This is a genomic window from Burkholderia sp. AU33423, assembly GCF_002223135.1.
Classification (GTDB): Bacteria; Pseudomonadota; Gammaproteobacteria; order Burkholderiales; family Burkholderiaceae; genus Burkholderia; species Burkholderia lata_D.
Map to the genome: position 1 here is coordinate 620,785 of NZ_NKFH01000005.1, position 228,882 is coordinate 849,666.

The window sequence follows — 228,882 nt, forward strand, 5'->3', positions numbered from 1 at the left end:
GGGATTGGTCCACGCAGCCAGGGCGTCCGACATTGCGTCGAAAAACGCGCCCTCATTGACGACCACATCGTCGAGTACGACGCTCGTCACCTTGCAAAGCCCGTAGTCGTCGTGCTCGAACATTGCCTGCGGCAGGTGTCGGAACAGCACCTGAGTCTGGCCGCGCTTGAATCCCTTGCCGGTTGCCATTGCTACTCCTTTATCTTCTGCACGTACATGAGCAGCCTGGCGTCCGTGTCGGGCCAGAACTGGACACCCACCTCGACGTCGCGCAGGCTCGTCATCGGCGAGGGGCGCACCGCATCCTTGACGTAGTCTTCGTGGCTGTTGCGAATGGACATCTCGACAGTTTCTAGGCCATCCGTGAGCGTTTGGGTCAGCGCTCGCTCCAACCGGTCGTCGTAGATGCGTTCTCCCAGAAAATAGGCCTCCTTGACTTCATCGAGGAAGCCCGCGCCCAGATCGTTGAGGAGATTTACGACCTCGTTTCGCTTGTTCAACGCCGACGACCCGGTCTCGGCCGCATGGCGACCGTAGATGACGCCCAGCGCAATGCCTGGCAGTGTTCGCGTCGCCGCGTACTTGGCAAAACGATTCACCGGTACCGGAGAGACCATCCGGTCCAGGTGCTGGTGATATTCGAGGAAACGGTGGTAGATGCTCGCGGCTCGGACCGAGAATCCGGCGAGCACGACGACGACCATGCCGACGTGCTTTCGGCCGGCGCGACTCGATGCCTGGATGTACTCGGCAGTTTCCTCCGGAACGCCGTCCATGGCCATCAGGTTGACGCGCTCAAGGTCCACGCCATGGCTGATCATGTTGGTGGCGACGAGAGCATCGAGGAAGCCCTTGTCTTGCCACGGCGGCGGGCTCTCGACGCGGTGAACAACGTCTGCAACCTCGGCGCTCGTGGAGCGGCTAGAGTGGTACTCAACGTTGAATTCGCGGGCACCGCCGGGCCGTACCTTGGTGCCGGCATCCTCCAACGCTTGCCGCACCCGAGAGCCTCTTGGCAGGCTCCCGACGTAATTGAGGGTCGTCGTATAGTAGCGCAGCAGGGCGCGGACGTCGTCAAGCGTTTGCGCGTCCTTGACGATGGCTAGTACCGCTTCCGGATTCTGGACGAGATTCGTGATCTCGGTCTGCAGGATTTCGGTGCAATAGGCGGATGCGTCGGCGGGCGTCAACGATGCACTCTTGAATGCCACGAACAGGCGCGCCGTCTTTTCTCCGTCCCGCGGGTCGAGATCCGGCTCGGCGTAGAAGTTTCGGTGCCGGTCGTATCCACGGCCAGGAAAACGCCGTGCGTTCTTCACGCCGTACAAGTGCTGGACCTGACGCTCGAATCCTTCAATGGTGGCGGTCGCGGCAACAACCTTGGAGGGACGGCCGCTGATTGCCTTTTCGCAATATCGAACCAGGGTCTCGTAGTGACCGGCGAAGGCGCCGAGCTCTTCTTGAAGCAGGTGGAGTTCGTCCTGGATGTGGAGCGCGGGCGCTGGATCGTAGGGCGTTACCGGGGAACGCTTCTGCTTCGACTTATCTACGGTACAGCCGAACGCCGAGCAGTATTGGGTGAGACCGTACCCGTGTAAATGGCAGCGCTTTTTCGCGCCGCCCCACAGCATCCCGTACTTCACCTGCATGCCGACGGTGGCCATTTTGTCGATGGTCCCGACGACCAGCGCTGGCAAGTATCGGTACACCTCGTCATCGCAGATGTCGAGCGGTAGTTCGGCCTTGCAGGCGCCGCAGATATGCTGGAAGCGTAAGTGAACGAAGTCGATGGAGACTTTCACCATGCCTTTATCGCCGCAAGCAGGACAGTCCGGGATCACGCGAAGCGCCTCCAAGCTATCCTCGGTCGTGTATCTCTCGAGCAGTTCCTTGTTGACGCTGTTGGGGGTGGTGGTTCCGCCCACGAAATAGCCTAGGCGGATGGGGTCGGACTTCGAAGCTTCCACTCCAAGCAAAGACTGCCGCTCCTGCTCGCTTTCCCAGATGACACCCATCGCGCGCTGCAGTTGCTGAATGCTCAGCATCCTTAGCGGGAAGCGAAGCCAAGCCGTGACCCCAAACGCCTTGCCACGCAGGCGGTCGTATAGCATCGCGCAGCATGCCAGGCCAAGATATGCCTCGGTCTTGCCGCCACCGGTGCGAAACCACAGCACGTCCCCCCAATCCAGCGTGTCGCCCCACTCTTGGCGTTGGCCTTGGGGAAACTCGCCCGCTGAGATGCCCTCACGAATCGCTAGGGATGGGAGTTGCGTGACTATGAACACGATCTGGAACAAGCGCCAGGAGCCGTATCCCTTGGCGAGTTTGCCGAAGACGCGGTTTGCCGCCTTGAAGGCAGCGAGCAAGCGCTCATCGGCACGCAGCGCCGCGATTCCACAGGCAAAGCGTCGAATCTCGTCGACGAAGCCGGCGTGATCGCGCTTGCACTGCTCGAGTGCATCCGGATCGAGTCCGAGAGCGTTCCTCGCGAGGACGCGCTCACACCAATCGGTTTCATACTCCAGCATTGCGGCGTAGATCGATTGCAGCGCGGCGAATGGGTCTGCGGCCAGGTCGGCAAATTTCGCCCGGGGTCTATCGACGGTTGCGATCCTGATCTGCTTGAATTGCGCGAGCGCAGCCGTTTTGAACTCCTTCGTCTCCCGATTGACCCGAACGCTGGCGTTGTGGCCAACCGCCCACACCCGGCGGTCGTACTGGTAATCCTGGGGTACCGGGAGGATTTCGATGGGGTGCAACTCGCCAACGTTGACAACGGCGTGCAGCGCAGCGTCACCCATGATCAGGAACGCGTCCTTCAGCCCACGACCCTTGACGTCGCGCGGCGTCTCCGGCGTGTCGTTGCAGATGTAGCAACCGACGCGAACAAGGCCGTCGGGCCTGGGAGACACACGAAGCTCCAGCGACCCCTCGAGGTTCAAGCGATCCACCTGCAGCCCGCCTGTGAGCGAATTCAAGTGGGAGGTGAAGTTGGTCTCGTTCTTCAGAACGTCTGGGTTGGTGAGCTTGGGCCTGTTGCCCGGCCAGATCCGCTCGGCGTCGGCACGGGAAGCAGCCTGCGCCACGGTGCGATCCAATTCCGCCTGGACGACGCCATCGTCGTGGACGCTGCGACGTTCCCCGACGTTTACCCGGAAGACGACCCCTGGAACCTGGATTGGCCAACGTTGAACGACTTCGACGAGCGGTGCACCCGCCGAAACGCCTGATTCCAGGACGGACGACTGCTCCCTCAGCGTAGGCAGGTGCTTGGAGAAGATGCAGAAGGTCGCATCAACCGCAATCTCGATAATGCCTTGCTCGTCTGGCTTCAAGAGGATTTCAAAGCCCAACGCCGAGGGTGGCCGCCGCGTTCCCTGGACATCCTCGGTCCCCTCGACCGGCGCCCGAACAGGTTGGCCCTCCTCTGCCTCGCTTGCGGCCTTGGGGGCAGGCGCGGCAGCCACCTTCGCTGAAGCGGCATGCGCCACGCTTTCTGTTGGGTCGGCATCCGCCTCGACCTGTTCGGCCTCGAGCTCGACCGGATGATGTCCGCCCTTCACGGGGCCGAGAATTCCTAAGTGGCACCAGTCCAGCGGATGGGTATTCACGCGTCGAACGCTGTCCCGGCCCGCGAGCTTCTCCTCGAGCACACCGACAAGGTGACGGACAAGCGCGAGTTCGTCTCGGTACGTTGGAGCGTAAGGGGAATCTACCGCTTCATCAGCCATGACCAGCTCCTTCGTGCACTCGCACGTCCTTGACCTCCAGCAGTTCGACGGCTGCTAGCGCGTCGGCGACCGAAGCGTCGATTGACCGAGCGCTCTCAAGCGCGTCCTGGTACCCTTCACCCGATTGGATAGCGCGCAGCAGCTTCTTGAGTGCCCGTCCCGCCGCCCGGTTGCGGCCTCGTTCGCGCTGGATGCAGTTGAAGGTGTGCTTCATCAATCCGGGCGAGGAATACACTCCAGTCGCCTTTGCGACCACGGCGAAGTCCTCATATTGCTGCGGAGCGAGGACCTCGGAGTCGTCATCGCGGAACCACGCGACAACGGCGTAGTAGTTTGATGACAACCCCATCGCCGCGAGGTGCTCGTGCAGCAGCGTCTTGATCGGGAACTTCTCCGAGAGACGGTCCTTCGCTTCCTCCCACACTTTCAGTGCAATCTGTTCACTCGGGGGAAGCCGCTGGTGAACAGCCTCGGTGATACGCCGAAAGAGGCTATCGTATCGGCCATCCACGAACGTAATGATTTGCCAGCCAGCCTGAAGCGAGGCTGCAGGCATGCGCTGCATCTGATCAGTGGCATCGAAATAGACGTCCACCGCATCATTCGGGTAGTAGTGGGCTGAGCCTCCACGAACGAAAGTGACCTCAACTCCAGTTCCGGCGCGCGAATCCTGCTGCGAGCCGCCTCCGGCGCCAATATGCTCGATCGAAACGTCAACGCCAGCGAGTTCGTCAATGTCGAGTTTGCCGTCGATCTGGGCGCTCGCCACCAACGAAATCGCATGACCCTGGCCGCGTTTGATGAGGATCGCCTGTCGACAAGGCACGGCGCTCGCGTTCGCCTTGGACGACGGGTTCAGCCCAAGTTTCGACAGTAGCGCCAAGCGCTCCTCTTCGGCCTCCAGTTGTTCGATGCCGTTGTAGAGCCGTGTGAGGCTCGCCGCCTCGATGTCCTGCTCGAACGGATAAATGAATTCTTCGACGGCTGCGCTCGGAAAGATGTCGAGGTAACGCGACGCAGATGGCCGCTGACCCACCAGCAGTGTTTGTGCGGGTCTGCCGTCCGCGATCAGCCGGGCTTCTTCGGCCGCCGTCGCGACTTCCAGTCGCCCTTCGCCGAGCGCGTCGGAAATCCTGTCGACTGTGGCCTCAAGCATTGGGACGAGAAGGTCCCTGTCCGAAGCTGACGGGACGACCACGCGTATCTGTTCGGGGCCGTCAGCGAGTAAATCGGACACTCGCGCGGCAAGAGCCCAGAATTTCGGCGTCTCGTTGCGTTTCAAGAACAACCGATACGCCGCCTCGACGGAGTCTCTGATCGCAGGCCACGTCGTCTCCCAGATGGGGTCACCATATCCGGCGACGTCCTTTAGTTCCTCCACTCGCGCGCGCAATCCTCCGGCCCAACTCTCGGCCGCGATCTGCTCAAGCTGTACCAGCGGCGCCGTCAGTTGTCGTAGACGGTTGATGATCGACCAAGCCTGCCTCAGGCCTGGGTAGTAACGACCCTCCGCCCGCTTGGAAGCACTCGCCATCAGGTCGAATGCTAGGGATAGCACCTTGTCGACCTCCGGGTCGCTGTCGCAGACCCAGAGCTCACGAGGAGGGTTGTTCAGCGCGCTCCGGTTTGGGATTTCGACTGCGCGATCCGCATCGACGATGGCTTGCGGATCCCAGAGCCATACGGCGGCTTTCTCCGGATAGCCGAATTTCGCCAGCATGTACCGCGGTAGCGGTGGAGCGACGACAAAGCAGTTGGAAGTGCAGCCCCTTGCCGCATCGAAAAGGGGCCGAAGGCTCGCCAGCGTTCGTGGGTGCGATGCGTCGATGATCACCGCTCCAAATCGACGCGCCATGGTGTTCTCGAGAACCCAGCCCGGGTTGGCGACATATAGCCTTGGCTTGTTGGTTCTCGGTGCAGCATGTCTCGTGAGCGGTGCAACCTCCCAAATGTCCGCAAGCACCTGCGACGCGATAGGCAGGTGCGCGAGATCAACCTTGCTCTGCGTAACCGCCTGGGTGACGAGAACGATATCGCCCTTGAAGATGGCACGGACATCGGTGTCAGGCAGTATCCCACCGCCGTTGGCGTGCGCGTGGTTGCCGATGAGCAGGCCCGCAGTTACATGGCGGGCCGTGCTGGGTGTGGCACCCGGCACAAGAAAGAAGAGCGGCTTGGCCAGTTGCTTCGCGCACAGTGTCGCGCGCACGGCGATCGCCGCGCTGACCTTCTCGAATGCCTTTGCATCGAATGGGAGAACACTTCCAGATAGCAGTTCATGCGTCACGCGCTGAACCGAAATTTGAAAGGCGCTGGCCCACATGCGCTACTCGATCAATTGCGGACAGCCGCGCATATCCCCGATGCGCTTCTTGTAAAGGCGGTTGATCAGGCTCGAATCGCCCGCTCGAATGCTCTCGGCGACGGAAAGGCCGATGGCTGCCAAGTTCTTCTCGGCGGCAGATTTGGGCTCGAACGCAAGCGTTGGAACGCGACGGCCGCCTGCGGCGGGTGCGCACTCCAGCACCAAGTCGTGAAGCATTGCGTTGACCCCGCGCTTGCAGTGGTCGTTGCCGTTCTCGGCGTGGACGACGGCCAAGGCGCGGACGTCAAAATCCGCTCGGTGCAGCGCGCCAGCAAGCGCGCGCCAAGCGGCGAGCTTCTTGTTGTGAAACGTGAGGATCAGCCGACCGTCGGCACGCAGCGTCCGGCGGCTCTCGGCAAGACACTGCGCTACCGTAGCCTCATAGTCGCCGGCCGACACGCCGCGCACCGTGTTCGGCACGGCTTCCAGGTTTTCGTCAGGCGTTGCGAAAGGCGAATACATCGACAGCCAAACGTGAAAGAGGCGTGCAAGCTCCCCATACTGGACATCGCTGAAGTACGGCGGGTCGGTCAGGACGATGTTGGCCGCACCATCTCCCAAGGCCTGGGTATGACTGCTGCCCGTGGCAACGAGGACGTCCCAGCGCGTAGGTCGGCGACCACCACGCCTAGGAATCGTTGATACGACCCGGGGTGTCGGGTTTGAAGACTGCGCGAGCCAGTGAATCGCCTTGGTGGCACTGGCTAAGCGTCGAGGAAGCGCGCCCCTTCCGACCGGCGAAAGCGGATTGCACTCGACCACGAGCGTTCCCCTATAGTACCTGTGGTTGGCTGTGGCCTCGAAGGGTTTGAGGTGATACCGGTCCCAGCGGCTCACTAAGGCAGGCATTTCCGCCGCCCCAATGATGGCAAGGGCGAGTCTATCTTTGACCGCGGACGACTCCCGGCACTCGGACACATGCTCCAAGGCGGCGAAAACCGCTCGTGCTTGTCGCTCGGTGTACAGGTCGCCCCAATTGCGGAAACCAGCGTCGAGAAGCCGCTGCGTCTCGATGCCAGCGGCAAGTGGCACCGCAAGGGCCGAATGCAGGCCTGACGCGCTTGTGAACCCGACCGGGTCGGCGGGCTCGACTAGTCGCAATCTCGCCCGCAACTGTTTTCTTTCGATGCGCAACTCCTGTACGAGTACGGCGTGCCAATGTTCGGGCCTCGCATCTCCAATAGCATCGCCGCGCGGCCGTCCACAGTGCGGGCAACCGGTCAAAGGCTTGCCGGTTTCGAAGCGGTCACCGCAAGCGGAGCAACCAAAGCTCGCGATGGACCGCGAGCGCCGCGCGACCGCGCCACACGACGCACAGCCGAAGTACGCGTGCTTTTCGCTCGCGTTGCGCGAAGCGGCCGAAATCAGCGCTTCGGGAAAAAGAAAGTATTGCTTGCGGCAGCCCACGCACGTCGCTGACCGCACACGTATGACGTGCGACAGCTCCGAGCCCTGCGGCGTGCAGTACAAGGCACGTAACGGCTTCAATTGCTCGAGCAGCGCGGAGGCTGCACGTTCCAGAACCTGAGAATCGACCATCGTAAGCGCAGTAGCCAACCCGGTCGTCGGCCACGGGTAGAGGTCCTGCGCGTACGCCTTGATCCCGCGCCTTGCGGCTTCGAAAGTCACCGTGCCTCCACCGCTGAACGGGTCCGACACAGTCATGTCATCGCCAAAAATGTCAACCGCAGCGTCGAGAATGGCTCCCATAACGCTGTGCGGGCGACGGGCCCACCAGCGAAACGCAGATACAACCGGCGCGTGGATCTCACGGTTGTGAAGCTCGCGTTGCGCAGCAGCACTCACGCGTCGCCAATCGACACGCGAAAGCAGATTCGAAGCGCTGTGAAGCGGTGAAGATGAAGGCGATGACATGGGACCTAAGACAGCGCGCAGCTTCTTGGAGAATTTATGGGCAATGCACAGCACGCGCAAGTACCGTTAGCGCAATGACCACGATATAGCCAATGATTTGAAAGTTCAAGGAATTTGCTCGAATCTGGGATGTCACCTGCTGCGGAACACGGAAACGTCGAAGGAGTAGGGAATCGCGGATGCGCCGTGCACATGGTTTGATCCGAAAACCTATCGTCTCCCGGCCATATATCGCGGGCGTGATTCGGCGTGAAAACGATCAAGGTCACGCTGCCAGTGTCGCCATTCCAGTGCCCGTGCTTCCACTGGAATAAGCAGCCAGCCGGGTATGTGCAGGCACCCGGCCGGTTGGTGGATGAGTTCCAACCATCGCCACCGCGCGCACTGCAATGAAAGTTATATGGTCAGCAGCAATACCAAACGTGATTGCTGGCTTTGGGAACCGCCTCTCCCAGATGACTCGTGGGAGAACGTGCGAGCGCGGCGAGAGGGTGAGTCAGCGGCCTAGATCGTCTCGCAACGTCGTCCCCGCAACGCATTGATTTTGTTGCGGCGCGCAGGAGGGCGCTTGAACAAACCATCTGAGCTTCGGCGCCATTTTGCTCGCGCGTGCCAATCTAGAACGCTTACTGAATGTCTGCTGCGGCGTGGGGCGACCGGCCGGTATGCTGCGAACCGTAAGTCCGCATCCCATTGCGGTCTTTCGACTTTCCATCGTGACTTACGGCAATGCAGTGATAGCTGACATTGGCACGGTCCGTTCGATTGCTAAAATACTTCCGAGCAATGGCTACTTCAAAACAGTCACCTCGTCCGCGGCGAACCATTCGGACCGCTTGATTGCGTCAAGCACTGCATTCGAGTTCTTGGCCCAAAGAACCAGAGCGAGGCTTTCCTCGGCTCGGCTGCAGGTAACGTACAAAAGCCGCAGGGTTCGGTCGATGATGGTCTCATTTCCATCATCAACGTTCTTCCGGTCTGTCGGACTCAGGTCCTCAGCACCAAAGAGTTTGTCGTAGGAGAACTGCGTGCCGCCAGCTTCCTCATCGTCCATGACGACCATGACGTGCTTGAACTCGGAGCCCTTGACGACTTGGTGAGTCGCAAGTTCGGCTTCTCCGCCAAGGTAGGCGCGATACCGAGCAATCTCTCGCCAGGGCGTGTTGAAGAGGGCGTGCCATCCGCGTTTGCGTCGATCCTCCTTGGCTTCCTTGCCCCTTGCCTTCGGTTCGGGCGGTGGAGGTGACGTGTCACCATACGCCTGGACCAATCGGAAGTCGGCTTCGAAGAGCCCTCCATCGAGGACCGGTGCCAAAACCTCCCGAACGGTTGCTCCGGGCTTGGAGGTAGCGTCGACGAACCGCATGACTGCGGCGTGAATGTTTTCCAGCGTAGCTTGGCGCTCGGTGCTGGCCTGCGGCACCTTTGCAAGCGCGCCGTGCAGGCGCAGTACGTCAGTAGCGGCAAACTCGTTCAGCGAGCCATCCGGCTGCAGGCACTCGGCGAGCTCAAGCATTGGGCCGAGGAGCGGCCGAACCATGGCAGGCCCCGTCCGCTCCCCATTGCTCTTGGGCATCGCGGAGTCCTTGTCCAGCAGGTCCATTGCGTTGTATGCCTCGAAGAAGTTGCCTCGCTTAGCGGCCAGCTTGTGCTCAAGCGCTAGCGTTTTGTAGCCACGCGTTCCATCCTGCCAGGCCGCGCTGGCCGTCTCCGCAGCCATGGCCAGTGCGCACTCCGCCTCCTTCCGAATCTTCTCGGCGGTACTCGTATTGGTATCACCTACAAAGATGCGAACGATTCCACCGTTCTTCTCCGTCCGGGCATGCTGGGCGACGCCAGTCTTGGGTTGAGTGCGGCCGTCAATATCCGCGTCCCAAATCTTATTAATGAGCTTTACGATGCGTTCCTGACTGCGGTGGTTCATCTGCAGCGCGGGGCGTGCCCAGTCTACGGGCACATGCGAGGGAAGATCGTCGTGACCGTCCGGGTAGATGCGCTGTCGATGGTCGCCAACGAGTCCTAGCGTGATATGACCTGAGCGGCTCTTCGAGAGCTCGAACAGCGCGTCAAGCACTCCTTTCATCGTGTCTTGCGACTCATCGATGAGGATCAAGGGGTGTCGGTCCTCCAAGATGCGCTGCAACGTCGGGCGCTCGCGAATGAGCCACGCTGTTACTTCCAGAACCTCGGCATGTGACAGCGCGCCGGGGCCGTAAGTGTTCCGGTCCGGGTGGTAGATGAACGCGTCGATCTTCCGAATTTCCTCGGCCTCCGCCTCGATTTCGGCGTACTTCTCCCGGTCCTTGTCCGACTCGCCCTTAACCTTGCCCATCGCATAGGCCTTTGCTGCAGCAAGCCTCTTAGCGTTGCGAGCGAGCAGAGCGTCTCGGATGTCCTCGTCGAAATCCTTGATGAGTTCCCAGCAGAAGGAGTGGATGGTCGACACTGCGGTCAGGTAGTTCTCTCCGAGTCGGCCGTTGACGACGGCGGTCGCGTTCTTGGTGTAGGTGATGACGCGAACCGACTGTCCACGGGACCGGAGCCGCTCTGCATACCGGCCACCCGTTTCGTGTTTCGCCACTCCAGTGACGCGACGCAGGACCTCGACCAACGTGCGAGTCTTTCCGGACCCTGCACCGGCGAAGAGGAAAAAGCAGCGAGGCGGAGTCGCAGTGATGTAGCCGCAGATGTCTTCGACAACATGAGCATCGCGGTCGTTTCCAAGAGACTGCAGTGCGGCGCTCAAGGGGTCTCTCCGGCCGTGACGTTGAGTTGGCCGCTCAGCCAGGTGAGCGCGTCAGCGATGTATGTGGGGCACGCCAAGGCTTCGCCTGCGTTCAGCCGTTCGAACAGTGTTGCCGCGAAATCGCCCTTGCTGAAATTCCCGCGCAGCATCGCATGAAGTTCCCTCAGTAGCTCAGCGTGGTCAGGGTGGTCGAGCACGAGACCTATCACCTTCCCTAGTGCGCCACGGTGGTCCTTCTTCTTTCCGGAAACAGGGTTCTTTTCTTCATCCAACGCCTTGAACCAATCAATGTTGGAAAGGACGAGAGCATCCTCGAACGAGCTAGGCCATTGATCACTTGCGGCCGCAACGGGAAGCTGCCATGCAAAACGGACTTTGACTCCTGAGCCCGACGTCCACTCCAATTGAGCGGGCGTCGGTTTCCCATAAGCCGGGAAGTCCGGTAGCTTGGGGTGCCACGAGGTCAGCGTGTCATTCCCGCACTCGAGGTCTGCTTGATCCGCGATGTGCACCGCCGCTCGCACAATGCGCCCCTTTTTGTTTTTCGTTGGTACCACCGGGTCCAAGTCGGTGATAACGGCGGTTGGAATCCCCAACCGCTCTACCAACGGCCGGAGGCGGTGAGCATGACTGCCTCCAATGTCAAGGAAGGACACATACTTCTTCGCAAGCTTGGGAAAGTCCCGCTCGATGAAAAGTGGCACCAGCATTCGTTCTGCGGTGCCCTCCACGAATATGGCCGCATCAGCAAAGAGGAGATCAGTGTGTTGGACCTGGAAATATCGCTCTGCGAATATCCTGGTTTCATTGTCGTCGCCAAAGGCGTCACCCAGATTGACGACCTCGGTACTAGGCTTAACGCCCACTCCGGTACTTGCTACGCGCTTCACATATCTCAGTCGTGTGAAGCTGTCTCCGTGGGCCAGATGGCTCGAATGCGTGCTGATGAGCATCTGACTTCGAAGATTGCTATGCACTGGCTCCTTCGGACGAATGAGCTCGTGAGCATTCGACGAAAAGTTGCGTTGAACCTGAACGTGCAGATGGGCCTCAGGCTCCTCAACCATCACAAGGTGAACTGCGGCTGGAGTGCCCTGTGGCGGATTGAGGCGCGCGGCGCGGAACGACACGAGCATGAAGCTCAGCGACTGCAGATTCTGATAGCCGAGTCCGATAGAGTGCTCTGGCAAGGACTCGTCGATGGCAGTCTTGTCTAGGCTGTATTGGACCGCAGTGCTGTGGGCAAGAAGGTCCGCGGTCTGAATGCGCGTGCGGAAGTGAAATTGCTGTGGGTCATGCAGTCCCGGATACCCCAGAACCTCCACATCCTCCATCGCCGGCTGGAGCGCCTTGTAAATTGAATCGTCAAGCTCCGCCTGAGCCTTGGCGATGGCGGCCACCAAGTCTTCGCGATGCCCGTGACCGGATGGAGCGACGTTCAGGTGCTGTCGGGCAAACTTCAGAAGCTGGCTCGAGAACAGTCCAGGACGCGCATTCGCCGACTCCGACCGCGCTTCGTCCTCTTCGGCACCGAGCCCTCGTTGAGCGGGCACAAAATCTACGCGAATGAGCTTGCGCAGAAACTGCAGTTCGACGGACTGCGAGCCAAGCGGCAGTTCCTGCGGATCGCAATGCTTCTTGGCTGGCGGAAGTCCCTTCGCTGGGTCAAGGCGGTATGCGGAGATGCGGCGCAGGTCTGCGGAGTGCCTGAGCCAGTAATCAAGCAGATCCATTGGCCAGGCGTGGCCATCCTTCGGAAGCTTTCGCACATGCGCGCGTGCTTCGCGGTAGCGCCACGCTAACTTACGAAGCTCATTCGCGTCTGCAACGGGTTCAAGCCGAACCCGCACGCCAACCGCGCCACCCGACCACTTCAGCGACGTAATGAAGGGAGCAACATGATTGTACGCCCCCTCCTTTGCATCGAACCAAAGGTCTATAAACGGCATGCATGCGAGGAGTTGCCGCAACTGCTCCCCCCATTTCTCGGCATCCTTTGAATCTGTAGTGGGATCCTCGTCGAGCACCTCCCAGAGTTGACTTAACTCGCGCAATTTCGCCCACTGCGAAAGGCTGATGTCGAAAGCGCGGAAGCCGGGCGATTCGCTCAGGAAATTGCGAAGGACTGTGAGAAGGGAAGTCTTGCCGCTATTGTTGGCACCTACCAAGATAGTGGTGGCCTCATCGAGCTCAAGACGAGTCTTTGACAAGCGTCGGAAGTTGCAGACCTCGACGCAGGCGAGTCGGATTGGTGAAATGCTCGGAGGCGCCGCTGCTTCGGCGGACGGTGCCGCAGGCGCACTCGGCGGGGAATCTGCAGCCGAGTTGACAGCGGGAGAAGAAGCAGAAATCTCGTGCGGAAACATGACACCCCTTTGAGGACGCCGCGCTTGTTGGCGGCGATTGTTGTAGTAGTTGCTAGATCGCCCCGGCGCGGCAACCGGATTCCCAATCGCGCCTGCAACTGCCGCGTCAAGATCGAACACGATAAAACGAGCATTGCCGCCAAACCCTTATAACAGCCTATTGATGGCCGGCGCAAACAGCGCCATCAACGTTGATGGCATTACCTCTCCTCTTTCGTTCTATCACGTTCAGGTTTAGGTAGTGGGGCATTCAACATCAGTACGGTCACCCCTTTACGCTCAGCGTTGTGCGCCCAAGTCACAAATTGCTCTTTTAGCAATTGATTTTCTGCTTCAAGACGCTCAACTTTCGCCTTGTAGCGCTCGACCTGCGCAAGTGCAGCCCGAATACGCTCGTCGCGAGGCCCCCCTGACTCGGTTTTCCAAGTTCCTCGCAAGGCGTCTTTTCTCAGCGAGAATGCATTCGCGACCTGAGGGTACTCGGCAAATGTGAATCGCGAGTATGTAATGCCTGTAGACTTTCGGACCACCTCAATGAGCAAATCCCAGGTTAGCTTCCCTTTCCATCCGTCAAGGGTGTCGAGTACGAGCTTGATACGCTCATCGGTCAGGTCTGGTGCTCGGGCCTTTTTCATGACAGAAGCTTTCGTCCTTCAACGTTGAGGACGTTGACCGGTTGGGTAATATCAGAGCTGATCAGGGCAGCATTGGTCAGGTCGATCCGGATGCGCGATCCAGGTGATATTGAAGGATCTTCCATAATAGACAGCAGGGCATTCACTCGCTCAAGCGTCCTAGTCTGATGCTCGACCCATACGTCAGCACCATACTCTTCGTCACTGAGCGCTTCTCGAGCCTCCCTCAGCAGGAATTCGGTCTCGTCTTTCAACAGCCGGAGATTGCTCTCCTTGTGTTCATCTCCTTTGACACACTCCTGCTCCTCGCAATTAATGCAGTCCCGGTACATCTGACACGGCTCGCTAGCGAAGTTGTGCATGCACCAACCATAGTCCGTAGTGTGGGCGGCAACAACGCCCACTCCCTTGAACTCGCTGCGCGTGATCAATTCCCGAGTCTGCGCAGGAACAAGATTAGCGGTAAAGCCTGCCTTCAGAGACTCATTGATTGGCGCTTGCACCTCGTCCGAACTCATGTGATCGTAGGCTCTGTTCTGCCGTAGATCCTTACGCCCGGAGAATATAGCAATCTCTGCGCTGCTTAGACCGCCCATCTGAGCGAGCATGTTCAGGTAGTGTCGAAGACTGTGGCTCCTGAGTTCGATGGCCGAGCCGTCGTCCTCTGTGTAGCCGAAACGTTTAAAGATCGATGCCCGATCTTCCCGTGCCCCAAACGGATTCGTGACCGTACCGTAGTCCACGCAACTGAACATGCACTGATAAGTAGCCCTCTGCGCGTGCAACTCGTTTGTACGGGCAATGGCTATGGCGTCTTTACATCGAAGATTGGAAGTGCCGGGAACAAACGGGAAGGTTCGTGGAAGCATCGCAAGTACAGCACGTTCGACGTCTTCAAATCGGTAACCAATCTTTCGCTCGCTAAGCTGCACTCCTTGAAGTTTCTTTGTCACCCTTGCCCATGTATTCGCCGAGTTCGTTGCACTCTTCTCGCCCCATAGGATCAATGCCACTTCCTCTGGCGTGAGCAGATCTCGCTCACGCAGGTGAGCTACACCCTCATGAAGAAAAAGACGCCCCGGATTGTCGGTGTACCACGCTGCAATCTCCCGAGCCGGCAGAGTCGCTTTTAGCAGGTTCGAGACAGCTTGCTTCGCCACTGGGACCATCTGGGTCGGCACCCACTTGATGGTATCGTCCGAGCCCTTGGATCCGGGCCAGCGAAGCCCGAATTTACCCGCAAACCTCCCGTCGCCGTCGAATGCGCAGCTGCGCTCTAGTCTAAGGACCTCGTTGATTCGCTCTGGAGCGCAGAGCATTAATGCTGTATAGCTTGATACCAACACGTCCGTAGAGTCAACGGCCTCCTGGAAGATACCTCCGAGCGCCCGCAGCGTAGCCGCTGAAGGCAGTTTCTCCTGGCGTGCATTTAACGCCTCCTTCGAAATTCGGGAGCCGAGCTCCTGCGGCTTCTTAATGCCATGAACCCACCGCTGTCGAAGCGAGATGAAACCCTTCGCATCCATTAGATCTGCGATCAATTCCAGTTGCCCGGCAATTCGGTAAGCCACACCAGATGACACTTGTCTTCTGGCTAACTCGACGGCAGTGTCCAACACGTCAACGTTGACTGCGGTTGGCCGCGAAGCTTTATTCCATTCGCGCAACGCCGCCTCGAGGCAGCGAAACGCGGCAACTCGTACGGATTGCGAAACGACAGGTCGCGTATCGTGAAGATACACTAGCGCTGCTTTCGCAAAGTCCAGAAACGGCTGGGGCATGGCCGGCTCGTCTGCCGACTCGCGAGAAGCCTCCAAGGAACTGAAGATTGCCCTGTGTATATTGTTATGGCCTTTCAGATTCCCAATATCCCAAGAATTTCGATTGAACTGTCTCCGGGCGCCCAGCACCTCGGATTGCTTGCAGAGATCGACAAAAACGTGCAGGTTAGCCTCCGGCTCCAGCTCCGGGCGAGGAGTGAAATGAAGAACGGTCGCATTCATGCAGTCGCCCCCGATCGACGCTGCTCCTGCACCAGGGCGCATTCCGCAATGACCTCGCGCACCGCTTGAATGGCATCATCGTTGATTGCCGCCAGTCGCTTGTCGCTTGCCCAGCGCGTGCGCTCATCTTGTAGTCGCTGAAGCACTTTTTCATGAGGCGCGTCTAGCCAGGGCTCGAACTTGAAACACGTATAACAAGCGGTTGGGCGAGTGAAACCACAGCCTTGCCCCTTACTGGCGCAGCTCCCGACGGGCTTCTTTGCGACACGGAAGTCAATGATGCGACTCCCAGGCGCGCCCTTATGTGTCGAGTGTTCCTCATCCTCAATCAGGCGCCCCCTAAACGCGCATGCTAGGGGCGTCAGTTGAAGGCCCATCGCTTTGTCGATGTTGTCGACGATCTTGGGCGAAGCCTCGAAATAGACCTCAACGTGCTGAAGATCCACGTGCCCCAGACGCTCTGCGATGACTGTTTTGCCGGCGCCTTCCTCCGCGAGTCGGGTTCCGAACGTGTATCGAAAGCGACTTGGCGTGACGGGAATGGGAGCGAAGTTGAGGCGCTCGGTCGGTGGCGCAAGCGAGTTAACAAACTCGCTAAATATACGGGAGAGAGTATGACTGAGGCAGTGACCAAAGAATTGATCTTCCTCATCACGCATGGCAACAAGTGGGCCGCGCTTCATCACGACAGTTTCAGGAAACAGTGGCGCTTCGTCCCCATAGCCCTTCGCCTTCAGACTGTTGATGTATTCCATCGTGAGTCGACCGGTCTGCGGACTCAAGTCAAACTCTAAAAAAGATGCGCGGGAATGGACGCCTCGTCTTTTGGCTTGAGGGAGGTTCAGCACGAACGAGCCGTCGCTCGTTGTCAGATCCATCACTTTGAGGGAGCAGTACTGGGAAATTCTCCCGCCGCAGGCAAACAACAACCGAGTCAGGACGGCCACCCATTTGGACACCTCCCCGGTGCCGTACGCTGCATCGACGGCCTTATAGAGCGCCTTGTACTCGGATTCGCTGAATGGTCCCTTGTCGGGGTCTCGTGTGCGTACCGCCTTACCTTTCTCGTTGCCCGGCTTACGTCGTTCGCGCAGATACTGAGTGCAGTCGGGCTCGACACCACTGAGTCCGAGAGCCCCCCACTTCTGAAGCAGCACATTCAAGGTGCCAACGCGCCATTTCTCATTGTCCTTGAGCTGAGATGCGTAGTTTGAAACCTCAGGAACCGAAATAGACGTCAGTGGCTGGGAGTCGTCCCGAAGGGAAAGGAAGTGCAAAAACACGTCGAATAGGTTATTCACATGGCTGGCAGAATTCCGCCTCGCGAATACCATCAACGTATGCTTCAACGAATCGCACGGAAACGCGCTGGGCAAGTTGATTTTGCGATAGTCAAGGTAAACACGGAACGGCCCATCGGTCCACTGCCAGACGTCTTCGTTCGGCCGAAACGCAATGCCACTTTTCGTAAATGCAGTCTCGGGCATGCGAAGAAGGAGCCCCGCCGACGCGTCCTTACTCTTCGTGATCGAGCTTGTCATCGAGTCGCTCCTGCAACTTCAACGAAATATCCCGCCCCTTCCTCGCGGTATGCCTCCGGGTATAGGTGGCAGCCATTTTCGAGTTGTCGCTCCACCCCTGCTGATTGTTACGGGCCTTCTCCTCGACCGCATCGGCAAGACCCATCGACTCAGCATGTTCCGAGAAGCGCTCGTTCCATGTGTGTCGCATCACATGACTCGTCAGGGATACCGGCAGCCCAGGGCAGGCCTCACGCAACTGCCTGAAGATCTTGTCGATGCTCGCATGGGATAGTGGCGCCCCTTCATCAGAAACGAATACCTGTGGAACAGCACGGGCAGCCCTGATGCTTCGACGTGCCTTGTTGATATAGTCCCACAAGGCCCTCATGAGGGTCGGCCTGAGCTCAATCTCCCGGTCATATGTTTTCGTATTCGGTTGAATTCGGCGAGGGTCTTCCACCGCATCAGCTCGCCGAATGATGCGCAGCTTCGGTTGGCTTGAATGCAGATCGCCGATCTGCAAGCCAAGTAGCTCGCCCCGTCGCATGCCGGTAGCCAGTAGGATTACGACAATGAGCCAGTTGCGGCGACGGACGAAGCCTCGACTCCATGGATTGTCCGGCGAATCGGGATGGACGATGCTGACGAGCCGTTCTTCTTCCTCTCGGCTGAGGCCGACACGCGCATCGAGCTTTGAGCGCCTCGATACGGAGGGTATGTGTTCCCGAAATGCCGTCAGCGCTCGACCAGTCTCCGCCTCAAGCTCCGGTCGTGCCTCTTTCGGCAGGGTGGAACCTACATAGGTTGATATGAAGTCAAGGAAATCGGCCATGTATCGGAGGCGGGATGCCTGAGTTCCAACGTCCACCGGCTTACGATCCACGACAGCGCTGCTCCGGCGCAGGCCAATTCGCGCAATGTGAATGACATTTGGCTTGTTTCCCTTCTGCGCATCCGCTTCGAGGTCATCAGCTCGATACTGGGCGGCCGATGCCACACGGTCGAGCTCCGAGATAGTAAGAAATTGCCCCTTTCCCAACCGCTCAAGCAGATCGACCTTGATTGCACTCAGCTCCCGGTATAGGACGGCAAGACTGCAACATGCGAAGTGAATCGTGTTTGCGGATCGCCCCTTCGTGCGAAATCTGTTCAGGTAGACAGTGACCTCGTGAACTGGAAGTCCATAAGGAATCTGCAGAACGGAGTGGCGCTCTCCATTCCTAAAGCGAATACGCTCGGCAATGTATTGCGGCATCAACCCACCATTTTCTTCAAGTAGTGGTTAAGCTTCCTGCCCAGTGAATCACAAAAATATATGTTGGTAAAGAAAAAAGCCCGCCTCCTGAGGAGAACGGGCTTTTACCAACAAAAAATACCGTTAGTCCGTTTTAGAACGGAATATCGTCGTCCATCTCGTCGAAGCCGCCGCCTGCCGGTGCGCTCGGACGGCTTTGCGCGCCGCCGCCTGCACCGCCACGCGCTGCGCCGCCGGCACGACCACCGCCGCCACCGCCACGCTCCATCTGCTCGCCACGGCCACCGCCGCCGCCACCACCACCGTAGCCGCCGCCGTAACCGCCTTCGTCACCGCCGCCACCGCCGCCGCCCGCACCGCCGCGGCCGCCGAGCATCTGCATCTGGTCGGCGACGATTTCGGTCGAGTAACGATCCTGGCCGTCCTGACCCTGCCACTTGCGCGTGCGGATGCGGCCTTCGATATAGACCGACGAACCCTTCTTCAGGTACTCGCTGACGATTTCCGCCAGGCGACCGAAGAACGCGACGCGATGCCACTCGGTCATTTCCTTGAAATCGCCGCTCGCCTTGTCCTTGTAGCGGTCGGTCGTCGCGAGACGGATGTTCGCAACCGCGTCGCCGCTCGGCAGGTAACGGACTTCAGGATCGGCGCCGAGATTGCCGACGAGGATGACCTTGTTGACGGATGCCATGTGTTTCTCCAGTAAATTCGATGCCGGGCCGCCCGCTCATGCTGTCGGTGCGGCCCGCCGGGCAAGCCGGCGAGCGCCGCCGGTGCCTGCCCGAAGTGAGTTCAGGCCTTGCGCGGCGGCGCTTTCATGCTGGCCGCGATTATAAGCCACGCGGCAACGAGCCCCGAGCACGTGTAGAACACCATATTGGCGCCACCGTGCTTCAGCAGCCAGCCGCCCACGATGCCGCCGAGCGCGAGCCCGATCGACTGCGTGGTGTTGTAAACACCCGTGGCCGCGCCCTTGCGCGAACCGGGCGCGAGCTTCGACACGAGCGACGGCTGCGACGCTTCCAGGATGTTGAAGCCGAGGAAGTAGACGAAAAGAACCGCCGCCACAATCAGGATGGTATGCGGCGCGCTGCCCAGCAGCAATTGGCCGATCAGGATAGCCAGGATGCCGCCGAGCAGCACCGGCTTCATCTTGCCCCGTTTTTCCGCGACGATGATCGCCGGGACCATCATCACGAACGCGAGCCCCATCACCGGCAGGTAGACCTTCCAGTGCGAGGCGACCGGCAGGCCGCCGTCGACGAGCAGGCGCGGCACGACGAGGAACAGCGCCGTCTGCGTGGCATGCAGCACCAGCACGCCGAAATTCAGGCGCAGCAGCTCGATGTTGTGCAGCACCTCGCCGAACGGCGCGGGCACGTGCACGGGCTTGGCCGCATCGGGCACGATCCACAGCACCACGCCGATCGCGAGGATCGACAGCACGCCGACGATCGTGAACAGCCCGCTCATCCCGACCCAGTGGAACACGATCGGCGCACCGACGATCGCGACCGCGAACGACACGCCGATCGAGCCGCCGACCATCGCCATCGCCTTCGTGCGGTTCTGCTCGGAGGTCAGGTCGGCGATGAACGCGAGCACCGCGGACGACACCGCGCCCATCCCCTGGATCACGCGGCCGACGATGATCCACGTGATGTCGTGCGCGGACGCGGCGACGAAGCTGCCGATCGCGAAGATCACGAGGCCGGTGGCGATCACCGGCTTGCGGCCGAACTTGTCGGACGCCCAGCCGTAGAAGATGTAGAACAGCGACTGCGTGACGCCGTAGGCCCCGAGCGCGATGCCGACGAGCAGCACGTTGTCGCCGCCCGGGATGGTTTTCGCGTAGACCGAGAACACCGGCATGATCATGAACAGGCCGAGCATGCGCAGCGCGAAGATCGCCGCGAGCGACGTGGTCGCGCGCAATTCGGGCGCGGTCATGCGGGAAGACGTGGCAGACGGATTGGACATCGGGAATGAATTTCGAATGATCGGAATGTCCGCCCGACACCGGACGGCGGAAGATCAGGACCAGCGGCCCGGGAGGCTTGGCCGGCAACACGTCGGGGCAGGATTCAGGCAGCCCGCAGGCCGCCCGGAACCGCGCGGCGCGGCCGCTGCGGCCACTTTTCCCGGCGCAGGCGCCATCTTGCTGCCACCTGCTGCTAAGGCTGGGGACCCCAAACGACGGCCTCGAAAAGCCGTTATAGTAGCAGGTTTGGTTCCCTCCATTTTCGCCAGGTTCATGGAACAGATCCGTATCCGTGGGGCGCGTACCCACAACCTGAAAAACGTCAATCTCGACCTGCCGCGCCACAAGCTGGTCGTGATTACCGGGTTGTCCGGGTCGGGCAAGTCGTCGCTCGCGTTCGATACCCTTTATGCCGAGGGCCAGCGCCGCTACGTCGAAAGCCTGTCCGCGTATGCCCGCCAGTTCCTGCAGCTGATGGAGAAACCCGACGTCGACCTGATCGAAGGCCTGTCGCCGGCGATCTCGATCGAGCAGAAGGCGACGTCCCACAACCCGCGTTCGACCGTCGGCACGGTCACGGAAATCCACGACTACCTGCGACTTTTGTTCGCACGTGTCGGCACGCCGTACTGCCCCGACCACGACATCCCGCTGGAAGCGCAGAGCGTGTCGCAGATGGTCGACGCCGCACTCGCGCTGCCCGAGGAAACCAAGCTGATGATCCTCGCGCCCGTCGTCGCGGACCGCAAGGGCGAGCATGCCGAGCTGTTCGAGGACATGCAGGCGCAGGGTTTCGTGCGCTTTCGCGTGCGCTCGGGCGGCGGCGCCGCGAACGAAGGCGTCGCGAAGATCTACGAGGTCGAGTCGCTGCCGAAGCTGAAGAAGAACGACAAGCACACGATCGACGTCGTCGTCGATCGTCTCAAGGTGCGCCCGGACATGAAGCAGCGGCTCGCCGAATCGTTCGAGACGGCCCTGCGCCTCGCCGACGGCCGCGCGATCGCGCTCGAGATGGACACCGACCGCGAGTACCTGTTCAGCTCGAAGTTCGCGTGCCCGATCTGCTCGTACTCGCTGCAGGAGCTTGAGCCGCGCCTGTTCTCGTTCAACAACCCGATGGGCGCGTGCCCGGAATGCGACGGCCTCGGCCAGATCACGTTCTTCGACCCGAAACGGGTCGTCGCGCACCCGTCGCTGTCGCTCGCCGCCGGCGCCGTGAAAGGCTGGGACCGCCGCAACCAGTTCTACTTCCAGATGCTGCAGAGTCTCGCGGCGTTCTACGAATTCGACATCGATGCCGCGTTCGAGGATCTGCCGGAAAAAATCCGGAAGGTGCTGCTGTTCGGCTCGGGCAAGCAGACGATCCCGTTCTCGTACATCAACGAGCGCGGCCGCACGACGATCCGCGAGCACGTGTTCGAGGGGATCATCCCGAACCTCGAGCGCCGCTACCGCGAGACCGATTCGGTCGCGGTGCGCGAAGAGCTGTCGAAATACCAGAACAACCAGCCGTGCCCGTCGTGCGACGGCACGCGCCTGCGCCGCGAAGCGCGCCACGTGCGGATCGGCACGGGTGACTACGCGCGCGGCATCTTTGAAATCAGCGGCTGGCCGCTGCGCGACGCGCTCGGCTATTTCGACGGCCTGTCGCTCGACGGCGCGAAGCGCGAGATCGCCGACAAGGTGATCAAGGAAATCGTCGCGCGCCTCACCTTCCTGAACAACGTCGGCCTCGACTACCTGTCGCTCGAACGCAGCGCGGAAACCCTGTCGGGCGGCGAGGCGCAGCGCATCCGGCTCGCGTCGCAGATCGGCTCGGGCCTCACGGGCGTGATGTACGTGCTCGACGAGCCGTCGATCGGCCTGCACCAGCGCGACAACGACCGCCTGATCGCGACCCTCAAGCACCTGCGCGACCTCGGCAACTCGGTGATCGTCGTCGAGCACGACGAAGACATGATCCGCACGGCCGACTACGTCGTCGACATGGGCCCGGGCGCCGGCGAGCACGGCGGCGTGATCGTGGCCGAGGGCACGCCGAAGCAAGTGCAGTCGAATCCGCAGTCGCTGACGGGCCAGTACCTGCTCGGCAAACGCGTGATCGAGTACCCGGACGAGCGGCTCGCGCCCGATCCGGAGCGGATGCTGCGCATCGTCGACGCGCACGGCAACAACCTGAAGCACGTCGATCTGGAGCTGCCGGTCGGCCTGCTGACCTGCATTACCGGCGTGTCGGGCTCCGGCAAGTCGACGCTGATCAACGACACGCTGTATCACGCGGTCGCGCGCCACCTGTACGGTTCGTCGGCCGAGCCGGCGCCGCACGAGGCGATCGAGGGCCTCGAGCACTTCGACAAGGTGATCAACGTCGACCAGTCGCCGATCGGCCGCACGCCGCGCTCGAACCCGGCCACCTACACGGGCCTGTTCACGCCGATCCGCGAGCTGTTCTCGGGCGTGCCGACCTCGAAGGAGCGCGGCTACGATCCGGGCCGCTTCTCGTTCAACGTGAAGGGCGGGCGCTGCGAATCGTGCCAGGGCGACGGCGTGCTGAAGGTGGAAATGCACTTCCTGCCGGACGTCTACGTGCCGTGCGACGTGTGCCACGGCAAGCGCTACAACCGCGAAACGCTCGAAGTGCAGTACAAGGGCAAGAACATCAGCGAAGTGCTCGACATGACGGTCGAGCACGCGTACGAGTTCTTCAGCGCGGTGCCGGTCATCGCGCGCAAGCTGAAGACGCTGCTCGACGTCGGCCTCGGCTACATCCGCCTCGGCCAGTCGGCCACGACGCTGTCGGGCGGCGAGGCGCAGCGCGTGAAGCTGTCGCTCGAGCTCTCCAAACGCGACACGGGCCGCACGCTGTACATCCTCGACGAGCCGACCACCGGCCTGCACTTCCACGACATCGCACTGCTGCTGGAAGTGATCCACCGGCTGCGCGACCAGGGCAACACGGTCGTGATCATCGAGCACAACCTCGACGTGATCAAGACGGCCGACTGGGTGATCGACCTCGGCCCCGAAGGCGGCGCCGGCGGCGGCCAGATCATCGCGCAGGGCACGCCCGAGCAGGTCGCGAAGACGAAGGCGAGCTTTACCGGCAAATACCTGGCGCCGCTGCTCAAGCGCACGACCCGCAAGGTCGCGGCCGGCTGACGCATCCCGCCTGCCTCCCCTCCCGCGCGCGGCCGCCCGGCCGCGCGCCCTTGCGCACCGCCGAACCGGCCCCTTCTCGTTTTCCCTCCTGCGTTTACACCATGCGCCAAACGGCCCCGTTGCGGACCATAATGGCGGCTATACTTTACGGTCGTAAGGTTCGCCGTACGCACCAATCCGGTGCGGCGCCGGGCGAACACGGCTCTGCCGCGCATTCCGCGGCATGACACACGAACGACAGGAATCCACGATGGAGAAGCAACCAGACTCGTCGCGCGATGCGCAGAATCGCGAACCGCACCTGCGCAGCGTGCGGCTGACGAGCGACTTCAGCCTGCCGAAGCTGTCGGCACTCGAGATCGGCAGCTATGGGATCGCGATCCTCGCGATGTGGCTCGTGATCGAGCTCAAGCTGCTCGGTGGGCTGCTGGCCGGCCTGCTGGTCTACCAGCTGATCCACACGATCGCCCCCGTCATCGAACGCCACACCACGAGCATGCGCGCGCGCTGGGTCGCCGTCGTGCTGCTGTCGATCGCGATCGTCGGCGCGTTGACCGGCCTGACGATCGGCATCATCGAACACTTCGAGCGCACGGTGCCGAACCTGCAAAGCCTGCTCGACCAGCTGATGCAGATCGTCGAGCAGACCCGCGCCCGCACGCCGGCCTGGATCGCGAACCTGCTGCCCGTCGACGTCGAGCAGATGAAGACGAAGGCCGCCGTGTTGATGCACTCGCACATGGACCAGCTCCAGCAAAGCGGCAAGAGCGTCGCGCGCGGCTTCGGCCACGTGCTGTTCGGGATGATCATCGGCGCGATGATCGCGATCGGCGTCGAGCACGGCAAGGTGCGCCGGCCGCTGTCCACGGCGCTCGTCACGCGCGTGTCGCGCTTCGCCGACGCATTCCGCCGGATCGTGTTCGCGCAGATCAAGATCTCGGCGATCAACGCGGTGTTCACGGGCATCTACCTGCTCGTCGCGCTGCCGATCTTCCACCAGCGGCTGCCGCTGTCGAAAACGCTCGTGCTCGTCACGTTCATCGTCGGCCTGCTGCCCGTGATCGGCAACCTGATCTCGAACACGCTGATCGTCGCCGTGTCGCTGTCGGTCAGCATGGGCACGGCGATCGCGTCGCTCGCGTTCCTCGTGGTCATCCACAAGCTCGAATACTTCCTGAACGCGAAGATCATCGGCGGCCAGATCGAGTCGCGCGCATGGGAGCTGCTGCTCGCGATGCTGATCATGGAGGCCGCATTCGGGCTGCCGGGCGTGATCGCCGCGCCGATCTTCTATGCGTACCTGAAGCGCGAGCTGTACCTGCTGCGGCTGATCTGAAGCAGCCCCGCGTCTGAAGCGATAAAAAAACGCCGCGCCCCGTGAAGGGCGCGGCGTTTTTGTTTGTGATTGCCGGCCGACGGCCGGCAATCGGCAAATCAGCGGAACACGACCGTCTTCGTCCCGTTCAGCACGATCCGGTGCTCGACGTGCCACTTCACCGCGCGCGCGAGCGTCACGCATTCGACGTCGCGGCCGATCGCGGTCAGCTGGTCGGGCGTCATGCTGTGGTCGACGCGCTCGACTTCCTGCTCGATGATCGGGCCTTCGTCGAGATCGGTCGTCACGTAGTGCGCGGTCGCACCGATCAGCTTCACGCCGCGATCGAACGCCTGGTAGTAAGGCTTCGCGCCCTTGAAGCTCGGCAGGAACGAATGGTGGATGTTGATCGCGCGGCCGGCGAGCTGCTGGCACATATTCGGCGACAGGATCTGCATGTAGCGCGCGAGCACGACGAGATCGGCCTGGTGCTCGTCGATCACTTCCAGCACGCGCGCTTCCTGCGCGGCCTTCGCGGCATCGGACGAGCCGCCGATCAGCGGAAAATGATGGAACGGGATGTTGTAGCTCGCGGCGAGCTGGTAGAACTCCTTGTGGTTCGACACGATCGCCGGGATCTCGATCGGCAACTGGCCGGTGCGATAGCGGAACAGCAGGTCGTTCAGGCAGTGGCCGATCTTCGACACCATGATCACGACGCGCGGCTTCACGGCCGCGTCATGCATTTCCCAGCGCATCGAGAACTGCTCGGCGAGCGGCGCGAACTCCCGGCGCAGCGTGTCGAGCGCCGTCGCGGCATCCGCGCCGCCACCGTCCTGCTCGAAATGCACGCGCATGAAGAACTCGCTGGTGCGGCTGTCGCCGAACTGCGCCGAATCGAGGATGTTGTTGCTGCGCTCGAACAGGAAGCCCGAGACCGCATGGACGATGCCGTGCCGGTCGGGGCACGACAGTTTCAAGATAAAGCTGTGATCGGTCGGCATGACCGCTACTCCCTTCGTTTCCGGATTCGTCAAATTGCCCGTTCGCACCGCCGGACTGCGTGTGCGGCACGCGTCACGCGGCCGGTGCGAACAGGGCGTCGATGCCCGCCGCGTCGGCCGCCGGGATCCAGCGGTGGCGCAGCAGCGTGTCGAGCGTCGCGAGGCTCGCATCCATCGTCGCGCGGCCGGCGCGCAGCCAGCCGACCACCTCGGGCAAGCCGGCCAGCAGGTGCTCGGCCACTTCGCCGTCCTGGTTGCGCGGCGCGAAGTCGCGCGGCAGCCGCAGGTCGTACACGAAGATCAGTTCGGACTGCGTGCCTTCCGGCAGCGAGCACAGCACCTGCACCGCGCGGCCCGCGATCGCGCGCGCGGCCAGTTCGGCAGGAATGCCGGCTTCTTCCCAGCATTCCTTCGCGAGCGTCTCGTGAACGCCCAGGCCCCAGCCGATTCCGCCCGCGACGACGTTGTCGAGCATGCCGGGGTCGGTTGCCTTCGTCTCGCTGCGGCGGCCGAGCCACATCTGAGGGGCGGCCGCGGCGGACGGCTCGCCCGGCGCAACCGCATATTCTACGATGCCGTTCAGATGCACCGCGTAAGTCTGCGTACCGAAGAAGCGCGACGCGGCGCGCTCGATGTACGCGAGCGGCGGATCGTCGAAGCGGTTGCGGATCGCGTAGATCTCGTCGCGCCAGCCGGGAATCGCGCCTTCGGCCGCAAGCGCGCCGATCGCGCTCGCCAGCGCCATGCTGCGTGCGTCGACCGAGTCGTAGCGCGACGACAGCACGACGCGCTCGCCGGTCAGCTCGAACACGTCGGGCCAGCGGGCGAGCATGGCGACATCCTGGCGGCGCACCCAGCCGACTGCCTGGCCGGCAATCTCGAAACGCAGGTGCGCAGCGGGATCGAAGCGGCGCGCGGCCGCAATGCACGGAAACGTCATCGTCTGTCAGTCCTCCAGCGCCACGCGGATGCCGATCGCGATGAACGTCGCGCCGGCGATCCGGTCGAGCCACACGCCGGCCTTCGGGCGGCGCTTCAGCCACGCGCCGATCATGCCCGCGCCGACGCCGAACAGCGAGAAGACCGCGGCCGTCTGCAGCATGAACAGCGCGCCGAGTTCGAACATCTGCAGCGTCACGCTCTGCGCGCCGTGCGGATCGACGAACTGCGGCAGGAACACGACGAAGAACAGCGTGACCTTCGGGTTCATCAGATTGCCGATCACGCTCTGCCGGAAGATCGTGCCGAGCGGCTGCGGCGGGCGCGCATGCGCATTCGAGAGTCCCTGGCTGCGCAGCGCCTTGATGCCGATCCACACGAGGTATGCGGCGCCCGCGAGCTTCAGGATCTGGAACGCGACCGGCGACGAACGCAGCACGGCCGCGACGCCGAGCGCCGCGAGCGTCGTGTGGAACAGGATCCCGGCCGTGAAGCCGAGCGCGGCGACGAAGCCGGCCGCGCGGCCCTGCGAGATGCCGCGTGCGAGCACCTGCAGGTTGTCGGGCCCCGGCGCGAACGTGATCGCGATCGACGTGGCGAGAAACAGCATGAAGTTGGGCATCGTGACCTCGCTGCGTAACGTGGAAGCTCAGGCTGGCCGGCGTTCAGTGGCCGGCGAATTCGGTGACGGTATAAACCGGCAGTCCCGCATTGCGCAGCAGCGCCGAGCCGCCGAGATCGGGCAGATCGATGATCGCCGCGCCTTCGACGACCTCCGCGCCGAGCCGCTGCAGCAGGTTGCGCCCCGCCATCATCGTGCCGCCGGTCGCGATCAGGTCGTCCATGATGATCACGCGATCGCCGGGCTTGCACGCATCTTCGTGGATCTCGACCGTCGCGCTGCCGTATTCGAGGTCGTACGATTCCGAGCGCGTCTTGTACGGCAGCTTGCCGACCTTGCGGATCGGCACGAAGCCGACGCTCAGTTCGTACGCGACGATCGGCGCGATGATGAAGCCGCGTGCATCGAGGCCCGCGACATAGTCGAGCTTCGCATCGACATAGCGCTCGACGAACAGGTCGACGAGGATGCGCAGCGCCTTCGGGCTCTGCAGCAGCGTCGTGATGTCGCGGAACATCACGCCCGGCTGCGGCCAGTCGGGCACCGTGCGGATCTGGCTGTGGATGAAGGCGACCGGATCGAGCGGTGCGCCCGACGACGAATGCGGCATGAAACTCTCCGAAAAAAACGGTGCGCGAAGATCGGGCACCGTTTCGAATAAATACGGGTCAGGTTATCAAACCAGGCGCCGCTCACGCGGCCGCGGCTGGCGGTTCGCGCCGATGGCGCGACAGCCGCTCCTCCGCGAGCGCGAGCGCCTCGGGCAGCCCGCGCAGCACGACGATGTCGCTCGCGCGCAGCTTGGTTTGCGGATCGGGTTCGACGCCGCGGATGCCGTGCCGGCGAATCGCCGTGACTTCGAGCCCGAGTGCATACAGCCCCAGTTCTTCCAGCGAACGCCCGACCGCGTCCGCGCGCGCATCGACCGGCACCGATTGTAGCCGCACCTGCTCGTGGTCGTCGTCGTCCGCGTCGTCCGCGCCGCGAAAATAGCCGCGCAGCAGGCTGTAGCGTTCGTCGCGCATTTCCTCGACGCGCCGCACGACCTTGCGCATCGGCACGCCGACCAGCACCAGCGTATGCGACGCGAGCATCAGGCTGCCCTCGACGATCTCCGGAATCACCTCGGTCGCGCCGGCCGCGAGCAGCTTCTCGAGATCGGCATCGTCGACGGTGCGCACGATCGCCGGCAGCGTCGGCTCGAGTTCGTGCACGTGATGCAGCACGCGCAGCGCGGACGGCGTGTTCGCGTAGGTGATCGCCACCGCCGCCGCGCGGTGGATACCGGCCGCGAGCAGCGACTCGCGGCGCGCCGCGTCGCCGAACACGACCGATTCGCCGGCCGCCGCGGCCGCGCTCACGCGATCGGGGTCGAGGTCGAGCGCGACGTACGAAATACCTTCCTGTTCGAGCATCCGCGCCAGGTTCTGCCCTGCACGGCCGTAGCCGCAGATGATCACGTGGCCGCGCTGCTTGAGGCTTTGCGTCGCGATCCGCGTCATCTGCAGCGACTGCTGCATCCATTCGGTCGACGACAGCCGCATCACGATCCGGTCGGCGTTCTGGATCAGGAACGGCGCCGCGAGCATCGACAGCAGCATCGACGCGAGGATCGCCTGCAGCAGCGTCGAATCGACGAGATGCCGATCGAGGATCAGGTTCAGCAGCACGAAGCCGAATTCGCCGGCCTGCGCGAGCCCGATGCCCGTACGCATCGCGACGCCCGGTGTCGCGCCGAACAACCGCGCGAGCCCGGCGATCATCGTCGCCTTGAACAGGATCTGCCCGACGAAGAAACCGAGCACGAGCAACGGGTGCTCCCAGATCACACGCGGGTCGAGCAGCATCCCGGTCGTCACGAAGAACAGGCCGAGCAGCACGTCGCGGAACGGCTTGATGTCCTCCTCCACCTGATGGCGGAACGGCGTCTCGGAGATCAGCATCCCCGCGATGAACGCGCCGAGCGCGAGCGACAGGCCGAAGCGGTCGGTGATGAACGCGGCGCCGAGCGTGACGAGCAGCAGGTTCAGCACGAACAGTTCCTGCGAGCGGCGCCGCGCGACGACGTTGAGCCAGCGCGTCATGAAGCGCTGGCCGATGACCAGCAGCAGCGTGAGCGCGATCACGATCTTGACGGCCGCGAAGCCGAGCGTGATCGCGAGGTCCTTCGACGATTCGGCGCCGAACGCGGCGATCACGATCAGCAGGGGCACCACCGCGAGATCCTGGAACAGCAGCACGCCGAAGATGTTGCGGCCGTGCTCGGTCTCGATCTCGAGCCGCTCGGCGAGCATCTTCGACACGATCGCCGTCGACGACATCGCCAGCGCGCCGCCGAGCGCGATGCTGCCCTGCCACGTGATGTGCACCCAGTGCTCGAACAGCATGCCCAGCACGAGCGCGAGCACGAGCGTCGCGACGACCTGCAGCAGCCCGAGCCCGAACACGAGCCGCTGCATCGCCCTCAGCTTCGCCAGCGAGAACTCGAGGCCGATCGAAAACATCAGGAACACCACGCCGAATTCCGCGAGATGCTCGGCCCGTTCCAGATCCGCCGCGATGCCGAACGCATGCGGGCCGACCAGGATGCCGACGGTCAGGTAGCCGAGCATCGGCGGCAGGTTCAACGAACGGAATACGACGACGCCCACCACTGAGGCCAGCAGCAGCAGCAGGGTCATTTCGAGCGGGGAAATCACGGGCGAAGCGTCCTCGTTCGTCGGGGCCACGGCAATGCGGGCGCGGGTGGTGGCGGTGGTCAGGCGACCTCGGACGAGTCCGAAGGCCCGGCGCGGCGAACAAACGCCTTTGCTATACTCCGCGCATGATAGCGAAAATCAATGATGACCGGGCGCTCGCGCTCGCCCGCGACGTGCTCGACATCGAGGCGGACGCCGTGCGCGCGCTGCGCGACCAGCTCGACGGCGGCTTCGTCCAGGCCGTCGCGCTGCTGCTCGGCTGCCGCGGCCGCGTGGTGGTGTCCGGTATCGGCAAATCGGGGCATATCGCCCGCAAGATCGCGGCCACGCTGGCCAGCACCGGCACGCCGGCCTTCTTCGTCCACCCTGCCGAGGCCAGCCACGGCGACCTCGGGATGGTCACCTCCGACGACGTCTTCATCGGCATCTCCTATTCCGGCGAATCCGAGGAACTCGTGGCGATCCTGCCGCTCGTGAAGCGGATCGGCGCGAAGCTGATCGCGATCACGGGCCGCGCGGGGTCGAGCCTCGGCACGCTCGCCGACGTGAACCTGAACGCCGCGGTCTCGAAAGAGGCCTGCCCGATGAACCTCGCGCCCACCGCGAGCACGACCGCCGCGCTCGCGCTCGGCGACGCGCTCGCCGTGGCGGTGCTCGACGCACGCGGCTTCGGCTCCGAAGACTTCGCGCGCTCGCACCCGGGTGGCGCACTCGGCCGGCGCCTGCTCACCTACGTGCGCGACGTGATGCGCTCGGGCGACGACGTCCCGTCCGTCGGGCTCGACGCGACGCTGTCGGACGCCCTGTTCCAGATCACCGCGAAGCGCCTCGGCATGACCGCCGTGGTCGATGCCGACGGCAAGGTCGCGGGCATCTTCACCGATGGCGACTTGCGCCGCGTGCTCGCGCGCGACGGCGACTTCCGCACGCTGCCGATCACCGACGTGATGACGCGCGACCCGCGCACGGTTGCACCGGATCACCTCGCGGTCGAGGCCGTGGAACTGATGGAGCGCCACCGGATCAACCAGATGCTGGTGGTCGATGCCGACGGCGTGCTGATCGGCGCGCTGAACATGCACGACCTGTTTTCGAAGAAGGTGATCTGATGAGCGCAGCGCTGACTGCGGCCGAACGCGCGAGCCGCGTGAAGCTGATGATTTTCGACGTCGACGGTGTGCTGACCGACGGCGGCCTGCTGTTTACCGCGGCCGGCGACGCGATGAAGTCGTTCAATTCGCTCGACGGTCACGGCGTGAAACTGCTCGGCGAAGCCGGCATCGCGACCGCGATCATCACGGGCCGCCGCTCGGAGATCGTCGCGGCGCGCGCGAAGGAAATGAAGATCGCGCACCTGTTCCAGGGCGTCGAGAACAAGCTCACCGTGTTCACCGACCTGATCGCCTCGCTCGGCCTCACCGCCGACCAGTGCGGCTACATGGGCGACGACTGGCCCGACCTGCCCGTGATGCTGCGCTGCGGCTTCGCGACTGCGCCCGCGAACGCGCACCCCGAGGTGATCGCCCGCGCGCACTGGGTGGCCGAGGCCCGCGGCGGCCACGGCGCCGTCCGCGAAGCCTGCGACGCGATCCTGCGCGCGCAGCGCCGCTACGACGCGCTGCTCGCAGCCGCCTGCGGAGCCTGACGGATGAACACGCATTTCCGCTGGACCCAGTTGCTGCCGCTCGCCGCGGTCGCCGCGCTCGCGGGCGTCACCTGGTGGCTGCTGCAGGCCACGCTGCCGCCGCCCGGCGAGGGCACCGTGCAGCCGAAGCGCCATACGCCCGACTATTTCGCGGACAACTTCTCGGTCACCGAGCTCGACCAGTCCGGCACGACCCAGTACCGGTTGACGGCCGCGAAGCTGATCCATTACGAAGACACCGAAGACAGCGACCTGACCGCTCCGGCCATGCGCGCGTTCCAACCCGGCAAGCCGGTCGTGACGACCACCTCGAAGCGCGGCACCGTCAACGGCGACGTGTCGATCGTCGACTTGTACGACGACGCGCGCATCCTGCGCGCGGCCGGTGGCGGCGATCCGCAGATGCAGGCTGATTCCCAGCATTTCCGGATCTTCGTCAATGACGATGTGATCCAGACCGAAAAGCCGGTTAAACTTCAGCGCGGCCTGTCGCTCGTCAACGCGACCGACGGCATGAAGTACAACAACGTCACCCGGGTCATCGAGCTTTACGGCAACGTGCGCGGCACGATCGCCGCGCAGGACACGTCCGGCGGCTCGAAAGGTCAACCCAAGTGACGCATCCCTCACGTGACTGCATGAACGAATCGTTCCCTCGACAGATTTCCGGCGGCGCTGCGCGCGCCGTCCGCGCCGCGCTTGCCGCGACGCTCGTGGCGCTCCCGCTCATCGGGCTGGCGCCGCTCGCCCATGCCGAGAAGGCCGACCAAAGCAAGCCGATCAACGTCGAGGCCGACAACCTGACCTATGACGACCTGAAGCAGGTCACGGTCGCAACCGGCAACGTCGTGATCACGAAGGGCACGATCATCATCAAGGGCGATCGCGTCGAAGTGCGCCAGGACCCGGAAGGCTATCAGTACGCCACTTCGTTCGGCAGCGGCAAGAAGCACGCGACGTTCCGCCAGAAGCGCGAAGGCCTCGACGAGTACATCGACGGCGACGCCGAGCGCATCGACTACGACGGCAAGCAGGACCTGACCACGCTGACCACCGCCGCGACCGTGCGCCGACTGCAGGGTACGTCGACCATCGCCGATACCGTGCACGGCAGCGTGATCACGTACGACGGCCAGCGCGACTTCTACACCGCGAAGGGCGGCAAGGACGTCGCCGCGCCGGGCAACCCGAACGGCCGCGTGCGCGCGATGCTGTCGCCGAAGAACGGCGGCCCCGCGCCGCTGAACGGCGCGCCGGCAAAGCTGTCGCCGTCGACCACGATCCAGGGGGCGCCGGGCCAATGAACGCGCTACCGAACCGCCAGCCGGCCGGCACGACGAGCTCGCTCGTCGTCCGCAACCTGAAGAAGCGCTACGGCTCGCGCACGGTCGTCAAGGACGTGTCGCTCGACGTGAAGAGCGGCGAAGTCGTCGGCCTGCTCGGCCCGAACGGCGCCGGCAAGACCACGTCGTTCTACATGATCGTCGGCCTGGTGCCGCTCGATGCGGGCGAGATCTCGCTGAACGGCAGCTCGATCAGCCTGCTGCCGATCCACAAGCGTGCGTCGCTCGGCCTGTCGTACCTGCCGCAGGAAGCGTCCGTGTTCCGCAAGCTGACCGTCGAGGAGAACATCCGCGCGGTGCTCGAGCTGCAGCACGGCGAAGACGGCAAGCGGCTGTCGAAGGACGCGATCTCGTCGCGCGCCGAAGCGCTGCTCGACGAGCTGCAGATCGGCCACCTGCGCGAGAACCCCGCGCTGTCGCTGTCGGGCGGCGAGCGGCGCCGGGTCGAAATCGCGCGCGCGCTGGCCACCAACCCGAACTTCATCCTGCTCGACGAACCGTTCGCCGGCGTCGACCCGATCGCGGTGCTCGAGATCCAGAAGATCGTCAAGTTCCTGAAACAGCGCAACATCGGCGTGCTGATTACCGATCACAACGTCCGCGAAACGCTCGGCATCTGCGACCACGCCTACATCATCAGCGACGGCTCGGTGCTCGCCGCCGGTGCGCCGAGCGAAATCATCGAAAACGAAAGCGTACGCCGCGTGTACCTCGGCGAACACTTCCGGATGTAACTCCTCCTCGTGGCTGGCTGCACCCCGCCCGGCGTCGCCGCGCGGGGCCGCGCCCCGCTTCGCGGCCATGCCCGCGGCCGGGCGGCGCGCCGCGCGTAATCGCGGATGGCTCAACGCGCCTGGGTCGTGGCAAACTGCCGGTATGACTCCCTCCTTGCCATGAAAGCCAGCCTTCAACTCCGCCTGTCGCAACATCTGGCGCTGACGCCCCAGCTACAGCAGTCGATCCGGCTCCTGCAGTTGTCGACGCTCGAATTGCAGCAGGAAGTCGCGATGGCCGTCGCACAGAACCCGCTGCTCGAGAACGACGACGAATGGATCGCGAGCCCGCTGCGTGTCGCTGCGGACGGATCGTTGATCGCGCAGACGCCTCCCGCGCAGAACACCGAGCCCGCTGCGACCAACGGCAGCAGTTCGTCGAGCGATCGTGCCGAGCGCGACGAGCCGGCCGGCGCGGACGAATACGACGGTTATGCATCCGGCGACGGCAACGACGGCCCGCAGTGGAACCTCGACGAATACGGCCGCTCGAGCGGCGCATCCGACGACGACGACCTCCCGCCGCTGCAGGTGCAGGAAGCGGCGACGTCGCTGCGCGACCACCTGTCCGCGCAGTTGCGCGTCACGCAGGCCGGCCCGCGCGATCGCGCGCTCGTCATGTTCCTGATCGAATCGCTCGACGACGACGGCTACCTGACCGCCACGCTCGATGAAGTACTCGCCGACCTGCCGCCCGAGCTGGAGATCGACTGCGACGAACTGAACGCGGCGCTCGCACTGCTGCATAGCTTCGATCCGGCCGGGGTCGGTGCCCGTTCGGCATCCGAATGCCTGAAGCTGCAGTTGCTGCGCCTCGATCCGTCCCCGACACGCACGCTCGCACTCGAGATCGTGTCGCAGCATCTCGAACTGCTCGCCGCCCGCGACTTCACGCGGCTGCGCAAGCACCTGAAGGCGAGCGACGACGCGCTGCGCGACGCGCACACGCTGATCCGCTCGCTGGAGCCGTTCCCCGGCGCCGCGTACGGCAAGGCCGAGGCCGACTACGTCGTGCCCGACATCATCGTGAAGAAGGCCGGCCAGGGATGGCTCGCGGAGCTCAATCCGGAGGTCATGCCGCGCCTGCGGATCAACAGCCTCTACGCGAACATCCTGCGCAACAGCCGCGGCGATCCGGCGGCCGGTTCGCTCAAGCAGCAGCTCCAGGAAGCACGCTGGCTGATCAAGAACATCCAGCAGCGTTTCGACACGATCCTGCGTGTCGCGCAGGCCATTGTCGAGCGTCAAAAGAACTTCTTTGCGCACGGTGAAATTGCCATGCGCCCCTTGGTTTTGCGGGAAATAGCTGATACGCTGGGCCTACACGAGTCGACTGTCAGCCGTGTGACAACCGGGAAGTACATGCTGACCCCGTTCGGGACGCTTGAATTTAAGTACTTCTTCGGATCTCACGTCTCGACCGACACCGGAGGCGCCGCTTCGTCGACAGCCATCCGAGCCCTCATCAAGCAACTGATAGGAGCTGAAGACCCAAAATCGCCACTTTCGGACAGCCGCATTGCCGAGCTGCTGGCAGAACAGGGTTTCGTGGTCGCGCGCCGCACGGTTGCGAAATATCGCGAAGCCCTCAAGATCCCGGCAGTGAATCTGCGCAAGTCTCTTTAAGCCTGCTGCCTGCCCGGCGGCAGGCGTGTCCCGACCACCGCGCACACGGGGAACAGGCCGGGCGACCTGTCCACGATACGCCGCCTTCGTGCGGCACGGGCAAGTCGACCGGAGCGCCGCCTCGATGCGGCCGGGTGGTCACTCGCTTGGAGAAGCACTATGAACCTGAAGATCAGTGGACATCATCTCGAAGTCACGCCTGCAATTCGCGAATACGTGATCACCAAGCTGGACCGGGTGCTACGGCATAGCGATCAGGTGATCGATGGCACTGTGATCCTCTCGGTCGACAACCACAAGGAAAAGGACAAGCAGCAGCGCGCGGAAATCAACCTGCACCTGAAGGGCAAGGACATCTTCGTCGAAAGCGCGAACGGTAACCTGTATGCAGCGATCGATCTGCTGATCGACAAGCTGGATCGCCAGGTCGTCAAGCACATGGAGCGCCTGCAAACGCACGCGCACGACCCGATCAAGCTGCAACCGTCGATCGACCAGATCGAACTGCCGCCGCAGTAATCGTCAACGCAACACGCACGCCGCCCGGTTCGCCGGGCGTTTTTTTTGCCACTCGGCACGCAGGTGCAACCGGTCCGTCCGTGCTGCGCCATGCACGCGGCTGTGCTCTATAATGTTCCGGTTATCGCCGGGGGTGTTGGATGCGGTAGCTGCGTTGCACGTTGCCATGCCACATGCCTTGATATCGCCGAACATGGAAAATCAGTCCGCCGCCGCAAGGAGACCCCAGGCCGCCCAATCGCCTGCCAACATGAATCGCCTAGCCAAAATCCTGCCCATAGAGAACGTCGTCATCGACCTCTCGGTCACCAGCAAGAAACGCGTCTTCGAACAAGCCGGGCTGATGTTCGAGAATCAGAACGGCATCGGCCGCAGCACCGTCACGGACAACCTGTTCGCGCGCGAGCGCCTCGGTTCGACCGGGCTCGGCGAAGGTGTCGCGATTCCGCACGGCCGCATCAAGGGCCTCAAGCACCCGCTCGCCGCGTTCGTCCGGCTCGCCGATGCGATCCCGTTCGAAGCCCCCGACGGCCAGCCGGTCGGCCTCCTGATCTTCCTGCTCGTGCCCGAGCAAGCCACCCAGCAGCATCTCGAGATCCTGTCGGAAATCGCGCAACTGCTGTCCGATCGCGACGCGCGCGAGCGTCTGCACAACGAAACGGATATCGCCGAGTTGCATCGCCTGCTCACTCAGTGGCAACCTTGAGTTGATCCGGGCGGAATATTTTCCCGTACGCGGCGGCACACGCCGCCGTTCAGGGCCGCCCGGCGCCGGCCCGGCATGGCGACGTCCGTCGCCGCGCGCACGCACCGGCCCATTGGAGTGACGAGAGTCATGGATACGTCCAGCATCAACGCCCAGAGCATCTTCGACGACAACGCGGCCACGCTGAAACTGAGCTGGCTGACGGGGCATGAAGGCTGGGAGCGCGGCTTTTCGGCCGACACCGTCGGCAATGCAACCTCGAGCGCCGACCTCGTCGGCCACCTGAACCTGATCCACCCGAACCGGATCCAGGTGCTCGGCGAAGCCGAAATCGACTACTACCAGCGGCAAACCGACGAAGACCGCTCGCGCCACATGGCCGAGCTGATCGCGCTCGAACCGCCGTTCCTCGTCGTCGCCGGCGGTGCCGCGGCGCCGCCCGAACTCGTGCTGCGCTGTACGCGCTCGTCGACCCCGTTGTTCACCACGCCGATGTCGGCCGCCGCGGTGATCGACAGCCTGCGGCTCTACATGTCGCGCATCCTCGCACCGCGCGCGACGCTGCACGGCGTGTTCATCGACATCCTCGGGATGGGTGTGCTGCTGACCGGCGATTCGGGCCTCGGCAAGAGCGAGCTCGGCCTCGAGCTGATCAGCCGCGGCCACGGCCTCGTCGCCGACGACGCGGTCGACTTCGTCCGACTTGGCCCCGATTTCGTCGAAGGGCGCTGCCCGCCGCTGCTGCAGAACCTGCTCGAAGTGCGCGGCCTCGGCCTGCTCGACATCAAGACGATCTTCGGCGAAACCGCCGTGCGGCGGAAAATGAAGCTGAAGCTGATCGTCCAGCTCGTGCGGCGCCCCGACGGCGAATTCCAGCGCCTGCCGCTCGAAAGCCAGACCGTCGACGTGCTCGGCCTGCCGATCAGCAAGGTCACGATCCAGGTGGCGGCCGGCCGCAACCTCGCGGTGCTCGTCGAGGCGGCCGTCCGGAACACGATCCTGCAGTTGCGCGGAATCGACACATTGCGCGATTTCATGGATCGGCAACGACTCGCGATGCAAGATCCCGACAGTCAGTTCCCCGGCAAACTGGTGTAACCCGCACGCGCCGGCCACGCAACGCCGACGCGTCGAGCCGGTGCTATGATGAAACGTCAGGATTCTCTGCTTCCCATGCGCATCGTCCTCATCACCGGCATCTCCGGCTCAGGCAAGTCCGTCGCGCTGAACGCGCTCGAAGACGCAGGCTATTACTGCGTCGACAACCTGCCGCCGCACGTGCTCCCCGAACTCGCCCGCTACCTCGCCGAGGATGGCAAGCGCCGGCTCGCGGTCGCGATCGACGCGCGCTCGAGCGCGTCGCTCGACGAAATGCCCGGCCTGATCCGCGATCTGTCGCGCGAGCACGACGTGCGCGTGCTGTTCCTCAATGCGAGCACCCAGGCGCTGATCCAGCGCTTCTCCGAGACGCGCCGCCGCCATCCGCTGTCCGGCTCGCTGTCGCACGATGCGGACGTCGGCCTGCTGTCGTCGCTCGAGGAGGCGATCGAGCGCGAACGCCACCTCGTCGCGCCGCTCGCCGAATTCGGCCACCAGATCGACACCAGCACGCTGCGCGCGAACGCGCTGCGGACGTGGGTCAAGCGCTTCATCGAGCAGAAGAACAACGACCTGATGGTGATGTTCGAATCGTTCGGCTTCAAGCGCGGCGTGCCGCTCGACGCCGACCTGATGTTCGACGTGCGCGCGCTGCCGAATCCGTACTACGACCACCAGTTGCGCCCGCTCACCGGGCTCGACCAGCCGGTCATCGCCTTTCTCGACGCACTGCCGATCGTCCACCAGATGATCGACGACATCCATGCGTTCCTGATGAAATGGCTGCCGCACTTCCGCGATGACAACCGCAGCTACCTGACCGTCGCCATCGGCTGCACGGGCGGGCAGCATCGGTCGGTGTTCATCGCGGAAACGCTCGCCGCGCGCCTTGCGCACGACGCGAACGTGATCGTGCGGCATCGTGACGCGCCAGTGGATGTCGACGCGTCGTCGCGGCTCGTCTCCGAGGTCGACCGACCCTAGCGACGCCCGCCCCAACGCCCGCGCGCCCCATGTCCTCCCTATCGACCACCCTGATCGACCTGCCGCTGTTTCCGCTGCATACGGTGCTGTTTCCGGGGGGCCTGCTCCCGCTCAAGGTGTTCGAGGCGCGCTATCTCGACATGGCCCGCGCGTGCCTGCGCGACGACGCACCGTTCGGCGTGTGCCTGCTGAAGAGCGGGCCGGAAGTCGCGCAGGACGGCGCCGTGTCGGTACCCGAGACCATCGGCTGCATGGCGCGCATCACCGAGTGCGATACCGGTGAATTCGGCATGCTGTACCTGCAGGCGGTCGGCACGCAGCGTTTCGAGCTGCTGTCGTATCGCGTCGAAGGCAACGGGCTGCTGGTCGGCATCGCGGAGCCGCTGCCCGACGACATCCCGCTCGAAGGCGAGCAGTCACTCGCACAGTTCGGCTCGTGCGCCGAGGTGCTCGAGCGCATCATCGACGCGCTGAAGAAGTCCGATCCCGAGAAAATGCCGTTCTGCGAACCGTTCCGCCTCGACGATCCGAGCTGGGTGTCGAACCGGCTCGCGGAACTGCTGCCGCTCGACCTGCGCGCGCGGCAGAAGCTGATGGAGTTTCCGGACGTCGGCGCGCGCATCGATGCCGTGCACCACGTGCTGGACCGGCACGGCTGGTTATAGCACGCTCGGAACCTGTCGCTTTGCCCGAGCCATCCGGGTGATGGCGTCCCACGAGGGGCTTCCTTCCGGGCGAAAAGGCGGGCCGGCGTTTTCCGCAGCGCCCCGAACCGCCACTTCGCGTCAGGCCGCCTCGGGGGACTTCCGTCGGGACGAAAAGCCACGAGCGTCCGACGTTTCCCTGAAAACGCGGCATGCGCCGCGCCCCTCCCCCTCCGTTACAGCAGCGGCCCGCTCAGCGCATCGAGCAGCTTGCGCACGGGCGCCGGCACGCCATACGCGTCGAGCCGGCTCAGCGGCACCCAGGCGGTGTCCGCGTCCCGCGCGCCCGAAGGCAGGCCGCCACCGTCGGCCATGTCGCTCAGCCGCGGCTCGATCTCGAGCCGGAAATGCGTGAACGTGTGTGTGAGCGGCGCGAGCGGCACCGTGCCGCCGCCGCCGAAGCCACGCGCGAGCTCCGCGACCGCGGCGTCGCCGTCCGCTTGCGGCAGGCTCCACAGCCCGCCCCAGATGCCGGTCGGCGGCCGCCGCTCAAGCAGCACGGCGTCACCGTCACGCAGCACGAGCATCCAGGTCTTGCGGGTCGGCACGGCCTTCTTCGGCCGCGCGGCCGGCAGTTCGCGCTGGCGGCCCGTCGATTGCGCGACGCAGTCGCCCGCGAACGGGCAGCGTGCGCAATCGGGCTTGCCGCGCACGCACAGCGTCGCGCCGAGATCCATCAGGCCCTGCGTATACGCACTCACGTCAGCCGCGTTCGCGGCGTCGGGCAACAGCGATTCGGCGAGCGCCCACATGTCGTTCTCGACGCGCTTCTCGCCCGGGAAGCCTTCGACGCCGAACACCCGCGCAAGCACGCGCTTCACGTTGCCGTCGAGGATCGTCGCGCGCGCGCCGTACGCGAACGACGCGATCGCCGCGGCCGTCGAACGGCCGATGCCCGGCAGTTCGGCCAGCGCGTCAGGCGTCGCCGGAAATGCCCCGCCGTGCTCGGCGACGACGACCTGCGCGCAGCGATGCAAGTTACGGGCGCGAGAGTAGTAGCCGAGCCCGGCCCACAGCGCCATCACGTCGTCGGTCGGCGCGGCCGCGAGCGCGGCGACGTCGGGGTAGCGTTCGAGAAAGCGCGTGTAATACGGGATGACGGTCGATACCTGCGTCTGCTGCAGCATGATTTCCGACAGCCAGATCCGGTACGGATCACGGGTGTTCTGCCACGGCAGGTCGTGGCGGCCATGCTCGCGCTGCCACGCGACCAGGCGCGTGGCGAACGAGCGATGCAGCGGCGTGACGGGGAACGGAGCGGGGGCGATGCGGGGCGGCTTCAAGTTATCTAATCGTGGAAAAGGTTTCAACGCTGGCAGGTCGGGCAGAAATAGGTCGACCGCTGACCCTGCACGATCTGGCGGATCGGCGTGTTGCATACGCGGCATGGCTGGCCCGCACGGTCGTAGACGAAGCAGTCGAGCTGGAAATAGCCGCTTTCGCCGTTGCTGCCGACAAAATCGCGCAATGTGCTGCCGCCGCGCTCGATCGCGTCGGCCAGCGTCGCGCGCACGGCGTCGGCCAGCCGCTCGTAGCGCGGCAGCGACACCTTGCCGGCGGCCGTCGTCGGCCGGATGCCGGCGCGAAACAGGCTCTCCGACGCATAGATGTTGCCGACGCCGACGACCATGTCGCCCGCGAGCAGCGCCTGCTTGACCGACACGGTGCGCCCGCGCGTGCGCGCGTGCAGCAGCGCGCCGGTGAACGCCGGCGAGAACGGTTCGACGCCGAGGCTCGCGAGGAGCGGATGCGCATGCACGTCGCCCGCTTCGCGCGGGTGCCACAGCACCGCGCCGAAGCGGCGCGGATCGCGGAACCGCAGCACGAATTCGTCGAAGATCCAGTCGATGTGGTCATGCTTCGCGGCGACCGGCACGCCGGCCGCGGGCAGCACGCGCAGCGTGCCCGTCATGCCGAGGTGGACGATGAACCAGCCCGCGTCGACCTCGAACAGCAGATACTTGCCGCGGCGCTCGACGGCGAGCACTTCGCGCGCGCGCAACTGCTCGGCAAGCCCGGCCGGCACGGGCCAGCGCAGCATCTCGGTACGGACGTCGACACGCTCGACGCGGCGGCCCGCGACAAAGGGCTCGATGCCCCGGCGCGTGACTTCGACTTCTGGCAACTCTGGCATTGTTTGCGGGTCTGAGACTGGATTCACGATCGTGCGTGTATTGTAGCGAGCGCGTTACAATCGGTTGAAACATCGAACGGATTTCCATGACTCTGCCCTCGAAGCTGCTTCAGAAGCGCCCCGCCGCCGTGCGCGGCGCGCGCGCCTTCCCGGTCCGCCGTGCACTCGGCGCCGCGCTGTTTGCCGCCTGGACCCTCACCGCCTTCCCGGCTCACGCGCAGGATCCGGCATCGGACGACGCGGAGTCGCAGGGCGCGTTCGAGCATGTGATGCCGGACGAGAAAAAGGATCTCCCCGGTGTTCCGCTGACGAGCCAGATCGTCTACCAGGTGCTCGCCGCCGAGGTCGCGCTGCAGCGTAACCAACCCGCGCCGGCCTACCAGACCTACCTCGCGCTCGCCCGCGACACGCGCGATCCGCGCATGGCGCAGCGCGCGACCGAGATCGCGCTCGGCGCGCAGAGCCCGGCCGACGCGCTGTCCGCCGCGAACCTGTGGCGCCAGTACGCACCCGATTCGAATCGCGCATCGCAGGTCGATGCCGCGCTGCTGGTGCTCGCCGGCAAGCCGGCCGACGCGCAGCCGATGCTCGCGCGCGAGCTGGCCCGGGCGACCGGCGAGACGCGCGGCCCGGCGATCCTCGCGCTGCAGGCGCTGCTCGTGCGCGGCTCCGACCGCGTCGGCGGCCTCGCGGTGCTGAAGGACATGCTGAAGAACGACCTGAACCGGCCCGAAGCCCAGCTCGCGATCGCGCGCCAGCAGCTCGCGGTCGACGACAAGGACGGCGCCGCGCAATCGCTGAAGCAGGCGCTGCAGCTCCGCCCCGACTACCTGCCGGCAGCCTTGATGCTGTCGCAGATGGGGCCGGCGGAACGCGCGGCGGGCATCGTGTCGTTCGAGAAGTATGTTCAGCAGAATCCGAAGTCGCGCGATGCGCGGCTCGCGCTGTCGCAGCTCTATCTCGCCGACGATCGCCTCGATGACGCGCAGAAGCAGTTCGAGACGATGCGCAAGCTCGACGCGAAGGATCCGACGCCGCTGATGGCGCTCGCGCTGATCAAGATCCAGCAGAAGAAGCTCGACGAAGCGACCGTCTTCCTGAAGCAGTACGTCCAGCTTGGCGACAAGCAGCCGAACCTCGACGTCGGGCAGGGCTACATCTACCTCGCGCAGATCGCGATCGACCAGAACAACGACGCGCAGGCGTCGCAGTGGCTCGACAAGGTCGACCAGACGAGCCAGCACTACCTCCCCGCGCAGATCACGCGCGCGCAGCTGCTGCAGAAACAGGGCAAGACCGACGAGGCGCGCAAGGTGCTCGACGACCTGCCGATCACGGATCCGCGCGATGCGGCCGTGGTCGCACGCACCGACGCGTCGATCCTGTTCACCGCGAAGCGCTATCCGGAGGCCGAGGCACGGCTCGGGCAGGCGGTCCAGGACTTCCCCGACGATCCCGACCTGCGCTACGACTACGCGATGGCGGCCGAAAAGACCGGCCACTACACGACGATGGAAAAGCAGCTGCGCGAGCTGATCCGCACGCAGCCCGACAATCCGCAGGCGTACAACGCACTCGGCTATTCGCTCGCCGACCGCAACCAGCGGCTTCCCGAAGCCAGCAAGCTGATCGACAAGGCGATGACGCTCGCGCCGAACGACGCGTACATCATGGACAGCCTCGGCTGGGTGAAGTACCGGATGGGCGATACGGCCGGCGCGGCGAAGGTGCTGCGGCGTGCGTACGAACTGCAGCCGAACGCCGAGATCGGCGCGCATCTCGGCGAAGTGCTGTGGAAGAGCGGCGCGCAGGACGATGCGCGTTCCGCATGGCGTGACGCGCAGAAGCTTGAGCCGGACAACGACACGCTCGTGCAGACGCTGAAACGCCTCCAGATCAACGGTCTCTGATGCAGATGTTCCCGACGTTTTCCCTGTCCTTCCGCGCGCAGCGCACGCTGGCCGCAGCCGGCGCGGCGCTCGTGCTCGCGGGCTGCGCGAGCACGCCGCCGTCGGCCAGCGCGCCGACCGGCGCGGCGCTGCAGACTGCCGCAACGCACGCTTACCATGGCCGCTTCGCGGTGCGGTACGACGACCGTCTCGGCAATCCGCAGAACGTGTACGGCAACTTCGACTGGCAGGAGCACGGCAACGATGTGTCGCTCGAGCTGCGCAGCCCGCTCGGCCAGACGCTCGCGGTCGTGAAGTCGACGCCGCAGGCGGCATCGCTCGAATTGCCGAACCGCCCGACCCAATATGCGCCCGACGTCGGCGACCTGATGCAGAAAACACTCGGTTTCGAACTGCCGCTCGCGGGCCTGCGCTACTGGCTGCTGCCGACCGCCGCGCCCGCCACGCCTGCGCAGACGGTGCGCGATCCGGCCGACGGTACGCGCGTCAAGCAGATCCGCCAGGACGGCTGGACGATCGACTACCTTGCCTACGCGGATGCCCCGGCCACGGGCGTCAAACGCGTCAACCTCGTGCGCGCGACACCGCCGCTCGACATCAAGCTCGTGCTCGATCAGTGAGCACCCGCCCAGCCCAGACATACGCATGACCGATTCGACCCGCTCGCTGCGCAACTGCCTTGCGCCCGCGAAACTCAACCTGTTCCTGCACATCACCGGCCGCCGTCCGAACGGCTATCACGATCTGCAGAGCGTGTTCCAGTTACTGAACTGGGGCGACACGCTGCACTTCACGCTACGCGACGACGGCCGCGTCGCGCGCGTGACCGACGTGCCCGGCGTGCCCGAGGAAAGCGATCTCGTCGTGCGCGCAGCCAACCTGCTGAAAGCGCATACGGGCACCACGCACGGTGTCGACATCGAGATCGACAAGTGCCTGCCGATGGGGGCCGGCCTCGGCGGCGGCAGCTCCGACGCGGCGACGACGCTGCTCGCGCTGAACCGCCTGTGGGAACTCGACCTGCCGCGCGCCGAGCTCCAGTCGCTCGCGGTAAAACTCGGCGCAGACGTCCCGTTTTTTATTTTTGGAAAAAATGCGTTCGCAGAGGGTATCGGAGAAGAATTAGCTGAGGTACAATTGCCGACTCGCTGGTTCTTGGTTGTAACGCCCCGCGTTCACGTCCCAACCGCTGAAATATTTTCAGATGAGTTGTTGACAAGAGATTCGAAGCGCGTCACAATTACGGACTTTCTTGCACAGCAAAGCAGCGACGCGGGATGGCCAGATAGTTTCGGTCGGAACGATATGCAGCAAGTTGTGACAAGTAAGTACGCGGAAGTTGCGCAGGTGGTCAAATGGTTGTATGATGTGACCCCCGCGAGGATGACCGGCTCCGGAGCAAGCGTGTTTGCAGCGTTTCGCAGCAAGCATGAGGCAGAAGCGGCGCAAGCCAAGCTGCCCACCGGTTGGAACGGTGCAGTTGCCGAGAGCCTGAACGAGCATCCGCTCTTCGCTTTCGCGTCATGAAGTTTTACTTTGCCGAACGGCCTACACAAGTTCGGTGAAGTTATCAGTTGAGTGTAGGGGAGTCGCCAAGTTGGTCAAGGCACCGGATTTTGATTCCGGCATGCGAGGGTTCGAGTCCTTCCTCCCCTGCCAAAAATTTTCCCGCATTTCCCGCCTAAGCCCGAAGCAGGTGCACGATGAGCAGCCATGACGGCCTGATGGTTTTTACTGGCAACGCGAATCCCGCGCTCGCCCAGGAAGTCGTCAATATCCTTGGAATTCCCCTCGGCAAAGCAATGGTCAGCCGTTTCTCCGACGGCGAGATCCAGGTCGAGATCCAGGAAAACGTGCGTGGCAAGGACGTCTTCGTCCTGCAATCCACGTGCGCACCGGCGAACGACAACCTGATGGAACTGATGATCATGGTCGATGCGCTCAAGCGCGCATCCGCCGGCCGGATCACTGCAGCCATCCCCTACTTCGGTTACGCCCGTCAGGATCGCCGCCCGCGTTCGGCGCGCGTCGCGATCTCGGCGAAGGTCGTCGCGAACATGCTGGAAATCGCCGGCGTCGAGCGGATCATCACGATGGATCTGCACGCCGACCAGATTCAAGGCTTCTTCGACATCCCGGTCGACAACATCTACGCAACGCCGATCCTGCTGGGTGACCTGCGCAAGCAGAACTACCCGGATCTGCTCGTCGTGTCGCCGGACGTCGGCGGCGTGGTGCGTGCCCGGGCACTCGCGAAGCAGCTCAACTGCGATCTCGCGATCATCGACAAGCGTCGCCCGAAGGCGAACGTCTCCGAAGTGATGAACATCATCGGTGAAGTCGAAGGCCGCACCTGCGTGATCATGGACGACATGGTCGATACGGCAGGCACGCTCTGCAAGGCCGCGCAAGTGCTGAAAGAGCGCGGCGCGAAGCAGGTCTTCGCGTACGCGACGCACCCGGTGCTGTCGGGTGGCGCAGCTGATCGCATCGCCGCATCGGCGCTTGACGAGCTGGTTGTCACCGACACGATCCCGCTGTCCGCCGAATCGCTCGGCTGCTCGAAGATCCGTTCGCTGACGAGCGCGAGCCTGCTGGCCGAAACGTTCTCGCGGATCCGCCGCGGCGACTCGGTGATGTCGCTGTTCGCGGAATCCTGATCGCGAATCGACTGAACAAAGCATGCGCAGAAAGCGAAGCGGCAACGCTTCGCTTTTTGCACAATCGGACGGGATAGACGAAACCCTGTCCGTTTCATCGGGGGCCGCAGTCTGACGGCCCCGTTTTACTGCCTGGTCGCGGGCAGCTATTGGAGAATCACATGAAAGTCGTCGCTTTCGAGCGCCAAGAGCAAGGTACGGGTGCGAGCCGCCGCCTGCGCAACGCTGGTAAGACCACGGGTATCGTTTACGGTGGCGAAGCAGCCCCGCAAAAGATCGAACTCGATCACAACGCCCTGTGGCACGCCCTGAAGAAGGAAGCTTTCCACTCGTCGATCCTCGACCTCGAAGTGGCTGGCCAGTCGCAACAGGTTCTGCTGCGCGACGTGCAATACCACCCGTTCAAGCAACTGGTGCTGCACGTGGACTTCCAACGCGTTGACGCGAAGAAGAAGCTGCACACGAAGGCTCCGCTGCACTTCCTGAACGCTGAAATCAGCCCGGCCGTGAAGCTGTCGAGCGCGATCGTTTCGCACGTCGCGACGGAAATCGAAATCGAGTGCCTGCCGGCTGACCTGCCGGAGTTCCTCGAAGTCGACCTGTCGAAGATCGAAGCCGGTCAATCGCTGCACGCGAAGGACATCACGCTGCCGAAGGGCGTCGCGCTGGTCGCACACATCGACGCGGAAAACCCGGTTGTCGCATCGGCGACGGTCCCGGCTGGTGCCGTGTCGGACGCAGCAGAAGGCGAAACGCCGGCTGCCTAAGCGGGCTGCCAACGCGCCCCATCGATCCGTTTCACGAAACGGTCGACGCAACCCGCCGCGGCTTGCCCGGCGGGTTTTTCTTTTTCTGCGCCAGGCGGCCGTTGCCGCCTTCGAAACGTCATGATCAAACTGATCGTCGGCCTCGGCAATCCCGGGGCGGAATACACCGCGACGCGCCACAACGCCGGCTTCTGGCTGATCGACCAGCTCGCCCGCGAAGCCGGCACGACGCTGCGCGACGAGCGCCGCTTCCATGGCTTCTACGCGAAAGCGCGCCTGCACGGCGAAGAAGTCCACCTGCTCGAGCCGCAAACCTACATGAACCGTTCCGGCCAGTCGGTCGTCGCGCTCGCGCAATTCTTCAAGATCCTGCCCGACCAGATCCTCGTCGCGCACGACGAGCTCGACCTGCCGCCCGGCACCGTGAAGCTGAAGCTCGGTGGCGGCAGCGGCGGCCACAACGGCCTGAAGGACATCACCGCACACCTGTCGTCGCAGCAGTACTGGCGGCTGCGGATCGGCATCGGCCATCCGCGCGACCTGATTCCGGAAAGCGCGCGCGCCGGCGCGAAGCCCGATGTCGCGAACTTCGTGCTGAAACCGCCGCGCCGCGAGGAACAGGACGTGATCGACGCGTCGATCGAACGCGCGCTCGCCGTGATGCCGATGGTCGTCAAGGGCGAACTCGACCGCGCGACGATGCAGCTGCATCGCAACTGACCGCATCGCACCGCTCCGGTGCATCGAGCCGTCCGGCGCCACCGGGCGGCCCCGCCCGCCCCACCCTGCGCGCACATGCGGTAATCTGGTCGCTTTGCCCGACAGGAGCCAAGCGGTGAGCCGTTACTGGAGCGACATCGTTCAGCAACTCGTGCCTTACGTGCCGGGCGAGCAGCCCGCGCTCGCACACCCCGTCAAGCTGAACACCAACGAGAATCCCTATCCGCCGTCGCCGCGCGTCGTCGCGGCGATCGCGCGCGAACTCGGCGAGACCGGCGACACGCTGCGCCGTTATCCCGACCCGGTTGCGCGCGCGCTGCGCGAAGCGGTCGCGGCGCATCACCGCATCAAGCCCGAGCAGGTGTTCGTCGGCAACGGCTCCGACGAGGTGCTCGCGCACACGTTCCAGGCGCTGCTCAAGCACGACCGGCCACTGCGCTTCCCCGACATCACGTACAGCTTCTATCCGACCTATGCGCGCCTGTACGGCGTCCAGACGTCGATCGTGCCGCTCGCGGACGACTTCTCGATCCGCGTCGACGACTATCTCGACGACGCCGGCGGCGTACTGTTTCCGAACCCGAACGCACCGACCGGGCGCGCGCTGCCGCTTGCTGACGTCGAGCGGATCGCAGCCGCGAATCCGTCGTCGGTCGTCGTGATCGACGAAGCGTATGTCGACTTCGGCGCGCAGTCCGCGATTACGCTCATCGACCGCTACCCGAACCTGCTCGTCGTCCACACGACGTCGAAGGCACGCTCGCTCGCGGGCATGCGCGTCGGCTTCGCGTTCGGCGATGCCGCGCTGATCGACGCGCTGAACCGCGTGAAGGACAGCTTCAACTCGTACCCGCTCGATCGGCTCGCGCAAGTTGCCGCGCAGGCCGCATATGAAGACACCGACTATTTCAATGCAACCTGCCGGCGCGTGATCGACAGCCGGACGCGTCTGACGCATGCGCTGGACGCGCTCGGCTTCGACATCGTGCCGTCGGCCGCGAATTTCGTGTTCGCGCGCCATCCCGCGCACGACGCGGGTGCGATTGCGGCGAAACTGAAGGAACGGGAGATTTTCGTGCGGCACTTCCGGCTGCCGCGGATCGACCAGCACCTGCGCATCACCGTCGGCACCGACGCCGAATGCGATACGCTCGTCGCGGCGTTGCGCGAGCTGCTGGCCTGAAACGAAAGAATCGGCGCCGGGCGGCGCCGATCCGGATGCGTGACGGGCGTGCCGAAGGACTCGAGCGCGCGCGTCACCGCTGGGTCACGACGCGTCGTCGCCCTTTTCGGCGGTCAACGCGTGATACTTCTCCATCAACTGTGCGTGCGATTCGTCATGCTGCGGATCGCGCGGAATGCATTCGACCGGACACACCTGCTGGCACTGCGGTTCGTCGAAATGGCCGACGCACTCGGTGCACTTGTTCGGGTCGATCACGTAGATGTCCGGGCCCATCGAAATCGCGCCGTTCGGGCACTCGGGCTCGCACACGTCGCAATTGATGCACTCGTCGGTAATCATCAAAGCCATACTGATCTCACTTCTTCAGGCCGGCGGCCGGCTTCGCAACGAAACCGGCCGCCGCCGCATCACGCGGCAGGGCCTCCTATCGCAGCGACTTTCTCGGTCAGCCACTTTTCGACGGACGGGAACACGAACTTGCTGACATCGCCGCCCAACTGCGCGATTTCGCGCACGATCGTCCCCGAGATGAACTGGTACTGATCGGACGGCGTCATGAACATCGTCTCGACGTCGGGCAGCAGGTAGCGGTTCATCCCCGCCATCTGGAACTCATATTCGAAATCGGACACGGCGCGCAGGCCGCGCACGATCACGCGCGCATTGTTGGTGCGGACGAAATCCTTCAGGAGGCCGGTGAAACTCATCACCTTCACGTTCGGATAATGGCCGAGCACCTCGTTCGCAATCGTCAGACGTTCCTCGAGCGAGAAGAACGGCTTTTTCGCGCGGCTGTCGGCAACACCGACCACCAGCGTATCAAAAATGCTCGACGCACGCCGCACGAGGTCTTCGTGCCCGCGCGTCAGCGGATCGAACGTACCGGGATACACGGCGACTACCATGTCGCTCCTCCTGTCATCACGCAAACGGGATGGCAGCCGTGCGATGCGCACGCCGCTGCCGAGATGGGCATACGTCGCCTTTGCGGCGCGCCGCCTCGTATGGAACGCGCATTATTCATCATTTTCGCGCCGCAGCAAATGATAGTGAACCGCACCGGCCTTGCCGTGCTTCACGACCTCCCAGCCGGCGAGCGCTTCGTGCGCGGCCGGATCGAGCTCCGCCCCCGTCTCGACGTACAGCGCGCCGCCGGCCGCGACGAGCGGCGCCGCCAGCGCAATCGCGCGCTCGAGCGCGGCCTGATCGTCGAACGGCGGATCGAGAAACACGACGTCGAACGCGCCCGGCGTGAGCCCGGCCGCGAGCCGCAGCGCGTCCGCCTCCGCGACCTCGACCGCACGCGCGCCGAGCTTGTCCTTGATCGCACGCAGCTGCTGCGCCGCGCGCGGATGGCGCTCGACCATCACGACGCTCGCCGCGCCGCGCGACGCGGCCTCGAAACCGAGCGCACCGGTGCCTGCGAACAGGTCGAGGCAACGCCGGCCTTCGAGATCCTGGCCGAGCCAGTTGAACAGCGTCTCGCGCACGCGATCGGGCGTCGGCCGCAGGCCGTCGAGATCGAGCACCGCGAGCGGCGTGCGTTTCCAGTCACCGCCGATGATGCGGATCGTGTGCGGCTTGCCGCGACCAGAAGGGGCCGCCGGGCGGCCAGGAGAGGAACGGGACATACGGAATATCGACGACGGAGGGACCGGGTGCGCGCGGGGGCGCACCGCTAAACAGGCGCACGTTACCACAGCGGCGATGCGCACTGGCGCGAGCGCCACGCCGCACTGATAAAATGCACGGTTTCGGCCGCCGTGCGCCGCGCCCGCGCGAACGCAGAACGGCCCGTCCGGTGCCCGCCCCTGGCGGCGGCCCGCCCTCTTCCCGACGTCAGACCATGTTCAGCTTCTTCAAACGATTCAAGAAAACGCAGGAGCCCGATCCGGCGGAATCGCAATCGGCCGACGCGCAGCAAACGGACGACCCGTCCGAAGCGCCCGCGGTCGAGGCCCCGCCCGCGGCCGACGTGCCGCAAGCGCCCGCGCAACCGGCCGCGCCGGCCGTCGTGATGACGGTCACGCCGACCAACGACGGCCGCGACGAAGTCGTCGAGACGGTCGAAATCGTCCCGCCGCCGCTGCAGGACGCCACCGCGAAGAAATCGTGGCTCGCGCGCCTGAAAACGGGGCTCGCCAAGACGGGCTCGAGCATCACCGGCGTGTTCGTCAACACGAAGATCGACGAGGATCTGTACGAGGAGCTCGAAACCGCGCTGCTGATGTCCGACGCGGGCGTCGACGCGACCGAGTACCTGCTCGGCGCGCTGCGCGAAAAGGTGCGCACGGGCCGCCTGACCGACCCGCAGCAGGTGAAATCCGCGCTGCACGACCTGCTCGTCGAGCTGCTGACGCCGCTCGAGAAATCGCTGATGCTCGGCCGCGCGCAGCCGCTCGTGATGATGATCACCGGCGTGAACGGTGCGGGCAAGACGACCAGCATCGGCAAGCTCGCGAAGCACCTGCAGAGCTTCGACCAGTCGGTGCTGCTGGCCGCGGGCGACACGTTCCGCGCGGCCGCGCGCGAACAGCTGGCGGTCTGGGGCGAGCGCAACAACGTGACGGTCGTGCAGCAGGAAAGCGGCGATCCGGCCGCGGTGATCTTCGACGCGGTCAGCGCCGCGCGCGCGCGCAAGATCGACGTGATGATGGCCGACACGGCCGGCCGCCTGCCGACGCAGCTCCACCTGATGGAAGAGCTGAAGAAGGTGAAGCGCGTGATCTCGAAGGCACATAACGGCGCGCCGCACGAAGTGCTGCTGGTGATCGACGCGAACACCGGCCAGAACGCGCTCACGCAGGTGAAGGCATTCGACGACGCGCTCGGCCTCACCGGCCTCATCGTCACGAAGCTCGACGGCACCGCGAAGGGCGGGATTCTCGCCGCGATCGCGCGGCAGCGCCCGGTGCCGGTCTACTTCATCGGCGTCGGCGAGAAGGTCGAGGATCTGCAGCCGTTCAGCGCGGTCGAATTCGCGGACGCGCTGCTCGGCTGAACACCGCCGGTACGCATCGCACAGGGCGCCTTCGGGCGCCCTTTTTCATGCGCGCCCCCGTCACCAAGGGCGCGCTCCGCTCATTCGGCGTCGGGCTGCGCGCCGGGCTCGGCAGCCTTGAACGCATCGAACGTCGACGCATGGTCGACGATCCGCTGGATCGTCGGATAGCGTGTCGTGTCGATCGAGAAGCGGTTCGCGTTGAACACCTGCGGCACGAGGCACACGTCGGCGAGCGTCGGCGTATCGCCGAAGCACAGCTTGCCGGTGCGCGGATCGCTCGCGAGACGCGTCTCGAGCGTCTCGAAACCGGCCTCGATCCAGTGCCGGTACCACGCGTTCTTCGCCTCTTCAGGCACCTTCAGCGTGTGCTTCAGGTACTTCAACACGCGCAGGTTGTTGAGCGGATGGATTTCGCACGCGATCTGCAGCGCGACCGCGCGCACATATGCGCGATCGACCGGCTGCTGCGGCAGCAGCGCCGGTTCCGGATGGGTTTCCTCGAGATATTCGATGATCGCGAGCGACTGCTGCAGCGTCGCGTCGCCGTCGATCAGCGTCGGCACGACCGCATCCGGATTCAGCGCGCGGTACGCGTCCTTCAGTTGCTCGCCGCCGTCGCGCAGCATGTGCACGGGGACATAGTCGAACGGCAGCTGCTTCAGGTTCAGGGCGATCCGCACGCGGTACGACGCGGAACTGCGGAAATAGCTGTAGAGCTTCATGGGATGTCTCTCGTAGTCGTATTCGGCCGGCGACGGCACGGGCGCGGCGCAGCCGGCGCGCACCGCCGGGAATCAGAGTGTAGCGCGCCGCGCTGCACGGCCTCGCTTGGCACCAGCCGCACCCATGCGATACTCGGGGCATTCCTCACCGCTCACAGCGCGGCCCGATGCCGGCCGCCCGCCCCACGCCCCGATGACCGCTTCCCACGATTCCGCCGCCGTTCCGTTCCCGTGCGCCCGCTTCATCAAGGAAATCGGCCGCGGCCCGCACGGCGCACGCGCGCTGTCCGCCGAGGACACGTTCGAACTCTATCGCGCCATGCTCGACGCGCGCGTGTCGGACGTCGAACTCGGCGCGATCCTGATCGCCTATCGGCTGAAGGGCGAATCCGCCGACGAGCTGGCCGCGATGCTCGCCGCCGCGCAGGCGTCGTTCGAGCCGGTGCACGTGCAGGATGCCGCGTTCCGCCCCGTGTCGATCCCGAGCTACAACGGCGCGCGCAAGCAGCCGAACCTCGTGCCGCTGCTCGCGCTGCTGCTCGCACGCGAAGGCGTGCCGGTGCTCGTGCATGGCGTCGAGCAGGATCCGGGCCGCGTGACGAGCGCCGAGATCTTCTCGGCGTTGTCGCTCGCGCCGTCGGCGTCGCACGATGCAATCGAGGACATGCTCGCCGAGCGCCGCGTCGCGTTCGCTTCGATCGAGGTGCTGGCGCCGCGCATCGCACACCTGCTGTCGATGCGCAGCGTGCTCGGCGTGCGCAACTCGACGCACACGCTCGTGAAGATCCTGCAGCCGTTCGCGCCGGCCGGCCTGCGGCTCGTCAACTACACGCACCCGCCGTACCGCGACAGCCTGGCGCAATTGTTCCGCGACCATCCGGACGCCGCGCTCGGCGGCGCGCTGCTGGCACGCGGCACCGAGGGCGAGGCCGTTGCCGACACGCGGCGCCAGGTGCAGGTCGACTGGCTGCACGACGGCGTGTGCGACACGCTGATCGACGCAGAACGCTCGTCGACCGATGCGCTCCCGGTCGCCCTGCCCGAATCGCGCGACGCGGCCACGACGGCCGCGTGGACCGACGCCGTATTGCGCGGCGAAGTGCCGGTGCCCGACACGGTCGCCCGGCAGGTCGCGACGATCGTGCAGATCGCCCGCATCGCACGCTGAAGGCACGCTCGCGAACCGGCCCCGCTTGCGGGGCATTTGACACGCGAGCGCATCCTGGCATAGAGTTGCCCTCATGCGTTCCTTTCCGAACACCCTCCGAATTACCTCCGGCCGCCTAGCGCGGCCGCTATCGCTACGACTAGCCTAAGGCTTTCGTAGCGCCGTGTGCTGTCCGCACGGTCCCTCCCAGCAGTTCCTCGCAGTACCCCTCTCGTAGTTTTTACAACCCGAAGTCGTCAGCATTCGTCCGTCTATCCGTCGGCCGACTCGCGAAGATCATCCGCATCCGCAGCGCGTTCACGTGCCGCGGAGCGAGGCAGCGCCAACCGTCGCCCATGCCGCCCGTCTTCGCTCGCGACTTGAGACCCGAGGTCCAGAAGATGCAGCGCAATCCGCAAGACAAGTACCGTCCGTTCGAGCCCGTCCGCCTCAATGGCCGCAAATGGCCGTCGCGCACCATCGAGCGCGCGCCCGTCTGGATGAGCACCGACCTGCGCGACGGCAACCAGTCGCTGATCGAGCCGATGAGCATCGAGCAGAAGCTCGAGTTCTTCGAGATGCTGGTCGCGATCGGGTTCAAGGAGATCGAAGTCGGTTTTCCGTCGGCGTCGCAAACCGACTTCGATTTCGTCCGCAAGCTGATCGACGACAAGCGGATTCCCGACGACGTGACGATCGAAGTGCTCGTGCAGGCGCGCGAGGACCTGATCGCCCGCACGTTCGATGCGCTCGAAGGCGTGCCGCGCGCGATCGTGCACCTGTACAACGCAGTGTGCCCGTCGTTCCGCCGCATCGTGTTCGGCATGTCGAAGGCCGACGTGAAGGCGCTCGCGATCGACGGCACGCGCATCATCAAGGAACACGCCGCCGCGCGCCCCGACACGCAGTGGACCTTCCAGTACTCGCCGGAAACCTTCAGCATGACCGAGCTGACGTTCGCACGCGAAATCTGCGACGCGGTCGCGCAGACCTGGCGTCCGACCCGCGATCACAAGATGATCGTCAACCTGCCGGCCACCGTCGAAGCCGCGAGCCCGAACGTGTTCGCCGACCAGATCGAGTGGATGGACCGCAACCTCGCGTATCGCGACAGCATCGTGTTGTCCGTGCATCCGCACAACGATCGCGGCACCGCGGTCGCGGCGGCCGAACTCGCGCTGCTCGCGGGCGCCGACCGCATCGAGGGCTGCCTGTTCGGCAATGGCGAACGCACCGGCAACGTCGATCTCGTCACGCTCGCGCTGAATCTCTACACGCAGGGCATCGATCCGGGCCTCGATTTCTCCGACATCGACGCCGTGCGCCGCGTCGTCGAACGCTGCAACCAGATTCCCGTGCATCCGCGCCATCCGTACGCGGGCGACCTCGTGTTCACCGCGTTCTCGGGCTCGCACCAGGACGCGATCCGCAAGGGCTTCGCGCAGCAGCGCCCCGATGCGGCCTGGGAAGTGCCGTACCTGCCGATCGACCCGGCCGACCTCGGCCGCAGCTATGACGCGGTGATCCGCGTGAACAGCCAGTCGGGCAAGGGCGGCGCGACGTTCCTGCTCGAACGCGGGATGGGTTTCACGCCGCCGCGCCGCGTGCAGATCGAATTCAGCCATGCGGTGCAGACGCTCGCCGACGCGTCCGGCGAGGAAGTGACGGGCGACGCGATCTGCGCGCTGTTCGCGCGCGAATTCTTCGACACCGACGGGCCGGCCGCGCGACACGGCAACGGCGCGCGCTGGCAGAACCGCGAGATCGCGGCAGCGCCCGCCGCAGATACGACGCCCGACGAGGCCGTGCGACGTTTTGCCGCGGCGTTCGCGGCGGCCGCCGGCGCGGCGATCGACGTCGCATCGTGCGAACACGCACGCACGGCGGATGGACGGATCGCGGTATCGGTCGGCTGCCGGGTCGGCGATGCGCCGCTGCGGCACGGCGTCGGCCTGCACGCCGATGCGGCGAGCGCCGCGCGCGATGCGGTCGTCAGCGCGATCAACCGCTCGGCCTGGCACTGCGCGGATCGCCGCGCGGCGGCCTGAGCGGCAGGTTCCGTTTCAGGGTTCAAACGTCAGCGAGCGGGGCGTGACCGCCCGTGCGCCGCGCGATCCGCGCCGCACGAGGCAGCAAAAAACGGCCCAGAAGGCCGCTTCGGTCGGGACATGAAAAGGAGCGCCACGCGCGCTCATGTCTCGGTCGCGCACCGCGTCGCCTGCCACGCGAACAGGCTCCAGCGGCCCTGCTGGTGGGTGTGGACGGAGGTATAGGCAATCGGGAAGACCAGGCCGCCGTTGTTCGTTTCCATCTCGATCAACGCGCGCCCGGTGACGACGCAGGTTTCATCGCCGACGGGCAGCACGTCCTGCGACTGGATTTCGATCTGGCGATAGCGGCGGCGGCCGGCGACGATGGCGTCGATGAACTGCTGCTTGGTTTCGCGTTTGCCGTTGGTGTGTACGAAGAACACCTTGTCCGACAAAAGCGTGTCGAGCGCCTCGCCGTCCCCGTCCACCATCGCCCGGAACCGATCGCGCTCGAGCGCGCGGATCGCATCGACCACCTTCGCCATCGCCTGACTCCTCGGCAACGCGCACGCCGTGCGCGGGCGTGCGGATCAGAAGTTGTACTGCAAGTAGAACTGGTGGAAATTTATACCAGGATTCGGCTCTTTGATACCCGCGTTAGACACATGTTCAAAACGGTAGCCGACCTGATACTGTTGCCGTTGGCCGAACTGCACGCCCACGCCCCCCGTCGGCGCGAACTGGAACGCGGTCCCCAACGAGAAGTGATCCGAGATCGTCGGGTGCGTCAGCAGCCTGACGCCGCCGCCGGCCTCGATGAACGGGCGGATCTCCCCGGCGCTCTTGATGAAGCGGAACATCGGCGTCACGCCGAATTCGCCGATGCTGCTGTGGACGTTGCCGCCCGTGTGCCAGTAGCCGGCGTGCCCTTCCACGACGAACGCGAAGTGCCAGCCGCCGATTTCCCACCAGTTCCAGCCCGGATCCCACACCACGCCGAGATCGGCCTTGTCGACGCCGCGGCGATCCGAAAAACCGCCGCCCGCCTGAATCCCCCATCGATCCGCGCACGCCGCACCCGATCCGCCCAGAAGTGACGCCGCCAGCAGCGCGTGCAGCGCAAGCCGGCTGCGGGGCCGGCGATTCTTCTTATTGTTCATCTGACACTCCAACTTTGTGGGTTGAATGGAGCCTGCCGCTTCGGCCGGCTCAAGCGAACTGAATGGTATGGTAAAGGACTTTTCGGATAGGCATCACAAAGCGAAATGGCTTCCTTCCGAAACGACAAAAATTGAAATCGTCTACTGATTGCCATCAGAAACAACGGCTTACGGAACTTCGCTTCGTCCGCTCTGTCGCAGAATAGACTATCGACTCGACTTGCTCGATAGAAAAAGTGGGAACTCCGATGCCCACGCTTGCTCTAAGGAATTAGCACTCGGTTTCCGGGAGTGCTAAGATGGCTCCCGGAATCTCATCCGAGACCGGGGGTTTGTCCCTGATTCCAAAGGAGTTTTTTAGTGAGCAACGCCCTGACCCTCCCGAACACCCTGAGCCCCACGCCGGCCAAGGCCGCATCGGCAGGCTCGCTGGCGCTCGCAGCCCAATCGATGTTGCCCGGCCAGCTTGGCAACATCGACGCGTATATCCAGGCCGTCAATCGCATTCCGCTGCTGACGCCGGAAGAGGAACGCCAGTACGCGACCGAATTCCGCGAAAGCAACAACCTCGACTCCGCACGCCGCCTCGTGCTGTCGCACCTGCGGCTCGTCGTGTCGATCTCGCGCAACTATCTCGGCTACGGCCTGCCGCACGGCGACCTGATCCAGGAAGGCAACATCGGCCTGATGAAGGCCGTGAAGCGCTTCGATCCGGCCCAGAACGTGCGTCTCGTGTCGTACGCGATCCATTGGATCAAGGCCGAGATTCACGAGTACATCCTGCGCAACTGGCGCACGGTGAAGGTCGCGACGACGAAGGCGCAGCGCAAGCTGTTCTTCAACCTGCGCAGCCACAAGAAGGGCCTGCAGGCGATGACGCCCGAGGAAATCGACGGCCTCGCGAAGGAACTCAACGTCAAGCGCGAAGACGTGACCGAAATGGAAACGCGCCTGTCGGGCGGCGACATCGCGCTCGAAGGACAGGTCGAGGACGGTGAGGAATCGTACGCGCCGATCGCCTACCTGGCCGACTCGCACAACGAACCGACCGCCGTGCTGGCCGCGCGTCAGCGCGACACGCTGCAGACGGACGGCATCGCGCAGGCACTCGGCGCACTCGACGCGCGCAGCCGACGCATCATCGAGGCGCGCTGGCTGCACGTCGACGACGACGGCTCGGGCGGCTCGACGCTGCACGATCTGGCTGCCGAGTTCGGTGTGTCGGCGGAACGCATCCGTCAGATCGAAGCGAGCGCGATGAAAAAGATGCGCACTGCCCTCGCCGAATACGCATAAATCGCTGCGATTTAGAGCGCCTCATCAAAAACCGCTGCCCGACCGGCAGCGGTTTTTTTTCGCCTGTCTTTTCCGCTGCTTTTCATTCGCTGCTTCGTTCGTTTTTCGGCTCGCTTTAGTGCGGATTAATTGACCTGATTCGTCAGGTAATAGGCCGTTTGGGGGGCCCCTTCCGCATAACCTTGATCTGCCTCAAGTTTCGGCCCGCGTTTCGCGACGGTCTGCCGCAGCGCAGCACTCGGCATCGGAAAGCCGTCCTTTTAAAATTGGCACGTCAGGCGCAAAAGGATTAAAACAGCTTCACGGCCGTCATAAATCCGACGTAAAGTCGCCCCAAATCAGTCTTAAATCGATTCAGGATAATCGCCTTGATCTCGATCAATAAAGAGCCTGCGCCGCCTCCGCCGCGGCCGGCCGGCACGATCGGCTGGCGCGCGCGCATCGCCGCGTGGGCACGCGGCCCGACCCTCGCCCGCGACATCACCCTGGTGCTGATCGTCAAGCTGATCCTCCTGATGTCGCTCAAATACGCATTCTTCAATCATCCGCAGGCCGAGCACATGTCGTTGCCGCCTGCCGCCGTCGCCGAGAAGCTGCTCTCGGTACCGGCGCCTGCATCTACCGAGGGAGACCACCATGATAAGTAGTGAAGTCGTCGATCTGTCACGTCTGCAGTTCGGCATCACGGCGCTCTACCACTTCCTGTTCGTGCCGCTGACGCTCGGCCTGTCCTGGCTGCTCGTCATCATGGAAGCGGTGTACGTGATGACCGGCAAACAGGTCTACAAGGACATGACCCAGTTCTGGGGCAAGCTGTTCGGGATCAACTTCGCGATGGGCGTGACGACCGGCATCACGCTCGAATTCCAGTTCGGCACGAACTGGTCGTACTACTCGCACTATGTCGGCGACATCTTCGGCGTGCCGCTCGCGGTAGAAGGCCTGATGGCGTTCTTCCTCGAATCGACGTTCGTCGGCCTGTTCTTCTTCGGCTGGAACCGCCTGTCGAAGGTCAAGCACCTGATGGTCACGTTCCTCGTCGCGCTCGGCTCGAACCTGTCCGCGCTGTGGATCCTCGTCGCGAACGGCTGGATGAACAACCCGGTCGGCGCCGAGTTCAATTACCAGACGATGCGCATGGAGATGACGAGCCTGTTCGACGTGCTCTTCAACCCGGTCGCGCAAGTGAAGTTCGTGCATACGGTGTCGGCCGGCTATGTGTCGGCGGCGATGTTCGTGCTCGGCGTGTCGTCGTGGTACCTGTTGAAGAAGCGCGACGTCGACTTCGCGCTGCGCTCGTTCGCGGTCGCGGCCGGCTTCGGCCTCGCGGCGACGCTCTGCGTGATCGTGCTCGGCGACGAATCGGGCTATACGACCGGCGAAGTGCAGAAGATGAAGCTCGCCGCGATCGAATCCGAATGGGAAACGCAGCCGGCACCCGCATCGTTCACGCTGATCGGCATCCCGAACCAGGAAGAACAGCGCACCGACTATGCGATCAAGATCCCGTATGCGCTCGGCCTGATCGCAACACGTTCGATCGACGAGCCGGTGATCGGCCTGCGCGAACTCGCGAAGCACAGCGAGGAGCACATCCAGAGCGGGATGGTCGCGTACGGCGCGCTGCAGAAGATCAAGCAGGGCGACACGAGCGACGCGACCCGCGCGCTGTTCGACCAGCACAAGCAGTACCTCGGCTACGGGCTGATGCTCAAGCAGTTCACGCCGAACGTGACCGACGCGACGCCCGAGCAGATCAAGGCCGCCGCGAAGAAGACGATCCCGCCGGTCGCGCCCGTGTTCTTCTCGTTCCGGATCATGGTGTTCCTCGGCTTCCTGTTCGTCGCGACGTTCGTTGCCGCATTCTGGTTCTGCGCGCGCCGCGAACTGCTGCAGGACAACCGCCGCTGGTTCCTCCGCTATGCGGTGTGGGCGATCCCGCTGCCGTGGATCGCGATCGAATTCGGCTGGATCGTCGCCGAACTCGGCCGCCAGCCGTGGACGATCGCCGGCGTGCTGCCGACGCACCTGTCCGCGTCGAGCCTGCAGCCGAGCGACCTGTACCTGAGTCTCGCGGGCTTCATCCTGTTCTATACCGCGCTGTTCGTCATCGAGATCAAGCTGATGTTCAAGTACGCGCGCCTCGGCCCGTCGTCGCTGCATACCGGCCGCTATCACCACGAAATCGCCGCCGCCGGCGAGCGGGCCGCAGTCTGAGCACGCCCTCGCAACCGAACAAGGAATCGCTATGGACTATGCAACTCTCAAGCTGATCTGGTGGCTGCTCGTCGGCGTGCTGCTGATCGGCTTCGCCGTCACCGACGGCTTCGACATGGGCGCGACCGCGCTGCTGCCGTTCCTCGGCAAGACCGACGAGGAACGCCGCATCATCGTCAACACCGTCGGCGCGACGTGGGAAGGCAACCAGGTGTGGCTGATCACGGCCGGCGGCGCGATGTTCGCGGCCTGGCCGCTCGTCTACGCGGCGTCGTTCTCCGGCTTCTACTTCGCGATGCTGCTCGTGCTGTTCGCGTTGTTCTTCCGGCCGGTGGGCTTCGACTATCGCAGCAAGCGGCCCGACCCGCGCTGGCGCGCGGGCTGGGACTGGGGCCTGTTCGCCGGCGGCTTCGTGCCGGCGCTCGTGTTCGGCGTCGCGTTCGGCAACCTGCTGCAAGGCGTGCCGTTCAAGTTCGACAGCGACCTGCGCGTGACCTACTACGGCGGCTTCTGGGCGCTGCTGAACCCGTTCGCGCTGCTGTGCGGGCTCGTCAGCCTCACGATGCTCGTCGCGCACGGTGCGGCCTTCATCAAGATGAAGACGGAAGGGGTGATCGCGCGCCGCGCGTCGGTCGCGCTGCGCGTGGCGTCGTTCCTCGCGGTCGTGCTGTTCGTGCTGGCCGGCGTGCTGGTCGCGTCGACCATCGGCGGCTTCCACATCACGCACGCCGCGCCGACCGATACGGTCGCGAACCCGCTGCTCAAGGACGTCGCCGCCGGCTCGGGCCTGTGGCTCTCGAACTACGGCGAATTCCCGTGGATGATCGCGGCACCCGTCATCGCGATCGCGGGCGGCCTGATCGCGCTGCTGCTCGCCGGCTCGAAGCAGGAGAAGACGGCATTCTTCTGCACGGGCCTGATGATCACCGGCGTGATCCTGACCGCCGGCTTCTCGATGTTCCCGTTCATCATGCCGTCGTCGCTCGACCCGCGCAGCAGCCTGACCGTGTGGGATTCGACGTCGAGCCACATGACGCTGCAGGTGATGCTGTTCGCGGTGATCGTGTTCCTGCCGATCGTCCTGCTCTACACGAGCTGGGTGTATCGCGTGATGCGCGGCAAGGTCACGCGCGACGTGCTCGAAGAGAACAAGCATTCGATGTATTGATGCTTTGAACCGGGCCGGGGCGCGCACGCGCCCTCGCCCACCGTTTCGCAAGGAGTCGGATCATGTGGTATTTCAGCTGGATTCTCGGTATCGGCGTCGCGCTGTCGTTCGGCATCGTCAATGCGATGTGGCTCGAAGCGCGGCAGAAGACGCAGGAAGCACGCGTGCGCGACTGACGCGTATGGCCGGTCACGCGGCCGCCGTCTGGAAGGAACCTCGCCTCGCGCGAGGTTTTTTGCGCCCCGGGCCGGCCGGACAGGCCCGTCACACCGATGCCAATTTAGCGCCAGATTGATACCACTTGAATACCAATAAAAGGTTTCATAAGATCTTTGGACACGGCCGCTGACAGGCCGAATCCTTCCGGGTGGGGGAGACATGCGAATCCCGTATGTGGCGCGCGCTGGCGCGCCATTGCGCCGTCGGCGTGCGGCGGCCGGTTGCGCGTCGTCGGCGAGCGCTGCCGTCATCGACCGCGTCGGTCGCGCGCGCGCCTTTGCCCATGGGCACGTCGTCACGGCATCAACATCAGCAGCAGCCGCTGCCGTGCGCCGCCGATGAAGACGCGCACCCGTCCGCGCCGATCCGACCGGCACGCCTGCCCGCCACCCGTTCCGTAACGCACGCGCCCGCGTGCCGACTTCGCGCGGAGCAGCCGCATCGCCCGCGCACTCTGTTGTCCCCGCAGCTCCGTTGAAAGACCCGCTCGCAGCGACGTCATCCCGTGACGCCGCGACGCCCCCTTTTGTCTCAGGAGTCCGCATGAACCGAACCTTGTCCACCCTGTTTGCCGGCCTGCTGGTCGCGGCACTGTCGCCGGTCGCGCTCGGCGCGCTGCCAGCGTCGAGCGCGGCGGTCGCGACGGCCGGCGCCGCCAGTCCAACCGTGCCGCCGGTCGATCTCGCGGCGCGGTTGTCGAACGGCCTCGCGTTGCGCGTCGCCGTCGACAACAATCATGCCGCCGCGGCCGGCGTGCCGTGCGCCGATCTCGGCGCCGACGGCGCGGCCTGCGCGACCGGCCGCCTGATCCTGCAGAACCGCGGCCACCAGGCGATCACCGACGGCGGCTGGAAGCTCTACCTGCACAGCATCCGCCGCCTGCTGCGGATCGACCGCCCCGGCTTCGCGCTGCGGCGGCTCACCGGCGACCTGTACGAACTGACGCCGCAACCGGGCTCGGTGCGGCTGGCACCGGGCGAGCGCATCGAGCTGCCGTTCGTCGCCGAATACTGGCTGCTGCGCTACAGCGACGTGATCCCGCGCCCGTACGTGGTCGTCGATGGCGCGCCGCCCGCCGTGCTCCGCTACAACGACACCGACGACGAGCTCCGCTACGTCGAATCGCTGCCGGCCGACGCGCAGAACAACTCGACCGGTAATGCGCCGCCCGTGGCCGCACGGCCCGATGCGAGCCGCGCGTTGCCGAGCGTGAAGCGCGAGCAGCCGCTGCCCGGCACGCTCGACCTGCGCGGCGTCGAGCTCGCGCTGCCGAACCTGCCCGACGCGCAGGTCGCGGCACTGCGCGAACGCGCAAGCACACTCGGGCTCGACGGTGCACGCGTGCCGGTATGGGGTGTGGTCGCGCCGCGCAGACTGCCGGCCGACATCGCGACGCCGGGCGGTTACCGGCTCGCGATCGGGCCGCGCGGTGCGTTCATCGAGGCGTACGATCGCGCCGGCCTCTACTACGGCGTGCAGACGCTGTACTCGCTCGCGCCCGTTGGCGGCGGCCCGATCCCGGCGATGCTCGTCGAGGATGCGCCGCGCTTCACGCATCGCGGGATGCACGTCGATCTCGCGCGCAACTTCAAGCACCCGGCCACGCTGCGCCGCCTGATCGACCAGATGAGCGCGTACAAGCTCAATCGCCTGCACCTGCATCTGTCCGACGACGAGGGCTGGCGCATCGAGATTCCCGGCCTGCCCGAACTGACCGAGATCGGCTCGCGCCGCTGCCACGACCCGAGCGAGACGCGCTGCCTGCTGCCGCAGCTCGGCTCCGGCCCGGACAACCGCTCGGGCGGCGGCTACCTGACGCGTGACGATTACGTGTCGCTGGTGCGCTACGCGGCCGCGCATTTCGTCGAGATCATCCCCGAAATCGACATGCCCGCGCATGCGCGCGCCGCCGTCGTGACGATGGAGGCACGCTACAAGCGGCTGCATGCGGCCGGCCGCGAGCAGGAAGCGAACGCGTACCGGCTGCTCGATCCGCAGGACACGTCGAACCTGACGACGGTGCAGTTCTACGACCGGCGCAGCGACCTGAACCCGTGCGTGCCGGGCGCGCTCAATTTCGCGTCGAAGGTGATCCGCGAGATCGCGGCGATGCATGCGGACGCGCAGGCGCCGCTGCACATCTGGCACTACGGCGGTGACGAGGCGAAGAACATCTTCCTCGGCGGGGGCTTCCAGCCGCTGAGCGGCACCGATCCGAACAAGGGGCGCATCGACCTTGCCGCGCAGGACAAGCCGTGGGCGCGTTCGCCCGCGTGCACGGCGCTGCTCCAGCGCGGCGAGATCAAGTCGATCGACGAGCTGCCGACGCGTTTCGCGCAACAGGTGAGTGCAGCGGTCAGCGCGAACGGGATCGACACGGTGGCCGCGTGGCAGGACGGCATCAAGCATGCGAACGGGCCGCAGGACTTCAGCACGCGCCACGTGATGGTGTCGCTGTGGGACACGATCTTCTGGGGCGCATCGGACAGCGCGCGCGACCTGAGCGGCAAGGGCTACCAGACGGTGCTCGCGCTGCCCGACTACCTGTACTTCGACTTCCCGTACACGCTGAACCCGCGCGAGCGCGGCTACTACTGGGGCTCGCATGCGACGGACGAGTACAAGGTGTTCTCGCTCGCGCCCGAGAACCTGCCGCAGAACGCCGAAGTGATGGGCGACCGTGACGGCAACACGTTCGAGGTGACGGGCACGGGCCCCGCGCCGCGCATCGAAGGCATGCAGGGGCAGGCGTGGGGCGAGGTGATGCGCAACGACACCTTCCTCGAATACATGGCCTACCCGCGGCTGCTCGCGCTCGCCGAGCGCGCGTGGCACCGGGCCGACTGGGAGTTGCCGTATGCGGCCGGCGTGCGCTTCAGGCGCGGCGACACGCATCACGTCGACATCGCCGCGCTGCAGCGCGACTGGGCCGGCTTCGCGACGCTGCTCACGCAACGCGAATTGCCGAAGCTCGACCGGGCCGGCGTCGGCTACCGGAAGCCGACCTTCACGCTGACGAATCCGTGATCGGCTGAGTGACGATGCGATGCGCGCGGGCGCATCGCATCGTTCATCGCCCGCACCCAAGAAAAACGGCTTGCGACGCATCGCAAGCCGTTTTCGTTTTGCCGGCCGGCCCGAAACCGCAGCGCGGATCGGATCGGCTCCAACGCATCATCATCAGGCCGGTTGTGCGGCCGCCCCGCTGCCCGACGGCGGCAGGCGCGCGCCGAGCTGTTCGGCATAGCGTGCCGCCGCGTTGCCGCAGACGATGTGGAACGTGTCGAGCGACACCCACGCGACGTCGAGCGCACCGAGACGATCGCGATCGACCGCCGACGGATCGCGCACGACCACACGCAGGCGCGTGGTCGCGACCGCGTCGAGCGACACGACGTTGGTCGCGCCGCCGAACACCGCGAGCCAGCGCGTCGGCTCCGGATCGAGCGGGCCGGCGGCCGCGCCCGTGACGGGCTGTGCCGCGGCGGCCGTCGCCGTCGATGCTGCGCCTGCCGCGCCGCTGCCGATGGCCGCACGCATCTCGTCGGCGATGATGTCGGCCTCGGGCCCGATGATCACCTGCACACTGTTGCCGCCGCGCTTGAGCACGCCGCGCGCGCCGATCGACTTCAGTTCCGGCTCCGAGACCTTCTCCGGATCGACGACGGTCAGGCGCAGGCGCGTCGTGCACGCGTCGACGACCGACAGGTTGCCCGCCCCGCCGAGCGCGGCGATGTAGCGTTGCGCACGCGGCGCCGCAGCCGTCGCAGCAGCACCTGCAGCCGGCGCGACGAAGCCGCCCGATGCGTACGATTCCGCGGCCGCGTCGGCCGATGCCGGCTCACGGCCCGGCGTGGCCATGTTGAACTTGCGGATGAAGAAGCGGAACAGCCCGTAGTACGCGGCGCCGTACGCGATGCCGAGCGGAATCGCGATCCAGCCCTTCGTCGACAGCCCGTAGTTCAGCACGTAGTCGATCGCGCCGGCCGAGAACGTGAAGCCGAGCTTCACGCCGAGGATCTGGCAGATCGCGAGCGACAGGCCCGTCAGCACCGCGTGGATCACGTACAGCACCGGTGCGAGGAACATGAAGCTGAATTCGATCGGCTCGGTCACGCCGGTCAGGAACGACGTGAGCGCCATCGAGAACAGCAGGCCGCCGACCATCGCACGGCGTTCCTTCGGCGCTTCGTGCAGCATCGCGAGACATGCGGCCGGCAGGCCGAACATCATGATCGGGAAGAAACCGGCCATGAAGGTGCCCGCGGTCGGGTCGCCCGCGAAGAAGCGGTGCAGGTCGCCGTGCACGATCTCGCCGCCGGCGGGCGGCGTGAAGTTGCCGAACACGAACCATGCGAGCGAGTTGATGATGTGATGCAGGCCCGTGACGAGCAGCAGGCGGTTCAGGAAGCCGAACACGAACGCACCGATCGCGCCCGCCGTCGTCAGCCACTGGCCGGCCGCGTCGATCAGATGCTGGACCGGCTGCCAGACGTACCCGAACGCGATACCGAGTATCACGCAGACCAGGCCCGTGATGATCGGCACGAACCGTTTGCCGCCGAAGAACGCGAGGTAGTCCGGCAGCTTGATGTCCTTATAGCGGTTGTACAGCAGGCCCGCGACCACACCCGCGATGATCCCGGACAGCACGCCCATGTTCAGCTTGGGATCGATGTCCTTCATGATCGCGGTTTCGATCAGGTAGCCGATCGCGCCCGCGAGCGCAGCCACGCCGTTGTTGTCCTTCGCGAAACCGACCGCCACGCCGATCGCGAACAGCAGCGGCAGGTTGTCGAAGATCGCACCGCCGGCGTCGGCGATCATCTTGATGTTGAACACGTCCGGCTGGCCGAGTCGCAGCAGGATGCCGGCAACCGGCAATACCGCGATCGGCAGCATCAGCGCCCGGCCTAGACCCTGTATTTTCAGAAACGGATTCCCGTTCATTCAGTCCTCCAATCCTTGTCTCGTCGTTAATCGTCGTTGACCTAATTGCTTTCGTCTTGAATCCGGTCGCGAACCTGCCGTCGACGCTCAGTCGAGCGGCCAGACCTCGCGGCTTGCTGCCCTTACCGCCTGTGCCGAATCGAGCGCGAGCAGATCCTGCGCGCGCTGACGGCACAACTGGTAATCGAGACGGCGCACACGCGCCTTGATGCCCGGCACCGATACGGGGTCGACCGACAGCTCGGTCACGCCGAGGCCCACCAGGACCGGCACCGCGAGCGGATCGCCGCCGAGCGCGCCGCACACGCCGACCCACTTGCCGTGCCGTTCCGCACCGCGCACCGCGATGTCGATCAGGCGCAGCACCGCCGGATGCAGGCCGTCGGATTGCGCGGCCAGGTCGGCCTGGCAGCGGTCCATCGCGAGCGTGTACTGCGTCAGGTCGTTGGTGCCGATCGACAGGAAATCCGCGTGCTGCGCAAGCTGGTCGGCCAGCAGCGCGGCCGACGGCACCTCGATCATCACGCCGACCTCGATCGGTTCGGTGCGGCCCTGCGCGCGCGCGAATTCGTCGATGCGCTTTTTCAGGCGCACGAGCTCGCCCGCGTCGGTCACCATCGGCAGCAGGATGCGCACCGCGCCGAACGGCTTCACCGCGAGCAGGCCCTGCAACTGATCGTCGAGCAGGTCGGGGCGCACCTGCGCGAGACGGATGCCGCGCAGGCCGAGCGCCGGGTTCGGTTCGGGCGGCAGCGTCAGGTAGTCGACTTCCTTGTCGGCGCCGACGTCGAGCGTGCGGATGATCGCCGTGCGGCCCTGCAGCGCGTCGACGATCGACTGGTAGCTCTGCTGGTGCTCGACGACCGTCGGCGCGGCCTGGCGATGGATGAACATCAGCTCGGTGCGCAGCAGGCCGACCGCGTCGGCGCCGTTGTCGACCGCGGTGTTCGCATCGTCGAGCGTCGCGATGTTCGCGGCCACCTCGATCGCGCGACCGTCGACCGTCGCGGCCGCCTCGCCGGCCAGTTGCCGGTTCGCCTCGCGCACGCCGTCCAGGCGCTGGCGTTCGTGCCGCGCGCGCTCGACGTCGAGCGCGGTCGGGGCGTGTTCGAGCCGGCCCGCGCTCGCATCGACGACGACTTGCGTGCCGTCCGGAATCGCGTACAGCGCATCGCCGACCGCGACCAGCGCGGGAATGCCGAGCTGCCGCGCGATGATCGCCGCGTGCGACGTCGCGCCGCCGCGCGCCATCACGAGCGCGGTCACGCGCTGGCGATCGAGCGACGACAGGTCGGACGGCGTGAATTCCTCGGCCGCGAGCACCGCTTCATCGGGCAGTGCACGCGCGGCACCGTTCGTATGGCCGAGCGCACGCAGCACGCGCTTCTCGATGTCGCGCAGGTCGGCCGCGCGTTCGGCGAGCAGTGCATCGTCGAGCTTCGACAGCGTGTCGATCTGCGTGCGGATCGTCGCGCGCCAGGCGAAGCCCGCGCTCTTGCCGAGGCTGATCAGGTCGCGCGCCGCGTCGATCAGCGTCGGGTCTTCCAGCAGCACGCGGTGCACCGCGAAGATGCCCGCTTCGCCGACCGCGCCGCGCGCCGATGCGTTGCGAACCGTTTCGTCGAGCTCGGCGTCGACGGCCTTCAGCGCCTGGTCGAGCTGGCGGCTTTCCGTGGCCGGCGTGCCGGCGGCCTGCTCGGGCGGCACGATTTCCGCATCGTCGAGACGCACCAGCGTGCCGACCGCGATGCCGGGCGCCGCGCACACGCCTGCGAGCGTGTTCGGGTCGATGGGGGCACCGACGATGCGTGCGACCGTCTGCGGCGCGGGCGAACTCAGCCGCGCCGGTTGCTCCTCGACTTCGCCGTGCGCTTCGCGCAGCAGCTCGTGCTCGACCGCATCGACGGCCTGCTGTGCATGCGCGCCACGGCCGACCAGTTCGACCGTCGCGCCTTCGCCGGCGCCGAGGCCGAGCAGGCCGACGACGCTCGCGATCGACGCCTTGCGGCCGTCGAACAGTACGTCGACGGTCGCGTCGAACCCACGCACGGCTTCGCGCGCCCGCGCGGCCGGCCGCGCATGCAGGCCGCCCGGCTGCGCCAGCACGATTTCACGGCGCACTTCGTTCTGCGCCGCGGCGCCGGCTTGTGCCGCCTGCACGGCCGCCTCGCCCTTGCCGCGCAGCGCGAGCAGCGGCGTCTCGCCGGCCGTCGCGAAGCCGCTGGCACGATCGACGACCTCGAACGCATCCGAATTGGCAATCGCGATCACCGACACGAGCGAATGCGCGCTGCGCGCCACCGCGTCCTGGTCGAACTCGATCAGCAGCGTGCCCACCTCGACACGCGCGCCCGCCTCGACGTGCGCGATGAAACCCTGCCCGTTCAGCTCGACCGTGTCGATGCCGATGTGCAGCAGCACTTCCGCGCCTTGCGGCGTCGTGATCGTCACCGCGTGGCCCGTGCGCGCGAGATGCGACACGACGCCCGCGCACGGTGCGACGAGCTGGCCCGCGAGCGGGTCGATACCGATGCCGTCGCCGAACATCCCGCCGGAGAACACCGGATCGGGCACGTCGGCCAGTGCGACGATCGGCCCCGTCATGGGGCTAAGCAGGACGATCTGATCGTGGGTGGGGCTCTTCAACTGGGACTCCTCGGCGCGTCTCATCGGCTGTCTCGGCTATCAGTGCGTTTCGGTGACTTTGTTCAGGTGGCGCGGCGTGTCGGGATTGCGGCCGCGCGCAACGGCGAGATCCGCCGCCATCACGTAGAACGAAAGAATGGCGGCGATCGGGTCGAGCGCCGAATGGGCGGACTGCGCGAGCGGCAGCGTCGCGCCGGGTATGCCGGCGGGCGCCGCGAGCAGCACGGCGGCGCCGCGGGCGCGCATGTCCGCGGCAAGCTGCAGCAGGCCGGCCTGCTCGGGCCCCGGCGGCGCGAACACGAGCAGCGGATAGTCGCGGTCGATCAGCTCCATCGGGCCGTGACGGACTTCGGCGCTCGAGAACGCCTCGGCCTGGATGCCGGACGTTTCCTTCAGCTTCAGCGCGGCTTCCTGCGCGATCGCGAGGCCCAGGCCGCGGCCGATCACGATCATCCGCTCGACACCCGCCAGCGCGGCCACCGCCTGCGACCAGTCGAGCTGGCCGGCTTGCGCGAGTACGTCGGGCAGGCCGCGCAGCGCGGTCATCAGCGCGGCGTCGCGCTGCCAGTAGGCAACGATCTGCGCGGACAGCGACAGCATCGCGATATAGCTCTTCGTCGCGGCCACCGACAGTTCGGGGCCGGCGAGCAGCGGCAACTGGTGCTCGCACGCGTCGGCGAGCGGCGACGGCAGCACGTTCACGGCGGCGACGGTGCGCGCGCCGGCTTCGCGCAGCGCGGCCATCGTATTGACGAGATCGGGGCTCTTGCCCGACTGGGAGAAGGCGATCGCGAGCTGGTCCTGCACCTTCAGCGGCGCCTGCTGCAGCGTCGCGACCGACATCGGCAGCGACGCGACCGGCACGCCGAGGCGGCTCATCGTCAGGCTCGCGAAATAGCTCGCGGCGTGATCCGAGCTGCCGCGTGCGACCGTCAGCGCGACGGCCGGCGGGTGATCGAGCAATTGGCCGGCGAGCGCTTCGACGCGCGTCGTGTCGGCGATCTGCGCGGCGACGACCTGGGCGGACTCGCGCGCTTCCTTAAGCATATTCGACAATCGATTCTCCTTCGACGTAGGTCGCGGTGAGGCTCAGGTCGCGATCGAACACCGCGAGGTCGGCCCATGCGCCGCGCTCGAGGCGGCCGCGATCGGCGACGCCGAGGTAGTCGGCCGCGTAGCGCGACATCCGGTTCGACACGTCGGCGATCGGCAGGCCGAGCGACACGAGATTGCGCAGCGCCTGGTCCATCGTCAGCGTGCTGCCGGCGAGCGTGCCGTCGGCAAGCCGCACGCCGCCGAGGCACTTCGTCACGTGCTGGCTGCCGAGCCGGTATTCGCCGTCGGGCATGCCCGTGGCGGAGGTGCTGTCGGTCACGACGTACAGGCGCGGGATCGCGCGCAGCGCGGCCCGAATCGCGCCCGGGTGGACGTGCAGCAGATCGGGGATGATTTCCGCGTATTCGGCGTGGGCGAGCGCCGCCCCCACCAGGCCCGGGTTGCGGTGATGCAGCGGCGACATCGCGTTGAACAGGTGCGTGAAACCGCACGCGCCGTGCTTGAGCGCGGCCACCGCGTCGTCGTAGGTCGCGAGCGAATGGCCGAGCTGCACGCGTACGCCGCGCGCGGCCATCTCGCCGATGATCTCGATGTGGCCGGCGATTTCCGGCGCGAGCGTGACGACGCGGATCGGCGCGATCGACAGGTACTTCAGCACTTCGTCGAGCACGGCCGACACGGCCGCGTCGGGTTGCGCGCCGAGCTTGCCGGGGTTGATGTACGGGCCTTCGAGGTGCACGCCGAGCACGCGCGCGCCGCCCGGCGTGCGGGTGCGCGCGACGGTGCCGAGGTTGCCGACGACTTTCATCAGTTCGTCGCGCGGCGCGGTCATCGTCGTCGCGAGCAGGCTCGTCGTGCCGAATTGCGCGTGCGTGCGGGCGATCGTCTCGATCGCGTCGCCGCCCTCCATCACGTCCGCGCCGCCACCGCCGTGCACGTGCAGGTCGATGAAGCCGGGCAGGATGTAAGGCGCGTCGTTCTTCGCGGGATCGACGGGCTTGCCGTCGAGGGTCGTGATGCGGCCGTTCTCGCTATCGAGCGAACCGTGAATCCAGCCGTCGGGGGTAAGGATGTTTCCAGTCAGCATGACGTTCTCTTGATGATCTGGTGACGCGGGCATCCGCGTCGTGATTTGCAAATCCGTGTCGTTGCTTCACGCGTGTCGCGCGCGGGCAGTTTCGCGCGTCAGCGTTTCAGTTCGGCGACGAAGTCGTAGTAATCGTCGCGGCAATACGTTTCACTCACTTCGATCGCGCGCTGGTCGGCGCCGTAGCCGATCCGCGTGATCACCAGCAGGGCCGAACCCGGCTTCACCGCCATCCATTTCGCGATCGCGTGGGTCGCGTTCGCCGCGCGAAAGTGCTGCAGCGCGCGCACGACGGTCATGCCGCGCGCTTCGAGGTATTCGTACAGCGACGCGCCGAGCACCTGCGGATCGGGCACCACCGCGGCCGGCAGCGTCGAGTGCTCGACGGCCATCACGATGCCGTCCGCGCGGCGCAGCCGTTCGAGCCGCGCCACCGTCGCGCCGGGCGCGAGACCGAGACGCGTGATCTCGTCGCGGTTTGCGGCACGCAGCGTGCGCGACAGCCACACCGAATCGGGCACGAAGCCGCGCTGCTGCATCTTCGCGGTGAAGCCGACGAGACGCGACAGCGGATCGGCGACGCGCGGCGTGATGAAGCTGCCCGCCCCGCGCGCCCGCTTGATCAGCCCCTGCTCGACCAGCAGCGCGAGTGCGCGACGGGCCGTGATCCGCGACACGCCGACCGACACCGACAGCAGCCGCTCCGACGGCAGCGCCTCGCCGGCCCGCCACGCGCCGGCGTGAATCGCGCTCGCCAGGTTGCGGGCGAGCTGCAGATAGAGCGGCGTATCGCTGAGGGGATCGGGCGCCAGTTCGGACCAGCCGGTTTCCATGTGCCTCCGGGTGTCGGACGACGACCGCAGGCCGTCGAAAGTGAGGGCATTATATAACCACCATAATACCAGTCAACGAACTGGTATTAGCGTTGCCGAAATCGCCGGAAGCCTTGCCCGGCAAGCGTTTTAGCCCTCACAAACCCTTTGTTTACAACGAAGTACGGGATAGGGATTTACCCGGATTGGTATGCAAGGGGACAGGTCAAGTACGTGGTTCGGCCAGGTTTTGGGCACGAATATGAGACCTGGATAGAACCAGTTGAGCCAACTGGTATGCACGGATGGCGAGGCACTGCGCGTGCTGCGGCGCGCGCCGGTTGTGTCAGTGGAATTCGCGGCTCGACGTGCGCAGGCCGCCGAGCAGCGGCGTCAGATCCTCGAAATGCTGCACGACGAGGTGCCTCACGTCGCTCGCGACCTGCCACACGCCGGACGCGGCAAGCAGCCGCGAATCGAGGGTTTCGCGGCGCTGCCGCGCGAGCAGCTCGGGCCGGACGATCAGGTTCACGCAGCCCGTTTCGTCCTCGAGCGTCATGAACATCACGCCTTTCGCGGTGCCCGGCATCTGCCGTGCGGTCACGAGCCCGCACGCGCGCGCGAGCCGCCCGTCGGGGCGGTCGTGCAATTCGGCCGCGGACGACAGCCGCCGCGCGCGCAGTTCGGGCCGCAGCAGCGCGACGGGATGGCGGTTCAGCGTGAGGCCGGTGGTGTGATAGTCGGCGAGGATGTCGTCGGCTTCCGACGGCGCGCCGAGCGCAGGCTTCTCCACTTCGTCGATCGGCGCGGTCGCGAGCAGGTCGCGTTCGGGGGCGGCTGCAACCGCTTGCCATAGCGCATCGCGGCGATGGCCGGCGAGCGTCGCAAGCGCGTTCGCGGCGGCGAGCGCTTCGAGATCGCGGCGTTCGAGCTGCGCGCGACGTGCGAGGATATCGACGTTGTCGAACGGGCCGGCCGTGCGCGCGGCTTCGATGCGGCGTGCGGCGGCTTCGCCGAGCCCCCGCACGAGCGACAGGCCGAGCCGCACGGCGGGCTGGCCGTGCGGAGGCGGCTGGTCGGGCAACGCTTCGAGCGATGCTTCCCAGTTGCTTTGCGTCACGTCGATCGGCCGCACCTGCACGCCGTGCCGCTTCGCGTCCTGCACGAGCTGCGACGGCGGGTAGAAACCCATCGGCTGGCTGTTCAGCAGCGCGGCGAGGAAGATCGCCGGTTCGTGGCATTTGAGCCAGCTGCTGGCGTACGCGAGTTTCGCGAAGCTGGCTGCGTGGCTTTCGGGGAAACCGTAATCGCCGAAGCCCTTGATCTGTTCGAAGATCTGTTCGGCGAAGTCGGGCGGATAGTCGCGCTCGCGCATCCCGTCGACGATCTTGCGGTGATATTTCTCGAGATTGCCCTTGCGCTTCCACGCGGCCATCGCGCGGCGCAGTTCATCCGCCTCGCCGGGCGTGAAGCCTGCCGCGATCATCGCGATCTGCATCACCTGTTCCTGGAAGATCGGCACGCCGTACGTACGCTCGAGTGCAGGCTTCAGGTCCTCCTTCGGATAACTGACCTTTTCGAGTCCCTGGCGGCGTTTCAGATAGGGGTGCACGGCCCCGCCCTGGATCGGCCCCGGCCGCACGATCGCAACCTCGATCACCAGATCGTAGTAAGTCTCCGGGCGCAGGCGCGGCAGCATCGACATCTGCGCGCGCGATTCGATCTGGAACACGCCGACCGTGTCGGCACGACAGATCATGTCGTAGGTCGCCTTGTCATCCTGCGGAATGTGCTTCAGCGTGAACGGCTCGCCATCCGGCTCCGGCGGCCCGCGCCACGCGGTACGCATGTCGAATGCGCGATGCAGCGCCGACAGCATGCCGAGCGCGAGCACGTCGACCTTCATCAGCTTGAGCGATTCGAGGTCGTCTTTATCCCACTGGATCACGCGCCGCCCGTCCATCGCCGCGTTCTCGACCGGCACGAGCCGCGTGAGCTTGCCGCGGCTGATCACGAAGCCGCCCGAGTGCTGCGACAGATGACGCGGAAAGTTGAGGAGCCGCGCGGCGAGCCGGGCCCATGCCTGGATGAGCGGCGTCTCGGGATCGAGCCCGATCGTCGAGAATTGCTGCAGCAGGTCGCGGCTACCGTCGAACCAGCGATGCGCTTTCGCGACGCGATCGACCAGCATCGGATCGACGCCGAGCGCCTTGCCGGTTTCGCGCAGCACGCCGCGCGGACGATACGTCGATACGGCGGCTGCGAGTGCTGCGCGGTTGTGTCCGTATTTTTCGTAGATATGCTGAATCACCTCTTCCCGGCGCTGATGCTCGAAGTCGACGTCGATATCGGGCGGCTCACCGCGTTCCGCGCTGATGAAGCGCTCGAACAGCATCGTGCTTTGCTCGGGATTCACCTCGGTGATGCCGAGGCAGAAGCAGACGACCGAGTTCGCCGCCGAGCCACGCCCCTGGCACAGGATGTTCTGGCTGCGCGCGTATTTGACGATGTCGTAGACGGTCAGGAAGAACGGCTCGTAACTCAGTTGCGCGATCAGGTCGAGTTCATACCGGATCTGCTTCGACACCTTCTCCGGCACACCTTGCGGATAGCGTGTGGCCGCCCCGGCCATGGTTTCCTGCTCCAGATAGCTCGTCGGCGTATGCCCCTTCGGCACGATCTCGTCGGGATACTCGTAGCGCAGCGAGTCCAGTTCGAAAGGACACGCATCGAGAATCGCGCACGTCTCCGCAATCTCCTCCGGCGAGAACAGATTCCCGATCCGGTTCCGCCCACGCAAATGCTGTTCCGCATTCGGCGCAAGCGCATACCCGCACTCGGAAACCGGCATGCCGACGCGAATCGCCGTCATCACGTCCTGTAGTTCCTTGCACGAGCGCCGGTGCATCGTCACGTCGCCCAGCGCGACGATGCGCACGCCGCGCCGTTCGCCCGCCGCGCGAATCTCCTCGCGCTGCGCACCGTCCAGCGCGCGCTGCAGTTGCACGAGCCCGAGCCGCGCCCGCTCGCCGAACGTCGCGCGAAACCACGCGACCTGCGCATCGAGTACATCGGCACGTACCGGATACGCGGGCACGAGGATCGCAAAGCAGTCGGGCATGCCGCGCAAGTGCGCAAACTCGGCAGGCGGCGCCGACAGCATCCGCGACGTCAGCTTGTAAGTGCCCTTCGGCGACGCCATCCTCCGCCACGAAATCAGTTCGGACAGGTTGCCGTAGCCTTCACGATTTTGCGCAAGCAACACGAGCCCGAACGCGCCCGGACCCGGATCGTGGCCGGGTGCGACTTCATCCGGCGTAACTTCGAAATACGAACCGATGACGAGCGGCAACCCCTTCGCCTTCGCCGCGACGTGCATGCGCGGCGCGCCGGCAAGCGAGCATTCGTCGGTGATCGCGATCCCGCGATAGCCGAGCTCGAACGCGCGCTCGACCAGTTCCTCCGCATGCGACGCGCCATGCAGGAACGAAAAGTTCGAACGGCAGAACAACTCCGCGTAATCGGGCAGCCAGCTGAATTCCGCAACCATGACCGTTCACCCGAACAGGCCGTGCAGGAACCAGCGCGGCTCGGCCTCGCTCCCCGCCCGCTCCTTGAACACCCAATAGCACGCACCAGCCTCGTCCTGCGCGACGCAGTAATCGCGCGCAGCGAGCTGACCGTCGAACCATCCGGCCTCGATCCGCTCCACCGACGACATCATCCTGAGCGGCGTATGAAATACCGGCCGCTCCCCGCGCATCAACAGCGGCAGCGGCTCCGCCAGCAACCACGCCGGCCTCGGCGGCACGGCCGGCGGCCCGCCGGCCGGCTTGCCGGCCTGCGCGTCGAGCGGCAGCCAGCGGTTCGCCGCCTCGGGCCGGTGATCGGCGACGGGCGCCGCGCGCAGCACGTTGTCCGCGCCGAGCCGCGCGACCAGCAGCTCGAACAGCCGCGCGCGCGTCTCGCGCGTGCCGCCCGGCTCGGGGAACAGATCGTCGGCCGGCGGCGCGACCGATTCGACGCGCGTGGCCTTCAGACGCACGGCAATCACCGCGGCCGGCAACTCGACGCGCGCGAGCCGCTCGCCGAGCAGCCGCATGAAATGCGCGTCGTCACGCACGGGCGACGCGAACGCGAGCTCGAGCGGCGTCGGCGGCACGGCCTGGCGGCCGCGCTCGTGTTCGAGATCGAACGTCATCGCGGCCAGCGACAGGTGCCGCGCGGCCAGCCAGCCGCACAGCTGCACGACGAGCCGCCGCGCCACGAACAACACGGCTTCCGCGTATTCGACCCGCTCCTGCAATTCGAGCCGCACGTCGAACACCGGCGGCACCGCCATCCATGCAAGCGGCTCGACCGCGTCGCCATACGCACGATCGAGCGCGGCCAGCAACGCGGGACCGCAGCGACGCTGCAGCCCCGCGCGCGGCAGGCCGCGCAGATCGGCGAGCGTGCGGCAACCGAGGCCGTCGAACCAGCCCGCATACGGACGCGCGTCGGGCAGCAGCACACAGGGCAGCCTGTCGAGCGCACGGACAAGCGAGGCCGGGCTCGCGACGCGGCGCCGGATGCGCGCACGAGCCGACACACGCGCGAGCAGCCACGCACCGCCCCCGGTCGGCGCGGCGGACAGGCGCGCCGCATAGCCGAGCGCCGCGAGCGTCGCGCGGACCTGGCGGCACAGCGACGGCAACCCGCCGAACAAGCGCAGGCTCGGGCCGACGTCGACGAGCAGCGTGGCTTCGTCGCCGAGCGCGACGCACGGCGAGAAGCGCAGCAGCGCGAGCGCGACCGCGCGCAGCGCATCGGCCTCGCGCGCGGGATCGCGTTCGACGAGCTGCGTGTGCGGCGCGAGCGTGAGCACGCCGCCGCGCTTCATGCCCGCGCGCACGCCCTGCCGGCGCGCGGCCGCGTCGGCGATCAGCACGACCCCCTGCTCGAGCACCGCACAGCCTGCGCCGCCGGCGTCGCCCGCCTCGCCGTCAGACGGAGGCGCGACGCACACGTCGAGCGGCAGGCGCGGCAGATGGATGCCGAGCAAGACGCGCATAGCGGCTCTCCACGATGGGCGACGGCAGGTCGAGCACGAGCGGCTCGCTGCGGGCGGGGCCGCGACGCTTGACGATGTCGAGGGACACGCCGCCCGGCACCGGGTACAGCGCGACGCGCAGCACGGCCGGCGACGGCTGCCGCTCGGCCGACAGCGGGCGCAGCATCACGAACAGCGTGTCGCCCGTGCGCGCGGCCGCGAGATGCAGGCGCCGCAGCGCATCGGGCCGCGCGTCCTGCCACAGCAGCAGCGCGCCGCAACAACCGGTCTTGAGTGCCTGCTCGGCGGCCCACAACGCATCCGTGTGGCTGCCGGCACGCAACCACAGCAGCGCGTCGGCCGGCACGCCGAGACTGGCGAGCGCGGTCGCATGCGGCGACTGCGGCGGCGCGACGAGCGCGAGTGGCCGCCGGGCGCTGACGGTGCGCGCGAGCGCGGGCGCGAGCAGCCGCATCTCGCCGCAGCCCGGCTGCGCGGCCAGCAGTTCGACGAGCCCGCCGACCGGCCAGCCGCCGCCCGGCAGCTCGGCCGACAGCGGCGCGAAGCCGGTCTCGATCGTGCGCGGACCGCCGCGCGCGAGCTGCGAGCCGCGCCACAGCGTTATTCCCCCCGTCATCGAATACATACTTGAGTCGAGGAGAGCATCGATAGAACTCGCCCGTTCCTTGGGGGCACGTATCTGCGAAGCGGCCGCGTCGGTACGATTCACGATCAGGCTCCCGAATACTGTATAAATATACAGTCATTCTAGCGCAAGATTTCGAGATTGCGGGGACCCGCCGAGATCCAGCCGCCGTATCCGATCTGCCCTCGGTCGAGGGAGCGCTTAGGGTTCCTTTGACTCCCGTGCCACTTTCCGGTGAGACCCACCTCGGCCTGGCGGTGCTGTAGCCCCGATTCAATAGCCAAAGTAATCATGGACTTGCTGACTACACGATGCAGTGGGGGGCAGTGGTGGTGACTGGCGGCTCTGCCGAGCGAACCCCGAGGCGCCAAGCTGGCATCCGGCATGCTTATAACGCAAGCTTTGGCGGGCCATAGATGCCGTAGTTCGGCCCAGTGCCGCTCACGGCGGCGCTCGATCGGTAGCCAGCGACGAAGTGACCGAGGATGTATTTGCCGCTACCTCCGACCGAAGCATCGATCTGGAACGCCGCGAATGCGACGATCGGCACATAGGATTTAGTCGCGCTTTGCGAAACGACGGGCATGACTACCGTCGCGCCAACGGGCACCGAACCATAGAGAGCAGTTTTCGTACCAGGGACAAGATAGATATTGTCGCCAATACTCAGTGGTGCGGGGTTTCCGTTCTCCATGAGCCCGGTCAGCGTTGGCACGTCGTTGGCGTTTGCCAAGAATGATGTCCATGTGCCGGCAATGCACGCCGCACCATACAATTGCCCGTTGGTAATCAGGATCTCGTACGGCCCGCCGGTCAGCGGGTTCACAAGCGGCTGGTTTGTCGCCGAGTTCCAGTACAGCCCATAAACGCACTCGTCTACCGCGATTGGAAACACCCCTCCGGCACCGATCTCGCCGGGCGACGTAACGACGGCGACGGCGGTCGCGGTCCCGGACGCGCCCGGAATCCCAAGTAGGCGTCCCAGAAGCAACGGGATCTGGCCGCCATTGACGTTTGTCGTGCGAGAAACGGTTACCTGCACGCCAGGAGCATCGTAAGTGCCGGGCTTAATGGACGTCGATTGCATTCCATACGGGCTTCGCGCCAAATTCCAATAGCCGGTGGATACAGTGCCCGTCGATAGGACTGCCCCAGCAGCTCGATTCAGGGTGACAGCATTGTTGGCCGCGACCGTGGCTTGGGACCAATTCAGCGTCGATGCGCCGGCGGAAGTCAGCTTCGCAGCACCGGCCAGCGCAGCTGCGTCGGCGGCATTCTGCAGCTCGTTCTTGACGACAGAGACCCACGCGATATCGATTGCCAAGGCGCCGAACGACAGAAGCGGGATCAAGAACAGAACGAAGAATAGCGCTACGGAACCACGTTGTCGCTGGAGGCCCCCCGGATGCCGATCGTGAGAAATAGCATTTCGATGCTGATGTGATGCACATTGCATATATCGCATCCCTCATCGCTTCGTATTGTTTGACGGCGATAGGGCTCGAGAGGCCGGGCACACCGCCCCATACATTGAAAGCTCACGATCCGAACGGATCACGGCGTTGCTGTAATGATCGAGATACTTGTATCCCGATCTCGCCCTCGTTTGTGCGCCATCCTGTGAATTCGCCCCGTCTGCCCGACACGATGACTTCCGGACTGCGAATAACGGTATAGCTCAATTCTCGAGGGTTTTCAAAGGGCGCAAAGTGACGATTTCAAGTGCAAGTCGGAAAATCTGAATCGTCAAAGCCGGCCATCGAAGACCGCCTTCATCGTTGAACCCGACGGCCTCAACGGACTTCGAGACTGCGGCGGGCGGCGTATCGGACAACTCGCGGGGTGAGCGGTGCGACAGTGATGCCGTCGGAGCATTTTGACCCAGCCAGACGTGTCAATTCTGCCCACGCATGCAGCGAACAATACCAATGCGCCAGGCGATCAGCGCCGGGCGCAGCGGGCATGCGGTTAGGTGGACGTAAACCATCTTGTGAAAAAAAGCCCGCTCGAAGCGGGCTCAAAACAAGCTTGTTGACATGTGCATGGGGATGCACACGTGCAGCGTACTCAGCCGAGTCGTTCACCGGAACGCGAGTTAACCCACCTGCAAACGTTCAACGTTCGCTGCCGGTCTCCATGATTCGATTACCGCCCCTGCCAACACTGTGTCACCTCGCAGTGGTTACACGATTGAATCAGCTTTGATCGGGTTTTCGAAAATCGCACCGCACCGAACCGTATCGATCGCTGATACGTTGGCCGGCCGAACATCAAGTGAATCGATTTCCGGTCGTCTGGGCACTGCGAGCCATAGGCTTGGCCGCGGCGGGCTGTTCGAACGCATGGCCACAGGCACTGCCCGCTTGACCGACGGGCACATTTCAGAGTTGAAACATCGGTCGAGGCGATCGATTGGCGAGCATCCCCGCGCGAATTTTGCTGCCGAGCCGGGCATTACCTGCTCGTGCTTAACGGTCTCGGCCTGCGCATTCGGTCGCTCTGACGATACATTCCTGAAACAAAAAGTGCTTTTCTCGGCGATGCGTTTCGTTGCGTAGGCGGTTTTGGGCACGCAACCGTCGACGTAATAATGGGTGGCACGCTGCTTGCCTTATATGTCGCACCGGCGAGCAGTCGACACGACGTAACAAGGATTTGGCGCAGACAACTCGTCAATAAGTCAGTCGGGGAAACGACGATGAAGACCATCAGCAATAGCTTCGCCTGCGCGAACTTCGCGCACGAACGGGGCAGTCGCAAAAATCGGGGTATCGCTCGTGACAGAGTGCCAACTGCGCGAGTCTCTCCTTGCCGACTTCTCGGCATTCGCACGCTCCGCTTGCTGAAGCGGTTGTCGCTCTCCGAGGCAACCGAGCGGCAGCGGTGTTCGTCTTCATTCAGTTCACCCGGATGGATCCGCCTTCTCGTACCAGACAGCGTGACGCCGATTGGCTTCGGCCATGCCGGGTCGATTTGATTGCTCCTGGCAGATCCCAGCAGTGGCTAGGTAGATCGAACATCTGTCGGTCGAAGTACACGGAATAGACTTCGTCGTTCGACCGGGCAAACGGTATCCCCCTTGATTGCAATGCGGGTCCGTTGTCGAGCGAATTAGAAGTTCGTATTTAAGGAGCGTTGTATTATTTGGTGACACAGCATTCCGCTGCGAGATTAATTTAAATCGCGACCCGAAATGAATCGACCGACATTTCGGGCGGGAAGGTCGCGATTTTTTTCGCGAGCAAGTTAATGTTCACAAATTTAATCCAAAACATCCACCATAAAAATTTGGATAACTTAAAAAATAGAAATTAGTCTTCAAGCGACAAAAGAAAGACCGCAAATTCACAAGGAAGTTTGAGTATTTTAGCTAGGAATCCTTAATTAAGGATTGCTTCGAGACGAGAAGATTGATGGCGTGCAACCTTCCTCGTTCATTCTCTCCACGCCGTTATGGAGTCGACCATGAAGAAGCTTCTGATTGCAGCAGCAGTTCTGGCGTTCTCGGGTGCAGCGTTCGCAGGCAGCGGCACGGTGTCGAGCAGCAACTCGTCGAGTGGTGGCCAGACGATGGCCGGGGTTGCTGGCTTCGGTCATTTCACCGCGACCGATTCCGGCTCGGCACTCGGCGCAGCCGGCGCAACGGCCGGCTACGGCGGCAGCGGATCGGTCTCGTACACGAACCATACCCAAACGTCGTCGGTTAGCGGCTTCGGGTTCGGCGGCTCGCAGGCTGGCGGTAGCAGCGGCGCGAACGCGGGCTCGACCGGCTGGACACATCACCACTAAGCCGCTGCGCGTAGCGTTCGTCAATGGCTGGCGGTACGGGAGCCGGGCCTTGTTCCGCAAGGGCGGGCCGGGTTCCTGGACTGCCGAACAATCTCACAGCAAGGAATTGCTATGAAAGCCAACGTCATATTAGCGACTGCGCTCACCGTCATATCGTCGGCTGCATTGGCCGCCGGTTCGTCCACGACCAACCAGACGCAATCCGTTGCGGCGGGTGTTTCCGGTTCGGTGCTGGTCGGCTCCGGAAGCTATACCGGCAACTCGACGTCGACGGCGGGCGCGAATGCAGGCAGTACCGTGACACCGAGCGGCTCCGCCGGCACGGCGTTCGCGCATCACAACTCGACTTCGACGGCCAGCGGTTCGGGCACGAACGGGGGTGCGTTCGCGGCAGGTGGCGGTATCGGTGCCGCAGGTTCGTTCGCTGGCAACAGCAAAACGAACGAGAACGCGAATGCGCTTTCGGGAGGGGTGACCGCCACGATCGTACTCGGCGCGAACCACTACACGGCCACGGGCGCGAACGACAACGGCAATGCCAACGCGGGTGCTGTGGGATGGACGGGCAGTGGCGGATCGGGCGCGATCGCGGGCTCGAATCACACCAACTCGTCGACCGTGTGGAGTACCGGTCCGGCCGGCTCGCCTTCAGCATCGGGTGGAAGCCAGGGCAGCTCGAGCGCGACCGAGAGCAGTCATTAGTCAGGTGGGGGCCAGTTCCTCAACGACGCCGGTCTCTTATCCACCTTGTTGTCACGTAAGGAGTTGGCATGAAGCAGAACCTGATTGCCGCCGCTCTGATGCTCGCGTCTCTGACGGCGTATGGCGCTGACCGTGCTGCCGAGGACGTGCAATCGAATATGCAGACGTCAAACAAACCTTCTCAGACAACCAAACCGTCGGAACAACAAGCGCTTTCGTCGGGCAGTGCCATCGGCGGACCGGGCTCCCAACAGCAGCAGGGAATGCCGGATGGACCGTGGTCCCAGCTGGGTAGTGGCTGGAAGCAGTTCGGGGAAGCAGCAAAGCTGAAGTAATTCAGGGGAATTCGTACGGTTGCCTGGGTCGGAGGTCAAACCTCGTCCGGAGAGTGAAATGAACAGCAACAGGATCAAGGTGGCATGTGCGGCAATGTTCGCGATGACCACGATCGGGGCCCACGCGCAAACCGCCGATTCGACGTCGAGCGCGCAGTCGTCGACATCGTCGACGGCCATCAGTCAGGGTGGCGGGTCGAGCATGAATACGAACACGACGAGTTCGCGCGGCGGCAATGCCACCAGCAACAGCGGGGTGCGCGGCAGCGGCAATTCGAGCGTGAATGTCAACCTGACGATGCCGTCCAGCACGAGCGGCGGCTCGAACGTGACGCCGCAGAGCGTGAGCGCACTCCAGGCGCCCGGCTCGCCCGGTACCAACCCGTACAACACCCAGGCGGCGGAAAACGTCAACTACTCGGGTACGCAGACGATCAAGACGAACCCGGCGATCCAGGCGCCCGGCCTCACGACCACGCTGTCCGACACCTGCATGGGGTCGGTGAGCATCGGCATGTCGTTCCCGGGGTTCGGCATGACGGGCGGCACGACGCTGGTCGATCAGGCCTGCGTGCGCCGTCTCGATGCGCGTGAATTCCGCGCGATGGGGCTGACCGACGTGGCGCTCGCGCTGCTCTGCCAGAGCGATGCGAACCGGCGCGCGGTGGAAGCGACCGGGCACCTGTGCCCGGGTACGACCGCGCCGCTCGCGCGCTCGAACGTGGCGCCTTCCGCCGAAGCGACCGTGGCCGACGACGTGAAGTATCGCGACCCGATCGTGCGCAACCGCATGGGCCTGCCGCCACTCGATGCCGCGGCACCTGCGCCCGCGCAGACGCGGCCGGTGGCGACCGCCGCGGTCGAGGTGGCACCGGCTCCGGTGTCGGTGCCTGTGCCGTCGATCGCCGCGCCGGCCGTCAGCGCGGTGCCTGCTGCGACTCAAGCGGCTGCCGTCGCACCTGTCGCCGTGCCGGTTGCCGCGGCCGCACCGATGGTGAACGCCGCGCCTGCCGTCGCACCGGTTGCCGCAGCCACACCGGTTGCCGCGGCAGCACCGGTGGTGAGCGCCGCACCTGCCGTCGCACCGGCCGCGATGAGCGCGGTGCCTGCTGCCGCCATCGTTGCCGCGCCGGCCGTCGCCGAGAAGGCGCCGGAACAACCCGCGCCGGCTGTCGCCGAGAAGGCGTCGGAACCACCCGCGCCGGCAGTGGCCGACAAGGCACCGGAACCCGCGCCGGCCGCGGCGGAAACCGCAGCGCAAGCCGCGCTCGCGCCGGCCGCCGACGCGAAGGTGCCCGACACCGCGCAAGCCGCACCGGCGGCGACCGAGGCCGCACCGCAGGTAGCCGACGCAGCACCGCCCGCGGCCGATGCGAAGGCGGTCGAACCGGCTCCGCAGGCAGCAGCCGAAGCGCCCGCGCCCGAGGTCGCGCAGCCTGCGGCGGCTGCTGCCGTTGCCGACACGCCGGCCGTCGACGCAAAGGCGACGGACGCGGAGGAATCCGCTGCCGCGCGTGCCCCGTCCGCCGACATGCCGGCCGTATCCGATACGGTGAAGGAGCTGGCGCCGGCCACCGTCGACCAGCAGGCCGCGCCGGCCTCGCCGGCTCCGGCCATCATCTCGACGAGCACGTCGTCGTAAGCACGCGGGCCCGGCTCTCGCGCGACCGGCATGCCGGGCGCGCGGGAGCCGCCGGGTCCGCTGCGCGACGCACGTCGCAAGTTTGACGGGTGTTGGTCCCATCCCCGAGGCCAACACCTCTTTTTGCCTGACGACGGTACAAGGAGGCCTCAATCATGAGGATCTTTTTGGTCGCTCTGCTGCTGTACGGCACGCAAGCCGTTGCGCAGTCGGTTTTCCAGAATCCCGCGGTCTTCGTCATCCTGAGCGAGCAGACTGCCGCGAACGCCGTGAGCGTCCAGCAGGCGCTGACGACGCTCGGTCGCCCGGACAACACCGCATGCGTGCCGATGATGATGGTCGGCGACCCGCAGATGATTTACATGATGCCGGAGGAAGGGCACGCACCGTCGTGGCAATCGCCGGTGTACGGCCGCGGCGCGCCGTTCGAAGCGCAGAGCGGGCCGGCTTCAACCGGCAAGACGGTCGGCGCGATGCAGCGCGCCGAGGACATGCGCACGCAGCCGTGGAGCGACAGCAGCGCGATCACGCAGAAGATCGCGGGCGAGTCGAGCGTGTCCGCGTCGGAGCGGGTCAGCGACTGGCAACGCAACGGGCTGAACACGATCGAGACGGCGCCCGCGACGGAGGTGACGGTCAACGGCAGGACCTACCGCACCTATCGCGAAGAACTCAACCGGGCCGCGCGGCCCGCCGTCGAACCGCAGATCTATACGCAGCGCGTCGTGTTCTGCCGATAACGAACTTTCCCGGGCGGACACGCCGGCAGCGCGGCGCGCGGGCAGGAAGACCTGCCGCGCACCGATTCGCGCCACGCTCCGCCAGACAACCCTACGCGGCGAGGCCATCGTGAACCATTACTGCCCGATCAGACTGTCAGGCCAACAGGAGGGCGAACGGACCGCATGCATGCCGCCGTTCGTCCCGGGCCGGCGTCACGCTACCGTGCTGGCGCGCCCGCTCGTGTATCTGTCGCAGCATCCCGATGCGGCGCTCGTCGACTGTCTCGCATCGTGCGGCTGGAACGTGTGGCGTGCGAAATCCGTTGCGGACGCACTCAATCTCGTCAAGGCGAACCGCCTGCACGCGGGCATCGTCGATTTCGACGACTTCGCGTCGCCCGACATCGCGTCGTTCGAGGCGCTGCTGCGCGACCCGCGTATCGGCTGGGTCGCGCTCGTCGACGACGAGCGCCTGCGCGACGCCGCCGTCGCGCGCCTGATCCGCCAGTGCTGCTTCGACTACGTGGGCAATGCGACGGCCTGCAGGACGATCGGCTATCTCGTCGGCCATGCGTACGGGATGCTGAACCTGGTGGAAAGCGAAAAACCGGCCGTCGATGCCGCACCGCCCGGCGGTGCGATGATCGGCGCATGCGGCGCGATGCGCCGGCTGTTCGCGACGATCCGCAAGGTCGCCAACACCGAGGCCGCCGTGTTCATCGCCGGCGAATCCGGGACCGGCAAGGAGTTGACCGCGGCGGCGATCCACCAGCATTCGTCGCGCGCCGACGCGCCGTTCGTCGCCGTGAATTGCGCGGCCATCCCGTCGACGCTGCTGCAGGCCGAGCTGTTCGGCCATGAACGCGGCGCGTTCACCGGCGCGCACCAGCGCAAGATCGGCCGCATCGAGGCCGCGCACGGCGGCACGCTGTTTCTCGATGAAATTGGCGACATGCCGTTCGAGAGCCAGGCGAGCCTGTTGCGGTTCCTGCAGGAGGGCAAGATCGAGCGGCTCGGCGGGCGCGTGTCGATTCCGGTGGACGTACGGATCGTGTCCGCGACCCATGTCGATCTCGAGGCCGCGATGCAGGCCGGGCGGTTCCGTGCGGACCTGTATTACCGCCTGTGCGTGCTGCGTATCGACGAGCCGCCGCTGCGCGCGCGAGGCCCCGACATCATGCTGCTCGCCGATTACATGCTCCAGCGCCATCGCGGCGACAGTGCGCACCGGATTCGCGGTTTCACACCGTGCGCAATCGAGGCGATCCACAACTATCCGTGGCCCGGTAATGTGCGCGAGCTGATCAATCGGATTCGGTCCGCGGTCGTGATGACGAACGGCTCGATGATCTCCGCTGCCGACCTCGAACTGAATCAGTACACGTCTCGCAACCCGCCTTCACTCGCCGACGTGCGCCGGCAAGCGGAGCGGCGCATGCTCGTGGACGCGTTGATGCGGCATCCGCACCGACATGCCGACGTCGCGGCGGAGCTGGGCATTTCGCGCGCGACGTTGTACCGCCTGATGATCGCACATGACCTGCACGGATGACGCAAGTACGCCACTCATGTATCTGTCGAAGCGAGGTGCCGGCGCCGCTCTCGGAGTCCATCCAATTCAATGACGTCTGCCTGGGTACTGTGACAGTTAGCCGGGCCAGACGTCCTCGGCGTGTTCCCGATTGCGACCTTCAACGTAGTGACTCATTGCGCGTATAGGATGACTGCAATTCTGCCGTCGTGGACCGGCCAGAGTTTCATAGACACTCACGAGCCGTTTAGCGCGTAGCGCCGCTCAAACTCGACAGGTGACAAGTCGCCGGCGGAACCATGCCGGCGAATCGGGTTGTAGAACATCTCAATGTAATCGAATACGTCCGTGGCAGCGGTAGCCCTGTTCGGGTAGATGCGCCGCTTGATTCGCTCCTTCTTCAACGCGCTGAAGAAGCTTTCGGCAACGGCGTTATCGTGGCAATTACCGCGACGACTCATGCTCGGCACCATATGGTGAGCCCTTAGGAATGACTGCCAGTCATCGCCGGTGAACTGACTGCCCTGATCCGAATGCACCATAACGCCTGGTCCCGGTTTGCGCTTCCAGACTGCGGCCAGCAAAGCCTGCAATACCAGATCGCTGGTCATCGTTGATCGCGTGGCCCAGCCGACGATCTGACGCGAGTACAGATCCATGACCGCCGCCAGATACAGCCAGCCTTCGTAGGTTCGGATGTACGTGATGTCGGTGACCCAGACCCTGTTCGGCGCGTCGGGGGCGAACTCCCGATTCAGGATATTGGCCACCACGCCAACCGGACCGCCACGATAGCGAGGCTTGCTGCCGTAGCCAACCTCGGCGCGCAAACCTTCTCTCCGCATTAACCGGAGCACGCGGTGACGACTGCACATCTCGCCCGATTCACGCAAATCCACCGTGATTTTGCGGTAACCGTAGACGCCGCCGCTGGCCAGCCAATGATGCTTGATCAGACCCAGCAGTCGGTCGTCCTCGTGCTTGCGTGCACTGCCCGACTGACGCTGCCAGACGTAATAGCCGCTGCGATGAACGCCGAGCACTCGGCACATCGTCCGCAGACAGTGCTCGTTGATATGGGCCCGCATGAACGCGTACCTTGCTGTCATCCCTTTGCAAAGTACGCGGCGGTAGGTTCAATGAGTCGCTGCAACAGCCTCGCATATTTTATCGGCCGGAGACATGAAGCCCAATGTCTTTCTGGGCCTTTCATTGAGCCGCGCTGCGATCCTATTCAATTCCGCCTGCGAGTATTGATCAAGTTGCATACCGTGGGGCAAGTACTGACGCAGGAGTCGCTTCGTGTTTTCGTTGGTACCACGTTGCCAAGGACTTCGCGGGTCGCAGAAGTAGACCTTCACGTCCGTCGCGATCGTGAAGTCTTTGTGGTTCGCCAACTCCATGCCGCGGTCCCAGGTGAGCGACTTGCGTAGATGCTGCGGCAACCGCTTAACTTCGCGCTTCAGGCCCGCCACAACGCTCACCGTGTCTTTTCCCTTTACCTTGACGATGATGGTGAATCTCGAGCGCCGCTCGACCAAAGTGGCGACATGAGTATTGTTGGCGCCACTGACGAGATCTCCTTCCCAGTGCCCCGGCACCGCACGGTCGGCTGCTTCAGGTGGTCGCTCGTGAATCGAAACCGCGTCAGCAATCTTATTGCGAGCGCCCTTCGTGCTGGACGAGCGTGAGTGACGCATCTTCCGCTGGGTCCGCAAGTGATACTGCAGTTCCTTCTTCAGAACGCCGCGCGCTTGCACAAACAGGCTTCGATAGATCGTCTCGTGAGACACGCGCATCGCCTCATCATCGGCATATCGGTTCTTAAGCCAACCGCTCACTTGCTCTGGAGACCATTCGCGGCAAAGCTTACGCTCGACCGCATAGCGCAAGCGCCGGTTCTGCTCCAGGAGGCAGCGTTTGGGTCGCAGAGCAGCCTGCAAGGCTCGCTCATCTGCTTCCAGAGCTCGATAGTGGTCCGTTCCGCCGTTACGCGCAATCTCACGGGAAATCGTGGAAGGCGCGCGGTTCAACTGGCGGGCAATCGCTCGAATTGAAAGTCCAGCCGAGACGCCACGCGAGATCTCTTCACGTTCACTCAAGGTTAATGCCTGCAACGACCGCTTACGAGCAGCAGGGGTGTACCCTCCGCATAGTCGGATCACGCCGTAGATCGAGCCTGCAGGCTTGCCTAGCGCCTTCCCGATGCCAAGAAGCGATTCACCTGCCCGCCACCGCCGCCAAACCTCGGACTTGCCTTCTGGCGACAACCCCGGCCGTCCCATTTGTGCCATTCGTCAACCCTCCCTCATTCGATATTAGTAGGAAGGTGTTGCAACGATCGATTGAACCTACCGCGGCCTTTTTTAGAATGTCGCGCTCCTCGGTTACCCGCTTGAGTTCGGCCTTCAGTCGCCGCACCTCGGCGCTTTGATCCAGTTCCACCTGCCGCACCACATCTGGCTTATCGAACTTCGCCCGCCAGGCATACAGGCTGTGCGTTGTAATGCCCAAACGCTGGGCTACATCCGCCACCGAATGACCACGCTCGGTGACTTGCTTGACTGCTTCGATCTTGAACTCATCCGTGTACCGCTTGCCGCTCATACTGACCTCCTCGGTTGCCATAAATTATGGCTCGAAGATGTCTACGAAAGGCTGGCCGGTCCAGTGCCGCCCATGTTCATGAAGCTGAGTGAAGACGAGCAACTCCGTGTAGGTAATGCCTTTATGCGTCGTCTCGCACAGCAAGTGAATCCTGCGAATCCGGTACTCGGGCAGATGCAAGTCATTACCCTGATGGACGCCGGTGAGAGTTTGAGCGAGCGATTTGGTGTCGATCTCACCACACTGCTGCCAAAGGGCAGCTCCATTCAGACGTTCGCTCGCAAGCGACGAAAGCTCGCAGATTCCGACGCACAACCGACATGACGATCGACCATCCTGACGTCGTTCTCGGCACGCTGCTTGCCAAAGGCAGCCGCTCTCAACGACGCGCCAAGCTGACGGCGATGCACGAGATTTGTCGCAAACACCACGATTCAGGTTTCCGCGACTTTTCGCTTCCAACCATTGGGCGCCTGGCCGAAACTCAAGGAATACTAAAAGGACGCGTCCTCTACAACGCTCAGTCAGCCGACTATCGTGTCCTGATAGGGGCTTGGGCAGCCCTTGTTGGCCAGTCGCCGGCGCCGCCATCGAAACCGCTGGCGAACCATGAATACCTGATGCGTATCAACGATCCTGCCATTCGCTCCATCATGCAGGCCGCCATCGCCGAGCGTGACAAGCTCAAGGCGGAAGTCAATCTCCTGAAGGCCAACACTCAGGTAATCGTCGATCGACGCCCGGTTGGCGCCCGCGTCGCTAGCGCCCCCACGTCGCCACCCGTCATGCTATTCGGCAACGCCGAGCAACTCACGCCTTCCGAACGTGAAGCACTTGGGAAAGCGATTTCGGCAAAGCATCTTGAGGAGCAGGGGTGGCGAGAAGGGATGCATGGCGAGATCGTGAACGAGCGCGGTAGGACCGTGTTCGATATTGGATTTGCGCGCGCGATTCGCAAGATTCTCAGCGATTGACCGGTGCCGGAGGAAAAATATGCATTGCGATGTATCGATACATCGAAAAGACCCGCTATACAGAAGCAGATGCCATAAGGTATCCGAGCTACCGAATCACGAACTATGCATCCTTAGGGTAAAGGTACACAGCGACGGATGAAGGGATTCGGGAGAAATGGAGGATGCGAGCATGATGTCACCCACAACTGTATGGATATACAGTATATGGCAATGCGCTCGCGTCGCACAGCGCCGGTGCAAAACCGGTTTTCGTCAGAAGAAAAGCGACGGGAAAGCCCGCGCGGCCGTCATGTTACGCCGCGCCGGAGCGGGCGTGGCCGGATCGTGTCGCACGAACGCGCGCCACCGCCATCCGGCCCGAATCACCCGGCCGGGCCCGCACGCCAACCCGCGGGCAAACCGGCATGATGCGGCACCCCGCACCGCACCGGCCCGCCTGCCGCCCGTCAGCCGAGCAGCAACGCGTCGTCGTCGAGCTGCTCGTGCCGCACCTTCTCGAACATCTGCAGCAGGTCCGGCACGTCGAGCCCCTTGCGCGCGTCGCCCGACACGTCGAGCACGACCTGCCCCTGGTGCAGCATCACCGTGCGGTCGCCGTAGTCGAGCGCCTGCCGCATGCTGTGCGTGACCATCATCGTCGTCAGCTTGCTCTCGGCGACGATGCGCGCGGTCAGCTCCAGCACGAACGCGGCCGTCTTCGGGTCGAGCGCGGCCGTGTGCTCGTCGAGCAGCAGGATCCGCGACGGCCGCAGCGACGCCATCAGCAGGCTCACCGCCTGCCGCTGGCCGCCCGACAGCAGCCCGATCCGGTCGGTCAGCCGGTTCTCGAGGCCGAGGTTCAGGAGCCGCAGCTTGTCGCGGAACAGCTCGCGCGACGGCCGGTCGAGCGCGGCCCGAAAGCCGCGCCGCGCACCGCGCGCCATCGCGAGCGCCATGTTCTCCTCGATCGTCAGCGCCTCGCAGGTGCCGGCCATCGGATCCTGGAACACGCGCGCGACGAGGTGCGCGCGATCCCACGCGGCCTTGCGCGTGACGTCCGTGCCGTCGATCGAGATGCGTCCCGCATCGACGGCCTGGTCGCCGCTGACCGCATTGAGGAAGGTTGACTTGCCGGCGCCGTTCGAGCCGATCACCGCGACGAACTGGCCGTCGGGAATCTCGAGCGACAGCCCGCGCAGCGCGCGCGTCTCGATCGGCGTGCCGGGATTGAACGTGAGTTTCAGGTCTTGTGCGGACAGCATGTCAGGCCCCTCCGTTCTTGCGCGCGAACAGCTTCTTGCGCGTCGCCGGCAGCACCAGCGCGATCGTGACGAGCGCGGCCGTCACGAGGTTCAGATCCTGCGCCTTCAGCCCGATGAATTCGCTGTTGAGCGCAAGCGCAATGAAGAAGCGGTAGACGATCGCGCCGAGCACGACGGCGAGCGTCGTCAGCACGAGCCGGCGCGCCGGCAGCAGCGTCTCGCCGATGATCACGGCGGCCAGCCCGATCACGATCGTGCCGATCCCCATCGAGATATCCGCGCCGCCCTGCGTCTGCGCGAACAGCGCGCCCGCGAGCGCGACGAGCGCGTTCGACAGCGCCATCCCGGCGAGCGTCGCACGGCCGGTCGCGATGCCTTGCGCACGCGCCATCCGCGGGTTCGCGCCGGTCGCGCGCATCGCGAGGCCGAGCTGCGACGAGAAGAACCAGTCGAGGCCGAGCTTCGCGACCACGACGACGATCGCGAGCAGCGCCGGGCGCAGCACGTAGTCGGGCATCCAGTCGGGCTGCAGCACGGTGAAAATGGTCGGCTCGGTGATGAGCGGCACGTTCGGCCGGCCCATGATCCGCAGGTTCACCGAATAGAGCGCGATCATCATCAGGATACTGGCGAGCAGGTCCATGATCTTCAGGCGCACGTTGAGCCAGCCGGTGATGAAGCCGGCCACCGCGCCCGCGACGATCGCGATGCAGGTCGAGCTGAACGGGTCGTAGCCGGCCGAGATCAGCGTCGCGGCGACGGCGCCGCCGAGCGGAAAGCTGCCGTCGACGGTGAGGTCGGGGAAGTTGAGGATGCGAAACGAGATCAGCACCCCGAGGGCGACGAGGCTGAAGATCAGGCCGATCTCCAGCGCGCCCAGAAACGAGAACAGAGACATGATGGGGAAATCCTGTTGCTTCCCGGCCGGACGTGTACGGCCGGGCGAAGCGAACGGGCGGCCCCGGGTGGGAGCCGCCCGTCCGGCGGGGTCGTTCAGGCCCGGATCGGGCCCGCAAGCACGGCGGTCGGGCCGCGGCTTACTTGATGACCGTCTTCGCGTCCTTGAGCAGATCCGGCGACAGCGTCACGCCCTGCTTCGCGGCCGCGCCCGTGTTCGCGAACAACTCGAGGTTGCTGCTCGTTTCCGACGCGATCACGCCCGGCTTCTCGCCCTTCAGGATGCGCGCGACGACCTTGCCCGTCTGGCGGCCGAGGTCGCCGTAGTTGATGCCGAGCGCCGCGATGCCGCCGCGCTTCACGCTGTCGGTGTCGCCGGCGACGAGCGGAATCTTCGCTTCGTTCGCGACCTTCACGAGCGCTTCGTACGCGGACACGACGTTGTTGTCGGTGTTCGTGTAGATCACGTCGACCTTGCCGATCAGGCTCTTCGCGGCCGGGCCGATGTCGACGGTACGCGGCGCGGCCGCTTCCTTCAGCGTCATCCCCTGCTTCGCGAGGATCTCCTTGAGTTCCTTCACGACGACGACCGAGTTCGCCTCGCCCGGGTTGTAGACCATGCCGACCGTCTTCGCATTCGGCACGACGCGCTTGATCAGCGCGACCTGGCGATCGAGCGGCAGCTTGTCGGAAACGCCCGTCACGTTGGTGCCCGACGGGCCCCAGCCCTTCACGAGCTGCGCGGCGACCGGATCGGTCACGCCCGAATAGACGACCGGCACGCTCTTCGTCGAGGCCACCACCGCCTGCGCGGCCGGCGTCGCGATCGCGACGATCACGTCGGGCTGGTCGCCGACGAACTTGCGCGCGATCTGTGCTGCCGTGCCCGTGTTGCCCTGCGCGCTCTGGTATTCCCACTTGAGCTTGTCGTCGCCGTAGCCTTCCGCCTTCAGCTCGGCGCGCAGGCCGTCGCGGATCGCATCGAGCGCCGGGTGATCGACGATCGACAGCACCTTGACGGTCTGGGCGTGCGCGGCACCGGCCAGCGCGAGTGCGGCCACGCCGGCCGTGATCGAACGGATCGCGAAAGTCTTGAAACGCTTCATGGGTGTGTCTCCCCCGTATTGTGTTGGTTCTGGATGATGGATTCCCGCCGCCGTCAGGCGGGCGCCGCCATGCGTACGAAGCGCTGGCGAACGGCCCGCGCACGCTCCGGGAAAGCGTGCAGCGGCGAACGCACGAGGATACCATTTCCGCAGACCACCGCCTGACTCCGCGCTTTCGCGGCATGCCCCGGATCGCCGCGCCCGTCGAAGCCCGTGAACGCGCGCGAAGCCCGGCCGGCGGCGGCTCCGGCCAGCCTCGGCGCAACGCGTCAGCCGCGCTCGCGGCTTTACGTTATGCTGTCGGCCGACCCAGTCCACGCCATCGGAGGGCACATGAAACGGGGGATCCGAGTCATCGCATTCGCGGCCGTCGCGCTGGCGCTGCCGGGTGTGGCATTTGCACTGACCGACGGCAGTGCGCAATACGACGACTGCATGCTCAATGCGCTGCGCGAAAGCCGCAACGGCGCGGCGGCGCAACTGATCCAGCGCTCATGCGACGCGCTGTATCGCAACAATGCGATGCTGCTGCCGCGCGAGCGGCGTTTTCACGAGTGCGTCGTGCAGTCGCTGCCAGGCGTGCGCGACAACTATGCGATCCAGCAGATCATGTCGATCTGCTCGCGGCGCGGCGAGATGTGAGCCGGCGTTGAACGCGCCACACCGTGCGGCCGTCGTCGATCGGCCGCGCCAATGAAAAAGGGCCTGCGCGATGCAGGCCCTTTTCGTTCAGCGGTCAGGCGGGTGGGCGGCGTTCAGAACGACGCGACCATCGAGCCCTTGAACTGCTTCTTGATGAATTCGCGCACTTCCGGCGACTGGTATGCCTTGACCAGCTTCTTCACCCACGGCTGGTCCTTGTCCTTCGCGCGCACGGCGATCAGGTTCGCATACGGGCTCGTCAGCGATTCGAGCGCGATCGCGTCCTTGGTCGGCTGCAGGTTCGCGGCGAGCGCGTAGTTCGTGTTGACCACGGCTGCGTCGACGTCCGACAGCACGCGCGGCAGTTGCGCGGCGTCGAGTTCGGAGATCTTCAGCTTCTTCGGGTTGTCCGCGATGTCGAGCACCGTCGCGTTGTTGCCGCCCGTGCCGGCGCCCGCCTTCAGCTTGATCAGGCCTTGCGTCTGCAGCAGCAGCAGCGCGCGGTTCTCGTTCGACGGATCGTTCGGCACCGCGACCTTCGCGCCTTGCGGCAGGTCCTTCAGCGCCTTGAACTTCTTCGAGTACACGCCCATCGGCGAGATGTAGGTCAGGCCCGCGCTGACCAGCTTGTAGCCGCGCTGCTTCACCTGGCTGTCGAGGTAGGGCTGGTGCTGGAAGCTGTTCGCGTCGAGGTCGCCCGAGTCGAGCGCCGCGTTCGGCTGCACGTAGTCGTTGAACTCGATGACCTTCACGTTCAGGCCTTCCTTCTCCTTCGCGACCTTCTGCACGAGCTGCCACACTTCCGAATCCGGGCCGGCGACCGTGCCGACCTTGATCACCTTGTCTTCGGCGTGCGCGCCTGCCGACAGCGTCAGTGCTGCACCGGTGGCCAGCACGGAAAATACCTTCAGGAGACTGCGACGCTTCATCTGTTTCTCGCTTTCTTGCTTACTGGATGACTGAAAAATGGGGCGCGATACGGGTATGCCCCGACTCGCAGGAAGGGGCAAATGGTGTCACAGGATCGGCGGGAAGTGAAATACATCCCGCTCATATGGGTATGCACCGCAGCGGTGCTGGCGGGGCCTGCTCGACTCGGCCGTTAGTTGCGTTCATGCGAGTCGCGCGTCAGCCGACGTGCGTCACGCCACCGCTGCCCGATCGGCCGCCTTCGTCTCGAATACCGGCTCCCCCACCTGCCCGCCGACCCGGAACGCGCCGACCGCATCGCGCAGCCGGGCGGCCTGTTCCTGCAGCGACGCGGCGGCCGCGGCGGCCTCCTCGACGAGCGCCGCGTTCTGCTGCGTCACCTGGTCCATCTGCGTGACCGCGCGCCCGACCTGCGTGATGCCGCTCGCCTGCTCCTCGGATGCCGCCGCAATCTCGCCCATGATGTCGGTCACGCGTGCGACGGCCTGCAGGATCTCGCCCATCGTCGTGCCGGCCTGGCCGACCAGCGTCGACCCGTTGCGTACGCGCTCGACCGAGTCGACGATCAGCTCGCGGATCTCCTTCGACGCCGTCGCGCTGCGCTGCGCGAGCGAACGCACTTCGCCCGCGACCACCGCGAAGCCGCGGCCCTGCTCGCCGGCACGCGCGGCTTCGACCGCCGCGTTCAGCGCGAGGATGTTGGTCTGGAACGCGATGCCCTCGATCACGCCGATGATGTCGGCGATCTTGCGCGAGCTGTCGTCGATCTCGCCCATCGTGCCGATCACGCGGTTCACGACGTCGCTCCCGGTGCGCGCGATCTCCGACGCGCTGTTCGCGAGCCCGCTCGCCTGCCGCGCGTTGTCGGCGTTCTGCTTCACGGTCGCGGTCAACTGCTCCATGCTCGCGGCGGTTTCTTCCAGCGATGCGGCCTGCTCCTCGGTGCGCTGCGACAGGTCGTCGTTGCCCGCCGAGATCTGGCGGCTCGCCGACGCGATCGATCCGGCCGACTGGCGAATCCCGCCGATCGTCGCCTGCAGCCGTGCCTGCATGTCGTGCATCGCGGCCATCATGCTCGTGCGGTCGCCCGCCCGTACGGGCACCGGCTGCGTCAGGTCGCCCTGCGCGATGCGCGTCGCGAGCGCGGCCGCTTCGTCAGGCTCGCCACCGAGGCTGCTGCGCACGTTGCGGATGATCACCAGCATCGCCACGCTGATCACGAAGCCGATCACGAACACGACCGCGAGGTGGCCGAGCAGCGTCCGGTAGTAGAGGGTGTCGATGTCCTTCAGGAAGACGCCGCTCGAGATGTTCCAGTCCCACGGCGTGAAGCGCGTGACGTAGCTGATCTTCGGCACGGCGGTCTCGCTGTGCGGCAGGCGCCCGCGATACTCGGCGAAGCCGCTGCCGGTTTCCTTCGCCGCGTTCAGGATCGTGACGAACAGCGGCTTGCCGTCCGGATCGAGATAGTCGCCGACCTGCGTGCCGACCAGCTTCGGCAGCGTCGGATGCATCAGCACGACCGGCTTCGAATCCATCACGAACACGTAGCCCGAATCGCCGTAGCGCATCGCGGCCAGGCTCGCGAGCGCGTCGCGCTTCGCGTCGGCCTCGGGCAGCGTGCCGCTCTGCGCGAGTGCGTGATACGCCTTCACGATGCCGGCCGCCGAATCGACGAGATTCGCGATGCCTGCCTTGCGTTCGGCGAGCATCGTCGCGCGCGTCTCGTATGCGCTCCATGCGCCGACGCCCAGGAGACCGATCCATACCAGCGCAAGCGCGAGCCACAGCTTGCGGTTCAAACTCATTCTGCTCATCTGCGTGCCTCTGTCGATGTCGATGCGCACGCTGCGCGCGAACGGCCTGCCGCGCGCAAACGCTTGCCCATTCATTTACGGCACCGAGGCTTACAACTTGAATACGGCCGGCGCCGCGAACCCGCGATCGACATGCCGCCCGCGCACCGCGCCGCACCGCGGCCGCCGGCGCGACAGTCCGCATCCGCTGTGCTAAAAAGACCGGCTAGCCGGCACACGAAGAGCCGGCGCCATTCCGAGGGCCACCCATGTACGTCATCGACATCCACTACACCGCATCGCTCGAGCGCATCGACGACGCGCTCGAACGCCATCGCGCATTCCTGCAGCCGCAGTTCGACAAGGGCATCTTCATCGCAGCGGGGCCGAAGGTGCCGCGCGAAGGCGGCGTGATCCTCGCGGCCCGCATCGATCGCGACGAGCTGGACGCGATCCTGAAGACCGATCCGTTCGTCATCGACGGGCTCGCCACGTATCGCGTGACGGAATTCCGGATCACGCGTGCCGCATCCGGCTTCAACGTGCCCGCGCTGCCGTAACGCGACATCTGCGCGACATCCACGCGATACGCGCGCAGGCCGCTACGCCGCCCGGCGGGCGGCGCATGCAAACAACGAAGAGGGAGGGAAAACGTGACGGCGCGAGACGGCCGTCACGTGATCGCCGGGCCGGGCGCCCGGCGGCTACCGGTCAGTCGACCAGCAGCTTCAGGTCGTGGACCCACGGGCCGGGGCCCTGGCCGTCGCGCACGAACAGGCGCAGCTTGCCGTCGCGGTCGAACACGTAGCTCGCGGCCGTGTGATCCATCGTGTAGGTGCCGGGCGTCTTGCCGGGCACCTTCGCGTAGTACACGCGGAAATCCTTCGTGACCTTCTTCAGCGCCGCTTCGTCGGCCGGCCGCAGGCCGATGAACGACGGATCGAACGCGGGCACGTACTGGCCGAGCAGCGCCGGCGTGTCGCGTTCCGGATCGATGGTGACGAACAGCACCTGCACGCGCTTCGCGGCATCGGGCCCGAGCTGCTTCAGCGCTTCGGACAGCTCGGCCATCGTCGTCGGGCACACGTCCGGGCAGTGCGTATAGCCGAAGAACATCACGACCGCACGGCCCTTGAAGTCGGCGAGCGTACGCACCTTGCCGGCCGTATCGGGCAGCGAGAAGTCGCTGCCGAACTGCGTGTTGCCGGTGATGTCGAGATTCTGGAATTTCGGCGCGTTGTCGCATCCGGCGAGCAGCAGCGCTGCCGTGAATGCGCATGCGAGCATCCAGCCTTGGCGCGCGCGGCGCCCGAAACGTGATGGGAGCATTGCGTTCAAACCGTGCGGTTACACGCCGAGCAGCGGGCGTGCATAGTGATCGACGAGCAGCGCGGCGAACAGCAGCGACAGATAGACGATCGAGTAGCGGAAGGCCTTGCGGGCGAGTTCGTCCGAGTAGTCGCGGTGGATCTTCCACGCATACGCGAGGAACACCGCGCCGAGCAGCACCGCGCTCGTCAGGTAGACGGCCCCGCTCATCCCGGAGATGAACGGCATCAGCGTGACCGCGAACAGGATCACCGTGTACAGCAGGATGTGCAGCCGCGTGAATTTCTCGCCGTGCGTGACCGGCAGCATCGGCAGCCCCGCGTTCTCGTAATCCTTGCGGCGATACAGCGCGAGCACCCAGAAATGCGGCGGCGTCCAGACGAAGATGATCAGCACGAGGATCCACGCGTCGCCCGGCACCGCGCCGGTGACCGCGGCCCAGCCGAGCGCCGGCGGCATCGCGCCCGACGCGCCGCCGATCACGATGTTCTGCGGCGTCATCGGCTTGAGCAGCAGCGTGTAGATCACGGCGTAGCCGACGAACGTGGCGATCGTCAGCCACATCGTCAGCGGGTTCGTGAACGTATAGAGCGTCCATGCGCCGACGCTGCCGAGCACGGCCGAGAAGAGCAGGATCTGGGGGGGCGTGATCTCGCCGCGCGCGGACGGGCGCCACGCGGTGCGGCGCATCATCGCGTCGATCTTCTGTTCGACGAGGCAGTTGATCGCGAACGCGGCGCCGGCCAGCAGCCAGATGCCGACCGTACCGCCGATCAGCACATGCCACGGCACCATGCCCGGCGTCGCGAGGAACATGCCGATCACCGCGCAGAACACCGCGAGCTGCGTGACACGCGGCTTCGTCAGCGCCATGTATTGCGAAAACCGGCTACCGGGCGATTGGGAGAGGGTGCTTTGCATGGGGGCGGTCACGCCGGGGCGGCGTCGCGCACAGGCTGCGCGACACGGCCGGGGCGGCTTGAAAGGATGCGAAAGTTTAACATGACGACGAGCAGCAGCAGGATCGCGGCCCCGCCGTTGTGCGCGACGGCGACCGGCAGCGGCCACTGCAGCACGATGTTGGTCAGGCCCGTCACGAACTGCAGCAGGACGACCAGCAGCACGCCGTTCGCGGGCCGCCGCAGCGATTCGAAGCGGCGCATCTTCAGCGCGAACGCAACCAGGTACGCGACCACCACGAACGCGAACGTGCGGTGCGTCCAGTGGATCGCGACCAGCGCGTCCTGCGTGATCGCCTCGCCGTCCTTCGTCATCCCGAGCGCGCGCCACAGGTGGAAGCCGTGCTGGAAGTCCATCGGCGGGATCCACTGGCCGTTGCAGGTCGGGAAGTCGGTGCACGCGAGCACCGCGTAGTTGGTGCTCACCCAGCCGCCGAGCGCGATCTGCACGACCAGCAGCACGAGCGCCGCGAGCGCGGCCGCGCGATAGCGGCCGGCTTCGGGGTCATGCGACGGCAGCGGCGTCTGCCGCGCCGCGAGCCAGCCGAGCGTGCCGAGCAGCGTGAGGCCGAGCAGCAGGTGGATCGTGACGATCACCGGCTGCAGCTTCATCGTGACCGTCCACGCGCCGAACGCGCCCTGCACGAGGATCAGCAGCAGCAGGCTCGTCGGCCACCACGGCGACACGTGCAGCGGGCGGCGGCGCAGCCGCGCGGACCATGCGATCACGACCTGCGCGATGATCAGCACGCCGATCGCCATCGCGAAATAGCGGTGGATCATCTCGATCCACGCCTTCGACATGCTGACGGGGCCCGTCGGCATCGCCTGGTGCGCGGCCGTGATCGCGGCGTGCGCGATGAACGGCGACGACGTGCCGTAGCAGCCGGGCCAGTCCGGGCAGCCGAGCCCCGAATCGGTCAGCCGCGTGAAGCCGCCGAACATCACCAGGTCGAGCGTCAGGAAGGTGGTGATCCACACCAGCTTGCGAAACTTGTTGTCGTCGGCCTTCACCCACACGTACGACAGCGGCAGCAGCGCGATGCAGAAGCCGATCAGGCCGAGTTGCAGTAGATACGCCATCGGTTCAATGCCTCTCGTCTTGCCTTAGCCGATGCTCGACCACTTCAGCAGCTTCGTCACGTCCGACTTGATCTTGCTGGGGTTCGGATCCTTCGGGAAGCGCATCATCAGGTTGCCGTTCGGGTCGACCATGTAGATGTGGTCGCTATCCTTCGTGCCCGCGTCGGCCGGCAGCCACGCGGCCACCGCGGCCGGGTCGGCGACGAGACGGCGCGTGTCCGGGTACGCATCCAGCACATTCTGCGGCGTCGCGCCCGCGTCGCTGCGCAGCCACACCATCGTGAGCCGGTGCCGCTCGCCCGCCTGCGTGACGCGGATCTGGCGCATGAAATAGAGCTTCTTCGCGCAGGCCTCGTCGCACGCACTGCTGTCGGTCATCACGAACAGCCACACGCCGCGCAGCGACGACAGCGGCACGGTCTTGCCGGTTTCGTCGGTCACCTGCAGATCCGCGGGGATCGGGCGCTGCGGCTCGATCAGCGTGCCGTAGTTGGTCGAGCCGCCCTTCGGCTTGATCACGTAATAGGTGAAGTACGACGCGATCATCGGTGCGGCGCACACGAGACCCAGCAGCACGAGCATCCAGCGGCCGCGCTTGCGGGCCGCCGGCGACATCGGCGCAGCGGCCGAACCCTGACGGGGAGATTGCATGGACAAATCAGACCTCTCGAAACGAACCCGCGGCGCCGGCGCCGCGTCCTGGCATGGCGCTCACGCGCCGGCCGACTTCTTCGCCGCACGCCGCGCGGCGTACAGGCCGAAGCCGAGCGCGGCCGCCGCCATCGCCCACCACTGAAACATGTAACCGTAATTGCGCTCGACGCCGGTCGTCGCCGCCGGCCAGTCGCGCACGAGCTTGTCGCCGTCGTCGCTCGTCTGCTGGATCACGAACGGCTGCAGCGGCAGCCCCGTTTCCTTCGCATACGCGGCGACGTCCAGGTTCTGCCGGATCTTCTGGTGCGCAGCCGACCCGCCTTCGCCGAGCTCGAATGCCCGCGACGCGTCGGCGCGCGCGATGCCCACGATCTCGACGTCGCCCGCCGGCGTCGCGAACGGCTCGATCGCCGTGCGATCGGCGATATTGCGCGGCAGCCAGCCGCGATTCACGAGCACGACGCCGCCGCCCGTGAGTTTAAACGGCATCACGACGTAAAAACCCGGCTGGTCGTTATAAGGCCGATTGTCGAGGAACACGGCCTGCTCGGGCATGAAACGGCCTTTTGCCCGCACGCGATGAAACTCGATCGACGCGAGCGGAACCGGCTGCGCGCCGATATCGACGGGCACCGCCTGCTCGTAGCGCGCGATGCTCGCCTGCAGCGCTTCCTTCTGGTGCGCGCGGTCGCGCTGCCAGAAACCGAGACGGATCGTTACCGCGACGACGACGAGGATCAGCAGCGCGGGCAGCCAGCGTATCTTCATCATGCGGCCCGCCCGGCACCTGCTGACAAGCGAAGTGCGATAATTATCCTCTTCCTTTCGAATTGCCGTCGTCCGGTTCGTGTCATGCACATACTCGTTCCCATCGCCTTCGTCCTCATCATTGCCAGCATGGGCTCGGCGCTCTACTTCATGATGCACGACCGCGGCCACACGAAACGCATGGTCTGGTCGCTCGCCACCCGCGTCGGGCTGTCGGTGTCGCTGTTCCTGCTCATCCTGATCGCGAACTGGGTGGGCTGGATCCATTCGACCGGCCTGCCGATCGGGCGTTGATCGATTGGCCGCCGCGGCCGCTGTGACATTTCGCCGCACGGCCACGGCTCCAAGCAAAAGCGCCGCCTGACTGAGTCGCGGCGGCGCCCGGGTGGTGAAGGCCGGCAGTCACGCTGCCCGGCCGACCCAATGAAAACGGCCCGCGCATTGCTGCGCGGGCCGTTGTTCCATTTACAGCCAGTAGACGACGACGTACAGACCGAGCCAGACGACGTCGACGAAGTGCCAGTACCACGCGGCGCCTTCGAATGCGAAGTGGTGATCGGGCTTGAAGTGGCCGCGGATCATCCGCACCAGCACCACCGCCAGCATCGTGCCGCCGAGGAACACGTGGAAGCCGTGGAAACCCGTCAGCAGGAAGAACGTCGAACCGTACACGCCCGAGTTCAGCGTCAGGTTCAGTTCGTTGTACGCGTGGTAGTACTCGAAGCCCTGCAGGAACAGGAAGCAGATACCGAGCGCGAGCGTCGCGGCCAGCCAGGCGATCGCCTTCTTGCGGTAGTCGTCACGCAGCGCGTGGTGCGAGATCGTCAGCGTCACGCCCGACGACAGCAGGAATGCGGTGTTCAGCGTCGGGATCGGCCACGGGCCCATCGTCTTGAAGTGACCGGCGAGCGCGGCGGGGCCTTCGTTCGGCCACACGGCGGAGAAGTCCGGCCAGATCAGCTTGTAGTCGAGGCTGCCGAGCTGGTGCAGCGCGATTTCACGTGCATAGAACAGCGCGCCGAAGAACGCGCCGAAGAACATGACTTCCGAGAAGATGAACCAGCTCATGCTCCAGCGGTACGACTTGTCGACGTTCTTGCCGTAATGACCGCCTTCCGATTCGGCGATCGCGTCACCGAACCAGTGATACAGCGTGAAGAGCAACCAAAGCAGGCCGAGCAGCGCCGTAAACGGCGCCCAGTCGTGACCGTTGATCCACAGCGCTGTCGATCCGAGCATGACCAGCAGGCCGATGGCCGCGCTGATCGGATGCTGCGACGGATGCGGCACGAAATAGTACGGGGTCTGGTTTTGACCGCTCATGCTTGATTCTCCACTTCAGTCCAATTTGTGTACCGGAAACCGCTCCGGCTTTATTTCTTGCGCGGCGTGACCACCACCGCTCCTTCCTGCACGCGGCGCCGTGGCGCCGCGCACTGCATTCTTATTTCGTGGCCGCGGGCTTCAGCCCACGACGGCACGCACGATCAGGATCAGCACGCCGATGAACACACCGGCCGCCAGCAACGCGACGATCAGCACGTGCAGCGGATTCAGCTGCGTCGCGTCGGCCTCCAGGTCGCGCCGCTTGCGCACCCCGAAGAACGACCACAGCACGGCTTTCAGCGCCTGGCCGAACGACCCGTCCCGCTTGCCCTCCGTCATCGCCCCGCCTCCGTCGTCATGCGTCCGGCTTCGCCGCGCCCTGCGCCGCGGTCTTGCCCGGCGCGGGCGCCGGCGTGGCCGGCGTATTCAGCTCGAAGAACGTGTACGACAGCGTGATCGTCTTCACGTCCTTCGGCAGTTTCGGATCGATCACGAACACCACCGGCATCTTGCGCGATTCGTTCGCGGCCAGCGTCTGCTGCGTAAAGCAAAAGCACTCGATCTTCTTGAAGAACTCCGTCGCCTGCTTCGGCGCGTAGCTCGGAATCGCCTGGGCAACGACCGGCCGGCCCTGCCCGTTCGTCACGTCGTACACGATCGTCGTCAGCTCGCCCGGATGCACGTCGAGGCTGTTGTGCTCCGGCTTGAAACCGAGCGGCCCGCGCGCATTCGCATCGAACTCGACCGACACCGTGCGGCTGGTATCGACCTGCGAGTTCTTCACCTCGCGCTCGCTGACATCGCGCTGCACCAGGTTGTTGATGCCGGTGATCTGGCAGATCGCCCGATACATCGGGATCAGCGCGAAGCCGAAACCGAACATCAGCCCGGCCACGACGAAGAGCTTCACCAGCATCGAACGATTGAACGCCCGATCGACGGCGCCCTCTTCCGGCTTCGACATACGACAACTTCCTCGCTACTGCGTCTGTTGCTGCATCAGTGAGTGGACAGCCACCACTGCTTGATCACGACACCCATAAAAAAGACGGCGGCGATGACGAGCAGGGTGAGGCCGAGCCGCTTGTTGCCCGCGCGGATCTGCTCGGGCGTTCGTCTTTGTTGTGGATTCCGGTTCATCTGCAACTTCGGTTCGACGCCCGCCGCGCCTGCCTGCGCGGCAGGCAGCGGCGGAACGCACTGTGAAACTTACTCGACGTGCGGCGGTTGCTCGAACGTGTGGAAGGGAGCCGGGCTCGGCACCGTCCACTCGAGGCCTTCCGCGCCATCCCACGGCTTGTCCGACGCCTTTTCCAGCTCGCCGCCGCCACGGTACGCCGGCAGCGCGACCGCGAACAGGAAGTACACCTGCGCGAGGCCGAAGCCGAATGCGCCGATCGTCGCCACCTGGTTGAAGTCCGTGAACTGCGCCGGGTAGTCCGCGTAGCGACGCGGCATGCCTGCGAGACCGACGAAGTGCATCGGGAAGAACGTCAGGTTGAAGAAGATCATCGACGCCCAGAAGTGGATCTTGCCGCGCGTCTCGTTGTACATCCAGCCCGTCCACTTCGGCGCCCAGTAGTACCAGCCCGAGAACAGCGCGAACAATGAGCCGGCCACCAGCACGTAGTGGAAGTGCGCCACCACGAAGTAGGTCCCGTGATACTGGATGTCGAGCGGCGCCATCGCGAGCATCAGGCCCGTGAGACCACCGAACGTGAACACGAACAGGAAGCCGATCGCGAACAGCATCGGGGTTTCGAACGTCATCGAGCCGCGCCACATCGTCGCGAGCCAGTTGAACACCTTCACGCCCGTCGGCACCGCGATCAGCATCGTCGCGTACATGAAGAACAGCTGGCCGGTGACCGGCATGCCCGTTGCGAACATGTGGTGCGCCCAGACCATGAACGACAGGATCGCGATCGAAGCGGTCGCGTACACCATCGAGCTATAGCCGAACAGCGTCTTGCGTGCGAACGCCGGGATCACCTGCGACACGATCCCAAACGCCGGCAGAATCATGATGTACACCTCGGGGTGGCCGAAGAACCAGAAGATGTGCTGGTACATCACCGGGTCGCCGCCGCCTGCCGCGTTGAAGAACGACGTGCCGAAGTGGCGGTCGAACAGCACCATCGTGATCGCGCCTGCCAGAACCGGCATCACGGCGATCAGCAGGTACGCCGTGATCAGCCACGTCCATGCGAACATCGGCATCTTCATCAGCGTCATGCCCGGTGCGCGCATGTTCAGGATCGTCACGACGATGTTGATCCCGCCCATGATCGACGACGCGCCCATGATGTGGACCGCGAAGATCGCGAAGTCCATGCCCGGGCCCATCTGCGTCGACAGCGGTGCGTAGAGCGTCCAGCCGGCGGCCGTCGCGCCACCCGGCGCGAAGAACGAACCGACCAGCAGCACGGCCGCGACCGGCAGCAGCCAGAAGCTGAAGTTGTTCATCCGCGCGAACGCCATGTCGGACGCGCCGATCTGCAGCGGAATCATCCAGTTCGCGAAGCCGACGAACGCCGGCATGATCGCGCCGAACACCATGATCAGGCCGTGCATCGTCGTGAGTTCGTTGAAGAACTCCGGACGCATGATCTGCAGGCCCGGTTCGAACAGCTCGGCCCGGATGGCGAGCGCCATCACGCCGCCCGACAGGAACATGATGAACGAGAACAACAGGTACAGCGTACCGATGTCCTTGTGGTTGGTGGCGAACAGCCAGCGCCGCCAGCCGTGCGGCATTTCGTGCGCGTGGTCGTCGTGCGCGTGGTCCGCGGCTACGTCGTGCCCGATGCTAGACATGAGAATCTCCTAATGCGAATACGTCGACTAACTCAGCGACACGTCAAGCCGCCGGGCCGATCTCGACACGCCGGGCTTCCTTCGCGTCAGCCCCGCCCGTGATCGTTTCCGGCTTTTTGAGAATAATGTGGTCTTCCGCCACGCCTGCTGCCTTCAGCGCGTCGCGCACGGCTTGTGCGCGATGCTTCGCCAGTTCGGCGTTCGCGTCGGCCGAGCCCGTCTTGTCGGTAAAGCCCGACAGCGCGAGCTTCGCGTCCGGATGTGCCTTCGCATAGTCGGCCGCGGCGGCGATCGCCGCCTTCGCGTCGGCCGGCAGCACGCTCTTGCCCGTCTCGAAGTAGATCGTCGACAGTGCGGCCGATGCCGCTGCCGCCGGCTGCTCCGCGCCCGACGCAGCCTGCGCCGGTGCCGAAGCGGCTTCCGCCGGCGCCGCTGCTGCTGCGCCCGCCGCGTCTTCCGGCATCTTGCCGTTACGCGCGTCGGCCACTTGCTTCGGCTGCAGCAGGTCGTTCTTGTGGTTGCCCCACGAATTGCGTTCGTACGTGACGACCGAGGCGATGTCGAGATCCGACAGCGACGCCCACGACGGCATCGCGCCCTTGCCATGCAGCACGCGCTCGACGTGGCCGGCGATCGGGCCGTTCACGATCGGGCTGCCGTCCATGGCCGGGAAGGCGCCGAGGCCCTTGCCGCTCACCTGGTGGCAGGCCGCGCAGTTCGCCTTGTAGACTTCCTCGCCGTGCGCGACGAGTTCAGCCATCGTGTAGACCTTGTTCGGATCGACTGCGGCGCTGGCCAGCTTGGCTTTCTGCGCGGTGACCCACTTCGCGTAGTCGTCATCCGACAGGACCTCGACGACGACCGGCATGTACGCGTGTTCCTTGCCGCACAGCTCGGTACAGAAACCGCGGAACGTACCGACCTTGTCGGCCTTGAACCACGTGTCGCGCACGAAGCCGGGGATCGCATCCTGCTTCACGCCGAACGCGGGCACGTACCACGAGTGGACGACGTCGTTCGCGGTCGTGATGATGCGGATCTTCTTGTTGACCGGCACGACGAGCGGGTTGTCGACTTCCTGCAGATAGGTGTCGGTGATCGGCTTCTTGCCCATCACTTCGTCACGCGGGGTGCTGAGCGTCGACAGGAAGCCGATGCCCTCGCCCGGGCCCTTCACGTAGTCGTAGCCCCACTTCCACTGGTAGCCGGTGACCTTGATCGTGAGATCGGCGTTCGTCGTGTCCTTCATCGCGACGACGGCCTTCGTCGCCGGCAGCGCCATCAGCACGACGATGACGAACGGCACGATCGTCCAGATGATCTCGACGGTCGTGCTTTCATGGAAATTGGCGGCCTTGTGGCCCTTGGATTTGCGGTGCGCGAAGATCGAATAGAACATCACGCCGAACACGCCGACGAAGATCACCGTACACAGGATGAGCATCATCGTGTGGAGATCGTAGAGCTCCTCGGCGATCTTCGTGACAGGCGGCTGAAAGTTGATCTCGTTGACACGGGGGCCGCCCGGGCTATCACCGACCGCCAGGGCGGCACCGGCAAAGAGCAATCCGCTGCATGCCAGCACGCCCGCGAGGGCTCGCTTGATTGTTTTCATAGCATCCTTACCCAAAATTTCCATTCAAACCCTCCCCCGTCGCAAGCTACCGGCCCTATCCGCCGGTGCCCGCGCCTCGTCAGCCGCAGCGCCTGAGCGACGCGCGCAGTTCGTCGGCGAACTGCGCCCGCTTGTACTGCGCGAGATGCTGCCCGATTACGACGGTCTGCCCGCGCGATACCAGCCGAATCGGATCGCGTGGCGTCGCACCCGGCTCGACCCGCACCCAGCGCGGGTTGAATTCGATCTGCGTGAGCCGCTCCGCATCCATCCGCTCGATCACGAGCCGGTGCGGATACAGCCTGATGCGCTCGTAATCGACCGCATGGCGAGCATAGATCGCAAATGCGACACCCACAGCCAGCAATTCGATTCCGGTGAAGGGCATGACGAGCCAAGCCCCCCGCCACATCAGCAATGTCGCGATCACCAGCGAGAAGCTCGCGAGCGACGCATAAAACAGCACGAACTGGCGCGGCGACGCCGAACAGTTGCGTTTCATGAGCCAGTCCTCGAGGACCGGCTCGCCGTTCGTCGTCTCCGCCAAAACCCTCGCTGCTTCCATCGCCGCCTCACGCGAATGGCATGCGATGCATGCCTGCATCGGACTCGTCGCCCCGTATTGCGGGGACCCCGGGACGACAAGCTGACGCATTATAGGCGGGTTCAATGGCATCCACAAGCAAGCGACTATCGGCCCGCGAGCCAAGCGCGACAAGCTTTCCGGCCATTTCAGGCGCCATTTCGACCCCGCTTTGCGCCGCTAATTTCAGACATAACAAAACCCCTCTTTACCGCTTTACCGATTCTTCGGACGCCCCTTTCCGATGTCCTCGATGCGCACGATCCCGTGCCCTTCGGCGGTCGTGCGCGGCACGGCCTTCCATGCATGGCCGTAGATCACTTCGAACGTCAGCGGAATCGTGCCGTCCGCGCGCCGGCGGGCCTCGAGCGCGTCGCCGAGCGCCGCGCGAAAGCGCCGCGTCGCGCGTTGCGGCGCCTCGCGGCCGAACGGATAGGCGCCCCAGCGGCGCACGTCGGCCAGCAGGGAGTCGGGGGATTTGTAGGTGACGGTCAGCACTTCCTGATCCATCACGGGAATCTCGAAGCCGCTCTCGACGAGCATGTCGCCGAGGTCGTGCATGTCGACGAAATCGATCACGCGCGCGGCGGGCGGCGCCATGCCGAGCGCCGCTTCGGCGTCCGCGCAGGCCGCGCGCAGTTCGCGCAGCGTATCGGGGCCGAGCGTGCTGAACATCAGCAGCCCGTTCACGCGCAGCACGCGCTGCCATTCGGGCAGCACCGCGTCCGGGCGCGAATGCCAGTGGAGGGCGAGATTCGACCAGATCAGGTCGAACGCGCCGCCGGGGAACGGCAGCGCGGCGAAATCGGCCTGCGCGACGCGCGGGCCGCGCGGGCCCAGTGCGCGGCCGAGCGAGGCCGGCAGCCAGCGGCGCCAGCTCGTCTGCTCGACTTCGCGCTGCCCTGCTCGCGCGAGCATCGCGCCGGACAGGTCGACGCCGAATACCGGCGCCTCCGGAAAGCGCGCGCGCAGCGCCGGCAGGTCGTCGCCCGGGCCGCAGCCCGCGTCCAGCACGGCCGTGGGGCTCACCTTGATGTATTCGAGGCGCTCGTTCATGCGCTGCGCGATCTCGCGCGGCAGGAACGCGACCGCATCGAACGTGGCGGCACGGCGGTCGAAGATCCGCCGCAAGCGCCTTGCGTCATTGGCCGGACGGCCGGTTGAAGTCGAAGCTGGGGACATGTCGGGCACACTGGCGAAGAGCCCGAAGTATACTCGCTCGCCTCGCGGGCTTCATTGAGGCGGGGTGTCAGGAGTGTTGCGATGATCCGCAGTTCCGCCCCGCGCACGATGCGCGTCGCTTTGTCGCAGGTTCGCGCGCTGGCAGCGCGTGTCGCCGCGGTCGCGCTGCCGAATCGCTGCGCACTGTGCGGCAATATGTCACACGCCGTGATTTGTGGCGCTTGCGACGCCGCGTACTGGAATGAAGCGCGGCTGCGCTGCGACGTCTGCGCGCTGCCGCTGGGCATCGGGCCATCGCGTTCGCCCCCGCTGCGCGGCGCTCGCGCCGGCGCCGGCCGCGCGGCCGCATACCGGTGCGACGCGTGCCGCGCGGCGCCGCCGCCATTCGATGCGACGCTCGCGCTGGCGGATTACCGCGCGCCGCTCGACGGGCTCGCGCGCGGCCTGAAGTTTCACCGGCAACTCGCGCTCGGCACCGAATTCGCGGTGCGGCTCGCCCGGTTGATCGACGATACACCCGGCGCCAGCGGCTTCGACCTGATGGCGCCCGTGCCGCTGTCGCACCGGCGGCTCGTCGCGCGCGGCTACAACCAGGCGTGGGCCATCGCACGCCCGCTTGCGCGGCGGCTCGGCGTGCGTGCGGATGCGGCGCTGCTCGCACGGGTCGCCGATACCGCGCCGCAGTCGCGGCTCGACCGGCACGCACGGCGCGACAACATGATGGCGGCATTCGCGGTGGCGGGTGGCGTCGCCGGCCATCACGTCGCGCTCGTCGACGACGTGATGACGTCCGGCGCGACGCTCGCGGCCGCCGCGCACGCGCTGAAGGCGGCGGGCGCCGCGCGCGTGACGAATCTGGTTGCGCTGCGCACCGCCAGGGATTAATTAGATAGAGAGGCCAGCCGCCCGAACACGGCGGCGGCCGCCACGAACCGGCCGGCCGGGAACGCGCACATGGCGCCGCCCCAGCCGGCCCAGCCAGACCGAAACATGTTCAACGTCGTCCTCGTCGCCCCCGAAATTCCGCCGAACACCGGCAACGTGATCCGCCTGTGCGCCAACACGGGCGCGCGCCTGCACCTGATCGAGCCGCTCGGCTTCCCGCTCGACGACGCGCGGATGCGTCGCGCGGGCCTCGACTATCACGAGTATGCGCAGATGCGCGTGCACCGCGACTGGGATGCGTTCGTCGCGGCGGAAACGCCCGATCCCGCGCGGATGTTCGCGTTCACGACGCGCGGCTCGGGCCGCTTCCACGATCATGCGTTCCTGCCCGGCGACTGGTTCGTGTTCGGCTCGGAAACGCGCGGCCTGCCCGCCGAGCTGCTCGAACGCTTCCCGAACGAACAGCGCGTGCGCCTGCCGATGCGGCCGGACAACCGCAGCCTGAACCTGTCGAACACGGTCGCGGTGGTCGTGTTCGAGGCGTGGCGCCAGGCCGGTTTCGAAGGCGGCGCATGACGCCTGCGCGGCGCATCCCGCACCGCGGGACGCGTCACGTCCGCGCGAGCCGCGCGCGATACAGGTCGTAGATGTCGGGAGAAAAGCACGCGAACACCACACGTGCGAGATTCGGCGCCTGCGGCAGCATTTCGGCAACGGTGCCGACCGCGATCTCGACGGCTTCCTCAGCCGGATAGCGATAGATGCCGCAACTGATCGCCGGGAACGCGATCGACGTCGCCGCGACCTCCTCGGCCAGCTCGATCGCACGCCGGTAGCACGACGCGAGCAGGTCGGCCTCGCCGCGCCCGCCGCCGTGCCACACGGGCCCGACCGCATGGATCACGTAGCGCGCCGGCAGCCCGTGGCCGCGCGTGAGCTTGGCGTCGCCCGTTTCGCAGCCGCCGAGCGTGCGGCATTCGGCAAGCAGGCCGGGGCCGGCCGCGCGGTGGATCGCGCCGTCGACGCCGCCCCCGCCGAGCAGCGAGCCGTTCGCGGCGTTGACGATCACGTCGACATCGAGCGTCGTGATGTCGACGACCTGCGCATCGAGCGTGGTGGAATGGATCCGCAGCATGACAACCTCCCGGAACGCCGGAGACTGTTCAAGCGTAGCGCGCTTTGACACCGCGCGCCCGAAACGAACACGGCGCCGGGCGGCGCCGGGCCGCGTTACTCGGCGCGCGCGTCGCGCCGCAGCAGGCCGCTGACGGCGTCGCGCGGCGCGACTCCATCGAACAGCACGCCGCACACGGCTTCGGTGATCGGCATTTCGATCGACTGCGCGCGCGCGATGGCCAGCACGGCCTGCGCGCAGCGCACGCCTTCGGCCACGTGGCCGAGCGCGCCGAGGATATCGCTCAGCGTGCGGCCCGCCGCCAGTTGCAGGCCGACCGTGCGGTTGCGCGACAGGTCGCCCGTGGCGGTGAGGATCAGGTCGCCGAGGCCCGTGAGGCCCGTGAAGGTTTCCGCCCGGCCGCCGAGCGCGACGCCGAGCCGCGACATTTCGGCGAGGCCGCGCGTAATCAGCGCGGCGCGCGCGTTCAGCCCGAGGCCGAGGCCGTCGGCGATGCCGGTCGCGATCGCGAGCACGTTCTTCACCGCGCCGCCGACCTCGACGCCGACCACATCGTCGCCCGTATAGATTCGCATCGCGCCGTGATGGAACGCGGCGAGCGTACGCTCGCGGCATTCGGCGGACGTGCTCGCCACCGTCAGCGCGACGGGCAGCGACTGCCCGACCTCGCGGGCGAAGCTCGGCCCCGACAGCACGCCGTTGCTGCGCTGTTCGGGCAGCTCGGCCGCGATCACCTGATGCGGCAGCAGATGCGTGTCTGCCTCGAAGCCCTTGCAGACCCAGACGACATGCGCGGGCACGCAGCCTGCGTCGCGCATCGCGTGACACAGCGTGCGCAGCCCGGCCACCGGCGCGGCGATCACGCACAGCGCGTCGTCCGCGGCGCCATGCGCGAGCGCGGCGCCGAGATCGGCGTCGTAGCGCAACGCGTCAGGCAGCGCGATGCCGTCCAGATAGCGGGAATTTTCGTGCCGGGCCTGCAGCCCGGCGATGAGCGCGGTGTCGCGCGCCCACAGAAGCGTATCGTGCCGCGCGGCCAGATGGCCCGCGAGCGCGGTGCCCCAGGCACCGGCGCCGAGAACGGCTACTTTCATACCCAGCACCGGTCCTCCGAATGAAACGTCAGTTCAGCGTCGTGCCGTTCGGTGCGCCTGCTGCGGCACCGGCCTGCTGCTGAAGCTGCGCGAGGCGTTGTTCGTACAGCGCCTGGAAGTTGATTTCCGCCAGGTGGATCGGCGGGAAGCCCGCACGCGTGATCGCGTCGGCGATGTTCGAACGCAGGTACGGGAACAGGATCGTCGGGCAGGCGATGCCGACGAGCGGGTCGAGCTGTTCGTCCGGAATGTTGCGGATGTCGAAAATGCCGGCCTGCTTCGCTTCGATCAGGAACGCGACCTTGTCCTTCACCTTCGCGGTGACGGTGCCCGACACGACGACTTCGAACACGCTTTCCGCGAGGCGGTCGGCCTTGACGTCGACTTCGACTTCAACCGACGGCATGTCCTGCTCGAGGAAGATCGCCGGCGAATTCGGCTGCTCGAGCGACATATCCTTCAGGTAGACGCGCTGGATGTTGAAGAACGGTTGGTTTTCGACGTCGGACATGGTGTTTCCCTAAAAGTGGTGACGGGGCGGCCCGGCTTCTCGCCGGCCGCCACGGATGAATCCTGCGCGCCCAAGCCGCGGCGCGGCCGGCGGCCATTCTGCCCTAATCAGGCCGCTTGCAGAAGCGGAACGAGCCCGCCTTCGCGGTCGAGCTTCGACAGATCGTCGTAACCGCCGACGTGCGTGTCGCCGATATAGATCTGCGGCACCGTGCGGCGCCCCGTGCGCGTCATCATTTCGTCGCGGCGGGCCGGATCGCGGTCGATCAGCACCTTCTCGATCTGTTCGACACCGCGCAGCTTCAGCAGGCGCTCTGCCTGGACGCAATACGGACACACCTGCGTGCTGTACATCAAAACCTTGTTCACTTCGCCACTCCTTGTTTGACGACCGGCATCCCGGCCTGCTGCCAGGCGGCCACGCCGCCCTCGAGCACGTGCACCTCGGCGTAACCCGCCGCCTCGACCTCGCGCGCCGCCTTCTGCGACTGCTGGCCGTTCTGGCAGACGAGCAGCACCGGCGTGCTCTTGTTCTTCGCGACCTGCGCAATTTTCGCGCCGATCTCGCCCGCCGCGACCTGACGTGCCGACGGCAGGTGGCCGGCGGCGAAGTCGGACGCGGCGCGCACGTCGATCACGACCGCGTTGCGGCGATTGATGAGCTGCGTCGCCTCCGCAGCCGACAGGCCGCCGCGGCCGCGGCGCAGCGCGGGCCAGGCCAGCAGGCCGCCGGATACCACCAGGATCGCGATAAGGGCCAGGTTGGTGTAATTGGTAAAGAACGTCACGGAATTCCGCCGGAAAAAGAGAAATCGGATGAGGACAATCCCGCCATTATAAAATAACCGTCTTGCGCGATGGCGGGCCCGGGTCGGGTCCTGCGCGACGCGCCACGGCTTCCTTCACTACCGACCGCAAGATCCATGTACAAACTCGTTCTCATCCGCCACGGCGAATCGACGTGGAACAAGGAAAACCGCTTCACCGGCTGGGTCGACGTCGACCTGACCGAACAGGGTCGCAACGAGGCCTACCAGGCCGGCGAATTGCTCAAGGAGGCCGGCTACACGTTCGACATCGCGTACACGTCGGTGCTCAAGCGCGCGATCCGCACGCTGTGGCACGTGCAGGACAAGATGGACCTCATGTACCTGCCGGTCGTCCACTCGTGGCGCCTGAACGAGCGCCACTACGGCGCGCTGTCGGGCCTGAACAAGGCGGAAACGGCCGCGAAGTTCGGCGACGACCAGGTGCTCGTGTGGCGCCGCAGCTACGACACGCCGCCGCCCGCGCTCGAGCCGACCGACGAACGCGCGCCGTTCAACGACCCGCGCTACGCGAAGGTGCCGCGCGAGCAGCTGCCGCTCACCGAGTGCCTGAAGGACACGGTCGCGCGCGTGCTGCCGCTGTGGAACGAGTCGATCGCCCCGGCGGTGCGCGCCGGCAAGCAGGTGCTGATCGCCGCGCACGGCAACTCGCTGCGCGCGCTGATCAAGTACCTCGACGGCATCTCGGACAGCGACATCGTCGGCCTGAACATCCCGAACGGCGTGCCGCTCGTGTATGAACTCGACGAGAACCTGAAGCCGATCAAGCACTATTACCTCGGCGACCAGGACGCGATCGCGCAGGCGCAGGCCGCCGTCGCGAAGCAGGGCAAGGCGGGCTGACGCCCGTCGGCCGGGTGAGCCGGACGGGCCGCGCGTCCGGTGCGGCCCGCCCGGCCCCACCCCTTGCCCTGCGCACCGCGCGAACCTTCGCGGCACCGGCGCTGTCGAATCCGCTTTCGAACCCGCAGCGCGCGGCGGTGCCCCGCCGGGCCGGCTCCGGGCCCTTTTCGACGCTTTTCGCGCCGTTCCACTGAGTTATCGGACGAACAGTTATACTTGTCCGCTACATCATCCCCGCTACCGCCACGCGCTTCCCGACCGCACCAGATCTCTATGCGAATGAAATTGAAGAACATCGGCCTGATTGCCGCGGGCCTCGCCACGGGCGTGTTCGCCACGCTGCAGGTTTCCGCATCGGCCGAGCAGACCGCCACGGCGCCGCTTCCCCTCGACCAGCTCCGCCTGTTCGCGGAAGTCTTCGGACAGATCAAGCGCGAGTACGTCGAACCGGTCGACGACAAGAAGCTGCTGACGGCCGCGATCAAGGGCATGGTGTCGAGCCTCGACCCGCATTCGTCGTTCCTCGACAAGACCGACTATGACGAGCTGCAGGAGCAGACGAAGGGCCGCTTCGCGGGTCTCGGCATCGAGATCTCGCAGGAAGACGGCCTCGTCAAGGTCATCTCGCCGATCGAGGATACCCCCGCGTTCCGCGCCGGCATCCGTCCGGGCGACCTGATCACCCGCATCAACGACAAGCCGGTGCGCGGCATGACGCTCGACAAGGCCGTCAAGCAGATGCGCGGCGAGCCGGGCACCAAGGTCACGCTGACGATCTTCCGCAAGAGCGACGACCGCACGTTCCCGGTCACGGTCACGCGCGCGATCATCAAGGTCCAGAGCGTGAAGATGAAGATCCTCGATCCGGGCTATGCGTATGTCCGCATCACGAGCTTCCAGGAGCGCACGACGCCCGATCTCGCCCAGAAGCTGCAAGATATCGCACGCCAGCAGCCGAACCTGAAGGGCCTCGTCCTCGACCTGCGCAACAACGGCGGCGGCCTGCTGCAGAGCGCGGTCGGCGTGGCCGGCGCGTTCCTGCCGCCCGACTCCGTCGTCGTGTCGACCAACGGCCAGATCGCCGATTCGAAGCAGGTCTACCGCGATACGTACGACAATTATCGCCTGCCGTCCTTCGACGGCGATCCGCTGAAGAACCTGCCGCCGGTCTTCAAGACCGTGCCGATGATCGTGCTGACGAACGCCTATTCGGCGTCCGCGTCGGAAATCGTCGCCGGTGCGCTGCAGGATTCGAAGCGTGCGCAGATCATGGGCAAGACGACGTTCGGCAAGGGTTCGGTGCAGACGGTCCGCCCGATGACGGCCGACACCGCGCTGCGCCTGACCACCGCGTACTACTACACGCCGAGCGGCCGTTCGATCCAGAACAAGGGCATCACGCCGGACGTGCCGGTCGATCAGTACGCCGACGGCGATCCGGACGACGTGCTCGTGACGCGCGAGGTCGACTACACGAACCACCTCGCGAACACGCAGGATCCGAACGAGAAGAAGGAACAGGAAGACCGCGAACAGCGCCGGATGGATCAGCTGCGCGTTCTTGAAGAGCAGAACGACAAGAAGACGCCGGAGCAGCGCCAGAAGGATCGCGATCGCAAGCCGATCGAGTTCGGCAGCGCCGACGACTTCATGATGCAGCAGGCGCTCAACAAGCTCGAAGGCAAGCAGGTCCAGGCATCGAAGTCGCTGCTCGCCGAGAGCACGACGAAGGGCCCGGCCGCCAAGGCTGCCACGGCTGCGAAGGCATCGGGCGCGAGCGCCGCGAAGCCGGCTTCCGCACCGAAGCCCGCGTCGGCGCCGAAGTAAGCGCCGGCCGGCATCCGACGGGCCATCGCGGGAAGACCGCGATGGCCCGTTTTTCATGCGCGCCTAAAATAACGACACAGACGCCGCCTCGCCACGACTCCCCATGAACGACGATCAACTCCTTCGCTACTCCCGTCACATCCTCGTCGACGAAATCGGCATCGAGGCGCAGCAGCGCTTTCTCGATGCGCACGCGATCGTCGTCGGCGCGGGTGGTCTCGGCTCGCCCGCCGCGATGTACCTCGCGGCATCGGGCGTCGGCACGATCACGCTCGTCGACGCCGATACGGTCGATCTCACGAACCTGCAGCGGCAGATCCTGCACGTGACGGCGTCGGTCGGCCGCCACAAGGTCGAATCGGGGCGCGACGCGCTCGCGCAGCTGAACCCCGAGGTGAAGGTGCACGCGGTCGCGGAGCGCGTCGACGATGCGTGGCTCGACGGGCACGTGCCGCACGCGACCGTCGTGCTCGACTGCACCGACAACTTCGCGACGCGGCATGCGATCAACCGCGCCTGCGTCGTGCACGGCGTGCCGCTCGTATCGGGCGCCGCGCTGCGCTTCGACGGGCAGATCAGCACGTTCGATTTCCGCGACCCGGCCGCGCCTTGCTATGCATGTGTGTTTCCGGAAGACCAGCCGTTCGAGGAAGTCGCGTGCGCGACGATGGGCGTGTTCGCGCCGACGGTCGGGATCATCGGCGCGATGCAGGCCGCCGAGGCGCTGCGCGTGATCGGCGAAATCGGCAAGACGCTCAACGGCCGGCTGATGATGCTCGATTCGCTGCGGATGGAATGGACGACGATGAAAATCGCGCGCCAGGCCGACTGCCCCGTGTGCGGGGGCCGGCACTGACGCGCGACGGGCATGCGCCGGGCGGCGCATGCGTGGTGACACTTCGCTAAGGTTTCAGCGGCAACGCGCGTGCGTCAGGCAGCCGCATCCGCGCGCGGCTCCGCAACCGACAGGCGCTGCAGCGCGGCCTGCACTTCCTCCGGCTCGAATGCGGCGAGCACGTCGGCCGTCGGCTTTTCGAGCGCCTTCAGGTGCGCACGCAGGATCTCCTGCTTCACGACCAGCAACTGGCTCGGATGCATCGAGAACTCGGTGAGCCCCATCCCCAGCAACAGGCGCGTGAGCGCCGGGTCACCGGCCATTTCCCCGCACACCGACACGGACACACCCGCGCGCTTCGCTTCGCGCAACGTATAGCTGATCAGGTGCAGCACGGCCGGATGCAACGGGTCGTACAGGTGTGCGACCGCGTTGTCCGCACGATCGATCGCGAGCGTGTACTGGATCAGGTCGTTCGTGCCGATCGACAGGAAATCGAACCGCTTCAGGAACAGCGGCAGCGCGATCGCCGCGGCCGGAATCTCGATCATCGCGCCGATGCGCACGTTCGGGTCGTACGCGAGCCCCGCGTCGTCGAGCTGGCGCTTCGCCTCGCGGATCAGGTCGAGCGTCTGGTCGATCTCCTGCGCGTGCGCGAGCATCGGGATCAGGATCTTCACCTGGCCGAACGCGGACGCGCGCAGGATCGCGCGCAACTGCGTGAGGAACATCTGCGGCTCGGACAGGCTCCAGCGGATCGCGCGCAGGCCGAGCGCGGGGTTCGGCGCCGTCTCGTAGCCTTCGTCGAGCGCCTCGAGCGGCTTGTCCGCGCCGACGTCGATCGTGCGGATCGTCACCGGCATGCCCTTCATCCACTCGACAGCCCGCTTGTACGCGGCGAACTGCTCCTCCTCTTCCGGCATCTCCTTCTGATGCATGAACAGGAACTCGGAACGGAACAGCCCGACGCCGACCGCGCCGGCCTCGACGGCCGCCTTCGCGTCGTCGGGCAGCTCGATGTTCGCGTACAGATCGATCTTGGTGCCGCACAACGTTTGCGTCGGCGAGAACTTCAGACGCTGCAGCTTGCGTTGCTCCAGCAGCTTCTCGGACTGCCGGTACGAATACTCCTCGAGGACGATCGGCGCGGGATCGACGATCACGATGCCCTGGTCGCCGTCGACGATGATCAGGTCGTCCTGGCGGATCAGCGCGCTCGCATGCTGCACGCCGACCGCGGCCGGAATGCCGAGGCTGCGCGCGACGATCGCCGTGTGCGACGTGCGCCCGCCGAGATCGGTGACGAACGCCTGGAACGACTGCGACTTGAACTGCATCATGTCGGCCGGCGCGATGTCGTGCGCGACGACGATCATCTCGTTCGTGCCGTTCTTGGCCGCGCGGTCCAGTGCCTGCGAAGCCGACGGTGCGCCGGCGAGCGCCTTCAGCACGCGCTCGACCACCTGCTCGATGTCGGCCTTGCGCTCGCGCAGGTATTCGTCCTCGATATCGTCGAAGTGGCGCGTGAGCAGCTCGAGCTGCTCGGTCAGCGCCCACTCGACGTTGTAGCGGCGCGTGCGGACCAGATCGATGGTTTCCTGCACGAGCATCTCGTCGCTCAGGATCATCGCGTGGACGTCGATGAATGCGCCGACTTCGCTCGGCGTGTCGTCGGTCAGGTCGGCGCGCAGCGCTTCGAGTTCGTGATGCACGACCTCGAGCGCGGTGCGGAAGCGCTCGACCTCCGCATCGATCTGGTTTGCCTCGACCAGGTAATGGGCGACGTCGAGCGCCGCCGGCGCGATCAGATACGCTCGCCCGATCGCGATACCACGTGAGACGGGAATACCATGCAGCGTGAAGGACACGCGCACCTCCTCTGTACAAGTAAAGCCGCGGCACACTGCTGCGATGCGCTTATGACCCCGGTTAGCGATTATAAATTCCGCGACTCCCCGCTGGCTGCATGCACCGCAGCATTGCGCATTCCGCATCAATGCTTCCGACGAAAAAAATGCCGCGGAATCCGCGGCATTCTGACTGGAAACGGCAACGATCCTAGGGCCTGTTTCCATATGGAACGCACATGCGAATGCCCGAAATCGCTCGTAGGGCAAGGAGCGAGGAGCGCCGTTTGGCCGAGCCAAACAAGCGACGAGCGACGCCGCCATACGGGCGATTTCGGGCATTCCCGTGACACGTATTTTTTAATTTGGGGTTGCCACGAGAACGGCCGCTCGCCGCGTTGCGCTCCTTGCGAATACGTCCAGTATTCGCGGCGTCGCGCGCCTCGCGAGCGGCCGTTCTCGTGGCAACGCATGCGCGTTCCATATGGAAACAGGCCCTAGATCACTGGCCTTCGCCGAACTTGTCGGCGATCAGCTTCAGCAGCGCGTCCATCGCTTCCTTCTCGTCGGCCCCGTCGGTCTCGATCATCACCGTACTGCCGATGCCGGCCGCCAGCATCATCACGCCCATGATGCTCTTCGCATTGATCTTGCGCCCGTTGCGCGTCATCCATACTTCCGACTGGAAGTTGCCGGCCAGTTGCGTAAGCTTGGCCGATGCGCGCGCATGGAGCCCCAATTTGTTGACGATGGTGGTTTCTTGTTGAAGCATGATTCTCGGTCGGGTCGGTCGGGACCGCCGGCGGCGCGCGTCGGCGGTGCGGTCTAAAACGGAAAACGGGTAACGGGTACTCGGTGCGCTCGCTCAGTGCGATTCGCTCGGCGTGCGCGGCTGCGGTTCGGGCGGAATCGGCGCGCACTGGCCGCAGCCGGTTTCCGTCGGCGGCGGCGGCGTACCGGACGACACCTCGTGGACGCCCTTCGCGCCGCCGGACAGCGCCTTGTCGACCAGCTTGTCGAGCGGCACGGTGCGGTAGCAGACGGCCCGCACGAGCATCGGCAGGTTCACGCCCGCGAGCACACGCACGTTGTCGAGCTTGGCGAGCTGGCCGGCGATGTTCGCGGGCGTCGCGCCGTACATGTCGGTCAGCACGACCACGCCGTTCTCTTCCCTGAGCCGCGCGAGTTCCGCGTGGGCGAACGCCATCACCTGGGTCGGATCGCTGTCCGCCATCACGTCGATACAGCCGATGCGGGCGGGCACGCCGCCATAGATGTGCGCGATGCAGTCCCGCAGCGCGGTGGCGAGCGGGGCGTGCGCGATGATCAGGATCCCGGCCATGTCAGATCGCTCCCGGCCGCCCCTGGCGGGCCAACACCCCGCGGCGGGGCAATGAGCGTAGCGAGTGTGGGAAACGTTCCATGTTCAGCCTTGCAACAGTTTCGGCCCGACCGCCGGGCCTCGGGTGCGCGAGCGCGGCACCGGGCAAGCGGGCATTGTAGCAGGCCGGTCGAACTGCTCCGGCGACGGGGGACCTGCGCGGCCGCCGCCGGGGTTGTGCGGGAAAGCGGCCTACGCGGCCGCACGCTCCAGCGCGTCGATGAACATCGCGGCGACGTCGAAGCCCGTCTGCTCCATGATCTCGCGGAAACACGTCGGACTCGTGACGTTCACCTCGGTCAGCCAGTCGCCGATCGCATCGAGGCCGACCAGCAGCAGCCCGCGCGCCGCGAGCACGGGCCCGAGCGTGTCGGCGATCTCGCGATCGCGCGCGGTCAGCGGCTGCGCAACGCCGAGCCCGCCCGCCGCGAGATTGCCGCGCACCTCGCTGCCCTGCGGAATCCGGGCGAGCGAAAACGGCACCGGCTCACCACCGATCAGCAGGATGCGCTTGTCGCCGGCCTTGATCTCGGGGATGAATTTCTGCGCCATCACCGAACGCGTGCCGTCATGGCTCAGCATCTCGATGATCGAACCGAGGTTCATGCCGTCCGGCTTCACGCGGAACACGCCCATCCCGCCCATCCCGTCGAGCGGCTTCAGGATCACGTCGCCGTGCTCGGCGTGGAATGCGCGCAGCCGTTTCGCGTCGCGCGTGACGAGCGTCGGTGCGACGAACTGCGGAAACTCGCCGATCGCGAGCTTCTCCGAATGGTCGCGGATCGACTGCGCCTTGTTGAACACGCGCGCGCCGGCGCGCTCGGCCAGCTCCAGCAGCCAGGTCGACGTCACGTATTCCATGTCGAACGGCGGATCCTTGCGCATCAGCACCGCGCCGAACGATTCGAGGCGGCGCGCGTCGACCGGCCCGGCCTCGTACCACGTCTCGCGATGCAGGTCGTCCGGGTCGCCGACGAACGTGATGCGGCGCACGTCGGCCTCGACGGCCGACCCCGTCCACGCGAGGTGGTTCGGCTCGCACGCGTACACCGCATGCCCGCGCCGCGCCGCCTCCGCCATCATCGCGTAGGTCGAATCCTTGTAGATCTTGAAGCGCTCGAGCGGGTCGGCGATAAAGAGAATGTCCATGAGGTCCTGTACTTGGCGAAGGTCCGTTACACCTGGATGGCTTCGGGGTCGGTCTTTTCCAGTTCGATCGACGACGCGATCAGCGACAGCCGCGCGACGACGCCGTACATGTAGAAACGGTTCGGCGGCGCGGCCCCCGGCTTCGCGCCCGCATCCGGCAGCGCGGTGTGCTCGAAGCCGAGCGGCACGTAGTGCATGCCGGGCGCGTTCAGGTTCTGGTCGCGCTCGCGGCCCGCGTGCGTGCGGTAGAAGCCGCCGACCACGTAGCGGTCGATCATGTACACGACGGGCTCCGCGACTTCGTCGCCGACGCGCTCGAACGTATACACGCCTTCCTGCACGATCACGTCGCGCACCGCGAGGCCGGCCTTCGACTCGGCCATCTGCGCGCGCTCGGCCTTCGACATGCGGCCGATCTCGGCCGCGTCGTGCACGGTCATCACGCCGCGCCCCGCCGTGCCCGCATCGGCCTTCACGACCACGTACGGTTTCTCGCTGATTCCGTATTCGCGGTACTTGCGCGCGATCTTCTTCAGCACGCCGTCGATCGCATCGGCGAGCGCCTGCTCGCCTTCATGCGCCTGCCAGTCGACGCCTTCCACGTGCGCGAAATACGGATTCACCATCCACGGATCGACGCCGACCATCTTCGCGAACTTCTTCGCGACGTCGTCGTAGCACGAGAAGTGCGTCGACTTGCGGCGCACGGCCCAGCCCGCGTGCAGCGGCGGCAGCAGGTACTGCTCGTGCAGGTTTTCCAGCACGGCCGGGATGCCGGCCGACAGGTCGTTGTTCAGCAGGATCGAGCACGGATCGAAATTCTTCAGGCCGAGGCGGCGCTGCGAACGCTCGAGCGGTTCGAGCACGATCTTCTGGCCGTCGGCCAGCGTGATCGGCGTCATGTCGGTGATGCTCGGGTCGAGCGAGCCGAAGCGCACGTTCAGGCCGGCCTGGCGCATGATGGTTGCGAGGCGTGCGACGTTTTCGAGGTAGAACGCGTTGCGGGTCGGCAGCTCGGGAATCACGAGCAGGTTCTTCGCGTCCGGGCAGATCTTCTCGATCGCGGCCATCGCGGCCTGCACGGCGAGCGGCAGCACTTCGGACGGCAGATTGTTGAATGCGCCGGGAAACAGGTTCGCGTCGACGGGCGCCAGCTTGAAGCCGGCGTTGCGCAGGTCAACCGAACAATAGAACGGCGGGGTGTGTTCCTGCCATTCGAGCCTGAACCAGCGTTCGATCGCAGGCGTCGCGTCGAGGATCTTCTGCTCGAGTTCGAGCAGCGGACCGTTCAACGCGGTAACGAGGTGGGGAACCATGAATCACTCGCGAGCGGGAGAATGAAGATTGTAGAGCAATTGCCCTGCCCATTTGGGGATTGTTCCCGGCTTCACAAGGATATGGAGGAAGTTTTCGGCTATTGACCCGATAGAGTGAAGGGTTATCCGCTACGGCAGTGGGTGGCAGGAGAAAAAAAGCCCGCCGGGTGGGCGGGCCGAAGTCGCTGCGCTCATTCGGAGCGGGCACCGTCGTCGCGGCGGCCCGCCGTTGATTCGTGTGACTTATTCCACGTGCTCGCCGTGCAGGATCACGTCGAGACCTTCGCGCTCTTCCTCTTCGGTCACGCGCAGGCCGATCGTCAGGTCGATCAGCTTCAGCAGCACGAAGCTCAGCACGCCGCTGTAGACCAGCGTGATCAGCACGCCCTTGGCCTGCAGCAACAGGCTGCCGTCGGCGCCGCCGATGTCCTTGACCGCGAACACACCCGTCAGCAGCGCGCCGAGAATCCCGCCAATGCCGTGCACGCCGAACGCGTCGAGCGAATCGTCGTAGCCGAGCTTCGACTTGAGCCACGTCGCCGACCAGAAGCAGATCACGCCTGCCGCGATACCGATCACGAGCGCGCCCGCCACGCTGACGAAGCCGGCTGCCGGCGTGATCGCCACGAGACCCGCGACCGCGCCCGACACGATGCCGAGCACCGACGGCTTGCCCTTGGCGATCCACTCGGCGAACATCCAGCCGAGCGCCGCGCACGCCGTCGCGACTTGCGTTGTCAGCATCGCGAAGCCGGCACGGCCGTCGGCCGCGACCGCCGAGCCAGCGTTGAAACCGAACCAGCCGACCCACAGCATCGAGCCACCGATCATCGTCAGCACGAGGTTGTGCGGCGCCATCGATTCACGGCCGAAGCCGATCCGCTTGCCGAGCACCAGGCACGACACGAGGCCCGCGATACCGGCGTTGATGTGCACCACCGTGCCGCCCGCGAAGTCGAGCACGCCGTCGGCAGACAGCCAGCCGGTCGGCTCCCACACCATGTGCGCGATCGGCACATAGACGATCAGCGACCAAAGCGTCATGAACACGAGCATCGCCGAGAACTTCATCCGGTCGGCGAACGCGCCGCAGATCAGCGCCGGCGTGATGATCGCGAACGTCATCTGGTAGACGAAGTAGACCGATTCCGGAATCGTCGTCGCGAGGTGGCTGACGGTCAGCGTGGTCGCCTTGTCGCCCTTGATGTAGTTCATGCCGTGCAGGAACACGCGCGACAGGCCGCCGATGAAGCCGTTGCCCGGCGTGAACGCGAGGCTGTAGCCGACCACCGTCCACAGCACCGTGATCACCGCAGTGATCGCGAAGCTCTGCATCACGGTCGCGAGCACGTTCTTCTTGCGGACCATGCCCGCGTAGAACAGCGCGAGGCCGGGGATCGTCATGAACAGCACGAGCGCGGTGGACGTCAGCATCCACGCGGTGTCGCCCGCGCTGATCTTCGACGAGTCAACCGAGAACGGGGCGGTCGGCGCGGCCGGTGCGGCCGGTGCCGAAGCGGCAGCGGCGGCCGAGGCATCGGTGGCGCCCGAGGCCGGTGCGGCGGCAGCGGCCGTGGCGGATGCGTCGGTGGCAGCCGGCGCCGAAGCGGCCGGAGCGGCGGCAGCCGACGCGTCGGATGCCGTTGCGGCGGGCGCGGACGCAGCCGCGGCGGACGCCGCGTCGTCGGCGAGCGCGGAGCCGACGCCGGCCGCGATCAGCGAGCCGGCCATCAGCAGGGACATCAGAAGTTTGCGCATCTTGGGTTTCCTCTTGTCGCTTGTCTTGTCTGTTCTGTTACAGCGCGTCTGCGCCCGTCTCCCCGGTGCGAATCCGGATCACCTGTTCGATCGCCGTGACGAAGATCTTGCCGTCGCCGATCTTGCCCGTGCGCGCGGCCCGCTCGATCGCCTCGACCGCCTCGTCGACGAGATCGTCGGACACGGCTGCCTCGATCTTCATCTTCGGCAGGAAATCGACCACGTATTCGGCGCCGCGGTACAGCTCGGTGTGCCCCTTCTGGCGTCCGAACCCTTTCACCTCCGTCACCGTGATGCCCGAGACGCCAAGCGCCGACAGCGCTTCGCGCGTCTCATCGAGCTTGAACGGCTTGATGATTGCGGTAATGAGTTTCATGAAGTCCTCTCGCTGGGTTGTCCCGTCGAATTGGTTGGAATGTTGTAACGGACTCTTCTCAGCAACTCGCATGCCAAGTCGGTTCGAGCACCGTTTCAAAGGGCTTCATCAAGGGGTCGCATCGCGTGATGTAAGGTGCGGAAGCCCGGCCAAATGGCCAACGTGCCCCGGTTTGCTGGCGCGGCGAAAGGATCGTTGCTAGAGTGCACGCACGTCCCGGATTCCCGGGCCATTCACCCATGCGGGCGCCATGCCCGGAATTCGCGCCCACGGCGCACCATTTCCGGTCATGCGTGCATCATGGGCACGTACGCAACTGAAGATGCACATTTTTTGTGCAAGGAAGGGGAATCACATGAAGCAACCCAGCGACGTTTTCAACGATCTGCAGTCGCGCGTCAGCGATCTGCTGAAAAACTCGCCGGCCAAGGACGTCGAGCGCAACGTGAAGGCCATGCTGTCGCAAGGCTTCTCGAAACTCGATCTCGTCACGCGCGAGGAATTCGACACGCAGGCCCAGGTGCTCGCCCGCACCCGCGTGCGCCTCGAGGAACTCGAGAAACGCGTCGCGGAACTCGAGCAGAAGCTCGCCGCGCCGCAAGCCTGACGCCCTGCCCGGCCGCAAGGTCCGGGCGCGGGCCGCCTCGTGCGGCCCGCGCCCGCCGCCTTGAAGCACTGAAGCACTGAAGCACTGAAGTCACCGTACCGCCCTTCGTCGTCCGTCGTTCTCCGCAGCACTCCCGCTCTTCGCTGTTCATCGCTCTTCGCAATCCGTCGTTCCGCTGTTCCTCGTTCTTTCCCCGCGCCACGCCGGCAAGCGCGCACCGATTCCTCCGATTCCCGCGGCATGCGGCCCCGAACGGCCGTCGTCCGTCTTGTTTACAGGAGCCTCGCCATGTCGCTCGCCGTGGTGCGCAGTCGCGCGCCCGCCTCCGGCCGTGCGCCGGACGTCACCGTCGAAGTCCATCTCGCCAACGGGCTGCCGTCGTTCTCAATCGTCGGTCTGCCCGATCTCGAAGTCCGCGAAAGCCGCGAGCGGGTGCGCGCCGCGCTGCAGAACTGCGGCTTCGAATTCCCCGTGCGCCGCATCACCGTCAACCTCGCGCCGGCCGACCTGCCAAAGGAGTCGGGACGGTTCGACCTGCCGATCGCGCTCGGCATCCTCGCCGCGAACGGCCAGATCCCGGCCGACGCGCTGGCCGGCCGCGAATTCGCGGGTGAACTGTCGCTGACGGGCGCGCTGCGGCCGATGCGCGGCGCGTTCGCGATGGCGTGTGGCGTGGCGCGGGATTGGCAATCAGCGGAAATTGGCGCGGCTTCCGGCCTGGGTTCCGGCACGCTCTCCGGTTCAGGCAACGGCAGCCAAGGGGCCGGCCCGGAGCCGGGCTCCGCCGCCGCGTCGAACACCCCCGAGCTGTACCTGCCGCTCGCCAGCGCCGCCGAGGCCGCGCTCGTGCCGGGCGTCACCGTGTTCGGCGCGCCGGACCTGCCCGCGCTGTGCGCGCACCTCACCGGCGCGCCCGACGGGCGGCTCGCGCCGGTCGCGGCGCCGTGCCTCGACGGCCTGCCGACGCCGGCCGCCCCCGATCTCGCCGACGTGGTCGGCCAGCGCGGCGCCCGCCGCGCGCTGGAGGTCGCGGCCGCGGGCGGCCATCACATGCTGATGGTCGGGCCGCCGGGGGCCGGCAAGTCGATGCTGGCCGCACGGCTGCCGGGGCTCCTCCCGCCGCTGACCGACGACGAGGCGCTGACGTCGGCGGCGCTCCTCTCCGCGAGCCGCCTCGGCTTCTCGCCCGCGCAGTGGCGCCGGCGGCCATTCCGTGCACCGCATCACTCGTCCAGCGCCGCCGCGCTGGTCGGCGGCCGCAACCCGCCACAACCGGGGGAGATCACGCTCGCGCACCTCGGCGTCCTGTTCCTCGACGAACTCCCGGAATTCGACCGGCACGTGCTCGAGATGCTGCGCGAGCCGCTGGAGGCCGGCCGCATCACGATTTCGCGCGCGGCGCAGCAAGCCGACTTCCCGGCCGCGTGCCAGCTGATCGCGGCGATGAATCCGTGCCCGTGCGGCTGGCACGGCGATCCGTCCGGACGCTGCCGCTGCTCGCCCGACGTCGCCGCGCGCTACCTGCGCAAGCTGTCGGGGCCGCTCGTCGACCGCATCGACATCCAGATCGACCTGCCCGCGCTGTCGCCGGCCGAGCTGGCGACGCGCGCGTCGGCGCCCGGCGAACCGAGTGCCGCGGTAGCCGCGCGGGTTGCGCAGGCGCGTGCGCTGCAACTCGATCGGCAGGGCAAGACGAACCACATGCTGAGCGGCCGCGAGACCGACGACCTGTGCCGGCCGACCGACGAAGGCGAACGGCTGCTGCGCGAGGCCGGCGAGCGCTTCGGCTGGTCGGCGCGCGCGTATTTCCGCGTGCTGAAGGTCGCGCGGACGATCGCCGACCTGGCCGGCGACCCGCTGCCGACGGCCGCGCAGATCGCCGAAGCGATCCGCTACCGGCGTGCGCTGACGGCGCTCTGAACGCCCTCGGAGGACAAAATCCGGCTGTCAAGACTTGACTTATGCACAATTCCGCGAATCCGGCTCCGGATCAGGGCTCGGCGAGACCTTTGCGGCACGGAATCCGTATCTCGTTGTTTTAGTTGATTTTTCTCAAAACGCGAGCGAGCGACCAAACAGGCCGGAAGGCCGTCCCGCGCGGCTTGGCGGGAAATTCGGGCAACTTTTCAACAAAGTTATCCACATGCGTTGTGGATAGCCGAAAAAACCTCGCAAAATCCGGCGACTAGCGTCGAAAGCTGCGAATGAACTTTCAGTTGTCACAGAGTGTCTGAGCGCCCGCTCCGGCCGCCGTCAGTCGAGTTTGAACGACCCGAAAAACTGGTCGAGCTGCTCCTGCGTGAGCGGCCCGTCGGCAATCACGACGGCCTGGTACGCGTGCCGGCCGCGCGCGGCGAGCCGCGCGACGATCGTCTTGTGCGTGCGATCGCCGCCGGCGGCCGCGCCCGCGATACGCAGCTCGAGCCCGTTCACCGCACCGCCGGCCGCGAGCGGCACGGGCACCGAAGCCGTCTGCGGCGCGCCTTCGAGGTTGCGCGACAGCCCGGCGCGCAGGAATTCGAGCGCCGCGCGGCGCGTGTCGTCACGGTCGTCCGGCAGCGTCAGCGTGCCGACCGCGAATACCGCGCCATCAACGTGCGCGGCCTGCATCCGCATCGGCATCGACGCACCGCCGATCGCCACCGGCTGCTCCTCGACGGTCGGCTTCGCCGGCAGGTCGATCGTGTAGCCGGCATCGTTGTGCAGCGTGCGCCAGTCGTACGACGGCGAGCACGCGGCCAGCACCGCGCTCATGCACGCGAGCGCGGCGAAGTGTCGCAGCGGACGAAAAAGGGGGCGCAACGAAACGGTGACTTCCTTCGGCATGGCGTGGATCGGGCAGGCAAAACGGGCATTATCCGCCGAACCTGAATTCCGGGATGCGTGGCCGCCGTCGGTGCGCAAGCCGCATTCGCGCTAAAATAAGCGCCGAATTTCGATGTCCTTTGCATTGATCCGCGTCATCGACCGACTCCGAGAGCACCAGATGAACACCACGCCTCCCGTCCGGCGCAGCGCCGGCCCCGTCCGCTACATCGTCGCTGCCGCTGTGGTCGCGGCGATCGCCGTCGCCGGCTTCTTCGCATTCAACGGCAAGTCCAGCGTGCCGGACGCCACGTTCACGCTGCTGTCGGGCCAGAAGGTCTCGACTGCAGGCGACCTGAAAGGCAAGGTCTATCTCGTGAACTTCTGGGCGACGAGCTGCGCAACCTGCATGCAGGAAATGCCGCAGATGGTCGATACCTACAATCGCTTCAAGGGTCAGGGTCTGGAATTCGTCGCGGTCGCGATGAACTACGATCCGCCGATGTACGTCGCGAACTACGCGCAGACGCGCCAACTGCCGTTCAAGGTCGCGCTCGACGACGGCAGCGTCGCGAAGCAGTTCGGCAACGTGCAGCTCACGCCGACGACCTTCGTCGTCGACAAGGACGGCAAGATCCTGAAGCGCTACGTGGGCGCACCGCAGTTCGCGGAACTCGACGCGCTGCTCAAGAAGGCACTCGACGGCAACGCGGCCTGAGCGCCGCCCGATCCGGCTCGAAGGGCTGCGCACCCCGCCCTTCCCCGCACGACGGACCGCACGACCGGGCAACCCGGTTCCGCGGTCCGTTTGCTTTTCAGCGCTCGGTTTCGCCTTTCGCCGACAGCCCGTAGCGCTTCATCTTCTCGTACAGCGTCGCCTTGCCGACATGCAGCCGGTCGGCCGTCGCGGCAACCGCGCCGCCCGTCTGGTTCAGCGCCTCGGCGATCACCGCACGCTCGAATTGCTCGATGCGCTCCTTCAACGTCTGCTCGCTGTCGGCGTCGTCGCCGCTCGCGCCCGTCTCCTGCGGCATGTCGGCCACGCCGAGCACGAAGCGGTCGGCCGCGTTGCGCAGCTCGCGCACGTTGCCGGGCCAGTCGCGCTGCATCAGGCTCGCGCGCTGCCGGTCGGTCAGCACCGGCGCGGGCCGCGCGTAGCGCACGGCCGCATCGAGCATGAAATGCTCGAACAGCGGCACGATGTCCTCGCGGCGCTCGGCCAGCGGCGGCAGCGCGATCGTCACGACGTTGAGGCGGTACAGCAGGTCGCGCCGGAACGTGCCGGCCGCAACCAGCTCGCTCATGTCGCCCTTCGCGGCCGCCACCACGCGGCAGTTCACGCGGATCGGCTGGTTCGAGCCGAGCCGCTCCAGCACGCCGTCCTGCAGCACGCGCAGCAGCTTCACCTGCAGTGCGAGCGGCATGCTTTCGATTTCGTCGAGGAACAGCGTGCCGCCGGACGCATATTCGAGCTTGCCGACGCGGCGCTTCGCGGCGCCGGTGAACGCGCCGGGCTCGTAGCCGAACATCTCCGACTCGAACATCGGCTCGGGCAGCGCGCCGCAATTCACCGCGATGAACGGCTTGTCGCGACGCGGCGACAGCTCGTGCAGGCTGCGCGCGATCAGCTCTTTGCCGGCGCCGGTGTCGCCGTTGATCAGCACCGACGCATCGGTCGGCGCGACGTTCGCGATCAGCTTGCGCACCTGCTCGATCGCGGGGCTGCGGCCGATGATGCGAGGCGCGACGACGTTCTGCCCGGCCAGCTCGCGCCGCAGCGCGTGGTTCTCGAGCACGAGCTCGCGGCGCTCGAGCGCGCGGCGCACCGTCTCGATCAGGCGCTCGGCCGCGAACGGTTTTTCGATGAAATCGTATGCGCCGTCGCGCATCGCCTGCACGGCCATCGAGATGTCGCCGTGCCCGGTGACGAGAATCACGGGCACGTCGGGCACGCGCTCGCGGCACTGCGCGAGCACGTCGAGCCCGCTCGCGCCGGGCAGCCGGATGTCGCTGACGATCGCGCCGGCGTTATCCGCGACGATCGCCTTCTCGGCCGCTTCGGCCGACTCGAAGCCGGCGACGTCGAACCCCGCCAGCTGAAGGCTCTGCACGCTTGCCCGGCGAACGAGCGCATCGTCTTCGATATAGATCACTTGCAGCCGGTTGGCCATCGTACTCACTTGCTCCTGACGGGCCGCGCGGCGGCAGCGCGCGCGGCGTCGTTGATACCGATCGTGCGCCGATCGGGCGGGCGGCGTGGCGCGCCTAGCGCGAGCCCGCCGGCTCGGACACGGAGTCCGGATGATGCGTGCGGGCGCGCCGCAGCGTCAAGACGAACAGCGCGCCGCCCGACGGCGCGTTGCGCGCGGTCAGCGCACCGCCCGCGTCGCTCGCGATCGACGACGAGATCGCGAGGCCGAGGCCGAGCCCGCGCCCCATTTCCTTGGTCGTGAAGAACGGCTCGAACAGGCGCGGCAGCAGGTCGGGCGCAATGCCGCTTCCGTTGTCGCGCACCTCGACCGCGAGCGTGGCCGCCGACACCGCGATCGTCACCTCGATCGCCGGCGCCGCCACCCCGGCGACCGCGTCGAGCGCGTTGCCGAGCAGGTTGATCAGTACCTGTTCGAGCCGCAGATCCTCGCAACGGGCGACGAGCTCGGGATAGTCGCGCGCCAGGTCGAGCGGCGCATCGTGCGCGGGCGACACGGTCGCGTCCTGCAGCGTCAGCGTGAGCGCGACGCCGCGCAGCCGCTCGTCGAGCAGCGACAGCACGCTGCGCAGCGCGCGCACGACGAGCGCCTGTTCGTTGCGCGGCTTCGCGCGGCCGACGAACAGCTTCAGCTGGTTCGTGATCTTGCCCATCCGCTCGGTGAGCGCGGCGATCGCCTCGAGGTTCTCGCGCGCGGCCGCCTGCTCGCCGCGATCGAGCAGCACGCGCGTGTTGTCCGAGAAGCTGCGCAGCGCCGCGAGCGGCTGGTTCAGTTCGTGCGTGATGCCGGCCGCCATCTGGCCGAGCGCGGCGAGCTTGCTCGCCTGGATCAGTTCGTCGTGCGCGGCGCGCAACTCCTGCTCCGCGCGGATCCGGTCGCCGACTTCCTTCTGCAACTGCTCGTTCGCCGCCGACAGGTCGGCCGTGCGCTCCTCGACGCGCCGGTTCAGCTCCGCATACGCCTGTTGCAGCAGCGCGCGGCCGCGGATCATTTCGCGCACGCGCGCGCGGCGCATCCGCCAGTAGAACGCGAGCAGCGCGACCGACACGAAGCCGAAGCCCGTAACGATCGTCGCGTTGCGCGCATCGGCGTCGACGGGTGCGACCGGCGCGAGCGTGACGAGCAGCCAGTCGGGCTCGCCGATCCGGCGCTTGCTCGCGAGGAATCGCGGCGCACGCAGGCCGGCGCCGAGGCGCACGATCTCCGCATCGGGGCCGAGCACCTGCTCGATGCGCAGCGGCAGCGGCGTGACGGGCTGCTGCGCGTACTGGCGCGTCTCGTAGATCGACGCGGCGACAGGGCCCGTGAGCGGGCGCAGCGTGTGGTACTTCCATGCGGGCACCGACGACAGGAACACGACGCCGTGATCGTCCGCGACGACGAGCGGCTCCGACGCATCGGCGCCCTGGAACCATTCGAGGTTGAGCTTCACGACGACCACGCCCGCGATCTTGCCGTCGCGCCACACGGGCTGCGAGATGTAGTAGCCGGGATCGCGCGAGATCGTGCCGATCCCGAAGAAGCGGCCGACCTGGCCGTTCATCGCATCGAGGAAATACGGGCGGAAGCGGTATTCGGTCCCGACGAAGCTGTCGGGCGCGCGCCAGTTGCTGGCGGCGACACACAGGCCGTCCGCGCCGATCACGTAGGTGACGGTCGCGTGCGCGTGTTCGTTGAGGTCTTCGAGATAGCGATTGACGCGCCCGGTGTAGTCGGCGCGCTTCGGCTCGGCGAGCAGGTCCTGTACGTACGGATGGCTGCCGAGCAGATAGGGCAGCGACTCGTAGCGGTCGAGCGTGCTCTTGAGCGCGTTGGTGGTGCGGTCGACGCGCACTGCGGCGTTGCGCTGCAGCTCCGCAACGCCGCGCCGCCAGGTGATCGTCCACGTCAGCGTGCACGCCGCGGCGAGCGCGGCGGCAAGCACGACGAGAATGAGCAGACGGTGCGTCACGGTCGAGGCTTCCTGGCGATGCGGATCGCCTATTGTGTCATAGGCCTCCGCCTCCCCGCCTCGACCGCCGCGGCCCGCGCCGCCGGCGGGCGGTGCCGCCGCCTGCTCCTTCATCGGGTCAGACGCCGGCCGTCTCGGTCGGCGCGACTTCGCCGCCGCCCTTCAGCGCCTGGCGCAGCTTGTTGCGGTCGAGCTCCTTCTCCCACGCCGACACGACGACCGTCGCGACGCCGTTGCCGACGATGTTGGTCAGCGCACGGCATTCGCTCATGAAGCGGTCGATGCCGAGGATCAGCACCATGCCCGACAGCGGGATCGTCGGCACGACGGCCAGCGTCGCGGCGAGCGTGATGAAGCCCGCGCCGGTGACGCCGCTCGCGCCCTTCGACGTCAGCATCGCGACGGCCAGCAGCGTGAGCTGCTGCATCCACGTCAGCTCGATGTTGGTCGCCTGCGCGATGAACAGCACGGCCATCGTCATGTAGATGTTGGTGCCGTCGAGGTTGAACGAATAGCCGGTCGGCACGACGAGGCCGACGACCGAACGCGAGCAGCCGGCCTTCTCGAGCTTTTCCATCAGCTGCGGCAGCGCGGCTTCCGACGAGCTCGTGCCGAGCACGATCAGCAGCTCTTCCTTGATGTAGGACACGAAGCGGATGATCGAGAAGCCGGTGAAGCGCGCGATCGTGCCGAGCACGACGAGCACGAACACGACCGACGTCAGGTAGAACGTGCCGATCAGCTTGAGCAGCGGCACCAGCGAGCCGACGCCGTACTTGCCGATCGTGAACGCCATCGCGCCGAACGCGCCGATCGGCGCCAGCTTCGTGACGATGTGCACGATGCCGAACAGCACGCGCGTGAGGCCGTCGATGAAGTCGGTGACGACCTTGCCGCGCTCGCCGAGGTGCGCGAGCACGCTGCCGAACAGCAGTGCGATCAGCAGGATCTGCAGGATCTCGCCCTGTGCGAACGCATCGACCATCGTGTTCGGGATGATGTGCATCAGGAAGTCGACTGTCGACTGCCCGTGCGCCTTCGCCGCGTACGACGCGACGGCCTTGCCGTCGAGCGTCGCCGGATCGATGTTGAAGCCGACGCCCGGACGCAGGATGTGCGTGGCCGCCAGGCCGAGCACCAGCGCGAAGGTCGACACGATCTCGAAGTACAAAAGCGCCTTGCCGCCGACACGGCCGACCTTCTTCATGTCCTCCATGCCGGCGATGCCGGTCACGACCGTACAGAAGATGATCGGGCCGATCACCATCTTGATCAGCTTGATGAAGCCGTCGCCGAGCGGCTTCATGTCGGTGGCGATCGACGGGTAGAAATGGCCGAGGATCACGCCGACGATGATGGCGAAGATCACCTGCACATAGAGCACTTTGTAGAAGGGTTTCTTCTTCACGATGGTTCCTGCAGAAGTAGATGAGCCGATGGAAACGGCGTCACGCGCGCGGACGAATGTCACAGGGGAAGCGTCACTCGCCCGCGCGGGTGCCGTGCCGCAACAAGCGATGCCTCAGGACGTCCGGAGGGGGAGGAAGGCAGTGGTCATCGATTGTCTCCTTGCTTGCTGTAGTAGTTCGGCCGGGGGGAAGGCCGTGCGCTTTATATTGCAAGGTCAATGCCAGGTTTCCGAAACCCGTCAAACCTTTGTTTTCATTGTATTTCTCATAATGCGGCAGGCAAGGAAATCCGGTATTCCGGATTTCCGGAAAATATCCGTCCGGCGATCCGGACGGATGTGCTCATTCGTCCGATGAATCAGTGCTGCACGGCGCGGCCGGCCAGCACCCCCGTCTGTGCGTAGAACTCCTGCTGCGCGAAGGCCTCGCGCTCGCGCCGCGCGCGCTCGCCGCGATCCGCGAGCGAGCCGACGACGATCCCGACGAACGCGAGCGGCACCGACACGAGCGCCGGGTTGTCGAGGAACACCGGCGCGTGCGCGTGGTGCAGCACGTCGACCCACACCGACTTCGACAACACCGTGAGCGCGACCGCCGACGCGAGGCCGAGGCCGCCGCCGAGCACCGCGCCGCGCGTCGTCATCCCGCGCCAGAAGATCGACATCGCGAGCACCGGGAAATTGGCGCTCGCGGCCACCGCTGCGACGAGGCCGACCATGAACGCGACGTTCACGTGCTCGAACAGGATCGACAACCCGATCGCGACCGCCGACAGCGCGATCGTCGCCGCGCGCGAAATGCGCATCTCGACGCGTTCGTCGGGCTTGCCGCGCGCCCACATCTGCGCATACAGGTCGTGCGAGATCGTCGTCGCGCCGGCGAGCGTGAGGCCGGCGACCACCGCGAGGATCGTCGCGAACGTGACGGCCGCGATGAAGCCGTAGAACCAGTTCCCGCCGACCGCCTGCGCGAGCTTCACCGCGACCATGTTCGAGCCGCCGAGCAGGTCGTGCGTCAGGTTGAACGTGCCGTTCGCGCCGAGCTTGAAGAACTCCGGATGCTGCGCGAGCAGCACGATCGCCGAGAAGCCGATCACGAAGGTCAGCAAATAGAAGTAGCCGATGAAGCCGGTCGCATAGAGCACCGACTTGCGCGCCTCCTTCGCGTTCGGCACCGTGAAGAAGCGCATCAGGATGTGCGGGAAGCCGGCCGTGCCGAACATCAGCGCGATGCCGAGCGACAGCGCGTTGGCCGGATCGCGGATCAGCTTGCCGGGGCCCATGATCGACAGCGCGCCCGGATGCACGGCCACCGCGCGGCGGAACATCTCGTCGACGCTGAAACCGAACTCGCTGAGCGCGAGCACGACGAGCAGCGTCGCGCCGCACAGCAGCAGCACGGCCTTGATCACCTGCACCCAGGTGGTGGCCGTCATCCCGCCGAAGAACACGTAGACGACCATCAGCACGCCGACGATCAGCTCGGCCGTGCCGTACGACAGCCCGAACAGCAGCTGGATCAGCTTGCCCGCGCCGACCATCTGCACGACGAGGTACAGCACGACGATGGTCAGCGAATTCGCGGACGTCAGCAGCCGAATCGGCCGCTGCGCGAAGCGGTACGCGACGACGTCGACGAACGTGAACTTGCCGAGGTTGCGCAAGGGTTCCGCGATCAGGAACATCACGAACGGCCAGCCGACCAGAAAGCCGATCGAGTAGATCAGCCCGTCGAAGCCGAACATGAACACCATCCCGGACAGCCCGAGGAACGACGCGGCCGACATGTAGTCACCCGCGATCGCAAGCCCGTTCTGCAGCCCGGTGATGCCACCGCCGGCCGTGTAGAAGTCGCGTGTCGAGCGCGTGCGCCGCGCGGCCCAGCGCGTGAGCGCGAGCGTCGCGAACACGAACGCGAAGAACATCCCGATCGCGACCGGGTTCAGTTCGACCTTGTCGGGCATCGGGCCCGCGACGGATACCGCGTGCGCGGCGGAGGAAGCGAGAACGGCCGGCGCGCCGAGCGCCATCGAGAGTCGTCGCATGTCGGCCTCCGTCACGAACGCTGCAGGATCGCGTCGACGCGGCGGTCGAACGCACGATTCGCGCGCAGCACGTAGCACGCGGTCAGGCCGATCGCCACCAGGATGATCGCGACGCCGGTGGCGATCCCGACCGTCGTCGTCGCGCCGCGGTACAGCGGCGTGGCGAGCACGTGCGGCGCGAGCGCGACGAGCAGGATGAAGCCGTAGTACGTGGCGATCATCAGCGCCGTCAGCGTGAAGCTGAAGCGGCGCCGCGCACGCACGAGCTGCTGGTAGTCACGGCGCGCCGTGACCGATTCGATGACGGAAAGCTCCATGGTGTCTCCATTTCCGCCTCGTCATTGCGAGGGGTGCTTTGTGGATGGATGGCGCGTCTACCGATCCGCCCGCGCCGCGGCGGTGCAATGCAATGTGTCCTGCCCGTGCGTGGGCTTGCCCTCAGACCACGCGATCCGCCCGCAGCCGCGCAACCTCGTCGGCCGACATGCCGAGCCAGCCGCCGAGCACCGCATCCGTATCGGCGCCGAGCACCGGCGGAGCACCGCGCACCGGCAGCCGCGCGCCATCGAAGCGATACGGCGGCGCGAGCACGTCGACGCCGCCCGCGACCGGATGCGGCTGCCGCGTGACGAGCCCCGCGCGCGTCGCGCGTTCCGACTTCAGCGCCTCGTGCAGCCCGAGCACTTCGCCGCACGGAATGCCCGCCTCGGCGAGCGCCGCAAGCAACGTCGCGCGCGACCGGCGAGCGAGTTCACGACCAATCTCCGGCAGCAGCTCGGCGCGGTTTTCCGAGCGGCCGAGGTTGGTCTTGTAACGCGCGTCGGCTGCGAGGTCGGGCCGTTCGATCGCCTCGCAGAAGCGCGCGAACTGCGCGTTGTTGCCGACCGTGATCACGAGCGGGCCGTCGGCCGCGTCGAACACGCCGTACGGCACGACCGACGGATGCGCGTTGCCGTAGCGCGGCGGGTCCTCGCCCATCAGCAGCGCGTCGAGTCCGTAGTACGCGGTGATCATCAGCCCGCAGTCGAACAGCGCCATCTCGATGCGCCGACCGCGCCCCGTCGCATGGCGCTCGTACAGCGCGGCGAGGATCGCCTGCGCCGAATACATGCCGGTGAACAGGTCGACCGCGGCGACGCCGAACTTCAGCGGCGGCTGGCCGGCCTCGCCGTTCAGCGCCATCAGCCCCGCCTCGCCCTGCACGACGAGGTCGTAGCCGGGCCGCGCGGCCTCGGCGCCCGAGCGGTCGTAGCCGGAAATCGCGCAGTGCACGAGGCGCGGATTCAGTTCGGCCAGCGCGTCGTAGCCGAGCCCGAGCTTTTCCGCGCCGCCGAACTTGAAGTTGTGGAGCACCACGTCGGCCTGCGCGGCCAGCTCGCGCGCGAGCTGCCGCCCTGCTTCGGTCTGCAGGTCGAGACAGATCGAGCGCTTGCTGCGGTTCACGCTGTTGAAGTAGGTCGTCTCGGTGTCGCCGATCCTCAAGCCCCAGTCGCGCGTGTCGTCGCCGCGCGCCGGATGCTCGACCTTGATCACTTCCGCACCGAAGTCGGCGAGCACCATCGCGCACCACGGGCCCGCGAGCACACGCGAGAAATCGAGCACCTTCACGCCGGCCAGCGGCAATGCGCGCGATTCGTTCGTCATCCTTGTCTCCTCCATTCGCGTCGTTCGTTTTTACTGTTTCGACAGCGCGATGTAGCGCGCGAGGTGATGATCCTCGTCGCCGAGCTGGTGATCGATCATCACGAGGCGCTTCGCGTAGTGCGACAGCGGCAGCTCCCACGTCATCCCGATCCCGCCGTGCAGCTGGATGCTCTCCTCGGCAACGAGCGTGCCGATCCGGCCGATCGTGTACTTTGCCGCCGCGAGCGCGCGTTCGCGCACCACGCGCGGCGCATCGAGTTGCGCGGCCGCGTTGATCACCGCCGAGCGCGCCTGCTCGACTTCGAGCAGCAGGTCGGCCATCCGGTGCTGCAGCGCCTGGAAGCTGCCGATCGGCAAGCCGAACTGCTTGCGCGTGCGCAGGTAGTCGAGCGTGTATTCCTTCGCGACGTCCATCGCGCCGAGCGCTTCCGCCGACAACGCGAGCAGCCCGTAGCCGAGCACGCGTTCGAGCAACTCGGCACCTGCTTCCCCGTCGTGCGCGCCGAGCGCGGCATCGGCCGGCAGCGCGACACGCTCGAAGCGCACCTCGGCCGCGCGGCCGCCGTCGATCTTCCGGTAGTCGCGCAGCGATACGCCCGGTGCGTCGGCCGGCACGACGAACAGGCCGATGCCGGCCGCATCGTCGTCATGACCCGACACGCGCGCGCTGACGACGAAGAACGCCGCCTGCGCGGCCTGGTCGACGACGCCCTTCGCTCCCGTCAGCACCCAGCCGTCGCCCGAGCGCTCGGCGCGCGTGCGCACGGTCGTCAATTCGTAGTGCGAACCCGGCTCGTCGTGCGCGAACGCGGCGCTCGCGCTGCCGTCGATCAGCGCGGCCAGCCGGTCGCGATGCGCGGCGCCGCCGGCGAGCGACAGCGCACGGCCCACGAGCAGCGCGCCGAGGAACGGCTCGACGACGAGCCCGCGTCCGAGGCATTCGAACACCACGGCGATGTCGAAGCCCGCGCCGCCGAACCCGCCGTCGGCTTCAGAAAACAGCGCGCCGACCGTGCCGAGTTCGGCAAGGCGCCGCCACATCGCGCGATCGAAACCCTCGGCCGACTGCGCGATGCGATCGCGCACCGGGAACGCGTACTGTTCGGCGATGAAGCGGTTCAACGTATCCGCCAGCATCCGGCGGTCTTCTGTGTGCTGGAAATCCATCGTCGCGTCCCTCGTTACAGCCCGAGCATCATCTTCGCGATGATGTTCTTCTGGATCTCGTTCGAGCCGCCGAAGATCGACAGCTTCCGGTTGTTGAAATACTGCTGCGCGGCGCTCGCGGCTTCGTCCGGGCCGACCGGCTCGCCGTCGTAATCGGCGTCGAGTGCTTCCTCGACGAACGGCTGCGCGTATGGCCCCATCGCGCGCCGCATCAGCGCGGTGATCTCCTGGCGGATCTGCGTGCCGCGGATCTTCAGCATCGAACTTTCCGCACCGGGCGCGCCGCCGCCCGCGACCGCGGCCAGCACGCGCAGGTTGGTCGTGCGCATGTTCTCGAGTTCGATCTCGACCCGCGCGACGCGCGCCGCGAAGAACGGATCGTCCGCGAGTGGCCGGCCGTTCTTCGTGACCTTCGCGGCCACCGCGCGCAGCCGGTCGAGCGCGGCCGTCGAGAAGCCGATTCCCGCGATGTTGGTGCGCTCGTACGTGAGCAGGTATTTCGCGTAGGTCCAGCCGCCGTTCTCCTCGCCGACGAGGTTGGCCGCCGGCACGCGCACGTCGGTGAAGAACACCTCGTTCACCTCGTGCTCGCCGTCGAGCGTGATGATCGGGCGCACCTCGACACCCGGCGTGTTCATGTCGATCAGCAGGAAGCTGATGCCTTCCTGCTTGCGCACGTCGGTCGCGGTGCGCACGAGGCAGAAGATCATGTTCGCGTAGTGGCCGAGCGTGGTCCACGTCTTCTGGCCGTTCACGAGGTAGTGCTCGCCCTGCGCGTCGATCCCGCGCACCGCGCTCGTCTTCACCGATGCAAGATCGGAACCGGCACCCGGCTCCGAGTAGCCCTGGCACCACCAGTCGGTGCCGTCGAGGATGCGCGGCAGCCAGTGGCGCTGCTGCGCGTCGTTGCCGTACTTGATCAGCACGGGGCCGAGCATGTTCACGCCGAACGGCACGATGCGCGGCGCACCCGCGAGCGCGCATTCGTTGTCGAACAGGAACTTCTGCGCGACGCTCCAGCCGGGGCCGCCGTATTCGCGCGGCCAGTGGCTCGCGAGCCAGCCGCGCGCATTGAGGATCGCGTGCCATTCGCGCATGTCGTCGCGCGTGAGATGCAGGCCGCCCTTCACCTTGCGCGCGATGCGCGCGGACAGTTCGGCTTGCAGGAAGCACTGCACTTCCGTGCGGAAGGCTTCCTCTTCGGGAGTGAAATTGAGGTCCATCTTCGGTCCGTGGCGAATGCGGTGGGCGTTCAGTCGATGCGGTTCAGGCTCGCGAAATCCGCGCCGCGCGCGACGAGATCGACGAGCAGCGGCGACGGCTTCCAGAACAGCGGATCTTCCTTCGCGAACGCGCGGATATCGGCGAGCACGTTCGCGAGGCCGACCGTGTCCGCGTAATGCATCGGGCCGCCGCGATAGCGCGGGAAGCCGTAGCCGTGCAGGAACACCGCATCGACATCGAGCGGGCGCAGCGCGATCTTCTCGTGCACGACGTTCGCGCCTTCGTTGATCATCGCGGCGAGGTAGCGGCGCAGGATCTCGTCGTCGGTGAAGGTGCGCGGCGTGACGCCCTTCTTCGCGCGCTCTTCCGCGACGATCGCTTCGACTTCCGGGTCCGGCGTGCCGACGCGCGCGCCGTCCGGATACAGGTAGTAGCCGCGCGCGGTCTTCTGGCCGAACCAGCCGCGCTCGCACAGCCGGTCGGAAATCGCCACGTAGCGCGCGCGCGGATCGCGCGTCGCCGCGCGGCGCTTGCGGGTCGCCCAGCCGATGTCGCCGCCCGCGAGGTCGACGACCTGGAACGGCCCCATCGGGAAGCCGAATTCGCGCACCGCGCGATCGATCTGGTACGGCGACGCGCCGTCTTCCATCAGGGTGTCGGCCGCCGTGCGATAGACGGCGAGGATCCGGTTGCCGATGAAGCCGTCGCACACTCCGGCGCGCACCGGCGTCTTCTTCAGCTGCTTGGCGAGCGCGAATGCAGTCGCGACGACGTCCGCGCTCACGCGCGCCGGCACGACGATCTCGAGCAGCTTCATCACGTTGGCCGGCGAGAAGAAATGCAGGCCGATCACGTCGGCCGGCCGGTCGATGCTCGCGGCCAGTGCGTCGATGTCGAGATACGACGTGTTGGTCGCGAGCACCGCGCCCGGCTTGCACACGCGCGCGAGTTCGGCGAACACGGCCTGCTTCACGGCCATGTCCTCGAATACCGCCTCGATCACGACGTCGGCCTGCGCGAGCGCGTCATACGACGTGCTGCCCTTGAAGCGCGCAAGCCGCGCCGCGTGCGCGGCCGGCGTCATCCGCCCTTTCGCGACGAGGCCGTCGTACACCTTCTCGACGTGCGCACGGCCGCGTGCGAGCGATGCTTCGTCGCGTTCGATCATCGTCACCGGCAGCCCGGCATCGAGCGCCGCGACCGCGATGCCCGCGCCCATCGTGCCGCCGCCGACCACGCCGATCCGCTCGACCGGCCGCGCGCTCGCGCGCCGTGCCTCGGGCGCCTTCGCCGCTTCACGCTCCGCGAAGAACGCATGCACGAGGCCCGCGCGCTGCGGGCTGTCGATGCACTGCAGGAACAAGCTGCGCTCGAGCTTCATCCCCGCGTCGAACGACTGCGTGAGCGCGGCCTCGACCGCGTCGACGATCTTCGCGGGCGAGAACAGGCCACGCGATTTCTTCGGCAGCTCGGCACGCGCCGCATCGATCGCGGCCTGCGCGGCCGCGCGGTCGGCGAGCCCCTGCGCATCGCGCGTGCGGCGCACCGGCGCGCCGAGCGACACGAGCTCCTGCGCATACGCGAGGCCCTCGGCGAGCGTGTCGTCGCTGTGCGCGACGCGGTCGACGAGGCCGAGCGCGAGCGCTTCGTCCGCGCTCACATGGCGGCCCGTCAGCATCAGGTCGAGCGCGGCCTTCGCCCCGATCAGGCGCGGCGCGCGCTGCGTGCCGCCCGCGCCGGGCAGCAGGCCGAGCGTGACTTCGGGTAGCCCGAGCTTCGTGCCCGGCACCGCGAGCCGGTAATGCGCGGCGAGCGCGACTTCGAGGCCGCCGCCGAGCGTCGCGCCGTGCAGCGCGACCACGACCGGCTTCGTGCCCGATTCGATCCGCTCGCACACGTCGGGCAGCGACGGCGGCGCGATCGGCTTGCCGAATTCGCGGATGTCGGCGCCCGCGATGAAGTTGCGGCCGGCGCCGACGATCAGCACCGCGCGGATCGCGGCGTCGGCCTGCGCGGCGTCGAGCGCGTCGGCGAGGCCGCGCCGCACATCGGCGGACAGCGCGTTGACGGGCGGATGGTCGATCGTGACGACGAGCACCTTGTCGCGCCGTTCGCGCGTGACGGTGCCGGCCGGGCTGGCGGGGGAAGCGGGTGAGTTCATCGTGTCTCCTTGACGCGGCGGCCGGTACGTCGATGCCGGTTCGTGGCTCACGGCCACGCGAGCGGCGCCGGGGCACCGGCCCCGGTCCCGCACGAAGCGGGACAAGATCCGGCCGTACGCCGGGCATGACCTGATTCTCGATTGATCGAGATTTATTGACAATTCCCTCCCGCTTTTACAAGCTGTCAAGTCTGACTTGACACTGAATGCTTCCAATCGTTAAGCGGGACAGATCAGGAGACGCGACGCATGGACCTGAACGCGCTGACGCTGCTCGTCGAGATCCTCGACGCCGGCAATCTCAGCAAGGCCGCGCAGCGGCTCAAGATGAGCCGCGCGAACGTCAGCTACCGGCTGAACCAGCTCGAGCGCTCGATCGGCCAGCAGCTCGTGCGGCGCACGACGCGGCGCATCGAGCCGACCGAGATCGGGCTGAAGCTGTACGAGCACGGCCGGCGCATCCGCAACGAACTGCTCGCCGCGCAGGAATCGGTGACGACGCTCGGCCAGGACCTGCAGGGCCGCGTGCGGCTGTCGGTGCCGAGCGGCTACGGGCAGATGGTGATGTCCGACTGGCTGCTCGCGTTCAAGCGGCTGCACCCGGGCATCGTGCTCGACGTCGTATTCGAGAACCGCGTGGAAGACCTGATGCGCGACGAAATCGACATCGCGGTGCGCGTGATGCCGGAGCCGCCGCAAAACCTCGTGGCGCGCGACATGGGCGCGGTGCGCTACGTCGCGTGCGCATCGGCCGCATTCGCGGCCGAGCACGGGATGCCGGCGAGCCTGGGCGCGCTGGCCGCCGCGCCGGTCGTCACCGCGACGGTGATGGGCCGGCAGCTCAGGATCGCCGCGTATCTCGGCGACGAGCGGCACGAGGTGCTGCTCGAGCCCACGCTGATTTCGGAGAACTTCCTGTTCCTGCGGCAGGCGATCCTCGGCGGGATCGGCGTCGGCATCGTGCCCGACTACGTGATGCAGGACGACATCCGGCGCGGCACGGTCGTCACGTCCCTCGACGCGTACCGGCTCAGCATCTTCGGCACGCACATGTACATGCTCTACATGCCGAACCGGCACCACACGCGTGCGACGTCGACGTTCATAGAGTTCATCCTCGAACAGGCCGGAAAGACCGGCCGGGGCGGGCCCGGCGCGATGCGTCAGGGTTTCCTGTCGGGTGACAAGCCGCCGGGCGCGCGGCGACAATAGCGCGCCGGGGCGGGCAGCCGCGTTGCGCCGGCACCGTCGCCTCCTTCGAATTCACTGCTGCCGAGGGTTCAATGTTCGACCGGATTCGTCCGTATTCGCGCTCCTGGACGCTGCTTGCCGCCGTCGCGCTCGTCGCGTTCAACGCCGGCTGCACGTCCCCGTCCACGCCGCCGTCGGGCGCGGTGGTGCCCGTCGCCGCCGCCTCGGGCGCCGCCGTGCCGCTGCCCGGCTTCCACGCGCCCGAGCTGTCGTCCGGCTGGACCGACAAGCCGGGCTGGACCTCGCAGCACTTCATGATCGCGGCCGCGAACCCGCTCGCGACGCAGGCCGGCTACGACATGCTGAAGGCGGGCGGCACCGCGATCGACGCGGCGATCGCGACGCAGATGGTGCTCGCGCTCGTCGAGCCGCAATCGTCGGGGATCGGCGGCGGCGCGTTCATGCTGTATTTCGACGGCAAAGCGACGCAAGCGTACGACGGCCGCGAAACCGCGCCGGCCGCCGCGACCGACCGCCTGTTCTACGGGCCGACCGGCCAGCCGATGAGCTTCTACGAAGGCGTCGTCGGCGGGCGCTCGGTCGGCACGCCGGGCGTGCTGCGCATGCTCGACGCCGCGCATCGTGCGCACGGCAAGCTGCCGTGGCGACGGCTGTTCCAGCCGGCGATCCGGCTCGCCGAGCACGGTTTCACGATCAGCCCGCGGCTCGCAATGCTGATCGCCAACGACAAGTACCTGAAGAACGACCCGGCCGCGCGTGCGTACTTCTACAACCCGGACGGCACGCCGAAGGCGGCCGGCACGGTGCTGAAGAATCCGGCGCTCGCGACCGTGCTGCGCCAGGTCGCCGACCGCGGCGCGAACGCGTTCTACAGCGGCGCGATCGCGCGCGACATCGTCACGAAGGTGCGCAAGCACCCGACCAACCCGGGGCTGCTGTCGCTGCAGGATCTCGCGCGCTACAAGGCGAAGGTGCGCGCGCCGCTGTGCGCCGACTACCGGCGCTCGGTCGTGTGCGGGATGCCGCCGCCGTCGTCGGGCGGCCTCGCGATCGCGCAGATGCTCGGCATCCTCGAAGCGATGCCCGACTGGCAGCAGATCGGCGCGCAGAAGCCGGTGCGCAACGACGTCGGCTACGAGCCGACGCCGTTCGCCGCCCACCTGTTCAGCGAAGCCGGGCGCCTCGCGTATGCGGACCGCGCGCGCTACGTCGCCGATCCCGATTTCGTGCCGCTGCCGGGTGGCAGCTGGGCGAGCCTCACCGACAAGACCTATCTCGCGCAGCGCGCGCGCCTGATCGGCGACAGCAGCATGGGCGTCGCGCAGGCCGGCACGCCGCAGGGCGCGACGCTCGCGATGGCCGACGACCGCAGCCCCGAGCTGCCGTCGACGTCCGACATCGCGATCGTCGACCGCTACGGCCAGGCACTGTCGATGACGACGAGCATCGAGGACGCGTTCGGTTCGCGGCTGATGGTGCGCGGCTTCATGCTGAACAACCAGCTCACCGATTTCTCGTTCGTGTCGAACGACAACGGCCGGCCGGTCGCGAACCGCGTGCAGGCCGGCAAGCGGCCGCGCTCGGCGATGTCGCCGGAACTGGTGTTCGACAAGAAGACGAAGCAGGTGACGATGGTCGTCGGTTCGGCCGGCGGCCCCGCGATCATCAATCACGTCGCGAAGACGCTGGTCGGCGTGCTCGACTGGGGGATGACGATGCAGCAGGCGATCGCGCTGCCGAACGTCGGGTCGATGAACGGGCCGACGCAGCTCGAACGCGGCCGCGTGTCGGAAGCACTCGCCGACGGGCTGAAGGGCCGCGGGCACGACGTGCAGGTCGTCGAGATGAACTCGGGGCTGCAGGGGATCCAGCGGCTGAACGTGCAGGGGCAGACGGTATGGTTCGGCGGTGCGGATCCGCGGCGGGAAGGGATCGCGATGGGGGATTGAGGGCGATGAGCGACAACTTCACGTGGCTGATCGACCCAGCGGTTTCACTCGATGCAGCGCCTGCGCAAGCGCAGAGAATGATCGCGTGGCTGCAGGCGGCAGGCATCGTCGGCACGGCGACGCGCGTCGGTGACCTGTATCGCGAATGGGGCAAGACCTGGGGGCTCAAGGAAAGCCATCTGACGGCCATCGACCGAACCGGTTACCCACCCGGCCCGCATCATGCGAACGCCTGCGACGCGCGCGCGAATTTGCCGCCGTCAATCCCGAACTGGCTGGAGATCGCCGTGGAACGCCGCATCTTCGATGCCGGGGGGAACGGCCTCGAAATTTTCTGCCCGGCGTGCAACGCGGAGCAGACCGCACTCGGCGACGCATGGGGTGATGCATTTTCCGGCTGGTTCAAGGGTGACGATGCGGCTCCGCTCGTATGCGGCGCGTGCGGACATCGGCAGGCCGTGACGCAGTGGCGCTACGACCCGCCGTGGGCCTTCGGCAATCTCGGCTTCAATTTCCAGAACTGGCTGCTGAGCGATGCGTTCATCGCCGAATTCGCCGCCGCGTACGGCCAGCCGCTGGCGGTCGTGCACCAGCACATCTGAGCGCCGCGCGCTGCGTCAACCGCGCCCCTTCCACGGCACGATCCGCCTTTCGACCCACCGCATCGCGAGATCGAACAGCCACGCGATCGCGCCGATGATCAGGATCCCCATCACGACGATATCCGTGCGCAGGAAGCTCGACGCGTTGAGCACCATCTGCCCGAGCCCGGCCGTCGCGGCGACCATCTCGGCCGCGACGAGCGTCGTCCAGCCGAAGCCGATCGCGATTCGCAGCCCCGTGAGGATCTCCGGCAGCGCGGCCGGCAGCACCACGTGGCGCACGATCTGCGCGAAGCTGCCGCCGAGCGAATACGCGGCGTTGATCTGCTCCACCGTCGCCGCGCGCACGCCGGCGCGCGCAGCCATCGCGATCGGCGCGAAGCATGCGAGGAAGATCACGACGAGCTTCGCCGTTTCGTCGATGCCGAACCAGATCACGACGAGCGGCAGGTACGCGAGCGGCGGCAGCGGCCGGTAGAACTCCAGCAGTGGGTCGAGCACGCCGCGCGCGACGCGGCTCACGCCCATCAGGATGCCCGCCGGCACGCCAATCGCGGTCGCGAGCAGGAACGCGCCGAACACGCGCGCCGCACTCCACAGCAGGTGCTCGGACAACGGCAAGCCACCCTGAATGCGACCATGCCAGGCATCGACGAACGCCCTCCACACAGCTTCCGGCGCGGGCAGGAACAGCGGCGGCAGCCACTGGCGATGCGTGGCGACCCACCACAGCACGGCCAGCACCGCGACCGTCGCCGTGCTCAAGGCCGCCGTCTTCCCCTCCCCCGGCAACCGGTAGCGGCGCGACGACGGCGCACGACGTTCTGCCGCCCGAGTCCGCGTGCGATCGCCCTGCTCGAAGCCTGCGGCCGTTCCGTCGGCCGCCCACGAATCCTGCGTGCTCATGCTGTCCTGCCTGTGCAAAGTGCTGATCCGACCGCGTCCGACCGACGCGCCCTGTCGCACGAGTTCATGCATCACGCGGCCACCTCGGCCGCTTCGTCGCGATGCAGGTACGCGATCAGCCGCTCACGCCACGCGATGAAATCCGGTGAAGACTTCACTGCGCGCGCGTCGCGCGATTCGACATAGCGGCGCGCGAACGGCAGTTCGAAGGTTTCCGCGATCCGGCCGGGGCCGGGCGTCATCACGACGAGACGCGTCGCGAGGAACAACGCCTCCTCGACATCGTGCGTAATGAAGAACACCGTCTTGCCAGTGCGCGCCCACACGTCGAGCACGAGCGCCTGCATCGTGCCACGCGTCATCGCATCGAGCGCGCCCATCGGCTCGTCCATCAGCAGCACGCGCGGATCGCTCGCGAGCGCGCGCGCGATGCCGACACGCTGCTGCATCCCGCCCGACAGCTCGTACACGCGCGCATGCGCATGACCATCGAGCCCGACGAGCGCGAGCATCTCCCGCGCCCGCGCCGCGCGTTCGGCCTTCGACACGCGCGCGAAGCGCAGCCCGAGCGCGACGTTGTCGAGCACGTCGAGCCACGGCAGCAGCGCGTACTTCTGGAACACGACGCCGCGATCGGCGCCGGGGCCCGTGACCGGCACGCCGTCGACGCGCACCTCGCCAGTGGTCGGCGCGACGAAGCCGGCCATGCAGTTCAAGAGCGTCGTCTTCCCGCAGCCTGACGCGCCGAGCGCGACGACGAATTCACCGGCATCGATGCGCAGGTCGACGCGCGCGAGCGCCTGCGTGGTCGGCCTGCCGCGCTCGCCCGGATAGGCAACCGATACCTGACGGACTTCCAGCGTGCTCATGCTCGGGACTCCGCGATGATCGCCGCGCTCAGCGCGCGGCCTTCTGCACGAACTGCGGATCGACGCCGGCCGAATAGTCGGCGAGCACCGTCTGGATCGTGCCTTGCGATTTGAGGAAAGTGGCGGTCGCCGCGAGCGACTTCGCGGCGCCCGATTGCGCACCGCCGCCGAGCCACGTCGGCGACGCCTGCTCGGCCGCCGTCGGGAATGCGTAGAGCGCGAGGCTGGCCGGCACGTCCTGCGCGTTCGCGCCCGATACCTTCGCGACCGCCGCGACCTGCGGCGAGCCGACCTTCCACGCAGCGGCATGCGCGCGATAGTCGGCATCGGCGGCCGCGAGCACCTTCACGAAGCGCGTGACGAACTCGGGGTTCTCGCGCGCGAACTTGCGGCTCACGACGAAGCCGTCGAAGGTCGCCTTGCCGCTTTCTTTCGCGACCTGCCCCGACGTCGTCAGCACGGTGCCCGACTGCTTGACCTTCGCGAGCACCGGATCCCAGATGTAGGTCGCGTCGATGTCGCCGCGTGCCCACGCCGCCGCGACTTCGGGCGGACGCAGGTTGACGATCTTCACGTCGTTCGGATTCACGCCCGCGGCCTGCAGTGCGACGAGCGTGTGGAAATGCGACGTCGACACGAACGGCACGCCGATCTTCTTGCCCTTCAGCGATGCGACGTTCGTCACGCCCGAACCGTTGCGCGCGACGAGCGCCTCGGCGTCGTTGATGTTGTCGAGCACCCAGAACAGCGAGATGTCGAGCCCCTGCGACAGCCCCGCCGCGATCGGGCTCGAGCCGGCCTCGCCGAGTTGCACGGAGCCCGACGCGAGCGCGCGGATCACGTCGGCGCCGCTGTCGAGCTTGCGGAACGTGACCTTGTAGCCGGTCGCCTTTTCGACTTCACCGCTCGCCTGCGCGTAGCGCCACGGCACCACCATGTCCTGGTACGCAATCACGACTTCGCGCGATTCGGCGTGCGCCGCGCCGAGCGCGGCAAAGGCGGTCAGCGCGACGACGGCGCGGCGGATGAAGCTGAAACGGGACATGCGGCTCTCCTTCGGAATGCGGGCATTGCTGCGGGAGAGCCGACTTTACGAGCTTTGCGCGCGGCGGGAGCGAACTTATCCTGCGAAGCTATCGATGCCGTTTCAGCTTTGCTTTCCATGCTCGACCGGATTGCGTGTCCGGTTGGGTGGCGATTGCCGTGCGGCGGCGCGGATGGCCGCCGCGCCAACGAAAAAGCCCGCATCGCTGCGGGCTTTTTTTCGGGTTCGCCGGAAGACGACGAAACAAGGACGCTCAGACCACCCCGGCCCCGTGCGCCTGCAGATCGGCGTGATAGCTCGACCGCACCATCGCGCCGACGGCCGCGTGCGTGAAGCCCATCTTGTACGCCTCTTCCTCGTACATCTTGAACGTATCCGGATGCACGTACGCCCGCACCGGCAGGTGATGCTCGGACGGCTGCAGGTACTGGCCGATCGTCAGCATGTCGACGTCGTGCGCGCGCAGGTCGCGCATCACCTGCAGGATTTCCTCTTCGGTTTCGCCGAGGCCGACCATCAGGCCCGACTTCGTCGCGACGTCCGGATGCAGCGCCTTGAAGTCCTTCAGGAGCTTCAGCGAGTGCGCGTAGTCCGAACCCGGGCGCGCTTCCTTGTACAGGCGCGGCACCGTTTCGAGGTTGTGGTTCATCACGTCCGGCGGCGCGGCGTTCAGGATCGAGATCGCGCGGTCGAGACGGCCGCGGAAGTCCGGCGTCAGGATCTCGATGCGCGTTTCCGGCGACTGCTCGCGCACTTCGCGGATGCATTCGACGAAGTGGCCGGCGCCGCCGTCACGCAGGTCGTCGCGGTCGACGCTCGTGATCACCACGTACTTGAGCTTCAGCGCGCCGATCGTGCGCGCGAGGTTCTTCGGCTCGTCCGGATCCAACGGATCGGGGCGGCCATGGCCGACGTCGCAGAACGGGCAGCGGCGCGTGCACTTGTCGCCCATGATCATGAACGTCGCGGTGCCCTTGCCGAAGCATTCGCCGATGTTCGGGCAGCTCGCTTCCTCGCACACCGTATGCAGGTTGTGCTCGCGCAGGATCGTCTTGATCTCGTTGAAGCGCGAGCTGCCGGTGGCCGCCTTCACGCGGATCCACTCGGGCTTCTTCAGCTTCTCGATCGGAATGACCTTGATCGGGATGCGCGCCGTCTTCGCCTGCGCCTTCTGCTTGGCGGTCGGATCGTAGGCAGGGGTCGCGGCCGAATCGGCCGGTGCGGGGGAAGCGGTAACGTCAGTCATTCGAATGTTGTTCCAGTGCCTGCGGCTTGTCGGCGGCCGCGGATGCGCCGTCGAGGTTGGCGATCAGACGGCGCACCAGCGTGTGGGCGACGTCGTTCCAGTCGGCGGCAACCTCGAGGCTCGCCATGTCGACAGTTTCCAGTCCGGCATAGCCGCACGGGTTGATCGCAAGAAACGGGCGCAGATCCATCTTCACGTTCAGGCTCAGCCCGTGATAGCTGCAGCCGTTGCGGATCTTCAGGCCAAGGGCCGCGATTTTCGCGCCCTCGTGCACGCCGGACGCCACGTAGATCCCGGGCGCGCCCGCCTTGCGGACCGAAGCGAGATTATACGCCGCGAGGGTTTCGATCACGGCCTCCTCGATCTTCGTCACCAGCGTGCGCACCATCAGCTTGCGCCGGCGCAGGTCCAGCAGCAGGTACGCGACGATCTGGCCGGGGCCGTGGTAGGTGATTTGCCCGCCGCGGTCGACCTTCACGAGCGGCACGCCGCTGTCGGCCACCAGCAGGTGGGCCGGGTCGCCGGCCTGGCCGAGCGTGTAGACGGGCGGGTGCTCGACCAGCCAGATCTCGTCGCCGGTGTCGGCCGTGCGCGTGTCGGTGAACGCGCGCATCGCGTCGAAGCTCGCCTCGTAGGTCTCGACGCCCCGCCACCGCACGGTGACCGGCGGGGCCGGCTGATCCGGGGACCCGGCGGGCGATGCGGAAACGGCAACAGGCGTGGACACGATGGAAACCGGCGAAACGGACATGGGCGGTAGTTTACCGAAAACCCGTGGGTCTCGCCGGCCTGGGGAGGGGGACGGATCGCCGGTATCCGTCAGAGGAAATGATGGTCAGACGGTGCGCCATCCATCGTGAAGCAGCGCGATCAGGCGTTCGCGCAGCCGTGCCAGCCCGCCGAGCGCGACTTCCCGGGGCGGCCGCGACACCGAGAACGCCACGCGCGTGCCCTCCCGGCCTTCCGCGCTGAGCCACAGCCGCTCGCCGCGGCGCAGCTTCAGCGTTTCGCCGTCGACCAGGAAGTAGTCGTTGACGTCGTTGCTGCGCGTCGCCCATACCGGCCCGCTCTGAACGATCAGCCGCGTGCTGCGCTGTACCTTCATCGGCACGGTTTCGCCCGCGGGGATTTCGAACGTGATGCTTGAAGAAATTTCTTGCATGATCGACTCCGCCAAAAAGTGCTTCGATGGCTACAATCGTAGTCACTCCAAGGCGTCTGACAAAACGACCAATTTTCACGTCGATGTGAGGAAAATTAGCAAATGGACCTCCGCCAGCTACCTGCGCTGAACGCGATTCGCGCGTTCGAAGCCGCCGCCCGTCACGAGAATTTCTCGCGCGCCGCCGACGAGCTGTTCGTCACGCACGGCGCGGTCAGCCACCAGGTCCGCGCGCTCGAGGAAGAGCTCGGCGTGCAGCTGTTCACGCGCAACGGCAAGCGGCTGTGCCTGACCGACGCCGGCATGCGCTACGCGCAGCAGATCCGCACCGCGCTGATGGTGATCGCCGATGCGACCCGCGACGTGCGCGCGAGCGACCGCGACCGGCGGCTCGTGGTGTCGATGCTGTCGTCGTTCGCCGCGCGCTTCATCACGCCGCGCATCGGCACGTTCATCGAGCGGCATCCGGAAATCGACGTCGAGCTGCAGTCGACCAACTCGCTCACCGATTTCGCACGCGACGACGTCGACATCGCGATCCGCTTCGGTCAAGGCAACTATCCGGGGCTGCATGTCGAGCCGCTGTTCGACGAGGTGTTCTTTCCGGCGTGTGCGCCGACGCTGAACGGCGGCAAGCTGCCGCAAACGCCCGCCGATCTCGTGCACTACAACCTGCTGCGCTCGGACGACGAGCTGTGGCGGCCGTGGTTCGACGCGGCCGGGCTCAAGACGCTGACCGAGCCGAAACGGGGGATTCTGTACCAGGATTCGTCGAACCTGCTGCTGGCCGCGATCGACGGCCAGGGCATCGCGCTCGTGCGCCGCTCGCTCGCGGTGCACGACCTGCTCGACGGGCGCATCGTGCGCCTGTTCGACATCGACGGGCCGAGCCCGTGGCACTATTTTTTCGTGTGTCCGCCGCCGCTCCTGAACACGCCGCGCGTGCAGGCGTTCAGGACCTGGCTGCTTCAGGAAGTCGCCGAATACAAGCGGCTGTGCGACGAACTGGACGCGCGGCGCGCGGCGGGGAAATGCCCCGCCGAGTGCGCACTGGAGGGAGGATGGAAAGGGATCAGCGGCCGATTGCGCTGACCCCGGGCGCCGGAACGTCCGTTAGAGCACGACCTTGACCATCGGATGGCCGGTCAGTGCACGATAGATGTCGTCCAGCTGTTGCTGGCTCGTCGCGCGCACGGTGATCGTGAGGCCGGTGTAGTTGCCGCCGCTCGATGCGCGCTCTTCGATCTTCTCGACGTCGATCTCGTTGTCGTGGACGGCCACGACCTTGAAGATCGTGTCCTTGAACTCCGGGTGCGCCTTGCCCATGATCTTGATCGGGAAATCGCACGGAAACTCCAGCAGCGACTCCTTCCGGGCATCGACCGCGCCGGTGACCTCGATGGTTTTGGTCGGTTCGCTCATCATTTTCTCCGGGTTAGGTCAAACTGTTCAAACTCGCGTGCCTTCGCACGCTGGTACGCGTCGTACAACGCCGCGAACACGGGGCCCGGCTTGCCGCCCTGCACGGGCAGGTCGTCGAGCGACGTAACGGGTAGCACTTCCTTCGTGGCCGACGTGATCATGATTTCGTCGGCTGCGCGCAACTCCACTTCGCTGATCTCGCGTGCGACGAACGGGATCTTGCATTCATCCGCCAGTTCCTCGATCAGCGCATAGCGGATCCCCTCGAGGATCTTGTTGCTGCGCGGCGGCGCGAACAGCTCGCCGTTCTTCACGATCCACACGTTCGACGACGAGCCTTCCGTCAGCTTGCCGTCGCGCAGCTGCAGCGTCTCGAACGCATCGCGTTCGGCCGCATGCTGCGCCATCAGCACGTTGCCGAGCAGCGAGATCGACTTGATGTCGCAATGCAGCCAGCGACGATCCTCGGCCGTCACGCAGCGCACACCCTGCGCGCGCTCCTCGGCGGACGGCAGGCGCAGCGGGCTCGTCATCACGAACACCGTCGGCACCGCGTTCGCCGGGAACGCGTGGCCGCGCTTCGCGACGCCGCGCGTCACCTGCAGGTAGACGAGCGCGTTGGCCGCGCCGAGCCCTTCGGCATTCGCCGCGACCACGCGCTCGATCAGTGCACGCCAGCCCGCGTCGTCGTGCGGGTTCGCGATGCCGATCTTCTTCAGGCTGCGCTCGAGCCGTGCCAGATGCTGTTCGATCCGGAACGGCACGTGCGCGCCGTCGTGCGCATAAACGGGGACGACTTCATACACGCCGTCGCCGAAGATGAACCCGCGGTCGAGCACCGGTACACGGGCTTCCGACAGCGGCACCATTTCCTCCTGCGACGAGACGCTGAGGTAGACGATCGGTTCGAATTCGGCTTGGCTCATAGCTATGACAGATGGGGATGAAGTCGCAAAAACAAAGGCCCGTCGTGCTTACTTCTTCTTGCTGAACATCAGCAGGATCGAGTCCCAGATACGCCCGAAGATACCCGCTTCCGGCACGGCCTGCAGCGCGACGACCGGGAATTCCGACAGCGTCTTGCCGTCGGCAACGATCTTCACGGTGCCGACCTGCTGGCCTTCCGCGAGCGGCGCGATCAGCGGCGCGTTGACGTCGACTTCCGTCTTGATCTTGTCGCCGAGGCCGCGCGGCACGGTCGCCCACTGGTCGGCCTTCACGCCGACCTGCACGGTGTTGTCCTTGCCCTTGTAGATGCGCGGCGTCGACATCGCCTGGCCGCCCTTGAACAGGCGCACCGAGTCGAACGCGCTGTAGCCGTAGTTCAGCATCTTCATGCTGTCCTGCGTGCGCTCGCCTTCCTTCTGCTCGCCCATCATCACCGACACCAGGCGGCGCTGGCCGTCCACGCCCGGAATCGCGCGCTTCGCCGACGCGATCAGGCAGTAGCCGGCCGCTTGCGTATGGCCCGTCTTCAGGCCGTCGACGGTCGGGTCGAGCCACAGCAGGCGGTTGCGGTTGCCCTGGCGGATGTTGTTGTACTTGAATTCCTTCTCCGAGAAGATGCCGTAGTACTGCGGAAAATCGCGGATCAGGTGCGCGGACAGCTTCGCGAGGTCGCCGGCCGTCGTGTAGTGGTTCGGGTCGGGCATGCCGTTCACGTCGGCGAAGTGCGTGCCCTTCATGCCGAGGCGCTGCGCCTCGTCGTTCATCAGCGTGACGAACTGCCCTTCGCTGCCGCCGACGAGTTCGGCCAGCGCGATCGCGGCGTCGTTGCCCGACTGGATGATCATCCCGTACACGAGGTCGTGCACCGACACCGGCTTGTTCGCCTCGATGAACATGCGCGACTCGTCGCGGCCGACGCGGCGCACGGCTTCGCTCGGCGTGACGATCTGCTCCATCGAGATCTTCTTCTTGTCGAGCGCCTCGAACACGAGGTACGCCGTCATCAGCTTCGTCAGCGACGCAGGCTCGACGCGTTCATCGGCATTGCCCGATGCGAGCACCGTGTTGCTGGTCGCATCGACGAGCACCCACGAGCGCGCATTCACGCCCGGCGGCGGCACCGCGCCCGGCATGTAGGTCGCGGGCGCGCCGGTGAACTGCTCGGTGGCGGCCGGCGCCGCATGCGCGGCCTTGGCCTTGGCGGCCGGCTTCGCCTCGGCGACGACGATCGTCGATGCGAGCGCAACGGGCAGCATCACGCCGAGCGCGACGTTGCGCGCGGCGGTGCCGAAGGCGATGGAGGAAGCGAGGGACTTGAGGCCTTGGGGAGACAGACGCATGATCGATTCAGGCTGATGGCAGAAAGTGCGGTGCGAAACGCGCAGGGTTGAACGGCAAGGCGGCGGGCGTTTCGGGCACTCGCCCGACATCGTCGGGCGGCGCGAAACGCGCCGGTTGGACTCGTACGGACGCGTTCGGTTCGCGGCCGTCGCGAGCGGGCGGAAGGCGGCGAAACGAGCGCCGCAATGGGCCCAGCCGGGCCGCGGGCGACGCGGAATCCGGCCATTATACGTGGCCGCGCAGGGCGTTTTCGCGAACCTGGCGCCGGACAGTTGCACATCCGCATCGGGCGCGGGGGGACGGCAAGCTGCCCGTCATCGCACGCGAAGGTGGGCGAAAGGCATGCGCAGGCGAGGTGGAAATCGAGTCGCGCCGCACGGTGCGGCGCGATGTCGCGGGGGAGAAAGCGCGCCTCGGGCGAGGGCCGGAGGTCACGTGCAGGAAGCGACGCAGGCTGCCGGCGTCATGCCGGCACCCGCACGGAGGCTAGCGCCACGCGTCGACGATGATGCGCTTCAGCACGTGCAGCTTGCGATGCAGGAAATGCTCGGCGCCGGGGATCACGACGACCGGCAGTTCCTGCGGCCGCGCCCAGTCGTACACGGAAGCGATCGGCACCGTGTCGTCGGTTTCGCCGTGGATCACGAGCGTGTTCTCGGGCACGTCGGCCACCTGCCAGCGGCTCGCGGCCGTGCCGACGAACACCATCCGTTCGATCGTCTCGCCCGCATCGCGCAGCCGCTTCGCGACGTGCGACAGCACAAAGGTGCCGAACGAGAAGCCCGCGAGCACGAGCGGCAGGTCCGCATACGCGGGCTGCGCGCGCATGTGCGCGAGCACCGCGAGCAGGTCGTCGGCTTCGCCGGTGCCGTTGTCGTGCACGCCTTCGGTCGCGCCGACGCCGCGGAAGTTCGAGCGGAACACGACGTAGTTCAGCTGCACGAGCGTGCGCGCCAGTGTTTGCGCAACCTTGTTGTCCATCGTGCCGCCGAACAGCGGATGCGGATGCGCGACGAGCGCGATGCCGCGCGGCGCGGCGCCGCTTTCGCGCACGGCGTCGGGGAGGTCGACGGCGATTTCGATCTGCCCGACCGGGCCCGCGATCAGCGACTTCTGCGTATGAACGTTCATTCGGCCGGCCCGCTCAGATCTTCAGGCGGTCGACGACCTTGCCGTCGCGCAGGTGCGATTCGACGATCTCGTCGATGTCGGCCTGGTCGACGTACGTGTACCACGTGCCCTCCGGATACACGACCATCACGGGCCCTTCCTCGCAGCGGTCGAGGCAGCCGGCCTTGTTGATGCGAACCTTGCCGGGCCCCGCGAGGCCGAGTTCCTTCACGCGCTTTTTCGCGTATTCCTGCATGGTCTGTGCATCGCATTGCGCGCAGCTCGGGCGTTCGGCGCCCGGTTCGCGCTGGTTCAGGCAGAAGAAGACGTGGTGCTGGTAGTAGGAATCCATGATGGTGACGAGCGGCCCGGCGCGAGGCCGTGCGGAAAGAGGAGCGGTTGCCGCTGCGCGGGGCAACGGAGGATGCGGACGATTATAGCGAGCGGCACGTGTCGCTGCCCGCGATGGCACCCCGGCCGCGCCGATGCCCCCGCGTCACCGGCGCAACGCGGCCGGCAGCCATGCGTGCTCGACGCGCTGGCCGAGCCAGATCAGCGCCGCGTAGGGCCAGATCCACGCGAGCCAGCGCGCGAGGCTGTTGAAGTGCACGTAGCGGCCCTGCCGCCAGCCCGACAGCGTGAAGTCGAAGAACGGATTGACCGGCAGCAGGTTCACGAGCGCCACGCCGGCCAGCAGCGCAAGCGCCGCAAGCGTCGCGCGCCAGGTCGCCGGCACGTGCAGCGCGACGAGCGCGGCCGCGAAACCGAGCTCGATCCCGAGCCGCGCGCCGGGCGTCGCCCATACGACGACGAGGCCGGTGGCCGACTGCATGAACGTCGCGGCCGCCTTCAGCACGAGCGTCGCGACGACGAGCGCGATCAGGAGCCGGATGCGCGGCGCGCGCGGCCGCATCGCGAGCGACGCGATCGTCAGCGCGGCGAACAGCATCAGCCCGCCGAGCGCGGCCTCCCACGCGGAGTCGGACAGCCAGCCGTCGACGCGCTCCGGCCATTCGCCCACGCGCCACGCGGCCGGCAACCACGCGAGCAGCGCGTCCTGCATCGACGCGTCGGCGCGCTCCCACAGCGCGGCCGGCCAGTCGCCGATGCCGAACAGGAACGGTGACGGAAACAGGATCGCGAACGGCCACAGCCCGGCGAGCAGCAGCGGCGTCGCACCGTCGTCCTCGAACCACGCGAAGCGCAGCCGGCGCAGCGCGCCGCGATCGAGCAGCGCACCGGTGGCCGGCGCGACGAGCGCGGCGCCCAGCAGCGCGCCGAGCGCGTTGGCCGCGAGATCGAGATTCGACGCGACGCGCGTCGGCAGGTAGGTTTGCAGCGCCTCCATCGCGCCCGACAGCAGCACGCCGAGCCCGGCCGCGATCAGCGTCGCGGCCACGCCGCGCCAGCGCGGGTGCAGCGCGAGCACGGCGAGCGCGCCGAACGGCATGTAGCCGAGCACGTTCGTGACCACGTCGAATGCGGTCACGTAGCGCTGCATCGGCGCGAACAGGTAGTCGAACGGCCCGATGCCGAGCGACATCCAGCCCGCGAACGGATACAGCGATGCGTAGACGATGAGTGCCGCGTAAGCGGCAAAGGCCTGCCGCGCGAGCGGCGATGCACGCGGGGTACCGGTCGCGCTCATCGCGGCTGCGCGGCACGCGTCACGGCGTGCCCGCGTACGCCTGCATGCCGACCCACGCGGCGATCTGCGACACGAGCTGGTCGCTCGCCGTCGCGAGCGCGCGGGCACCGCCCGCCGCGTCCGGCGTGCTGGACGGCGCGCGTGAAACGAACGTGCGCTGGCCGAGCACCTTGCCGTCCAGCGTCAGCGTCGCGCGCGCGGTGACGGCGCCGTGGCTCTGCGACTGGCCGTCGAACACCTGTTCGAATTCGTTCAGGTCGACCTTGAGCGTCGGCGCGCGCACGCCGTCGGATCCTTCGAGCACCGTGCCGCGCGACGACAGCGCCCCGCGCAGCCGCTGCGTGAGCAGTTGCGCGGGCGGCGCGGTCCAGCGGCTGTCGCGATAGACGGCCACGTGCTGCGCGTCCACGTACGCGAGGCGGTAGGCGAACTTGTCGGAGTCGAGCGCGTCGGGTGCGGCGACGTCGAGCACCTTCAGCGCGGGGCCCGGGCCTGCGGTCACGACCGAGGTGGCCGGCCCGAGGTCGTAGCGGACATTCGACAGCACCGCGCTGTTGCCGGCGCAGCCGGCCGCGAGCGACAGCGTCAGCACGGCAAGCGCGGCCGCGGCGGGACGCAGCGCGCGGTCAAGGATTCGTGGCATGGCGTGTTCCTGCATGATGTTTCCGGTTTCGATGGGTGTCACTGCCCGGCCGTCGCACCCGGCCAGACGAAGCCCGGCTCGCCGGGCCCCGGCGCCGCGCCGGGCGAACCGAACAACAGACTGCGCGGATTGCGGCCAAGTTCACCGGCCACGTCCTTCAATTGCCGCGACGCGTCGCCGACGCTGCCGGCGAGCGCGTTGAAACGCGGCAGCGTGTCGTACTGCACGCGCGTGTTGAGACCGTTCAGCGCGACGCTGATCTGCTCGGCCGCCGTGCCGGCCTTGTTCAGGTTCGACACGAGCGGCCCGTTCGGCTGCAGCAGCGTGTTCGCCGACGCCATCGCGCGGTTCACCTCGTGCATCGTTTCCGGCAGCGCGGTGACCGCCGGGCCGAGCTGCTTCGTCAGCGTGGCGGCGCCATCGGCCGCGTGCTGCAGGCTTTCGGCGGTCGCACGCAACTGCTCGCGCATCTCGGGCGACATCAGCGCATTCGCGCTCTTCGCGGCCATTTCGAGCTGCCGCAGCAGCACGTCGCCGCGCTCCTGGATCTGGTCGAACAGGCTCGGCCGCATCGGGATCTGCGCGATCGCCTTCGGCGACGACGGCAGCGGCGCCAGGTCGCGGCCCGTGTCCTCGAGCTGCACGAACGCGATGCCCGTCACGCCCTGGAAGCCGAGGCTGCCGTAGGTCGACTGCGTGATCGGCGCGTCGTGGTCGACGAGGATCCGGATCCGGATCTGGCCCGGGTGCGCGCGATCGAAGCCGATCGACTGCACCTTGCCGACATCGAGGCCGCGAAACCGCACGGCCGCGTCCGGGAACAGCCCGGTCACGTTGGCGCGCGCGAGCAGGTCGTACGGCACGCGCACGGTGCGGTCGACGTTGAACCAGAACACGGTGCCCGCGATCGCGAGCGTCAGCGCGATCGTGAACAGGCCGGCCCAGAACGCATGTGATTTGTTTTCCATTCGCGGGTTCCTTGCTTCTACAGCTCGACGCTCGACAGCGCCGGTTCGAGGGCCGCCTTCGGCAGCTTCGCGCGCCGCTCGGGCGGCAGCGCCTGCAATGCGCGGCGCCCGCGCAGCCCCAGGAAATATTCGTGGATGAACGGATGGTCGACGTTCGCGGCCTCCTCGACCGGCGCGGCGACCAGCACCTTGCGATCGGCCAGCACCGCGACGCGCGTCGACAGCGCGACCATCGTGTCGAGGTCGTGCGTCACCATCACGACGGTCAGCCCGAGCGTGCGGTGCAGCGTCGCGATCAGCTCGACGAATTCGTCCGACGCCTGCGGGTCGAGGCCGGCCGTCGGCTCGTCGAGGAACAGCAGCTCGGGCTCGAGCGCGATCGCGCGCGCGATGCCCACCCGCTTGACCATCCCGCCCGACAGCGCGGCCGGCATCTTCGACGCGTGCTTGCACGGCAGCCCGACCATCTCGAGCTTCAGCATCACGATGTCGTGCAGCAGGTCCGGCGGCACGCGGCCGAGCTCGCGCAGCGGCTGCGCGACGTTGTCGAACACCGTCATCGACGAGAACAGCGCGCCCTGCTGGAACAGCATCCCGGAGCGCGTGCGCATCATCCGCGCGCTCGCGTCGTCGATCGTCGCCGTGTCCTCGCCGAATACCTTGATCGTGCCCGACGTCGGCCGCTCGAGGCCGAGGATCTGCCGCACGAGCGTGGTCTTGCCGGAGCCCGAACCGCCGACGATCGACACGATCTCGCCGCGCCGCACGTCGAAGTCGAGCTTCTGGTGAATGATGTTGCGCCCGTAGCGCTTGGTCAGGTTGCGGACCTCGATCACGAAGTCGCCGTCATCGGCCGCCGCGCCCGGCCGGTTGCCGACCGACCCGGCGCCGATGGCCGCGGCATGCGCGGTCGTTTCGTTCGATGCGTTCATCCGAGCCCCACGTTCTGGAACAGGATCGCGAACACCGCATCGGCGAGGATCACGACCGTGATCGACGTCACGACCGACGTGGTCGTGCCTTCGCCGAGGCTCTGCGAGTTCGCCTTGATCCGGAAGCCGAAATGGCAGGCGACCAGCGCGATCAGCATGCCGAACACGACGCCCTTGCCGACCCCGATGTACAGGTTCGCGATCGGCACGACGCCCGGCAGCGAGCGCACGAAATAGTTGACGTCGATCCCAAGTACGAGCTTCGCGGCGAGCGCGCCGCCCGTCAGCGCGATGATGTTGGTCCACATCACGAGCAGCGGCATCGCAATGCCGAGCGCGAGCACGCGCGGCAGGATCAGCCGCAGCCCGTGCGGGATGCCCATCACGCGCATCGCGTCGAGCTCCTCGGTCACGCGCATCACGCCGATCTGCGCGGTGATCGCCGAGCCCGAGCGGCCCGCGACGAGAATCGCCGACAGCACCGGGCCGAGCTCGCGGATCACCGACAGCCCGAGGATGTTCACGATGTAGCGGTTCGCGCCGAACATCTGCAGCTGCTGCGCGGACAGGTAGCTGAGCACGATGCCGATCAGGAACGCGACGAGCGCCGTGATCGGCAGCGCCTGCGCGCCGGCGCTGTAGATGTTCGCCGAGGTTTCCTTCCACGGCATCGTCTTCGGACGGCGCAGCACCGACAGTGCATCGAGGATCACGAGGCCGAACATCGCGATACCGCCCTGCAGGTGTTCGCCGAACGCGAACAGCATGAAGCCGAAGCGCGTGATCGGGCCGTAGCGCGCCACGCGCTCGGGCGCCTCGCGCGCGCTGTCGAGCCGCTCGATGCGCTCGAAGATCGTGCGCTGCGTGGCGCTCAGCGCGACGCCGGCCGGCAGCTTGCGGCCCCACACGCGCCACAGCGCCTGGCCGCCGACGTGGTCGAGCCGCTCGATGCCCGACAGATCCCATTCGCTCACGCGCCCGGACGCGATGCTCGCGACACGGCGCGCCACCGCGCCGCGATTGCGTGCAAGCGCGAGCGCGGTCCACTGGCCGTACAGGCGCACCGTCTGGCCCTGGCCGCCGGCGTCGACCGACAGGCCGGGAGGAGTCTCGAAGTCCAAGGGCAGGTTGTTTGCAAAAAGGTGACAGCGGTCATTGTAGCGAACCGCCCGATGACGCGACGTGAGGATTTCCGTGGGACGCCCAGCCCGGGGGCGCCTGCCCGGACACGCCCGCCCCGGGTGCGCGTGGCAGCCGCCGTCCCCTGCCCGTTACCGGCTTCGTCACCTTTCATTCTTCCGTCACGATTCCTTTCGATACTCTCACGCGCCGCACATCAGGCCGTCGGCGCCCCGCGCCGCCATGCGTTGCGACCCTCGCATTCCATAAAACAGAACACCGAACAGGACAACCGATGCGTCTCCCCCTGCTTTCCCGCCGTCGCGTGCCGGCCATCGCCGCGCTCGCCAGCCTCGCCTTCATCCTCGCCGCCTGCGGCGGCGACGACGTCACCGCCACGCCGCCGTCGCAGCCCGAGGCCCAGGCGCCCGTCGGCACGACGGCCACGCTCGCCCTGCTCGAGACGACCGACCTGCACACCAACGTGCTGTCGTACGACTATTTCAAGCTCGCCGCCGACAATTCGCTCGGCTTCGAGCGCGTGTCGACGCTGATCGCGCAGGCGCGCAAGCAGTATCCGAACACGCTGCTGCTCGACAACGGCGACACGATCCAGGGCACCGCGCTGTCGGATTACCAGGCGCTCGTGAAGCCGGTCGGCTGCGACCAGACGCTCGCGATCTACAAGGTGATGAACGCGGCGAAATTCGACGGCGGCGGGATCGGCAACCACGAATTCAACTACGGGCTGCCGTACCTGTCGCAGGTGACCGGCAACACGTTCGAAGTCGACGGCCTGCCGGCGCCGGCCCAGCAGAAGAAGTGCGCGGGCCCGAACTTCCCGCAGGTGCTCGCGAACGTGATCAGCGCGAAGACCAACGCGCCGCTGTTCACGCCGTACACGATCCTGACCCGCACCGTGACCGCGACGACGCCGGACGGCAAGACGGTCAGCGCGCCCGTGAAGATCGGCATCATCGGCTTCACGCCGCCCGCGATCATGAGCTGGGACAAGCGCTGGCTCGACGGCAAGGTCTACACGACAGGCCTGAAGGAAGCCGCCGAGAAGTACATTCCGGAGATGCGCGCGAAGGGCGCCGATCTCGTCGTCGCGATCTCGCACGGCGGCCTCGACAATTCCGCGTATTCGCCGACGATGGAGAACGGCAGCTGGTGGCTGTCGAAGGTGACCGGCATCGACGCAATGCTGATCGGCCACTCGCACCAGGTGTTCCCGGACGCGAACAGCACCGTGTCGCAGTTCAACCTGCCGGGCGTCGACAAGGTCAAGGGCACCGTCAACGGCGTGCCGACCGTGATGGCCAACTACTGGGGCAAGCACCTCGGCGTGATCAAGCTCGGCCTGAAGTTCGACGGCAAGACGTGGAGCGTCGACAAGTCGCAGACCACCGTCGAGGCGCGACCGATCCAGAACGCCGACAAGAGCTACGTCGCGGCCGATCCGTCCGTGTCCGCCGCGATCGCCGCCGAGCACCAGGCGACGATCGACTACGTGAAGACGCCGATCGGCTCGACCGACTACCGGATGAACTCGTACTTCGCCGATGTCGGCGACCCGGGTGCGATCCAGATCGTCAACGAGGCGCAGGCCGACTACGTGAAGACCTACGTGCAGGCGAACCTGCCGCAATACGCGTCGCTGCCGGTGCTGTCGGTCAGCGCGCCGTTCAAGAGCGGCTTCGGCGGCGGCACCGACTACACCGACGTCGCGCCGGGCGCGCTCGCGATCAACAACGCGGCCGACCTGTACCTGTACCCGAACACCGTGTACGCGGTGAAGGTGAGCGGCGCCGACGTGAAGAACTGGCTCGAAACGGCCGCGAAGCGCTTCAACCGCATCGACCCGACCAAGGCGACCGTGCAGCCGCTCGTCAGCACGTTCCCCGGCTACAACTTCGACATGTTCACGTCGGCCGATCTCGCGTATGAAATCGACGTCACGCAGCCGGTCGGCAGCCGGATCAGGAACCTGACGTACAAGGGGGCGGCGATCGACCCGAACGCGCAGTTCATCGTCGCGACCAACAACTACCGCGCGAGCGGCGGCGGCAACTTCCCGGGCCTCGATGGCAGCAAGACGATCTTCGCGTCGCCGGATGCGAACCGCGACGTGCTGATCGCGTTCATCAAGAAGCGTGGCGCGATCACGCGCGCGGCCGACGGCGCGCAGCGCAGCTGGCGCTTCACGAAGCTCGCGAGCTCGGTCGCGCACGTGCAGTTCGCGTCCGCGCCGAACCGCCTCGGCGACGCGGCGGCGGCCGGCCTGACCGGCATCACGCAGGTCGCGGCCGACGACGGCTCGGGCAAGAACCTCGCCACCTACGAAATCGACCTCACGCAATGAGACCCGCGATGCAACCGATCCGGACGATGCGGCCGGCCGAAACCGGCCTCGCCGCCGCCGCGCGGCGCCTGCTGCGCGCGAAACTCCCGCCGGCCGCGCTGCTCGCGGCGGCGGCCGTGACCGTCGCGGCCGTCGTCGCGGCGACCGGCCTGCGCGGCGCCGGCCCCGCGCCGAGCGCCGCGCAGCTCGACGAGTGGCAGGCGATGGTCACCCAGGCCACCGAGCCGCATGCGCTCGCGCAGTTGCGCACGTTGGCGCGCCGCGGCTCGGGCGACGCGCAGGCGGCGCTCGGCATAGCGCTCGTCGACGCGCGCGAACCGGGGCTGCGCGACGAGGGACGCGGCTGGCTGGAAACGGCCGCGGCGGCAGACAGCAAGGCCGACGCGCCGGCCGCCCGGCGCGCGCAGCTCGCGCTCGGCAAGGCGTTGCTGCTCGGCAGCAGCGACATGCCGAAGGACTACGCACGCGCCCGCACGCTGCTCGGCGAAGCGGCCGCGCAGGGCGACCCGGCCGCCGCGTATTACCTCGGGCTGATCTATCGCAGCGGCTACGGCGTCGCCGCCGATCCCGTGCAGGCCGCGCACTGGTTCGATGTCGCGTCGCGCGCGGACATCCCGGCCGCGGACTTCATGCTCGCGAACGCGTACCGCGAAGGCAGCGGCGTGCCGCGCGACGAGGCGCGCGCGCTGGCGCTGTATCGCCGCGCCGCCGAGCACGAGCTGCCGGAAGCCGTGCAGACGCTCGCGATGGCCTATCGCAACGGCGAACTCGGGCTCAAGCCCGACGCGGACGAGTTCCACGCGCAGTGGATCGAGACCGCGCACGCGCTGAAGCACCCGGTCGTCGCGCCGTAACGGTTCGTCCGCACGCACCGGCATCACGCCGGCTGCATGACGCGCATGCCCCGACGCCCCGCGCATCGATTACCCGGCGACGGAATCGATCGGGGGGCGCGGGCGTATGCGCCTGTTGCATTGCCGCCATCCGGCTGCTCCCCGTCGATCGTTCGACACGCGGCAATGCATTAACATGCAGCCTCACAATAAAACCTGAGAGAACTGCATCCATGTCCCATCGCCTTTCCAGGCTTGGTGCCGCTGCCGTCGGCGCCGTCGCCCTCGTCATTGCCGGCGCACCGCTCACCGCACTCGCCGCGCCGCCCGCCCAGCCCGACATCTTCAACGCCGCGCTTTGCAAGCCGCCGTTCACGTCGGATCTGATGGACTCGATCTACAACACCGCCAAGGCAGCCGATCCGAAACCGGACGAATCGATGCTGGGTGCCGCGGTCTATCGCCTGCCGGAGCCGATCCACCGCGACGGCTTCACGACGCAGCAGGTCGTGTTCGTCAGTACCGGGATCGGCGTGCTCGTGGACGGCGAGGTGGCCGATCAGCTCGCGAAGCGCTACCAGCTCACCCTCGAGAAGGGCCACCTGCTGGGTGCGTCGTCCGTCGGCTATTCGCGCCGGCTGACGGTCCGTGGCCCGGGCGGTGCGCTGATCCTCGTGTCGGCCCGCCAGGGCCCGGCGCTGAAGGGCAAGACGCTGCTGGCCTGCGAAATGACGTCCGAGGAGGACATCAAGGCGCTGGAGCGGATGGAAAAGCATTGAGCGGTGCGGCGCTGCGGCGCCGCTCGCGTGTGGGCGGCCGGCGCGCTGCCCTGCCAGTCGCGCGCGTCGCCCGACGCGCGCCAGCGCCCCCTGTCGCTACAATAGGCGCCATGAACGCCCCCACCTCCTCCGACACGCCTGATTCCGGCGACGCGCACATCGCGCGCAACCGGCTCGAGGCGCACCTGGACGCCGCGCCGCGTGCGTGGCCGCTCGACATCGTCGCCGCCACCGGTTCGACCAACGCCGACGTCGCCACCCGGCTCAAGGCGCTGCCGCGCAACGCGAACGCATTGCCCGCGCCGCTCGTGCGCGTCGCGTTCGAGCAGACGGCCGGCCGCGGCCGGCAGGGCCGCCCTTGGTTCGCGCAGCCCGGCAATGCACTGCTGTGCTCGGTCGGCTGCATCGTGCCGCGCCCCGTCGAAGCACTCGGCGGCCTCAGCATCGCGATCGGCGTTGCGCTCGCCGAAGGGCTGGCCGCGCTGCCGCTCGACGCCCATACGCGCGTCGCGCTCAAATGGCCGAACGACCTGCTGCTGACCGCCACCGACGACGGCACGCCGCGCATCGTCGGCAAGCTCGCCGGGATCCTGATCGAAACCGCGTGGACCAGCGCCGACGCCACCGCCGTCGTGATCGGCTTCGGCATCAACGTGCGCGGCGCGGAGGCCGTCGCCGCACAGGTCGACGCGCTGCGCGCGCGCGAAGCGACACTCGCGAGCGGGCTGCCGCCCGCCGCGCTGTCGATCGCGTGCGCATCGGCCAACCTCACCGATACGCTCGCCGCGTCGCTGAACGCACTCACGCCCGCGCTCGCGCAGTTCGGTGCCGAAGGGCTCGCGCCGTTCCTGCCGCGCTGGCACGCGCTGCACGCGTACGCGGGGCGCGAAGTCGTGCTGCTCGAACAGGGCGTCGAACGCGTGCGCGGCATCGCGACGGGCATCGACGCGACCGGCCAGCTGCTGCTCGATACGCCGGACGGCGTGCAGGCGATCGCCGCCGGCGACGTGTCGCTGCGCGAAGCGCAATGAACGAGCCGCACCTGCTGATCGATGCCGGCAACAGCCGGATCAAGTGGGCGCTCGCCGATGCGCAGCACACGCTCGTCGAGACGGGCGCGTTCGGCCACACACGCGACGGCGGCACCGATCCCGACTGGTCGACCCTGCCGCGTCCGCGCGGCGCGTGGATCTCGAACGTCGCGGGCGCCGACGTGGCCGCCCGGCTCGACGCGCTGCTCGATGCACGCTGGCCGGGCCTGTCGCGCACGACGATACGCTCGCGTCACACGCAATGCGGCGTGACGAACGGCTATACGACACCCGACCAGCTCGGCAGCGACCGCTGGGCCGGCCTGATCGGCGCGCACGCGGCGTTTCCGGGCGAGCACCTGCTGATCGCGACGTTCGGCACCGCGACGACGCTCGAGGCGCTGCGCGCGGACGGCCGCTTCACGGGCGGGCTGATCGCGCCGGGCTGGGCGCTGATGATGCGCGCGCTCGGCACGCACACCGCGCAGTTGCCGACGCTGACCACCGACATCGCGAGCGGCCTGCTCGCGGGTGCGCAGGCCGAACCGTTCCAGGTCGATACGCCGCGCTCGCTGTCGGCCGGCTGCCTGTACGCGCAGGCCGGGCTGATCGAACGCGCGTGGCGCGATCTCGCCGATGCATGGCAGGCGCCCGTGCGGCTCGTGCTGGCCGGCGGCGCGGCGGACGACGTCGCGCGTGCGCTGACGCTCCCGCATACGCGGCACGATGCATTGATCCTGTCCGGCCTCGCGCTGATCGCCGCGGCAGCGGCATCCGCAACGCCGACGCAGGCGTGACGGAAAAGCGCCGGCCTCGCGCCGGCGCACGGCAACGCGCGCCCATGCGGGCCGGCGTCACGATGACGGTGAAGAACGGGCCGCGTCATGACGGCAGCCCGCACGCACGGTCAACGGAAGGAACGAAATAGCCGGCCATGCGGCCGGCCCGATTGAATGACGTGAACCACGTCAATGACGACGAGGAGTGTCGACGATGCTGCGCTGGCTGATCGCTGTTCTCTTTCTCGCCAACATGCTTGCGTTCGTGGTGACGCGCGGCGTGTTCGGGCCGCTGCCGGCAGCCGGCCCGCGCGAACCGGGCGTGCTGGCGCGGCAGGTACGGCCCGATGCGCTGCGCGTGACGCCGCTCGCACAGGCCACCGACCAGCCTGTCATCGGCAGCCCGATCGCGCCGCCGGCCGTCACGGCCGAGCCGCTCGCGGCGTCCGCGCCCTGACCGAGCCGGGCCGCGCTCAGGACTGCTGCGCGCGCACCTTCTTCAGCAACGCGGTGGTCGAGCGATCGTGCTCGAACGGAATCGCCAGCGCCCGGCCACCCCAGCCACGCACCAGCGCCGATTCCGGCAACGCATCCATGTCGTAGTCGCCGCCTTTCACGAGGATGTCCGGCCGGACGGCCTCGATCAGCGACACGGGCGTCTTTTCCTCGAACGTCACGACCCAGTCGACGCTTTCCAGCGCCGCGAGCAGCGCCGCGCGGTCTTCCTCGCGATTGATCGGCCGGTCGTCGCCCTTGCCGAGCATGCGTACCGACGCGTCGCTGTTCACGCCGACGATCAGGCATGCGCCGAGGGCTTTCGCGTCGGCGAGATACGTGACGTGGCCGCGGTGCAGGATGTCGAATACGCCGTTGGTGAACACGACGGGCGACGGCAGCGACGCGCGCAGGGCGACGAGGGCATCACGGGTGATCAGCTTGCGTTCGAAGGTGGCGGACATGATGGAAGTCGGACGGAATGGGCAACGGCGCACGCGGCGGCGGCGCCAGATAAAAAGCCCGCCGGACTGACCGGGCGGGCTTCATGCAACGGGTGCGACATCGCGCAACGCGGCCGGCGGGATTCACGCCGGCTGCGGCGCCAACCGGCCTCAGGCCGGCTGCGCGGCCGACGACGGGCCGCTTTCGGCCTGCAGGCGGCCGGTGACTTCCTTGCGGTAGCGGTTCAGCTCCTGTGCGGTCGCGAACGTGCGCTCGAACAGGATCGACAGGTTGTGCAGGATCCGCTCGACCACCTTCTTTTCCCACTCGCCGTCGAAACGGATCTGCTCGTCGAGCCAGCGCTCGAGCCATTCCGGATCGGGCAGGCGCGACTGCACGGTGTCGCGCGGGAACAGCGCCTGGTTCACGTGCAGGTTGGTCGGGTGCAGCGGCTTCTCGGTGCGGCGCGCCGACGCCATCAGCACGCCGATCTTCGCGAACGCGGCACGTGCGACATCGCCGCAGTTGTTCAGCGCCTTCTTCATGTAGCGCAGGTACGCGCCGCCGTGGCGTGCTTCATCGCGCGAGATCGTTTCGTAGATCTGCTTGATGACCGGCTCGGTGTGCCAGTCGGCCGCGCAACGGTACCAGTGGTTCAGGCGGATCTCGCCGCAGAAGTGCAGCATCAGCGTCTCGAGCGGCGGCGCCGGGTCGAACTGGAAGCGCACCGCGTGCAGTTCCTCTTCGGTCGGCACCATTTCCGGCTTGAAGCGGCGCAGGTATTCCATCAGCACGAGCGAATGCTTCTGCTCTTCGAAGAACCACACGCTCATGAACGCGGAAAAGTCGCTGTCGTGCTGGTTGTCGCGCAGGAACATTTCCGTCGCGGGCAGCGCCGACCATTCGGTGATCGCGTTCATCTTGATCGTCTTCGCCTGCTCGTCGGTGAGCAGCGAAGCGTCGAACTTGTCCCACGGAATGTCCTTCTCCATGTCCCAGCGGACGGCTTCGAGCGATCGGTAAAGTTCCGGATAAAGCATCGTGTTCATGATGGTCCCACCCCTGTTCTGCGCAATGCGACTTCTCTAAACGTGACTGTTGCCGCGCAAGCACGCCCGAGCGCGCTTTTTGCAGCCAAGACTGTAATTTTACGCGGGAAACCGACCCGCCGGACGGTGATTCCTCGTCCAGCAGCCGGGCGGCCGCGCCGCCGCCGTTGCGGCATGCCGCAACCACGCTCCGCGAACGGAACCGGCTGCACGCTTGCCTGAGTGGGGACCGGCGCTGGCCGGCTCGTTGGCGCGCCCGTCCCCTGCCCCAGGCGGGTTCCCCGAAAGGTCCCGTGCGGATGCCGGATCGGCGGGCTGCTCGATATGGTGTATACGGCGGCGGCCATGATATCACGCGTGCATGACGGTTCCGAGACGCCTGCCCGGTCGTGCGCCGCCAATTTCGGTGCGGCGATCGGTCGCGGGCGACCGTCGCGAAAACGCAACCTTACATTGTCCTGCAAGCATCAGACCCGTATTTCGCCGGTCGCGAGGCCGTCTTCCGGCGGCATACCGGCGGTCGGCGCGCTGCCGCCGTCCGCCCGCGCGATCCACCCGGCCAGCGTGTCGCGCTGCGCGCGCCCGTCGCGGTAGCCGAGCTCGATCAGTTCACGCGTAAACGCCTCCTCGAACAGCAGGTAGCTCGCGAACGACGCGCCGGCCGGCTGGCTGCCGCCGATCGCGCCGAGCAGCCCGCGCATCGTCGCCGGCATCTGCTTCAGGTGCTTAGCGGCGATCAGCTCGATGCGCTCGGACGGCGCGATCGCGAGCACGTCGACGTGCCGCCAGCCGCTGTCCATCTCGACCTGGTGCGGCAGGTGCTCGATCATCCGGTTGATGTGCTCGATGCGCTCGATGTCCGAGCCGATCGAGTCGAGGAACACGCTCGCGAGCACCTGCTGGCCGATCTGCGCGGGCGTCGGGTAGCCGCGTACCAGCCCTGCGCCGTTCGCGGCCGGAATCTCGGGCCGCGGGTCGGCCGCGCCGACCACGACGATCCGGTCCGCGCCGAAGTGGATCGCCGGCGACAGCGGTGCGATCTGCCGGATCGACCCGTCGCCGAAGTATTCGATCTGCCCGTCGAGCACGAGCGGCACGGCCGGGAACACGAACGGAATCGCCGACGACGCGAGCAGGTGCGACGCCGACAGGTCGACCAGCCGCGCGGTGCGCTGCGCGCGCCGCCACGCCTGGATCGGCTGGGCCGCCTGGTAGAACGTGAGGTGCCGCCCGCTCGAATAGCTGAGCGCCGTCACCGCGAGCGCGTGCAGCAGGCGCGCCTCGAGCATCTGTTCGATCCGGTGGAAACTCAGCTCGCGCTGCAGCAGATGGGCGAGCGGCGCGTTGTCGAGCAACCCGCGCGGCGAACGGCGGGCCGCCCAGCCGAAGGTCATCGCCGCGAGCCAGCGCGCGCCGGCGGCCGCGATACCGAGCCAGTCGGTGCGGTACACGTAATCCGCGCGCAACGGCTCCCAGAATTCGAGCAGGCGCCGCACGCCATGGGAAAAGTCGTCCGCGTGGCTCGCGATCGACGTCGCGTTGATCGCGCCGGCCGACGAGCCGCACACGACCGCGAACGGCAGCGTGTGCCGCTGCGGATCGGCTTCGAGCGCGATCTCGGCCAGCGCCTTCAGCACGCCGACCTGATAGGCAGCACGTGCGCCGCCTCCCATCAGAACGAGCGCGAGCCGCATGATCGACCTGCTACCTGCGCCGCGTCACGTCGAGCGCTTCGGCGGACGGGTTTCGGGCGACGATGCGGCTGCCGCGCGCGCCGCGGCCGAACCGGCCGCACCGGCCGACTTCGCGCGCTTCGCGGCAGGCTTGCGCGGCGCGGCGGCGGCCGGTGCCGGCTTCGCGGCCGGCTCCGGCGCAGCGGCCGCGTCCGGCGGCGCATCGCCCGGCGCCGCGGGCTGCATGCCCGGCTGCGCCATCGCGAGGCTCGCGAGCTGGTTGAACTGCGACTGCAGCAGGCTCCACCAGCCCGATGGGTCGAAGGCCTGCTGCGCGGCGTCGCCCGACGCTGCCTCCGACGCATCAGCATCCGGTGCCGGCGGTGCGTCGCCCGACGCGTGTTTCGCCGCATGCGCGGCCGCGACGGCCGCTTCCTCGGCCGCCGACATCGAGCTCTGCGCGAACGCGCCGAACGCACGCAACGTCGCGAGCGTCGCGCGCTGCACCTCGAGCGCCTGGATCGCGGACTGCAGCATCCCGAGATTGAGCTTCAGCCACTGCTCGACCGCGCGCAGATCGGTGATCCGCTTGTCGAGTTCCTCGACGCTCGTGAGCGGCGCCATCATGTCGGACATGCTCGACAGCGACGGCGGCAGCCCTTGCGTGGCGCCCGGGAACGACGTCATCCCGCCGAACGGCGACATCCGCATCATGTCCCACATCCGGTCCATCATGTCGGCGGGCTTGAAGCCGGCAAAGCCGGCGAAAGGGTTGGAGCCGGAGGCATCGGTCGTCATACGGGCATCCTGGTTGACTGGGTGAGAGCGAGGCGGCCGCCATGCGTCGCGCGAGCCGCGCCTGGATCGATCATAGCGCCAGCGCGTGTCAGAACGGCGCGTCGCCGGGAAACTCGGGCGGGCGCCGCTCGCGCAGCGAGCGAATGCCTTCCTGCACGTCGGGCCCCGAAAAACCCATGAATTCGAGCGCCAGCGACGTATCGAAGGTCGGCCCGGCCGTGCGCAGCCAGTTGTTCAATGCGTACTTGGTCCAGCGGATCGCCGACTGCGAACCGTGCGCGAGCCGCTCGGCCACTTCGTAGGCCTTCGGCAGCAGGTCGGCCGGCTCGACCGCGAGCGACACCAGCCCGATCCGCTCGGCCTCCTCGCCGCTCACCGGCTCGCACAGCATCAGGTAGTACTTCGCCTTCGCCATCCCGCACAGTAGCGGCCACACGATCGCCGCATGATCGCCGGCCGCGACGCCGAGCCGCGTGTGACCGTCGATGATGCGCGCATCCTTCGCGGCGATCGAGATGTCCGCGAGCAGCCCGGCGACGAGCCCCGCGCCGACGGCCGGGCCATGCATCGCCGACACGATCGGCTTGCTGCAGTTGATCACGTTGTAGACGAGGTCGCGCGCCTCGCGCCATACGCGGGCACGCACGTCGAAGTCGTTCGCCATGTCCTCGACGAGCGCGAGGTCGCCGCCCGCCGAGAAGCCCTTGCCTTCGCCGCGAATGACCGCGACGCGCGTGTCGGGATCGCGGTCGACGTCGCGCCAGATGTCGGCGAGCTCGCGATGCATGCGTGCGTTCGCGGTCGCGAGGCCGCTGCGGTTCGCGCCCTCGCCGCTCATCACGATGTCGAGCACGCCATGGTCGCGGCGCGTCACCTTCAGTGCTTCGTAACCGCCGTACGCGGCGAGATTGGCCATGCGCTGCTCCTTGCTCGAGGTTCTCGAACCCCTGAATCGAGTGTAGCCAAGCCCGCGCGGGCAAACATCAGGCGAAACCCGGCGCGCGGGCCGGGCCCGGGTTTCGCGAAAGCGGAGCGCTGCGTGCTCCGCGTGACTTACGCCGCGCCGTCGGGCGGCGCGACCGACTGCTCGATCGCGCCGAAGATCGACTTGCCGGCCGTGTCGAACATCTCGATGCGCACGGTGTCGCCGTAGCGCATGAACTCCGTCTGCGGCGCACCGTGCTCGATCGTCTCGAGGCAGCGCTTCTCGGCGATGCAGCAGTAGCCGCGCTTCGCGTCCTTGTTCGACACCGTGCCCGAGCCGACGATCGAGCCGGCGCGCAGGTTGCGCGTCTTCGCTGCGTGCGCAATCAACTGGCCGAAGTGGAACACCATGTCGGTGCCCGCATCGGGCTGGCCGACCTTCTTGCCGTTCCAGTGGACGATCATCGGCCGGTGCACGCGGCCTTCGCGCCATTCGTCGCCGAGCTCGTCGGGCGTCACGGCGACCGGCGCGAACGCGGTGGCCGGCTTGCTCTGGAAGAAGCCGAAGCCCTTCGCGAGCTCCGCCGGAATCAGGTTGCGCAGCGACACGTCGTTCACCAGCGTGACGAGCCGCACGGCCTTCAACGCTTCGTCGGGCGTCGCGCTCATCCGCACGTCGCCGGTGATCACCGCGACTTCCGCCTCGAAATCGATGCCCCATTCCTCGGACGGGCACACGACGTCGTCGCGGGCCCCGAGAAAATCGTCGCTGCCGCCCTGGTACATCAGCGGGTCGGTCCAGAATTCGGGCGGCATCTCCGCGCCGCGCGCGCGGCGCACGAGCTCGACGTGGTTCACGTACGCGGAGCCGTCGGCCCACTGGAACGCGCGCGGCAGCGGCGCCATGCAGTTGGCCGGATCGAACGCGAATGCATTGCGCGCGCGGCCGTGGTTCAGTGTGTCGTACAGGTCGCGCAGCTGCGGCGCATAGAACGCCCAGTCGTCGAGGACGCGCTGCAGCGTCGGCGCGATCGCGTCGGCGATCGCCGCGGTGTGCAGGTCGCGCGACACGACGATCAGCTGGCCGTCGCGCGTGCCGTCCTTCAGCGAAGCAAGTTTCATAGGGGGACTCTGGCGTTGTAGTGACGATGGAGGGAATCTATTTTACGATGGTGAATCCCTGCGGCGCGCGGCGATTGTGCGCGCTGTTTTCGCCCCGATTCCTTTCGCCTTTTCGCGCACCTGCCGCCCATGCCCGCCAGCCCGCTTCCCGACGACGATCTCGCCGACTCCGACACCGACGACGCCGCGTCCGGCGAGCACGGCGAGAAGGTCCGCTCCGGCATCCAGTCGATCGAGGTCGGCTTCCGCCTGCTCGACGTGCTGACGAGCGAGCCGCGCGCGATGATGCTGCGCGACCTCGCGCAGCGCGCGGGCATGAGTCCTGCGAAGGCGCACCGTTACCTGGTCAGCTTCTCGCGGCTCGGCGTGGTGTCGCAGGACCCCCTCTCGGGCCGCTACGAGCTCGGCGGCTTCGCGCTGCAGATGGGGCTCGCACGGCTCGCGCGCGTCGACGGCGTGAAGCTCGCGCGGATCGCGCTGACCGAATTCCGCGACCGGCTCGACCAGACGGTCGGCATCGCCGTGTGGGGCAACCAGGGGCCGACGATCGTGCACTGGATGGAATCGAGCCACCCGGCGAAGGCGTCGCTGAAGCTCGGCGACGTGATGCCGCTGCTCGGCTCCGCGACGGGGCTGCTGTTCGCCGCGTACCTGCCGCGCAGCAAGACCGCCGCGATGCTCGAGCGCGAACTCGCCGATACGCGCCGCTCGCCGCACCACGGCGGCCCGCGCACGCTCGACGAGGTCGACGCGGTGCTCGCCGACGTGCGCCGGCACGAGGCCGCGCGCGTCGAGGGGATGCTGCTGCCGACGATCCACGCGTTCTGCATGCCCGTGTTCGATGCGGTCGGCGAACTCGCGCTCGCGATCGTCGCGCTCGGCCAGGAAGGCTCGTTCGACATTGCATGGGGCGGCGAGATCGACACCGCGCTGCGCGCCTGCGCGCAGAAACTGTCTTACGAACTCGGCTATAGTCCCGACGCGCGCGACGCCTGACGCATCCGGCACCTGCCCGTCACGCAGCGCGAACGCGCGGCGCATTCGACAGTCCGATTCCTGTGGCGCGCGCTGCGCGCCCGACGTCACGCGAACGCCCCGATCCTGTTCCGATGCCCATGCAGCCTGCCGACACCCGCCCGAGTCACGCCTTGCCCCGCCACTGGCTGCGCGTGGGCATTGCGCTCGTCATCGTGCTGGTGCTGCACGCGCTCGCCGCGTTCTGGCTGATGCGCAACCGCGATGCGTTCACGCCGCCCCTACCCGCCGAAGTCCCCGTGCAGATCGAGCTGCTGAAACCGCAACCGATCGAGCGCGCGCCCGCGCCGCCTGCGCCGAAGCCGGTCGAGCAGCCGGCCGCGCCCGCACCGGCGGCCCCGAAGGCCGCCGCACCGAAACCCGCGCCTGAGCCGGTCCTCACGTCGACGCAAACGGCCGAGCACGGCGAGCCGCCGGCCGCCGCGTCCGCGGCGAGTGGCGTGCCGGCCGCATCGGGCGCACATGCCGCGTCGGCCGCCAGCGCCGCCAGCGCCACGACGTCGGGCCCCGCGACGAACGGCGTGAAGTTCACCGCACCGCCGTCCGGCGATCTCCAGTACGACACGTTCTACAACGGCATGCAGAACATGATCGGCACGATCCACTGGCGCACCGACGGGCACACTTACGACCTGTCGGTGTCGATGCCCGTGCCGTTCGTCGGCCCGTTCACCTATCGCAGCGAAGGCCGCATCGACGCGTTCGGCGTCGCACCCGACCGCTACGTCGAGAAGCGCGGCAAGCGGCCGGAAGACATCGCGATCTTCAACCGCGAGATCCGGCAGGTCGTGTTCACGCGCACGCCGAACAACGCGCCGCTGCCCGACGGCGTGCAGGACCGCTTCAGCATGCTGATGCAGCTGTCGGGGCTCGTGCGCGGCAATCCGTCCGCGTACAAGCCGGGCGTCACGCAGCAGTTCTTCGTGATCGACAACAACAGCGGCGAAACCTGGCCGATCACCGTGATCGGCGACGAGCAGGTGCAGACGCAGGCCGGCATCATCGGCGCGCGGCACTTCATGCGCCTGCCGCGGCGCGACGGCGACACGCGCCGCATCGACATGTGGCTCGCACCGTCGCTCGGCTGGCTGCCCGCACGGCTCGTGCAGACCGAACCGAACGGCGCGCAGATCGAGCTGTTGTGGCATGGCCGGCTCGCGGCGCCGGGCGCGTCCACCGACGAAGCACCGGCAGGCGGCGCAACGCCTGCGCCCGCCGGTGCACCGACGCCCGACGCATCGGCCGCTCCCGCCGCGGAACCGGCACAACCCGCGCCGCCGGCCACCGTGCAACCGCCGGCACAACCGGCTGCACCGCCCGCGCCATCGCCTGTCACATCGCCTGTCACACAGTGAACTCGCGCGCGAACGCACGCGATTCGGCAATTTCGACCGATTACAGATTTCCGTGAAATGGCCGATGACACTCTTTAACAACTATTTCCGTCCACCGGCAGACAATGGGAAACGTTTCATAGACATCGGCTTCTAACCGATACACCCCATGCAGACGGGAACGGGGTGTGCAGCGCAAGCCCCTTGAAACCGGCAAGGCTCGCCCCACCTAGGGGACAACAAGGCCAGATGCCACTGCGAAGAGGAGTGCCGCCATGCAAATGATCTACAACAGCCCCAACTACTGCGTCGTCGAATTCGCGCCGCAGGCCGGCCACCACCTGATGAATGCCGGCGGATATGAAATCGTCGACAAGAACGCGCAGCGCGAAATCTTCATCGACGGCGAACTTGCCGAACGATTCCGCGCGCACGTGAAGCAGTTGATCGAGGATGAACCGTCGCTCGATGAAGTCGACGAATTCCTCGGACAATTCGACAGCCTGATGATGATGCCCGTCGTGCTGCACTGACGACCGCGGCCCGGCGCCTCGTGCGCCCGGGCCATTCGCCGCGCATCGACGCGGCGCCGCGAGCACTCCGATCATGCCCCCGCCCGGTTCGCCGGCGGGGGTTTTTCATTTGGCGGCCCGGCCGGCGCGGCGCAAGGCCGGGCGGCGCCCATGCGCACCGGCTACAATGACGGTTTTCCCGTCTTCGCCGGTCTTTCGCCCATGTCTGCGACTCCTCTCGCCGCTTCCGTCCCGCTCGACGCGCCCTACACGCGCGGCGCCGCACTGCCTGCGCTGCTCAAATCGCGCATCCTGATCCTCGACGGCGCGATGGGCACGATGATCCAGCGCTACAAGCTCGACGAAGCCGCGTATCGCGGCGAGCGCTTCAAGGATTTCCCGCGCGACATCAAGGGCAACAACGAACTGCTGTCGATCACGCAGCCGCAGATCATCCGCGAGATCCACGACCAGTACTTCGCGGCCGGCGCCGACATCGTCGAGACCAACACGTTCGGCGCGACGACCGTCGCGCAGTCCGACTACGAAATGGAAGATCTCGTCGTCGAGATGAACATTGAATCGGCGAAGCTCGCGCGCGAAGCGGCTGAGAAATACGCGACGCCGGACAAGCCCCGCTTCGTCGCGGGCGCGATCGGGCCGACGCCGAAGACGGCCAGCATCTCGCCGGACGTCAACGATCCGGGCGCACGCAACGTCACGTTCGACGAGCTGCGCGCGTCGTACTACCAGCAGGCGAAGGCGCTGCTCGACGGCGGCGTCGACCTGTTCCTCGTCGAGACGATCTTCGACACGCTGAACGCCAAGGCCGCGCTGTTCGCGCTCGACGAGCTGTTCGAGGACACCGGCGAGCGCCTGCCGATCATGATCTCGGGCACCGTCACCGATGCGTCGGGCCGGATCCTGTCGGGCCAGACGGTCGAGGCGTTCTGGAATTCGCTGCGTCATGCGAAGCCGCTCACGTTCGGCCTGAACTGCGCGCTCGGCGCGGCGCTGATGCGCCCGTACATCGCCGAGCTCGCGAAGCTGTGCGACACGTACGTATCGTGCTACCCGAACGCGGGCCTGCCGAACCCGATGGCCGAGACGGGCTTCGACGAGACGCCGGACGTCACGTCGGGCCTCCTGAAGGAATTCGCGCAAGCCGGGCTCGTGAACCTCGCGGGCGGCTGCTGCGGCACGACGCCCGAACACATCGCCGAGATCGCGAAGGCGCTCGCCGACGTGAAGCCGCGCCGCTGGCCGAACCAGTACAGCGACAACGCCTGACCCGACCGCCCCACGTCCTTCATCACCAGAATTCGCACCGCCATGACCGATCACATGATGCGCCTTGCCGGCCTCGAGCCGTTCAACGTCACGCCCGGGACGCTCTTCATCAACGTGGGTGAGCGCACCAACGTCACCGGCTCGAAGGCGTTCGCACGCATGATCCTCAACGGCCAGTTCGACGAGGCGCTCGCGGTCGCGCGCCAGCAGGTCGAGAACGGCGCGCAGGTGATCGACATCAACATGGACGAGGCGATGCTCGATTCGAAGGCGGCGATGGTGCGCTTCCTGAACCTGATCGCATCGGAGCCGGACATTGCGCGCGTGCCGATCATGATCGACTCGTCGAAGTGGGAAGTGATCGAGGCGGGCCTGAAGTGCGTGCAGGGCAAGGCGATCGTGAACTCGATCTCGCTGAAGGAAGGCGAGGACGCGTTCCGCCACCACGCGCACCTGATCCGCCGCTACGGCGCGGCGGCCGTCGTGATGGCGTTCGACGAAACCGGCCAGGCCGATACGTTCGCGCGCAAGACCGAGATCTGCAAGCGCTCGTACGACTTCCTCGTGAACGAAGTCGGCTTCCCGCCGGAAGACATCATCTTCGACCCGAACATCTTCGCGGTCGCGACCGGCATCGAGGAGCACAACAACTACGCGGTCGACTTCATCGAGGCGACCCGCTGGATCAAGCAGAACCTGCCGTACGCGAAGGTGAGCGGCGGCGTGTCGAACGTGTCGTTCTCGTTCCGCGGCAACGACCCGGTGCGCGAGGCGATCCACACCGTGTTCCTGTACCACGCGATCCAGGCGGGGATGGACATGGGCATCGTCAACGCGGGCCAGCTCGGCGTGTACGCCGATCTCGACGCGGAGCTGCGCGAGCGTGTCGAGGACGTGATCCTGAACCGCCGCGACGATTCGACCGACCGCCTGCTCGAGATCGCCGACAAGTTCAAGGCAGGGGGCGCGAAGAAGGAAGAGAACCTCGAGTGGCGCAACCAGCCGGTCGAGAAGCGGCTCTCGCATGCGCTGGTGCACGGCATCACGAACTTCATCGTCGAGGATACCGAAGAAGTGCGCGCGAAGATCGCCGCGGCCGGCGGCCGCCCGATCAACGTGATCGAAGGGCCGCTGATGGACGGGATGAACATCGTCGGCGACCTGTTCGGCCAGGGCAAGATGTTCCTGCCGCAGGTCGTGAAATCGGCGCGCGTGATGAAGCAGGCGGTTGCGCACCTGATCCCGTTCATCGAGGAAGAAAAGCGCCTGCTCGCGGAAGCGGGCGGCGACGTGCGCGCGAAGGGCAAGATCGTCATCGCGACCGTGAAGGGCGACGTGCACGACATCGGCAAGAACATCGTGTCGGTCGTGCTCCAGTGCAACAACTTCGAAGTGGTCAACATGGGCGTGATGGTCCCGTGCAACGAGATCCTCGCGAAGGCGAAGGTCGAGGGCGCGGACATCATCGGGCTGTCGGGCCTCATCACGCCGAGCCTCGAGGAAATGGCGTACGTCGCGTCCGAAATGCAGCGCGACGACTACTTCCGCGTGAAGAAGATCCCGCTGCTGATCGGCGGCGCGACGACCTCGCGCGTGCACACGGCCGTGAAGATCGCGCCGCACTACGAAGGCCCGGTGGTCTACGTGCCGGACGCGTCGCGCTCGGTGTCGGTCGCGTCCAGCCTGCTGTCCGACGAAGGCGCGACGAAGTACCTCGACGAGCTGAAGTCCGACTACGAACGCATCCGCGACCAGCACGCGAACCGCAAGGCGCAGCCGATGGTCACGCTCGCCGAGGCGCGCGCGAACAAGACCAAGGTCGACTGGGCGGGCTACCAGCCGGTGAAGCCGAAGTTCATCGGCCGCCGCGTGTTCAAGAACTACGACCTGAACGAGCTCGCGCAGTACATCGACTGGGGCCCGTTCTTCCAGACCTGGGATCTCGCGGGCCCGTACCCGGCGATCCTGAACGACGAGATCGTCGGCGAATCGGCGCGACGCGTGTTCTCCGACGCGAAATCGATGCTCGCGCGCCTGATCCAGGGCCGCTGGCTGACCGCGAGCGGCGTGATCTCGCTGTTGCCGGCGAACACCGTCAACGACGACGACATCGAAATCTACAGCGACGAGTCGCGCTCGGAAGTGCTGCTCACGTGGCGCAACCTGCGCCAGCAAAGCGTGCGTCCGGTGGTCGACGGCGTGATGCGGCCGAACCGCTCGCTCGCCGACTTCATCGCGCCGAAGGAATCGGGCGTCGCCGACTACATCGGGATGTTCGCGGTGACGGCCGGCCTCGGCGTCGACGCGAAGGAAAAGCAGTTCGAAGCCGACCACGACGACTACAGCGCGATCATGCTGAAGGCGCTCGCCGACCGCTTCGCGGAAGCCTTCGCGGAAGCGATGCACGCGCGCGTGCGGCGCGAGCTGTGGGGCTATGCGAGCGGCGAGACGCTCGACAACGATGCGCTGATCGCGGAAAAGTACGCGGGCATCCGCCCGGCGCCCGGCTATCCGGCCTGCCCCGACCACCTGGTGAAGCGCGACATGTTCGACGTGCTGCGCGCGGACGAGATCGGCATGAGCGTGACCGACTCGCTGGCGATGCTGCCAGCCGCGAGCGTGTCGGGCTTCTATCTCGCGCATCCGGACAGCACGTATTTCTCGGTCGGCAAAATCGGGCAGGATCAGCTCGAGGACTATGCGCAGCGCATGGCGCTGTCGCTCGACGACGCGCGCCGCGCGCTCGCGCCTCAGCTGTAACCGCGTCGACTGCGGCGACGCGCCGCTTCCATCGCCACGCGCCCCGATCCAGGGGCGCGTCGCACAACGGCATGATTCATCAGGATACCTAATCTCAATAATCGAGATCGAAGTCCGTGCAGCGCCGAGCTTTCGGCCAACGCGCGCGGGCGACATGACACGCCCTTCTCCCTAAATCATTCCCGCCATGTCGACCTTCGAGATCCGGATCACCGAAACGCCAGTGGACAGCGCGAGTCCGTTCCCGCCGACGATCTACCGCGGCGAGCGCTGGGATCTGAGCCATCTGCGTCCGTTGACATTCACCTGCGATCTGGAAACCGGCTTCGACGTGACGGTTCTGGTCCTGTTCTCCTGTCACTGCTTCACACGCAGCTTCAAATGGGACGGACGCACCCGCGACGCCATTCCGGACGACGAGATCTACGACGACGGCCGCGAGACACGCGTGCTCTGTGCGGACCGGTATCGCGCGTCACGGCAGCTGCTGCGCGGCGTGATCGTCGGGCTGGCGACGCGCCGGATCGTCGTCGCGGATGAACGGCAACCCAATTTCGTCACGGTGGAAGCGGTCGCATCGGACGGCACGCACCGCTGGTATGCCGTGTTCTTCGAGGTTGCGAAGGACAGGATCAGGAAACGCCGGCTCATCCTGCGCGTGCAGTCGGCCTACATGCTGGATGGCGGCCTGAACCGGCGCCAGCGGGAAGCCCGGAAAGTCGCGTTGCGCACGTTGCTGCGCGCAAGCCTGGAAGGCCGCAAGATCCGGGCGTAGAAAAACCAACGGCCGCCTTTCGGCAGCCGTCGCATGCGGGACTCTCTTTCCGTCTTTCGACGAAATACCCACTCCAGGTGGGACCCGATTGCTCGGGCGGCGCTATGTTTTCGCACCCGCTTTCACATAGTCTTGCATTGAATTATAAGGAATTTCACCTTTCGGTCAAGGCAGGCGCCGCGCTCCCACCCCGATTTCGTGGCCGCCGTCCGGTCGGCGCGAATTTAATCAGACAAATGAAAAAGCCCGCTCGAACGCGGGCTTTTTCCTGTCCGGCGAACCGTTCGATCCGCCAGGCAACGAAGCTCAGAAGCCCCAGTGCACGTCGGCTTCGCCGGCTTTCGCTTCGCGCAGCATCGTGAGGAAGGGCGCAACGCGCTGTGCCAGGCTCGCCGGCACTTCGTGGTGCGCGTGGTCGGCTTCGTCCTCGTGGAAATGGCCGGCGTGCTCGGCGCGCTCCTGCTTCGCCTGCGCGACCGCGCCTTCCAGCTTGGCGATCGCGTGGTCCAGCTCGTCGTGCGTAATCACACCGCGCTCGCCCAGCTGCTTGCCGACGAGACCCAGCACATACACGGCGAAATCCTTCAGCACGTCGAGATCCTGTGCCGCCTTGCTCTTGAACGTAATCATGACAATTCCCTTTTCATCTTGTTGTGCCTGCGCGGCGCGGTTGGGGAACGCCGGCAGACCGGCGTCCGGCCTCGCGGACGCGGGCCGCCTGAGCGGCATATTAGCACCTGTTAAAATTCTGCGATCCCTGAAACGCGCGCTTAAAAAGCGCGCCGGCGGGCCGGCGTTTCCGGCCGCCACCAACGAAGCCTTCTACCAGCATGCTGCCAGCACACAAACAGACCCTCGAAGCCCTGCTCGCGGATAGCGTCAAGCAGGTCGCACACGCGCTGAAAGGCGCCGACGCGGCATCCGTCGCCCCCGTCATCACGCTGGAGCGCCCGAAGGTCGCCGCGCACGGCGACGTCGCGTGCAACGTCGCGATGCAGCTCGCGAAGCCGCTCGGCACGAACCCGCGCCAGCTCGCCGAGCAGATCGTCGCCGCCCTCACCGCCCAGCCGGGCGCGCAAGGCCTCGTCGAAGCCGCCGAGATCGCCGGCCCGGGCTTCATCAACCTGCGCCTGTCGGCCGCCGCGAAGCAGGCGGTGATCGCCGCCGTGTTCGACCAGGGCCGCGCGTTCGGCACGTCCGATCGCGAGAAAGGCAAACAAGTGTTGCTCGAATTCGTGTCGGCGAACCCGACCGGCCCGCTGCACGTCGGCCACGGCCGCCAGGCCGCGCTCGGCGACGTGCTCGCGAACGTGATCGCGAGCCAGGGCTACGCCGTGCACCGCGAGTTCTACTACAACGACGCGGGCGTGCAGATCGGCAACCTCGCGATCTCGACGCAGGCGCGCGCACGCGGCCTGAAGCCGGGCGACGCGGGCTGGCCGGAAGCCGCGTACAACGGCGAATACATCGCCGACATCGCACGCGACTACCTGAACGGCGAAACGGTCGCCGCGTCGGACGGCGAGCCGGTCAAGGGCACGGGCGACGTCGAGGATCTCGACGCGATCCGCAAGTTCGCGGTCACGTACCTGCGTCGCGAGCAGGACATGGATCTGCAGGCGTTCGGCGTGAAGTTCGACCAGTACTACCTCGAGTCGTCGCTGTACAGCGAAGGCCGTGTCGAGAAGACGGTCGACGCGCTGATCAAGGCCGGCATGACCTACGAGCAGGACGGCGCGCTGTGGCTGCGCACGACCGACGAAGGCGACGACAAGGATCGCGTGATGCGCAAGTCGGACGGCACGTACACGTACTTCGTGCCGGACGTCGCGTACCACGTGACGAAGTGGGAGCGCGGCTTCACGAAGGTGATCAACATCCAGGGTTCGGACCACCACGGCACGATCGCGCGCGTGCGCGCCGGCCTGCAGGGCCTGCACATCGGGATCCCGAAGGGCTACCCCGACTACGTGCTGCACAAGATGGTCACCGTGATGCGCGACGGCCAGGAAGTGAAGATCTCGAAGCGCGCGGGCAGCTACGTGACGGTGCGCGACCTGATCGAATGGTCGGGTGGCGCGGCGGCAGGCCAGGAAGCGGCGCCCGACCTGATCGACGAAGCGACCATCACGCGCGGCCGTGACGCGGTGCGGTTCTTCCTGATCTCGCGCAAGGCCGATACCGAGTTCGTGTTCGACATCGACCTCGCGCTGAAACAGAACGACGAAAACCCGGTCTACTACGTCCAGTACGCGCATGCGCGGATCTGCTCGGTGCTCAACGAGTTGAAATCGCGCTACAACGTCGACGTCGCGCAACTGCCGGGCGCCGACCTGTCGCAGCTGACGAGCGCGCAAGCGGCGTCGCTGATGCAGAAGCTGGCCGAGTACCCGGACATGCTCACGCACGCGGCCAACGAACTGGCACCGCACGCCGTTGCGTTCTACCTGCGCGACCTCGCTGGCGAATTCCACTCGTTCTACAATGCGGAGCGCGTGCTGGTCGACGACGAAGCGCCGCGCAATGCGCGCGCCGCACTCCTCGCCGCGACGCGGCAGGTGCTCGAGAATGGCCTGGCGGTGCTCGGCGTGTCCGCGCCCGCCAAGATGTAAGGCAGCAAGCGGCCCGAACCGGGCAGCGAATGGCTGCGGCTGGAGCGCCCGCCGTCGGATGCCCGCCGCCGGGTGCCCGCCGCCGGGTGCCCGTCGCAGCCTTTTCACGATTCTTTTTGCAGGTGACTCAAGCAATGGCACAACCACGCCGAACTTCGAAGCAATCGAAACAAGCCGGAGGGACATTTCTTGGAATCGTGCTGGGCCTGATCGTCGGCCTCGCGATCGCCGTGGTGGTGGCGCTCTACATCACGCGTTCCCCGTCGCCGTTCGTGTCGAAGGTCGCGCCGCCGCCGGCCGACAACGGCGCGAGCCAGCCGCAGCAGTTCGATCCGAACCGCGCGCTGCAGGGCAAGACGCCGGGCCAGCCGGTGCCGCAGGCCGCGCAGCCTGCACCGCCGAACACCGCGCCCGGCCAGGCCGCGAACCAGACCCAGGGCGGCCTGCTGCCCGAACCGCAGATCGTCGAAGTGCCGCCGCAGGCCAACGGGTCGAGCGGCTCGAACAACACCGGCAGCTCGAACAACACGACCGCGTCGAACAATACGTCGTCGAGTAACGGCGTCGCCGTCGCGCCGAAGCCGGCCGACACCACGCCGCCGCCGAAGAAGACGCAGCAAGCGCAGCAGCAACAGCAGCAAGGCGGCGAGGACGACCTCGCCCGCTTCGCCGCGCAGAAGCAGGCGCAGCAAGCCGCCGCGCAAAAGCAGCAACAGCAGCAACTGGCCGCGAACACGCCGAAGCCGAACTCGTCGGCCACGGCCGCCGCGGCAGCGAAGCCGCCGACCGCGAACGACGCGAATACCGGCTACTTCCTGCAGGTAGGTGCGTACAAGACGGAAGGCGACGCCGAGCAACAGCGCGCGCGCCTCGGCTTCCAGGGCTTCGAGTCGAAGGTGTCGAAGCGCGATGTCAGCGGCGTGACGTATTTCCGCGTGCGCGTCGGCCCGTTCTCGAAGTTCGAGGATATGAACTCGGCCCGCCAGCGCCTGTCCGATGCAGGTGTCGACACGGCGGTGATCCGTTTCACGAAGCAGTAAGCAACCGGCCGAGCCCACTCAGAACCCGTTACGTCCCGTAACCCGAGCAACTGATTCGACGTTCACAACATGAAAAAACTGCTTAGCACGCTCCTTCTGTCCCTGGGCCTGGCCGCCGGCCTCGCGCAGGCTTCGCCCGCCGCGCCGGTCGCCGGCAAGGACTTCGAGGTGATGAAGTCGCCGCAGCCGGTGTCCGCACCGGCCGGCAAGGTCGAGGTGATCGAGTTCTTCTGGTACGGCTGCCCGCACTGCTACGAATTCGAGCCGACGATCGAGGCCTGGGTGAAGAAGCAAGGCAACAACATCGACTTCAAGCGTGTCCCGGTCGCATTCCGTGACGATTTCGTCCCGCATTCGAAGCTGTTCTACGCGGTGTCCGCGCTCGGCATCTCCGAGAAGGTCACGCCGGCGATCTTCAACGCGATCCACAAGCAGAAGAACTACCTGCTGACGCCGCAGGCGCAGGCCGACTTCCTGGCCACGCAAGGCGTCGACAAGAAGAAGTTCACGGACGCGTACAACTCGTTCAGCGTGCAGGGCGAAGTGAACCAGTCGGCCAAGCTGCTGAAGGACTACGCGATCGACGGGGTACCGACGGTCGTCATCCAGGGCAAGTACAAGACGGGCCCCGCTTACACGAACAGCATCCCGGGTACCGCCCAGGTGCTCGACTTCCTCGTGAAGCAGGTTCAGGACAAGAAGCTCTGATCCCCGCCCGCGCGCCGGCATGACTACTCCGCTGAAGGTCTTCATCACCGGCGCATCGAGCGGCCTCGGCCTCGCGATGGCCGAGGAATACGCCCGCCAGGGCGCCACGCTCGCACTCGTCGCGCGCCGCACCGATGCCCTCGATGCGTTCGCGCGGCGCTTCCCGACGCTGTCCATCTCCGTCTATTCCGCCGACGTGCGCGACGCCGATGCGCTCGCGGCGGCCGCCACGTCGTTCATCGCGACGCACGGCTGCCCCGACGTCGTGATCGCGAACGCAGGCATCAGCCAGGGCGCCGTCACGGGCCAGGGCGATCTCGCGACGTTCCGCGACGTGATGGACATCAATTACTACGGGATGGTCGCGACGTTCGAGCCGTTCGTCGGCCCGATGACGGCCACGCGCCACGGCACGCTGGTCGGTGTCGCGAGCGTGGCCGGCGTGCGCGGGTTGCCCGGTTCCGGTGCATACAGCGCGTCGAAATCGGCCGCGATCAAATACCTCGAGGCGCTGCGCGTCGAACTGCGGCCGGCCGGCGTCGGCGTCGTGACGATCGCGCCCGGCTACATCCGCACGCCGATGACCGCGCACAACCCGTACCGGATGCCGTTCCTGATGGACGCCGACCGCTTCGCGGCGCGTGCGGCCCAGGCGATCGCGCGGCAGCACGCGTTCCGCGTGATTCCGTGGCAGATGGGCGTCGTCGCGAAGGTGCTGCACGTGCTGCCGCGCTGGCTGTACGACCGCCTGTTCGAGAAGGCGCCGCGCAAGCCGAAGGCGGGCGCGCACTGACGCCCCGGTGAGCGCCGGCCCGCGTGAAGCTTCGCGGGCCGTCTCTCCGTCTCTCCGTCTCTCCGTCTCTCCGTCTCTCCGTCTCTCCGTCTCTCCGTCTCTCCGTCTCTCCGTCTCTCCGTCTCTCCCGCTCTCCGCATCACCGCCTCTCCACACCGACGCCTGGCGGCTTCGACGCTTGGATTCACCGCACGCCCGCGCCGTCCCCGACGCGCTGCCGTCCCGCCTCCCCGGTCCCAGCGCTCTTCCGCCCGCAGCCTCCTTCGCGCCACTCGCCGCCCCAACACCCGTTCCGTCGCGAACGCAGCCGTTTTTCGGTCAATTCGCCGCGTTCAGGCGCCTTTTTTCACGCGTCGCGCGCTTTGACGGTATGCTATTCGCCAGCCGCGCCGGCCCTGTCCGCTTCCGGGCCGCGCCCGCATCCCGTCACCCAGCAAAAAACACAAGCCACGTGGGAGATCCTATGCAGGTCAAGCTGTTCGCCGCGGCCACGCTCGCCGCCGCCCTCGCCGCCCCCGGCCTCGCCGCCGCCAAGCCGCTCACCGTGTGCACCGAATCGAGCCCGGACGGCTTCGACGTCGTGCAGTACAACTCGCTCGTCACGACCAACGCCTCGGCCGACGTGATCTTCAACACGCTCGTGTCGTACGACGAAGCCGCGAAGAAAGTCGTGCCCGCGCTCGCCGACAAATGGGACGCGAGCGCCGACGGCCTCACGTACACGTTCCACCTGCGCCCGAACGTTGCGTTCCAGACCACCGACTATTTCAAGCCGACCCGCGCGCTCGACGCGGACGACGTCGTGTTCACGTTCTCGCGGATGCTCGACGATGCGAACCCGTGGCACAAGGTGGCCGGCGCGAGCGGCTTCCCGCACGCGCAGTCGATGGGCCTCGTGAAGCTCGTGAAGTCGGTCACGAAGGTCGACGACAGCACCGTGAAGTTCGTGCTGAACGAGCCGAACGCGACGTTCGTGCCGATCCTGACGATGGGCTTCGCGTCGATCTACTCGGCCGAATACGCGGACCAGTTGCTGAAGGCCGGCAAGCAGGCCGACCTGAATGCGAAGCCGGTCGGCACCGGCCCGTTCGTGCTGAAGAGCTACACGAAGGACGCGCTGATCCGCTACGACGTGAACCCGACCTACTGGGGCACGAAGCCGAAGGTCGACCGGCTGATCTACGCGATCACGCCCGATCCGTCGGTGCGCCTGCAGAAGGTGAAGGCCGGTGAATGCCAGATCGCGCTGTCGCCGAAGCCGCAGGACGTGCTCGCCGCGAAGGGCGAAAGCGCGCTGAAGGTCGCGCAGACGCCTGCATTCATGACCGCGTTCGTTGCACTGAACACGCAGAAGAAGCCGCTCGACAACGACAAGGTGCGCGAAGCGCTGAACCTCGCGTTCGACCGCGCGACCTACCTGAAGGTCGTGTTCGACAACACCGCGACGGCCGCGAACAACCCGTATCCGCCGAACACGTGGAGCTACGCGAAGGACGTCGCGCCGTATGCGTACGATCCCGCGAAGGCGAAGCAGCTGCTTGCGCAGGCCGGCTTCCCGAACGGCTTCTCGACGACGATCTGGACGCGCCCGACCGGCAGCGTGCTGAACCCGAACCCGAAGGTCGGCGCGGAGCTGTTGCAGGCCGACCTCGCGAAGATCGGCGTGAAGGCCGAGGTCAAGGTGATCGAATGGGGTGAGCTGATCAAGCAGGCGAAGCTCGGCCAGCATGACATGCTGTTCATGGGCTGGGCCGGCGACAACGGCGATCCGGACAACTACCTGTCGCCGCTGTTCAGCTGCAATGCGGTGAAGTCGGGCATCAACTTCGCGCGCTTCTGCGACACGCAGCTCGACAAGCTGATCGCCGACGGCAAGTCGACCGCCGACCAGGCCAAGCGCGCGAAGCTGTACGAAGCCGCGCAGAAGATCATCCACGACCAGGCGCTGTGGATTCCGCTCGGCTACCCGACCGCGGCCGCGCTCACGCGTACGAACGTGAGCGGCTATCACGTGAGCCCGTTCGGACGGCAGAACTTCACGTCCGTCGCCGTGCAGTAACGCGACCCTCGCGCGTGGCGCGCAAGCGACGGTGCGTCGGGCCGTCGCTTGCGGCCCGCGCGCCGCGCTTGCTACACTGCGCGCCTATTCCTCATACCGGACGCCAGCCAAAGTGAACAACTAAGCCTTCCCGAAATGTTTTCGCCGCCGTGCCACGCACGCCGCGCGCGAAGGTCTTCACGCATTTTCGGAGGTGCTTATGGCTGCTGCCACGCCCACCGGCGCGCTCGTCGCGCTTCATCACGTTTCCTTCCGCTTCGACGACGGCTTCACGCTGTTCGATTCGCTCGACCTTTCCATCGATCGCACGCCGACCGGCCTCGTCGGCCGCAACGGCATCGGCAAGAGCCAGCTCGCGCAATTGATCGCGGGCCGCTGCGCGCCGAGTTCGGGGACGATCACCCGGAACACGCCAGTCGTCTACGTCGCGCAGCAGCACGACGACGACGTCGCGACCGGCCCGCGAACCGTCGCGCAAATCGCCGCGCTCGATGCACCGCTCGGCGCGCTCGCGCGTCTCGCCGACGGCCGCGCGGAACCGCACGACTTCGACCTGATCGGCGATCGCTGGGATCTCGCGGAGCGGCTGCGCACCGCGCTCGACGCAGCCGGCCTGCACGACGTGCAACCGGACACGCCCGCGCAGGCACTGAGCGGCGGGCAGCTCGCGCGCGTCGCGCTGATCGGCGCGCTGCTGTCCGGCGCGGGCCTGCTCGTGCTCGACGAACCGACCAACCACCTCGACGCGCCCGGCCGCGCGTGGCTGCGCGCGGCGCTCGACGGCTGGCGCGGCGGCCTCGTCATCGTGAGCCACGACCGTGCGCTGCTCGCCGGCGTGCAACGGATCGTCGAGCTGACGCCACAAGGCGTGCGCGCGTATGGCGGCAACTACGCGCTCTACCGCGCGCAGCGTGACGCGGAACAGGATGCCGCGCAGTCCGCGCTCGACAACGCGCGTGCCGAACGCGGACGCGTCAGGCGCAGGCTCGAACAGGAACACGACACGATCCAGCGTCACGCGGCCGGGTCGCTGCGCGACGCGAAGACAGCCAACCTGTCGTCGATGGCAACACAGAGTCGCAAGGGTGCGGCGCGCAGCATCATGGGCACGGTGCGGCGCCACCAGAACGAATTCAAGGCGACACTCGACGAACGGGTACAGGAAGCAGCCGCGCGCGTCGAAGCCGATGCGCCCGTGCTCGTATCGCTGCCGGGCACCGAGGTCAGCGCGCGCCGCCAGCTGTTCACGTTCGAACGCGCACGACTACCGTGGCGCATCGCCGGCGCTGCCGACGCAATCACGTGGTCGGCGAGCGGCCCGGTGCGCATCGCATTGACCGGCCCGAACGGCTGCGGCAAATCGACGTTGCTGCGCATGCTCGCGGGCGAGCTTTCGCCGCGTTCAGGCGCGTGCACGACGCACGTAAGCGCCGCGTATCTCGACCAGCGGCTCGCGCTGCTCGATCCCGATCGCTCGATCGTCGAGCAACTGGGGCTGCTCGATACGCCGCTCGCCGAAGGCGACCTGCGCAGCCGGCTCGCGCTGCTGCAGCTCGACGCGGCGCGCGCGACGCAGCCGGCACGGCAGCTGAGCGGCGGCGAACGGCTGAAGGCCGCGCTCGCGTGCGCGTTGTGGCGCGGCACGCCCGCGCAACTGCTGCTGCTCGACGAGCCGACCAATCACCTCGATCTCGAATCGGTGCGGGCGATCGAAGCCGCACTGGCCGGCTTCCCCGGCGCGATCGTGGTCGCGTCGCACGACACCGCGTTTCTCGCGGCGCTCGACCCGACGCACACGATGCAATGGCATCGCGACGGGTGGCGCTACGAACCCGTCGCATGAGGAGAACGCAGGGGTGTCAGCCGGCGGTGCGGAACCGCAGCACGCCGTCGTCGCCCTGCTCGCGCACGAGTTCGCCCGCGAGCCACAGCAGGTTCAGGTGCGCGAGCGCCTCGCCGAGCGCGAACGTCATCTGGTGGATGTCGAGCTCGCGGCGGCGGAACATGATCGGCACGATGTCGGCTGCGCTCATCGGCTTTTCCGCGCACGCGACGCGCACTTCGGCCAGGCGCGCGTCGTGGTGTTCGCGCAGCTGCGTGATGCGCGTGCGCACGCCGCGGAACGGCTTGCCGTGCGACGGCAGTACCAGCGTCTCGGGCGCCATCGTCTCGTAGCGGCCGAGCGACTGCAGGTACAGCGCGAGCGGATTCGCTTCCGGCTCGAGGTCGAACACGGACACGTTCGTCGAGATGCGCGGCAGCACCATGTCGCCGGAGATCAGCACGCCGTCCGCTTCGCTGTGCAGCGCGCAATGTTCAGGCGAATGGCCGAAGCCGGTCACGACGCGCCACGTGCGCGCGCCGATCGTCACCGCATCGCCTTCGCGCAGGCGCCGGTAGCGCGGCGGCACGGCCGGCACGAGATCCGAGTAGTAGTTGCGACGGTTGCGCAGCTTGTCGAGCGCGGCCGGATCCGTCAGCCCATGGCGCGCGAAGTGATCGGCGGCGGCCGCGCCGCCCGCGTTCGAGCCGTTGCCGGCCGCCATCAGGCAGCCGAACATGTACTCGCCGAGCGTCATCCACAACCGCACGTTCCAGCGGCCCTTGTCGCCGCCTTCGCACAGCCAGTTCGCGAGGCCGAAGTGATCGGGATGGCAGTGCGTGACGAGCACGCGCAGCACGGGCAGGCCGTCGAGATGCGTATCGAAGATCTGCTCCCAGTGCGTGCGGATCGCCTCCGACGAGATCCCGCAATCGACGATCGTCCAGCCGGCCTGCCCGTCGATCTCGTCGCGCAGCAGCCAGAGGTTGATGTGATCGAGCGAGAACGGCAGCGGCATGCGCAGCCAGCGCACGCCGGGTGCGACCTCGAACGTGTCGCCCGCGGCGGGCAGCGTGTCGGCGAAGGGATAGTCGAGTTGGTGTTCCAGTGCGTTCATCGGTGGGGCGTCTCGTCGTTATCGGTGCGATTGCGCGCCGGCGGCAGGCCGCGGCGGGCGTTCCGCCGATTCTATCGCCGTCCCGCGGAACGCGTGTCCGGCGGCTTGCCGCCCGTCAAAAAAAGTTCGTGCCAGAATCGGTTCCGTACCCGTATCTTTACGCGAAGATGCACCGAACGGCACCCAACGGCGGGCAACCCGCCGCCTGCCGGCCGGCCGCGCCTCGCCGCAAAGCCCTTGAACCGCCCGCTTGGGCGCTAAAATGGCGAGTGCTTACAGCCCCTCCCGAACGAGCCTGCACGCGATGAATCACTTCCCCAAACTGCTGTCCTCGCAGATCGGTTTCGACGTCGCGCAGACGATGCTCGAAAACTTCGACCGCCACTACCGGATCTTCCGCGAAGCGGCCGTCGAGGCGAAGACGCTGTTCGAGCGCGGCGACTGGCACGGGCTGCAGCGGCTCGCGCGCGAGCGGATCACGTCGTACGACGATCGCGTGAAGGAATGCGTCGAAGTGCTGGAAGACGAATACGACGCGGAGAACATCGACGACGAAGTGTGGCAGCAGATCAAGCTGCACTACATCGGCCTGCTCACGTCGCACTGCCAGCCCGAGTGCGCGGAGACCTTCTTCAATTCGGTGTGCTGCAAGATCCTGCACCGCTCGTACTTCAGCAACGATTTCATCTTCGTGCGCCCGGCGATCTCGACCGAGTATCTGGAGAACGACGAGCCGGCCGCGAAGCCGACCTACCGCGCGTACTATCCGGGCACCGACGGGCTCGCGGCCACGCTCGAGCGGATCGTCACGAACTTCCAGCTCGAGCCGGCGTTCGACGATCTCCCGCGCGACATCGCATGCGTGATGGACGCGATCCACGACGAATTCGGCCATTTCGACGAAGCGCCGAATTTCCAGATCCACGTGCTGTCGTCGCTGTTCTTCCGCAACAAGAGCGCGTATATCGTCGGCCGCATCATCAACGCCGACCGCGTGCTGCCGTTCGCGGTGCCGATCCGCCACGTGCGCCCGGGCGTGCTCGCGCTCGACACCGTGCTGCTGCGCCGCGACCAGCTGATGATCATCTTCGGCTTCTCGCACTCGTATTTCCTCGTCGACATGGGCGTGCCGTCCGCGTACGTCGACTTCCTGTGCACGATCATGCCCGGCAAGCCGAAGGCGGAGATCTACACGTCGGTCGGCCTGCAGAAGCAGGGCAAGAACCTGTTCTATCGCGACCTGCTGCACCATCTGTCGCATTCGAGCGACCGCTTCATCATCGCGCCCGGGATCAAGGGCCTCGTGATGCTCGTGTTCACGCTGCCGTCGTTCCCGTACGTGTTCAAGATCATCAAGGATCAGTTCCCGCCGCCGAAGGAAACGACGCGCGCGCAGATCATGGAGAAGTACCAGCTCGTGAAGCGCCACGACCGCCTCGGGCGGATGGCCGACACACTCGAGTATTCGAGCGTCGCGCTGCCGCTCGCGCGGCTCGACCACGCGCTCGTGCGCGAGCTGGAAAAGGAAGTGCCGTCGCTGCTCGAATACGAGGACGGCAATCTCGTGATCGAGCACCTGTACATCGAGCGCCGGATGACGCCGCTCAACCTTTATCTGCAGAACGGCTCCGATACCGACGTCGAGCACGGCGTGAAGGAGTACGGCAACGCGGTGAAGGAACTGATGAAGGCGAACATCTTCCCCGGCGACATGCTGTACAAGAACTTCGGCGTCACGCGCCACGGCCGCGTCGTGTTCTACGACTACGACGAGATCGAGTACCTGACCGACTGCAACGTGCGCCGCGTGCCGGCGCCGCGCAACGAGGAAGACGAGCTGTCCGGCGAACCGTGGTATACCGTCGGCCCGCACGACATCTTTCCGGAGACCTACGGGCCGTTCCTGCTCGGCGACCCGCGCGTGCGCGACGTCTTCATGAAGCATCACGCGGACTTTTTCGATCCCGCGCTGTGGCAGGCCAGCAAGGACAAGCTGATCCAGGGCGAATTGCCCGACTTTTATCCGTACGACACCGCGCTGCGCTTTTGCGTGCGCTACCCCGCGCGCTTCGGCGCGACGGACCAGAACGAGGGCGCAGGCGACGCGCAGCGCGCCGCCTGACGCCCGCTGCACCGCACCGATTGCGGCCCGATTTCCGCCAACGGAATCCACACCGATGAACCCCCAAGACAATCCGCTTTCACACCTGTTCGACAACAACGACGCCTGGGTCAAGCAAAAGCTCGAGGACGACCCGCAATTCTTCGCGCGTCTGGCCCACCAGCAGGCGCCGGAGTATCTGTGGATCGGCTGCTCGGATTCGCGCGTGCCCGCGAACGAGATCATCGGGCTGCCGCCGGGCGAAGTGTTCGTCCACCGCAATATCGCGAACGTGGTCGTGCACAGCGACCTGAACTGCCTGTCGGTGATCCAGTTCGCGGTCGACATCCTGCGCGTGAAGCACATCATGGTCGTCGGCCACTACGGCTGCTCGGGCGTGAACGCCGCCCTGCTCAATCGCCGCGTCGGCCTCGCCGACAACTGGCTGCATCACGTGCAGGACGTGCGCGAACGCCACACGGCGCTGCTCGACGCATGGCCGGTGGGCGAAGCGCGCTATCGCCGCCTGATCGAGCTGAACGCGATCGAGCAGGTGGTCAACGTGTGCCGCACGACGATCGTCAACGACGCGTGGGCGCGCGGCCAGTCGCTCACCGTGCACGGGCTCGTGTACGGCGTGCACGACGGCCGGATGCGCAACCTCGGGATGGCCGTGTCGAACTTCGAAGCGCTCGACGAGACCTACAAGCGCTGCGTGGCCGCGCTCGTCGCCGGCGGCGAGCACGCCCCGGACAACGACATGATCGCGGCGGATGCCGCGCGGCTCGAAGGCATCGCGCAGGCAGTCGCCGCCACGCTGAAGCCGTGCGACGACGCGAAGTAACGCCACGGCCTGCGCGGCGGTCGCTACGCAGGCGCGCAGCCGTGCCACCCATCGAACGGATCTGACACCGGCGCTGCCGCCACGGCGGCGCCAAGCAAAGGAGCGACGGGCATGAAAACCGCATTGATCGTCGGTGCATCGCGCGGCCTCGGCCGCGAATTCGTCCGCCAATACCGGCGCGACGGCTGGAACGTGATCGCCACCGCGCGCGACGACGCGTCGCTCGACGCACTGCGCGCGCTCGGCGCGCAGGCCCATGCGCTCGACATCACGCAGCCCGAGCAGATCGCGGCGCTCGGCTGGAAGCTCGACGGCGAGCGGCTCGATGCGGCCGTGCTGGTGTCGGGCGTGTACGGGCCGCGCACCGAGGGGGTCGAGACGGTCACCGCCGAGGATTTCGACGCGGTGATGCATACGAACGTGCGCGGGCCGATGCAATTGCTGCCGATCGTGCTGCCGCTCGTCGAGGACGCGCGCGGCGTGCTGGCCGTCGTGTCGAGCCGGATGGGCAGCATCGCCGAGGCGACCGGCACGACCGGCTGGCTGTACCGCGCGAGCAAGGCCGCGCTGAACGACGCGCTGCGCATCGCGTCGCTGCAGACGCGCCACGCCGCGTGCATTTCGCTCCACCCCGGCTGGGTGCGCACCGACATGGGCGGCGCGCAGGCCGCGATCGATCCGGAAACCAGCGTGACCGGCATGCGCCGTGTGATCGCCGAATCCGCCGCGGACGTGTCGCAGGCAAACGGTCGTTTCTTCCAGTACGACGGTATCGAGCTAAGCTGGTAGGCCGCCGACAACTTTGTGTCGTTAATTCACGTTTCGCATGATTATGAACCGACCTGACGCGTGCCCGTGCGGCGGCGCGTCCCCCGCTCCCGCCGGCAAAGCCCCGGCGCCCCGCTATGCGGCCTGCTGCGGCCGCTTCATCGACGGCGGCGAAGCCGCGCCGACCGCACTCGAGTTGATGCGCTCGCGGTACAGCGCATACGTGCTCGGCGCGACCGACTACCTGCGCGCGACCTGGGCCGCGCGCACCTGCCCGCCCGATCTCGACACCGACCCCGAAGCCCCCGACGCACCACGCTGGCTCGGGCTCGCGGTCAAACGCCACGCGCCGCTCGACGAGCGGCACGCGGAGGTCGAGTTCGTGGCCCGCTACAAGGTCGGCGGACGCGCTTACCGGCTCCACGAGACGAGCCGTTTCGAGCGCGACGAACAGGGTTTCTGGCGCTACGTCGACGGCGAAGTCAGTGAACGCTGACAAATAGTTGCTGTGTCAGACGCCGGGTAATTCCCGCATTGCACAACCCCATTTTGTCCGGCTACGATGACCTCGAATTGGTCATGTTGCATGGCAGGGCTTACGAATGGCGTTCAGCAAGGTATTGGTGGGATGGATGGCGGCGTGTGCGCTGTCGGCCGCTCAGGCCGGTACGCTGCCGAGCGCCAATACGGGGTCAGGTGCCGGCGCCAGCGGGTCGCTCGCCCATGCCGAGCGCTTCGACTACGCCGATTCGAACCTGCCGCAGGTCGCCGCCGACCTGAACGAGCAGATCCTCCGCATTCCGGCCGACGCCTCGGGCACCGTCACGCTCGAGGCCACGCTCTTCAAGCCGAACGGGCCCGGCCCGTTCCCGCTCGTCGTCTTCAACCACGGCAAGAACACCGGCGATCTCCATCAGCAGCCGCGCAGCCGGCCGCTCGCGTTCGCGCGCGAATTCGTGCGCCGCGGCTATGCGGTGATCGCGCCGAACCGCCAGGGCTTCGCGGGGTCGGACGGTTCGTACCAGCAGGAAGGCTGCAACGTCGGCAAGAACGGCCTCGCGCAGGCAGCCGACGTCGACGCGACGGTGCGCTACATGTCGCACCAGTCGTACGTCGATGCGTCGCGCATCGTCGTCGCCGGCACGTCGCACGGCGGCCTCGTATCGGTCGCGTACGGCACCGAAGCCGCACCGGGCGTGCGCGGCATCATCAACTTCTCCGGCGGGCTGCGCCAGGATCTCTGCGACGGCTGGCAGAAAAACCTCGTCGACGCGTTCGACCAGTACGGCGCGCACACGGCCGTGCGGTCGCTGTGGCTGTACGGCGACAACGATTCCGTGTGGACGCCCGGGCTCGTCGCGCAGATGCACGACGCGTACGTTTCGCACGGCACGCAGGCCCAGTTCATCGATTTCGGCCGCTACAAGGACGACGCGCACCGGCTGATCGTCGATCGCGACGGCGTGCCCGTGTGGTGGCCGGCGGTCAACGCATTCCTCGCGCAGTTGAACCTGCCGACGTCGGTGCGCTATGCGGTCGCGAACCCGCACGAGCCGAAGGCGAGCGGCTATGCGTCGATCGACTCGGTCAACGCGGTGCCGTATGTCGACGATGCCGGCCGTGAAGGCTATCGCCGCTTCCTGAACCAGCATCCGAGCCGCGCGTTCGCGGTGTCGTCGGAAGGCGCGTGGTCGTGGGCCGAAGGCGGCGACGATCCGATGGCGCTCGCGCTCGACAACTGCTCGAAGCAAGGCGCAGGTTCGTGCCGGCTGTATGCGGTCAACGACCGGGTCGTGTGGAACGGCGGAACGCAGACTGCCGGCAACGACGACAGCAACGCACGCGACACCGGCACGCCGGCGCTGGCTTCGCGCTGACCAGCGGCGGCACTCGCCGCCGCTTTTTGTTTTCCTCCCCCTCCTCCCTTTCGTGGCTTCGCGCGCGTGCGGCGTTCGCGACGGACGTCGCACATGCGGCACGCAACGCATGTCGACAGGAATGCGCCGTCTCGCAACCCCGCGCCCGAATTCTCCTCGTCACCGCTCGCCATCAAGCGCGTGCCGATCAGCTGCGGCCGCATCATTCCGCACCACCGACTCCCCCTTCGCACCCCGTTTTTTCGCCCCGCCGCACCATCCGGCCCAGGATTTTTTTCGGTTGGGGGGTCTCACTCGAACGTCGTCATCTGCGGTCATTTCGGGACATCTGAACCGTACCGTCCCGAGCCGCCCCGATCTGCGCCGAACTCCCGCCCGGCAAGGCTTTGCGGTGTTTGTAACCGGTAGTGCAACGGCTCGCGGAACACGCTAATCTCAGCGCGATTCGTATCTCGCCGCGCGGCATCCCGTCGATGCCGCGCGGCCGTTTTATCCCCCCGGAGCCGCCTTGAGTACGCCAGCCACCGACGACTGGGTCGCGCGCAGCCTGCGCGCGGTCTGGCATCCCTGCACCCAGATGAAGCATCACGAGCGCCTGCCGCTGATCCCCGTCGCGCGCGGCGCGGGCCTGTGGTTGTACGACCGTGACGGCCGCCGCTACTTCGATGCGGTCAGCTCGTGGTGGGTCAACCTGTTCGGCCATGCGAACCCGGACATCAACGCGGCGCTGAAGGACCAGCTCGACACGCTCGAGCACGCAATGCTCGCCGGTTGCACGCACGAGCCCGCGATCGAGCTCGCGGAGCGGCTGCACGCGCTCACCCAGCGCACGCTCGGCCATGCGTTCTTCGCGTCGGACGGCGCGTCGGCCGTCGAGATCGCGCTGAAGATGAGCTTCCACGCGTGGCGCAACCGCGGCCGCGCGAACAAGCAGGAATTCGTCTGCATCGCGAACAGCTATCACGGCGAGACGATCGGCGCGCTCGGCGTGACCGACGTCGCGCTGTTCAAGGACGCGTACGACCCGCTGATCCGCCACGCACACGTGGTCGCGTCGCCCGATGCACGAGGCGCGCTGCCGGGCGAAACGGCCGCCGACGTCGCGGGCCGCGCGCTCGCGGACGTGCGGCGCCTGTTCGTCGAACGCGGCGACCGGATCGCCGCGCTGATCGTCGAGCCGCTCGTGCAGTGCGCGGCCGGCATGGCGATGCACGATCCGTCGTACGTCCGCGGGCTGCGCGCGCTGTGCGACGAATTCGGCGTGCACCTGATCGCCGACGAGATCGCGGTCGGCTGCGGCCGCACCGGCACCTTCTTCGCGTGCGAGCAGGCCGGCGTCTGGCCCGATTTCCTGTGCCTGTCGAAAGGCATCAGCGGCGGCTACCTGCCGCTGTCGCTCGTGCTCACGCGCGACGACGTGTTCGCCGCGTTCTACGACGACGACACGACGCGCGGCTTCCTGCACTCGCATTCGTACACCGGCAACCCGCTCGCGTGCCGCGCGGCGGTCGCGACGCTCGACCTGTTCGAGCGCGACGACGTGCTCGCGGCCAATGCGCGCAAATCGGCGACGATGCGCGCGGCGCTCGCGCCGCTCGATGCGCACCCGCAGGTACGGCACCTGCGCGAGCGCGGCACGCTGTTCGCGTTCGACGTCGCGCTCGACGGCGACGCGGCACGCGGCTTCTCGCGTCGCTTCTTCGAACGCGCACTGGAACGCGAGCTGCTGCTGCGCCCGATCGGCACGACCGTGTACCTGATGCCGCCGTACGTGATGAGCGACGACGACATCGCGTGGCTCGCGCAAAGCACGCGCGACACGCTCGATGCAACGCTCGCGGAGATCGCCGGATGACGAACCTCCTGCTCAATACCCTGCAGCGCGGCCTCGCCGAACTCGACGCGCAAGGGCTGCGCCGCGTGCGCCGCACCGCCGACACCGCGTGCGATGCGCGCATGACCGTCGACGGCCGCGAGATCGTCGGCTTCGCGAGCAACGACTATCTCGGCCTCGCCGCGCATCCGGCGCTCGTCGCCGCGTTCGCCGAAGGCGCGCAGCGCTACGGCTCCGGCAGCGGCGGCTCGCACCTGCTCGGCGGCCATTCGCGTGCGCACGCGACGCTCGAAGAAGAACTCGCGGCCTTCTCGGGCGGCTTCTCCGACGCGCCGCGCGCGCTGTACTTCAGCACCGGCTACATGGCGAACCTCGCCGCGATGACGGCGCTGACGGCCAAGGGCGCGACGATCTTCTCCGACGCGCTGAACCACGCGTCGCTGATCGACGGCATGCGGCTGTCGCGCGCGAACGTCCAGGTCTATCCGCATGCGGACACGGCCGCGCTCGCCGCGTTGCTCGACGCATCGGATGCCGAAACGAAGCTGATCGTCAGCGACACGGTGTTCAGCATGGATGGCGACATCGCGCCGCTCGCCGCACTCGTCGCGCTGGCCGAACGCCACGGCGCGTGGCTCGTCGTCGACGATGCGCACGGCTTCGGCGTGCTCGGCCCGCAGGGGCGCGGCGCGCTCGCGGCCGCCGCGCTGCGCTCGCCGCATCTCGTGTACGTCGGCACGCTCGGCAAGGCCGCCGGCGTCGCGGGTGCGTTCGTGATCGCGCACGAGACCGTGATCGAATGGATGATCCAGCGCGCGCGCAGCTATATCTTCACGACGGCCGCGCCGCCGGCCGTCGCGCACGCGGTATCGGCCAGCCTGAAGGTGATCGCGGGCGACGAAGGCGACGCGCGACGCGCGCATCTCGCCGCGCTGATCGACCGCACGCGCGCGCTGCTGCGCAACACGCGCTGGCAGCCGGTCGATTCGCACACGGCCGTGCAGCCGCTCGTGATCGGCAGCAACGACGCGACGCTCACGGCGATGCGCGCGCTCGACGCGCACGGCCTGTGGGTGCCCGCGATCCGGCCGCCGACGGTACCCGTCGGCACGTCGCGGCTGCGTGTGTCGCTGTCGGCCGCGCATTCGTTCGACGATCTTGCGCGCCTCGAAGCCGCGCTGATCGAAGCCAGCGAGGCGCAGGCCGTGCAGGAGACAGAACAGCCCCCACGCTCACTTCATTCGCTGTCGACCGGAGTTGGCGCTTCAACGCTTACTTCGGTCCCATGCACGGCTCCCCCCGAGGGGGCTGCAGCCCTCCTTGGGGCGGCCCGGCGGGAGGCAGAGCAGCCCCCACGCTCACTTCGTTCGCTGCCCCCCGAGGGGGCTGCAGCCTCCCTTGGGGCGGCCCGGCGGGAGACTGCGGCATGACCGCCCCGCTCTCGCTGTTCGTTACCGGCACCGACACCGAAATCGGCAAGACCTTTGTGTCGGCCGCGCTGCTGCACGGCTTCGCGCGACATGGCCTGCGCGCGGCCGCACTGAAACCCGTCGCGGCCGGCGCGTATGAACGTGACGGCGTATGGCGCAACGAGGACGCCGACCAGCTCGACGCGGCCGCGAACGTCGTGCTGCCGCCCGAGCTGCGCACGCCGTTCCTGCTGAAGGCGCCGGCCGCGCCGCATATCGTCGCCGCGCAGGAAGGCGTGACGCTCGACATCGACACGATCGTCGCATGCCATCGCGAAGCGCTGACGCGCGCGGAGATCGTCGTCGTCGAAGGCGCCGGCGGCTTCCGCGTGCCGATGAACGACACGCAGGACATGGCCGATCTCGCCGTCGCGCTCGGCGCGCCGGTCGTGCTCGTGGTCGGCGTGCGGCTCGGCTGCATCAACCACGCGCTGCTGACCGCCGACGCGATCGCCGCGCGCGGCCTCAAGCTCGCCGGCTGGGTTGCGAACCACGTCGACCCGGCGATGTCGTTCCCCGACGAGAACATCGCGACGATGCGCGACTGGCTCGCGCGCGAGCACGGCGCACCGCTGCTCGGCCGCATTCCGCACCTGAACCCGGCCGCCCCCGAATCCGCCGCGGCGATGCTCGACATCGCCGCGCTCGTCGAGACGCTGCGCACCGCGCAGCATTGACCCAACCGAAACAGATCCCCCGATCCCTCATCCCCGACCAGGACAGGAAAACGACATGACTCAAGCCCAGACCACCACCGTGCAACCCGACGCGATTCCCGTGGCCGCTCCGGTCTCGCAGCGCTGGCGCGTCGCCGACGTCGTCGCGCTGTTCGAGCTGCCGTTCAACGACCTGCTCTTCCGCGCGCAGCAGGTGCACCGCGAGCACTTCGACGCGAACGCGGTGCAGCTGTCGACGCTGCTGTCGATCAAGACGGGCGGCTGCGAGGAAGACTGCGGCTACTGCTCGCAGTCGTCGCACCACGACACGGGCCTGAAGGCCGAGAAGCTGATGGACGTCGACGCGGTGCTCGACGCCGCACGCGCGGCGAAGGCGAACGGCGCGAGCCGCTTCTGCATGGGCGCCGCGTGGCGCAACCCGAAGGAGCGCCACATGCCGGCGCTGACCGAGATGGTGCGCGGCGTGAAGGAGCTCGGCCTCGAGACCTGCATGACGCTCGGCATGCTGGAAGACGAGCAGGCGCAGGAACTCGCGAGCGCGGGCCTCGACTACTACAACCACAACCTCGACACGTCGCCGGAGTTCTACGGCCAGGTGATCTCGACGCGCACCTACCAGGATCGCCTCGACACGCTCGACCGCGTGCGTGACGCGGGCATCAACGTGTGCTGCGGCGGCATCATCGGCATGGGTGAATCGCGTCGCGAACGCGCGGGCCTGATCTCGCAGCTCGCGAACCTGAACCCGTATCCGGATTCGGTGCCGATCAACAACCTCGTCGCGATCGAAGGCACGCCGCTCGAAGGCACCGCACCGCTCGACCCGTTCGAATTCGTGCGCACGATCGCCGTGGCGCGGATCACGATGCCGAAGGCCGTGGTGCGCCTGTCGGCCGGCCGCGAGCAGCTCGACGACGGCCTGCAGGCGATGTGCTTCCTCGCCGGCGCGAACTCGATGTTCTACGGCGACCAGCTGCTGACGACGAGCAACCCGCAGTCGCAGAAGGACCGTGCGCTGTTCGAGCGCCTCGGGATCCGTTCGAGCGATGCGGACGCGATGACGGCGAACGCGTAAGCGGCAGCACCGCGTACCCACGAAAAAGCCGGGGCATGTCCCGGCTTTTTTTCACCCGATCGTCTGTACCGCGTTGCCCTGCGCATCGCGGATCACGGTCTTCTCGACCCGCCAGCGCACGCCGTCGAGCCCGTCGACCGCATACTCGCCGGCGCGCGGCTGCAGCGTGCGCGCCAGCGCCTGCACGGTCGCATCGGTAAGCCGCAGCGTCAGCGTGCCGTCCTCGTCGGTCACGTCGTTCGCGTCACCGTGCACGAACCGCACCGCGCCGTCGTGACCGACCAGACGGAACGGCCGGTCGAACGGCAACCGCAGCGGCAGCAGCGTGACGAGTTCGTCGACCTGCCGTGCGCCGACGGTGATCTCGATCACCGGCGCGCGCAGCAACCGCTTGCGCGTTTCCCATCCAAGCACGTCCGTGAACAGCGAGCCGCTCGACGAGCCGTCGCGCCGGGTACCTTCGTCGACCTGCGCGCGCACGTCCGCGCGCTCGAGCAGCGACGCGCGGCCGAGATCGGTCACCCACAGCGGCATATGCGGCAGCAGCGTGTCGAGCAGTGCGCGCGTGCGCCAGCGCTTCGCGGCGCGCTCCTCGTCGAGCGTCAGCCCGACGATCTGCAGGAACGCCAGGTGGCCGTGCGGCGTATCGATCGCCGGCAGCTCCGGATCGAACACGAAACCCATCGAGCAGAGCTTCGTATCGGTATCAAGCGCGATCGGGCCGTTGGCCGTCATCCAGTGACCGTCGTCGAACGCGTTGCCGCTCTGGAACACGTAGCGCGCAAGATTCTGCAGAAAGCTGAACACCCAGTTCGGCGGCTCTTCGTCGGTGGCGCCGCAGGCGACGCGCATCGTCAGCTCGAAGCCGAAGCCGCTGACGGCCGGATCGTCCGACTCCTTCGCATACAGCTCGGAGAGCCCGTACGTGACGAAATGCCAGTGCGGTACGGGTTCCGCGCGCTTCCACACGCTGATGCCGTCGAGCGGATCGCGGCCGCCGAGCCGCCACTTGAGCAGCGTGCCGTAGTGCTTCGGCTCCTGGCCCGGATAGACGCGCGCGAGCGCGCCGTCGATCGCGTCCCAGCCCGGCGCGCTGTCGTCGTCGGCGCTGTCCTGCGTGTCGTGTGATGCGTCCGTCATGCGGCCCTCTCTTCCCGTTGGTGTCCCGGTGTGTGGTGTCGGTGCGCGCGGCGGCGGCCTGCAGGCCGCCGTGTACATCACACGTGTGCCGCCGCGCCGTCGATCGCCGCGCGCACGCGCTCGACGAGTGGTTGATCGACCGGCGCCAGCACCTCGCCGCGCGGCCGTACGCCCGATCCAAAATGCACCGCGCGCACGCCGGTCGCGCGGACGAAATCGCCGACCGCGTCGACGGTGAGCCCCGAGCCGGCCAGCACCGTGCAGGTCGAGCCCGCCGCCTGCCGCACCAGCCGCGTGATCGTCGCGACCGCGTCGAGCACCGACGGATGGCCGCCCGACGTCAGCACCGACGTGACGGCCGGCACGCGCAGCAGCGCGTCGAAGGCGGCGTTGAGGTCGCGCGACACGTCGAACGCGCGATGGAAGGTCAGCGCGCGGCCGTCCGCCGCGGCCGCGATGCGGGCCAGTGCGTCGAGATCGACGTCGCCGCGTGCGTCGAGCGCGCCGAACACGACGCCGTTCGCCCCGGCCGCGACGGCTGCACGCACGTCGCGTTCGATCACGCGGAGATCGTCGGCGTCATAGACGAACGACCGGCTGTGCGGCCGCACGATCACGTTGACGGGAATCGGCACGGCGGCCACGACGGCTTCGATCAGGCCGACGCTCGGCGTCAGCCCGCCTTCGGTGATCGCGGTCACGAGTTCAAGGCGGTCGGCGCCCGCGCGGGCGGCGGCCTTCGCATCGCCAACGGTCGTGGCGATCACTTCGAGGAGAACGGAGGAAGCGGCGTTTCGGTTCATGGGCGGCCCGCGAATCGTCAGGACAATTCGCGCATCCTAGCCGAGCCGCGTGACGGACGCCAGCGTGCCGGCCGCCGCGTACTTCAGCCGCGCACTTCAGCCGGGGACGTCAGCCGCGCCGCATGAGCCAGACGCCGACGAGCGCGGACAACGCCGTCACGCCGGTGCCGGGCACGAAGCGGAACATGCGCGCGTTGAAGTACGCGCCCTGCTGCTGCATCACGTCGACGATCGCCGGTGTGAGCACGAGCATCCCCCAGCCCACCATCCCGAGCGCGGTGGTCGCGGCCGCGACGAGCAGCACGATGCCCGCGCCGCGCGCACGCGGCCGGAATGCGCCGGCAAACGCGCCCGCGGCGAGCAGCACGGCCGACACCGCGAACAGCACGGCGACGAATATGGTGGTCGCGCCCGCGTGGCCGACTTCCATGAACGCCGCCATCTGCGCGGCGATCACGCAGAAGCCGGCGATCGAGAACAGCACGATCGCCAGCGCGTTACGCACGACGCTCATGCGTTTGCCTGGAAATACGCGGTCGCGGGGCGCCGGAACAGCAGGTAGACGAACACCGCGAACAGCAGGACGCCGGGGATCAGCACCGCGAGCATCGACGCCGGCATGTTGACGAACGAGAACGCAATGCCGATCACGAACGTCACGATGTAGGCCTTGCGCGACCACTCGCGGCCCTTCAGGATCGCGATGCCGATCACGACGTTCACGACTTCGAGGATCATGCTGATGCCGAACGTCGCCCAGACCGGCAGCAGGTAGTGCGACAGCAGCGCCTGGGTGGTCGGCATGCCGATCGAGAATGGCGTATAGACGCACGTGATCGCGTTGGTCACGATGATGATCCACGCGAGGATGGTCAGCGAAATCGGTCGTTTCATGGTGTTTTCCTTTTTATATTCGCCGCCATGGTGGCCCCCGGGACGGCGCGCTCGCGGTCACGACGGCCGCGGTCGCGCCATTGTCGGGGAAGCGCGCGGCGAACGCAACGACCGCCCCCGCGCGCCGCGCCACCGATCGCCGCATGCAGGCCGTGCGTCGCTACGCGGCTTCGGCCTCGTCGTCGGCCCAGTCGATATCGCCGCACAGCACGCGCTGCGCATCGCCGACGCGCACCGCCACCGACAGCGTCACGCACGGCTGCGCCTCGTTGATCGACAGGTACGGCCGCGTGACCTGCACGCGCCCCGGCTCGGCGATCGCCGAGCGGAAATACGGCCGACGCAGCCAGTTCGCGCCCTGCGCGTCCGCCAGCGGCGAGAAGCGCGCCTCGGCGAGCGCGCGGTCGGCGCGCAGCACGACGTTGCGGCCCGACTGGCGGCCGTGCGCGTCGAGCAGGAAGCAGCGCGCGGCCGCGTCGAGCGCGAGGAAGTTCCAGCACACCTCGTCGAGCGGCTCGCCGGCCGCGAGACGCTCGGCCGCCCGTTCGAACGCACGGAGGTACGGCGCGAGCCGCTGCGCATCGCGCCGCTCGCGCGCTTCGGTCTGTTGGCGAAAGCGCTCGGTCAGCTCGCCGATGCAGCCCGTCGCGGCCGCGCTGTCCGGCAGCCCCGGCGCCGGCCGGCCGAAGTAGTAGCCCTGCACGAAATCGGCCTCGCACGACAACGCGATCTGCGCCTCGTGCTCGGTCTCGATGCCCTCGACGAGCACCAGCTTGCCAGCCTCGTGCAGCAGCGTCACCAGCCCGTGCAGGATCGCGGTGAGCCCCGTGCGGTGCGCCGCGTGCGACAGCATGATGCGGTCGAGCTTCACGATGTCCGGATTCAGTTGCCAGATCCGCTCGAGGTTCGAGTGACCCGCGCCGAAATCGTCGAGCGCGATCAGGAAGCCATGCGTGCGGAATTCGCGCACGGCCTCGGCAAGCCGCTCGACGTCTTCCGCACGCTGTTCGAGCACTTCGAGCACGATGCGGCGCGGCGGCATGCCGAGCCGCTTCAGGTTCGCGAGCAGCGCGGCCGCCTGGAACGGGTCGGTGAGCACGCCCGGATGCACGTTGAGGAACAGCCACTCGCGCTCGGCGCCGAGCAGCGCGAAGTTCTCGAGATGCAGCGCCTGCGCGAGCCGGTCGAGCTGCAGCAGTTCGCCCTGGCGCGCGGCTTCGCCGAACACGTCGAGCGGCGACACGGCGCGATCGAGCGCATCGTGCGCGCGCAGCAGCGCCTCGTAGCCCACCGCGCGCTGGTGCGACAGGCTGAAAATCGGCTGGAACACGGTCGTGAGCGTCAGGTCGCGGTGCTGCGTCGCCAGACGTTCGAAGCCGGAACTCACCTCCCGCTCGAACCGGTACGGCGACGCGGCGGCCGGACGCTCCTGTTGCACGATCGTCATGCTGCCTTCCTCCTGGTATTGCCTTCGAACGCGGCGCCCGACGAAGCGAGCGGCGCGTGCAATGTCATGGTTGGACCCTCGGTTGTCCGGTCGACGCCGGACGGCTGCCGAACCTCAAGCAAGCTCCGTGCAAGGCGCCGACGGCCCGTGTGCCGCACGGCTCGCGCCGGGCTGTCGCACCATCCCGGCGCAGGTGGCGCGCACCGTTTTCGTGCACGCGCACCGGTCGCTCGAAGGCAACCGTCACGCCAGCACGCTACACTCCGTACGATCGTTTCATTCCCCGTATTCGCCGTATCGATGGAAATCGTCTTCACCGTCCTGATCCTGCTGCTGACCGTCGCGCTGTCCGGCGCCGTCACACGCAACCTGCCCTTCCAACTACCGTTGCCGCTGATGCAGATCGCGTTCGGCGCGATGCTCGCGTGGCCGAAGCTGAACCTGCACGTCACGTTCGATCCCGAAATCTTCATGCTGCTGTTCATTCCGCCGCTGCTGTTCGCGGACGGCTGGCGGATTCCGAAGCGCGAACTGTACTTGCAACGCCGCGCGATCCTGATGCTCGCATTCGGGCTCGTGTTCATGACGGTACTCGCAGTGGGCTACTTCGCGCACTGGCTGATACCCGAGTTGCCGCTGCCGATCGCGTTCGCGCTCGCGGCCGTGCTGTCGCCGACCGACGCGGTCGCGCTGTCGGGCATCGCCGGCAAGGGCCGGATCCCGCCGCAACTGATGCACATCCTCGAGGGCGAGGCGCTGATGAACGACGCGTCCGGCCTCGTCGCCCTGAAATTCGCGATCGCGGCCGCGCTGACGGGCATGTTCTCGCTGCGCGACGCGTCGGTCACGTTCGTGATCGTCGCCGCCGGCGGGCTCGCGACGGGCGCGATCGTGTCGTGGGCGTTCAGCGCGCTGTCGACGCGCTTCCTGAATGCCGAGCAGGAAGGCGATCCGGCCCCCGGCATCGTGATGACGCTGCTGGTGCCGTTCGCGGCCTACCTGTTCGCCGAGCACCTCGACCTGTCGGGTGTGCTGGCGGCCGTGTCGGCCGGGATGATGATGAACTACACGAGCTTCTCGCGCAAAAGCACCGTCGCGTCGCGCGTGCGCGCCGAAAGCACGTGGGCGATGATCGAGTTCGTGTTCAACGGCATGGTGTTCATCATGCTCGGGCTGCAGCTGCCGCACATCATCGGCCGCACGCTCGTCGACGCGCACCACACGAGCGACGCGCTCGTCGGCCGGATGATCTTCAACGTCTGCGCGATGATGCTCGCGCTGTATGCGATCCGCTTCCTGTGGGTCTGGCTGCTGCGCTGGTTCGCCAGCCGTCGCGCCGCGCGCCGGGGCCTCGCGGGCACGATGGCCGGCGTGCGCACGATCGCGGTGATGACGGTCGGCGGCGTGCGCGGGGCGGTCACGCTCGCCGGTGTGCTGTCGATTCCGGTCGCGCTGTCCGACGGCGTGCCGCTGCCGGGCCGCGACACGGCGATCTTCGTCGCGTCGGCCGTGATCCTCGGCTCGCTCGTCGTCGCCGTGATCGGCCTGCCGCTGCTGCTGCGCGGCGTGCGTTCGTCGCGCAGCCCGCTCGGCGACGAGGAACGCGCCGCGCGCGCGGCCGCCGCGCAGGCCGCGATCCGCGCGATCGATACGTCGCACGACGCGATCTCGGTCGATCTCGACGAATCGGGCGCCGCACGCTGCGCGGACATCTCCGCACGCGTGATGGACCAGTACCGCCGCCGCCTCGCGACGCTCGCCGAGGACGGCCCCACGCCGCGCGCGGAAGCGAAGCAGGCCGAAACGATGGAACTGCAGATGCGGATCGCGGCCGTGCGCGCGGAACGCTCCGCGCTGTACCGGCTGCGCAGCGAGAGCAAGATTTCCGACGAGACGCTGACGAAGCTGCTCCGCGAGATCGACCTGTCGGAAACCGCGCTGTCGACGCGCAAGAAAGGCATTCTCTAAAGGGCCGGCCGCTGCCTGTACGCAGCAGCCGGGGCCCAAGAAAAAACGGCGACGCACACGCGTCGCCGTTTTCATCTCCGCCCGCGTTCGCGTTACTTCGCGACGACGACCGGAATCCCCTTCAGCATCCCCGCGCCCTTCATCTCGTCGAGCGCGTGCTGCACGGCCGCGCTCGTCGCCGCTTCGATGCCGAGCTGCAGCGCAAGCTCGCGCTCCGCGCGTTTCACGCCGGCCAGGTTGCGCACCTTCACGTGACCGAAGCCGCGCACGCGTGCGTGCAGGTCGGCCAGTTGCACGACCTGCGCGGCATTGCCGGCCGTCGTCGCGGCGAGCGCACGCGTGAGCGTCGTCTCGTAGTCGTCGGCGAGCGCACGCTCCATCTTGCGCTCGACGGTGCGGCCGAACGGATCGAGCCACGTGCCGCGCAGGCTGCGCACGCGCGCCAGCATGCCGAACACCGGCCACATCCACTGGCCGAACACGCGCTTCTTCGGTGCGCTGCCGTCGCTGCCGGCCTTCGCGACCGTCGGCGGCGCCAGGTTGAACTTCACGCGATAGGCCTGCCCCGGCACGCCTTCGAACTGCGCTTCGAGCGCCGTGCGGAACGCGTCGTCCGTGTACAGCCGCGCGACCTCGTATTCGTCCTTCACCGCGAGCAGCCGGTAGAACGTCGTCGCGACCGCGCGCGTCAGCGCGTCGTCGCCCTTCGCACGCGCCGCGCTCACGAGCGCACGGTAGCGCTCGACATAACGTGCGCCGCCGTAAGCATCGAGACGCGCTTCGCGATCGGCGATCAGCTCGGCGAGCGTCTCCGGCGCGGCCTGCGCGGCCACCGTGTGACGCGCGTTCCACAACGCATCGAGGCCCGCCGCGTCGCCGGCCGCCATCCGGCCGATCGAGAACGCAAGCTTGTTCATTGGCACCGCGACGTTGTTCAGCTCGATCGCGCGCATCATCGCCGCGAGCGACACCGGTACGAGGCCGAGCTGCCATGCATAGCCGAGCATCAGGATGTTCGCGCCGATCGAGTCGCCGAGGAACTTCGCGGCGAGCGCCTGCGCGTCGCAGCTCGACAGGTAGCCGTCGCCGGCCGCATGGCGCATCTTCTCGAGCAGCGCGTCCGCATGCAGGTTCGCGTCGGGGTTCTGCACGAACGACGCGTTCGGAATCCGGTGCGTGTTGACGACGATCCGCGAACGCTCGTGACGCACCGTCTGCAGCGCCTCGGCGCTCGCGCCGACCACCATGTCGCACGCGAGCAGCACGTCCGCCTGCTGCGTGTCGATGCGCACCTGGTTCAGCCACCGGTCGCTCGATGCGATCCGCACGAACGACAGCACCGAGCCGCCCTTCTGCGCGAAGCCCATGAAGTCGAGCACCGACGCGCTCTTGCCTTCGAGGTGCGCGGCCATGCTGATCAGCGCGCCGACCGTCACGACACCCGTGCCGCCGACGCCTGTCACGAGCATGTCGAACGGCGCCGCGTCGAGATGCGTCGCGGGCACCGGCAGCGCATCGACGCGCACGGCGAGCGCGGCTTCGTCGAATGCGGCACCGGCCGCCTTCTTCAGCGCCGCGCCTTCGACCGTCACGAAGCTCGGGCAGAAGCCGTTCACGCACGAATAGTCCTTGTTGCACGACGACTGGTCGATGCGGCGCTTGCGGCCGAGCGGTGTTTCAAGCGGCTCGACCGACAGGCAGTTCGACTGCACACCGCAATCGCCGCAGCCTTCGCACACTGCGTCGTTGATGAACAGGCGCTTGTCCGGGTCGGGGAATTCGCCCTTCTTGCGGCGGCGGCGCTTCTCGGCCGCGCAGGTCTGGTCGTAGATCAGCACGGTGACGCCCGGCGTCTCGCGCAATTCGCGCTGCACGGTGTCGAGTTCGCTGCGGTGATGAAACGTCGTGCCCGGCGGGAACTGGCCGTGATGACCGTCGTACTTCTCCGGCTCGTCGGACACGACCACGAAGCGCGACACGCCTTCCGCCTCGACCTGCCGCGCGATCTGCGGCACCGAGATGCTGCCGTCGACCGGCTGCCCGCCCGTCATCGCGACCGCGTCGTTGTAGAGGATCTTGTACGTGATGTTCGCTTTCGCGGCCACGGCCTGGCGGATCGCGAGGATGCCCGAGTGGAAATAGGTGCCGTCGCCGAGGTTCTGGAACACGTGCTTCGTGTTGGTGAACATCGCGTGCGCGGCCCAGTCGACGCCCTCGCCGCCCATCTGGATCAGCCCCGTCGTGTCGCGCTCCATCCACGATGCCATGAAGTGGCAACCGATGCCGGCCTGCGCGATCGAGCCCTCCGGCACCTTCGTCGACGTGTTGTGCGGGCAGCCCGAGCAGAAATACGGCGTGCGCTTCACCGCATCGGCCTCGTTCGACAGGATTTGCGGCGCGACGAGATCGACGACGCGTTCGCGGCGGTCGAGCGCCGGCTTGTGGCGCGCGAGCCAGTCGGCGAACACCGGCAGGATGCGCGACGGGCGCAGCTCGCCGAGTTCGGACAGCAGGCAGGCGCCGGCGGCGTCGTGCTTGCCGAGCACGCGCGGGCGCGCGCCTTCCGTGCGGTTGTACAGGTAGTCCTTGATCTGCTGCTCGATGACCGGGCCCTTCTCCTCGATCACGAGCACTTCGGCGAGCCCGTCGACGAAGGTTTCGAGGCGCGTCATTTCGAGCGGATACGACAGGCCGACCTTGTAGATCCGCACGCCGGCCGTATCGAGATCGGCCACCGTCAGGTCGAGGCGGCGCAGCGCTTCCATCAGGTCGAGGTGCGCCTTGCCGCAGGTCACGATGCCGACGTTCGCCTGCGCGCTCGGCGCGATCCACTTGTCGATGCTGTTGGTGCGCGCGAAATGGCGCACCGCGTCGAGCTTCGCGGCGAGGCGCGCCTCGATCGTGAGGCTCGGCAGGTCGGGCCAGCGATTGTGCAGGCCGCCCGCCGGCGGCGTGAAGCCTTCCGGCGCGGGCCACTGCGTCTGCAGCGCGTCGAGGTCGACGGTCGAGCCCGATTCGACCGTTTCCGAGATCGCCTTGAAACCGACCCACGCGCCCGAATAGCGCGACAGCGCCCAGCCGTACAGGCCGAATTCGAGCATGTCGGCGATGTTCGCCGGGTTCACGACCGGCATGTGCCACGCGATCATCGCGAAGTCGCTCTGGTGCGGCATCGACGACGACACGCAGCCGTGGTCATCACCCGCCACCACCAGCACGCCGCCGTGCGGCGACGAACCGTACGCGTTGCCGTGCTTCAGCGCGTCGCCGGCGCGATCGACGCCCGGGCCCTTGCCGTACCACATCGCATACACGCCCTCGACCGTGCGCTCGGGATCGGCCTCGACCCGCTGCGTGCCGAGCACGGCCGTGCCGCCGAGTTCCTCGTTGATCGCGGGCAGGAAGCGCACGCCGCCGGCGTCGAGCAGCTTCTTCGCCTTCCACAGCTGCTGGTCGACCATGCCGAGCGGCGAGCCGCGATAGCCGCTGACGAAGCCGGCCGTGTTGAGCCCCTGTTCGGCGTCGACCGTGCGCTGCATCAGCAGCAGGCGAACCAGCGCCTGCGTGCCGGTCAGGAAGATCCGGCCGCGCGTCGCGGTCAGGTTGTCGGTCAGGCGGTAGTCGGACAGGGCAGGCGTGCCGTCGACGGGCAGGCGGGCAGTCATGGGGGGAAGTCTCCGGATTGTGCTGTTCTGGGCTGCTCGGCAGGGCGTCGGGCGACGCGTGACTGGCGGCAGCGAATGGCTCTATTTTTTCGCGCGCAGCCGAGAATGTTTTTTCTCATCTTGCTCTGGCGGGCCCTCAGTGAGAAAAAGTGCGCAGCTTTTTGCCGGGATTTGAGAGAGTTTTCGCGCACGGCGGTCGGGCGGGATGGGCGACGCGTCGGGGCGGGCGGCCCGTTTGCCGGGGAAACGCGTGGCGGTCCGACGGTGGCCCCGGGGAAGCGGCGGGTGGCGCTCGTGCCCCGTGTGACAAGGGTTTCAGCGCGTCGTGGCGCTGACCCTCACCATTGAAATGCACAGCGTTGCGATTGGTCGGCGGCGCGGGATGTCCACAACGCCGCGCCCCTCGGCCGACCGGGCTCGCGCGCTCACCGTTCGATTGCACAGCGTTTCGAGTGGCGTGGAGGCCGGGATGTCCACACCGTTGTCGGCATGCGTTTGGCGCTTGCCCCGACTCTCACCGTTGAAATTCACAGCGCGGCGAGTGGGTTTCGGCTGCGGATATCCCCATCGGTGAGGGCGTATTGCGTCGATCGGCGGCTCGCCTTCGGCGTTCGAATGCTCAGGGTCGTGAGTGGGTTTGTCGGCTGGAAAGGCGTGCAGAAACATGCATGCCGGGCAATTGCGGGCTCGCGCTCATCGTGGAAGTCCTTTGGGTCGCGAGTGGGTGTATCGGCCGGACATGTACGGCGGAACGCGCATGCTGCACAATCGCGGGCTCTCGCTCATCGTGAAAATACACTGGATCGCGAGCGGGATTATCGACCGGACAGGCGCGCCGGAACCCGCATGCTGCACAATCGCGGGCGGCCGCTCAACGTGGAAATACTTTGGGTCGCGAGTGGGTTGATCAGCCGGAAAGGCACGCTGGAACACGCATGCTGCGCAATCGCGGGCCTGCACTCACCGATGAAATTCACAGGGCTTCGAGTGTCTGCAACAGCGGTTATCCACGCCCGATCCGGCATTGCTGACCGGCCAGGCGAGCACCCTCACCGTTGAAAACCACAGCGCTTCGAGTGGTCCGCGACGCAGGATATCCACATGCATCCGCATCCGTCGATGCGATAGCGGATGCGCGCCGCGGAAGGCGCGACCGGCCGGCAATCCTTGCTGGAAGCGGCTCATCAGCCGATCGGGTACAGACACTCACCATCGAAATGCACAGTGTCGCGAGTCGTTTCGGCTGCAGGATATCCGCACGGGTGCCCGAGTTTTCCTCGTTCGCGCCCCCGTGTGCGAGCCTGAGACACACGACGCTTCAGACGGCGCCGATGGCCGAATGATCGCATTCCTGGTGCGCTGACCGCCGATCCCGCGTTCTCGCTCACCCCTGCATTGCGCAGCGCCTCGAGTCGCTTGCGAACGCGGCGATGCGCAGCGAAATCTGCACGTTGCAGACCACACGCCCGCACTCGCCGTTAAAATGCACGGCCTTTCGGGTAACAGCCGGAACCGGATCTCTACGTCGCGGCACGCACGCGGTTCCGCCAAGCATGCGCGCGTTCGGCTAGAATGCGCGACGCTTCGAACCACGCAAAGATCGGAAAACCGCGCCAGGACAGGCGCATCGCCCGATCGGATGCCGGCCCTCACCGTTGAATTCCACAGCATTTCGCGTCGTTTCGCGGGCGAGTTGTCCACAACCCGCTTCATGCATTCCGTATCATCCGGTGACCCTCACCTGTGAAATGCACAGGGCGCCGAGTCGTTTCGGCGTGAGGATATCCACAACCGATCGCGCGGTGCGACCTTCGTCGGACCATCGACTGGAACGGCCCGCGCATCCGCCGACGGCTATCGGGCATTGACCGGAAAGCCCCATCCAGACGGCCTCGGCGGCACCCTCACCATTCAAATGCACAGCGTTTCGAGTCGCCTTCGAGGTGGGTTATCCACATCTGTCCAACGAGGCTGCACCGAACAGGCACGCGCCCTCGAGCCGCATTACTCGGCAATCGACCGGATGACCGCCGCCGGATTGCCGCCGACCAGCACATTCGGCGGAACATCCCGCGTGACGACGGCCCCGGCCGCGACCACCGAATTCTCGCCCACCGTCACACCGCCGATGATCGTCGCACCAGCGCCGATCCAGACGTTCCGTTCGATCACGATCGGCTTCGCGACGACGAAGTCGCGCCGCCGCAAAGGTTCGACGGGGTGACCGGACGTGATGAGGCTGACGTTCGGCCCGATCATCACGTCATCGCCGATCTCGAGCCCGCCGAGATCGTAGAACGTGCAGTTCTGGTTGACGAACACGTTGCGCCCGAGCTTCATGCCGGTGCCGCCTGTCGCATGGAACGGCGGGATCAACACGAAGCCGTCGTCCACCGGCATGCCGATCAGTTCTCCGAATAATGTGCGAACCTCGGCGGCATCGTCGAACGTCAGGCGATTGATCCGCGCGGCGATCGACATCGCCCGCTTGACCTCGGCCACCATCGCCGCCGATTCCGGCGTTCTTCTCGGAATGATCGTGATGCGATCGTCGTTTTCCATGCGTGAGTTGTCTCCCATGATTTCCCTGTTTCGCGATGCATCGGCGCTTGCGGAACGATGCCAGTGTGGACGTGTGTGCAGACGCTGCGGGCTCCGTGATGCCGTGCGCGGGATGCCGGCCTGCACCGTGATTTCCATCCCATTTATAACTAGTATCAATATAACTAGTTATCAACGCACCTCATTGTGCGATAAGGCTTTGCCCGGCTTTCTGCCTGATTCTCGCTCGACACACAACGCGTCTGGCCATCCTATGCAGATAACCGCCGCTGGCTAGACGCCCTTGCCAGGTGCCCTTGTCCGAACCTGCGGCGCTCGGGTACGCTGGAGCATCCACCGGACCGACAGTTGCACCCACACGCGGAGGCACGATGAAGCTCTACTACTGGCCGAAGACCCGGGCATTTCGGGCATTGTGGATGCTTGAAGAACTCGGCGTGGTGTACGAACTCGTGCCGATCGACCTGCGTTCGCACGAACAGGGCAGCGACGCGTTCGTGCAGGTCAACCCGATGGCCAAGCTGCCCGCGCTCGACGACGGCGGCATGCCGTTCGCCGAATCGGGCGCCGTGCTGCTCTATCTTGCCGACCGCTGCCCGGGCGCCGGGCTCGGCGTCGCGCCCGACGATCCGCTGCGCGGCCGTTTCCTCCAATGGATGTTCTTCACGCCGACCTGCCTCGAGCCGGCGATGGCCGAAAAATTCACCGGCGCGTCGGGCAATCCGGTCGCGTTCGGCTGGGGCAACATCACCCGCGTGCAGCGCGCACTCGCGCAAGCGCTCGCTCATAGTCCGTGGCTCGTCGGCGACCGCTTCACCGCGGCCGACCTGCTGCTCGCCAGCACGCTGAAGACCGCATTCGACGCGCATCTGCTGCCGCACGAAGGCGTGCTCGGCGACTATGTCGCGCGCGCCGAGGATCGCGACGCATTCCACCGCGCGGTCGCGATCGAACAGCGCGAAGCGGCGCGCCTGCTGCATGCGTGACCCGTAGACGCGTCGCGCGGGAGCGGCACTACCGGCCGGCCGCGAGCGCCACTACGCGGCCGGGCCCGACGTCGCGGCGCCGGTATTGACCACCGCGCCCGGCGAGCCGCGCTCGTCGGTATCGGCGTCGACCGGCACCACCTCATGAAAATGCGTGTAGTCGATGTGCGTGATGCCGTCTTCGTCGTGCATCAGGTCGACATAGCGGTGACGCCAGCGGATCTCGTCATGCTCCCAGGAATGGCGCGCCTGCATCACCTGTGCGGTCGTCTCGTCCGAGCCTTCGATCGTGATCAGCAACGACGCGTCGCGCGCGGCGAGCGATTCGGGCGTCTCGCCGAACAGCGCGCTCGATTCGTCGATCACGTGCATCAGGTTCCAGCCGAGCAGGAAGATTGGATGCTCGCTGCGCACGAGCGCCAAGTCGTGGATCTTGCGCAGCGTGTAGCCCTCGTGCGTGCCTTCTACGCGCATCAGCCGCAGTTTCGCCTGCGCCTCGGCAATCACGTTCTGGCGCGCATTCGCGGCGCGCACCATCAGCGTCATCCTGCCGTTCAACGGCCGGACGATCGCGTAGCGTGCGAACAGGATCTTCGCCTGCGGCCGTGAAAACCGCGCAAACACGAGCCCCGTAGCCATCGCAATGCCCGACATCCCGACGAAGATCTCGAACGTCGCGACCAGGTGCGCATAGACGGTCTGCGGATGCATGTCGCCGTAGCCGACGGTCGCGAGTGTCTCGACGCTGAAGAAGAACGCGCCGCCGAAGCCGGCCGGCGACTGGTTCGCGATCGGCGCATGGCCAAGCAGGTAGAGCGTCGCAAAAGCGCCGTTGAGCAGCAGGAACAGCACGGCGAGCGACAGGAAGAATACGGGCCAGCTCACCGTCAGCGCGCGGTGATAGAGGTCGCGCCAGCCGAGCGGCGGCATCCCGTACGCGATCACCGGGCGGTTGCCCGACCAGAGCTTGCGGCCACGGCCGCGGGAGGCTGGGGAGGACGAATCGACGTTCATCGCGCGGCGCCGGAAACAGGGAGGCGATGAGCGTAGCACGCGCGGCGGCGGCCGGGTATGCGTACCGGTTCGGAATCGAAATCCGTCGCACCGCCGGCCGCGCGGCGCAAAAAAAGCCGGCTGCGGAAGCGGCCGGCTGCGTCGTCAGCGTGTGGGCGAGCGCGCGGTGCTCACGTGCGGTCGGCGCTCACTTGCGGTCGACGATCACCTGGTCGAACGTGCCGCCGTCCGCGAAGTGTGTCTTCTGCGCGTTCGCCCAGCTGCCGAAGACCTGTTCGACGCTGAACGTCTTCAGCGACTTGAATTCGGCCGCATGCTTCTTCAGCACGTTCGCGTCGCGCGGGCGCAGGTGGTGTTGCGCGATGATTTCCTGCGCCTCCGGCGTGTACAGGTAATCCAGATACGCCTGCGCGACCTTGCGCGTGCCCTTCTTGTCGACGACCTTGTCGACGACGGCGACGGGCGGCTCCGCGAGGATGCTCGCCGACGGATACACGGCGTCGAACTGCGCGCCCGATGCGCCGGTGTCCATCAGCGCGACTTCATTCTCGAACGTGACCAGCACGTCGCCGATGCCGCGCTGCGTGAACGTCGTCGTCGCGCCGCGACCACCGGAGTCGAGCACCGGCACGTTGCGGAAGATCGCCTTCTCGAAGTCGATCGCCTGCTGGTCGGTCGCGCCCTTCTGCTTCTGGAAGCCCCACGCGGCGAGATACGCATAGCGGCCGTTGCCCGACGTCTTCGGGTTCGCGATGATCACCTGGACACCCGGCTTCGCGAGATCGCTCCAGTCCTTGATCGCCTTCGGGTTGCCCTTGCGCACCAGGAACACCATCGTGGTCGAGTACGGCGAGCTGTTGTCCGGGAAACGCGCGCGCCAGTCCTTCGGCAGCAGCTGGCCACGCTCGGCGAGCAGATCGATGTCGTTCGGCTGGTTCATCGTCACGACGTCGGCCTGCAGCCCTTGCAGCACCGACAGCGCCTGCGCGCTCGACGCGCCGTGCGACTGCTTGATCGCGACCGTCTCGCCGGTCTTCTGCTTGTAGGCGGCGGCAAAACCCGCGTTGATGTCCTTGTACAGTTCGCGCGTCACGTCGTACGACACGTTCAGGATCGACGTATCCGCGTGCGCAGCCGTTGCCGCCACGACCAGCGCCGCCGCCGCGCCCGTGTGCAGCCAGCGGCCGATCCCCTTCATGCTTGCCATCGTGATATGCCCCGTTTCCAGTGGTGGTGAATGTGCGTGACGGCACGCGTACGCGCTGTCATCGAAACGTAAGCGGGCATTCTAGCGGCCGGGCGCGGCGCGCTTTCCAATCAGTCGTGGAAAGCAAATCTCGAATCCTGCTAAGCGGCGGCGGACGCTCGCGCGCGGATCGGATCCGGTGTTAAGATCGCCGCTCAGCCCATTTCCCGGTTCCTCCATGTCCGCTGCCCTGCGCTCGCTTCCGATCCTCGCCGCCGTCGCGGCAGGCGCGCGCGCGGCCGGGCTGAAACTGAAAAAACGACTCCTCGACTGACGAGGACGTCACGTCCCGTCAGGCGAATGCCGGACGGGATGCCCGCAGGTCGTTTCTTTCCCCTTGCTCACACGCCTCGCTCCGGCTCTCCGCCGGCGGAACGGTTCCTTCCCACTCCGTTTCCACCCTGAGGCTTTGCATGAACACACGTTTCGAAGGTATCTGGCTGCCGATCATCACGCCGTTCCACCACGGCGAAGTCGACCATGCCGCGCTCGCGCGGCTCGCGCGCCACTATGCCGCCGCGGGCATCGCAGGCTTCGTCGCGGGCGCGACGACCGGTGAGGGCGTGCTGCTCGACGCGCGCGAACAGGACGCGGTGATCGCGACGCTGCGCGACGCGGCGCCCGGGCTGCCGATCGTCGTCGGGCTGACCGCGAGCGCGACGCATTTCGCGGCCGCCCGCGCGCGCGAACTCGCGGCGCTGCGGCCCGACGGGCTGCTCGTCACGCCGCCCGTCTACGTGCGGCCGACGCAGGACGGCATCCGCCGCCACGTCGAGGCGATCGTCGAGGCGGCCGACCTGCCGGTGCTCGTCTACAACATCCCGTACCGCACCGGCGTGAACGTCGAACTGGAGACGCTGCAGGCGCTCGCGCGCGACCCGCGCGTCGCGGGCATCAAGGAATGCGGCGGCACGCTCGACCGGATGAGCCGGCTCGTGCACGACACGCCGCTCGCGATCCTGTCCGGCGACGACAATCAGAACTTCGCGGCGATGTGCGCCGGTGCGCACGGCGCGATCGCGAGCAGCGCGCACGTGCTGCCCGAATGGCATGTGCGCATCCATGCGCTGCTGCGCGATGGTCGGCTCGCCGATGCGCGGCGCCTGTCGGTCGCGCTGCAGCCGCTCGTCGCGGCGCTGTTCGCGGAGCCGAACCCGGCGCCGGTGAAGGCCGTACTGGCCGCGCAAGGGTGGTGCGAGGACGGGTTGCGGCTGCCGTTCGTGCCGGCGAGTGAAGGGTTGAGGGAGCGGCTGGCGGCCATTTGTGCGGAACTGGACGAAATCGAGCCGAACGTCGCGTCAGCATGAACCGCGACGCCACATGACGTACAGGCGACCAATGGATTTCGCCCCGACAGATTGCTTCAAACTGTCAGAACGAGAGACAGGTCGTACCGCGCGAGATGGGCATCGGCCGTCACGAGCTGAAGCGGCTCGTGACGGGCCTGCGCGACCAGCAAGCGATCGAATGGATCACGATGGTGGTGCGGCAGATCACGGACCGCGGCCCCATGCACGGCCCGGACTGGCAGCTCGCGAATCCCGCTCGAGCCGATCGCACGGATCAGCTTGCCGACGTCGATATCGAGCTTCCCCAGGCCGGCCTTGATGGCGGCCTCCCAGATACTCGCGCTGCTGACGAAACGCTCATCGGCCGCCGAGATCAGCCGGCGCGCCCTTGCGCTCAGCCTGGGGTCATTGGTCACGATCCACAAAAAGATGTGCGTATCGAGCAACAGCCGCATCAGTGCCCTTCGAAGGCATCCAGCAGGTAATCAGGCAGCGGGGCATCGAAGTCGTCCGCGATCCACGCCTGCCCTTGCAGGACACCGAACCGAACAGGCGGATCGCCGGGCACGAGTCGATCAGTTGACGCCCCGTCACCGCGGATCGTGACATCTGCCCTTTGGGCCGGATCGACCGCACTGGCGCCGGGCGTATTCTCGTTTTGCATGATGACCTCCGTTTCAAGTGATCATCACTGTAGTCAGGTTCACCTGATCGATCCATTCGACCGATCGGCAGAGGGATTGCCGAACCGCACCCGGCGACGGCAAGCGAGGGTTTCGTCACGCCGCCAGCGCCGCCCCCGTCCCCTCCGTCGCATCCCGCACCGCCTGCTTCACGATCCGCGCGAGCCGATCGACGGTCGGCGTCGCCGACGACGTGCGCCGCAGCAAAATCAGCGGCAAACTCGGCAGCGCCGGCAACCCGCACGAAGCCGCATCGAGCACGCGCACCGACGCGGGCAGCCCGTACTGCGAGCGCACCGTCAGCCCGAGGCCGGCCGCCGCCGCGGCCCATAGCCCGGCGAGACTGGGGGTCGTGAACGCAACGCGCCACGGCACGCCCGCGCGATCGAGCGCGCCGGTCGCCGCACCGAAGAACCGGCACGGCCGGTCGAACACGACGAGCGGCAGCGGCTCGCCCGGCGCGCGCACCGCACGGCCGCCCGTTTCGTCCGCGCCGCCTTCCTCCTCTGCGCCACCGCCCGGCATGCCGAAGTCGGTCGCGACCGAACCCGCCGCCCCCACCCACTGCATCGGCACCTGCGCGATCGCTTCGCTCTCGATCCCCGCGCGCGCCACCAGCGCCGCCGACGCCGGATCGCCCCACACCAGCGCGAGATCGAGCTGGTTCGCGTCGAGCCGGTCGAGCAAGTCGGCGTTGCGCGCCACGCGCGCCTCGATCCGCACCTTCGGATGCGCACGCGCGAACCGCCCGAGCACGTCGGGCAGAATCGCCTCGCCGAAATCCTCCTGCAGCCCGACACGCACCCAGCCGTCGAGATTCATGCCGCGCACGGCCGCGGCCGCCTCGTCGTTCAGCTCGATCATCCGCCGCGCATAGCGCAGCATCGCGTCGCCGGCGTCGGTCAGCGCCAGCCCGCGCCCGGCCTTCACGAACAGCGGCGTGCCGGCCTGCTCCTCGAGCTTGCGGATCTGCGCACTCACCGCCGACGACGAGCGCGCGACGCGGTCGGCCGCCTTCGCAAAACTGCCGAGATCCACCCCGGCGACAAGGCTGCGCAGCGCCGCCACGTCGAAGTTGGGCCGGGCCAGCGTGGCATCGGCCAGCGCGAGCGACTCGCCGTCGTCGCGGGGAATGTCTTGTCCGGGCATCTCAACCATCCTGTTTTATCGAACGATTCATCAAGAACTTTCCGATTTTCAGGATGAATGTAGGGCGCCAGACTGTGGATGTCAATTTCCAACCGGGCCTGCCGTCATGGATACCTCGTGCATCGCTTCCCCCTCCTCGCCCGCCCGCGACGTGCGCGGCGCGGCTCATCGCTGGCGCGTGCTGGCGGCCGGCGTCGCCGCGAACATGAGCTTTTCGGCCGCGGCGGCCGGCATTCCGACCACGGCCGTGTGGATGCGCACGGCCTATCACCTCGACAACGGCGCGCTCGGCCTCGTGCTCGGCGCGCTCGGCTTCGGCGTCGCGCTGTCCGAGCTGCCGTGGGGGATGGCCGCCGACCGCTTCGGCGACCGGCGCGTGCTGCTCGCCGGGCTCGTCGCGACGGCCGCGATGTTCGCGCTGATGGTGTGCACGATCGTCCCGACCGCGCACGGCGTGCCGCCGCTGATGCGCGTCGTCGTGGCAATGTGCTGCGTCGGCCTGCTCGGCGGCAGCGTGAACGGGTCGAGCGGGCGCGCGGTGATGCGCTGGTTCGGCGAGCGCGAACGCGGGCTCGCGATGAGCATCCGCCAGACGGCCGTGCCGCTCGGCGGCGGCGTCGGCGCGGCGCTGCTGCCGTCGCTCGCGTCGCACCTGGGCTTTGCCGCGGTATTCGGCGCGCTGATGCTGCTGTGCGCGGGATCGGCCGCGCTCACCTGGCGCTGGCTGCACGAGCCGCCGGCCGAACCGGCCGTGACGCACCCCGCCACGCATCGCCCCGTCGAGCGGCAGCCATCCGCGCGGCAGGTGCGCAACCCGCTCGTGAGCGGCCCCGTGTGGCGGATCGTCCTCGGCATCGGCCTGCTGTGCGCGCCGCAGTTCGCGGTGCTCACGTTCGCGACGGTGTTCCTGCACGACTTCGGCCGGCTCGGCCTCGCCGGCATCAGTGCCGCGATGGTCGCGCTGCAGCTCGGCGCGATGGTGATGCGCGTGTGGAGCGGCCGTCATACCGACCGGCACGGCAACCGGCGCGCGTATCTGCGCGGATCGGTATTCGTCGCGGCCGGCTCGTTCGCGCTGCTCGCAGCCGCAACGGCCGGCAGTGCGCACGTGCCGCTCGCCGCGATCGTCGCGATTCTCGTCTTCGCCGGCATCTGCGTGTCCGCGTGGCACGGTGTCGCGTACACGGAGCTCGCGACGCTCGCGGGCGCGAATCAGGCAGGCACCGCACTCGGGATGGCCAATACGATCGTCTACCTCGGGCTGTTTGCGACGCCGCTCGCGATTCCGCCGCTGCTCGCGGTCAGCTCGTGGAGTGTCGTGTGGCTCGCGGCCGCGCTGGTCGCCGGCGCGACCTATCCGCTGTTCGCCGCGAAATAGCAGCCGCTCGTCTCACGCGGGCGTCGCAGCGCTCGCCACGACGCCCGCGCAATCCGTCAGGCTGCTTCGCGCGCCATCGCACGCCGCGACGCCGGCCGCTCGGCCTCGCGCTGCGCATGAGCGGTCCAAGCCGCATGCCGCGTCATGTCGAGCCCGATCGCGACGCCCCAGCGATACAGCACGAACAGGAACGGATCGACGATCGAATGCGCGCCCGGCTCGGCCCATGTTCGGCCGTCGGCGAGCGCGGCTTCGATCGTCTCGTTCGCGGCTTCGATCGTGCGCCGCCCGTGCGCACTGACCTCGCCATGCAGGGCCGGATCGCCGATGAAGCGGCCCGGCCGCCACAGCGCGCCATAGCCGACGCCATGCACCCAGCCGACCAGCCAGGCGAGCCATTCGTGGCACCGTGCCTCGCGCAGCGGATCGCCGAACGGCAGCAACTGCGCATCGGGATAACGGCGCGCGAGATACGTGAGGATCGCCGGCGTTTCGGTCAGCACGCGCGGCTCGCCCGGAATCGCGAGCACGGGCACGCGCGCTTTCGGGTTGATCGCGAGATAGCGCGCTTCGAGGTTCTGCTGCTCGCGAACGGACACGATCTCGACGTCGAACGGTGCGCCGGTTTCCTCCAGCGCGATGTGGGCGGCAAGCGAGCAGGCGCCCGGCGAAAGGTAGAGACGATAGGCGTTCATGGTGGTGTGGCCCGACGGGGATGTGGAAGACGGAACCGAGTGTAGGAACGCGTGCCTGCCCGCCGCAAACGATGAATTGTCGTGCTCGGACATTAGTGTTACTAATACCCGCATGCGACGCATCCACCTTCCTCCGCTGCAGACGCTGCGTGCGTTCGAGACCGCCGTGCGGCTGCAGAGCTTCACGCGCGCGGCCGACGCGCTCGCGCTCACGCAAGGCGCCGTCAGCCAGCACATCCGTGCGCTCGAGGCGCAGCTCGGCTATCCGCTCTTCACGCGCGAGCGTAACGGCGCGACGCCGACGCACGCCGCGCACGCGCTCGCACTGCAGGTACGCCAGGGCCTCAGCGTGCTCGAGCGCGCGTTCGAGCCGGCGCTCGCCGTGCGCAGTCGCGCACGCACCTGCGACGTCACGTTGAACGTCAGCGTGCTGCCGAGCGTCGCCGAGCGCTGGCTCGCACCGCGCCTGCCGCGCTTTGCGGCCGCGCATCCGCACATCGCGATCGCGCTGCACCCGGACGTGGCGCTCGCACCGCTGCGCAAGCGCGACCGCATCGACGTCGCGCTGCGCTACGGGCCCGGCACGTGGCCGGGCGTCGTCGCCGAGAAGCTGATGAACGAAACGATCTTTCCGGTTGCGAGCCCCACGTACCGCAATCGCGACGGCGTCGCGCCGCGCGCGCCGGCCGATCTCGTGCGCGCGACGCTGCTGCGCCATCCGGCGCAGCCGTGGGAACCGTGGCTCCAGGCCGCGCGGCTCGACCTCACCGAATCCGCACGCGCGCCGCGTTTCACCGATCCGAATGCGCTGATCGACGCGACGCTGAAAGGCCGCGGCGTCGCCCTCGCGCGCCGCTCGCTGATCGAGCCCGAACTCGCGGACGGCACGCTCGTGCGCGTGTCGACGGTGCGCATCGCCGACGTGTACGCGCACTACGTCGTGTGGCGCCCCGGCCATCCGCACGAAGCGGCGATCCGCACGTGGCTCGACTGGCTGCGCAGCGAAGTGAGGCGCAGGACGCCGCGGCGCTGACGCCGGCGCTCACGCCCGCGTCAGCATCGCCACCTTGTCGAGCGTGATCGGCAGATCGCGCACCCGCACGCCGGTCGCGTGATAGACCGCATTGGCGATCGCGGCCGGCACGCCGGTGATGCCGATCTCGCCGATGCCGCGAATGCCGAGCGGATTGAAATGCGTGTCGCGCTCGTCGACGAAACTCACATCCAGCTCGCCGATGTCCGCGTTCACGGGCACGTGATATTCAGCGAGATTCGCGTTCGTGAAGCGGCCGTGCCGCACGTCGAGATGCGAGCCTTCCTCGAGCGCGGTGCCGAGCCCCCACACCATCCCGCCGATCAACTGGCTGCGTGCCGTTTTCGCGTTGAGCAGGCTGCCGACGCTGTAGACACCGACGATGCGCGGTACGCGAATCGTGCCGAGTTCGGCATCGACGTGCACTTCGGCAAACACCGCGCCGAAGGAATGAGACGCATAGCGCGACTTCTCGTCGCCCGGCTTCGTCGTCGCCTGCGCGTCGATCGGCTGACCGCCCGCACGCGCGATCACCGCCGCGGCCGGATCGCGCCGCGAAGGGTCGCCGCGATGCACGACCCAGCCGTTGTCGACCGTCACGTCGTCGGCCGCGGCGCCTTGCAGCGGCGATCCGGGGGCGGCGACCGCCAGCGCGACCAGCTTCGCGCGCGCCTGCAGCGCGGCCTCGCGCACGGCCGGCGCCACGCTCGCCGCTGACTGCGAGCCGCCCGATACCGGCGCACGCGGCAGGCTGGAATCGCCGAGCACGAAGCGCACGTTCTGCGGCGAGAAACCGAGCGCATCGGCCGCGACCTGCGTCATCACCGTGTAGGTTCCGGTGCCGATGTCCTGCGTGCCCGATGCGACTTCGGCCGTGCCGTCCGGCAAGATGCGCGCCCGCGCCGACGCTTCGCTGCGGTTCGCCGGATATGTGGCGGCCGCCATCCCGAGGCCGATCAGCGTGTCGCCGTCGCGCATCGTGCGCGGCGCGCCGGTGCGGCGCGACCAGCCGAAGCGCCGCGCGCCGACCTCGTAGCATTCGCGCAGCTTGTTGCTCGACCACGGCTTGCCGTCCTGCGGATCGACCGCCGCGTAATTCGCGAGCCGCAGCGCGACCGGGTCCATGCCGAGCCGCCACGCGAGTTCGTCCATCGCCGATTCCAGCGCGAACGAGCCCGACGCCTCGCCGGGCGCGCGCATGAACGTCGGCGTGCCGACGTTCAGCGACACGATCCGGTGCGTGGTCGCGTGGTTCGGCACCGCGTACATGATCCGCGACGGCATCCCGCACATCTCCATCCAGTCCTCGAACGTCGACGTGGTGGCAATCGTGTCGTGGCGCATCGCCGTCAACGTGCCATCCTGGCGGGCGGCCAGCACGATGCGCTGTTCGGTGAACGGCCGCCCGCCGACCGGGCCGAACATCTGCGGCCGCGTCAGCGCGAGACGAACCGGGCGGCCGACCTGCTTCGCGGCCATCGCGCACAGCGACACGTGCGACCACGACGAACCCTTGCAGCCGAAGCCACCGCCGAGGAACGGTGAAATCACGCGCACGTGGTCCGGCGCAATGCCGAAGACCGCGGCCACCGCCGTGCTCGCGCCCGACACGCCCTGTGTCGCATCGTGCAGCGTGAGCGTCGGGCCGTCCCAGCGCGCCATCGTCGCATGCGGCTCGAGCGGGTTGTGATGCTGCATCGGCGTCGTATAGGTCGCGTCGATGCGCACCGCGCCTTCGCGCAGGCCCGCATCGACGTCGCCGCGCTGCGTATCCATCGGGCGGCCCTGCTGCTTCGGCGGCACGCGCGCGCCGCGCAACGCCAGCGCGAAATCCGCCACGGCATCGCTCGCGCGATAGCGCACGTGCACGGCATGCGCGGCGTCGGTCGCCTGCTCGAGCGTTTCGGCGACGACGACCGCGACGGGTTCGTTGCTGTAGCGCACCGTATCGTCCTGCAGCAACGTGAGTCGGCGCCCGGCGGGCGGCGACAGCGGCGGCCGGCCGCCGTTGGGCAGCCGCATCGCGTTCTCGTGCGTGATCACGATCAGCACGCCCGGCATCGCGCGGGCGCGCGCCGCATCGATCGACTCGATGTGCCCGGATGCGATCGTGCTCGTCACGAGCACCGCGTGCGCGAGCCGCGCATCGGAGAATTCGGCCGCGTAGTGCGCGCCGCCCGTCACCTTGAGCACGCCGTCGACACGGTCTAGCGGTTGTCCCGTCATCGTGTTCATGCGGCACCTCCCGGCACGGCGGCTGCCGTTTCGACCGCACGGACGATCGCCCGCTGCGCGAGCGCGACCTTGAAGCCATTACCGTCGAGCGGCCGCGCGTCGCGCAACGCCAGCGCGGCCGCCTCGCGCAACGTCGCGTCGGTCGGTGTGCGGCCCGCGAGATGCGCTTCCGCCTCCATCGCACGCAACGGCTTGTGCGCGACGCCGCCGAGCGCGATCCGCGCGTCGGCGACGCGCGGGCCGTCCATCCGCAGCGCGGCCGCGACCGACACCAGCGCGAACGCGTAGCTCGCGCGATCGCGCACTTTCAGGTAGTGCGCATGGTCGGCGAAGCGCGGCGGCGGCAAGTCCACCGCGGTGATCAGCTCGCCCGGCTCGAGCGTCGTGTCGAGATCGGGACGATCTCCCGGCAAGCGGTGAAACGATGCGATCGGAATCTGCCGCGCGCCGCGCGGGCCGCTCACCTGCACGACGGCGTCGAGCGCGGCGAACGCGACGCTCATGTCCGACGGGTTCACCGCCACGCACTGGGGGCTGGCGCCGAGGATCGCGTGCATCCGGTTGTGGCCGCCGATCGCCGCGCAGCCGCTGCCCGGCTCGCGCTTGTTGCATTGCGCGAACGCGGGATCGTAGAAATACGGGCAGCGCGTGCGCTGCATCAGGTTGCCGCCGACGGTCGCCATGTTGCGCAATTGCGCGGACGCGCCGGCGAGCAGCGCCTGCGACAGCAGCGGATAGTCGGCGCGGATGCGCGGATGGTCGGCCGCATCGCTGTTGCGCACGAGCGCGCCGATGCGCACGCCGCCGCCGGGCAGCGCATCGACCGTATCCAGGCCCGCGATCCGCGTGATGTCGATGAGCGTGACGGGCCGCGCGACGCCGCCCTTCATCAGGTCCAGCAGGTTCGTGCCGCCGCCGATGAATGCGGCGCCGGGCCGCTGTGCCGCGCGCACGGCGCCGGCGACGTCGGTCGCGCGTTCGTAGGAGATCGCTTCCATTGCGGTGCCCTCCGTCGGCTAGCCGCGCGCCGCGTGCGCGGCGCGCACGGCGGCGACGATGTTCGGGTACGCGCCGCAGCGGCACAGGTTGCCGCTCATGCGCTCGCGGATCTCGTCGTCCGACAGCTGCGCGGGACGGCGCCGCACGTCGTCGGTGGCGGCGCTCCCGGCCCCCGCCGCGAACTCGTCGAGCAGCGCGGTCGCCGAGCAGAGCTGGCCGGACGTGCAGTAGCCGCACTGGAACGCATCGCATTCGACGAATGCGCGCTGCACCGGGCTCAGCACGCCACCGCGCGCCAGCCCTTCGACGGTCGTGATCCGCGCGCCTTCGTGCATCACCGCGAGCGTCAGGCATGCGTTGATGCGCCGCCCGTCGACGAGCACCGTGCACGCGCCGCACTGCCCGCGATCGCAGCCCTTCTTCGTGCCCGTGAGCCCGGCGTATTCGCGCAGGGCGTCGAGCAGCGTGACGCGCGGTTCGAGCTGCAGCGTGTAAGCGCGCCCGTTGATGTCGAGACGCACGGGCTGCGCCGGCACCGTATCGCGGCGGGGCGCGGCCGGCGTGGATGCCGCGTACGACGGCTGCGGATGAACGTGCGATGCGGCGCTGACGGTCGCGGCAGCCGCCGCGGATTGCAGGAAGCGGCGCCGCGCGGCACTGGACGGCGTATCGCGCGGCAACCGCGGCGCCGCTGAATGGCCGAACCCGAGCGGCGACGGGGCGGCATCGCGCGCCGGTTCGGCAGACGGAGAATCGGATTGATCGCTGGACATGATTTCTGCTCGCTCCATGGTTGATGGACGCAGATGTGCCGCCCCGCGCCCGGATGGCGGCGCGGTCGGCACGCGCATCGGCAACGAGCAATTCCGGTGCCGCGAAACGGCGGGGCAACGCCGATGTGCCGCGCCAGTCACCCGTGCGCGGCGCGCACCGGGCGGCAGACGGAACACGTTGCCGCTGACCATGCCTTCATGACACCCCGCTGGCGCGCGGCTGGCCGTTCGCTGACGAAGCGGCAATAACGCCCGGTTTTCCGGCGCATCCGGCCGCACATCGGTCGAAAGTTGCCGGGTGCATGTGCAACGGCGCGCATGGCGCTCGCGTCGCCGTGGCCGCGTCGCGTCGTTGCGCGCCGTGTAAATGCGCGCAGCATCCGTCTCTGCCGGAAAATTCCGCACGCATGCCGGCGGATCGCCGCGAAGGCGTTCCGTCGGCCTGACGAAAACAGGTCGCGATTACACTCGCATCGCAAACGATTCACCGAAACGTCGCATCGCGGCGGCATACTCGAAAACGTTTCCCGATCAGCCTGCCAGGAGAGAAGTCATGCGTCGCGTTTTCGTCGCCGTCGTTC

Annotated in this window: 199 protein-coding genes, 1 tRNA gene and 5 pseudogenes (2 of these 205 cut by a window edge); 88 read left to right on the forward strand and 117 right to left on the reverse strand. The window is 66.8% G+C overall.

All coding sequences use genetic code 11. From position 1 onward, the window contains the following. From CFB50_RS15405 to CFB50_RS15460, 12 genes are all read right to left on the reverse strand, one after another. On the reverse strand, positions 1–189 hold the 5' end (the start) of the coding sequence (locus tag CFB50_RS15405; RefSeq protein WP_089446425.1) for a hypothetical protein. 1,716 nt of this gene lie to the left of the window's left edge; 189 of the gene's 1,905 nt are visible here — the first part of the coding sequence; it begins with the start codon at positions 187–189; its stop codon lies off the left edge, out of view. Positions 190–191: 2 nt separating this feature from the next. Continuing rightward, positions 192–3,731 carry a helicase-related protein gene (locus CFB50_RS15410; protein WP_089446426.1) on the reverse strand — a complete coding sequence of 1,180 codons (3,540 nt, stop codon included), beginning with the start codon at positions 3,729–3,731 and terminating at the stop codon, positions 192–194. Continuing rightward, positions 3,724–6,054 (reverse strand): hypothetical protein, encoded by a 2,331-nt coding sequence (locus CFB50_RS15415; protein WP_089446427.1) that lies wholly within the window; start codon positions 6,052–6,054, stop codon positions 3,724–3,726. The genes CFB50_RS15410 and CFB50_RS15415 overlap by 8 nt, the downstream gene beginning before the upstream one ends. A gap of 3 nt (positions 6,055–6,057) precedes the next feature. Beyond that, positions 6,058–7,806: a hypothetical protein gene (locus CFB50_RS15420; RefSeq protein WP_089446428.1), complete on the reverse strand. Its 1,749-nt coding sequence runs from the start codon at positions 7,804–7,806 to the stop codon at positions 6,058–6,060. Positions 7,807–8,761: 955 nt separating this feature from the next. Next, positions 8,762–10,717 (reverse strand): UvrD-helicase domain-containing protein, encoded by a 1,956-nt coding sequence (locus CFB50_RS15425; protein WP_179254194.1) that lies wholly within the window; start codon positions 10,715–10,717, stop codon positions 8,762–8,764. Further along, complete coding sequence (locus tag CFB50_RS15430; RefSeq protein ID WP_256979073.1) at positions 10,714–13,203, reverse strand: AAA family ATPase; 2,490 nt, start codon at positions 13,201–13,203, stop codon at positions 10,714–10,716. The genes CFB50_RS15425 and CFB50_RS15430 overlap by 4 nt, the downstream gene beginning before the upstream one ends. An 80-nt stretch (positions 13,204–13,283) precedes the next feature. Beyond that, the gene (locus CFB50_RS15435) at positions 13,284–13,718 is read right to left on the reverse strand and encodes a hypothetical protein (protein ID WP_089446430.1); all 435 of its coding nucleotides are present in this window, start codon (positions 13,716–13,718) and stop codon (positions 13,284–13,286) included. Continuing rightward, entirely contained in the window at positions 13,715–15,721 is a 2,007-nt protein-coding gene (locus CFB50_RS15440; RefSeq protein WP_089446431.1) for an integrase, read from the reverse strand. Before CFB50_RS15440 ends, CFB50_RS15435 begins: the two co-directional genes overlap by 4 nt. Next, complete coding sequence (locus CFB50_RS15445) at positions 15,718–17,262, reverse strand: site-specific integrase (RefSeq protein ID WP_089446432.1); 1,545 nt, start codon at positions 17,260–17,262, stop codon at positions 15,718–15,720. Before CFB50_RS15445 ends, CFB50_RS15440 begins: the two co-directional genes overlap by 4 nt. Then, positions 17,237–18,499 carry a tyrosine-type recombinase/integrase gene (locus CFB50_RS15450; protein WP_089446433.1) on the reverse strand — a complete coding sequence of 421 codons (1,263 nt, stop codon included), beginning with the start codon at positions 18,497–18,499 and terminating at the stop codon, positions 17,237–17,239. The genes CFB50_RS15445 and CFB50_RS15450 overlap by 26 nt, the downstream gene beginning before the upstream one ends. Positions 18,500–18,632: 133 nt before the next feature. Continuing rightward, positions 18,633–19,193, reverse strand: a complete 561-nt coding sequence (locus CFB50_RS15455; protein ID WP_059651374.1) for a single-stranded DNA-binding protein — start codon at positions 19,191–19,193, stop codon at positions 18,633–18,635. Positions 19,194–19,294: 101 nt separating this feature from the next. Beyond that, positions 19,295–20,482, reverse strand: coding sequence for an MFS transporter (locus CFB50_RS15460; protein WP_089446434.1), 1,188 nt, complete (start codon positions 20,480–20,482; stop codon positions 19,295–19,297). Positions 20,483–20,756: 274 nt separating this feature from the next. Here CFB50_RS15460 and uvrA point away from each other — a divergent pair, with 274 nt between their 5' ends. Next, positions 20,757–23,642 carry an excinuclease ABC subunit UvrA gene (gene uvrA, locus CFB50_RS15470; RefSeq protein ID WP_089446435.1) on the forward strand — a complete coding sequence of 962 codons (2,886 nt, stop codon included), beginning with the start codon at positions 20,757–20,759 and terminating at the stop codon, positions 23,640–23,642. A 250-nt stretch (positions 23,643–23,892) separates the two neighbouring features. Further along, entirely contained in the window at positions 23,893–24,978 is a 1,086-nt protein-coding gene (locus CFB50_RS15475) for an AI-2E family transporter (protein ID WP_069248880.1), read from the forward strand. A gap of 98 nt (positions 24,979–25,076) precedes the next feature. On the opposite strand, the gene purU is transcribed toward CFB50_RS15475, so the two are convergent. From purU to CFB50_RS15500, 5 genes are all read right to left on the reverse strand, one after another. After that, positions 25,077–25,961, reverse strand: coding sequence for a formyltetrahydrofolate deformylase (purU, locus tag CFB50_RS15480; protein WP_069248881.1), 885 nt, complete (start codon positions 25,959–25,961; stop codon positions 25,077–25,079). Between the two features lie 73 nt (positions 25,962–26,034). Beyond that, a complete protein-coding gene (locus CFB50_RS15485) occupies positions 26,035–26,901 on the reverse strand; it encodes an NUDIX hydrolase (protein WP_089446436.1) in 867 nt (288 codons plus the stop codon). A 6-nt stretch (positions 26,902–26,907) separates the two neighbouring features. Then, on the reverse strand, positions 26,908–27,522 hold the full coding sequence (locus CFB50_RS15490) for a LysE family translocator (RefSeq protein WP_089446437.1): 615 nt from the start codon (positions 27,520–27,522) through the stop codon (positions 26,908–26,910). 43 nt (positions 27,523–27,565) lie between these two features. After that, positions 27,566–28,132, reverse strand: coding sequence for an adenine phosphoribosyltransferase (locus CFB50_RS15495; RefSeq protein WP_069257596.1), 567 nt, complete (start codon positions 28,130–28,132; stop codon positions 27,566–27,568). A gap of 82 nt (positions 28,133–28,214) precedes the next feature. Further along, positions 28,215–30,221 (reverse strand): monovalent cation:proton antiporter family protein, encoded by a 2,007-nt coding sequence (locus CFB50_RS15500; RefSeq protein ID WP_089446438.1) that lies wholly within the window; start codon positions 30,219–30,221, stop codon positions 28,215–28,217. A gap of 125 nt (positions 30,222–30,346) precedes the next feature. Between CFB50_RS15500 and kdsD the strand changes: the two genes are divergently transcribed. From kdsD to CFB50_RS15555, 11 genes are all read left to right on the forward strand, one after another. Then, positions 30,347–31,330, forward strand: coding sequence for an arabinose 5-phosphate isomerase KdsD (kdsD, locus tag CFB50_RS15505; protein WP_089446439.1), 984 nt, complete (start codon positions 30,347–30,349; stop codon positions 31,328–31,330). Continuing rightward, positions 31,330–31,866, forward strand: a complete 537-nt coding sequence (locus CFB50_RS15510) for a KdsC family phosphatase (protein WP_089446440.1) — start codon at positions 31,330–31,332, stop codon at positions 31,864–31,866. Before kdsD ends, CFB50_RS15510 begins: the two co-directional genes overlap by 1 nt. A gap of 3 nt (positions 31,867–31,869) precedes the next feature. Continuing rightward, a complete protein-coding gene (lptC, locus tag CFB50_RS15515; RefSeq protein WP_089446441.1) occupies positions 31,870–32,484 on the forward strand; it encodes an LPS export ABC transporter periplasmic protein LptC in 615 nt (204 codons plus the stop codon). A 20-nt stretch (positions 32,485–32,504) separates the two neighbouring features. Further along, a complete protein-coding gene (gene lptA / locus CFB50_RS15520; RefSeq protein ID WP_069248887.1) occupies positions 32,505–33,170 on the forward strand; it encodes a lipopolysaccharide transport periplasmic protein LptA in 666 nt (221 codons plus the stop codon). Next, a complete protein-coding gene (gene lptB, locus CFB50_RS15525; protein ID WP_011353224.1) occupies positions 33,167–33,943 on the forward strand; it encodes an LPS export ABC transporter ATP-binding protein in 777 nt (258 codons plus the stop codon). Before lptA ends, lptB begins: the two co-directional genes overlap by 4 nt. A 159-nt stretch (positions 33,944–34,102) precedes the next feature. After that, positions 34,103–35,608, forward strand: a complete 1,506-nt coding sequence (locus tag CFB50_RS15530; RefSeq protein ID WP_089446442.1) for an RNA polymerase factor sigma-54 — start codon at positions 34,103–34,105, stop codon at positions 35,606–35,608. 159 nt (positions 35,609–35,767) lie between these two features. Beyond that, positions 35,768–36,127: a ribosome hibernation-promoting factor, HPF/YfiA family gene (hpf, locus tag CFB50_RS15535; RefSeq protein WP_006477786.1), complete on the forward strand. Its 360-nt coding sequence runs from the start codon at positions 35,768–35,770 to the stop codon at positions 36,125–36,127. A gap of 166 nt (positions 36,128–36,293) precedes the next feature. Beyond that, positions 36,294–36,833, forward strand: coding sequence for a PTS sugar transporter subunit IIA (locus tag CFB50_RS15540; RefSeq protein ID WP_011546240.1), 540 nt, complete (start codon positions 36,294–36,296; stop codon positions 36,831–36,833). A 129-nt stretch (positions 36,834–36,962) separates the two neighbouring features. Next, on the forward strand, positions 36,963–37,931 hold the full coding sequence (hprK, locus tag CFB50_RS15545; RefSeq protein WP_011353227.1) for an HPr(Ser) kinase/phosphatase: 969 nt from the start codon (positions 36,963–36,965) through the stop codon (positions 37,929–37,931). A gap of 75 nt (positions 37,932–38,006) precedes the next feature. Beyond that, entirely contained in the window at positions 38,007–38,915 is a 909-nt protein-coding gene (rapZ, locus tag CFB50_RS15550; RefSeq protein WP_069248889.1) for an RNase adapter RapZ, read from the forward strand. A 29-nt stretch (positions 38,916–38,944) separates the two neighbouring features. Continuing rightward, a complete protein-coding gene (locus CFB50_RS15555; RefSeq protein WP_089446443.1) occupies positions 38,945–39,580 on the forward strand; it encodes an LON peptidase substrate-binding domain-containing protein in 636 nt (211 codons plus the stop codon). A 215-nt stretch (positions 39,581–39,795) separates the two neighbouring features. Here the strand turns inward: CFB50_RS15555 and mutY are convergent, their stop codons facing one another. After that, entirely contained in the window at positions 39,796–40,902 is a 1,107-nt protein-coding gene (gene mutY, locus CFB50_RS15560) for an A/G-specific adenine glycosylase (protein WP_089446444.1), read from the reverse strand. A gap of 23 nt (positions 40,903–40,925) precedes the next feature. After that, entirely contained in the window at positions 40,926–41,753 is an 828-nt protein-coding gene (gene mutM, locus CFB50_RS15565; RefSeq protein ID WP_089446445.1) for a bifunctional DNA-formamidopyrimidine glycosylase/DNA-(apurinic or apyrimidinic site) lyase, read from the reverse strand. Positions 41,754–41,839: 86 nt separating this feature from the next. Here mutM and CFB50_RS15570 point away from each other — a divergent pair, with 86 nt between their 5' ends. From CFB50_RS15570 to hisC, 8 genes are all read left to right on the forward strand, one after another. Then, complete coding sequence (locus tag CFB50_RS15570) at positions 41,840–43,663, forward strand: tetratricopeptide repeat protein (RefSeq protein ID WP_089446446.1); 1,824 nt, start codon at positions 41,840–41,842, stop codon at positions 43,661–43,663. Beyond that, positions 43,663–44,283 (forward strand): lipoprotein insertase outer membrane protein LolB, encoded by a 621-nt coding sequence (gene lolB / locus CFB50_RS15575; protein ID WP_089446447.1) that lies wholly within the window; start codon positions 43,663–43,665, stop codon positions 44,281–44,283. Before CFB50_RS15570 ends, lolB begins: the two co-directional genes overlap by 1 nt. Positions 44,284–44,308: 25 nt before the next feature. After that, entirely contained in the window at positions 44,309–45,190 is an 882-nt protein-coding gene (gene ispE, locus CFB50_RS15580; RefSeq protein WP_089446448.1) for a 4-(cytidine 5'-diphospho)-2-C-methyl-D-erythritol kinase, read from the forward strand. Between the two features lie 55 nt (positions 45,191–45,245). Continuing rightward, positions 45,246–45,322, forward strand: a tRNA-Gln gene (locus CFB50_RS15585). 44 nt (positions 45,323–45,366) lie between these two features. Next, positions 45,367–46,323 carry a ribose-phosphate pyrophosphokinase gene (locus CFB50_RS15590; protein ID WP_069248896.1) on the forward strand — a complete coding sequence of 319 codons (957 nt, stop codon included), beginning with the start codon at positions 45,367–45,369 and terminating at the stop codon, positions 46,321–46,323. Between the two features lie 161 nt (positions 46,324–46,484). Further along, a complete protein-coding gene (locus tag CFB50_RS15595; RefSeq protein WP_085042200.1) occupies positions 46,485–47,090 on the forward strand; it encodes a 50S ribosomal protein L25/general stress protein Ctc in 606 nt (201 codons plus the stop codon). A gap of 120 nt (positions 47,091–47,210) precedes the next feature. Beyond that, entirely contained in the window at positions 47,211–47,810 is a 600-nt protein-coding gene (gene pth, locus CFB50_RS15600; protein ID WP_006477776.1) for an aminoacyl-tRNA hydrolase, read from the forward strand. Positions 47,811–47,925: 115 nt separating this feature from the next. Beyond that, complete coding sequence (gene hisC, locus CFB50_RS15605; protein WP_089446449.1) at positions 47,926–48,993, forward strand: histidinol-phosphate transaminase; 1,068 nt, start codon at positions 47,926–47,928, stop codon at positions 48,991–48,993. Between the two features lie 84 nt (positions 48,994–49,077). Here the strand turns inward: hisC and CFB50_RS15610 are convergent, their stop codons facing one another. The 3 genes from CFB50_RS15610 to rsmD form a co-directional block, all read right to left on the reverse strand. Next, positions 49,078–49,344, reverse strand: a complete 267-nt coding sequence (locus CFB50_RS15610) for a YfhL family 4Fe-4S dicluster ferredoxin (protein ID WP_069248899.1) — start codon at positions 49,342–49,344, stop codon at positions 49,078–49,080. Between the two features lie 59 nt (positions 49,345–49,403). Beyond that, on the reverse strand, positions 49,404–49,901 hold the full coding sequence (coaD, locus tag CFB50_RS15615; protein ID WP_039346084.1) for a pantetheine-phosphate adenylyltransferase: 498 nt from the start codon (positions 49,899–49,901) through the stop codon (positions 49,404–49,406). A 111-nt stretch (positions 49,902–50,012) separates the two neighbouring features. Then, on the reverse strand, positions 50,013–50,627 hold the full coding sequence (rsmD, locus tag CFB50_RS15620) for a 16S rRNA (guanine(966)-N(2))-methyltransferase RsmD (RefSeq protein WP_089446450.1): 615 nt from the start codon (positions 50,625–50,627) through the stop codon (positions 50,013–50,015). Between the two features lie 215 nt (positions 50,628–50,842). Between rsmD and ftsY the strand changes: the two genes are divergently transcribed. Beyond that, on the forward strand, positions 50,843–51,997 hold the full coding sequence (gene ftsY / locus CFB50_RS15625; protein ID WP_089446451.1) for a signal recognition particle-docking protein FtsY: 1,155 nt from the start codon (positions 50,843–50,845) through the stop codon (positions 51,995–51,997). A gap of 80 nt (positions 51,998–52,077) precedes the next feature. Here ftsY and maiA read toward each other — a convergent pair whose 3' ends face one another. After that, complete coding sequence (gene maiA, locus CFB50_RS15630) at positions 52,078–52,722, reverse strand: maleylacetoacetate isomerase (RefSeq protein ID WP_089446703.1); 645 nt, start codon at positions 52,720–52,722, stop codon at positions 52,078–52,080. Positions 52,723–52,915: 193 nt separating this feature from the next. Here maiA and ybiB point away from each other — a divergent pair, with 193 nt between their 5' ends. Both ybiB and leuA read left to right on the forward strand, forming a co-directional pair. Then, complete coding sequence (gene ybiB / locus CFB50_RS15635; RefSeq protein WP_089446452.1) at positions 52,916–53,890, forward strand: DNA-binding protein YbiB; 975 nt, start codon at positions 52,916–52,918, stop codon at positions 53,888–53,890. A 380-nt stretch (positions 53,891–54,270) separates the two neighbouring features. Then, positions 54,271–55,917, forward strand: coding sequence for a 2-isopropylmalate synthase (gene leuA, locus CFB50_RS15640; RefSeq protein ID WP_089446453.1), 1,647 nt, complete (start codon positions 54,271–54,273; stop codon positions 55,915–55,917). A 143-nt stretch (positions 55,918–56,060) separates the two neighbouring features. Here leuA and CFB50_RS15645 read toward each other — a convergent pair whose 3' ends face one another. Continuing rightward, a complete protein-coding gene (locus CFB50_RS15645; protein WP_069248904.1) occupies positions 56,061–56,444 on the reverse strand; it encodes a nuclear transport factor 2 family protein in 384 nt (127 codons plus the stop codon). 45 nt (positions 56,445–56,489) lie between these two features. Further along, the gene (gene pagL, locus CFB50_RS15650; protein WP_089446454.1) at positions 56,490–57,059 is read right to left on the reverse strand and encodes a lipid A 3-O-deacylase PagL; all 570 of its coding nucleotides are present in this window, start codon (positions 57,057–57,059) and stop codon (positions 56,490–56,492) included. 360 nt (positions 57,060–57,419) lie between these two features. Between pagL and rpoH the strand changes: the two genes are divergently transcribed. The 6 genes from rpoH to CFB50_RS15685 all read left to right on the forward strand — a co-directional run bounded on the left by rpoH (position 57,420) and on the right by CFB50_RS15685 (position 64,986). Continuing rightward, the gene (gene rpoH, locus CFB50_RS15655; protein ID WP_069248906.1) at positions 57,420–58,355 is read left to right on the forward strand and encodes an RNA polymerase sigma factor RpoH; all 936 of its coding nucleotides are present in this window, start codon (positions 57,420–57,422) and stop codon (positions 58,353–58,355) included. 368 nt (positions 58,356–58,723) lie between these two features. Next, a complete protein-coding gene (gene cydP / locus CFB50_RS15660) occupies positions 58,724–59,002 on the forward strand; it encodes a cytochrome oxidase putative small subunit CydP (RefSeq protein WP_011353248.1) in 279 nt (92 codons plus the stop codon). After that, complete coding sequence (locus CFB50_RS15665) at positions 58,992–60,572, forward strand: cytochrome ubiquinol oxidase subunit I (RefSeq protein ID WP_089446455.1); 1,581 nt, start codon at positions 58,992–58,994, stop codon at positions 60,570–60,572. The genes cydP and CFB50_RS15665 overlap by 11 nt, the downstream gene beginning before the upstream one ends. A gap of 31 nt (positions 60,573–60,603) precedes the next feature. Next, entirely contained in the window at positions 60,604–61,740 is a 1,137-nt protein-coding gene (gene cydB / locus CFB50_RS15670) for a cytochrome d ubiquinol oxidase subunit II (RefSeq protein WP_089446456.1), read from the forward strand. A gap of 62 nt (positions 61,741–61,802) precedes the next feature. Further along, positions 61,803–61,916, forward strand: coding sequence for a cytochrome bd-I oxidase subunit CydX (gene cydX / locus CFB50_RS15675; protein WP_043187264.1), 114 nt, complete (start codon positions 61,803–61,805; stop codon positions 61,914–61,916). Positions 61,917–62,502: 586 nt separating this feature from the next. Then, on the forward strand, positions 62,503–64,986 hold the full coding sequence (locus CFB50_RS15685; protein ID WP_089446457.1) for a family 20 glycosylhydrolase: 2,484 nt from the start codon (positions 62,503–62,505) through the stop codon (positions 64,984–64,986). Positions 64,987–65,139: 153 nt separating this feature from the next. On the opposite strand, the gene nagE is transcribed toward CFB50_RS15685, so the two are convergent. From nagE to CFB50_RS15730, 9 genes are all read right to left on the reverse strand, one after another. Then, complete coding sequence (nagE, locus tag CFB50_RS15690) at positions 65,140–66,909, reverse strand: N-acetylglucosamine-specific PTS transporter subunit IIBC (RefSeq protein ID WP_069248910.1); 1,770 nt, start codon at positions 66,907–66,909, stop codon at positions 65,140–65,142. Between the two features lie 87 nt (positions 66,910–66,996). Next, positions 66,997–69,579 (reverse strand): phosphoenolpyruvate--protein phosphotransferase, encoded by a 2,583-nt coding sequence (gene ptsP, locus CFB50_RS15695; protein WP_089446458.1) that lies wholly within the window; start codon positions 69,577–69,579, stop codon positions 66,997–66,999. A 15-nt stretch (positions 69,580–69,594) separates the two neighbouring features. Next, on the reverse strand, positions 69,595–70,602 hold the full coding sequence (locus tag CFB50_RS15700) for an SIS domain-containing protein (protein ID WP_179250069.1): 1,008 nt from the start codon (positions 70,600–70,602) through the stop codon (positions 69,595–69,597). After that, positions 70,595–71,698: an N-acetylglucosamine-6-phosphate deacetylase gene (nagA, locus tag CFB50_RS15705; protein ID WP_089446460.1), complete on the reverse strand. Its 1,104-nt coding sequence runs from the start codon at positions 71,696–71,698 to the stop codon at positions 70,595–70,597. Before nagA ends, CFB50_RS15700 begins: the two co-directional genes overlap by 8 nt. 98 nt (positions 71,699–71,796) lie before the next feature. Continuing rightward, entirely contained in the window at positions 71,797–72,531 is a 735-nt protein-coding gene (locus CFB50_RS15710) for a GntR family transcriptional regulator (RefSeq protein WP_043187255.1), read from the reverse strand. Positions 72,532–72,856: 325 nt separating this feature from the next. Then, positions 72,857–76,060, reverse strand: a complete 3,204-nt coding sequence (locus CFB50_RS15715; protein WP_089446461.1) for an error-prone DNA polymerase — start codon at positions 76,058–76,060, stop codon at positions 72,857–72,859. A 6-nt stretch (positions 76,061–76,066) separates the two neighbouring features. Continuing rightward, positions 76,067–77,563, reverse strand: a complete 1,497-nt coding sequence (locus tag CFB50_RS15720) for a Y-family DNA polymerase (protein ID WP_089446462.1) — start codon at positions 77,561–77,563, stop codon at positions 76,067–76,069. Then, positions 77,496–78,188, reverse strand: a complete 693-nt coding sequence (gene imuA / locus CFB50_RS15725; RefSeq protein ID WP_089446463.1) for a translesion DNA synthesis-associated protein ImuA — start codon at positions 78,186–78,188, stop codon at positions 77,496–77,498. The genes CFB50_RS15720 and imuA overlap by 68 nt, the downstream gene beginning before the upstream one ends. A gap of 388 nt (positions 78,189–78,576) precedes the next feature. Then, the gene (locus CFB50_RS15730) at positions 78,577–79,644 is read right to left on the reverse strand and encodes a pilus assembly protein TadG-related protein (protein ID WP_089446704.1); all 1,068 of its coding nucleotides are present in this window, start codon (positions 79,642–79,644) and stop codon (positions 78,577–78,579) included. A gap of 2,009 nt (positions 79,645–81,653) precedes the next feature. Here CFB50_RS15730 and CFB50_RS15735 point away from each other — a divergent pair. The 6 genes and pseudogenes from CFB50_RS15735 (at position 81,654) to CFB50_RS15760 (ending at position 86,930) form a co-directional block, all read left to right on the forward strand. Continuing rightward, positions 81,654–81,977 (forward strand): hypothetical protein, encoded by a 324-nt coding sequence (locus CFB50_RS15735; protein WP_089446464.1) that lies wholly within the window; start codon positions 81,654–81,656, stop codon positions 81,975–81,977. 111 nt (positions 81,978–82,088) lie between these two features. Then, positions 82,089–82,679, forward strand: a complete 591-nt coding sequence (locus CFB50_RS15740) for a hypothetical protein (protein ID WP_089446465.1) — start codon at positions 82,089–82,091, stop codon at positions 82,677–82,679. A 68-nt stretch (positions 82,680–82,747) separates the two neighbouring features. Continuing rightward, positions 82,748–83,076, forward strand: a pseudogene (locus tag CFB50_RS15745) (hypothetical protein). Beyond that, positions 83,073–84,656, forward strand: coding sequence for a chemotaxis protein CheA (locus CFB50_RS15750; RefSeq protein WP_089446467.1), 1,584 nt, complete (start codon positions 83,073–83,075; stop codon positions 84,654–84,656). Before CFB50_RS15745 ends, CFB50_RS15750 begins: the two are co-directional and overlap by 4 nt. A gap of 155 nt (positions 84,657–84,811) precedes the next feature. Further along, on the forward strand, positions 84,812–85,396 hold the full coding sequence (locus tag CFB50_RS15755) for a hypothetical protein (protein WP_089446468.1): 585 nt from the start codon (positions 84,812–84,814) through the stop codon (positions 85,394–85,396). A gap of 169 nt (positions 85,397–85,565) precedes the next feature. Next, complete coding sequence (locus tag CFB50_RS15760; protein ID WP_256979081.1) at positions 85,566–86,930, forward strand: sigma-54 dependent transcriptional regulator; 1,365 nt, start codon at positions 85,566–85,568, stop codon at positions 86,928–86,930. Positions 86,931–87,145: 215 nt separating this feature from the next. Here the strand turns inward: CFB50_RS15760 and CFB50_RS40525 are convergent. The 3 genes and pseudogenes from CFB50_RS40525 to CFB50_RS15775 form a co-directional block, all read right to left on the reverse strand. Continuing rightward, a pseudogene (locus tag CFB50_RS40525) lies at positions 87,146–88,039 on the reverse strand (IS3 family transposase); the annotation flags it as partial. A 6-nt stretch (positions 88,040–88,045) separates the two neighbouring features. Then, positions 88,046–89,203: an IS30 family transposase gene (locus tag CFB50_RS40530; protein WP_089446470.1), complete on the reverse strand. Its 1,158-nt coding sequence runs from the start codon at positions 89,201–89,203 to the stop codon at positions 88,046–88,048. Between the two features lie 64 nt (positions 89,204–89,267). Further along, positions 89,268–89,516, reverse strand: a pseudogene (locus tag CFB50_RS15775) (transposase); the annotation flags it as partial. 72 nt (positions 89,517–89,588) lie between these two features. Between CFB50_RS15775 and CFB50_RS15780 the strand changes: the two are divergent. Continuing rightward, positions 89,589–89,840 carry a hypothetical protein gene (locus CFB50_RS15780; protein WP_256979082.1) on the forward strand — a complete coding sequence of 84 codons (252 nt, stop codon included), beginning with the start codon at positions 89,589–89,591 and terminating at the stop codon, positions 89,838–89,840. Then, complete coding sequence (gene gmtX / locus CFB50_RS15785) at positions 89,837–90,490, forward strand: gamma-mobile-trio protein GmtX (RefSeq protein WP_089446471.1); 654 nt, start codon at positions 89,837–89,839, stop codon at positions 90,488–90,490. Before CFB50_RS15780 ends, gmtX begins: the two co-directional genes overlap by 4 nt. 449 nt (positions 90,491–90,939) lie before the next feature. On the opposite strand, the gene CFB50_RS15790 is transcribed toward gmtX, so the two are convergent. The 3 genes from CFB50_RS15790 to CFB50_RS15800 form a co-directional block, all read right to left on the reverse strand. Next, complete coding sequence (locus tag CFB50_RS15790) at positions 90,940–91,734, reverse strand: ABC transporter ATP-binding protein (RefSeq protein WP_011353261.1); 795 nt, start codon at positions 91,732–91,734, stop codon at positions 90,940–90,942. Between the two features lies 1 nt (position 91,735). Continuing rightward, positions 91,736–92,632, reverse strand: a complete 897-nt coding sequence (locus tag CFB50_RS15795) for an ABC transporter permease (protein ID WP_039346181.1) — start codon at positions 92,630–92,632, stop codon at positions 91,736–91,738. Positions 92,633–92,771: 139 nt separating this feature from the next. Continuing rightward, positions 92,772–93,737 carry an ABC transporter substrate-binding protein gene (locus CFB50_RS15800; RefSeq protein ID WP_089446472.1) on the reverse strand — a complete coding sequence of 322 codons (966 nt, stop codon included), beginning with the start codon at positions 93,735–93,737 and terminating at the stop codon, positions 92,772–92,774. Positions 93,738–94,070: 333 nt separating this feature from the next. Here CFB50_RS15800 and CFB50_RS15805 point away from each other — a divergent pair, with 333 nt between their 5' ends. Beyond that, positions 94,071–94,379, forward strand: a complete 309-nt coding sequence (locus CFB50_RS15805) for a VF_A0006 family four-cysteine protein (RefSeq protein ID WP_089446473.1) — start codon at positions 94,071–94,073, stop codon at positions 94,377–94,379. Between the two features lie 113 nt (positions 94,380–94,492). Here CFB50_RS15805 and CFB50_RS15810 read toward each other — a convergent pair whose 3' ends face one another. Continuing rightward, the gene (locus CFB50_RS15810; protein ID WP_069248920.1) at positions 94,493–95,308 is read right to left on the reverse strand and encodes a MetQ/NlpA family ABC transporter substrate-binding protein; all 816 of its coding nucleotides are present in this window, start codon (positions 95,306–95,308) and stop codon (positions 94,493–94,495) included. Positions 95,309–95,521: 213 nt separating this feature from the next. Continuing rightward, the gene (locus CFB50_RS15815; protein WP_089446705.1) at positions 95,522–97,126 is read right to left on the reverse strand and encodes a methyl-accepting chemotaxis protein; all 1,605 of its coding nucleotides are present in this window, start codon (positions 97,124–97,126) and stop codon (positions 95,522–95,524) included. Here CFB50_RS15815 and CFB50_RS39520 point away from each other — a divergent pair. Next, a complete protein-coding gene (locus tag CFB50_RS39520; protein WP_179254184.1) occupies positions 97,101–97,322 on the forward strand; it encodes a hypothetical protein in 222 nt (73 codons plus the stop codon). The genes CFB50_RS15815 and CFB50_RS39520 overlap by 26 nt on opposite strands. A 52-nt stretch (positions 97,323–97,374) precedes the next feature. Next, complete coding sequence (locus tag CFB50_RS15820; protein ID WP_089446474.1) at positions 97,375–97,665, forward strand: YciI family protein; 291 nt, start codon at positions 97,375–97,377, stop codon at positions 97,663–97,665. Positions 97,666–97,816: 151 nt separating this feature from the next. On the opposite strand, the gene CFB50_RS15825 is transcribed toward CFB50_RS15820, so the two are convergent. Genes CFB50_RS15825 through CFB50_RS15845 form a run of 5 tightly spaced genes read right to left on the reverse strand, consistent with a single transcriptional unit; the run spans position 97,817 to position 101,898 of the window. Continuing rightward, positions 97,817–98,434, reverse strand: coding sequence for an SCO family protein (locus tag CFB50_RS15825; protein WP_089446475.1), 618 nt, complete (start codon positions 98,432–98,434; stop codon positions 97,817–97,819). Positions 98,435–98,452: 18 nt separating this feature from the next. Further along, positions 98,453–99,355, reverse strand: coding sequence for a heme o synthase (gene cyoE, locus CFB50_RS15830; RefSeq protein WP_047852250.1), 903 nt, complete (start codon positions 99,353–99,355; stop codon positions 98,453–98,455). A gap of 8 nt (positions 99,356–99,363) precedes the next feature. Next, positions 99,364–100,476, reverse strand: coding sequence for a COX15/CtaA family protein (locus tag CFB50_RS15835; RefSeq protein ID WP_069248923.1), 1,113 nt, complete (start codon positions 100,474–100,476; stop codon positions 99,364–99,366). Positions 100,477–100,500: 24 nt separating this feature from the next. Then, positions 100,501–101,127, reverse strand: a complete 627-nt coding sequence (locus CFB50_RS15840; RefSeq protein WP_089446476.1) for an SCO family protein — start codon at positions 101,125–101,127, stop codon at positions 100,501–100,503. Between the two features lie 60 nt (positions 101,128–101,187). Beyond that, on the reverse strand, positions 101,188–101,898 hold the full coding sequence (locus CFB50_RS15845) for an SURF1 family protein (protein WP_069249372.1): 711 nt from the start codon (positions 101,896–101,898) through the stop codon (positions 101,188–101,190). Positions 101,899–101,982: 84 nt separating this feature from the next. On the opposite strand from CFB50_RS15845, the gene CFB50_RS15850 reads away from it, so the two are divergent. After that, positions 101,983–102,192 (forward strand): twin transmembrane helix small protein, encoded by a 210-nt coding sequence (locus tag CFB50_RS15850; RefSeq protein WP_089446477.1) that lies wholly within the window; start codon positions 101,983–101,985, stop codon positions 102,190–102,192. A gap of 171 nt (positions 102,193–102,363) precedes the next feature. Here CFB50_RS15850 and CFB50_RS15855 read toward each other — a convergent pair whose 3' ends face one another. The 8 genes from CFB50_RS15855 to CFB50_RS15890 form a co-directional block, all read right to left on the reverse strand. Further along, complete coding sequence (locus CFB50_RS15855) at positions 102,364–103,221, reverse strand: cytochrome c oxidase subunit 3 (protein ID WP_069248926.1); 858 nt, start codon at positions 103,219–103,221, stop codon at positions 102,364–102,366. A gap of 141 nt (positions 103,222–103,362) precedes the next feature. Then, a complete protein-coding gene (locus tag CFB50_RS15860) occupies positions 103,363–103,563 on the reverse strand; it encodes a DUF2970 domain-containing protein (protein ID WP_069248927.1) in 201 nt (66 codons plus the stop codon). 16 nt (positions 103,564–103,579) lie between these two features. After that, positions 103,580–104,188 (reverse strand): cytochrome c oxidase assembly protein, encoded by a 609-nt coding sequence (locus CFB50_RS15865; RefSeq protein WP_011353276.1) that lies wholly within the window; start codon positions 104,186–104,188, stop codon positions 103,580–103,582. A 35-nt stretch (positions 104,189–104,223) separates the two neighbouring features. Then, the gene (locus tag CFB50_RS39525; RefSeq protein ID WP_089446478.1) at positions 104,224–104,364 is read right to left on the reverse strand and encodes a cytochrome oxidase small assembly protein; all 141 of its coding nucleotides are present in this window, start codon (positions 104,362–104,364) and stop codon (positions 104,224–104,226) included. A gap of 69 nt (positions 104,365–104,433) precedes the next feature. Continuing rightward, positions 104,434–106,041, reverse strand: a complete 1,608-nt coding sequence (gene ctaD / locus CFB50_RS15875; protein WP_069248929.1) for a cytochrome c oxidase subunit I — start codon at positions 106,039–106,041, stop codon at positions 104,434–104,436. 43 nt (positions 106,042–106,084) lie between these two features. Next, on the reverse strand, positions 106,085–107,680 hold the full coding sequence (gene coxB, locus CFB50_RS15880; protein ID WP_089446479.1) for a cytochrome c oxidase subunit II: 1,596 nt from the start codon (positions 107,678–107,680) through the stop codon (positions 106,085–106,087). A 55-nt stretch (positions 107,681–107,735) separates the two neighbouring features. After that, positions 107,736–108,260: a DUF2244 domain-containing protein gene (locus CFB50_RS15885; protein ID WP_069248931.1), complete on the reverse strand. Its 525-nt coding sequence runs from the start codon at positions 108,258–108,260 to the stop codon at positions 107,736–107,738. A gap of 195 nt (positions 108,261–108,455) precedes the next feature. Further along, positions 108,456–109,421: a methyltransferase domain-containing protein gene (locus tag CFB50_RS15890; RefSeq protein WP_089446480.1), complete on the reverse strand. Its 966-nt coding sequence runs from the start codon at positions 109,419–109,421 to the stop codon at positions 108,456–108,458. Between the two features lie 81 nt (positions 109,422–109,502). On the opposite strand from CFB50_RS15890, the gene CFB50_RS15895 reads away from it, so the two are divergent. Both CFB50_RS15895 and trmL read left to right on the forward strand, forming a co-directional pair. Next, complete coding sequence (locus tag CFB50_RS15895; protein ID WP_089446481.1) at positions 109,503–110,306, forward strand: ComF family protein; 804 nt, start codon at positions 109,503–109,505, stop codon at positions 110,304–110,306. Between the two features lie 105 nt (positions 110,307–110,411). Then, positions 110,412–110,882: a tRNA (uridine(34)/cytosine(34)/5-carboxymethylaminomethyluridine(34)-2'-O)-methyltransferase TrmL gene (trmL, locus tag CFB50_RS15900; protein ID WP_011353282.1), complete on the forward strand. Its 471-nt coding sequence runs from the start codon at positions 110,412–110,414 to the stop codon at positions 110,880–110,882. Between the two features lie 34 nt (positions 110,883–110,916). Here the strand turns inward: trmL and CFB50_RS15905 are convergent, their stop codons facing one another. From CFB50_RS15905 to CFB50_RS15925, 5 genes are all read right to left on the reverse strand, one after another. Next, positions 110,917–111,441 (reverse strand): O-acetyl-ADP-ribose deacetylase, encoded by a 525-nt coding sequence (locus CFB50_RS15905; RefSeq protein ID WP_089446482.1) that lies wholly within the window; start codon positions 111,439–111,441, stop codon positions 110,917–110,919. 95 nt (positions 111,442–111,536) lie between these two features. Continuing rightward, positions 111,537–112,535, reverse strand: coding sequence for an NAD(P)H-dependent glycerol-3-phosphate dehydrogenase (locus CFB50_RS15910; protein ID WP_089446483.1), 999 nt, complete (start codon positions 112,533–112,535; stop codon positions 111,537–111,539). A 28-nt stretch (positions 112,536–112,563) separates the two neighbouring features. Then, positions 112,564–113,046, reverse strand: a complete 483-nt coding sequence (gene secB / locus CFB50_RS15915) for a protein-export chaperone SecB (RefSeq protein WP_011353285.1) — start codon at positions 113,044–113,046, stop codon at positions 112,564–112,566. A 107-nt stretch (positions 113,047–113,153) separates the two neighbouring features. Beyond that, positions 113,154–113,414 (reverse strand): glutaredoxin 3, encoded by a 261-nt coding sequence (gene grxC, locus CFB50_RS15920; protein WP_089446484.1) that lies wholly within the window; start codon positions 113,412–113,414, stop codon positions 113,154–113,156. Beyond that, on the reverse strand, positions 113,411–113,833 hold the full coding sequence (locus CFB50_RS15925) for a rhodanese-like domain-containing protein (RefSeq protein ID WP_027785516.1): 423 nt from the start codon (positions 113,831–113,833) through the stop codon (positions 113,411–113,413). Before CFB50_RS15925 ends, grxC begins: the two co-directional genes overlap by 4 nt. Before the next feature lie 135 nt (positions 113,834–113,968). Here CFB50_RS15925 and gpmA point away from each other — a divergent pair, with 135 nt between their 5' ends. The 3 genes from gpmA (at position 113,969) to CFB50_RS15940 (ending at position 117,398) form a co-directional block, all read left to right on the forward strand. After that, entirely contained in the window at positions 113,969–114,715 is a 747-nt protein-coding gene (gene gpmA / locus CFB50_RS15930) for a 2,3-diphosphoglycerate-dependent phosphoglycerate mutase (protein ID WP_027789056.1), read from the forward strand. 273 nt (positions 114,716–114,988) lie between these two features. Beyond that, positions 114,989–116,542: a S41 family peptidase gene (locus CFB50_RS15935; RefSeq protein WP_089446485.1), complete on the forward strand. Its 1,554-nt coding sequence runs from the start codon at positions 114,989–114,991 to the stop codon at positions 116,540–116,542. A 103-nt stretch (positions 116,543–116,645) separates the two neighbouring features. Then, positions 116,646–117,398 carry a HesA/MoeB/ThiF family protein gene (locus CFB50_RS15940; RefSeq protein WP_089446486.1) on the forward strand — a complete coding sequence of 251 codons (753 nt, stop codon included), beginning with the start codon at positions 116,646–116,648 and terminating at the stop codon, positions 117,396–117,398. Positions 117,399–117,472: 74 nt separating this feature from the next. On the opposite strand, the gene ptsP (CFB50_RS15945) is transcribed toward CFB50_RS15940, so the two are convergent. The 7 genes from ptsP (CFB50_RS15945) to CFB50_RS15975 all read right to left on the reverse strand — a co-directional run bounded on the left by ptsP (CFB50_RS15945) (position 117,473) and on the right by CFB50_RS15975 (position 125,204). After that, entirely contained in the window at positions 117,473–119,245 is a 1,773-nt protein-coding gene (gene ptsP / locus CFB50_RS15945; protein ID WP_089446487.1) for a phosphoenolpyruvate--protein phosphotransferase, read from the reverse strand. 481 nt (positions 119,246–119,726) lie between these two features. After that, positions 119,727–119,996 (reverse strand): HPr family phosphocarrier protein, encoded by a 270-nt coding sequence (locus CFB50_RS15950; RefSeq protein ID WP_069248939.1) that lies wholly within the window; start codon positions 119,994–119,996, stop codon positions 119,727–119,729. A 93-nt stretch (positions 119,997–120,089) separates the two neighbouring features. Continuing rightward, positions 120,090–120,566 (reverse strand): PTS sugar transporter subunit IIA, encoded by a 477-nt coding sequence (locus CFB50_RS15955; RefSeq protein WP_069248940.1) that lies wholly within the window; start codon positions 120,564–120,566, stop codon positions 120,090–120,092. 231 nt (positions 120,567–120,797) lie between these two features. Beyond that, on the reverse strand, positions 120,798–121,754 hold the full coding sequence (gene gshB / locus CFB50_RS15960; protein ID WP_069248941.1) for a glutathione synthase: 957 nt from the start codon (positions 121,752–121,754) through the stop codon (positions 120,798–120,800). Positions 121,755–121,780: 26 nt separating this feature from the next. Continuing rightward, positions 121,781–123,070 (reverse strand): glutamate--cysteine ligase, encoded by a 1,290-nt coding sequence (gshA, locus tag CFB50_RS15965; RefSeq protein ID WP_011353295.1) that lies wholly within the window; start codon positions 123,068–123,070, stop codon positions 121,781–121,783. Between the two features lie 243 nt (positions 123,071–123,313). Beyond that, the gene (locus CFB50_RS15970; RefSeq protein WP_089446488.1) at positions 123,314–124,828 is read right to left on the reverse strand and encodes an ammonium transporter; all 1,515 of its coding nucleotides are present in this window, start codon (positions 124,826–124,828) and stop codon (positions 123,314–123,316) included. Positions 124,829–124,865: 37 nt separating this feature from the next. Further along, a complete protein-coding gene (locus CFB50_RS15975) occupies positions 124,866–125,204 on the reverse strand; it encodes a P-II family nitrogen regulator (RefSeq protein ID WP_069248943.1) in 339 nt (112 codons plus the stop codon). Between the two features lie 355 nt (positions 125,205–125,559). Here CFB50_RS15975 and CFB50_RS15980 point away from each other — a divergent pair, with 355 nt between their 5' ends. The 3 genes and pseudogenes from CFB50_RS15980 to CFB50_RS15985 form a co-directional block, all read left to right on the forward strand. Beyond that, positions 125,560–125,811 (forward strand): accessory factor UbiK family protein, encoded by a 252-nt coding sequence (locus CFB50_RS15980; RefSeq protein ID WP_006489451.1) that lies wholly within the window; start codon positions 125,560–125,562, stop codon positions 125,809–125,811. Positions 125,812–126,099: 288 nt separating this feature from the next. Beyond that, positions 126,100–126,502: pseudogene (locus CFB50_RS40535) on the forward strand (magnesium chelatase domain-containing protein); the annotation flags it as partial. A gap of 83 nt (positions 126,503–126,585) precedes the next feature. After that, positions 126,586–127,731, forward strand: a pseudogene (locus CFB50_RS15985) (YifB family Mg chelatase-like AAA ATPase); the annotation flags it as partial. 333 nt (positions 127,732–128,064) lie between these two features. Here CFB50_RS15985 and CFB50_RS15995 read toward each other — a convergent pair. Then, positions 128,065–128,637, reverse strand: coding sequence for a hypothetical protein (locus CFB50_RS15995; protein ID WP_089446491.1), 573 nt, complete (start codon positions 128,635–128,637; stop codon positions 128,065–128,067). A 160-nt stretch (positions 128,638–128,797) separates the two neighbouring features. Between CFB50_RS15995 and CFB50_RS16000 the strand changes: the two genes are divergently transcribed. Beyond that, on the forward strand, positions 128,798–129,334 hold the full coding sequence (locus CFB50_RS16000) for a peroxiredoxin family protein (RefSeq protein ID WP_089426404.1): 537 nt from the start codon (positions 128,798–128,800) through the stop codon (positions 129,332–129,334). Between the two features lie 97 nt (positions 129,335–129,431). Here the strand turns inward: CFB50_RS16000 and CFB50_RS16005 are convergent, their stop codons facing one another. The 9 genes from CFB50_RS16005 to CFB50_RS16045 form a co-directional block, all read right to left on the reverse strand. Next, positions 129,432–130,787 (reverse strand): sigma-54-dependent transcriptional regulator, encoded by a 1,356-nt coding sequence (locus tag CFB50_RS16005; RefSeq protein WP_089426405.1) that lies wholly within the window; start codon positions 130,785–130,787, stop codon positions 129,432–129,434. Between the two features lie 94 nt (positions 130,788–130,881). Then, on the reverse strand, positions 130,882–132,891 hold the full coding sequence (locus CFB50_RS16010) for a sensor histidine kinase (protein ID WP_089446492.1): 2,010 nt from the start codon (positions 132,889–132,891) through the stop codon (positions 130,882–130,884). Positions 132,892–132,895: 4 nt separating this feature from the next. Further along, positions 132,896–134,185: a dicarboxylate/amino acid:cation symporter gene (locus CFB50_RS16015; RefSeq protein ID WP_069248949.1), complete on the reverse strand. Its 1,290-nt coding sequence runs from the start codon at positions 134,183–134,185 to the stop codon at positions 132,896–132,898. A gap of 359 nt (positions 134,186–134,544) precedes the next feature. Next, positions 134,545–136,230, reverse strand: a complete 1,686-nt coding sequence (locus tag CFB50_RS16020) for a cation acetate symporter (RefSeq protein WP_089446493.1) — start codon at positions 136,228–136,230, stop codon at positions 134,545–134,547. 11 nt (positions 136,231–136,241) lie between these two features. Further along, positions 136,242–136,547 (reverse strand): DUF485 domain-containing protein, encoded by a 306-nt coding sequence (locus tag CFB50_RS16025; RefSeq protein ID WP_089446494.1) that lies wholly within the window; start codon positions 136,545–136,547, stop codon positions 136,242–136,244. A gap of 121 nt (positions 136,548–136,668) precedes the next feature. Further along, positions 136,669–137,874 (reverse strand): CaiB/BaiF CoA transferase family protein, encoded by a 1,206-nt coding sequence (locus CFB50_RS16030; protein WP_089446495.1) that lies wholly within the window; start codon positions 137,872–137,874, stop codon positions 136,669–136,671. A gap of 30 nt (positions 137,875–137,904) precedes the next feature. After that, entirely contained in the window at positions 137,905–139,041 is a 1,137-nt protein-coding gene (locus CFB50_RS16035; protein WP_089446496.1) for an acyl-CoA dehydrogenase family protein, read from the reverse strand. A gap of 14 nt (positions 139,042–139,055) precedes the next feature. After that, positions 139,056–140,264, reverse strand: a complete 1,209-nt coding sequence (locus tag CFB50_RS16040; RefSeq protein WP_089446497.1) for an acyl-CoA dehydrogenase family protein — start codon at positions 140,262–140,264, stop codon at positions 139,056–139,058. A 29-nt stretch (positions 140,265–140,293) separates the two neighbouring features. After that, entirely contained in the window at positions 140,294–142,426 is a 2,133-nt protein-coding gene (locus tag CFB50_RS16045; RefSeq protein WP_069248954.1) for a 3-hydroxyacyl-CoA dehydrogenase NAD-binding domain-containing protein, read from the reverse strand. 249 nt (positions 142,427–142,675) lie between these two features. Between CFB50_RS16045 and CFB50_RS16050 the strand changes: the two genes are divergently transcribed. From CFB50_RS16050 to CFB50_RS16060, 3 genes are all read left to right on the forward strand, one after another. Next, positions 142,676–143,638, forward strand: coding sequence for a LysR family transcriptional regulator (locus CFB50_RS16050; protein ID WP_069248955.1), 963 nt, complete (start codon positions 142,676–142,678; stop codon positions 143,636–143,638). A 71-nt stretch (positions 143,639–143,709) separates the two neighbouring features. Beyond that, complete coding sequence (gene ggt / locus CFB50_RS16055; protein WP_089446498.1) at positions 143,710–145,587, forward strand: gamma-glutamyltransferase; 1,878 nt, start codon at positions 143,710–143,712, stop codon at positions 145,585–145,587. A gap of 5 nt (positions 145,588–145,592) precedes the next feature. Beyond that, complete coding sequence (locus CFB50_RS16060; protein ID WP_089446499.1) at positions 145,593–146,189, forward strand: hypothetical protein; 597 nt, start codon at positions 145,593–145,595, stop codon at positions 146,187–146,189. A 15-nt stretch (positions 146,190–146,204) separates the two neighbouring features. On the opposite strand, the gene CFB50_RS16065 is transcribed toward CFB50_RS16060, so the two are convergent. The 6 genes from CFB50_RS16065 to CFB50_RS16090 form a co-directional block, all read right to left on the reverse strand. Next, entirely contained in the window at positions 146,205–147,167 is a 963-nt protein-coding gene (locus tag CFB50_RS16065) for an ABC transporter permease subunit (protein ID WP_089446500.1), read from the reverse strand. Beyond that, on the reverse strand, positions 147,167–147,964 hold the full coding sequence (locus CFB50_RS16070; protein ID WP_089446501.1) for a taurine ABC transporter ATP-binding protein: 798 nt from the start codon (positions 147,962–147,964) through the stop codon (positions 147,167–147,169). The genes CFB50_RS16065 and CFB50_RS16070 overlap by 1 nt, the downstream gene beginning before the upstream one ends. Positions 147,965–147,992: 28 nt before the next feature. Then, a complete protein-coding gene (tauA, locus tag CFB50_RS16075) occupies positions 147,993–149,009 on the reverse strand; it encodes a taurine ABC transporter substrate-binding protein (protein WP_089446502.1) in 1,017 nt (338 codons plus the stop codon). A gap of 253 nt (positions 149,010–149,262) precedes the next feature. Beyond that, positions 149,263–150,255 carry a lipoyl synthase gene (gene lipA / locus CFB50_RS16080; protein WP_039346279.1) on the reverse strand — a complete coding sequence of 331 codons (993 nt, stop codon included), beginning with the start codon at positions 150,253–150,255 and terminating at the stop codon, positions 149,263–149,265. Beyond that, positions 150,248–151,006, reverse strand: coding sequence for a lipoyl(octanoyl) transferase LipB (lipB, locus tag CFB50_RS16085; RefSeq protein ID WP_039346281.1), 759 nt, complete (start codon positions 151,004–151,006; stop codon positions 150,248–150,250). Before lipB ends, lipA begins: the two co-directional genes overlap by 8 nt. Positions 151,007–151,090: 84 nt before the next feature. Continuing rightward, entirely contained in the window at positions 151,091–151,417 is a 327-nt protein-coding gene (locus CFB50_RS16090) for a DUF2917 domain-containing protein (protein WP_089446706.1), read from the reverse strand. Between the two features lie 102 nt (positions 151,418–151,519). Here CFB50_RS16090 and CFB50_RS16095 point away from each other — a divergent pair, with 102 nt between their 5' ends. Next, the gene (locus CFB50_RS16095; RefSeq protein WP_089446503.1) at positions 151,520–152,509 is read left to right on the forward strand and encodes a transcriptional regulator GcvA; all 990 of its coding nucleotides are present in this window, start codon (positions 151,520–151,522) and stop codon (positions 152,507–152,509) included. Positions 152,510–152,530: 21 nt separating this feature from the next. Here the strand turns inward: CFB50_RS16095 and CFB50_RS16100 are convergent, their stop codons facing one another. The 10 genes from CFB50_RS16100 to CFB50_RS16145 all read right to left on the reverse strand — a co-directional run bounded on the left by CFB50_RS16100 (position 152,531) and on the right by CFB50_RS16145 (position 161,550). After that, entirely contained in the window at positions 152,531–152,839 is a 309-nt protein-coding gene (locus CFB50_RS16100; RefSeq protein WP_089446504.1) for an HP0495 family protein, read from the reverse strand. Beyond that, on the reverse strand, positions 152,839–153,765 hold the full coding sequence (locus tag CFB50_RS16105; protein ID WP_089446505.1) for a D-amino acid aminotransferase: 927 nt from the start codon (positions 153,763–153,765) through the stop codon (positions 152,839–152,841). The genes CFB50_RS16100 and CFB50_RS16105 overlap by 1 nt, the downstream gene beginning before the upstream one ends. A gap of 48 nt (positions 153,766–153,813) precedes the next feature. Further along, the gene (locus CFB50_RS16110; RefSeq protein WP_069248964.1) at positions 153,814–155,127 is read right to left on the reverse strand and encodes a D-alanyl-D-alanine carboxypeptidase family protein; all 1,314 of its coding nucleotides are present in this window, start codon (positions 155,125–155,127) and stop codon (positions 153,814–153,816) included. A 487-nt stretch (positions 155,128–155,614) separates the two neighbouring features. Continuing rightward, complete coding sequence (locus tag CFB50_RS16115; RefSeq protein ID WP_034198940.1) at positions 155,615–156,259, reverse strand: alpha/beta hydrolase; 645 nt, start codon at positions 156,257–156,259, stop codon at positions 155,615–155,617. A 13-nt stretch (positions 156,260–156,272) separates the two neighbouring features. Further along, positions 156,273–156,590, reverse strand: coding sequence for a (2Fe-2S) ferredoxin domain-containing protein (locus tag CFB50_RS16120; protein WP_011694422.1), 318 nt, complete (start codon positions 156,588–156,590; stop codon positions 156,273–156,275). A 144-nt stretch (positions 156,591–156,734) separates the two neighbouring features. After that, a complete protein-coding gene (locus tag CFB50_RS16125) occupies positions 156,735–157,886 on the reverse strand; it encodes a VanZ family protein (protein WP_089446506.1) in 1,152 nt (383 codons plus the stop codon). A gap of 19 nt (positions 157,887–157,905) precedes the next feature. Further along, positions 157,906–158,544 (reverse strand): ABC-type transport auxiliary lipoprotein family protein, encoded by a 639-nt coding sequence (locus tag CFB50_RS16130; RefSeq protein ID WP_412525235.1) that lies wholly within the window; start codon positions 158,542–158,544, stop codon positions 157,906–157,908. Between the two features lie 23 nt (positions 158,545–158,567). Continuing rightward, positions 158,568–159,497: an MlaD family protein gene (locus CFB50_RS16135; protein WP_089446507.1), complete on the reverse strand. Its 930-nt coding sequence runs from the start codon at positions 159,495–159,497 to the stop codon at positions 158,568–158,570. A 17-nt stretch (positions 159,498–159,514) separates the two neighbouring features. Continuing rightward, on the reverse strand, positions 159,515–160,429 hold the full coding sequence (locus tag CFB50_RS16140) for an ABC transporter ATP-binding protein (protein ID WP_069248967.1): 915 nt from the start codon (positions 160,427–160,429) through the stop codon (positions 159,515–159,517). Beyond that, positions 160,426–161,550, reverse strand: a complete 1,125-nt coding sequence (locus CFB50_RS16145) for an MlaE family ABC transporter permease (protein ID WP_089446508.1) — start codon at positions 161,548–161,550, stop codon at positions 160,426–160,428. The genes CFB50_RS16140 and CFB50_RS16145 overlap by 4 nt, the downstream gene beginning before the upstream one ends. 293 nt (positions 161,551–161,843) lie before the next feature. Between CFB50_RS16145 and CFB50_RS16150 the strand changes: the two genes are divergently transcribed. The 6 genes from CFB50_RS16150 (at position 161,844) to CFB50_RS16175 (ending at position 167,792) form a co-directional block, all read left to right on the forward strand. Beyond that, a complete protein-coding gene (locus CFB50_RS16150; RefSeq protein WP_089446509.1) occupies positions 161,844–163,913 on the forward strand; it encodes a bifunctional 2',3'-cyclic-nucleotide 2'-phosphodiesterase/3'-nucleotidase in 2,070 nt (689 codons plus the stop codon). Positions 163,914–163,921: 8 nt separating this feature from the next. Then, positions 163,922–164,767: a tetratricopeptide repeat protein gene (locus CFB50_RS16155; RefSeq protein WP_069248970.1), complete on the forward strand. Its 846-nt coding sequence runs from the start codon at positions 163,922–163,924 to the stop codon at positions 164,765–164,767. 212 nt (positions 164,768–164,979) lie between these two features. After that, a complete protein-coding gene (locus CFB50_RS16160) occupies positions 164,980–165,525 on the forward strand; it encodes a hypothetical protein (RefSeq protein WP_089446510.1) in 546 nt (181 codons plus the stop codon). Positions 165,526–165,635: 110 nt separating this feature from the next. Then, positions 165,636–166,556, forward strand: a complete 921-nt coding sequence (locus CFB50_RS16165) for a biotin--[acetyl-CoA-carboxylase] ligase (protein ID WP_069248972.1) — start codon at positions 165,636–165,638, stop codon at positions 166,554–166,556. Next, entirely contained in the window at positions 166,553–167,353 is an 801-nt protein-coding gene (locus CFB50_RS16170; RefSeq protein WP_089446511.1) for a type III pantothenate kinase, read from the forward strand. The genes CFB50_RS16165 and CFB50_RS16170 overlap by 4 nt, the downstream gene beginning before the upstream one ends. A gap of 196 nt (positions 167,354–167,549) precedes the next feature. Further along, complete coding sequence (locus tag CFB50_RS16175) at positions 167,550–167,792, forward strand: hypothetical protein (protein WP_069249376.1); 243 nt, start codon at positions 167,550–167,552, stop codon at positions 167,790–167,792. A 16-nt stretch (positions 167,793–167,808) separates the two neighbouring features. Here the strand turns inward: CFB50_RS16175 and rfaE2 are convergent, their stop codons facing one another. The 6 genes from rfaE2 to CFB50_RS16210 all read right to left on the reverse strand — a co-directional run bounded on the left by rfaE2 (position 167,809) and on the right by CFB50_RS16210 (position 173,840). Further along, positions 167,809–168,294, reverse strand: coding sequence for a D-glycero-beta-D-manno-heptose 1-phosphate adenylyltransferase (gene rfaE2, locus CFB50_RS16180; protein ID WP_069248974.1), 486 nt, complete (start codon positions 168,292–168,294; stop codon positions 167,809–167,811). Positions 168,295–168,444: 150 nt separating this feature from the next. Beyond that, the gene (locus CFB50_RS16185; protein ID WP_011353352.1) at positions 168,445–169,323 is read right to left on the reverse strand and encodes a diiron oxygenase; all 879 of its coding nucleotides are present in this window, start codon (positions 169,321–169,323) and stop codon (positions 168,445–168,447) included. A 467-nt stretch (positions 169,324–169,790) separates the two neighbouring features. After that, entirely contained in the window at positions 169,791–171,017 is a 1,227-nt protein-coding gene (locus tag CFB50_RS16195) for a patatin-like phospholipase family protein (protein ID WP_089446512.1), read from the reverse strand. A 24-nt stretch (positions 171,018–171,041) separates the two neighbouring features. After that, positions 171,042–171,794, reverse strand: coding sequence for a PhaM family polyhydroxyalkanoate granule multifunctional regulatory protein (locus tag CFB50_RS16200; protein ID WP_089446513.1), 753 nt, complete (start codon positions 171,792–171,794; stop codon positions 171,042–171,044). An 88-nt stretch (positions 171,795–171,882) separates the two neighbouring features. After that, entirely contained in the window at positions 171,883–172,710 is an 828-nt protein-coding gene (locus tag CFB50_RS16205; RefSeq protein ID WP_069248977.1) for an enoyl-CoA hydratase/isomerase family protein, read from the reverse strand. A gap of 137 nt (positions 172,711–172,847) precedes the next feature. Beyond that, positions 172,848–173,840 carry a fumarylacetoacetate hydrolase family protein gene (locus CFB50_RS16210; RefSeq protein WP_089446514.1) on the reverse strand — a complete coding sequence of 331 codons (993 nt, stop codon included), beginning with the start codon at positions 173,838–173,840 and terminating at the stop codon, positions 172,848–172,850. Positions 173,841–173,969: 129 nt separating this feature from the next. Here CFB50_RS16210 and CFB50_RS16215 point away from each other — a divergent pair, with 129 nt between their 5' ends. The 6 genes from CFB50_RS16215 (at position 173,970) to CFB50_RS16245 (ending at position 181,546) form a co-directional block, all read left to right on the forward strand. Beyond that, complete coding sequence (locus CFB50_RS16215) at positions 173,970–174,836, forward strand: IclR family transcriptional regulator (RefSeq protein ID WP_089446515.1); 867 nt, start codon at positions 173,970–173,972, stop codon at positions 174,834–174,836. Positions 174,837–174,949: 113 nt separating this feature from the next. Then, entirely contained in the window at positions 174,950–176,230 is a 1,281-nt protein-coding gene (locus CFB50_RS16220) for a DUF3108 domain-containing protein (RefSeq protein WP_089446516.1), read from the forward strand. 254 nt (positions 176,231–176,484) lie between these two features. After that, entirely contained in the window at positions 176,485–176,742 is a 258-nt protein-coding gene (locus CFB50_RS16230; protein ID WP_006477667.1) for a BTH_I0359 family protein, read from the forward strand. A 201-nt stretch (positions 176,743–176,943) separates the two neighbouring features. Continuing rightward, positions 176,944–178,011: a homocysteine S-methyltransferase family protein gene (locus CFB50_RS16235; RefSeq protein ID WP_089446708.1), complete on the forward strand. Its 1,068-nt coding sequence runs from the start codon at positions 176,944–176,946 to the stop codon at positions 178,009–178,011. Between the two features lie 42 nt (positions 178,012–178,053). Next, on the forward strand, positions 178,054–180,771 hold the full coding sequence (metH, locus tag CFB50_RS16240) for a methionine synthase (protein WP_179254195.1): 2,718 nt from the start codon (positions 178,054–178,056) through the stop codon (positions 180,769–180,771). 187 nt (positions 180,772–180,958) lie between these two features. After that, the gene (locus CFB50_RS16245; RefSeq protein WP_089446517.1) at positions 180,959–181,546 is read left to right on the forward strand and encodes a hypothetical protein; all 588 of its coding nucleotides are present in this window, start codon (positions 180,959–180,961) and stop codon (positions 181,544–181,546) included. Between the two features lie 306 nt (positions 181,547–181,852). Here CFB50_RS16245 and CFB50_RS16250 read toward each other — a convergent pair whose 3' ends face one another. After that, entirely contained in the window at positions 181,853–182,176 is a 324-nt protein-coding gene (locus tag CFB50_RS16250) for a DUF1840 domain-containing protein (protein ID WP_089426439.1), read from the reverse strand. A 200-nt stretch (positions 182,177–182,376) separates the two neighbouring features. On the opposite strand from CFB50_RS16250, the gene argS reads away from it, so the two are divergent. From argS to CFB50_RS16280, 6 genes are all read left to right on the forward strand, one after another. After that, positions 182,377–184,158, forward strand: coding sequence for an arginine--tRNA ligase (gene argS / locus CFB50_RS16255; protein ID WP_089446518.1), 1,782 nt, complete (start codon positions 182,377–182,379; stop codon positions 184,156–184,158). Positions 184,159–184,292: 134 nt separating this feature from the next. Beyond that, on the forward strand, positions 184,293–185,198 hold the full coding sequence (locus CFB50_RS16260; protein ID WP_089446519.1) for an SPOR domain-containing protein: 906 nt from the start codon (positions 184,293–184,295) through the stop codon (positions 185,196–185,198). A 69-nt stretch (positions 185,199–185,267) separates the two neighbouring features. Beyond that, a complete protein-coding gene (locus CFB50_RS16265) occupies positions 185,268–185,906 on the forward strand; it encodes a thiol:disulfide interchange protein DsbA/DsbL (protein WP_039346369.1) in 639 nt (212 codons plus the stop codon). Positions 185,907–185,925: 19 nt separating this feature from the next. Then, entirely contained in the window at positions 185,926–186,699 is a 774-nt protein-coding gene (locus CFB50_RS16270; protein ID WP_089446520.1) for an SDR family oxidoreductase, read from the forward strand. Positions 186,700–187,162: 463 nt separating this feature from the next. Beyond that, positions 187,163–188,758: an ABC transporter substrate-binding protein gene (locus tag CFB50_RS16275; RefSeq protein ID WP_069248988.1), complete on the forward strand. Its 1,596-nt coding sequence runs from the start codon at positions 187,163–187,165 to the stop codon at positions 188,756–188,758. 199 nt (positions 188,759–188,957) lie between these two features. Then, positions 188,958–190,601, forward strand: coding sequence for an ABC-F family ATP-binding cassette domain-containing protein (locus tag CFB50_RS16280; protein ID WP_089446521.1), 1,644 nt, complete (start codon positions 188,958–188,960; stop codon positions 190,599–190,601). A gap of 16 nt (positions 190,602–190,617) precedes the next feature. Here the strand turns inward: CFB50_RS16280 and CFB50_RS16285 are convergent, their stop codons facing one another. Continuing rightward, a complete protein-coding gene (locus CFB50_RS16285; RefSeq protein WP_089446522.1) occupies positions 190,618–191,697 on the reverse strand; it encodes an MBL fold metallo-hydrolase in 1,080 nt (359 codons plus the stop codon). Between the two features lie 304 nt (positions 191,698–192,001). Between CFB50_RS16285 and aceK the strand changes: the two genes are divergently transcribed. The 9 genes from aceK (at position 192,002) to bioB (ending at position 202,342) form a co-directional block, all read left to right on the forward strand. Continuing rightward, positions 192,002–193,819 (forward strand): bifunctional isocitrate dehydrogenase kinase/phosphatase, encoded by a 1,818-nt coding sequence (aceK, locus tag CFB50_RS16295; protein ID WP_089446523.1) that lies wholly within the window; start codon positions 192,002–192,004, stop codon positions 193,817–193,819. A 55-nt stretch (positions 193,820–193,874) separates the two neighbouring features. Continuing rightward, a complete protein-coding gene (can, locus tag CFB50_RS16300) occupies positions 193,875–194,642 on the forward strand; it encodes a carbonate dehydratase (protein ID WP_069248994.1) in 768 nt (255 codons plus the stop codon). 111 nt (positions 194,643–194,753) lie between these two features. Further along, positions 194,754–195,431: an SDR family oxidoreductase gene (locus CFB50_RS16305; RefSeq protein WP_069248995.1), complete on the forward strand. Its 678-nt coding sequence runs from the start codon at positions 194,754–194,756 to the stop codon at positions 195,429–195,431. Between the two features lie 37 nt (positions 195,432–195,468). Continuing rightward, positions 195,469–195,906 carry a YchJ family protein gene (locus tag CFB50_RS16310; protein ID WP_089446524.1) on the forward strand — a complete coding sequence of 146 codons (438 nt, stop codon included), beginning with the start codon at positions 195,469–195,471 and terminating at the stop codon, positions 195,904–195,906. 106 nt (positions 195,907–196,012) lie between these two features. Continuing rightward, the gene (locus CFB50_RS16315) at positions 196,013–197,287 is read left to right on the forward strand and encodes a dienelactone hydrolase family protein (protein ID WP_089446525.1); all 1,275 of its coding nucleotides are present in this window, start codon (positions 196,013–196,015) and stop codon (positions 197,285–197,287) included. A gap of 508 nt (positions 197,288–197,795) precedes the next feature. Then, positions 197,796–199,142, forward strand: a complete 1,347-nt coding sequence (bioA, locus tag CFB50_RS16325) for an adenosylmethionine--8-amino-7-oxononanoate transaminase (protein ID WP_089446527.1) — start codon at positions 197,796–197,798, stop codon at positions 199,140–199,142. Continuing rightward, positions 199,139–200,551 carry an 8-amino-7-oxononanoate synthase gene (bioF, locus tag CFB50_RS16330; protein ID WP_089446528.1) on the forward strand — a complete coding sequence of 471 codons (1,413 nt, stop codon included), beginning with the start codon at positions 199,139–199,141 and terminating at the stop codon, positions 200,549–200,551. Before bioA ends, bioF begins: the two co-directional genes overlap by 4 nt. Then, complete coding sequence (gene bioD / locus CFB50_RS16335; protein WP_089446529.1) at positions 200,548–201,267, forward strand: dethiobiotin synthase; 720 nt, start codon at positions 200,548–200,550, stop codon at positions 201,265–201,267. The genes bioF and bioD overlap by 4 nt, the downstream gene beginning before the upstream one ends. A gap of 55 nt (positions 201,268–201,322) precedes the next feature. Beyond that, positions 201,323–202,342 carry a biotin synthase BioB gene (gene bioB, locus CFB50_RS16340; RefSeq protein WP_069249002.1) on the forward strand — a complete coding sequence of 340 codons (1,020 nt, stop codon included), beginning with the start codon at positions 201,323–201,325 and terminating at the stop codon, positions 202,340–202,342. Positions 202,343–202,393: 51 nt separating this feature from the next. Here bioB and CFB50_RS16345 read toward each other — a convergent pair whose 3' ends face one another. From CFB50_RS16345 to CFB50_RS16365, 5 genes are all read right to left on the reverse strand, one after another. Then, positions 202,394–203,482, reverse strand: coding sequence for a suppressor of fused domain protein (locus tag CFB50_RS16345; protein ID WP_089446530.1), 1,089 nt, complete (start codon positions 203,480–203,482; stop codon positions 202,394–202,396). Between the two features lie 77 nt (positions 203,483–203,559). Beyond that, complete coding sequence (locus CFB50_RS16350) at positions 203,560–204,285, reverse strand: copper homeostasis protein CutC (protein ID WP_089446531.1); 726 nt, start codon at positions 204,283–204,285, stop codon at positions 203,560–203,562. A gap of 109 nt (positions 204,286–204,394) precedes the next feature. Further along, on the reverse strand, positions 204,395–204,799 hold the full coding sequence (locus CFB50_RS16355) for a hypothetical protein (protein ID WP_089446532.1): 405 nt from the start codon (positions 204,797–204,799) through the stop codon (positions 204,395–204,397). Continuing rightward, entirely contained in the window at positions 204,796–205,179 is a 384-nt protein-coding gene (locus CFB50_RS16360; protein WP_089446533.1) for a hypothetical protein, read from the reverse strand. The genes CFB50_RS16355 and CFB50_RS16360 overlap by 4 nt, the downstream gene beginning before the upstream one ends. A gap of 160 nt (positions 205,180–205,339) precedes the next feature. Continuing rightward, positions 205,340–206,626, reverse strand: a complete 1,287-nt coding sequence (locus tag CFB50_RS16365; RefSeq protein ID WP_089446534.1) for a sensor domain-containing phosphodiesterase — start codon at positions 206,624–206,626, stop codon at positions 205,340–205,342. A gap of 300 nt (positions 206,627–206,926) precedes the next feature. Here CFB50_RS16365 and CFB50_RS16370 point away from each other — a divergent pair, with 300 nt between their 5' ends. Continuing rightward, a complete protein-coding gene (locus CFB50_RS16370; protein WP_089446535.1) occupies positions 206,927–208,594 on the forward strand; it encodes a Na+/H+ antiporter in 1,668 nt (555 codons plus the stop codon). A 92-nt stretch (positions 208,595–208,686) separates the two neighbouring features. Here CFB50_RS16370 and CFB50_RS16375 read toward each other — a convergent pair whose 3' ends face one another. After that, the gene (locus CFB50_RS16375) at positions 208,687–212,259 is read right to left on the reverse strand and encodes an indolepyruvate ferredoxin oxidoreductase family protein (RefSeq protein WP_089446536.1); all 3,573 of its coding nucleotides are present in this window, start codon (positions 212,257–212,259) and stop codon (positions 208,687–208,689) included. A gap of 2,004 nt (positions 212,260–214,263) precedes the next feature. Further along, positions 214,264–214,821 (reverse strand): sugar O-acetyltransferase, encoded by a 558-nt coding sequence (locus tag CFB50_RS16380; RefSeq protein ID WP_089446537.1) that lies wholly within the window; start codon positions 214,819–214,821, stop codon positions 214,264–214,266. 371 nt (positions 214,822–215,192) lie between these two features. Between CFB50_RS16380 and CFB50_RS16385 the strand changes: the two genes are divergently transcribed. Next, positions 215,193–215,807, forward strand: a complete 615-nt coding sequence (locus CFB50_RS16385) for a glutathione S-transferase family protein (RefSeq protein ID WP_089446538.1) — start codon at positions 215,193–215,195, stop codon at positions 215,805–215,807. A 51-nt stretch (positions 215,808–215,858) separates the two neighbouring features. Here CFB50_RS16385 and CFB50_RS16390 read toward each other — a convergent pair whose 3' ends face one another. Then, positions 215,859–216,821 carry an ion channel gene (locus tag CFB50_RS16390; RefSeq protein ID WP_089446539.1) on the reverse strand — a complete coding sequence of 321 codons (963 nt, stop codon included), beginning with the start codon at positions 216,819–216,821 and terminating at the stop codon, positions 215,859–215,861. A 187-nt stretch (positions 216,822–217,008) separates the two neighbouring features. After that, complete coding sequence (locus CFB50_RS16395; RefSeq protein ID WP_069249019.1) at positions 217,009–218,028, reverse strand: sulfate ABC transporter substrate-binding protein; 1,020 nt, start codon at positions 218,026–218,028, stop codon at positions 217,009–217,011. Positions 218,029–218,480: 452 nt separating this feature from the next. Here CFB50_RS16395 and dapA point away from each other — a divergent pair, with 452 nt between their 5' ends. Then, positions 218,481–219,374, forward strand: coding sequence for a 4-hydroxy-tetrahydrodipicolinate synthase (gene dapA / locus CFB50_RS16405; protein ID WP_089446540.1), 894 nt, complete (start codon positions 218,481–218,483; stop codon positions 219,372–219,374). A 56-nt stretch (positions 219,375–219,430) separates the two neighbouring features. Here dapA and CFB50_RS16410 read toward each other — a convergent pair whose 3' ends face one another. The 3 genes from CFB50_RS16410 to CFB50_RS16420 all read right to left on the reverse strand — a co-directional run bounded on the left by CFB50_RS16410 (position 219,431) and on the right by CFB50_RS16420 (position 221,188). Beyond that, complete coding sequence (locus CFB50_RS16410) at positions 219,431–219,811, reverse strand: type II toxin-antitoxin system VapC family toxin (protein WP_089446541.1); 381 nt, start codon at positions 219,809–219,811, stop codon at positions 219,431–219,433. Further along, complete coding sequence (locus CFB50_RS16415; RefSeq protein ID WP_089446542.1) at positions 219,811–220,020, reverse strand: hypothetical protein; 210 nt, start codon at positions 220,018–220,020, stop codon at positions 219,811–219,813. Before CFB50_RS16415 ends, CFB50_RS16410 begins: the two co-directional genes overlap by 1 nt. A 115-nt stretch (positions 220,021–220,135) precedes the next feature. Continuing rightward, positions 220,136–221,188 carry a LysR substrate-binding domain-containing protein gene (locus tag CFB50_RS16420; protein ID WP_089446543.1) on the reverse strand — a complete coding sequence of 351 codons (1,053 nt, stop codon included), beginning with the start codon at positions 221,186–221,188 and terminating at the stop codon, positions 220,136–220,138. Between the two features lie 106 nt (positions 221,189–221,294). Here CFB50_RS16420 and CFB50_RS16425 point away from each other — a divergent pair, with 106 nt between their 5' ends. Continuing rightward, the gene (locus CFB50_RS16425; protein WP_089446544.1) at positions 221,295–222,566 is read left to right on the forward strand and encodes an MFS transporter; all 1,272 of its coding nucleotides are present in this window, start codon (positions 221,295–221,297) and stop codon (positions 222,564–222,566) included. A gap of 56 nt (positions 222,567–222,622) precedes the next feature. Here the strand turns inward: CFB50_RS16425 and CFB50_RS16430 are convergent, their stop codons facing one another. After that, on the reverse strand, positions 222,623–223,261 hold the full coding sequence (locus CFB50_RS16430) for a glutathione S-transferase family protein (protein WP_089446545.1): 639 nt from the start codon (positions 223,259–223,261) through the stop codon (positions 222,623–222,625). Between the two features lie 112 nt (positions 223,262–223,373). Between CFB50_RS16430 and CFB50_RS16435 the strand changes: the two genes are divergently transcribed. Continuing rightward, positions 223,374–224,294: a LysR substrate-binding domain-containing protein gene (locus tag CFB50_RS16435; protein ID WP_089446546.1), complete on the forward strand. Its 921-nt coding sequence runs from the start codon at positions 223,374–223,376 to the stop codon at positions 224,292–224,294. Positions 224,295–224,303: 9 nt separating this feature from the next. Here CFB50_RS16435 and CFB50_RS16440 read toward each other — a convergent pair whose 3' ends face one another. From CFB50_RS16440 to CFB50_RS16450, 3 genes are read right to left on the reverse strand one after another with little or no spacing between them, the layout of a single operon-like run. Further along, on the reverse strand, positions 224,304–226,529 hold the full coding sequence (locus CFB50_RS16440; RefSeq protein ID WP_089446547.1) for a xanthine dehydrogenase family protein molybdopterin-binding subunit: 2,226 nt from the start codon (positions 226,527–226,529) through the stop codon (positions 224,304–224,306). Further along, positions 226,526–227,527: an FAD binding domain-containing protein gene (locus CFB50_RS16445; RefSeq protein ID WP_089446548.1), complete on the reverse strand. Its 1,002-nt coding sequence runs from the start codon at positions 227,525–227,527 to the stop codon at positions 226,526–226,528. The genes CFB50_RS16440 and CFB50_RS16445 overlap by 4 nt, the downstream gene beginning before the upstream one ends. Positions 227,528–227,545: 18 nt before the next feature. Next, positions 227,546–228,301: a (2Fe-2S)-binding protein gene (locus CFB50_RS16450; protein ID WP_089446549.1), complete on the reverse strand. Its 756-nt coding sequence runs from the start codon at positions 228,299–228,301 to the stop codon at positions 227,546–227,548. A 553-nt stretch (positions 228,302–228,854) separates the two neighbouring features. Between CFB50_RS16450 and CFB50_RS16460 the strand changes: the two genes are divergently transcribed. Next, a protein-coding gene (locus CFB50_RS16460) for a hypothetical protein (protein ID WP_089446550.1) crosses the window boundary here: on the forward strand, positions 228,855–228,882 show its 5' end (the start). It continues 260 nt past the right edge of the window; 28 of the gene's 288 nt are visible here — the first part of the coding sequence; the start codon lies at positions 228,855–228,857; the stop codon falls past the right edge of the window.

Coding starts and splice junctions, on each gene's coding strand:
- rfaE2 (WP_069248974.1), bottom strand. CDS start 168,294: ATGTCCGCCACCTTCGAACGCAAGCTGATCACCCGTGATGCCCTCGTC.
- CFB50_RS15685 (WP_089446457.1), top strand. CDS start 62,503: ATGAACCGAACCTTGTCCACCCTGTTTGCCGGCCTGCTGGTCGCGGCA.
- CFB50_RS15815 (WP_089446705.1), bottom strand. CDS start 97,126: ATGAGCAGAATGAGTTTGAACCGCAAGCTGTGGCTCGCGCTTGCGCTG.
- CFB50_RS15665 (WP_089446455.1), top strand. CDS start 58,992: ATGATAAGTAGTGAAGTCGTCGATCTGTCACGTCTGCAGTTCGGCATC.
- CFB50_RS16395 (WP_069249019.1), bottom strand. CDS start 218,028: ATGGCAAGCATGAAGGGGATCGGCCGCTGGCTGCACACGGGCGCGGCG.
- CFB50_RS16030 (WP_089446495.1), bottom strand. CDS start 137,874: ATGACGAACGAATCGCGCGCATTGCCGCTGGCCGGCGTGAAGGTGCTC.
- CFB50_RS16370 (WP_089446535.1), top strand. CDS start 206,927: ATGGAAATCGTCTTCACCGTCCTGATCCTGCTGCTGACCGTCGCGCTG.
- kdsD (WP_089446439.1), top strand. CDS start 30,347: ATGATAGCGAAAATCAATGATGACCGGGCGCTCGCGCTCGCCCGCGAC.
- CFB50_RS16125 (WP_089446506.1), bottom strand. CDS start 157,886: ATGAGCGCGACCGGTACCCCGCGTGCATCGCCGCTCGCGCGGCAGGCC.
- tauA (WP_089446502.1), bottom strand. CDS start 149,009: ATGTCCCGTTTCAGCTTCATCCGCCGCGCCGTCGTCGCGCTGACCGCC.
- pth (WP_006477776.1), top strand. CDS start 47,211: ATGATCAAACTGATCGTCGGCCTCGGCAATCCCGGGGCGGAATACACC.
- mutM (WP_089446445.1), bottom strand. CDS start 41,753: ATGCCAGAGTTGCCAGAAGTCGAAGTCACGCGCCGGGGCATCGAGCCC.
- CFB50_RS16005 (WP_089426405.1), bottom strand. CDS start 130,787: ATGGCCAACCGGCTGCAAGTGATCTATATCGAAGACGATGCGCTCGTT.
- CFB50_RS16245 (WP_089446517.1), top strand. CDS start 180,959: ATGTCGACCTTCGAGATCCGGATCACCGAAACGCCAGTGGACAGCGCG.
- leuA (WP_089446453.1), top strand. CDS start 54,271: ATGCAGCGCAATCCGCAAGACAAGTACCGTCCGTTCGAGCCCGTCCGC.
- ptsP (WP_089446458.1), bottom strand. CDS start 69,579: ATGAGACGCGCCGAGGAGTCCCAGTTGAAGAGCCCCACCCACGATCAG.
- CFB50_RS15590 (WP_069248896.1), top strand. CDS start 45,367: ATGAGCAGCCATGACGGCCTGATGGTTTTTACTGGCAACGCGAATCCC.
- CFB50_RS15780 (WP_256979082.1), top strand. CDS start 89,589: ATGTTCATGAAGCTGAGTGAAGACGAGCAACTCCGTGTAGGTAATGCC.
- bioD (WP_089446529.1), top strand. CDS start 200,548: ATGACCGCCCCGCTCTCGCTGTTCGTTACCGGCACCGACACCGAAATC.
- CFB50_RS15800 (WP_089446472.1), bottom strand. CDS start 93,737: ATGAAGCGTTTCAAGACTTTCGCGATCCGTTCGATCACGGCCGGCGTG.
- CFB50_RS16135 (WP_089446507.1), bottom strand. CDS start 159,497: ATGGAAAACAAATCACATGCGTTCTGGGCCGGCCTGTTCACGATCGCG.
- CFB50_RS16355 (WP_089446532.1), bottom strand. CDS start 204,799: ATGAGCGTCGTGCGTAACGCGCTGGCGATCGTGCTGTTCTCGATCGCC.
- CFB50_RS16210 (WP_089446514.1), bottom strand. CDS start 173,840: ATGAAACTTGCTTCGCTGAAGGACGGCACGCGCGACGGCCAGCTGATC.
- CFB50_RS16360 (WP_089446533.1), bottom strand. CDS start 205,179: ATGAAACGACCGATTTCGCTGACCATCCTCGCGTGGATCATCATCGTG.
- CFB50_RS15715 (WP_089446461.1), bottom strand. CDS start 76,060: ATGGTTGCGGAATTCAGCTGGCTGCCCGATTACGCGGAGTTGTTCTGC.
- CFB50_RS16215 (WP_089446515.1), top strand. CDS start 173,970: ATGCCCGCCAGCCCGCTTCCCGACGACGATCTCGCCGACTCCGACACC.
- CFB50_RS15475 (WP_069248880.1), top strand. CDS start 23,893: ATGGAGAAGCAACCAGACTCGTCGCGCGATGCGCAGAATCGCGAACCG.
- CFB50_RS16100 (WP_089446504.1), bottom strand. CDS start 152,839: ATGAGCGAACCGACCAAAACCATCGAGGTCACCGGCGCGGTCGATGCC.
- CFB50_RS15865 (WP_011353276.1), bottom strand. CDS start 104,188: ATGTCGAAGCCGGAAGAGGGCGCCGTCGATCGGGCGTTCAATCGTTCG.
- CFB50_RS16115 (WP_034198940.1), bottom strand. CDS start 156,259: ATGAACGTTCATACGCAGAAGTCGCTGATCGCGGGCCCGGTCGGGCAG.
- CFB50_RS15940 (WP_089446486.1), top strand. CDS start 116,646: ATGAACGACGATCAACTCCTTCGCTACTCCCGTCACATCCTCGTCGAC.
- gshA (WP_011353295.1), bottom strand. CDS start 123,070: ATGGTTCCCCACCTCGTTACCGCGTTGAACGGTCCGCTGCTCGAACTC.
- CFB50_RS15435 (WP_089446430.1), bottom strand. CDS start 13,718: ATGAAAAAGGCCCGAGCACCAGACCTGACCGATGAGCGTATCAAGCTC.
- purU (WP_069248881.1), bottom strand. CDS start 25,961: ATGCCGACCGATCACAGCTTTATCTTGAAACTGTCGTGCCCCGACCGG.
- CFB50_RS16020 (WP_089446493.1), bottom strand. CDS start 136,230: ATGCGACGACTCTCGATGGCGCTCGGCGCGCCGGCCGTTCTCGCTTCC.
- cyoE (WP_047852250.1), bottom strand. CDS start 99,355: ATGCAAAGCACCCTCTCCCAATCGCCCGGTAGCCGGTTTTCGCAATAC.
- ftsY (WP_089446451.1), top strand. CDS start 50,843: ATGTTCAGCTTCTTCAAACGATTCAAGAAAACGCAGGAGCCCGATCCG.
- CFB50_RS15980 (WP_006489451.1), top strand. CDS start 125,560: ATGAAGCAACCCAGCGACGTTTTCAACGATCTGCAGTCGCGCGTCAGC.
- CFB50_RS15860 (WP_069248927.1), bottom strand. CDS start 103,563: ATGACGGAGGGCAAGCGGGACGGGTCGTTCGGCCAGGCGCTGAAAGCC.
- nagE (WP_069248910.1), bottom strand. CDS start 66,909: ATGAACGGGAATCCGTTTCTGAAAATACAGGGTCTAGGCCGGGCGCTG.
- CFB50_RS15710 (WP_043187255.1), bottom strand. CDS start 72,531: ATGGAAACCGGCTGGTCCGAACTGGCGCCCGATCCCCTCAGCGATACG.
- CFB50_RS15595 (WP_085042200.1), top strand. CDS start 46,485: ATGAAAGTCGTCGCTTTCGAGCGCCAAGAGCAAGGTACGGGTGCGAGC.
- CFB50_RS15495 (WP_069257596.1), bottom strand. CDS start 28,132: ATGCCGCATTCGTCGTCGGGCGCACCGCTCGATCCGGTCGCCTTCATC.
- CFB50_RS16035 (WP_089446496.1), bottom strand. CDS start 139,041: ATGGATTTCCAGCACACAGAAGACCGCCGGATGCTGGCGGATACGTTG.
- CFB50_RS15835 (WP_069248923.1), bottom strand. CDS start 100,476: ATGGCGTATCTACTGCAACTCGGCCTGATCGGCTTCTGCATCGCGCTG.
- bioB (WP_069249002.1), top strand. CDS start 201,323: ATGACTCAAGCCCAGACCACCACCGTGCAACCCGACGCGATTCCCGTG.
- pagL (WP_089446454.1), bottom strand. CDS start 57,059: ATGAACAATAAGAAGAATCGCCGGCCCCGCAGCCGGCTTGCGCTGCAC.
- CFB50_RS16170 (WP_089446511.1), top strand. CDS start 166,553: ATGAACGAGCCGCACCTGCTGATCGATGCCGGCAACAGCCGGATCAAG.
- CFB50_RS16280 (WP_089446521.1), top strand. CDS start 188,958: ATGGCTGCTGCCACGCCCACCGGCGCGCTCGTCGCGCTTCATCACGTT.
- CFB50_RS16265 (WP_039346369.1), top strand. CDS start 185,268: ATGAAAAAACTGCTTAGCACGCTCCTTCTGTCCCTGGGCCTGGCCGCC.
- CFB50_RS16140 (WP_069248967.1), bottom strand. CDS start 160,429: ATGAACGCATCGAACGAAACGACCGCGCATGCCGCGGCCATCGGCGCC.
- lolB (WP_089446447.1), top strand. CDS start 43,663: ATGCAGATGTTCCCGACGTTTTCCCTGTCCTTCCGCGCGCAGCGCACG.
- CFB50_RS16150 (WP_089446509.1), top strand. CDS start 161,844: ATGCGTCTCCCCCTGCTTTCCCGCCGTCGCGTGCCGGCCATCGCCGCG.
- CFB50_RS15750 (WP_089446467.1), top strand. CDS start 83,073: ATGAACAGCAACAGGATCAAGGTGGCATGTGCGGCAATGTTCGCGATG.
- CFB50_RS15455 (WP_059651374.1), bottom strand. CDS start 19,193: ATGGCATCCGTCAACAAGGTCATCCTCGTCGGCAATCTCGGCGCCGAT.
- lipA (WP_039346279.1), bottom strand. CDS start 150,255: ATGACTGACGTTACCGCTTCCCCCGCACCGGCCGATTCGGCCGCGACC.
- CFB50_RS15955 (WP_069248940.1), bottom strand. CDS start 120,566: ATGGCCGGGATCCTGATCATCGCGCACGCCCCGCTCGCCACCGCGCTG.
- CFB50_RS16430 (WP_089446545.1), bottom strand. CDS start 223,261: ATGAACGCCTATCGTCTCTACCTTTCGCCGGGCGCCTGCTCGCTTGCC.
- CFB50_RS16050 (WP_069248955.1), top strand. CDS start 142,676: ATGGACCTGAACGCGCTGACGCTGCTCGTCGAGATCCTCGACGCCGGC.
- ggt (WP_089446498.1), top strand. CDS start 143,710: ATGTTCGACCGGATTCGTCCGTATTCGCGCTCCTGGACGCTGCTTGCC.
- CFB50_RS16160 (WP_089446510.1), top strand. CDS start 164,980: ATGTCCCATCGCCTTTCCAGGCTTGGTGCCGCTGCCGTCGGCGCCGTC.
- CFB50_RS15975 (WP_069248943.1), bottom strand. CDS start 125,204: ATGAAACTCATTACCGCAATCATCAAGCCGTTCAAGCTCGATGAGACG.
- CFB50_RS16425 (WP_089446544.1), top strand. CDS start 221,295: ATGGATACCTCGTGCATCGCTTCCCCCTCCTCGCCCGCCCGCGACGTG.
- CFB50_RS16220 (WP_089446516.1), top strand. CDS start 174,950: ATGCCCATGCAGCCTGCCGACACCCGCCCGAGTCACGCCTTGCCCCGC.
- gshB (WP_069248941.1), bottom strand. CDS start 121,754: ATGGACATTCTCTTTATCGCCGACCCGCTCGAGCGCTTCAAGATCTAC.
- uvrA (WP_089446435.1), top strand. CDS start 20,757: ATGGAACAGATCCGTATCCGTGGGGCGCGTACCCACAACCTGAAAAAC.
- aceK (WP_089446523.1), top strand. CDS start 192,002: ATGAATCACTTCCCCAAACTGCTGTCCTCGCAGATCGGTTTCGACGTC.
- CFB50_RS15440 (WP_089446431.1), bottom strand. CDS start 15,721: ATGAATGCGACCGTTCTTCATTTCACTCCTCGCCCGGAGCTGGAGCCG.
- bioF (WP_089446528.1), top strand. CDS start 199,139: ATGACGAACCTCCTGCTCAATACCCTGCAGCGCGGCCTCGCCGAACTC.
- CFB50_RS15570 (WP_089446446.1), top strand. CDS start 41,840: ATGACTCTGCCCTCGAAGCTGCTTCAGAAGCGCCCCGCCGCCGTGCGC.
- rapZ (WP_069248889.1), top strand. CDS start 38,007: ATGCGCATCGTCCTCATCACCGGCATCTCCGGCTCAGGCAAGTCCGTC.
- CFB50_RS15845 (WP_069249372.1), bottom strand. CDS start 101,898: ATGAAGATACGCTGGCTGCCCGCGCTGCTGATCCTCGTCGTCGTCGCG.
- CFB50_RS16285 (WP_089446522.1), bottom strand. CDS start 191,697: ATGAACGCACTGGAACACCAACTCGACTATCCCTTCGCCGACACGCTG.
- CFB50_RS16305 (WP_069248995.1), top strand. CDS start 194,754: ATGAAAACCGCATTGATCGTCGGTGCATCGCGCGGCCTCGGCCGCGAA.
- CFB50_RS15895 (WP_089446481.1), top strand. CDS start 109,503: ATGATCCGCAGTTCCGCCCCGCGCACGATGCGCGTCGCTTTGTCGCAG.
- CFB50_RS15700 (WP_179250069.1), bottom strand. CDS start 70,602: ATGCTTAAGGAAGCGCGCGAGTCCGCCCAGGTCGTCGCCGCGCAGATC.
- CFB50_RS16090 (WP_089446706.1), bottom strand. CDS start 151,417: ATGCAAGAAATTTCTTCAAGCATCACGTTCGAAATCCCCGCGGGCGAA.
- CFB50_RS16070 (WP_089446501.1), bottom strand. CDS start 147,964: ATGAGCACGCTGGAAGTCCGTCAGGTATCGGTTGCCTATCCGGGCGAG.
- CFB50_RS16065 (WP_089446500.1), bottom strand. CDS start 147,167: ATGCATGAACTCGTGCGACAGGGCGCGTCGGTCGGACGCGGTCGGATC.
- CFB50_RS16385 (WP_089446538.1), top strand. CDS start 215,193: ATGAAGCTCTACTACTGGCCGAAGACCCGGGCATTTCGGGCATTGTGG.
- CFB50_RS16110 (WP_069248964.1), bottom strand. CDS start 155,127: ATGCGTCTGTCTCCCCAAGGCCTCAAGTCCCTCGCTTCCTCCATCGCC.
- CFB50_RS15840 (WP_089446476.1), bottom strand. CDS start 101,127: ATGCAATCTCCCCGTCAGGGTTCGGCCGCTGCGCCGATGTCGCCGGCG.
- CFB50_RS15970 (WP_089446488.1), bottom strand. CDS start 124,828: ATGCGCAAACTTCTGATGTCCCTGCTGATGGCCGGCTCGCTGATCGCG.
- CFB50_RS15530 (WP_089446442.1), top strand. CDS start 34,103: ATGAAAGCCAGCCTTCAACTCCGCCTGTCGCAACATCTGGCGCTGACG.
- CFB50_RS15890 (WP_089446480.1), bottom strand. CDS start 109,421: ATGTCCCCAGCTTCGACTTCAACCGGCCGTCCGGCCAATGACGCAAGG.
- CFB50_RS15795 (WP_039346181.1), bottom strand. CDS start 92,632: ATGTCTCTGTTCTCGTTTCTGGGCGCGCTGGAGATCGGCCTGATCTTC.
- CFB50_RS15855 (WP_069248926.1), bottom strand. CDS start 103,221: ATGAGCGGTCAAAACCAGACCCCGTACTATTTCGTGCCGCATCCGTCG.
- CFB50_RS16010 (WP_089446492.1), bottom strand. CDS start 132,891: ATGAAGGAGCAGGCGGCGGCACCGCCCGCCGGCGGCGCGGGCCGCGGC.
- CFB50_RS15645 (WP_069248904.1), bottom strand. CDS start 56,444: ATGGCGAAGGTGGTCGATGCGATCCGCGCGCTCGAGCGCGATCGGTTC.
- CFB50_RS15720 (WP_089446462.1), bottom strand. CDS start 77,563: ATGCGCGTCTTGCTCGGCATCCATCTGCCGCGCCTGCCGCTCGACGTG.
- CFB50_RS15805 (WP_089446473.1), top strand. CDS start 94,071: ATGAAACGGGGGATCCGAGTCATCGCATTCGCGGCCGTCGCGCTGGCG.
- CFB50_RS16345 (WP_089446530.1), bottom strand. CDS start 203,482: ATGACGGACGCATCACACGACACGCAGGACAGCGCCGACGACGACAGC.
- hpf (WP_006477786.1), top strand. CDS start 35,768: ATGAACCTGAAGATCAGTGGACATCATCTCGAAGTCACGCCTGCAATT.
- cydB (WP_089446456.1), top strand. CDS start 60,604: ATGGACTATGCAACTCTCAAGCTGATCTGGTGGCTGCTCGTCGGCGTG.
- nagA (WP_089446460.1), bottom strand. CDS start 71,698: ATGCTGACTGGAAACATCCTTACCCCCGACGGCTGGATTCACGGTTCG.
- can (WP_069248994.1), top strand. CDS start 193,875: ATGAACCCCCAAGACAATCCGCTTTCACACCTGTTCGACAACAACGAC.
- CFB50_RS15555 (WP_089446443.1), top strand. CDS start 38,945: ATGTCCTCCCTATCGACCACCCTGATCGACCTGCCGCTGTTTCCGCTG.
- CFB50_RS16450 (WP_089446549.1), bottom strand. CDS start 228,301: ATGTCCAGCGATCAATCCGATTCTCCGTCTGCCGAACCGGCGCGCGAT.
- CFB50_RS16250 (WP_089426439.1), bottom strand. CDS start 182,176: ATGATTACGTTCAAGAGCAAGGCGGCACAGGATCTCGACGTGCTGAAG.
- CFB50_RS15445 (WP_089446432.1), bottom strand. CDS start 17,262: ATGACAAGCTCGATCACGAAGAGTAAGGACGCGTCGGCGGGGCTCCTT.
- CFB50_RS16315 (WP_089446525.1), top strand. CDS start 196,013: ATGGCGTTCAGCAAGGTATTGGTGGGATGGATGGCGGCGTGTGCGCTG.
- CFB50_RS15415 (WP_089446427.1), bottom strand. CDS start 6,054: ATGTGGGCCAGCGCCTTTCAAATTTCGGTTCAGCGCGTGACGCATGAA.
- CFB50_RS16195 (WP_089446512.1), bottom strand. CDS start 171,017: ATGCGGCTCGCGCTCGTTCTGATGGGAGGCGGCGCACGTGCTGCCTAT.
- ispE (WP_089446448.1), top strand. CDS start 44,309: ATGACCGATTCGACCCGCTCGCTGCGCAACTGCCTTGCGCCCGCGAAA.
- CFB50_RS16000 (WP_089426404.1), top strand. CDS start 128,798: ATGAACACCACGCCTCCCGTCCGGCGCAGCGCCGGCCCCGTCCGCTAC.
- CFB50_RS16380 (WP_089446537.1), bottom strand. CDS start 214,821: ATGGAAAACGACGATCGCATCACGATCATTCCGAGAAGAACGCCGGAA.
- CFB50_RS15735 (WP_089446464.1), top strand. CDS start 81,654: ATGAAGAAGCTTCTGATTGCAGCAGCAGTTCTGGCGTTCTCGGGTGCA.
- CFB50_RS15410 (WP_089446426.1), bottom strand. CDS start 3,731: ATGGCTGATGAAGCGGTAGATTCCCCTTACGCTCCAACGTACCGAGAC.
- CFB50_RS15420 (WP_089446428.1), bottom strand. CDS start 7,806: ATGGGAGCCATTCTCGACGCTGCGGTTGACATTTTTGGCGATGACATG.
- CFB50_RS15540 (WP_011546240.1), top strand. CDS start 36,294: ATGCCACATGCCTTGATATCGCCGAACATGGAAAATCAGTCCGCCGCC.
- cydX (WP_043187264.1), top strand. CDS start 61,803: ATGTGGTATTTCAGCTGGATTCTCGGTATCGGCGTCGCGCTGTCGTTC.
- CFB50_RS15820 (WP_089446474.1), top strand. CDS start 97,375: ATGTACGTCATCGACATCCACTACACCGCATCGCTCGAGCGCATCGAC.
- lipB (WP_039346281.1), bottom strand. CDS start 151,006: ATGTCCGTTTCGCCGGTTTCCATCGTGTCCACGCCTGTTGCCGTTTCC.
- CFB50_RS15740 (WP_089446465.1), top strand. CDS start 82,089: ATGAAAGCCAACGTCATATTAGCGACTGCGCTCACCGTCATATCGTCG.
- gpmA (WP_027789056.1), top strand. CDS start 113,969: ATGTACAAACTCGTTCTCATCCGCCACGGCGAATCGACGTGGAACAAG.
- CFB50_RS15790 (WP_011353261.1), bottom strand. CDS start 91,734: ATGCTGTCCGCACAAGACCTGAAACTCACGTTCAATCCCGGCACGCCG.
- CFB50_RS16260 (WP_089446519.1), top strand. CDS start 184,293: ATGGCACAACCACGCCGAACTTCGAAGCAATCGAAACAAGCCGGAGGG.
- CFB50_RS16175 (WP_069249376.1), top strand. CDS start 167,550: ATGCTGCGCTGGCTGATCGCTGTTCTCTTTCTCGCCAACATGCTTGCG.
- lptA (WP_069248887.1), top strand. CDS start 32,505: ATGAACGAATCGTTCCCTCGACAGATTTCCGGCGGCGCTGCGCGCGCC.
- rsmD (WP_089446450.1), bottom strand. CDS start 50,627: ATGTCCCGTTCCTCTCCTGGCCGCCCGGCGGCCCCTTCTGGTCGCGGC.
- CFB50_RS15825 (WP_089446475.1), bottom strand. CDS start 98,434: ATGCTCCCATCACGTTTCGGGCGCCGCGCGCGCCAAGGCTGGATGCTC.
- coaD (WP_039346084.1), bottom strand. CDS start 49,901: ATGGTAGTCGCCGTGTATCCCGGTACGTTCGATCCGCTGACGCGCGGG.
- imuA (WP_089446463.1), bottom strand. CDS start 78,188: ATGTATTCGATGACGGGGGGAATAACGCTGTGGCGCGGCTCGCAGCTC.
- CFB50_RS15935 (WP_089446485.1), top strand. CDS start 114,989: ATGCGAATGAAATTGAAGAACATCGGCCTGATTGCCGCGGGCCTCGCC.
- CFB50_RS15510 (WP_089446440.1), top strand. CDS start 31,330: ATGAGCGCAGCGCTGACTGCGGCCGAACGCGCGAGCCGCGTGAAGCTG.
- secB (WP_011353285.1), bottom strand. CDS start 113,046: ATGTCCGACGTCGAAAACCAACCGTTCTTCAACATCCAGCGCGTCTAC.
- metH (WP_179254195.1), top strand. CDS start 178,054: ATGACCGATCACATGATGCGCCTTGCCGGCCTCGAGCCGTTCAACGTC.
- hprK (WP_011353227.1), top strand. CDS start 36,963: ATGGATACGTCCAGCATCAACGCCCAGAGCATCTTCGACGACAACGCG.
- CFB50_RS16045 (WP_069248954.1), bottom strand. CDS start 142,426: ATGAACTCACCCGCTTCCCCCGCCAGCCCGGCCGGCACCGTCACGCGC.
- dapA (WP_089446540.1), top strand. CDS start 218,481: ATGAACACACGTTTCGAAGGTATCTGGCTGCCGATCATCACGCCGTTC.
- coxB (WP_089446479.1), bottom strand. CDS start 107,680: ATGGAAATTTTGGGTAAGGATGCTATGAAAACAATCAAGCGAGCCCTC.
- CFB50_RS16120 (WP_011694422.1), bottom strand. CDS start 156,590: ATGGATTCCTACTACCAGCACCACGTCTTCTTCTGCCTGAACCAGCGC.
- lptB (WP_011353224.1), top strand. CDS start 33,167: ATGAACGCGCTACCGAACCGCCAGCCGGCCGGCACGACGAGCTCGCTC.
- CFB50_RS15910 (WP_089446483.1), bottom strand. CDS start 112,535: ATGAAAGTAGCCGTTCTCGGCGCCGGTGCCTGGGGCACCGCGCTCGCG.
- CFB50_RS16205 (WP_069248977.1), bottom strand. CDS start 172,710: ATGGCCAATCTCGCCGCGTACGGCGGTTACGAAGCACTGAAGGTGACG.
- CFB50_RS16095 (WP_089446503.1), top strand. CDS start 151,520: ATGGACCTCCGCCAGCTACCTGCGCTGAACGCGATTCGCGCGTTCGAA.
- CFB50_RS16350 (WP_089446531.1), bottom strand. CDS start 204,285: ATGAACCGAAACGCCGCTTCCTCCGTTCTCCTCGAAGTGATCGCCACG.
- CFB50_RS16420 (WP_089446543.1), bottom strand. CDS start 221,188: ATGCCCGGACAAGACATTCCCCGCGACGACGGCGAGTCGCTCGCGCTG.
- lptC (WP_089446441.1), top strand. CDS start 31,870: ATGAACACGCATTTCCGCTGGACCCAGTTGCTGCCGCTCGCCGCGGTC.
- CFB50_RS39525 (WP_089446478.1), bottom strand. CDS start 104,364: ATGAACCGGAATCCACAACAAAGACGAACGCCCGAGCAGATCCGCGCG.
- CFB50_RS16270 (WP_089446520.1), top strand. CDS start 185,926: ATGACTACTCCGCTGAAGGTCTTCATCACCGGCGCATCGAGCGGCCTC.
- CFB50_RS16375 (WP_089446536.1), bottom strand. CDS start 212,259: ATGACTGCCCGCCTGCCCGTCGACGGCACGCCTGCCCTGTCCGACTAC.
- CFB50_RS16235 (WP_089446708.1), top strand. CDS start 176,944: ATGTCTGCGACTCCTCTCGCCGCTTCCGTCCCGCTCGACGCGCCCTAC.
- CFB50_RS16275 (WP_069248988.1), top strand. CDS start 187,163: ATGCAGGTCAAGCTGTTCGCCGCGGCCACGCTCGCCGCCGCCCTCGCC.
- maiA (WP_089446703.1), bottom strand. CDS start 52,722: ATGAAGCTCTACAGCTATTTCCGCAGTTCCGCGTCGTACCGCGTGCGG.
- CFB50_RS16025 (WP_089446494.1), bottom strand. CDS start 136,547: ATGGAGCTTTCCGTCATCGAATCGGTCACGGCGCGCCGTGACTACCAG.
- CFB50_RS16445 (WP_089446548.1), bottom strand. CDS start 227,527: ATGGAAGCGATCTCCTACGAACGCGCGACCGACGTCGCCGGCGCCGTG.
- CFB50_RS15755 (WP_089446468.1), top strand. CDS start 84,812: ATGAGGATCTTTTTGGTCGCTCTGCTGCTGTACGGCACGCAAGCCGTT.
- CFB50_RS15760 (WP_256979081.1), top strand. CDS start 85,566: ATGCCGCCGTTCGTCCCGGGCCGGCGTCACGCTACCGTGCTGGCGCGC.
- CFB50_RS16230 (WP_006477667.1), top strand. CDS start 176,485: ATGCAAATGATCTACAACAGCCCCAACTACTGCGTCGTCGAATTCGCG.
- ybiB (WP_089446452.1), top strand. CDS start 52,916: ATGACCGCTTCCCACGATTCCGCCGCCGTTCCGTTCCCGTGCGCCCGC.
- CFB50_RS15460 (WP_089446434.1), bottom strand. CDS start 20,482: ATGTCCAATCCGTCTGCCACGTCTTCCCGCATGACCGCGCCCGAATTG.
- CFB50_RS15610 (WP_069248899.1), bottom strand. CDS start 49,344: ATGGCTTTGATGATTACCGACGAGTGCATCAATTGCGACGTGTGCGAG.
- CFB50_RS16130 (WP_412525235.1), bottom strand. CDS start 158,544: ATGCAGGAACACGCCATGCCACGAATCCTTGACCGCGCGCTGCGTCCC.
- CFB50_RS40530 (WP_089446470.1), bottom strand. CDS start 89,203: ATGGCACAAATGGGACGGCCGGGGTTGTCGCCAGAAGGCAAGTCCGAG.
- CFB50_RS15730 (WP_089446704.1), bottom strand. CDS start 79,644: ATGCAATGTGCATCACATCAGCATCGAAATGCTATTTCTCACGATCGG.
- CFB50_RS16415 (WP_089446542.1), bottom strand. CDS start 220,020: ATGCAAAACGAGAATACGCCCGGCGCCAGTGCGGTCGATCCGGCCCAA.
- CFB50_RS15905 (WP_089446482.1), bottom strand. CDS start 111,441: ATGCTGCGGATCCATTCCACCACGCTCGATGCGCAGGTCGTCGACATC.
- CFB50_RS16410 (WP_089446541.1), bottom strand. CDS start 219,811: ATGCGGCTGTTGCTCGATACGCACATCTTTTTGTGGATCGTGACCAAT.
- CFB50_RS16040 (WP_089446497.1), bottom strand. CDS start 140,264: ATGGACCTCAATTTCACTCCCGAAGAGGAAGCCTTCCGCACGGAAGTG.
- CFB50_RS15950 (WP_069248939.1), bottom strand. CDS start 119,996: ATGCTTCAACAAGAAACCACCATCGTCAACAAATTGGGGCTCCATGCG.
- gmtX (WP_089446471.1), top strand. CDS start 89,837: ATGACGATCGACCATCCTGACGTCGTTCTCGGCACGCTGCTTGCCAAA.
- CFB50_RS16185 (WP_011353352.1), bottom strand. CDS start 169,323: ATGAACACGATGCTTTATCCGGAACTTTACCGATCGCTCGAAGCCGTC.
- argS (WP_089446518.1), top strand. CDS start 182,377: ATGCTGCCAGCACACAAACAGACCCTCGAAGCCCTGCTCGCGGATAGC.
- CFB50_RS15810 (WP_069248920.1), bottom strand. CDS start 95,308: ATGAAGCGTCGCAGTCTCCTGAAGGTATTTTCCGTGCTGGCCACCGGT.
- CFB50_RS16200 (WP_089446513.1), bottom strand. CDS start 171,794: ATGACGACCGATGCCTCCGGCTCCAACCCTTTCGCCGGCTTTGCCGGC.
- CFB50_RS16165 (WP_069248972.1), top strand. CDS start 165,636: ATGAACGCCCCCACCTCCTCCGACACGCCTGATTCCGGCGACGCGCAC.
- CFB50_RS16440 (WP_089446547.1), bottom strand. CDS start 226,529: ATGAACACGATGACGGGACAACCGCTAGACCGTGTCGACGGCGTGCTC.
- CFB50_RS15485 (WP_089446436.1), bottom strand. CDS start 26,901: ATGACGTTTCCGTGCATTGCGGCCGCGCGCCGCTTCGATCCCGCTGCG.
- CFB50_RS16390 (WP_089446539.1), bottom strand. CDS start 216,821: ATGAACGTCGATTCGTCCTCCCCAGCCTCCCGCGGCCGTGGCCGCAAG.
- CFB50_RS15995 (WP_089446491.1), bottom strand. CDS start 128,637: ATGCCGAAGGAAGTCACCGTTTCGTTGCGCCCCCTTTTTCGTCCGCTG.
- CFB50_RS15490 (WP_089446437.1), bottom strand. CDS start 27,522: ATGCCCAACTTCATGCTGTTTCTCGCCACGTCGATCGCGATCACGTTC.
- ctaD (WP_069248929.1), bottom strand. CDS start 106,041: ATGTCTAGCATCGGGCACGACGTAGCCGCGGACCACGCGCACGACGAC.
- trmL (WP_011353282.1), top strand. CDS start 110,412: ATGTTCAACGTCGTCCTCGTCGCCCCCGAAATTCCGCCGAACACCGGC.
- CFB50_RS16105 (WP_089446505.1), bottom strand. CDS start 153,765: ATGAGCCAAGCCGAATTCGAACCGATCGTCTACCTCAGCGTCTCGTCG.
- CFB50_RS15885 (WP_069248931.1), bottom strand. CDS start 108,260: ATGCAGGCATGCATCGCATGCCATTCGCGTGAGGCGGCGATGGAAGCA.
- CFB50_RS16435 (WP_089446546.1), top strand. CDS start 223,374: ATGCGACGCATCCACCTTCCTCCGCTGCAGACGCTGCGTGCGTTCGAG.
- CFB50_RS15850 (WP_089446477.1), top strand. CDS start 101,983: ATGCACATACTCGTTCCCATCGCCTTCGTCCTCATCATTGCCAGCATG.
- CFB50_RS16310 (WP_089446524.1), top strand. CDS start 195,469: ATGATTATGAACCGACCTGACGCGTGCCCGTGCGGCGGCGCGTCCCCC.
- CFB50_RS16060 (WP_089446499.1), top strand. CDS start 145,593: ATGAGCGACAACTTCACGTGGCTGATCGACCCAGCGGTTTCACTCGAT.
- CFB50_RS16365 (WP_089446534.1), bottom strand. CDS start 206,626: ATGACGATCGTGCAACAGGAGCGTCCGGCCGCCGCGTCGCCGTACCGG.
- CFB50_RS15450 (WP_089446433.1), bottom strand. CDS start 18,499: ATGCCGCAATACATTGCCGAGCGTATTCGCTTTAGGAATGGAGAGCGC.
- CFB50_RS16155 (WP_069248970.1), top strand. CDS start 163,922: ATGCAACCGATCCGGACGATGCGGCCGGCCGAAACCGGCCTCGCCGCC.